Here is a 230,686-nt window from a genome sequence, read left to right on the forward strand (position 1 = left end):
GTTTTGATTTGTGTTTCCGCAATTTTATTGAAAAAATGGCGGTCACTTCTAGTAGATGATCAGCTTTTTTATTGCTTTTAATAGTTATTAATTGATGATACAAGCGCCAATTTGGGCTAAATAAGTGGCATCGGTTTGGTCGAAACGATTGAACTTTTTACTATCAAGGTCTAAAACCGCAATTAGCTTCTGGTCCTGCATAATCGGCAATACAATTTCTGAATTGGTGGCTGAATCACAGGCAATATGTCCTGAAAATTGATGCACATCAGGAACTATTTGAATTTTATGGCTAGCAGCCGCTGTTCCGCAAACGCCTTTACCCAGCGCAATATGCATACAGGCAATTGGCCCCTGAAATGGTCCTAACAACAATTCGTCGTTTTGGTAACGGTAAAAACCGGCATAACTGACATCAGGTAAATTATTGTAGAGCAGGGCACTAAGATTACTCATATTGGCAATTACGTCGTGTTCGTCTTTAAGCAGACTCTGAGCCTGCTTAAGTAGCATCTGATAATTATTTGCTTTATCCATCTTTTTTCTCCTTTCATGATAGTTTAAACTAACGCTTTTAGTTTTGAAAGTGCTAACAGAGTTTTTACATTTTTACCGGAAGTGTATAATATTGAGCAAGTCGTATTTGATTGGCAAAAAGAATTAAGCATAAAAGCAAGCAATTATTGTCGATATAAACTTTATCTTCTCTTTAAGTTTAGTAAGATTTATATTACAATTTTGTATAAATTTTCATTAAAAATAGTGCTTAACTTTTAAAAATCTTAACGGCTATAGTAAAATAGAATCAATGACTTATATATTTTTATTGCAATGACTATGAAAGGGGCGATGACAATGTCGATGATAGAGTTCCATGACGTGCAAAAATATTATGGCCATTTTCATGCACTGCACGACATTAATTTAGAGATTGATGAAGGGGAAACGGTGGTTCTAATTGGGCCTTCTGGCTCAGGTAAGAGTACTTTAGTTCGAACCGTAAACGGCCTAGAATCAATTCAAGAAGGTAAATTGATCGTAAACGGACACGATTTATCTGATCCCAAGACTAACTTAAATATTTTACGTAGAGATGTTGGCATGGTTTTCCAGCATTTTAACTTATACAAAAATAAAGATGTTCTTGAAAATATTATGTTAGCTCCACGGATTGTCAGTCACATTCCAGAAGAAGAGAACAAAAAACAAGCAATGGAATTGCTTGAAATGGTCGGTCTGGAAAAGTGGGCACACAATATGCCATCACAAATTTCTGGTGGACAAAAGCAACGTGTTGCAATTGCGCGAACACTTGCAATGAAGCCTAAACTTATTTTATATGATGAACCAACAAGTGCACTTGATCCTGAAATGATCGATGATGTTCTACAAGTTATTAAAAAAGTAACTAATGAGAGCGGAATGACTTCCCTGATTGTTACTCATGAGATGGGTTTTGCTAAAGAAGTTGCTAACCGGGTTATCTTTATGGATAAAGGTCAAATTGTTGAAGACGATGATACTACAAGCTTTTTCAAACAACCTAAGACGGTTCGGGCACAACAATTTTTGAGTAAAATTATCTCTCACTAAGGAGGCCAATTATGAAGAAAAAATTTTGGCTGTTTCCTTTATTAGCGTGTATCTTGATGTTGACCGGATGTGGCAAAAGCTTGAGCGATCAATCTGTTTTAAATAATGTCAAGCAGTCAAATACAATCACCTGGGGTGTAAAAGGTGATGTTAGATTATTTGGTTTGATTGATGTCCGTGATGGCCAGCAAAAGGGCTTTGACGTTGATATGGCAAAGGCTATCACTAAGCATATTCTCGGGCCTAAAGGGCGTGCTGAGTTTGTTACTACCACTTCGCAATCGAGAATTCCGCTGTTGAAAAATGGCAATGTTGATGCAGTGATTGCGACGATGTCGATTACGCCTGAGCGGAAAAAAGTAATTTCATTTTCGAAGTCTTACTTTGATGCCGGGCAATCACTACTTGTTCCCAAGAGTTCAAAAATAAGAAGCACTAAGGATTTAAATGGTAAGACCGTTATCGGGGTAGTCGGTTCTAATTCAGTTGATAACATTAAAAAGGCTGCGCCGAAAGCGAAAGTAATCGAACTGCAAGATTATGCTCAGGCAATGAACGCATTGAAATCAGGTCAAGGCGACGCTTTGACAACTGATAATGGTATTTTGTTTGGGTTGGCAGTTCAAAACCCAGGATATGAAGTTCGAGGTGGTACTTTTACTGTTGAACCTTATGGTGTTGCAGTTGATAAGGGACAAACCGGATTCACTAAGGCTGTTGATAAGGCAGTTCTTGAAATGCAGCATAGTGGTGAATACAATCGCTTGATTAAAAAGTGGTTCGGCGACGTTCCAGGATTTAATTATAAGGAGCTGTATCGCCGATGATTAACATTTTTACAAAATTTAGTGGCCAACTGCTCGTTGGATTAGGCTGGACCGTATTTTCCAGTGTGATTGCATTATTTTTTAGTTTAATAATCGGAACAATTTTCGCAATTATGGAAGTAGTTCCGAGTAAAGTGGCACGCGTTATTGGGCGTGCATATGTTGAAATTTTACGTAATATTCCACTACTAGTTATTACCATGTTCTTTTATTTGGTTATTCCAATGTATGTGGTTAAAATTAACGGTTTTACAGCGGGAACAATTGGCCTAACGCTTTATACTTCCGCATTTATCGCTGAAACCATTCGCTCAGGAATTCAATCTGTCTCTGGCGGACAGATGGAGGGGGCACGTTCTACCGGTATGACTTACTGGCAGGCAATGCGTTATATTATTTTGCCGCAAGCATTTAAAATTGTAATTCCACCATTAGGAAATCAGTTTGTTAACTTGGTTAAAAATTCATCGGTTCTGGCATTTGTGGCTGGATTTGATTTAATGTATCAGGCAAACTCGATTGCTTCAACAACTTTTGATACTATCAACAGCTATCTAGTAGTTGGTGTTTTATATTTAATTATCACGTTGCCGCTTAGTTACTACATGCAGCATTTAGAGAAGAAATTAGCCTAAGGGGAGGGACAGTGAAATGCAAAATTGGATTAACGCCTTTTCGTGGCTAAACGTACGCTTTTTATTGATGGGCCTCTGGGTAACGATTTATATTTCTGTAATTTCGGTTATTTTGAGTTTCATCTTCGGTTCAATTCTGGGCATTATTAGATATTCAAAAATCAAGTATGTTTCAAAGATTGTTGGTTTCATTATCGATATTATCCGCAATGTACCCTTGCTTTTAATCATCTTCTTTACCTACTTTGGGTTGCCCAATTTTGGTCTCAGACCGGAAACAATTCCTGCTGCCATTATTGCGATGACAGTTTTTGAATCGAGTATGCTAGCAGAAATTGTTAGGTCAGGGATTCAATCAGTCTCAAGTGGTCAAATGGAAGGTGCTAGATCGACTGGAATGTCCTTTGTTCAAGCTCTCTGGCATGTTGTTTTACCACAGGCTTATAAAAACATGGTACCAACTATTATTAGTCAGTTTGTTTCACTAATTAAAGACACATCATTGGCTACAATCATTGTGGTGCCGGAAATGATGCAACACGCACAAGTTATTTATGGTCAAAATGCCAATTATATTCTACCGATGTTTGCGGCTTTAGCAGTACTTTATTTTATTGTTTGCTTTACTCTGTCAATTATTGGTAACGTAATTGGGAAACATTTGACTTAAGTTGAAGATAAAATTAATCAATTTAAAAAGATTTCATTATATGTAATAAGTCCCGAAAGTTAGACAACTTTCGAGGTACGTAGCGCATTGTCTTAATAGGAGAAAAATAATGGCTAGACCAACTAGTAAAGCTGATTTGATTGAGGCAAGCAATACTGCTTACGAGAAAATAGTTGACCTCATTGATTCTTTACCCGAGAAGGCGCAGACTGGCAACTTTGCTTTTGAAACTGATAAATTAAAGGGTGAACATTGGAAGCGGGATCGCAATATCCGCGATGTGCTGATTCACTTATACGAGTGGCAAAAACTGCTATTGGAATGGATTGAAAATAATCAGGCAGGAAAAGCACAGGACTTTTTACCAGATGGCTATAACTGGCGTAATTATGGTGAAATGAATCAACAAATATGGCAGAAACACCAGAAAACCAGTTTAAAAGAAGCTGAAGAATTACTGGCTAAAAGTCATCAGCAGGTAATGAAATTACTTGCGACTTTTTCTAATGATCAACTATTTACCAAGAATGTTTTTTCTTGGACCGGGAATAATACTTTAGGAACCTATTTTATTTCGAATACCTCTAGCCATTATGAATGGGCATTAAAGAAGTTACGTAAGTACAAAAGGTCTTTAAAACAATAATAAAAACCGTTGGCAATCTTGCCAGCGGTTTTTAAGTTACGCAGTTAATCCGAGGTAAATTTGTTTTTTGATTAAAGCTAAATCAGCATTTTTATCTTGAGAGTTAATGCCAAATACCTTGACTTGAACGACATACGTAAAAATGGGACTAATAAAAATTCGTAAGAGTTGAATTGAAGTTAGGTCAGAATTGATTTCACCAAAACGCTTTTTTAAATCGTCAAAATAGGCGAAAACACCATTTTTACCTGCGATCTCAGTTTTAATCAGATCAATAATCTTATTGTCCGTTAATAATTCCTGGATAAATAATTTTAGAAAATCAAAATTAATTAGTAAAAATTGAATCCGATCCTCAACTAAAAATGAAATTAACTTTGTTAAATCATGATAATCATCCAGCTGCACAAAGAAATTATCTTTAATTTCAGTTAACATCGGGCTTAATAACTTGGCCAGTAAATCATCCTTAGATTTAAAGTATTTGTAAATTGTTCCTTCGCTGACGCCAGCTTCGTGAGCTATTTCTGCCGTTGTAGTCGCATGGAAGCCTTTTTTTGAAAATAATTTCAGCCCCGCTAATAATACTTTCTTTTTACCAGAAGGAATCTCTTGGTTTGCAATTTCTTCTTGATAACTTGCCAAAACTTTAACCATATCTTATCTCCCAAGTGGTTTTTATACTTTACGATATCTCTTTAAACCTACTACATTCAGGTATATCAATATTACCAGAAAAATGAGCAAAGCTAAAATATCACCAGTTATGCTGCTTAACCCTTTACCATAGAGCATGATTTTGGTTAGGGCATCGCCCGTGTAGGTTAATGGTAGCACTTTACCGATATATTGAACCCAATTGGCCATTGTATCTAGTGGAATTATTCCAGAAAAGAATACTTGGGGGACGATAACAATTGGAATCAGCTGCATCATTTGAAATTCGGACCCGGCCAAAGTAGATAGCAAAAGACCGAAAGCCAAAGCTACGAGGGCAAGTAGGAAGCTGACTAAAATAACATTGAAAATGTTACCGACGACCTCGATTTTTAATAGCCAAATGGTTGCCAAAACAATGACGGTAGCTTGAGCTATCGAAATTATGCCGTAACCAAACATGTAACCAAAAACGATCTCGCTTCGTCTGACAGGAGTTGCTAGCAAGCGATCGAGTGTGCCACTGGTTCGCTCTTTTAATAAAGCCATTCCTGAAATGAGAAAAACAAACAAGAAAACGAAGAAGCCTAGTAAAATTGGGACCATTTTGGCAAAAAAGCCAGTATCCTTATTGCCGTATTGGTAATGATTGACGATTTTAACCTTGTCCGTCTTTTTGTTCTTAGGTGCTTGGGGCAGTGTTTTGGCAAGTAAGGGATTAGCTTTAATAAGTTTGGCTTGCATTTTTTGAGTCTTTTTAAGTTTAGAAGTCAAAATTTGAAAACTATCCTTAGTCAATGCGGCGTTTAGTGCCTGTTTAGTCAGAACTGTTTTACCAGAATCCGTATTTGCATGCGTAACGTCATATTTGTTGTCATGATAGTAGATAACGGCATCAACTTTATGATTTTTCAGTTCTTTAGCAGCAACTTTTTGATCCTGGTACTTAACCGTATCAATGCCATCAATTTTTCTTAATTTCCGTGTGATTGACGGGTTAACATCTACCGTGGCAATTGTTGCTTCGGATTTAGAGTTAGCTGAAAACATTACGTTCATCAGCCACATTACTAAAATTGGTGCAAGAAACATTAACGCCAATGATCTTTTGTCACGGAATAATTCTATTAAGACCTTTTTGGTAATTGCTAAAGTTCTCATTCTGCTGCTTCCTCACTTTCTGCCTTTAAAAAGACGTCTTCAATTGAGTCAACCTGGTATTGCTCCTCTAATTTCTTTGGTTCCGCAAAAGCAATGATTTTACCATTTAAAAGTAGGGCCACGCGATCGGTCAGCTCCGCTTCGTCCATAACATGCGTCGTAATTAACACGCTTCGACCTTGGTCACGGATTAACTTAAGTTCGTGCCAAATTTTGCGGCGCAACGATGGGTCAATTCCGACAGTCGGTTCATCAAGCACTAATAATTCAGGTTGGCCTAAAAGGGCGATTGCTAGTGATAACCGCCGCTTCATGCCGCCAGAATAATTGGCTACTCGTTTATTTAAATCGGCGGTTAATTCAACTACATTTGCTGTATAGGCAATTTCTTGTTCTAATTCAGTCCCCGACACGCCTTTCATCTTGCCAAAAAATTGAAGATTTTCTTTCGCGCTTAGAGTTTCGTACAGGGCATCAGACTGTGCCATATAACCAATTTGACTTAAAATCTGGCGGTTAGGCATTTGTGTACCTAACACAAGCGTTTCACCACTGTCGACTTTTTCCATCCCAAGCATGGTCTTAATCGTAGTTGACTTTCCCGCTCCAGAAGGGCCGATTAGACCAACGATTTCTTTCGGCATGACATTGAGGTTAATATCATGTAAAACGGTTTGCTTACCATAGGATTTTTGTAAATGAGTTAAATTAATAAGATAAGCCATAATTTCCTCCTTTAATAAGTGAGTGTTTACTCACCTATAGATAGTATTGTAGTGAGTACTTACTCACTTGTCAACTAAAAGTGTTAATTTTGTTCTTTATTTAGTAAGATTGAATAAAATATAAGTAGGGAAATGACTAACTAAACCTTACTGACTACTTGTCGTATACTATGGATTGCTTTATTAAGCCAAAATAAATGCTTCTCTTGATCAATCAGGAGAAGCATTTTTGCACGTTAATGTTTAATAATAAAAGAATGACCTACTTAGTTGCTAATAACAGAACTAAAAAGGCAAGCGTATCGAATAAGAAGTGAACCAGAAAACTAACCCACATATTGTGCGTTTTGATAAAGGCTAGGTTTAACACGATGCGGGTAAAAGCCAGCCCCAAAATGACGTAGCCCAGATTATAGTCGTATGTAGACAAATGAAGTAGGGCAAATACAAGTGCTGAGCCAATGTTACCCCACCAGATAGGGGCAGGTAAATGCAGACTAGTTGCTAGTTGCGTAAGAGCTAGCAAGGGCATGATTGCTAAAAATTCTTCGCCCATAATTTGGATAGCACTGCTAAAGCGCTGGTAAAAGAAGATTGTCCAAACATGCGGAGACTTTAGGGTTAATCCGGCAGCAGCGTTTCCTGAAACGGAACCAAAAATGTTCTGTGAAATTATTCCCGTTACTACTGAAGTTACGTAAGCAACAATAAAGAAAGCAGCAATCAATAACCATTCTTTAGCGTGAGGGAAATGAAATAGTTGCCGCCACCTGTTGTTGGTAGCGATTTGAGCACCAATAATTTGGATAGCAAGAAAAACAGTAACGACAATTAGTTGGAAAATAGCTGCCACGATACTAGGGTGGTTTTCATCAAAGGCTAAAAAGTCTGGTATTTGAATCCCGGGCATGATTAAACAACAATATGCAAGCAAGTTGGAAAAGATAATAATTAACCATTGTTTACCTGATAATTTAAATGAATTTGTAAATGATTCTTCCATTAAAGTAGCCCTCCTATATTGTTTATTGTAGAGTGGTGCCAACCAAATAACAATTTTGGGGCTCACCGGGGCAATGATTTTGCTATTACAGTTTTTATCATATTATTGACAAGATTATAAACTGCTGTTGCGCTAAATTGCTCTTTTAGCTAATGATATAGTATGCTTAAGTTAGCAAGATAATATTGAAAATATATTCTAATAGAAAGGAACTTAATGATGAAAACAGTGACGATTAATCAGCAAAAATTGCCGGTCTTAGGTATTGGTACATGGGAAATGGGTAATTCGGCTGTGGCAGAAAAAGAAGAGATTAAGGCAATTCAAGCTGGTCTTGATGCTGGTTTACGCGTGATTGACACGGCAGAAATGTATGGCAATGGCCGCTCGGAAAGTTTAGTTGGACAGGCTATCAAGCCATATCAAAGATCAGATTTATTTTTAATTTCTAAAGTTTTACCTCAAAATGCCTCTGCTGCTAAAATGCAACAAAGTGTTGAGAATAGTTTAAAGCGTCTGCAAACAGATTACCTTGACTTATATTTATATCATTGGCGAGGAATGGTTCCACTTGAAGAAACGGTTGAAACACTTCAAAGCTTGCAAGAAAAAGGCTATTTTCGGGCTTGGGGCGTTTCCAATTTTGATATCGCTGATATGGAAGAATTATGGCAATTGCCTAGTGGTAAAAATGTGGCTGCCAATGAGGATCTATATAACCTAGAGACACGTGGAATTGAATACAGTCTCTTGCCTTGGCAAAGAAAGCATCATCTTCCTTTAATTGCCTATAGTCCATTGGGAAGAGGACCAAAAATGGGAAGTACGATGACCCAAGATCCGGCTGTGATGGCCGTTGCTCAAAATCATGGTGCTACTCCTTTTCAAGTTCTACTAGCTTGGGTAATGCAACAACCTGATGTTCTTGCTATTCCAAAAAGCAGCAGTTCCAAGCATTTGCTCTCGAATTTAAAGGCATTAGAAATCGACCTGACTCCCGATGACTTAGCAATTTTGGCAAAAGCATACCCGAAACCAACTAAAAAAGAACCATTAGCAATTTATTAACTAATGGTTCATAACTGATTTGATGTGATTAATTTTAAGAGTGGGAATTAAGTGATTAAAGCAAGAAAACGGTTAAGATTAAATCCCAGAACATATGAAAGATAATGGGCACAAAAATATTTTTGCTTTTGATAAATAGTAGACCAAACAAAATTCCCAGAATGATTACCGTAAATTCAGCCCCAGAAGCGAAGTTGCTTAAAAAAGTTCCGGTTCGATACCAGATTGGGAAATGAATAACCAAAAATAAAATACTATCGATTAACAGAGCAACCCATGTTTTAAATTTGGGTAATAATGCATTTAAAATCCAGCCACGAAAAACTAGTTCTTCAGTAATGCCAACAATTAAAAAGCTGCCAATTAAATCTGTTGGGTGCCAACTAGGATTTATCCGGATTGTTCCACTAGTAAAATAAACGGTAGCAAACAGGTAAATAAGCATAAGGATAAATAATCCAAGGTATGGCCAGAAGCGAAAATGATTTTTAAACATAGTGGAATACCCGATTGCCAGCTGATCAGAATATTTTTTGATTAAGAAATAGGCCGGAATGCTCCAAGTGGCCAATTTTACTAAAGCACTGATTGATTCTTGCAAAAGCGGGATACTAGAATATTGCCAGTTGCATATTTCTTCTACCGCCCACCATAAATAAAAAATAAATAGGTAAGTGATCAGAAGTTTGTTAGAAACAGTTTGCTTATTTGCCATTATTTTTCCTCAGGTATTCTACAATTTTAATCATAAATGAACTAAATTTAGTCTAGCAAGAAGCCAATTTCTGTGCAAGCTGGCCATTATCAACAATTTTAGAATGCAATTGCGCAAGCGCTGTCTACTGGCAAAAGCGGTGTAAATAGTTAAAAAACTAAAAAATAAAGTAAAAAAGCTTGAGTTTGCTCAAGCTTTTTCTGTACCCTTATACTAAGTAAGAATTGGGAAGTTAAAGAATGAAAAATTGGTTATTTCGAATTTACATGTGCCTGATGAAAATTAGTGCACGATTTACGAAAATTAGGGAAAACAAAATAGTAGTTTTAAATGGAGCCGGCAGATCGGGATCAAACGGTTATCTTTTTGCTAAATATATGAAGAAAAATCATCCTGAATATGAAATCACTGTAGTTGAGCCGTGGCCCTCGTCACACTTGCCGCTAGCGACTTGGCGCGAAATCGGAGCTGCCAAGTTTATTTTAACCACGCATCAACCATTTAAAATTCACCCTAAGCAGGTTAATATTCAATTTTGGCATGGCATTCCACTTAAGCGAATGGGAATTATGGCTAATAATACTAAACGCAAAACCGACATGCGCAATGCTAAACTTTGGCAAAAAAATGCGGATGTAGTGTGTTCGAGCTCAGATTTGTATGAAACACTTATGAGTGCTTGCTGCGCCATTGAGACTACCAAATACCAAAAAGTGGGCTTCCCGCGCTTGGACGCATTAAAGCATCCTGCATTGTCAAAGGCGCAGCTATTGACCGCTTTATTTAAGGTTCAAGATGAGCAAGCTCAAATTGCGATCTATATGCCGACATTTCGCTATGAAATGGAAGATGAACAAATCATGGCCCAGATTAAGGCCGGCAACTTTTTTGCCTTGCCGGATTTTGATGCTGAATCGTTAAATGATGCTTTAAAAGCAAAGCACCAGTACTTAATTGTTAAACTGCACCCGTACGAAATGCAGCTTTTAGGAACGCAGACCAGTCACTATTCTAATATTGCTTACCTTAATAATGACTATTTATTTGCACATGATTATGATTTATATGAGCTCTTGGGCAATACCGATATGCTTATTACTGACTATTCATCAATTTATTTTGATTATTTAACTTTAGACAAGCCAATTATTTTTGTAACTAATTACCTAAGGCAGTATGAGCAAAAACGGGGGCTTTTGCTTGGTCCTTATGAAGAAGTAGTTCCTGGTATTTGCGTTAAAACACAAGCAGAATTGCTTGCAGGGCTTAGTGCACCTGACCGAAAACAACAGAAACGGCAATATTGGCTGCACCTAACTAATCAATTGCAACATGAATCAGCGTGTGCGGTGATTTATGCCTTAATGGTAAATCAGTATTAGAGGAAAAATTGTGAAGAAAACATTTTTAAATATTTTATATAATGCGGTTTATCAAATTTTTCTCGTTTTGGTACCGTTAATTACGGTACCGTATCTGTCTCGCATTTTGGGACCAAAAACTTACGGTATCTATAGTAATGTCAACAATATTGTGCAATTCCTGATGATTTTTTGTACTTTGTCAGTTTCTTACATTGGGATGAGAACCATTTCGCAAACGCGTGCTTTCGGTAATCAGCAAGAATTAACGGATGCTTTTTGGGGATTATGGTATTTTCAAGCGTTAGCTGGTCTGGTTACGATTATTTTGGTGGTTGCTGTCACCAGTTTTTGTCATCTTAAATACGGCAATTATCTATTATTGATGGTGCCATACTTAATCTCGGCACAAGTTGATATTTCCTGGTTTTTCCAAGGGTTGGCAGCCTTTGGCCGGGTGGTTTTAAAAAATACGGCAGTAAAGCTTGTTTCAGTTGTGCTAATTTTATTATGGGTTAAACAGCCAGGGGATTTATGGAAATACATGTTAATCATGTCAGTTTCCACAATGCTGGGTTCATTTGTTTTTTGGTTTGATATTCACCGCTATGTCGGTGGACCAGTTAAGCACTTTTATAAGTACCAAACAACAATTAAAGCAATCATCACACTGCTTATTCCCCAAATTGCGACCCAAATCTATACTTCGCTTGATAAGCCAATTTTAGGGCTTTTTCAAAATTCCACTCAGGTGGCCTATTACGATAATTCACAGCGAATTTCGAACATGGTGCTGGGAATTGTAACTAGTATTTCACTTGTAATTATGCCCAAAATGGCTGGTGAGGGAAAAAAAGAACAACGAGTTATTTTAAAAAAATCACTTGAAGCAACGGTGATGCTGGGAACGATGTTTGCCGTGATTATCATGGCAAATACGAAAGAATTTGTCCCGTTTTTCTTTGGTCATAAATTTATTCCAATGACACCACTGATGTTCTTTTTTGCACTAACAATTGTTATGATTCCAACCGGTGGCGTTTTTGCCAACCAATTTGCCTTAGCCAATCACCGCGACCGTGATTATGCATTACCAGTAATTATTGGTGCCTTTCTTGAAGTGATCTTGAGTTACTTTCTTGACCGCCTTTATGGTGCAACCGGGGCGATGGTGGCAATCTTAATAACCGAATTTATTGTTTTGCTTTTGCGCTTGTGGATTGTGCGTGACGGCTATGACTTTAAGTATTCCTTTAAAGAAATTCCCAAGTACCTGCTTATTTCCGTTATTGTCCTAGCAGTGGGGATGATTTTGCCACCAATAGTTTCATCAGCCTTTTTCAATATGGTAATAAAGTCAATAATCATGTTCCTTCTATATGTAGGATTAATGTTTTTGATGAAACTTGATTTTAACCAAGATATTATTATGTTACTAAAACGATTTTTTACACGAGGATAGAAATGATTCCTAAAATTATTCATTATGTTTGGGTCGGGGGTAATCCTAAGCCTAAAAATATTCAGCGGTGCATGAAAACGTGGCAAAAGCACTTGCAGGACTACCAGATTATCGAATGGAACGAAGATAATTTTGATATTCATGAAAATAAGTACGTCGAACAGGCCTATAAGGCTAAAAAATGGGCGTTTGTTTCGGATTACATTCGTGCCAAAGCTGTGTACGAAATGGGCGGAATCTATTTGGATACGGATGTCTTGGTGTTAGATAACCTTGAATCCCTTCTTAATAATCGTGCCTTTGTTGGTTTTGAAAATCCGGCTAACCCGTTTACCGCCGTTTTTGGTGCCGAGAAGCATCACCCACTGCTAAAAGATATGCTGGCCTATTATGATGACCGCAACTTTTCATTTGATCATAATGATCAATTGGCGGGAGTTAATACGGTCTCAGTTTCCGATATTTTAAAAACCAAGTATCAAGCGCAGCCGAATAATAAGGAGCAAGTGTTAAGTAGTGGGATTCATGTTTATCCCGACGGTATTTTATGCAATCCATCGCCAAAGTCAAAAACCATTCACGTTTTTACCGGCACTTGGATGGAAGGCGCTAAACCACTAAAACGCAAATTAGTAACTGCTCTAAAAGTGCGCATTAAGACCCAAAAAGAAGCTGCACTTTACGCTAAGATTTTTCGCTAATGACGCAAGAAGAACTGCAAAAACTAGTGGAAGAGGTTTCGCTGAAGTATTTTGGTAAGCCTTTTTGTCATGATGTCAAAATTAATTCCCGTATGACAACGACAGGGGGACGCTACCACTTAGCCGATCATCACCTCGAAATTAACGCTCATTTTTTAGCACCGCAGTACCGAGACGCCTTAATTGGCATCATAAAACACGAATTGGTGCATTATCATTTGCATCTTGCTAGCAAAGGTTATCGGCACCGTGATGCTGACTTTAAAGTATTATTAGCGAAGGTGGGCGGCAGTCGTTATGTCCCTGATATCGGGTTGAAACGCAGCCGTAGAGTTAACTACATTTACCGCTGTCAAAGATGTGGTCAAACTTACCACCGCGTGCGCCAGATTAACGTTCGCCGGTATGCTTGCGGCAAGTGTGGCGGAAAGCTGCGACTTGATGAGACGCTGCGCTAATAACATAAAAATTAATCAATTTTGTTTGACAATTGATTAGGTACCAAACTATAATTTAAGTATAAACATTAGGTACCTAACTAAAATCAAAAAATAAATATTAAGGAGATTTAATCATGAGTCAAACAAGTGATAATTTAATGAAGCAATTACATTTCATTATGCGTGCAAGCCGTTATTTCATGTTTGAAAATAAACTGCCGATTTCGGGTCAAAAACGGGTTTTGGCGGTAATTAAGCTTGAAGATGGTCTAACACAAAACTATTTAGCAGAAATTTTAGCCTTAAAGCCTGGTTCACTAGCAGAATTGTTAAAAAAGATGGAAGCTAAGGGGATCATTAGACGTGAAACTGATGAAAAAGATAAACGAGTAAAACGGGTCTACTTGACTGAAGAAGGTCGAAAAGAGGCTAATAAGCTAGACGCACTGAAAAAGAAGCAAGACACCACTGCCTTTTTTGCCGGATTAAGTGAAGATGAACAGACCAATTTTAGTCATTACTTGGAGAAGATCGCTGACGGCTGGGATGATGACTTTAAACACGAAGCACAAAAGTTTGTTGATCCCGCTTTTCGGATGCAGGCATACTCAAAATGGCACAAGTATGCTGAAAGCCACGACTTTTCTAAAGAAGAAATGCGCCAAATGTGTCACCGGATGCATAATCGGAACCATTACCATGATGAATACTGCCGCGATTTCAAACGACCAGATTTTAAGCATAAATATTGTGATTTTGATAAAAAATGGGAGTATGACCGCGACTTTTGGCGAAAATTTTGGCATAATGAAGATGAAGAAATATAATTAGAATAAAGTAAAAAAGTTTTTCAGTTAATGAAAAACTTTTTGTTTAGACAAATTTAGAAAGCCGGTATTTTAATGGCGTTCAAGTCACGTAAAGGTAAGACTAAGCAAATTAAGCTAAGCGATTTCTTTCATTTATTAAATCAATTGGACTTAAAGAAATCTTTGTTTGTTATGGGCTTAACTTTTAGTCTAGTTACTAGCGCGGCTAATCTAGTTTTACCACTATTAACTCGTGATCTAGTTGATACAAGTAAATGGGACAAGTTTAACTATCATAGTATGGTAATTATTATTGTTATTTTCGTTGTTCAACTGGTGTTAGGAACTCTGGGCGGCTACATTTTACGCTACTTCGGTGAAAGTGTGGTTAAGAGTTTGAGAGAGAAGTTATGGAACCACTTATTATCATTGCCAATTTCTTATTTTGACGAAAATAAAGCCGGTGAAAGCAGTTCGCGGCTGGTTAATGATACGGGAGTCATTAAAGACTTAATTGCTTCGCAATTTCCCAACTTTATTACTGGGGCGATCCAACTCTTCTTTTCGCTGATTATCCTGTTTGTGATGGATTGGCAGATGGCTTTATTAATGTTCACGATTGTCCCAATTGTGGTACTCGTCTTATTACCTGTTGGTCGAATCATGGCCAGACTGGGACGAAAATTGCAGAGCGCCACAGCAGAATTTAACGGTGACGTTAGTGAAAAGCTGTCTGAAGTGCGGCTAATTAAGGCCAGCAATGGTGAAAAGTTTGAACAAAAGCACGGGCAGCGAATGATTCAAAAAATATTTAAGATTGGTGTAGTGGATGCCCGCGTGGAAGCTATTTTGCAACCAATCATGACTACTTTAATGATGGCTGCCTTTGCCGGCATCTTAGCTTTTGGCTTAATTCGTGTTGGCCAAGGCAGTTTATCTAGTGGTTCCCTAGTTGCTTTTCTACTTTATTTATTTAATGTAATTGCTCCAGTGGCCAATTTTGCCACTTTCTTTTCTCAAATTCAAAAAGCGCTGGGATCGACTGAACGGATTCAAGCAATTTTAGCAATCAAACCAGAGAAGGACAAAACTAGTCCGAAGACGGATTTAGCTAATAAGACGTTAACGGCTGAAAATTTAAGTTTTAGTTATGAACCAGGGGAGCCAGTTTTAGAATCGGTTTCATTTACCTCCAAACCTAATTCGGTAATCGCCTTTGCTGGCCCAAGTGGTGGCGGGAAATCAACCATTTTTGCCCTAATTGAACGTTTTTACCAACCTGATAGCGGCAAAATTATGATCGATGAGCAAAATATTGTTGAGATTGATTTGGAAAATTGGCGCTCGCAGATCGGCTATGTTTCGCAAAATAGTGCCATTTTTTCTGGTACGATTCGTGACAATCTGACTTACGGCTTGCCTGGCAGTTTATCTGATGCTGAACTGTGGCGCGGATTGGCGCTTGCCTATGCGGACAAATTTGTCAAAGATTTTCCTAAACAAATGGACACAGAGATTGGTGAACGCGGAATTAAGCTTTCTGGCGGACAAAAGCAGCGCCTAGCAATTGCACGTGCCTTTTTACGCAATCCCAAAATTTTGATGCTTGATGAAGCAACAGCTAGTTTAGATTCTGAATCTGAAAGCAAAGTACAACAAGCATTAGATAAGTTAATGGTGAACCGAACTACTTTGGTCATTGCTCACCGACTCGCCACGATTGTTAACGCTGACCAAATTTACTTTATTGAGCATGGTCAAGTAACTGGTCACGGTACACATCACGAATTAATGAAAACTCATCCGCTATATGCACGTTATGTTAACGAACAGATGGTAGACTAACATTACTGGCAGATAGTGGCATTCTTGATTTAAAAATTTAACATTACTTCTAATAATCATCCATTATTGATCTATTGGTCAAAATTGGATGATTTTTTACTAAAAAGTAGATCTAGCTTAATAGAAAAAGTAATAAGTGTTGCTATTATATAAGCTTATTATAAAGAAAAAGGCAATGAAATTTAATTACGAACAAGAAACGAATTTAATTACAGCAGGTATTGGCAATATTAGTTAACATCGACAATTGGTTTGTACGGAAAGAAGATATAGGAAGGGTTACTTTGGATAGGGATTTTGCTTAGGGCACTAAAAGACAGATGAAGTTAACAGGTCAGCTGTAATAAATTTTATTTTTCAATCAGTTACTGAAAGGGTGAAATTTACGGATCGGACACCAATTCCGACCATAACATGCATAGTCCATCTCTGTATTTGGGAAAAGGCATTAAGATTATTATAAAATAAGATAACTAATTGGAAATTTTCATTTTATGACAGCATCTTTGCTTTTTTGTCGTAAAGAGCTAGCTCAGGCAATTTATTTTTAAAAAGCTCTTGTACTAGAATTAATTTTGGGTTATAGTATTGTATGTGTTGCGGGCATGGCGGAATTGGCAGACGCGCAAGACTAAGGATCTTGTGATCGCTTTTAGATCGTGGAAGTTCGAGTCTTCTTACCCGCATTAAATAAGAATGGAGCTTTGGCTCCATTTTTTTTGTATAGTTTAATTAAGGCACCACCAACTTTAAGGTGCTTTTTTATTTTAAAAATTAATTACATTGCATGACTTGAGCTAAGAAGAGTTTATACTTATAGATAATGATTAAGAAGTAAGGGTAAATTTCATGGCGAAAAGACGTAAGGGAAAAAAGCAGTCTAATTTTGTAATTATACTTCGCACGTTTATTATTCTGTTTGTGTTGATAATTGCATTTGTGGCATTTAGATATTATCGCCGGCAAGCAATTCAGTCAGAACAAATCAGGCAGGAACAGCTAGCACGTGAAGAGGCAAGACAAAAAATTATTCGGCAGCATAAGGCTTTTATTAAGGAAATTGGTCCGATTGCTAAAGAAGTTGACCGCGAGTTTGAGCTTCTCCCGAGTATTACAATTGCGCAAGCTTGTCTTGAAAGTGACTACGGTCAAAGCAGTTTGTCGCAAAAATATAATAATTTGTTTGGTGTAAAAGGCACTAATCCTAATACTTCAGCAGTTTTAACTACGAAAGAGTACGTTAAGGGCAAATGGATTGTGGTCAAGGCGCGCTTTCAAATTTATGATTCTTACGAGGCATCAATTAGGGCACATGCTAGGCTTTTTCAAAAGGGAACCACTTGGAATAAGCAACAATATAAACACGTTTTAACCGCCAAAGATTACCGCAAGCAGGCTCACGCACTTGTTCAAGATGGGTACGCCACTGATCCGAATTATGCTGATAAATTGATTAAACTAATTGAACAATATCATCTTGATCGGTTTGATAAATAAAAGGCAATCTATCCTAAAAGATGCCTTCTTTTTTGGTACAATAATATAGTTACAAAATTTGGTTTGTGAAGGGAATTAGCATGAGCGAAGAAGCAATTTTAACAGGATTAAACGAGCAACAGCAAAAAGCTGTCCAGATTACTGAGGGGCCATTATTGGTTGTTGCCGGTGCGGGATCAGGCAAGACCTCTGTTTTAACCAGGCGAATCGCCTATCTCGTCGAAGAAAAGCAGGTTCTGCCGTGGAATATTTTGGCAATTACTTTTACTAATAAGGCTGCTACTGAAATGCGCGAACGGGAACAAAAATTGCTTGGGCCGCAAGCAAATGACATTTGGATGTCAACTTTTCACGCTCTTTGTGTTCGGATTTTACGGCGTGATGCTGACAAAATCGGTTATGGCAGTAATTTCTCAATTACTGATTCATCTGAACAATTAACACTAATTAAGCACATTGAAAAAGAGCAGAATCTCAATCCTAAGGTGTATGAACCACGGCGCGTATTATCCGCTATTTCTAATGCTAAAAATGATTTATTAACTCCTGATGCCTTTGCCGCTAGTAGCTCGACCCCATTTGACAAGGTTGCTGCACAAGTATATCGAGAATACCAAAGGCGGTTAAAGCATGACCAGATTATGGACTTTGATGATTTGATTATGCAGACTTTAGTTTTATTTAAAACGGATCAGGCAGTTTTACACTATTATCAAAATAAATTTCGCTATTTGCTTGTGGATGAGTATCAGGATACTAACCAGGCGCAGTATGAACTCTGTCATGAATTAGCTGCCCAGTATAAAAATATTTGCGTTGTCGGTGATGCCGATCAGTCCATTTATGGCTGGCGCGGAGCAAATATGGAAAACATCATGAACTTCGAAAATGACTACAAGGATGCTGGCGTCCAAACAGTTAAGCTAGAGCAAAATTACCGCTCAACTGGTCATATTCTTTCAGCCGCTAATGCCGTGATTGAGAACAATCATAACCGAAAAGCCAAGAAATTATGGACAGACCAAGGAGACGGGGATAAGGTTACTTATTACCGTGCTCAAAGTGGTGACGATGAGGCGCATTTCATCATTTCAAAGATTCAAGAAGAGGTTAATGATCATAATCGCTCTTACCACGATTTTGCTGTTTTGTACCGGACAAATGCTCAATCGCGAACAGTCGAAGAAGCCTTTGTTAAGTCTAATGTTCCTTACCAAATTGTCGGCGGCCATAAATTCTACGATCGCAAAGAAATTATGGATATTATGGCATATCTTAAATTAGTGGCTAATCCGAGTGATTCGATGAGTTTTAACCGGATTATTAATACGCCAAAAAGGGGCATCGGCAATGTCAGTGTGGAAAAGTTTACGACTTTTGCTCGTGACAATAATTTGTCACTACTTGATGCATTTAGCCACTTGACAATGACTGGTTTAACCGCCAGAGCAGCCAATAAATTAAGTGATTTTGGTGCAAAACTGCGTGATGCCATTGAGTATGCTAAAGATCACAGTGTGACCGGCTTAACAGAAAAGATTTTGCAGGATTTTGGTTATACCGATGCGCTAAAGGCTGAAAAAACGATTGAAGCCGAAACAAGACTTGAAAACTTGGATGAATTTCTTTCTGTAACTAAGCGTTTTGATGATCAATATGAGCCGGAAGATGATGAGTCAAACGCACTGAGTGATTTTTTGGCTGAAGTTTCGCTGTTAAGTGATCAGGATGACCTGGCTAACAATGATGATCAAGTGGCATTAATGACACTTCATGCGGCTAAGGGACTGGAATTTCCTGTTGTATTCTTGGTAGGAATGGAAGACGGACTGTTTCCACTTTCACGTGCACTTTTAGAAGATGATCAGCTAGAAGAAGAACGTAGACTGGCTTATGTCGGCATTACCCGTGCTAAGCGGAAATTATATCTAACTAATGCTTACTCTAGAATGATGTATGGCAGAACGCAGAATAATCCACCATCAAGATTTTTGGATGAGATCGACCTAGATGATTTAGAAACTGAAAATGCGGCTGCTCCAAGTATGACTGATAGCAATTTTCAAGTTCAAACGGCTCCGTTTGCAAATGTTGATGAGCGTGCCCGTGCGCAAGTTTATACCCCAAAGGTTAAGCCTGCAGGTGCTGTGGGGGCTGAGAAAAAAGGTTGGAATGTTGGCGATCAAGTTGAACATAAGGCTTGGGGACGCGGAGTCGTTGCCAAGGTTAATGGTACTGGTGAAGACATGGAGCTTGATATTGCATTTCCAAATATTGGAATCAAGCGCCTTCTAGCAGCATTTGCCCCAATTAAAAAGGTATAATGAAATCGGTAAGATCAAAATAATATTTTTTAATCAGGAGGAACAAAATGGCAGATTTAACTCTTGATGAAGCCAGAAAAGAAGTCGCTTCGCTTAGAGATAAGCTCGATCAGTGGGCTGATGCATACTATTCAAAAGATGCGCCAGAAGTTGAAGATAATGTTTATGACCAAAACTATCAGCGGTTAGTTGAATTGGAACAACAATTTCCACAACTGGTTACGCAAGATTCAATTACGCAACGTGTTGGTGGTCAACTTGACAGTGAATTAACGAAGGTTACCCACCAGGTGCCAATGCTTTCAATGGGGGATGTATTTTCCAAAGAGGAGCTGCGTGCCTTTGATGAGCGGGTGCAAAAGCAAATCGGTCATGAAGTTGCCTATAACGTCGAACTAAAAATTGACGGCTTATCAATTAATTTGGAATATACGGGTGGCAAGCTTACACGGGCGTCAACGCGTGGAAATGGTTTAGTCGGTGAAGACGTAACGCCGAATGCCCGCTTTATTTCAGATATTCCACAAACCTTGCCGGAAAAATTGACCATGGAGGTACGTGGCGAGTGTTATATGGGTAAGGAAGCTTTTGCCAAGTTAAACAGTGAACGTGATGAAAATGGTGAGACCGTTTTTGCTAATCCGCGAAATGCTGCTGCCGGATCATTGCGCCAGCTAGATGCTAGTATTACCAAGCACCGTAATTTAAGTACTTTCATTTATACTTGGGTTAATCCTCCTGAGGAAATCAAGAGTCAGCATCAAGCAATTGAGAAGATGACAAGTTTAGGTTTCCACACTAATCAAACAGGTAAACGACTGGCTAAGATGGATGAAATCTTTGCGTTTATTGATGAATACACCACTAAACGTGATTCACTGCAATACGGCATTGATGGCATTGTACTTAAGGTCGATGACTTGAATTTGCAAAATGAACTGGGCAATACGGTTAAAATTCCGCGGTGGGAAATTGCCTATAAGTTTCCACCAGAAGAGCAAGCAACAGTTGTTCACGAGATTAAATGGACGGTTGGCCGTACCGGTGTTGTAACGCCAACCGCAATCATGGATCCGGTACAGCTGGCTGGGACAACCGTCTCACACGCTGTTTTGCATAACGCCGATTTGCTCAAGCAAAAAGATGTCCGGATTGGTGATACCGTGATGCTGCATAAAGCTGGCGATATTATTCCAGAAATTTCAGAAGTGGTCATGTCCAAACGCCCTAAGGATAGTGAACCTTATCCGATTCCAACAGAATGTCCTTCATGTGGTGAAAAATTAATTCACTTAAAAGATGAAGTTGCATTGCGGTGTGTTAATCCTTCATGTCCTGCTCAGATTGAAGAGGGCATTACCCACTTTGCTTCGCGGCCAGCAATGAATATTGATGGTTTAGGACCGAAAATTGTTCGACAATTAATTGCAAACGATTTAGTTCACAACGTAGCTGACTTATACCATTTACAAGCCAGCGATTTAGCTAAGCTTGATCATTTTAAGGATAAGTCAATTAATAATTTATTGACTGCAATCAACAATTCGAAGAGAAATTCGGTTGAATTACTGTTAACCGGTCTTGGAATTGATCATGTTGGTGCTAAAGCTGCGCGTTTAATTTCCCAAAAGTTTAAAAATATGACAAAGATTATGGAAGCGGACGTGCAAGAAGTAGCTGCAATCGATACAATAGGCATGACAATTGCAGAAGCATTGACGACTTATTTTGCGCAAGATGAAGTGGTCGAACTAGTCAAAAAACTGCAGGCTAGTGGTCTTAACATGGATTACTTGGGTAAAACCGAGGAACAAGTAGAAGAAATTCCTGATAATTATTTCAAAAATAAGACGGTAGTTTTAACCGGAACGCTTTCCCACTTTACTCGTAGTGAATTTACCCAAAAGTTGCAAGCCCTGGGTGCCAAGGTAACTGGGTCTGTTTCTAGTAAAACTGACTATGTCATTTATGGTAAAGATGCTGGTTCAAAATACACTAAGGCGCAAAAGCTTGGTGTGCCGTTATTGACTGAGGAAGAAGCAATTGCTCAGGTTAAATAAAGGAAACAAGTAAAGTGAAAAAATATCTGCAGATAATCGCAATTTTAGGAGCAGCAGTTAGTTTAACAGCTTGTGGTAATTTAAAAAATTCCAATCTGGCTAATAATGCTAAAACGTCATCTAGTTCAAGTACTAAAACTTATCAGACTACAGAAACCGGTAATAACGGTTATACGGTTTTATTAAAAAATGGTCACTATGTTACTAGTCCAATCGCTGGTTTAACAGCAACCGATAATGATAATTCAGTTGACACGCGTGAACTTGAACGTGGACTTATTCAAATTTCTAAAGAGGCATTTTCAACTAACTCATTTGTTTTTCAAGAAGGGCAATACATTACATCAACGGTTGCCAATGACTGGTTAGGTCGAAAATCAAAATCTAATCCTTTAGGACTTAATCCCGAATTAGGAACGAAGAAAAAGTACAATCCGTATTATTTGGAAGAAATCATGGAGCAGGACTTTTTAACTGGCTCGGGGTCAAATTATCGCATAGGCGGGATGAGTATCGGCTTAGCCATTAATTCGATTGATTACTATCAAAAGAAAAAGGGTGGGCCAGAATATCAAATGACAATTCCGCGTTCAGCCCAAAAAAAATATGGCCAGCAGACTGCTGAACAAATAGTGGCGCGATTACGGAAGAAAAAAGCGTTAAAGAATATTCCGATTACGGTTGGCCTTTTTGCTAAAGAAAGTAAAGATTCGTTAGTTAGCGGAACTTACTTTTTGAGCGGGACAGCGGCTGCTAATAGTAGTAAAATAACTAAATGGAAAACTATTAACACCCAAACAGAGGTATTGCCAACTATTGGTAATAAAAAAGCAATCAACAGTAGTAACGCTTCAAGCTTCAACAGTTTTAAGGAATCAATTCAAAATTATTTCCCTAATATTAGTGGCGTTACTGCTACGCTGCGCTATGAAAATGGCAAACTAGCACAAGAAAATATCTCGATTACAACACAGTTTTACGGCTATGAGCAAATTCAAAGCTTTACTAGGCTTGTTTTGTCAACTGCGAAGAAGTATTTGGCTAGTGATGTGCCGATTGAAATAAAAATTGGTTCGGTAAACGATATTCAAGCGTTGGTTGCCAAGGAAACAGGAGATAGTAGTTATCAAGTCCATATTTATGGCGGTGAATAAGGAGGTATATGCGTGGAAATCACAGAAGAAACAATTAAGCACGTTGCGACTTTGTCGCGGCTTGAGATTAATGATAAAGATATTGAAAAAGTGACTGAGCAAATGAGTTCAATCATCAATATGGCTGATCAGTTATCAGAAGTTGACACTGATGGTGTTGACGAAACGGTACAAGTAGTTGACCGTGATACTGTATTTAGAGAAGACAAACCTGAGCACTGGCAAGACCGTGATGAATTAATGAAAAATGTTCCTGAACAAGCCAATGGCTTTATCAAGGTTCCTGTAATTATTAATAAGGATGAGGACGAGTAATGAATTATTTAAATGAAGATATTGACTCATTAAACGAAAAGCTTGCCCAAGGAACATTGTCCGCAGACAAATTGGCGCAAGATACAGTCGCAAACATTAAAAAGACGGATGACAAGCTAAACGCGTGGATTACGGTTCAAGAAGATGCCAAGCCAGCAGAAAACTTGGATTTTGCTAAGAATAAATTAGCTGGTATCCCAATTGCTATAAAAGACAACATCATCATTAAAGATGTTAAGACAACAGCCGCTAGCCATATTTTGGACAATTACATTCCAGTTTATGATGCAACGGTAATTGAGCGCTTAAAGAAGGCGCAAGCAACTTTTGTCGGTAAAACTAATATGGATGAATTTGCGATGGGGTCATCAACTGAGCACTCATACTTTGGCGCAACCCATAATCCGTGGAATTTGGATAAGGTACCTGGAGGTTCATCTGGTGGTTCTGCTGCAGCTGTTGCCTCTGGTCAAGTAGTTGCCGCTTTGGGTTCCGACACCGGTGGTTCAATTCGTCAACCGTCTGCTTTTAACGGTATTTTTGGTATTAAACCAACTTATGGTCGTGTATCTCGTTGGGGCTTAATTGCTTTTGCTTCCTCACTTGATGAAATCGGGGTAATGAGTAAGCGTGCTAAAACTTCGGCACAAGTGCTTAACGTTATTGCCGGTGCTGATGACCATGATTCTACTCTTTCAACTAGAGAAGTGCCTGATTTCACTAAGTACATCGGTAAAGATGTCAAGGGAATGCGGGTAGCAGTTGTTAAGGAATACATGGATGCCGTTGATGGCGAAGTGCATGATATCATTCAACAACAAATTGATACTTTAAAGGATGCTGGCGCCATTATTAATGAAGTATCGCTTCCATTAACTAAGTATGCCGTTCCTGATTACTATATCATCGCATCAAGTGAAGCATCATCTAACTTACAAAGATTTGATGGTATTCGTTATGGCTACCGCTCAAAAGATGCTAAAAACTTACTTGATGTCTATGTTAAATCACGTTCAGAAGGCTTTGGTGAAGAAGTACAGCGTCGAATCTTGCTTGGTTCATTTGCTTTGTCTGCTGGCTCATATGACCGTTTCTTTAGACAAGCTTCCAAAGTAAGAACGTTGATTTGCCAAGACTTTGACCAAATTTTTGCTGAAAATGATGTTATCGTTGGACCGACAACGACAACACCAGCATTTGGAATTGGCAGTGAAATTTCTGATCCAATTAAAATGTACAATAACGATATTTTAACGATTTCTGCTAATTTGGCTGGAATTCCTTCTGCTAGTGTACCTGCTGGCTTGGTTGAGGGAATGCCAGTTGGCTTCCAAATTATGGCTAAGCGCTTTGACGAAGGCAGTATTTTCCAAGTTGCCGACTTTATTGAACGTAGTAACCAATTTTATGAAAAAACACCAGCTGGAATGGAGGATTAATTGATGAATTTTAAATCAACGATTGGGTTCGAGGTTCACTTCGAACTAAAAACTAAGAGTAAGATTTTCTCACCTTCACCAGTTAGCTATGGTGCAAAGCCAAACACGGAAACAAATGTCATTGACTGGGGAATGCCTGGTGTCTTACCTTATGTTAACAAGGATGTTTATCGTTTGGGAATTATGGTTGCGCTAGCAACACACTCACATATTTTGCCAACCACCCACTTTGACCGGAAGAACTACTACTACCCAGATAGTCCTAAGGCTTATCAGATTACGCAATTCTTTCAACCGCTTGCTCGTGATGGTTATGTTGAAATTGAATCTCATGGCAAAAAGAAGCGAATTGGTATTCATGAAATGCATATCGAAGAAGATGCCGGTAAGAACACGCACGGAACTAACGGCTTTTCTTACGTTGACTTGAACCGTCAAGGTGTTCCGTTACTGGAAGTTGTTTCTGAACCTGAAATTGCTGATCCAGATGAAGGTTATGCATACCTTGAAAAACTACGGAAGATTGTTCAATTTACCGGTGCTTCCGATGTTAAGATGGAAGAGGGTTCAATGCGTGTTGATACTAACATTTCAATTCGTCCTGCAGGCCAAAAAGAACTTGGCACTAAGGTTGAAATGAAGAACTTGAACTCGTTTGAACATGTTCGTAAGTCATTAGCTTATGAAGAAAAGCGGCAAGCCCAAGTTTTGCTTTCAGGTGGCCGGGTTCAGCTGTCAACTCGTCGTTTTGATGAAGCAACAGGTAAGACAGTTCTTGAACGGGTTAAGGAAGGCGATGCTGATTATCGTTACTTCCCAGAACCTGACATTGCGCCTGATCACATTAGCCAAAAATGGATTGATGAAATTGAATCCACCTTGCCGCGTTCAGCTGAAGAGCGGTACAATCAATATGTAGGCGAGTTTGGCTTAAAAGATTATGATGCACAAGTTCTTTTGCAAACGAAAGAAAGCTCAGACTTCTTTGATAAGACAGTGGCAGCTGGTGCTGATCCACAACTTGCAGCTAACTGGATGAATACGCAAGTTAATGGTTACTTAAATGATAACCGGGTTGAACTAACAGATATTAAGTTGACACCTGAACATTTAGCTGCAATGATTAAGCTAATTAAAGACGGAACAATTTCTTCTAAGATTGCCAAGAAAGTTTTTGCTGAAACAATTGCCAACGGCACTGATCCGAAGAAATACGTTGAAGATAAGGGCATGGTGCAATTATCTGATACTAGTGTATTAGAGCCAATGGTCAAAGAAGTGGTTGACAATAACCCACAATCGGTTGAAGACTTTAAGAATGGTAAAGACCGTGCGATTGGATACTTAGTTGGTCAAATCATGAAACAAACTCGTGGTAAGGCTAACCCGAAGGTAATCAACCAACTTCTAAACCAAGAATTACAAAAGCGGTAAAAGTAAATTTTAAGTAATAAGGTAGTTAACTATGACTAAAAAAGCAAGATTGATTTATAATCCTGTATCTGGTCACGAACAGATGCCTAAGAATGTCGCAGACATTTTAGACGTCTTAGAGCGAGCTGGTTATGAAGCCAGTGCTTTTAGGACTACGCCAGAAAAGCAGAGTGCGCAAAAAGAGGCTACTCGTGCTGCCAACGATGGCTTTGATCTCATTGTCGCAGCTGGTGGCGATGGCACAATCAATGAAGTAGTCAATGGAATAGCATTTTTAGAGCAAAGACCAAAGATGGCGATTATTCCAGCGGGAACGACTAACGATTATGCCCGTGCTCTGCATATCCCCCGTGATAGTATTAAGGCAGCCAGTAAGGTAATTCTTAATAATAAGACCCGCAAGATGGATATTGGCCAAGCAACCTTTGCCAAGGATACGCAATACTTTGTTAATATTGCGGCTTGTGGCTCTTTAACGGAGTTAACCTATGGCGTTCCTTCAGAAGTAAAATCTGCGTTAGGTTATGCTGCTTATCTCATTAAGGGTGCAGAAATGTTGCCGCACTTGACTGAAAATGAGATGCGCTTAACCTATGATGCAGGCGTTTACGAGGGAAAGCTATCGATGCTTCTACTGGGAATGACTAACTCGATTGGTGGCTTTGAACAGATTATGCCTGATGCCCAACTTAGCGATGGCTTATTCCAATTAATTATCGTTAAACCGGCGGATCCAGTTAAGTTATTGAAGCTGATGGCTTTGGCCCTAAATGGTAAGCACGTGGATGACCCAGACATTATTTACACTAAGACTCACAGTTTAAAGATTGAACTGATGGGAAAGAGTGTTGGCCGCAAATTACCAGTTAATCTCGATGGGGAAATCGGTGATTACTGCCCTGTTACTTTTAAAAACTTACAGCAACGCATTGAATTTTTTGTTGGTGAATAATAAAAATTATAAAAAGGAGCAATTACTTTTACGAGTAATTACTCCTTTTTTGTTAGTCGCTATTATAATTAATTTTTTCGACCGGTTGTCTCCAGCAAGTATACTCATTAGACTTATTGCAACAATGTTTTGGGAAGCAAAATTCTGGATTTTTGGGTCAATTTTTTTCTGGGCAAAATTGGCTAGGTAAGGGTAAATTATTTGTTTGAAGATGGTACTTAGTAATAAAATGCAATTAAAGTTAGTTTCTTACTAAAAAAATATCAAAAGCCGAGGCAAGAAAAATGGATAAATGGCAAGAGAAATGGGCTTATAACAAGTACTGGGTAATGGCTCATTCGCAAGCATATTACGAACGGATTAGATTGCTAGCCAAAAATAACGATTGGTCAGATGCAAAAAATGCTGAGTTTGAACACTTACTGGCAAAAGCTGCCAGCGAGCCGCCAACGGTTAAAACGTTAACTAATGCTTACCAGCATGTTTGGGGTTATTTTAAGAAAATTGCGACAACTGAAGAAAAACAAACTTATTTACGGCTACTGCAAGAATTATCACCGCAAACTGATAAATTAGGACCGTTTTTAAGCCGTTTAACTGAAAAGTATCAAGTTGCTTATTTACTAAACTCGCGTTTAATGCAGGAGTGGAATGAGAAATCATGAGATTATGGCACCAAGATTTAATTTGGCAATTACCGCGCCAACAATTATTAGGACAGCATCGTGAAATTGCCGCTTTACGTGGACGCGGCTGGGGCAAACCTCATGCCACCGTTAATTATGTTTTTCAATATTCGCCATATAAATTGTATCAGTTTCATTTACTGGTGCTAGCCGAAATGGAGCGCCGCCATTATCACCCAAATAATAACTGGTTCGACCCATACTACCGCGGGCAATATTGTTCTAAGTATGAAAACTTGCCAGCTGTACCTTGGACTGATCCAATTTATCCTGAGCACGATGATGCCTATTTACAGAGTTGCTTGGAAAATTTAGCCCATAAGGGAATTGAATTAAATTAAGGTAGGGTTTATTAAAATGCGGATATAGTTGTGCGGCCTTATGGGTAGGTTTTAAAATAAATAGCCAAACAAAAAAGATGAGCACTTAGAAATAAATGCTCATCTTTTTATTTATCAATAAATTCAGTCTTTACGTTTGGTAGCAAAAGCAACTACCCGATAGCTGAACATGATGGTAATTAGCTATACCTTTATGCAGTTCAAATTAGTTTAGTCGTTCAATATCTTCTTTAGGATTTACCTTAAATTCACGGTAATCAGTTTCAGCTTCGAGTTCTGGGGTTAATTGAACACACCTAATCCGTTGGTTGCCGTAAGTAGAATAATAATAGGTCTTTGATTCTGCACAAATATAAGCAGCATAGCAGGTAAAATCAAATGTTTGGTCAGGAGTTACTACAATGCCGCGCGGGATGCTGACAGATTCGAGGATGTGATGAGCCAAAGTTACTGCACCAATTTCATCCTTTGGCTGCTCAACATTATTTTTCATAAAGGCTGTCCGAACAAAGCGTGAAGTTGGTGTAAAGTCACCGGGCAAGCCAAATGTACCTGATCCTTGGCTAAAAGGCTTCAAGGTTTTGCCCAAGAACGCAACGTCATCATGCTGCTTAGGCGTGACCGCTAAATAGTTGCGTAGATTAGTCTCATGCCAATGGTAGTCAGGACTGTTAGTCATCACGCCAATCGAGTCTTCAATAAGGTGAATGCCATCTTGTTGGGGTTCCACAATTAGGCTTGCACCTGAAGTGTCGGAGAAAATGTAGTGAAGAGGGGGAACAACTTTTAAAGTTGGATTCCCCTCGTCAACAATGGTAATTTGCTTTTTAAATAGGTCTTTAACTTCTGCCAAAGAAGCTGCTTGCGCTAAAATTACCGAAATGATTTTGTCAGGAGAAACTGCCCAGGTACCAGGAGCCGCTTGTTCTTGATATGAAGCATATCCGGGGAAATAAAGGACGGCTCCAGTAACACCAGCATCATTAACCCCGTCACAAGTAATCGGACCATCATCAAGGCTGCCCATACCGATAAAAGCGTGTTTACTAGTAATCTCTTGTCTAGCTTCGTAAGAAACAGTGAAAGTCTTTTGTTTTGGTACAAAAACCACTTGTTCTGCCATTTCCATCATAAAATCCATTGTTCGCGATAAAAAGTGTTTCTTATCCTTAGTTTCCATTGTGAAACTGCTGCAGCCAATCATATTGCTACCTCCATATGTATAATAATGTCATTAATTTTTTTGATATGAAGAAAAGTATAAGAGTAATAGTAATATAATTCAAGCTATTTCTAATAAAAATATTAAAGAATAGCTACTAATTAAAATGGATTTACAGCTTACCACAATTGTTGCGCCCCAAGTGCTATAGAGCCCTTTATTTAAGCAAAGAAAACCCCTCTCCAGAAAAGAACAATACATTCTAATCCGGAGGGGGTAACTTCATTATAACTAACTGCAACTAATTAGTTGTTATTGCTGCCTGTTCCGCCAAAGATTTCAAGTAAAAACATGAAAATATTGACAAAGTCGAGGTACAACTGCAGGGCACCAAGGACAGCTAAGCCAGTTTCTGCGACCTGATCACCATAATTGTTATAAATGATTTTCATTTTATTAGCGTCACTAGCGGTTAGACCGGTAAAAATAATAACGCCAATGAATGAAAAGATATAAGTAATGGCTGGATTATGCAAAAACATGTTGACAATCCAAGCTACTAAAAAGCCAATGAGTGCAGCACTTAGATAAGAATTCCAGTTAGATAAATCTTTTTTGGTAATAGTGCCAAACACGGCCATTGCAATAAAAACCGCTGCTGATGAAATAAAGGCAGTGGTAATTTGCGTACCGGTGTAAAAACCAGCAATTAGTGCAAACTCGAAACCATAAATTACTGCTAAAACGCCTAGCATTACCAGACTAGCTACTGGGTTGCGGTCGGCCTTAAAGCTGATTCCCATTGACAGAACAAAAGGAACCAGTAGGATTAGCCACATAATTGATACTGGCATGTTCATGACAGCAGTTCGAAAAACGGTTATGGTTAAGTAAGCAGCTAAGGCGGAAATTAACACAGCCCCAGCCATAAAACCATACATTTTGGTTAAAAAGCCGTTCGTCTCGCTTATAGTGTGAATTTGGCGCCGATCTGAATTTGTTTCAAAATTATTCATAAAAACGTCCTTTCTAGTTGAAATGATTAGTAATAAAACTAACACATTTTTAGATGTGAGTGAAGAGCTATTAGTTAAATTAAATCAAAGTTAAGAATGACCTAGAATGTTACTTTTTCCGCTTTTTCTAGTAAAATAGAGAAGTTAACTAATTGTTTGTAAAAAAGGACAAAAAATGGAAAAAAATCAAATTATTGAATTAGAAATTACTGACTTGTCGTACGAAGCCATGGGCGTGGCGCATTACGAAGGGATGACCGTTTTTGTCACCAACGCTTTACCAGGTGAAACGGTCAGTGCCAAAATCTTAAAAGTCAAGAAGAATTTTGCCTTTGCAAAAATCGAACAAATCATCAAGGAAAGTCCCGACCGTGTGAACATTAAGCTTAATCAATGGGTGCAAACTGGTCTAGCTTCGCTTGCTCATATCAACTATGACAAGCAGCTCGAATTCAAACGGAATCAAGTGGTTAATTTACTGCAAAAAGCGCACTTAGACGACGTGGAAGTCGGTCAAACGCTGCCGAGCCCTGAAGAAACAGGTTACCGTAATAAGGCGCAAGTACCTGTGCGTGAAGTTGGCGGTCAACTTGAAATTGGCTTTTTCCGGCGCCATTCACACGATCTGGTGCCACTAACCAATTTCTTTACAACTGATCCCGAAATTGACCGCGTCTTAGTTGCTGTTCGCGATGTTTTACGCCAATACCGCGTTCCGGCATATGATGAAATTCATAATGAAGGCGAAGTCAGATACCTCGATGTCCGTCGCAGTAAAGCAACTGGCGAGATTATGGTTATCTTGGTTTGTTTACATAAGGATTTTCCGCAACTGCCAAAAGTTGCGGAAGCGATTGAGGCAATCGAAGGCGTGACCAGCCTTGTGTTAAATTACAATCCGAAGAAAACTAATGTTATTTTGGGCAAAGTCGACTACTTGATTTTTGGTAAGCCGCAAATTACTGATCAAATCGGCGATGTGAAGTTCAGAATTTCACCGGAAAGTTTCTTTCAAATCAACTCACTGCAAACGCCGCGATTGTATGACTTGGCAATTAAAAAGGCTGAGCTTACGCCAGATGATGTTGTCGTTGATGCCTATTCAGGTATTGGGACAATTGGGTTGACGGTCGCCAAGCATGTTAAATCCGTTCGCGGGATCGAAAGCGTGCGTGATGCGGTCAAGGATGCCAATAACAATGCTGAAATCAACAATCTGCATAATGCCAAATATGTGACCGGTAAAGCCGAAGAGGTAATGCCAAAGTGGGCAGCTAAAGGGATGAAGACTGACGTTATTTTTGTTGATCCACCAAGAAAGGGCTTGACGCCGGAATTTATCGATGCGGCTGTTAAAACTGGTCCCAAGAAGATTGTTTATATTTCATGTAATCCAGCTACCATGGTCCGCGACTTACAAGAATTTCAAAAACTGGGTTATGATTTTAACCGCATTGACCCAGTTGATATGTTCCCACAAACGCCGCATGTGGAGGCGGTAACGGTACTGGAACGGATTAAGAAATAGGCGATAAATCGCGGACTGGTTGCATTTATCGGTGATTAAAAGTGTACTTTTTCCTCTCTGCACGATTGGGATTAGTGCACTTTTTGCTTTTGACAGCTGAGTATGCAATTGGTCTAGTTTTTGAAAAAGATCACTCTGTATTGCTCAACCTTCATGATGTGAAAGAGACTCCCACAGGCCCTATTGTCGGGGCAGGTCGCCCGCCGCGACATGCTTTGAAAAACGTGGTGCTGCTTTAGGGTCTGGCAATATGCTCTGGACTGGTATTGGATACCCTGGTCGCTGTGAATCGTCATGCGGTAAGGTAGTTTAGGCCGGATGGCCAAAACCTGCTTGAGTCCTTCCAGAACATACTTGATTTGCGGCCGCTGACTAATGATGTAGCTGATGATTTCACCACTGTAAAGATCTTTAAAAGGTGAAAAGTATAGCCGTTCGCTCATGCTCTTTTTGCCATAGCGAAACTCGCTGATATCAGTGACTAGCTCTTGATAGGTCTTGTCATGTTCTTTTCTCCAGTTTAAGACTTGGAGCTTGAATTGAGCACGATAATTTTGCAGTGTTTGCCGAATTTCTAAGCCCTACACCCCAAAATACCGGTATTGCGGATCCCAAGTATCAATTGTTTGATGTGATCCAGCGCCAATTATTTGCTCCAGGGAGCAGCTGCTGCAAACTTCTTTGAGCAAATTAAGAGCTTGTAATTTTTGTTCAGCGGTAAATTTAACCATAGTAAAACCCTCCAGATGGATTTTGGTCCAATCTAGAGGATTAATTCCCAAGCCTATGCTCTTCTTGAATAAGGCCTATAGGGCGGATAAAAGTTAGCTTACCTTTTTCGTTTGTAGACGTCATTTCTTTTACCTGCCTTTACGACAACAACGGTAAAAACTTCGTCTTGAATATCAGCAATGATGCGATAACTACCAACCCGGTAACGCCATAAAGTACCAAGTTCACCTTCTAGGGGCTTACCCCAAATGCGTGGATTATCTGACCCTTCGATGTGTTTGTCGAGCCAATTAATAATTCGCCGCTGAACAGGCTTATCAAGACTTTTCTTGAAATCTTTCAGCGCTTTTTGATTGAACGACCACGTGTATCGCATAATCAAAGACCTAATTGCTTCTTAACATCATCACGAGATACAGTTTGGCCGTGGGATTCGCGGATGTTTTTGACTGCATCTTGGTAGTCAAGACTATCCGCGAGCTTTTCTAGAACGGCATTACGCATGAATTCAGTAGAAGTTTGACCATCAAGATTTGCTTGTCTATGAATCAGGTTTAAAACGTCTTCATCAAAACGAATGGTAGTAGATTTAGTAGCATTTGCCATGTTTAGACCTCCTCAGATATGTTAATGATATTATACCATAATAGAATGCAGATGCGTTCTACTATGCCTTTTAAAGCATCAATATTCCTCGACCGTCATAAATGATGTACTTGCCATTTATTCCTAAAACGGGGCAATATTTGAAATTGTGAAATCAAGTTAACAAATACAATGCTTTATATTGAGCAAAAGTAATTGTCCAACTTAGTTAGCGGTACGTGGAGGCGGAAACGGTGCTGGAACGGACTGAAAAATAGGTGATAAGTTGCGGTCTGGCTGCATTTAAAAATGATTAAAAGTGTATCTTTTCCGATTTTGATGATGGGAAAAGGTACATTTTTGGCATTTTATAACTTGAAAGTTGTGCTTTGTGGAAAGCTGAAATTGATCCTTAAGCATCTTTATATATTTACTTGATATGAGTAGACTATATGGACATCACAGATTTCTTAAGCTGTTTTCTCATATATAATTATACTTATTTATTAGAATTAAAAAATAAGCTAAGGCATATTGACTTTTCTATCATGCTCATTAAAAGACTAATCGAAACGTCTGCAAAGACATAGCCTAATCTATTTGATATATTTGGCTAAAAACGAAGCAACACGTTTTTTATATTCTTTAGGATGAACTGAAAAGGATTTAGCATGTTTAGCTTTTGGAGCAACCCATATTTCCTTTGGTCCTCTGGTAGCCTGATAATTAGAGTAGATCATTTTGGTTGGGACAAAATGATCTTCACTACCATGAATAAACAACATTGGTCTATAATTTTTATTTAATTGCTTAACACTAGAGGCATCGCCCATAAAATAACCGACTTTCAACTTGTTGATGCCACTTAAAATTTCAACGAGAGGAAAACGGGGAAATGCTGGCATATTATAAAGCGCTTCAGCTTCATATTCTATTTCGTCTTTAACACTAGTATAACCACAATCTTCAATAAATGCCTTAACTTGATGAGGTAGTTTAAGACCACTGGTCATCATGGCAGTTGCACCACCCATGCTTATGCCATAAATTACAATTTGTTGCTGCTTCCCTTTTTTTCGCAGTAAATAGGAAACCCACTTTTTGGTATCGTCCTTATCTGGCCAACCATAACCAATATATTTTCCTTCGCTCTCTCCTTGTGCACGAGGTTCAGGTGTTAAAGTATTGTAGCCTAGCTCGTAGAATAAGGCATCAAATATACCTGCATCTTCCTTGGTGTCCGTATAACCGGGCAAAACAATAACTGTTTTACTAGAATTTTTATATGGAATGTAGTTAGCGTCTAATTTATATTTGCCATCGGCAGAAAGCATATACCACTTTTCTTTTGGAGTTTTCTTGAACCAGATCTTTTCGTGGTAAAGTGGATCGGATTTCTTGATCACATTGCTAGAAGAACTTAAAAAGCTTTTTTCACCTGGAACACATGCTACTGTGAAAAAATAATAGCCAGCTCCAACAAATGATAAACACACTAGTAAGATAATCACAATTAAGGAAAACCACAGTTTTTTATGTTTCAACTTTTTCAATTGATAATCCTCCCTTCCTATGAGGAGTAGTTAATTTGCGTAGCCCCAGCAATACTTGAAAAAATGGCCGAAGTCAGCGGGCCAGCAATTGCTAAAATGGCATTTAAAAGACCCATTGACGAAGCTAGAATCTTTCGATCGACTGCGTTAACGAGCCACTACATTAATTTAGGGCTGGCAATCCTGATGAAGAAACCAAGAATGGTAAATGAAATTAAACAAGCAATCATGTTTCGATTAAGCATGGAGATCATAACGATAGCAATGCTACATAAATCAAATAGAGCAATTTGAAATAAAGTCGCGTTTTTTAATAAACTTGATCCTAATGCACTGCCCTTAGCTATCCCAATGGAAACAATCGCTCTTGCAAGGGCAATAATTAAGCTAAAATTACCGATAAGCATCGCTTTGTTGCCAGCAATAATGGTTGAAATTAACGGTTCAGTCGCGGTAAGTATACCATTAAATATCGCAATACTACAACAACGGTTAAACAGACCGTTAGCTTTCTTGATTTGCTTAACTCGGTAATATCATTTTCGTAAAAACCGGTTAATAAAACATCTAGATTACTTGCTTTTAGATAGGTTATCAAAAGGGCTAATTTATCCTTATTCCAATCATCGCTGATTTTGTTAAGTAAATTGTTAGGCGCTTTCTTAATCCGTATTAAAGGCAAACACACTCGGGCTCCTAGATTCCTCTATCTTGAAGAATTTTTAATCGTTGCTGATCACCAACTACGCGTCCAGCTTGTTAGTTATAAATAATGGGGTCAACTTAGCCGAATTCTTCTATCGAGCGTTTTAACTTTTTGTAATAGTAATCGTCCGGCTTTATGTATTTTCATGGGTTATAATCTGCAAGGGGTGAGGCACGCAATTTTCTTTTTTACACATTTCATTGGAAATTTTCTTTCCGAAGTAGGTTTAATTTATTGAAAAAGTGACAAAATCAAGTACAATATTAAGTACAAGGGGGTGCTTTTCATGACTTTAGTATTAACACAAAGTGATTTTAGAGCTCACATAAAAAAGTATTTAGATCAGATAAATGATGATGATGAGGTGGTCTATGTTGCTCGATCAAATAGCCGTTCAGTAGCAGTACTTTCCCAAGAAAAACTATATTGGATGGAAAAAACTTTGCAAGCCAAGGAAGATTCTCTTGACTATGCAATTGCTCGAGATCAGCTAATTCAACGGAATGTTTTGCCAGATGACCCAATTGTTGAATCGAACAATGACTATTGGAGTCAGTTTAAATAATGGCAAGACTACAATTTAGACCACGTGCTACCTTCAATGCTGATTTGAAACGATTAGGACGGCTCGATCCAACTATCATTGATGATGTTCGTTCAGCAATTGACGAATTATTAGAGAATGGGACCCTATCAGATGAATATGGCGACCATTCACTAAAGCGAAGATTATCCGGATATAGAGAGTTCCATGTTCGTGACACTCCTCACGGAAAACAACCAAATGATATCAACGACGTATTGGTAATCTGGTATGTTGAGCGTAATGAGTTAGTTGCAGTAGGGGTCCGAGTTGGATCACATAGTCGGTTGTTTCCTAATCAAAATGGTTCAAAAAAGTATCATAAATAAAAAATGATGTGAACCCCAAAATTAGGACAGTTTAATAAATTTTAACTAAGGACTAATTTCCGATATTCAAGCGGACTTAGTCCTTTTAGTTTTACTTTGATTCCTTGCTTGTTGTAGTAACTGATATATTTATGAATTGCTTCTTCCAGCTCTTTTAGTTTCTTAAATTGGCCTTCAAAGCCATAGAATATTTCCTGTTTGAGTATGCCAAAGAACCCTTCCATCAATTCATCATCTAAGGAGTTGCCTTGCCCTTACGCGACATGGACTGATCAATCCCATGGTCTTTTAGCCATGCTTGGAATTGGGGATGCTGGTACTGCCAGCCTTGATCCGTATGAAAAATTAGGCCATTAATGCTGGATGCTTGCGCCAAGCCTGTTTTTTGAACTCAAGTGAATATTCAGTATACGGCTGGTCTAAAATAGCTAGGTCGTGATGTTTAATGAGGGCAAGCAAATACATAATGTTAGCAGGATTAATGCCATAACGTCAACCCAATCCTTTAGGCCCAAGGTGATAATTCCGCCCAAAATTGAAGATTTCAATTTTATCTTGCTTAGATAATTTAGCCATAATAAAAACCTCGAAGTTGTCCTAAGTTCGGGGTTCATATCAGAGACTATGCATTTTTTGTTTGGCTGCTTATACTTCTCGTAAAAATCAAGTGCAAAATAAAAACACCAAATTTATAAAATGTGGTGCTAATTATTAGATTTAATACTGTGCAATTTAAGGACCTCAGATATTTTCATCATTTCGTCTTCAGAATCATTAGCAAGCGTAACTTGTATTATTAGTGCTTCGCCTTCGTCAGCTGTTAAATGTGTTTCATAGCCGTTCTTTTTGAGAAATAATAGTGTTGCCAAAAAAGCCGTTCGTTTATTGCCGTCAACAAAAATATGTTTTTTAGTAATTTTTTGCATAATATAAGCTGCCTTTAACCAAATAGTTGGGTAAAGTGTATGCCCAAAAACAACCATTTGCGGTTGTTCAATGACTAAAGAAAGGCCTTCAGGGTATTGGATGCCTTGGTAACTTTGACCAACTCCTTCAAGAACATATTTATTAATAGCAATAATTTCCGCTGTGGTTAAGTAAATCATTCTTCTTTCAGGCGCTCCATTAATTCTTTATTTTCATTAAATAATTGTTTAATCATATTCTGAGTGTCGGAGCTTACTGTTTGTTTCTTACGGAAGGTAATTGTCTGTCCATCTGGTGAAATTGTTTTTTCAAATTCATCACCAGGCTTAGCCTGAAGAATTTCTTGATCACTTTTTGTTAACCTGAGACCAAATGAATTGCCTGCTTTAAAGAATTTAGACTTTCCTGTTAGTTTTAACATCATATCACCTCGTAATTACATATTAGCATATGGTGATTACGACAGCTACTAATGATTCTTAATTTAAAAAATTTGATCAGTCGGCTGCTGCAATTACCTGCTTTTTCTTATAAATTTTTAGCATAAGAGCCAAGGTAACGGCGAAGGCCATTAAAATTACATATAAGGAATAGTTAACCTGCGTGGCGCCAGCAATACTTAAAAAATAATCGAAGTCGGGCGGGCCAGCAATTACTAAAATGGTATGTAAAAGACCCATTGATGAGACTAAAACATTTCGGACGACTGCTAAAATCAAGTTTCAGCTACTATTGTCGGTAAAAAGCAGCAAAAAGGCAATCATGTAAAGGATAAAGATCAAGACCAAAATTATCTGATCAAAGTGAAAGCGGGTGTGCAGAATTTCTTCTTCCTGGGGATGCCCGAATATGGCAAAGAGGTAGAAAAAGAGCTGGAAAAATATCAATGACTTAGGGTCGGCACTTGCCGAGTTTAAGCAAATAACAGAAAGTTGAACATCCAACGAAGGAAGTTCAACTTTTTTGTTTTATAAGGGGGTTGATTTCATTAATCCAATCATCAAAGTCGGTAAGGTTAACGTTTGCTTCAGTTTTACCATCTCCAGCTGCTTGTGAATCAGATTAAGTAGATTTTTATTGAAACGAATCGTAATAGATTTAGTAGGTACCTTAATGTAAGTTTCTTAACTTTATTAAAGCTGTTTTAGCATACCAGAACCTAAGGGCAATCTACTAAGGCGATCATATTTCTTAATAATTACTGCTTTTTGATTTTTTGATTAATGCGCTTTATTTCTCGGGCAGCTTTCCAATAATAAAAAATCCAAAATAACAAAAAGATCAAAATGAACTCAGCTGTGAAAATAATCATGTTTATCCAATTTAAGGGAAACCAACCTGCAAGAATAGCCAAAGGAGTAAAACCGACATAATAGATAATAAAACTAGTTATTGTTTGCCTTAGGTATGACCATTTTCTGATGGAATAAACCATGCTGCCAAAGCCGAAAACCAATCCTATTAGTGCCCAGAGCAAAGCTGAAACTGCAACCGCGTCTAAAGGACGAGCGAATTTTTTAACAAAGGTAATAGTCGATGGATAATAAAATAAATTGGGATTTCCTATGTAGCTAAAAATTAATGAAATTACCAGGCCGATAAAAACACCTGTTGTTGCAAATCTAAAAGCGTAAGATAGATATTTAACTGTTTTTTTCATATGCCAAGCCTCTCTTTCAGGTTTCTGATATTACGTCTGGAAATTTGAATCCGATGGTTATTAGTTAAAACGACATCAATTAATCCGTTGTCAAGGAGCTCGAGATGATCAATGTAATTGAAGTTAAAAATTGCACTCCTTGAAGCTTCAATAAAGTAATTGGGTAAGTTGGCCTTCATGTTAGATAAACGGTCGTGATAAGAAAGCTGCTGGTTTTCTGTATAAATGTTAGTTTCTCTACTGGCCACTTCTAATGAGTAAATATCCTGATATTTAACCGGAATAATTTGAGCTTGATAACGACACCATAAAACGTCATCGCTTGAGGACATTACTTGTAAAAAGTCGTTGATCTTGGGTGTCATTTCTTTGATCCAAAGTTCACCGTGTTCCTCCTCCAAATTAGAGTCGATGTGACAATTAATTTTCATCTTTCTGCCTCCTTTGTCATTAAGTATAGTCGATAGATTTGTCAATTTTCTGTTTCTGCACTGAGTGGTCAAGAATTTGACATCAATGGTTGTTAGTTTGCAAATAGTGGTTAGAAATCTGTTTAAAATATATCATTCTTCAATTCTGTAGATTAGTTTGAAAATAATGCTACTTTATTATTGATAAGTATTAATTTTACACATACATTTTGATTATTAATTAGTTTCTAGTATTTGCTATAATTTGAGTTGAATTAGTTACAAATGAATTGATTAGGATTAAAAATTAACACATGAGCAATGATCACAATCAAATCAAAGGTAAAAAGCATTTTGAGATAAAGCAAGTAGAAAAAATAACTGATGAACACTGGAAATTGCTGCTACTTGCTGATCCTAGTAAAGATTTAGTAGAACGTTATTTGCAATCGGGTAAAACATTTGAATTTAGAAAAAATACCAAACTGGCAGCGATTATGGTATTAAAAGAAGTTTCCCAATTCAAATTAGAAATTAAAAATATTGCAGTTGATCCTGCGTTTGAAAATCAAGGAATCGCTACTAGGCTACTGAAATACGCATTTTGCTATGCTAAGAAGCATCAATATCAACAAGTGCTGATTGGAACAGGGAGTACAAGTTTTAAACAACTATACCTTTACCAGAAAATGGGTTTTCGAATTAGTCATGTTAAAAGAGATTTTTTTGTTAAAAATTACAAGTATCCTATTCATGAAAATGGCTTGTTACTACGCGATATGTTAGTTTTAGTAGCTGATCTCACTGAACTGAAAAATGATTATTATAAAGGATAAAGCAAATGACAAATGAAATTAAGCGTTGCGATTGGGCAACCAAAAGCCAAATCGAACAAGACTATCATGACAGGGAATGGGGCATTTCCGTACATGACGATTACCAGTTGTTTAAAATGTTAGTATTAGAAGGTAAACAAGCCGGTCTTAGCTGGTCAACAATTTTAGCTAAAAGAGATACGCTTTGTGAAGCTTATGATCATTTTAATCCACAGACTATGGTTACTTACGATGATAATAAAGTCGCTGAATTGTTACAAAACAATAGCGTAATTAAAAACAAGTTGAAAATCAAGGCTGCTATTAATAATGCACAAGCATATTTTAAAATATGTGAAGAACTTTGCTCCCTTGATAATTATCTTTGGTCATTTGTAAACCAAAAGCCAATTATTAATTCATGGACAAGTACGGATCAGGTACCAAGAAGTATTAAATTATCTAACAATTAAGTTGAAGAAATGTGTTTTATCCTTTCATTTTCAGATTTTTGATATTTCGCTTGAAAATTTTAATACGACACGATGATTATAAATTAAAACGACATCAATTAGTCTTATGTCAAGTAACTCCAAGTGTTCAATAGTATTATGACAAAAATTGAAATGGAGAATTTGCCTTCATATTTGTCAGATGGCCAATGTAAGAAAAATGTGAATTTTCGATAAAACGTATTTCTTTCCATGTTTTCAACCAAGATCTGACTGGAATACTCTAAATTTTAAATTTTTTGGGATGTAGTTGTCGAAGGAAATTGACATTAACTTTTAAATGAAAATAATCAAACTATTAAGTGTGTTACTAGTCATTCTATATATTTTGAAACACATTTAAAACCATATGACTAATTATATAAATCTCTTGGCTACTCTTATTGGAAAAAAGTAATTTAATTATTTCCATATTCCCTTTTATTCAAATTAATAACCTTATCCATCAATTTAAATTATACCAACTATATTTTATCAGAAAATGATACAATCAATATTAAATTTGTATTTGTATAGGATAACCAAAATTAAAAAATCATCATAAAATATTGATTGAAGTCAAAATAATATACTGACAAATAAAGAGAAAAAAGTTAAATTATTTTTGTTTTTAATTATATAATTAGATTGAATTTGCTTTGTTTAAATAAAATTTCTTAAAACTAATACAAGTTCATACATTCCTAAAATTTAATATTGATTCAATTTGAAAATAGAATAAGTTGAATTAGAGTAGAAGTCAAAGTTATGGGAAAACTCATGAAAATAAAACTAATAGATAACAAAGGTAATAATACCTTAGAAAATTTAATAAGTGAAAATGTCTCGAAGCACTCAAAAATAAGTATTCAAACAGCAGCTTTTTCAATTTTCGCTTTTCATGCACTGCAGAAGGAAATTAATCGTTCAAAAAAACTTCAAGTGATTCTTACCAAATCCTTTTTTGAAAAGGAAGAAACTGGATTTTTGAAACGTTATGAAATTGCACAAAATAGAGAAGATATTTCAGGAAATAAATATGAAATCAAACTTAGAAATAAAATGAATACCGCTTTTATTGCTCGTGAAACGGCAGAATTAATTAAAGAGAAGGTGAAAGTTCATCAGTTGGAGCCTGATCAAAATGCTCTTAATGAACTATTAATTGAAAATTATCAGGAGGATAAGGATAGCTTGGTTGTTCCGTCAATGTTTAAATTTACTTCTGATGGATTAGGAATTGCTTCATCAAACAATGTTTCTTCTATGACAGCTATTGAAGGTTCAGGGGCAGATTATTTTGAATATTTTGATGGAATAAAAAAAGATTTTGATGATGTATGGGAAAATACCAAAAAGTCGAGAGAAGTTACAGATAAGGTACTAGAAAAAGTTAAAACAATTTATCAAGAAAATTCACCAGAGTGGATTTATTTTGTATCCCTTTATCATATTTTTCATAATGAGCTTGGTGAATTAGATGAACAAGAACTTGTACCTGAAGGATCTGGTTTTAAAGACTCAGTAATTTGGAATAAACTATATCAATTTCAAAAAGATGGTGTAATGGGTTTAATCCGAAAACTTGAAAAATACAATGGAGCAATTTTAGCTGATTCAGTCGGCTTAGGCAAGACTTATTCTGCTTTAGCTGTTATTAAATATTTTGAATTACAACGAAAACGGGTTCTGGTTCTTGTTCCGAAAAGATTACGCGATAACTGGACACTTTATACTCGTCCAGATGTAAGAAATGCTTTAATTGACGATAATTTCAACTATACTGTTTTGAATCACACCGATCTTAGTCGGTACAAAGGAGAAAGTGATGGCATTAAACTTGATACTTTTTTGTGGTCTGATTTTGATTTAGTTGTAATTGATGAATCTCATAACTTCAGAAATAATGATACCAGTGTGAATCGTGAGACGAAAACGCGTTATCAACGCCTAATGGAAGATATTATTCAATCAGGACGTAAAACGAAAGTATTGATGCTTTCTGCAACTCCTATCAATAATCGAATGAATGATCTGAAAAACCAAGTAGGCTTTATAACAGAAGGCAATACAAAAGCATTGACTGAATATGGAATTGACGATATCGATAATACCTTGCGCTTAGCCCAACGTTCTTTCAATCAATGGATGGAACTTGACGAAAATGATCGAACTACCCAAAGCTTCTTGGATATGGTAAACCCCGATTATTTCAAATTGTTGGATATGCTTACAATTGCTCGCAGCAGAAAGCACATTGAAAAATATTATGGTACTTCTTCTCTAGGCGATTTTCCAGAGCGACTAAAGCCAGTAACAGTAAAACCAAATATAGATGTCACAGCTAAATTTCCTGCTTTGCAAGATGTTTATGATGCTATTGGTAATTTGAATTTAGCCATGTATCAACCGCTGCAATATGTTCTCACTGTTAAGCGTAAATATTATGAAGAGCTGTATGATACTCAGGTAAAAAATGGTAAATCTTCTTTTAAGCAAGCTGATCGTGAAAAAGCGCTAAGCAATTTAATTCGCGCTAACTTATTTAAACGACTTGAGAGTTCAATTAACTCCTTTGGTTTAACGCTTAATCGAATGGTTGATGAGATTGAAAAAATATTAAATAAAATCGAAGATAGCCAATCTGAGCACGTGAAAATGCCAAGTATTACAGATTTTGATGATGAAGATATAGAAGCTGCCATTGATGAACAAGCAGTTGGTACGAAAACCAAGATTTTAATTGGTGATATGGATTTATTGAAATGGTCTCAGGCGCTCACTGAAGATTTAGAAACATTGAAGAAATTACAAAAAGAAACACAACTGGTAACTCCTGAAAAAGATGAAAAACTGATTGATTTAGAAAAAATCCTAAAAAACAAGTTTAGGCATCCAATTAATACGAATAATAAAAAAGTCATTATCTTTACAGCTTTTGCTGACACTGCTAATTATCTGTATGAAAACTTGGCCGACAAAGTGAAACGATTCTATGGTTTGAACTCTGCTTTAGTGACTGGTGGTTCTACGTCTAACAAAACGACTATGAAGGGTGTTACGGTCAACGATATGAACGATATCTTGACAAACTTCTCACCAGTTTCAAAAGGTCGCGAACAGATTAATCCGAATGCTACAGAAGAGATTGATTTGTTGATTGCTACCGATACGATTTCTGAAGGACAAAACTTACAGGATGCAGATTACCTGATTAACTATGATATTCACTGGAATCCGGTTCGTGTCATTCAACGTTTTGGTCGTATTGATCGTATTGGTTCGAAAAATAAACGAATTCAACTAGTTAATTTTTGGCCTAATGTGGACTTAGATACTTATCTCAATTTAGAGCAGCGTGTTAAAGGTCGAATGGTTATGTTAAATACTGCTGCAACTGGTGAAGACGATTTGTTAAATATAAAGTCAAATAAGGAGATGAACGACTTAAAGTATCGTAAAAAGCAGTTGCAACAGCTACAAACGCAAGTGATTGATCTTGAAGATGTTAATGGCGCAATTTCCATAACCGATATGACTTTTAATGATTTTAAGTCTGATTTACAAAATGCGTTGAAAAAACATGAAAAGCTGTTGAATGAAGCTCCACTGGGCATGTATGCTATTACTGATTCGAGTGATGTCCCTGAAGCTGAACCGGGTATAATATTAACACTGAAACAACAGCAGAGTGAATTAGGACAAAAAAATAGTATTTTGCCCTACATTGTAGTTTATATGTGTATGGATGGGACGGTAAAGATTAGTCATGTACATGTTAAACAAGTACTCGATTTATTCAAAAAGTTGACAGTCAATAAAAAAAATGTCAACCAATCCTTAGTGGATGAATTTTATGCAGAAACTAATGGCGGTAAAGATATGTCAAACTATTCTGATATCTTAACTCAGGCTATTGAAGCAATCCGTGGTAAGCAAAGCGAAGTAGGCTTGGATTCATTATTTTCACCTGGTGGTACAAACATTCAAACTAGTCTTTTAAATAATTTGGATGAAGTAGAATTAATTTCATTTTTAATTATTAAGTAGGTGATATTTTTGGAAACGAGAGACATAATAAAGTGGTGGAACTTTCCCAGAGCAACAATTATTAATCGTAATTTGCCAAAGGCATTGATTTATTCACATATAAAGAATCAAGCTCAAAAGCAGTATTTACAAGATAATATGAAAAGTATTTATGTGCTGGCTAATTTAAAAACATCTAATACAAATATTGCTCAATATGAAAATGATAATGAACTATATCAAGAAGTACAGTTTCTTTATGTGAGAACAAATGGAAAAAGCGATCTTAAAAAAATTTATAAGATATTACTGAATTTGATACCTTATCCTTTGGTTATCCTTAACGAGGAGCCGAGCGGTTATAGCATCTATACTGGTAAGTTTGAGAAGCTATCTAATGGATTCTTGAAACTACTAAAAATATACCCTTCGCAAATATATAACAATAAAGATCTAAAATGTGCTTTGCAGCAGTTTTCAATAAATAGTTTACCAAAGCAAAACTTTAAAACATTTTATAATGGATTATCTGATAAGATTGCGGCCTCATTGGCCAGAAAACAATATGGAGAAAAAGTTGGCAGCGTAACAAGAGAAGAGAAAGATGAATTAGACGATTTGAATAAGAAAATTGAAAACTTGCGAGTTAAAATAAAAAGAGAACATCAGCTTAATCGAAAAATTGATATGCAAATGAGAAAGAAAAAATTAGAAGAGGAATTTTTTAATAAATTGACTTAATAGATATGGAGAGGAATTTTAATAAATGGTAAATGAAGAATTGAAGCATGTATCTTCTAGTTCACTTGATATCACAAAACAAAATATTGAAAAATTAAAGGAGCTGTTCCCTGAAGTTTTAAGTGAAAAAAAAATAGATTTTGACAAATTACGGTTAATTCTTGGAGATGAGGTAGAGACAGAACCTGAGCGATATGGCTTTACTTGGAATGGAAAAAAGCAATCAATGCAGTTAGCTCAAAAACCAACTGTTGCCACACTTAAGCCAAATAAAGAAAAATCACAAAATTGGGATAAAACGCAAAATCTATATATTGAAGGAGATAACCTAGAAGTATTAAAAATACTTCAAAAGTCATACGCAAATAAAGCAAAAATGATTTACTTAGATCCACCTTATAATACTGGTAATGATTTCATATATAAAGATAACTACGTTGATACGCTTGAAAACTATTTAGAAGTAACTGGCCAAGTTGATGGAAACGGTGACACATTATCTGCGAATTTTGAAACTAGTGGGAGATATCATTCTGAATGGCTTAATATGATGTATCCTAGATTAAAGTTAGCTCGAAACTTGTTAAGTGATGATGGAGTTATTTTTATAAGTATTGATGATAATGAACAAGCAAACTTAAAAAAAATTTGTGATGAAATATTTGGAGAAAAAAATTTAATTACACAAATTGCTCATAAATCTCGAGCATCAATTTCCAATGATAAAATAATTAGTCAAAATCATAATTTTATTTTGTTATATTCTAAAAACATTGATATTGTATTTAACAAGCGTTCTAAAATTGGTCTTGATCCTTCATTGTCAGGATTTAGCAATCCTGACAATGATGAACGCGGTGATTGGAAAGGAACTCCAGTTGATGGACCTGGAGGTGAAAAAAAAGGCAATCCTTATTATGAATTTATGGGTGTAAAGGGTTACTTTAGATATTCTAAAGATAAAATGAAAAAATTATACGATGAAAATATGATTGTGAAAACTAAGAATGGCCTTCAGCGAAAATACTTCTTGTCAGATGCAAAGAAGTCCAGAAAGACAGATTCTAGCTGGTGGGAAGATGGAGGATATACTACTAATGCTACTAAAAAGCTAACTGACCTAATGGGCGGAAAAACATTTGATTCACCTAAGCCGGTTGAATTAATAGAAAGAATGTTGGACCTGTTTACTAATGATGATAAAGAAGCTTTAGTAATTGATTTCTTTTCTGGCTCGGGTACGACTGCAGAAGCTGTTATGAGAGAGAATGCAAAGGATAGTGGAAATCGCAAATATATTCTGGTACAACTCCCTGAACGATGTTCAAAAAAAGATGATGCATATAAAAACGGATATTCTACTATTTCGGAAATTGCTGAAGAACGTATTCGTCGGGCGGGTAACAAAATTGTAGAAGAAAGTCCATTATTGGCTAATACGTTGGATACCGGTTTTAAAGTGTTTGAACTTTCAAAATCAAATATTAAAAAGTGGAATAGTACACCTGATAACCTTAAGTCTCAACTTGAATTATTGAAAAATAATTTTGAAGAAGATTCAAGACCAATAGATGTAGTATACGAAATAATACTGAAGCAAGGGCTTGATTTAACTTATCCAATTAAAGAAATTAAGGTTAAGACTTTTTATATTTATGATATCGCTTGTGGTGCAATGTTTGTGATTCTTGGTGATAAGATCACAAGTGAAGTTGCTAGTCATATAATTAAACAAGTAATCATAGAGAAAACGAAAAATTCTGTAGTTGTTTTACAAGATGAAAAATTTGTTAATGATAGTGAAAAATTGAACACTATCGAGAAGCTGAATGCCAATGGTATTCAGTATGATGATATTTTCAGTATTTAAAAAGGAGCTTAAATATAATTGAAGATTAAATTTGATACTCTTGATTATCAAACTAAAGCTGTTAATAGTGCAGTTCGTATTTTTGAGGGACAAACGATCAAAGAGTCAAACTTTACAATTACAAGTAGTGCTCCAGAAGGAACTTTGTTTAATGAGGATGGGATTGGTATAGGTAACCATGTTATTATAAATGAGGAGAAGATGTTAAAAAATGTCAATAAAGTTCAGATATTGAATGGTATCGTGCCGAGCGAAAATTTATACGGTAATAACAGAACTTTTCCTCAATTTAATATTGAAATGGAAACTGGAACTGGCAAAACATTTGTATATTTAAAAACAATTCTTGAACTGAATAAAAAATATGGCTTTTTAAAATTTGTGATTGTTGTACCCAGTATTGCTATAAAAGAAGGAGTATTTAAGACCTTTAAAATCACAAAAGAGTATTTTAAAAGTCAATATGGTGGTACTATATATAATCTGTTTCTGTTCGACAGCCGCAAACTTGATCGTGTTCGTACGTTTGCATCTTCGAATACTATTGACATTATGGTAACTACAATTCAATCATTTAACAAGGACACAAATGTTATGAATCGTGAAAACGATCAATTATCAGGTGCTCGACCAGTTGATCTAATTGCAGAAACGCGACCAATTGTAGTTATAGATGAGCCGCAGTCTGTTGATAATACTGATCTAGCAAGGGATTCACTAACCAGTTTAAAACCATCAGTTGGCTTTCGCTACTCAGCTACTCACCGAGATAATACGTATCCTAAAATTTACCAACTTGGAGCAGTTGATGCATACAATAATCAACTTGTCAAACAAATTGAAGTCGCTGGTGTTGAGATGGATGAAGATGGTAACCGTGCCCATCTAAAATTAATTGACACTAAAAGAAGCAAAAACGGTTTTAGTGCAAAAATTGAAGTGTATAAAAAAACTCGTGATGATGCAAAAAAGAAAATTATGACTTTTAAATGTGGCGATGAAATATCCAATAAAACAAAGCTCCAAGTATATGATAAAGTAGGCCTTATTCAGAATATTGATACTACCCCTGGTTTAGAGTCAGTATCATTTTCTGGGACTCCAGAAAGAATAACACTTGAAACAGCAACGCGTGAAGATGAAAAAATAAAACGGGCTCAGATTTATAAAACAATTGAAGAACATCTTAATAAGGAGCTCCAGTTTAAGAAATCAGGCCAAAGAATTAAAGTGCTAAGCCTGTTCTTTTTAGATAAAGTTGAAAACTACAGAACGTATGATAAGTTAGGCAACCCATGCCTTGGTCGATATGCGAAAATATTTGAAGAAGAGTATACGCGCCTAATTCATTTACCTAAATATAAAGACTTAAATGATGTCAATGTACCAGTTTCGGAAGTTCATGATGGTTACTTTTCAGCCGATAAAAAAGGCAAATTCAGAAATACTAAAGGTGATACTAAGGCTGATGAATCCACTTATGAAATGATTATGAAAGATAAAGAGGGTCTTTTAACGATATATGATAAATCCAAAAAGCATACAGCAAAAGCTAATAAAATTCGTTTTATTTTTTCTCATTCAGCTTTGAAAGAGGGATGGGATAATCCAAACGTTTTTCAGATTGCCACCTTGGTTGAAACAAAAGACACAATAACTAAACGTCAAAAAATTGGTCGGGGTTTGCGTATTGCAGTAAATGAAAATGGTGAACGTGTACCTGGATTTCAAGTAAATACTTTGACAGTAATGGCAAATGAAAGCTATGAGAACTTTGCAGAAGGACTACAAAAAGAATACGAAGAAGACGGTGTGGTCTTTGGCGTGTTTAAAAAAGATAGTTTTGCAACTATTATTGTTTCTCATGATGAAGTGACTGATGATATGGAAATTGTTGGAAAGGCAGGGTCTGCAAAATTATATAGTTACTTTAAAAAAGAAGGATTTATAAACTCTTCTGGATTAGCTACAGATAAACTGAAAAAAGCGATTAGTGATCATGAAATTGAAGTACCAAAAGAATTTGCAGGAATTGCTCCACAAATACTGGATCTTGCAGCATCAAAAATTAAGAATTTAGACATTAAAAATGTTAAGGATAAGATTAAAGTCAAGGTGGTTAAAGAAGCCATGGCTGATAATTTCTTGAAGTTGTGGAATAAAATTAAGTACAAGACGACATATAAAATTAATTTCGATTCAGAAAAATTTATTAAACAAGCTGTTAATGGTAATAACGAAATCAAGGGAATTAATTCTATTAAAACTCCTAAAAGTACATTCTTTTATAAAAAAGGAAAGGTTGAAATTAGTGAAGGTGGCGTAAAAGCTAATGAAAGTAGAGAAGGTACCATTAGCTCAATAATGAACACCACATATGAGTTACCAGATATTATCACTTTCTTACAAAATGAAACAGATCTCACTCGGAAGACAATTGTGTCAATTTTAAAATCGGTTGATAATTTAAATAGTTTTAAAAATAATCCGTTATCATATATGAATCAAGCAGCCAAAATCATCAATATAATTAAAAATGAATTGATTATAGATAGTATTGAATATACGCGTACAAATGATGTTTATGATCAAAAATTATTTACTACAGAAACACTGAATGCGTATTTGGGCAATAATGGAAACTGTGTAAAAGTTGATAAAGATAAAACTGTGTATAACTATGTTGTAACTGATTCAAATATAGAAAAAGAATTTGCATGCAAAGCTGAATTAGATGATAAGGTAAAATTTTATATCAAGTTGCCAGATTGGTTTAAGATCCGTACCCCTCTTGGACCATATAATCCAGATTGGGCATTACTTTATGAGGAGGATGATGGACAGCATCTCTATTTTGTTGTTGAAACAAAGGGCGATACAAATGTAGATCAGTTACGTCCTCATGAAAAAGAAAAAATTCTTGCTGGGAAGGCTCATTTTAAAGCGGTTGACACAGAAATTAAGTTTAGATGTGTTTCTGAAGAAGAAAAAATTAGAGAAGATCAGGTTTGAGAGACAGAAAACTAAGAAAGCTAGAATTATTATGATAATAAAGAATTATAATAATTTTGAATAATGAGATATTATAAATCAAAATTTGGGAATTGAATCAGTTTTAATTACTGGACATAAGCTTGATGGTCAAAAAATAATAAAACAAATATCTATTGAAAATTTTGGTATCTCTGAAGCACTTTTGGAATCCTATATTGATTAGTTTAGAATATAACGCGGAATTTTTATTATTTCTGACTTTACTTGTGGAAGTACCAAAATGCTCGTCAAAGAGCAAGAATTATCACTCTTATTTATGGAGATAAAATAAGTGATTGGGCTACTAAACTCAATTATTACATCCAATTAGTAACTATATAACGTTTAAAAAGTTTATACGGATGAAGATTGGTTGAAAAGGAGACTGCTTCAATAACTTTTCGATGTACTTTGAGATATTAGCTTTGAACTTCCAGTTAGGAAGTAATCTAAACCTATTAATTATGCCTAGTTGGATAAAATCTAATGATCGATTTTGAGAATATCTTAGGAGAAGAGATAATGGATGATTTAAGTGAAACCTTAAGAAATTTGGCCATAACAAAAAGACTTAACTTTCTAATTGGATCTGGTGCATCAACTCCTGCAATTAGTTTAATGTCACAGGTTAAAGTAACAGAAAAAGAAATTAGAGCTGCTGGAACAAAAAAAGAAGCAAAAAATATCAAGTTAATTGAAAAAATTAAAGAAGTAAGTGGTGAACTTTTACATCCCCAAAAAAATACTACTAATAAAAATAAGCAAATACAGCTAAAACTCGAAGAATACAAAAGGTTAATCAAAGTTATTTCAGAAATTCTAAACCAATCTAATTCCAGAGAAATACCTCGAGAAGCCAATATTTTTACTACTAATTACGATCTCTTTATTGAAAAGGCTGTAGATGAAGTATTAGCGGAAACAACACTAGTTTTTAACGATGGTGCTAGAGGATATTTTAATAGATATTTAGATAGCTCTAATTTTAATAGAACTGTTTCTTATGAGGGATTGAATAATAACTATATTGATGAACTACCTTCGCTAACATTAATAAAACCGCACGGTTCAGTAAACTGGAAAAGAGAGGGAAAAGAGGTACAAATTCTAAATTCTGTAATCGATGAACCAATGGTTGTTCCTCCTACAGGTTTTGAAGGTAGAGACACATTTCTTGATGATCACTTTCACGATATGCTTAGAGTTTTTCAACTGGAACTGGATAAGCCAGAGTCGGTTTTATTTGTTTTTGGTTTTTCTTTTCAAGATGATCATATAGCCAGGATGCTACGAAGAGCCTTAAGGAATAGAAGTCTAATTATTGCGTGTTTTTGTTGGCAAGATAGCGATAAAATAACATACAGAAATAATTTGGGATATAAAAAACAAGAACCACCTAAAAACTTAAAATTTATAAAGCCTAGCCAATTTAAAAATAAAAATAAATTAGAACTTAAAGATCTAACTGATGTTTTAAAGGGGGATTTATAATGAATTCTTTGGGCGTGATAGTTGCAGTTGACGGTGATATTGCGACCGTTGGTATGTATAATATGTCAAATGATTCAACTTTTTTGTGGGATGGAGACTTGCTCAATGGTCCCAAAGTAGGTGCATTTCTGACAATAGAGCAAAATGATATTCGAATAATTTCAAAAGTCGTCTCTGAAAAAATACAAGATCAACAAAATACTGTTAATAGTGTGCAATTTGACAATAGATTTAGAAAAAACTCGATTAATCGTATTCTTTTGTTAAAAACTCAAGGAGTCATTGATAAGGAAAAATTTGAATTAACCAGTCAATATGTTCCGATGGTTGGAAATAAGGTTGTACTCACAACTAAAGAAGATTTGTCAGCAATTTATGCGATAGATGATGAAACTGCAACTATTTGTATTGGTAAATCTGTTAGAGAGGGTCAAAAAGTCAAATTACCTATAGATGAATTTTTTCCATCACATATAGGAATATTTGGCAATACAGGCAGCGGAAAATCTAATACATTACATAAATTATATTTAGAGCTTTTCCGTTCAAATTATAAAAAGGAGATCCTGGAGAAGTCTAAATTTTTTGTGATTGACTTTAACGGAGAATATACTCAATATAATCAGTTTGGCTTGACAACAGATGAGAAAACAGTTTTCAATATTAGAACACGTGGAAAAACTGATAAAATTCCGATAACTAAAAAGTATTTTCTTAATCCAGAGTTTTTGTCATTACTCTTTAGTGCCAGAAAGGCAACACAGGTCCCTTTTTTAAAAAATGCTATAAGAAAATTTAAAGAACTAAAGAGTAGTCAAGATTTTGCTGCTTTTGAGATAGGATTTTTGAAATTTCTACTTAAAAATTTCAAAAAATCAGGATTTGCTCCAATTGAAGAATGGATAAATATTACAAAAGATATTGGTGTTAAGAATTCTTTTCTAGATATATTGAGTAACTCCTTTAATTATAATGATTATAGTAATGAAAAAATATGGACATACATTACTAAAAATAAGATAACAGAAAAATATTTTGTTTTTAATGAGGGTAAATTAACGGATTATGCGGAGAATGAGTTAAGTGATGTTAATACTGAACTAATACGAGCATATGACGAACAAAGTTATTTAAGAAGATTACTTTATTTTTTAAAGTATCAGAAGACATATAAAATTGCTTCTAATTCAGTAAATCCGGAGCATATTAACCCACTTTTTTCAAGAATTGATCAAACCTTAGAAAGCTTAGAGCCATTAATTGAAATCGAAGATAGTGAAGACAAAGTTGAAACAAAATTCAAATGTTTAAACGTATTTTCTTTACTTGATACTGATAATCAAGAAATAAAGCGATTAATACCTATGATGATTTCAAAAATGCTATATGATATTCAAAAGAAAAGAGTAAGTAAAAAAAATAAAGTTGATTCTACGTGTCATTTGATTATTGATGAAGCTCATAATATACTCAATTCAGAACATACTAATAATACGGATAGTTGGCAAGACTATAGACTTTCAGTATTTGAAGAAATTATTAAGGAAGGTAGAAAATTCGGCTTTTATCTAACTTTAGCAAGTCAAAGACCTGCCGATATATCTCCCACGATTATATCTCAGATACATAACTTCTTTATTCATCGATTAGTAAATGATCATGATCTTGATATGCTCAGCAGGACTGTTCCTACTCTTGATAAAAATTCATATAAAATGATACCCACACTAGGTAAAGGCGAAGCTTTGATTACTGGAAATGCTATGAAAATTCCTATGCTTTTGAAAGTTGATAAAGAAGAAATGATTAGACCGAAAAGTGATGATGTAAAGCTTACCGAATTGTGGAAAAGCCAAATTTGTGATTTTCCAGATATTAACTGGGTGTGTTGTAACCGTGATTAAGGAGGAAAAATATAAAATATGAATTATTCCAAAGAATGTGAATGTGAAAAATTTGTATGTGTATACAGTAAAATGAAAGAAGTTCGCACTGAAGAGCGAAAAAGAATTATTGAAATGATTAAGAAATGCAAAGATTGGGAAGTTAAGGACGGATCTGGAAGTGGACATGGTATAAAAAATATGGTAGTAACAGGATGGCTGAGTACAATTTAGAGAACTGGATGTATATAGAGTTCAAAATTCCAGAACTAAATAAATGGTTTTGCTTGGATTTACAGAGCTTTGATACTGACCCCAATAGCGGAAATATACATTTATTGGATCAGCGCATTAGTCTGTACTCATCTAATGAAAATAATAGCAAAACCGAATTTTTAATTATACCTTCTTATACAGACGAGAAAGATCAGAAAAAAGCATTTGATTTACCACTTTGTGATAAAGAAATAAGAATGTTGTTGACTTTTATTGATAAGTATACTTCTAAAAATTGTCAGGTGCCTACTTTTTCAAAAGATGATTTACTTAAATAATGGCAAAAATAACGCTATATTATAAGTAAATACACTATTATTTAAACAAGTGCTTGCATAAAATGTTAGAGAATAAAATATCTAGTTACGTTGAAAGTTTAACTGAAAATTTAGGCAACAACGAACAAAATTTTTTCGTTGTTGCTTTTTTGAAGGAAAATGAAACAAGTTTTTAAAATCAATTAAGTTATTGTTCCAAAGTACGTAAACTAATATCCATTTTACAAAGCTCTTAAATTATGTTAATCTAATTTTAACAAAAATCCCAAGTTTAGCCTTTACGGAAGTGATATCCGTCAAATAGCTTCAACATCATACTACCGGACTTAAAAAATGACCAATACAATTAAATATTACCTTTATACAACCTTTAAAAATACACGCTTTTCCCGCATAATCAGCGTGTTATTTGTTGTTCAAATTTTAAAACTAAATTTAGTGCAATTTTCACTGTTGGAATCAATTTATATGTTTGCCCAGTTTTTCTCAGAAATTCCTAGCGGGATTTTGGGAGACATGTTTCAAAATAAGAAAGTAGTGCTTGCAGGTCTATTGGTCTCAGTGCTAACGCCACTAATAACAATTTCTGCGCTTTTTCTACCCAAGGACCTGGTTTTCCCAGTTTTGGTACTTTCTTTTGGGCTGGAAGGAATAGCCAATGCTTTAACCAGTGGTGCTGATGATGCTTTATTTTATGAGGGCATCCGCAATGATGGTGCAGAAAACAGTTACGGCAAAATCCTCGGGAATATGCAATTGATTAGCTCAATTATTCTCGGGTTAGCCACGGCCGTTGGTGGGTATTTATTTACCCTTAATGTCAAAATGCCGTACCTCTTTCAGTCATTGTTTTTACTCGGAGCAATTTCCATTATCGCTGTCACAAAAGAACAGAAAAAGATTGCGACATCTGAAAATGAAGCAAAAGAATCATATTCGAGCATGTTAAAAAGTATTTTGTCAGTTTTCAAAGATATGGTTTATTCGCCAAACATTCTTTTTTTGTTTATTTTTATGATTATCATCACAGCCGTTGTCAATGCGATTTTCATGTTGTTACCCAATTATCTTTCCCAGTTGGGTTTCGATGCGTCCGCAAACGGCAGCGTCTTTATGTTGTTTAGCTTTGCGGGTGGGCTAGTAGCCACACAGGCATATCGTTTAATTAAATTAAAGTTCTCAACGCTAACAATTTTAATTGCTAGTATATTATTAGTTTCAACCGGGTTGCAATTGCAGAGCAACAAGTATTTCTTTTTGCTAGGTGCCGGTTTACTGTATATTACGTTAGATATTTTAGATCCAGTGGTCATGCAAATGCTAAACTTGTGGGTTGGCGATCAGTCTCGTGCAACTTTTATTTCTGGCTTGTCCTTTGCCACTAGTTTAGTCACGATGATCATCAATCCAATTATTGGAGCAATTGTGCAAAGTTACGGGACAATTATTATGCTAACTTCAACTACCGTTGTTACAGTTGTGCTGATTGGCATTGCATATGTCTTAATTTTACGAACCAAGGGAGGGTCCAGTCATGAATAAAATAGAAACTTTACGTTACCTTGATCAGCATCAGATTAATTATGAAAAAGTTGATCATCCAGCTGTTTTCAATATGGCCGATTTAGCTAATTTACATTTGCCTCATCCTGAAGCCGATGCGAAAAACTTATTTATTCGCGACGACCAAAAAAAGCATTACTATTTACTGACGGTTAATGGCAATAAAAAAGTTAACCTGCAGCAATTTCGCCAAAAATTCAGCACGCGGCGGTTAACTTTTGCTTCACCAGAAGATTTAAAAAAGTTTTTGCAAGTCACGCCTGGCTCTGTCACGCCCTTATCGTTACTAAATAATGCAGATGTGCAGATTCCACTATACTTGGATGCTTATTTTTTGCAACAGCCTCTTATTGGAATGCATCCCAATGACAATACAGCAACTATCTGGCTTAATAGTGGTGACTTGATCAAATTGATTAAAGAACATGGTAATCCGGTTTACGTTACCAAAATTATGTCGGATTAACTTTAGCCTTTATGACTCGACTGTCAGCTTTTGTTTTTAAATTCATTTCCATGTATTAAAGTTATTACAATTGCATATGTGTGGCTTGACGTACTATGAACCTTACACTGGTTTTTGCCAACGGCCGTTTGTAATAAGATTTTAAACTGCTGTTAAGCTGATTTATTATTATTTACAATAATAATATTAATAGATTTCATTTTTGATCACCAATGTATTATTTTGACCAAAAATGGGAATTGCTTTTACGAACAATTAAATTTGAAGAATTTTAGGTTGGAACTCGCTTACATTTACTTAACTGTTTATTTTTTAAATTAAAACGATTGAATTAGAAAGTTCGAGAAATCATATCTGATAAATTAAACATATTGTAGCTATTTTAAAGAAAAAAGTTTCTTTTACAATCTAATTATGATTAGAGAGTAGTGTTTTAAAAGGTATTGAACAATAAAGTTTGCTTTGCTAGAATGAAATTATTAGCTAATGCGTTATCTGTATATCGTCGTAATAAGGTCGGCCGTTTCTACTTTGGAACCCTAAATTCCGAACTATAGGTAATTGGAGATAAACTAGGCCTAGTTGCCATTTTGATAATCTATATTACTGTAATTTTGACAAAATTACACTTTATTCAAAAATTATTTTTAGGAGTTTGAAATGAAAAAAGACTTTTTATGGGGTGGAGCCACAGCCTCATATCAATGTGAAGGAGCTTGGAACGTTGACAATAAGGCTGAATCAATGTGGGATCATTATTTGCATGAGAATCATTTAGAAAATGGTGATGTCGCAAGTGATCATTATCATCATTTTGAGGAAGATATTAGAATGATGAAGGAGGGTGGACAAAATGCCTACCGTTTTTCTTTATCTTGGCCTCGAATTATCAAAAATCGTGAAGGCGAAATTAATGAGAAAGGAATAGCTTTTTACAATAAAATAATTAACTGTTGCATAAAAGAAGGAATTACTCCTTTTGTTACGCTATATCATTGGGATTTACCGCAATACTGGCAAGAAGTCGGCGGATGGTTAAATGAGGATATCTGTAATGCTTTTGCCCATTACGCGCAAGTTTGTTTTAAAGCATTTGGTGATCGAGTTTATTATTGGTCAACCTTTAATGAACCGAAGTGGTTTACAGTTAATGGTTATTTAATTGGAAATTATCCTCCCGGTGAAAAAAATCTACAACATACCGTTGAATGTGGCTTTAATGTTATGTACTCCAGTGCTTTAGCTATTCGTAAATTCCGAGCAGATCATTATCATGGCAAAATAGGGATTGTGCATAGTTATTCTCCAGTAGATGGTATAGATGAAACGATTGAGACACAAATTGCTATGCGTAATGCTGACAATTATGCCAATAATTGGGTATTGGATACTGCTGCCTTAGGCAAAATCCCAATTGATTTAATTTCTAAACTCGCTGAATCTTGTGATATATCTTTCATAAAACCTGCTTGTCTTACAACGATTCAAAAAAATACAGTTGACTTTTTAGGACTTAATTACTACGCGAGAACTCTTGTAAAACCATATACAAATGGTGGGACCAAGATGGTATTTAATAATTCAGGGAAAAAAGGCTCTACCCAAATGCGCATTAAAAATTGGTTTGAACAAGTAATGGATCCAAATAGCGAATATACTGAATGGGACACTGAAATTTACCCTAAAGGGCTCGAAGAGGGCTTAATACGAGCATACAATAAATATAAGTTACCCATATTTATTACTGAAAATGGTGTTGGTTTTCGGGAGAACATTGATGTATCACAAGTCAAAGATGACTATCGTATTTCGTACATGAATGATCACATTAATGCAATAATGAATGCCCAGGATACTGGTGTTGATGTTCGTGGATACTTTACTTGGTCACCTTTTGACTTATATTCCTGGATGAATGGTGTTGAAAAACGTTATGGTTTGGTTGCAGTTGATTTTTCAACGTTAAAAAGGAAACCCAAAGCTTCCTACTATTGGTATAAAAAGATAATTGCCTCAAACGGTGATTTAATTAATCGAAAGAAATTATAGGGGGCAATTAAAATGGATCTTAATAGTATAACTTCTTGGATGGATAAATATATTACTCCTTTTGCTAATAAAATGGCTAATCAACGTCATTTAGCTGCGATTAGAGATACATTTATGACCCTTTTGCCGATTACTTTGTTCGGCTCAATTTTTGTTATTATCGGTGCCGCTCCTCCTGTTGATCGAAACAGTAATCACTTTTTGATTTTATGGGCTAAATTTGCCCAAAAGAATTCTCTTACTTTAAGTTGGCTAAGTGCTATCTCAATGAGCGCAATGTCTGTCTTTATTTGTGTGGGCATTACCTATTTTCTCTGTCAACACTATAAGGAAAATCCACTATCTCCAATTATGTTTTCATTAGCGGGCTTTTTCATGCTCGTTTTTGATCCTAAAAAACTTGGTTTTACAGGAAATATTGTTGATATTAGTTATTGGGATGGACGCGGAATAATTATTGCCATTTTAATCGCAATTCTTACTACGGAAGCATATCATTTTATGCGTAAGCATGACTTTGGCCGAATAAAAATGCCAAAGGGTGTTCCTTCTGCTCTATCAGAAAGTTTTGCTTCTTTTGTTCCAGCACTAGTTATTCTAGCAGTTGATGCTATTATTTTCATTATTTGCCAGAGTAATCACACAACAGCAGTTAAAGCAATTTACGGCTTCCTTTCTCCAAGCTTTAAAGTAGCAGATAGTCTTCCTGCGACGATTTTCTTAACCATTTTAGTTCATCTTTTCTGGTTTTTCGGTATTCACGATGCAGCATTAGCGGGTATACTAGGGCCAATACGTGATGGTAATTTATCAATCAATGCATCAGCTAAATTAGCAGGTAAGGCTTTGCCAAGAATTTTTACCACTCCTTTTTGGGTGTATTTTGTTATTATCGGTGGTTGTGGTTCGGTTTTAGCATTAGCTATAATCATGTCATTTTCTAAGTCAAAGCAAATGAAAACAGTTGGTCGAGTTGGACTTATTCCAGCCTTATTCAACATTTCGGAACCGATGATTTTTGGAACACCATTGATGCTAAATCCAGTCTTTTTTATTCCTTTTATTTTTACTTCTGTACTAAATGCGGTTATTAGCTATTTAGCCATGTCTTTAGGAATAGTTAAGAAAACTTTTGCTTTATTTTCTTGGCAAATGCCTTCTCCAATTGGTGCGTTTTTATCAACTATGGATTGGCGTGCAACTGCTTTAGTTCTAATTTTAATTTTATTAGATATGGCATTATATTATCCATTTATGAAAGTTTATGAGAAAGAATTATTAAAGGAAGAGAATGGTCAAAGTAATTAATTACAAGGTTTAAGGTATCAATTAAAATAACCTTAACCTATTGACAACTTCAAAGTAGAATGCTAACTTAAAAGTTAATTAAATAATTTCATCTTGAAAAGCAGAGTAATTATCATGGTAACCAATAAAGAGAGCTGGCAGTTGGTGAAAGCTAGCAGGTAACAGATAATGAACATGGGCTTCTATTTGATGACTGCTGGTGAAAGTTAGCCAGTAGCGGAATTGCATCCGTTATTATTGCAAGCTATTGTTAGATAGCTAGTGAGATTTATTACGTGAGTAATAAATAAAGTTAAAGGTGGTAACGCGAAGCACTCGTCCTTATTGAAGGAACGGGTGCTTTTTAATTTGTTTTTGGAGGTATTTAGATGACCAAAACTGTCTTTACTAACGTAAATTTGTTTGATGGAGTAACTGACCATATTCGTCCTAACACTTATTTGGTGGTTGATGATGAAACTGGCAAAATCGTTGAAGTTGGAACAAACACTGAACCTGAAGCAGATAAAACGGTTGACTTACAAAATAAGTATGTCATGCCGGGACTGATCAATTGTCATACTCATATCATTATGGATCCTTTGACCGCAGATGGCGGAACTGAAACCGGTGAAGTGGCAGCAGTTGTTCGCGCATTAAGTAATTTGCATGATTTGTTAAAATCTGGAGTTACTTATATTCGTGAATGTGGCAGCACGTTTGATATTGACATTGAATTGAGCAAGCTCATTAAAGAGGGCAAAATAACGAGGGTGCCGGAAATTATGCCATCAGGTCGCCCATATTCAATGACTGGCGGACATGGTGATATGCCAAACTTTGGGCATTTGGTTGATTCACCAGACGAAATGCGTAAGGCTGTCCGTCAAGGCATTAAACGTGGGACAAAAGCAGTTAAAGTTATGGCAACAGGTGGCGTCATGACTGAAAACGACTTTATGGATGATCCGCAATTAAGTGAAGAAGAAATTCGGGTTGCAGTCGAGGAAGCTCATCATAAAGGGCTTATTGTAGCTGCCCATGCTGAGGGTAATCCCGGAATTTTAAACGCAATTAAGGCTGGCGTTGACAGTATTGAGCATGGTTTTTATGTAAACGATGAAGAAATTAAGTTAATGCTTGAAAAAGGGACCTACTTAACGCCAACTATAGTTGGTGCCTGGGCATTTATTGAATATGCGCCTGGTAAGATTCCTGAATGGGAAATGGCTAAAATTACGGCAGCTTGGAAAGATTTGCGCGGTAATATTACTAATGCCAAAAATGCTGGTGTGCCAATCACCTTAGGAACTGACGCTGGAACGCCATTTAATGACTTTAAGATGACGCCCGAAGAGTTGCCATTATTAGTAGAACAAGGTTTTACTAATTTGGAAGCCTTACAAACGAGTCTGAATTCGGCTAAATTAATGAAAATTGACAATAGGTATGGTACGCTTGAAAAGGGGAAATTTGCCGACTTCTTAGTTTTAGATGAAAATCCGTTGGAGAATATTAGTGCAGTTGTGCAAAAAGACAAGGCGGTTTACAAAAAAGGTGAACGCGCATATTAATTTTAACAAAACTATTGCTTTTACGAACAAGTGTTTTATAATAAAAAGAAGCTACTTATTAAAAGTAACTTCTTTTTATTGTTTAAAGGAGAAAAAATGGAGCAAAAGTTTTTAGAATTAATGAAGCATGAAGGCCCAGTAACAATTGTCACTATCAATGCTCATCCTGCAAGTGTTGTCAATACTTGGATGTCATATATTAAAGTTGACGAAAAGAATAATTGCTTATATATTCCAGCAGCTGGGATGCATAGTATTGAAAAAGATTTCGCTAAGGACAGAACAGTTCTATTGACAGTAGGATCAAAAAAAGTTGAAGGAACTGCCGGCCCTGGTGCTGGTTTTCATATTACTGGAACAGGGGAATTCTTAGGAAAAGGAGCAGAGTTTTATGAAATGAAAGCTCACTTTCCGTGGATTCGAAAAGTTTTAAAAGTAAAAATAACCAAGATGGAACAAAAGATATAAATCATGATGTAATGTGTAATGTCTATTGTAAAAATGCTCAAATAAATCTTTAATTTGTTACTAATTTTAGATAAAATGGTAACTATATTAATTTATCCAAAAAAGGAGGATTTATGAATGAAAGCATTACTTTACAATATGACGCCGGAACAAAAGGTTTATGTTGATGAATGGAATAAAGAACATCCAGATGATGATCTTGAAACAACTGATGATGAACTAGAAGCCGGGACAGTTGAACAAGCCAAAGGTTTTGATGTTGTTAGTGTCTTACAGATTTTTGACATTAATGATGAAGAAGTTTACCAAAAGTTGGCTTCCTATGGCATTAATCACATTGCTTTGAGGTCAGTTGGCTTTAATATTATTAACTTTGATTATGCCCACAAATATCATATTCTGATTACAAATACACCTGCATATTCGCCAAGAGCTGTGGCAGAGAACACTTTAACTTCTGCAATGTACTTATTGCGCAAGTGGGGTCCAATTCTAAAAAATGAAAAGGAAGATTTGAATTTTATTCGTGAAGCAAGTTTAATAAGCGATGAAATCTACAATCAAACAGTTGGTATTATTGGAGTTGGCCGAATTGGTACTGCTGTGGCCGAAATGTTTCATGCTCTTGGTGCCCGGGTAATTGGCTACGACTTAATTGAAAATCCAGCAAACGAAGCATTCCTTAAATACACTGATTTCGATACTGTGATTAAAGAAGCTGATATTTTAACCCTGCATACACCACTTGAACCTGAAATTGAAAATATGATTAGTGCTAAGCAATTCAAGGAAATGAAGAATACTGCCTACTTGATTAACGCTGCGCGGGGTCCACTAGTTAATACGCACGATTTAATTGTTGCATTGCAAAATCAGGAAATTGCTGGTGCTTCACTTGATGTCATGACGGGTGAGGAAGAAATTGTGATGAAAAAGTTTACCACTATTTCCGAATTACCTGAAGATTACCGCGAATTGGTAAAAATGCCTAATGTCGTTTTCACACCTCATTCAGCATACTACACCAAGACCTCGGTTAAGAATATGATTAAGCAAAGCATGACAGATGCTAAGCGCGTTTTAAATGGGCAAAGACCAGTTTATCCCGTTGAAGACTAAGTAACTAACTGTTAAGAAAATGACTAGCCACAAAAGGCTGGTCATTTTTTTGCTGATTTGCTAGTTGTTGGATATATCAATTGCTTGCGGAATATTGTTATAATGGATTAGCAGATAAAGAGCTGGAGGTAAAGATGAAAAGGTTTCATCATAAATACACGTTACCAGCAATTATATTGCTGCTAATGGTTGCAATTGGCTTACTGATTACTGGCACGTTAAATATTCGCAATCAAACAACTTTGCCTGCGAATTCTAATTCAAGTGCAATTGGCGTAGAGCTAAATCAAAATTTTGGTTACATTGACTTACATGAGTTGCAATCAAATGGGATCTCTTTTGTCTACTTGAGAAGTACCCAGGGTCGCTCATATTTTGATGATGATTATTTATCTTACCGTGACCAAATTTTGGGAACAAAATTAGCTTTCGGAACTAGTATTTTTTATAGTAATGAATCCACTCCTACGGAACATTATCAATATTTTATGAAAAAGGTAGGCATAAATACAGGGAGTCTGCCAATTTTGATTGAACCTGCGGTTAATGACCGCAGCATTCGTTATATAAAGCAAATGGCTCAGTTTACCCGCATGTTAAGCGCGCAAGGGAAAAGAGTAATGGTTGAGGTCGAAATAAAGTATAAAAAGTATTTTCCCCAGAATGTTCTTTTTATTACCTCAGGTAAAAAAGCCCCTAATAAATTGCGGTACTCATTTTGGCGCTATACCAACAACGGTCGCGTTAAAGGGGTCAAGGGACTTGAAGATGGCGTAACCATGTTAGCTTATAATGGCTCAGTATCACAATATAAACAGAAATATGGACAGTTGACACAATAATGAAAACAGAAATTAAATTTACATTGACAAAATTAGGCCTGACAGAGCCCACATTAATCCAGACGCGAACCAGTCAGTTAATACTTAACGGCACTAGTCTGATCGCACTTGCTAAAACTGGTACGGGAAAAACATTGGCGTATTCGTTACCAGCTTTAGAGCGAATCGAGCAGAAAAAACCAAATAGCTTGGTAATCATTGCTCCAACCACAGAATTGGCTGTGCAGATTCGCCATGCGATCAATCCCTTTATTCATGCACTAGGTTTAACTGGCATCACCTTAGTTGGTGCGGGAAACCGTAAAAGGCAAGAAGATAATTTAAAGAAAAAGCATCCAGAAGTGGTTGTTGCTACGCCCGGAAGATTTTTTGATTTTTATTCAAGCAACCGAATTAAAACTGAACAAATCCAAACGCTAGTCATTGATGAAGCTGATGATATTTTAGAATTTAGCAAAATGGAGCTCCTTAGCTCTTTAGGGCAGAATATGCCAGCTACTTCGCAAATTTTATTATTTGGTGCCACTGAATCAGAGATCACGCAAAATGCTGCTAAGTTGTTTGACCGGGAGTTTGTCCTCGTTGATGTACGCTCTGAGCAAACAACTACGGTGCAAAATTATTTTTTACAAATTGACAATGCTCATAAAATCGACTTTGTTCAGCGTTTAATGCGCCTAGAACATTTTAAGGGAATTTTGTTCTTTGATTCGAACCAGACATTGATGCGTTTTGCGGGAATTCTTGCTCATACCAAAACTAAATTTGGTTTATTAGCAAATGAATTTGGCAAACAAAAAAGGGAACAGGCACTGCTCGATTTTAGAGCTGGTCGAAGTAAGCTACTGCTTGCAACTGATCTAGCTGCGCGTGGTTTGGATATACCTGGCGTTACGTACGTTATTAACTACGATATTCCTAGCGAAACCAACACTTATTTACACCGGGCAGGCAGAACCGGAAGAATGGGTGCTAGAGGTTTTGTTGTTACCTTGGGTGATGACCATGATCAGCGTGATTTAAGAAAGCTGTTAGAAGAAACGGTGCAAATTACGCGAGTTTATTTTGCGGGCAATAAGTTGGTGACAAGGCAACCTGAAAAAAAGCCCGTTATTGCTAAAAGTGGGGACAATAAGGCTGGTCAAAGTGAACTGGCTAAAAAGAAAAAACACAAGAAACGGCGCAACAAAAATAAGGGTTATCACCCTCATTATTTAAAAAAGAAGGAGTAAAAATGAGTCGATTAGTTGCTTGGTTAGAGGACTATCTTTTGCCTTTGGCAAATAAATTGGGTCAGACTACCTGGCTGGTTGCCTTGCGCGACGCCTTTGTTTCGGTAATGCCAATCACTATTGCCGGTTCAATTGCGGTTCTAGTTAAAAGCTTAATCGAAGCTGCCAAAATCAACTTGGGATGGAAAACATTTGCTTGGATAATGCAGCCATTAATGCTGGTTAGTGATGTGGTTTGGCGTGGGACTTTTGCTTTATTTGCCTTATTTTTGTCAATGTCATTAGGCTATCATTTAGCCAAAAGCATGGAAGTAGATCCAATTGCGGGTGCGATTGTTTCGCTATCATCGTTAGCGATGAGTATTGCGAACCTAACTAAATATCACATAGGTGGAAAAATGGTTTTACTCCATCATTCCTTTGATATTTCTCAGTTCTCGACGACCGGAATTTTTACCGCCATTTTGTTTGGAACAATCGGTGTTTCAATTTTTGCACTTTGCGTAAAAGCTCGTTTTAAACTTAATCTAACGACAACCTTGCCTTATGCAGAACAGATGGCACTGGATTCACTAATTCCAGCAATCATTGCTATTTTTTGTGTGGGAATGATTAATTTCGCTTTTCAAACTATTACCGGGACCTTTTTTGGCAATTGGCTGCTGCATTCCATTCAAACGCCGCTAGTAAAACTAGGCCAGGGCTTTGGCATGGTACTTTTGGTAACTTTATTAGTGCAGGTTTTTGCCTTTTTCGGCATTAATGGCTTAGGAGTGTGGGCGCCGCTACTTGATTCTATTTGGCTGACAGCCCAAAATGTTAACGTAACGGCGGTGCGTAACGGTAAACCAGCTTCTTTCATTTGGGTTCGTGGTTCCTTTGATTCTTTTGCTTGGTTTGGTGGCGCTGGCGGTACCTTAATGTTAATTGTGGCAATTTTGCTTTTTTCAAAAAGAAGTGATTACCGCACTATTGCTAAAGTGGCCCTTGCTCCGGGTGTTTTTAACATTAATGAGCCGATTGTCTTGGGCTTACCAGTTGTTTTGAACCCGGTTTATTTCATCCCGTTTGTTTTAGCACCGGTTGTCAACGTTGCATTTTCATATTGGGTAACTTTAATGGGATTAGTAAATCCAGTTCAAGCGGCTGTGCCTGGAATTGTGCCACCGGTTATTGGACCATTTTTGGCCTGTAATTATGATTGGCGTGCCATCGTTTTGTGCATTGTTAACATGCTTATTGCCCTGGCAATTTGGACGCCTTTTGTTTTTGCGGCTGATAAAATTGCCGACACTAACAATCCAGAACCATATTTTATACGGCAATATTAATTACTAAAAAAATTGGCTTTTATCAATTAAATTTGGTAAAGTTAATTTACTACGACCCTGTAGTTCATCTGGATAGAACAATGGTCTCCTAAACCGTAGAGGTGAGTTCGAATCTCACCGGGGTCATTAAAAATAGCTAACAGCTGGATATATTTGTTGATGCATTTTCAATATTGGATCAATTTCATTCTTAATCTACCAAGCTTTATAATTTTAGCTGAATATTATTTAGTTATTATATAAATTGTTGTAAATAATTTTTAATTAACAAAAAGTCTGATTTCCTTTTGGAAGATCAGACCACATTACGAAAAATTTATTTGCTTTTTTGAATTAACATCTAAAGTTAACGTGAAATGTATAAATAGAGTACTAATTATAGTTCTAATCCATTAATATAAATGGATTTTAGCTGTGATAATTATTATCAATAGATAGAATTGCTTGTAAGATTAGTTGGTTATTTAGCCTTTTTTATAAGGATCATCATGGCCATAAGAATTCTTTAAGTTAATTTTACCGTCCCGTTTTTGGCTAATTAACTCGGTTTTTTCTTTTTTTGCACGGTTTTTGGCAAACTCTAATGCATCATCTTTACGATCAAATATTTTTAAAGGCTTCTCTTCACCTGCAATCTTAACAGCCCATTGATCGCCGTGAGTTGTAACCCAAACATTTTTTGTAACTTCTTCTTTACTCATTTTATTCACCTCTTTTCATGCTTTCTACCGAAATTATACAACAGAAATATTTTTAAGAGTTAAATGATGCACATTGAAAATATGTTTACTTTTTCATTCCGCTGCTAAAATTACTAAATACGAAAATTTTTTAATAAGACAATGAATACCGCAAAAGTATATCTTCTGCGGTATTTTTTGACGAAAATAAGATTTAAGCTAATGTGATTTCACCAATTTTTTCTCCGTGTTGAACATCAGTTGGGGAATTGATTGATAATTTTTTAATTTTTGTCATATTGGTAAAAATGACCATAATATCAGGTGATTTCCCAGCAGCCATTATTTGCTTAAGATCCATTGCTCCAAGTAAATCCCCGGCTTTTATTGCTTGGTCTTTTTTGACCAGTATGTTGAAGGGCTTACCATTTAATTCAACTGTGTCGATGCCAAGGTGTAACAGTACTTCTAATCCTGAATCTGTCGTTAATGAAATTGCATGTTTAGTTGAAAAAATGTTCGTGATTGTGGCATTAAGCGGACAGTATAAATCATTTTCAACCGGTTCAACCGCATAACCATCTCCCATGACTTTTTGTGCGAACATCTTATCTGGAACCGAATTTAAAGAAAGGAATTTCCCTGTAGCTGGGGCAAATAGCTCCACTGGTTTAGTAAAAATTTTCTTGAATAAGTTAACCATGTTGTCTCCTTAAAATTAATTTTGATATTCTTGCCAAACTTCAGCCATTCGCTCCATTGCCTGTTTAATGAGCGCATGCGAAGTTCCCAAGTTTAATCTGATGAAGTTATCGGCATTTGCGACATAATCATCACCAATTCCAACAATTACACCAGCTTTTTCCGCCATGATTTTGGCGATCGTGTGCATATCAATTTTACTTTCAGAAATATCAACCCAGGGAAGATATGATGAGTCCATTTCCATCATTTGCCAACCCTTAAAATTTTTCTTGATTGCCTCTTTGGTAATTGCCAAATTTTCTTTAATGTAATTTGTGCATTGGTCAAGCCAAGCATCACCTTTTTCATAAGCTGTCGTCATAGCAATTTGGCCGGGGACATTGGGCGAGGTTACTGAATTACGAGCATATTGCTGCCGCAACTTTTGGCGAATTTCTGGATTAGGGATAATTGAATAAGATAGCTTTAACCCACCCAAATTAAAAGCTTTATTTGGAGAAGTAAACATTACTAAATTATCAAGATATTGCCGATCAAGTTGTAGGGAGCTGACAAATTCGCCCTGCATAATCTGTTCGGAGTGAACCTCGTCTGATACAAGCAAAACATGATATTTTTGACATAGTTGGGCCATCTGGGTTAATTCTTCTTTGTTCCAGACTCGACCTGAAGGATTATGAGGATTACAGAAAAAGGTCAATTTGGGATGCTGGGTTTTCATTGCTTCTTCAATTTTGGTCCAGTTAAGTTGATAGCGGTTGTGTTCCTTAATTAATGGAATACTAATTACTTTGCGTTGATTATGTTCAGCGGCATAGGCAAAGGGGCCATATACGGGAGTATTTAATAAAACCGCATCATTAGGCTTCAGCAAGGCTTGAATAATAACATGCATATTGGGAACGGTTCCGTATCCTAAGGTAATCCAGTCGTGTTCAACGCGATTATGGTGCCGTCTTAATTGCCAATTAATTACGCTTTGGTACCATCTTTCTGTCGGATAAGTATAACCATATGCACCATTTTCTGCCATTCTAACTAAAGCTTGTCGAATTTCTGGCGCAGCTTTAAAGTCCATATCCGCAATCCAAAGCGGAATAAAGTCCGCACGAGCATGGGCAAATTTTTTGTGAACAATATTTTTATCCCATTTACGGGCGTTATCGATTGTTCTATCTGCTAGTGTGTCAAAATCATATTGTGTCACTTTTATAACCTCTATTCTACTGTCTTTGTATTCATTAGTTTTTCAACGCCGTCTTTGACGCTCTGAACTTGGGCACCGTAAACAACTTGAACCGACTTTTCCGCTTTCATTATTGCTAAAGCACCAGATTGCTTAAGTTTATCTTCGTCAATTTTTTGTGGATCTTTAACTTCAAGTCGAAGACGAGTTACACAATTATCAAGAGAAACGATATTTTGTTGACCGCCTAGCGCTTCCAGAATTACAGTTGGGTCATAAATTCCATTATTTTTGGTCATTACTACATCACCAGCATCCTCACGACCGGGAGTTTTGACGTTATATTTTAAAATGTACCACCGGAAAAGGAAGAAATAGATGGCGAACCAAATGAGTCCAATTGGAATTAAAACCCACCATTTAGAGTTAGGCTGAAGCCAGCCAAATAATATCCAGTCTAAGACGCCGCCATCAGTATTGCCCATGCAAGCACCGGCAAGCATCATGACTGATAATGATAATCCTTGCAAAATAGTGTGGAATACATATAGCATTGGTGCAATAAACAAAAAGAGGTATTCGGTAGGTTCTGAAATGCCTGAGACAAATGCAATTAACGTTGCAGATAATAGAAGTCCTTTAATTCGAGTTCGGTTTTGTGGTTTAGCAGTTACATAAATTGCTAAACAGATTGCTGGCAAGCCAAACATGAATGTTGGCATAAAGCCTTGTGATAAAAATGCGGTTGCTTTACGTGAAATAGGAACACCTGCGTTTAGCTGAGCATAAAAAATGTTTAAAGCCCCGGTAACCACTTTTCCTTTTACAACCGCCGTTCCACCGGCGTCAGTAAAGCGAATCATTGCAAGCAGGATATGGTGCAATCCCATTAGTTTTAAAATTGATAGTGCAATTCCATAGAGGAAGGGACCAAAAATACCAGCATTTTGAATTAAATGTCCTAAGGCCACGATGCCACTTTGGAAAGTAGGCCAAATAAACGGTATTACCAAGCCAACAAATGACTCAACAATTACGGAAATAATCGGAACAAATCTGATACCACCAAAAAACGAGAAAGCATCAGGAAGTTTAATTTCCTGGTAACGTACTAGTAAATAATAGGTAATAAGTCCTACTAAAATTCCACCTAGAACTCCCATTTCCAAGCTTTGGATCCCTAAGACATTTGCCTGTCCGGCAGCTTGCATTTTATTTAAAGGAGCTAATTTACCTTGTTGCTTAAGCATAAAGTTAATTCCCATGTTTAGGGAAATGTAACCAGCTAAGGCAGCAATTGCACCGACGCCCTTGTTTCTTTTAGCTAAGCCAAAGGGAAGGGCCATTGCGAACATCACTGGTAAATAAGTAAAGCCAAAGCTGCCTACCGTATTGATGAAGTCAAAGATAATATTAACAAAATGGTTTTGTAGAAAAGAGAAACGTGCCATCATCGGTGGAGCAGTGAAGGCGCTACCGATTCCTACGAGGATTCCCATTGCCGACAATGTAGCAATGGGAAACATAAATGATTTTCCTAAGTCTTGTAAAAAGGCATACAGTCTTGTTTTAAAGCTTTCCTTTTTTTGTGAATTTTCCATAACTTTCCTTCTAACTTTTTAACAAAAAAATACCCAACAACTGAACGCAAAAAACGTTTCGGTTATTGGGTATTGCCTATTTAAAGTAACAAGCCCTTATTTAATTAAGAAGTAATATGAATAATGTGAATCAGCAAATATAATTGGTCGGAATCAGAAAACTGATATTTCAACTGGTCTTTCAGATATGCAACTACTTGTTTTAAACAACTTGCGGCACGTCGGTTGTTATGACTAAGTGAAATTAGGAGTTCTGAATCGCCTGGCTTGGCCTTTTCTGGTTTAGCCGAATTGGTCCGTAAAATCAAATAATGTAAATGGTTCATTAACCGACTGACAGCTAAACTATTTTCAGAAAATTTGCACCCAAATTTTGCCTCAATAATATTATTCACTCCGTTTGAGATTTCCATAATAGTGGAAAAATTTTTGACTGAGCTATCTGATTTTTGAATTTTGTATTCTACTAAATGAATGGCTATAAAGCCAGCTTCATCATCAGATAAGGGGACGTGAGATACTTGCTCGATTAGATTTACTGCTTGTTTACCAACGTGATATTCTTGTGAAAAAAAGCGTTTAATATCGAACAACATTGGGTTAGATAAAGCTAATCCCATATTGTATCGCTTTACTGCGAAGAAGATGTGATCTGTTAACGGAATTAAAAGATGCTCATCAAAATTAGCATCAATTTCATCCTTAGCAAGTTGAATTATCTTTTCAGTTAATTCAAAGTATTCACGCGGGACCTCTTCAGAAAGTTTCTTGAATGAGGCAAGCCACTTATCATCTTCTGCAATTGCAGAAAAAACTTTATCAGTTGTTTTTAGATTGTAATTTTGTCCTGCATGAACTTTAAAGCCGATTCCACGACCCCAGATTATTTTTTCTTGCCTTCTTCCATCTTCCACGAGTATTACGTTATTATTCAATACTTGTGAAATTAGCAAAGCAATCTCCTCATACTGTGTAAATGTAATTGGTTAACCAACAATCTTAAATATTCGTAAACGTTTACAAAGATGATATTAATAATAAAATTTTTGTTTGTCAAATTTATTTTGAAGTATCAAAATTGATGGTAGTAGATTACAATTTCAACTTCACTAATAAAATATTTAGGCAAGTGGTGAACGAAAAAGGCGGTACATGATAACTGCAATCAAACAAAAGACAACTATTGCTGCAATAAATAACTGAAGACGACTTTTACGTGTTTTACGTACGTCAAAACTGAAAACTAAGCAAAAGGCAGCAACTACAATTAATGGTGCAGTTCCAAATAGTAAAACCGAATTAACTCCCATTTTTTCACCAACTTTTATTTTTATGATAATTAAACCACATCGGCTTGAGTTTTTCTTGTCAAATTAATATGATTAATATAGAAAAGGAGGATCTTATGACCAAAATTAAAGTAATGCTGGTTTTTGGCACAAGGCCAGAAGCAATCAAAATGGCGCCTTTAGTACTTAAATTAAAAGCAGATAATCGCTTTGATGAAATAACGGTTGTAACTGCTCAACACCGAGAAATGCTTGATCAGGTTCTGAACATTTTTAAAATAACACCTGATTATGATTTTAATATTATGAAAAAAAATCAAACCCTTGAAGGAGTTACAGCAAAAGTTTTGCTTGACCTTACCAATGTGATTAAAAAGGAAGATCCTGATATTGTATTGGTTCACGGTGATACAACCACTAGTTTTGCTGCAAGTTTAGCTAGTTTTTATCAACAGCGGCCAATTGGCCACGTTGAAGCGGGGCTAAGAACATGGAATAAGTATTCACCGTTTCCTGAGGAAATGAACCGGCAAATGACAGACGATCTAGCCGATTTATATTTTGCGCCGACTAATCTCAGTAAAGAAAACTTACTAAAGGAAAATCACAAGGCAGATAATATCTTTATAACTGGGAATACGGCAATTGATGCTTTGCATGAGACGGTTCGGGCCGATTATCATCACGAGGTCCTTGATTTAATCGAGCCAAAGCACAAAATAATTTTAGTAACAATGCATCGACGTGAAAACCAGGGCGAACCAATGCGGCGCGTCTTTAAAGTAATGCGTGATGTGGTTGACAGTCACAATGACGTCGAGATAATTTATCCGGTTCATATGTCGCCTAAAGTTCAGTCGGTAGCAAAGGAAATACTGGGCAATGATCCCCACATTCATTTAATCCCACCGCTTGATGTTGTTGATTTTCATAACTTAGCTAAGCGGAGCTATTTCATTATGACTGATTCGGGCGGAGTTCAAGAAGAAGCTCCTGCTTTGAATAAACCGGTTCTGGTTTTACGTGATACAACGGAGCGTCCAGAAGGGGTTAAAGCGGGTACCTTAAAACTAGTGGGCACGCAAGTTGATGCTGTCCGTTCTGCTATGCTTGAATTACTTGAAAATAAAACTGCTTATAATCAGATGGCCAATGCCAAGAATCCTTATGGTGATGGTCATGCCTCCGAGCGCATTATGGAAGATATTGCTTATTACTTTTCTGATCATAAAAATAAGCGTCCAAGGGATTTTACCTAAATGAGGGAAATTATTTAAAATAAAAAACTGCTGAGTCACTTCACAATGACGCTCAGCAGTTTTTTATTGCCTATTTTGAACCTAATTAATGGGTCTCAAAACTTTTAATTGTCCTTTTTATTTTGATGAGTCTGTATTCTTTTTTTGGCCCGTTCAATCATAGTTGTTTCCTGTGCTTGAAAAACAGAGCGCGTCGTCAAGTAGTTGAAAATTCCAACTAAAATTTGGTCAATAATTTTAACTAAGAGCGCGTTGAGTTTTAACCAAGATAGACCAACCAGCATGATTAAACTGTCCGGAATTAGACTAATAATCCGGTAGGTAAAGAATACGAGTAATTTTTGCCAAGTTGAATGCTCCAAATCAACGTTATTAGTAAAGACCGCTTTTTGATTAAAAACAAAAGATGCCAGATTTGAAATTACAAAAGCAATCGTATTGGAAATTAAAACTGGGCTATGCAAGTATTTATGTAATACCATGAAGGCTACAGTATTAATTAGCGCAGCAATAAAGCCAAAAAACATATAAACGAATAAGTTTCGGTGCCTTTTGACTAAATTTTGTCCTAAACGATGAATTGTTGGATCAGCTGTGGAATTAAACTTGGATGTATTATCGTTTTTTTCTTTAATCATTTAATTGATCAGCCATTTCCTTTGCGGCGTTGTCAATTGCAGAAATTGCCTCATCATCAGGTGCATTTTCGATAGTTACCGGTTTGGTAACTTCTGTTGCTCCAACTTGTTTAAACATTTTTTCAAAATCAAAAACATTTTCACAGAAATGGTCGGCATATACCATGTCTCCACTACCCATGACGGCGAAGTACTTACCGCTTAAATCTAGTTCCTTTAGTTGCTCATAAAAATCGGCAACATCATCGGTCATTTTACCCTCGCCATATGTGTAGGTGACAAAGATGCACAATTCACTTGCTAAATAATCACTAGCATCTGTGAATTCTGCTTCACTGGTTTCGACATCAAAGCCCAGATCTTGTAAGTCTTCTTCCAAGATATCTGCCATATCGGCATCGTTACCAGTCATACTAGCATAGACAATTCTAGCCTTCATCCTTCTCCATACCTTTCTTATTTTTTTGCTTATCACAATATTATACATAATTTCACCGTCTTGATGAAATTCTTTAGTAAAGTTTTAAAAAACGCTATAATGTTAGTAAATATCATTTTACTAAGAGGAGAAGTTTAATTTTGATTACAATTAAATCCGTTCGTGAACTTAAAGGTATGCAGGCTTCAGGCCGTCTACTGGCGTCAATGTTTGAGGGCCTTCGGGATGTGATTAAGCCAGGAATTACAACTTGGAAAATCGAGGAGTTCTGCCAAGAATTTGTCAAAAAACGGGGCGGACGATTGTCAGAGCAAGGCTTTGAGGGCTACAAGTACGGCACGTGCATCTCAGTTAACGATCAAATTGCGCATGCAACCCCGCGTAAAGATACCATCCTAAACGAAGGTGACTTAGTAAAAGTTGATGTCACCTGCAATCTTAATGGCTTCGAAACTGATTCTTGTACTACATATGCCGTAGGCAAGATTTCGGATGCGGATCGTGACCTTATGGAAACAACCAAAAAAGCTATGTATCTTGGAATTGACCAAGCGGTCGTAGGCAACCGAATTGGTGATATTGGTGCGGTGATTCAACATTACGTTGAAGATGAACATCATTACGGTGATGTTAAGGAGCTAGTTGGTCACGGCATTCAGCCAAGCATCCATGAAGATCCTGAAGTACCACATTGGGGTAAAGCTGGACACGGATTGCGGTTACGTGAAGGCATGACTATTACCGTTGAACCAATGGTTGAAGCGGGAGGCGATTGGCGCATTGAACAAAAAACGGTTGCTGATCCAAATGACGATTGGGTATTTTATGCAACCCCAGATGGTTCAAAGTCAGCGCAATTTGAGCACACCTTTGCAATCACTAAAGATGGCCCCAAAATTTTGACTTTACAAAAACCTTATGACGGTTACGAAAAGTATTTACCACACTTTGATGAAATGGATGACTAAATTGAATGGGTAGAAAAATCGGCGCAGCCAAACAACGTATCTCTTTGTTTTATAAGACAGTTTCAGCTAAATTTACGAAAGGTGAAGTCTTGACTAGCGCAATTGCAATTGCTTATTATGTGCTGTTTTCAATTTTTCCGTTAATCATTATTATTGGAAACATTTTGCCTCTTTTTCGGATTAATACAGCACCTATTGCTAGTTACCTTAAGTTGATTTTTCCTGATCGAATTGCGGGATTCATTATGCCAATTATTGATTCTTTGTTAAAAAGCAATTCTACAGGGTACATTTCGTTTGGTATTTTGCTTGCCCTTTGGTCGGTATCTTCTCTTGTTAATGCGATTCGGATAGGAATGAACCGAATCTATGGCGTACGTGACATTGAATTACGTCAGAAATGGCAGGTAACTGTTTGGACGCGTTCCATTACCATTATGTTGACTAACCTGATGATTTTGGTTTTTGCCTTACTTAGTTTAACTTTGATTTTTGGTCAGCAAGTACTTGAATTCTTACGACCGATTTTTTCTTTTTCAGTAGGCGAGATTGAAAAGGTCTTTAACTACCGTTACCCGGTGATTGGGATCATCTTGATCAGTGCTTTATACTATTTAAATTATTTTTTACCAAACATAAAACTAAAGAAACGGGTTATCTGGCCAGGAGTTTTTACGACTCTAATTGGTTGGCTAATTTTATCTTGGCTGTTTAGTTATTATTTACATAACTTCCACATTAGCTGGGAAAATTACGGAATAATCGGGACCTTTATTATTTTCATGTTATGGCTTAATATTTCTTCCATCCTCTTTTTGCTTGGAACTTGTGTCAATGCTGCAATTGTGACGATAAACTATGGTCAAGTGCAGTATTCGGTAGGACATTTAGCTGAATATGTGCAAAGAAAGCGCCACCGGAAAGACTAGATTCTTCCAGTTTAATTTGCTATATTAGGTTTTAGGAATTTTAAAAGAAAGTGTATAAGGTATGAAAGTAAGGAAAGCGATTATTCCTGCTGCAGGACTTGGTACGCGGTTTATGCCAGTTACCAAGGCGATGCCAAAGGAAATGTTGCCAATCGTAGATAAGCCGACAATTCAGTTTATCGTTGAAGAAGCAAAAAAGTCCGGGATTGAAGATATTTTAATTGTGACCGGAAAGAACAAGCGCTCCATTGAAGATCATTTTGATTCCAATCCTGAGCTTGAGCAAAACTTGCAGGAAAAGGGTAAAACCGGTCTGTTAAAGATGTCGCAGGCGATCACCCATCTTGGAATTAATATTTATTACACTAGACAGCCATATCCAGCTGGTCTGGGCGATGCAATTGCCCGGGGGCGCAGCTTTGTTGGGGACGAGCCTTTTGTTGTAATGTTGGGCGATGACCTAATGATGGACAAAGAGCCGCTTACTAAACAATTGATTAATCGCTACAATGAAACTCACGCCTCGACCATTGCGGTAATGCCTGTTCCGCATGAGGAAGTTTCGAAATATGGCGTTATTGAACCTGATAATGAAATTTTGCCTGGACTAATTAACGTTAAGTCATTTGTTGAAAAGCCTGCAATTGATCAAGCACCAAGTGACTATGCGATTATTGGCAGGTATTTATTAACTCCTGAAATCTTTACAATACTTGCGGAACAAAAGCCTGATAAGGGCGGTGAAATTCAATTAACCGATGCCATTGATACCATGAATAAGACACAACGCGTCTTTGCCCATGTTTTTAAGGGTGTACGGCATGATGTCGGGAATAAAGAAAATTATCTGGAGACTTCAATTGAATATGGTTTGCAACACCCTGAGACTAAAGACCAGTTGCGGCAATACATTATTGACTTAGGGAAAAAGTTACAGGCACAAAGTAAGAAAAAATAATTAAATAACAAAATTTTGGAAACCACTGCAAAGTGGTTTCTTTTTTAGGTAAAATTTTTCTAAATCTAATTCAATTTACTACTTTTAACTAGCAAATTTAGGTATTATGCAATTTGAATATTTTGCTAGGAGAATAACTAATGAAAGATATTTATGTTGTTGCTGCTAAAAGAACGCCGTTTGGTCGTTATCGTGGCTTATGGAATGATCAAGATGCAACCAGTTTAGGTGAACTCGCTCTAATTGAAACCCTTAAAAGCATTAATTTGGATCCCCAAAAGCTTGATGCTTTATTCATGGGTAATGTTTTAGGGGCTGGCTTAGGGCAAAATATGGCGCGCCAAGTCGCTTTGGACGCTGGCATGAAAGAAACAAGCAGCAGTGTTACTGTTAATGAGGTTTGCGGTTCGAGCTTAAAAGCTGTGCGCTTAGCCCAGGGCCAAATGGTCATGAGTGATTTTGATTTAGTCGCAGTTGGTGGAGCCGAAAGTATGACGAATGCTGTTTATTTTGCGCAAGATAAATCTGGGCAGGATATGAAAAGCGAGATGCTTACTAACGGATTAACCGATGCCTTTTCTGGGATGCCAATGGGGTTAACAGCGGAAAATATTGCGGAAAAATGCCACATTTCAAGAACAGAAATGGATGAATTTAGTTTGCGGTCTCACCAAAAAGCGGTTGCTGCAAGAAAGACCGGCTATTTTGATCGTGAGCTAATTAAGGCGGATTCTAACAGTGTGCGGATTGTTTATGATGAAAATATTCGCCCAGATACTAATATGGCGGCTTTGAGTAAGTTAAAGCCAGTATTTAAAGAAAATGGTTTAGTTACTGCCGGCAATGCATCCCCGTTAAGCGATGGAGCCAGCATGATAATTTTGGCAACGGCTGCCAAGGTGGAAGAATTGGGCTTGAAACCATTGGCTCGTCTTGGTGCCTTTGCTGAATCAGGCAATGACCCAGCATACATGGGCTTTGCACCTTATTTTGCCGTGCAGAAGCTGCTTAAGGAAACGACCAGTCAGATCGAAGATTTCGATATTATTGAGTTAAATGAAGCATTTGCTGGTCAATGTGTTGCGCTCGAAAAAGCCCTGGCAATTCCAGCGGATAAGTTGAATATTGCTGGGGGAGCAATTGCATTAGGCCATCCACTAGCTGCAACGGGAACCCGAATTCTAGGAACAGCGATTAACGCTTTGGAACATTTGAAGGGTAAAAGAGCTTTGGTAACCTTGTGCATTGGTGGAGGTCAAGCAATTGCTTGCGAATTAACTAGAGATTTTTAAAATGACGAAGTTTTATGAATTATCCCCTGAAAAAAGACGCGCGCTTTTATCTCAGAAAGGCATCGAATTAAATGAGATTGAGCCAACTGTATTACACGAACTCGATCAATTGAGTGAGAATGTTATCGGACAATTACGTCTACCGGTGGGTGTCGTCCAAAATTTGCTCGTAAATAACAAAAGCTATTTAGTTCCCATGGTAACTGAGGAGCCTTCGGTTGTTGCTGCAGCCAATCACGGGGCAAATCTTTTTGCTCAAAATCATGGAGTCAAAGCACACAGTCAGCGTGATGGCATCTATGGCCAGATAGTTTTGCAAAAGACCTCGGGTTTTGTGCAAGCTAATTTACAAAGAGAGTTGCCTAATTTAATTGCTAAGGCAAATACTAAATTTCACAGTTTGGTTGCTCATGGCGGTGGAGTCCGCCAAATTGATGTGCAAAAAATTACCGGACAACTGGTTTTTTTAAAAGTATTAGTTGATCCTGCGGAGTCAATGGGTGCAAACCGCGTTAATTCAATTTTAGAATTTATGGCGAGCGAATTGAGCAGCTTTCCCGGGATAAGCTGTAAGCTTTTTGCAATACTATCTAATTATCCGAGTCAATTTACTGAAGCTAAAGCCGAATTGGATGTAGCTTCAGTTGGTGGCGTTGCTACGGCCAAACGCATAGCATTATTAAGTCAAATTGGCGAAGTTGATCCTTATCGGGCCGTGACTAATAACAAGGGCATTATGAATGGTGTCGACGGAGTATTACTAGCAACAGGTAATGATGTTCGCGCAATTGAAGCTGCCTGCGGTGTCTGGGCTAATAACAAAGGCCATTACCACAGTCTCAGTAAATGGACAGTCGAAAATGACAAATTGCTTGGGAAAATTGCGTTACCCTTAGCAATCGGAACAATTGGTGGCTCCATCAGCGCCCGCAAGGACGTTCAACAAAACTTTCGGCTTTTGGGTAAGCATATTTCAAGTACGGAATTGGCGAATGTGATTGCTGCAATCGGCTTGGCCAATAATCTGGCCGCTCTTTTAGCAATTGCGACTAAGGGAATTCAAGCAGGTCATATGAAATTACAAGCCAGAAACATCGTTGCTAATTTGGAGGCAACTGCAGAAGAAAAAGAGCAGGTAAAGGAAAGAATGTCTGCTGCAAATAAGTATTCTGTAAGTGATGCTGAATGGTTTTTGGCTAAGATAAGAGAGGAAAATAATGCAAGTAGGAATTGACAGAATTGGTTTTTATACGCCGAATAAATACGTTGATATGGTTGATTTAGCACATGCACGCGGTGAAGATCCCAATAAATTTTTAATTGGAATTGGACAAAGTAAAATGAGCGTTGCGGACCAGACGCAAGATGCCGTTTCAATGGGGATTAATGCTACTCTGCAGTATCTTGATCAAATTGAACGCAACAATGTTGGGTTATTAATTATTGGAACTGAAAGTGGTGTTGATCAATCAAAGTCAGCGTCATTATTTGTGAAAAGTGCGCTTAAGCTTAACCCAGATGTTCGCACTTTTGAAGTTAAAGAAGCGTGTTTTGGTATGACCGCTGGAATTATGATTGCACGTGATTATGTTCGACTTCATCCGCATCATAGTGCGCTTGTTATTGGTAGTGATATTGCGCGCTATGGTGTCAAAACCGGCGGTGAGGTCACTCAAGGAGCTGGCAGCGTCAGTATGCTAATCAAGGCCGAACCGCAAATATTGACATTAGAAGATGGTCATAGTGCATACAGTGCAGATATCAATGACTTCTGGCGTCCCAATGATTCGGCCGTGGCCCTCGTTAATGGCAAGTATTCAAAAGAAGTTTACTTGGACTTTTTCCAGCGTACTTTTAAATCCTATCAAGAAAAAACAGGAATAAAGACAAGCGCATTCTCGGCCCTAATTTATCATTTACCATTTGTTAAGATGGGTTATAAGGCCAATCAACTTGCAATCGCGGGACAGGACGCAAGTACGACCAAGCACTTAGAAGAAAACTTTACGGCTTCAGCTAAATACAGTCGTGAAGTTGGTAACGTATATACGGCCTCGCTTTATTTAAGTCTGTTAAGTTTGCTTGAAAATGGTTCGCTTGAACCTGAGGCATTAGTAGGACTATTTTCGTATGGGTCAGGTGCGATGGGCGAATTTTATGCTGGTCGCGTTGTGGCTGGCTATCAAAATGTCTTAGACGCAAATGCTACCCAACAAATGCTTAAGCGGCGGCAAAAGCTTACCATTGCCGATTATGAACAAATTTTTAATGAGGCATTGGTTTTGCCGCAAGATAATATTGAACTTAATAGTGACGAAGAGCCCGGTTACTGGTATTTTGCCGGGACAAAAGATCACGTCCGGCAATACAAGCAAAAATAACGTGGTGCTCGGATTTAAACGCTAAAAATTAATGTAATAAACAACAGCAGTTGTCAAATAAAAACCGCCTTGCTACAAAAGCAAAGCGGTTTTTATGTTAGTTTAACTAAATTGTTTTCGGGAACAATTTGAATGCCGTAAACATTGATTTTTTCTTGCTGGTCAATGATATATAACGGAATATTGCGACCGTGAAGATTTTTAACCAGTTTGGTCATTTTGGCTTTGGTCATCGGCTTTTGACCAGGGTAAAGTAAGCATGCACTGCTTGAAATTTTAAGTTTTGCCAAGGGTTTGATTTGCTGATGAACTGTTAAAAAGATGTTGATTTGATCATTCAAATCATTGGTGAGTTGCAATAAATCTATTAATCTCATTATAGTCATTCCTATACAACTTAAAAGTGTTATACTATTGATATTAATTTTTTGAAAAAGGTGGCTTTATCGTTGAAACAATTAAAGCACAAAAAGCTTTTGCTTGCACTAATCGTTATCATTTTGCTAATTTGCATCGGATTTGTTAGTGCAGGATTTTATTTCTTTAAAGTGGCTTGTGTGCCTGGTCCAAAGAGCTTCTTAAGTTCTTCAAGTAGAAAACTGACTAAGTCAGATCCACTTTATCATGAAAAGAAATGGTTTAGAGATTCTACGAAACAAAAGTGGCATATTAAATCAGCAGATGGGCAGTACCAGTTAACGGCAAATTACCTTCCATGTCATAATTCTAACAAAACAGTAGTTGTTTTACCGGGTTACATGGATACAAAAGAAGATATGGGTGAATATGATGCACTATTTCACAAAATGGGGTATAACACGTTAACGCCTGATCCACGTTCTCAGGGACAGAGCCAGGGAAAATATATCGGTTATGGCTGGCCTGAAAAGAATGATGTGAAAAAATGGATTGAATTTCTTTTACAGAAGAAAGGCCAACAACAGCAAATTGTTGTTTACGGTCTAAGTATGGGTGCTGCTACAGCGATGATGGTTAGCGGACTGGAGCTTCCGCACCAGGTAAAGGCTTTTGTCGAGGACTGTGGTTATACCAGCGTAAAGGATGAAATTGAGCACGAGGCAAAGGCTTTGTATAATATGCCAGCTTTTCCACGTTTTCCTTTAGTTGAAATCCTAAGCGGTATTAATAAAATGAAGGTTGGCTATTTTATGAAAGATGGTTCAAGCATCGCCCAGCTCCACAAAAATCACCGGCCAATGCTATTTATTCACGGTGATCGAGATAAATTTGTTCCAACAGAAATGGTGTACCAAAATTATCGTGCGACAAGAGGTCCGAAGAAGTTATGGATAGCAGCAGATTCTGCTCATGCCAAGTCTTTTGCCAATCATCCCAAAGCATATCGTAAACATATTGAGAACTTTTTAACAAAGTACGTTAAATAACAGGCAAAAGCTTTGCAAGCGTTTGCACAAACTGCTATGATGTAATTGTGGTTAGGGGTAATGACGTAAACAAGGTTTTATCTCCATAATTTGTATATTGTCAAAGTAAAGTAAAAAATATGTAATGATATAATTTAAATTTTCTATAGTTTGGAAAATTAGTGATTTTCAAAGATAAATGTTGGCTGCTCAGACCGCTATTAATATCAGTCATTATTTACCATTGTATCTACAACACAGTAATATGCCTCATCCACTAACAAAAATAGTTGTCGCAGTGCGACAACTATTTTTTATTCGCTGATTTTAGCGCAAGGTTAATTTAACGACACATTCACAACGCGGTGTTTGTGGCAGCATATCAACATTTTCGATTAACCGCACGTTATAAGCTTCACTAAGTAAAACTAAATCCTGGGCTAAAGTTGAAGGGTTACAAGAAATATACACAAAAGTTTTAGGTTTAACCTTGAGTAAAGTCTTAATTAACCGTTTAGCCAGACCAGTTCTTGGCGGGTCGACGATTAAAGCATCAATTGGAACGCCATTTTGCTCTAATTCAGGTAGTACCTTTTCGACACTTCCCTGAATATAATTAGCATTTTTTAAATGGTTTAATTCAACGTTATGATTGGCATCAGCAACCGCCTCGCCAATAGTTTCGATTCCGATAACTTGCTTAACTTGGTCTGCCGCTAATATTCCTAGCGTGCCAACGCCACTATAGGCATCAATTAAAGTGTCTTCAGGAGTTAAGTCTAAAAACTTGAGGGCTTTTGAATAAAGGGTGGCAGTTTGAACCGGATTTAGCTGAAAGAAGGCGCGCGGCGAAAGAGCAAATTGTTTACCTAATATTTCATCAATAATTTGGTTTTTACCGGCAAGTTTTTCTGTCTTATTACCCCAGACTTGCGGATTGCGCCAATCAGTCTCATTTTGGTAAACACTCACGACATTTGGTAATTTCATAATTTCACTGCTTAGTTCAAGCAAGTTTTTAATTTTATGACCAACAGTAATTAGTATTACTTGAATTTCTTTAGTGGCTTGAGCTTGGCGCACAACTATTGTTTTTAACCCATCAGTGTGGCGGTAAGGGTCTGCAATGGTAACATGCAAGCGCTCAGCCAATTCCTTAATTTGCCGTTCTGTTTTTTGCGTTGCCACGCTTTGAGTAGGCATAACTGGTAAGTCGTATAACTGGTGCGAATTTGGCGCAAATAAACCCAATTTGGTTTTGCCGTGGTCGCGTTCAATTTGATATTGGGCCTTATTCCGGTAGTGCCAAGCATCAGGCGCTGGTATAGTCTTCTTAACTTTATACTTGCTAAAACCGCGGGGATGATATTTTTTAAGTGCTTCTAGCACGTTGTCACGTTTAAATTCGAGTTGCTTGTCGTAAGATAGGTGAGCCAATTCAAGTCCGCCGATTGCAGGATCAACCCCTTTAGGGTATGCTACCCGGTCAGGACTTTTTTCCTTAATTCGGACAAGCTCCGCTTCAATGTAGTGCGGGTATTCCTTGTTAATTTTGGCTACTACTACTTCTTCAGGTAAAGCACCAGGAATAAAAATAATTTTCTTACGGTAATAGCCAATTCCTTCACCGTTTATTCCTAAGCGTTTAATAGTGATGATAACGTCTTTTTCTTTAGTTTCTTTTTGGTTAAATTTTCGGTACATTCTTTTTCTTTCTACAATTAAAACGTTAAAATGATAACAATTTATTGTACTACCTAAGAAAAGTTTTTAGCAAGAATGAAAGAAATTTGCTAGCATGGACATAGACTAATAGAAAGGTGAACCAACATGCCAATAATTACTAAGGTTAGCAGCCAAAAACGTCCTGGACGCTATAACATTTTTTTGGATGGTAAATATGCATTTTCAGCCGGTGAGCAAACCGTTGCGGAATATGTGCTCTTAAAGGGGCAGGAACTAACTCCGGAAAAAATAGCAGAAGTTAAGCAATATGATGCAGATGCCAAGGCTACTAATTTAGCTTCACGGTATTTAAATTACGAGCCGCGAACGGTCTTTGAGGTTTTGCAATATTTACAGCAACATCAAGTTGATGATGAACCTGCACAAAATGCAGTGGCTCAACTGACCGAAATGGGCTTCTTAGATGATCAAAAATATGTCGAATTAACCATCAGGCAAAATCTGCGCATAGGAACCGATGGCCCGCTGAGTTTAACGCAAAAACTGTTGAAAAAGGGAGTGGATCCCGAACTGATTCAGGTAGGGTTAGACGAAATTGCCGATGAAGAGTGGCAAGATGCTGGAATGCGAGTCCTAAAGTCAATGAAAAGCAAGGTGGGGAAGCTGGCTCAGCGCGAACTTGAGCGCAAAATGCGTACGAAACTTATAAGTCATGGCTTTTCCAGTGCATTGGCCGGGGAAATTATTGCCAGTCTTGATCTTGAACAAAATGATGAGGAACAATTAGAAGCGTTAAGAAAGCAAGGCGTGAAAGCTTACAAGCGCTTTCGTCGTTTACCAGAAAGTGAGCGTCAAGCAAAGATGCGTAATTATCTGTTTACGCATGGCTTTTCTAGTAGTGAAATTGATGCCTTTTTGGCGGGAGAGATTATTCCGCTTGATGAATTAGCTGAATATTAGGAGTACTTATGCAAAAATTACAAGAAGAAATTACCTTTGTTGGCCGTCCTTTTTCTGATCAAATGATTGATGAGCAAAAGACATATAATAACTGCAACATCGAGCTTGAACAAGATCAGCAGTTTCAACAATTTTTAACGGATAATGAACTAACCAATCGTAGTAGCATGGTAGTTTTTGGACCAGAAAATTTCATGTACTGGTATGGCGTGCTCACATCAGAAGTAACTGAGCTGCCACAAGGATTAATGAAATTTACGCTCCCTAAGGCTCAGGTAGCGGTTGAAGAACAGAAGCAGCAAAATCAATCCTTCTTTGCCCAGCCGTTAAACATGGTGATTCCGCAGTTTCTTCAAACTGTGCGCGAACAAGGAATTCAAACATATGAAAACCCTGGGGACAGTTTGACACCTTATTTTGTGGAGAACCTCGATTTAGAAACAAAAAAACTGACCCAGATGCTCTATCTGGAAGTCAGTCAGTAGATATTAATGCTGTTTAGGGTCGATTGACAGATTATCATATTCAACATAAGCGCCCAAGCAGGTTGATAATAGCATAATTAAAAAAACAATGCCCACGGATTTACCAACAATTTGGTCTAAGGTAAGAAAAGCACGCACGACGAAAGTGGCGGCAAAACAAAGAATAAAATCTAAGATAACGTTTGCCATTTGCAAAAGAGGGCGCCTTCTAATACTGAAGAAACGTAAAAGCTGCTTTAAAATACCATCATCAACTTCAACAGCTAATAGGTCAACTGGACGCTGGATTGTGGCTTTAATTGCAAACATAATTAAGGCGCCAACGAAAGCACCAATAGATGTTCTAAATAAGTCAGCTGAGTGCAGGACTAAAGCATTATAGCCAATTCCAATTATCGTGAGGCTGCACAAGTAGGGGATTAAAAGTAAAAAGGTAAAAACAAGTAAGACATGACTTTTTTTCATTAAATAAACCTCATTTCTTACGTGCTATTCTAACATATCATGTGAGTACATGATATAATGTTGATATTAAATTTGTTATTTAAAGAAAGAGAGAAATTAATATGGCTAGCGACCCTGACAAGGGGAATTTATTTAATTTGTTAAAAAATAAATTTTCCCCTGCAAGTGATGAAGAAACTAAAGAGCATTTAACAGCGGAAATTAAAAATTTACACGATAATCACAAAGTAAGCGATACCGAATTTTCAATGTTAAACAATGTTTTGGACTTCCAGGGACGAATGGTTCGTGAAGTCATGGTGCCACGAATCGATGCTTTTATGGTAGATTATGGTGACAGCTTGCAAGATAACCTTAAGGAAATCTTGCGCGAGCCTTATTCGCGGATTCCTGTCTATCAACAAGACAAGGATAAAATTATTGGCGTTATTCACATTAGAACTGTTTTACGCAAGGCCTGGGAAAAGGGCTTTGCCAATATTACTTACCAAGATGTAATGAATCCACCGCTCTTTGCGCCAGAAACAACAGACTTAAGTGAATTGTTAGTTGAAATGCAACAAACGCAGCAACAGTTGGCAATTTTAACAGATGAATATGGTGGTGTTGTTGGTATTGCCACAATTGAAGACTTAATTGAAGAGATTGTGGGCAATATTGATGATGAAGTTGATCATACGGAAGTTTTATCTGAAAAAATTGCACCTAATAAGTATGTAATTTATGGTAAAATGCCCCTTGATGACTTTAATGATCAATTTGGAACCGATCTAGAAATGGAAGACGTTGACACGATTGCTGGTTATATGATTACCAAGTTAGGAATTATCCCAGCTAAAGGTGAAAAACTGTCTGTCAAATTAGATAACGGAATGGTATTGACAACACGCAGAATGATGCGGTCAAGACTACTCACTGTCTTATTAACCATACCGGATAAAGGGCAAAAGGAAGAAGAGCAGAAAAATTAATGAGTGAACAACTAACGGATAAAGTTAATAAAAGAAGAACATTTGCTATCATTTCGCACCCTGATGCAGGGAAAACTACGATAACGGAGCAAATGCTTCTTTTTGGTGGTGTAATTCGCAGTGCTGGTACGGTTAAGGCACGTAAAACCGGTCATTATGCGACTAGTGACTGGATGGAAATTGAAAAGCAGCGTGGTATTTCTGTTACAAGTTCTGTTATGCAGTTCGAGTACGATGGTAAAAGAATTAATATTCTTGATACCCCAGGACACGAGGATTTTTCTGAAGACACGTACCGGACATTAATGGCGGTCGATTCTGCCGTAATGGTAATTGACTCTGCCAAGGGTATCGAACCGCAAACAAAGAAACTGTTCAAGGTCGTTAAACAGCGTGGCATTCCCATTTTTACTTTTATGAATAAACTTGATCGTGATGGTCGACCACCGCTAGATCTGATTGCTGAACTTGAAGACCTTCTTGGAATTGAAGGAGTGGCAATGAATTGGCCAATTGGTTCAGGTCAAACACTTCAAGGATTATATGACCTTGCAAACAATCAAGTTGAACTGTATCGCAAAGATGGTCCAGATCGTTTTTTGCCTTTAGATCAAGATGGTAATCTTGCAGAAGATGAACCACTTAGTCAAAATCCGCAATTTCAGGATACGCTTGGAGAAGTTGAACTTATCAAAGAAGCTGGTAACACTTTTGACCTTGCTAAAATTATCAAAGGTAATCAAACCCCTGTCTTCTTTGGTTCAGCTTTAACCAATTTTGGGGTTGAGACTTTCCTTAAGAGCTTTGTAAAATTAGCTCCGGCTCCGCAAGAGCACGTTGTTAATGAAGATCAAACGCTTGCGCCAGATGACGAAGAATTTTCTGGATTTGTTTTCAAAATTCAGGCTAATATGAATCCCAATCACCGGGATCGAATTGCTTTCATTAGAATTGGTAGCGGTGAATTTCAAAAGGGGCTTGATGTCACTTTAGCCAGAACGGGGAAGCCAATTCGGTTGAATAATGCAACTGAATTTATGTCAAGTGAACGTGTCCAAGTCTCCGATGCAGTGGCTGGTGATATCGTCGGCTTATACGATACTGGCAACTTTCAAATTGGTGATAGTATATATGCTGGCAAGAATAAAATTGTCTATCCTCATTTGCCAGAATTTACTCCCGAGCTTTTTGTGCGGGTAACTGCTAAAAACGTAATGAAACAAAAGTCATTCCACAAGGGTATGACACAATTGGTTCAAGAGGGGGCAATTCAGCTTTACCGTAATTATCAAACTGACGAGTACATTTTAGGTGCCGTTGGTCAATTGCAGTTTGAAGTATTCAAATTCAGAATGAAAAACGAATATAATTCCGAAGTGGAATTAAATAGTTTAGGCCACCGGGTTGCCCGTTGGATAGATCCAGACCAGCTAGATCCTGCCATGTCGAATAGCCGGAACTTATTGGTTAAAGATCGGTATGGTCAGCCACTATTCTTATTTGAAAATCAGTTTGCTGAACGCTTTTTCCAAGACAAGTATCCAGGTGTAAAATTAACAGAAAAATTGTAAACAAAAAAGAGAGACATTCGTCTCTCTTTTTTACTTGTCAATATGAATTTCGATTAAGTGTTGACTTTTGTCGAAGGTTACCACGTACGAAGGATCTTGCTCTTTGATTAATCGCTTAATTACAAATTCTGCTTCTTCCTTACGTATACGACGATCGTGGTTCTCCAAGGCAATTCCGATCGCATCATTACTTTCGGTATAGATGACAGAAGTATTGCCTAATGAATAAACTTTGACATAATTAACGTTAGTCGAATTCAATTGACTGTGAACTAGATCCTTATAACTATTGGTTACATCTATTAAATGCATGGATTTCACCCGTTTCTTCTAGTAGTTCTTAATTTAGTATAACGCTATTTTAAACATTTTTCTCTATTAAAAAATAATATTTAGATTAATTTATCCCAAACTACTAGCTCAACTTAAAGTAATTAATCTTTGTTTACTGAACTGTGCACAGATTCAGCATTATCCTGTTCACTAATTGTGATTTGTTTATCTGAGACACTGGCTAAAAGGTTTTTAGCAGCTGGGTGATCTAGTTTATAATCAGCGACTTTATCTTCAATTTCTTCTTGAATAATTCTACGTAAAGGACGAGCACCCATAGATGGATTGTAACCCTCTTCAACTAATTTTTCTTTAGCATCGTCGGTAACAGTAATTTGCATTCCTTGATTCTTAACCATACTGTTAACTTCATTTAGCATTAAGTTAACAATCTTGATTAAGTCTTCTTTAGATAATTCATTGAATTCAATGACGTCATCCAGCCTGTTTAAAAACTCCGGTTTGAAGAACTGGCTCATTGAATTTCTAGCAGAGTCGGGATGTTCACTAGAATTCTCAGCAGCAAATCCTACACTGGTTTGTTTAATTCCTTGACCAGCATTAGAAGTCATAATAATGATGGTATCCTTAAAGGAAACCGTCCGTCCTTGTGAATCGGTTAAACGGCCATCATCCAGAATTTGCAAGAATAAGTTCATAACTGAAGGATCAGCTTTTTCAATCTCATCTAATAAAATCAGACTGTACGGATTGCGCCGAACTCGTTCAGTTAGTTGACCTGCTTCTTCATAACCAACATAGCCAGGTGCTGATCCAATTAATTTCGAAACTGAGTATGACTCCATATATTCAGACATATCAAAACGAATCATAGCGTCTTCTGAACCAAACATTTGCTTGGCGAGCTGCTTAGCAAGCTCGGTTTTACCCACACCCGTTGGACCAACAAAGAGAAATGAACCGATAGGACGGCCGGACTTGTTAAAGCCAATCCGGTTTCTGCGAATTGCGCGGGCAACCTTATCAACCGCCTTATCCTGACCAATTACGTGTGCTTTTAGGTTTGAAGCAAGATTTTGCAGTTGGCTTTCTTCCTGTTTTTGTAAGTCGCCAACAGGGATACCTGTTTTTTCTTCGACAATCTTGTTCATGATCTTGCTAGTAATAATTGGTGACTTATCAGGATCAACTTTTTGATCTTTCATCTTATTATATTTTTCGATTTGATCACGATAATAAGCAGCTTTTTCGTAGTCCTCATTTTTCAGGGAATCCTGCTTTAATTGTTGTGCCGCATTTATTCGTTCCTTTATTTTATCTTTATCAACATAGGGAATTGTCAAATTCATACGAGAACCCGCTTCATCAAGTAAATCGATAGCCTTGTCGGGCAAAAATCTGTCTTGAATATAGCGCTCAGACAATTCAGCGGCGGCCTTGATTGCATCATCGGTGTAGTGAACATGGTGATAGTCTTCGTACCGCTTTTGAATACCTTTTAAAATTTGGATAGTTTCTGCAACTGATGGTTCCTTAACATCAACTGGTTGGAATCGACGAGCTAAAGCGGAATCTTTTTCAATTTCGCGGTATTCTTTTAAGGTTGTTGCACCAACAAGCTGTAAGTCACCGCGAGCTAGTGCAGGCTTAATAATATTTCCAGCATCCATTCCACCTTCAGCATTACCGGCACCAACAATTTCATGAATTTCATCAATAAATAAGATGATATCGTCATGATTTTGCAGTTCTTTGATAAGCTGCTGCATGCGCTGTTCAAATTGACCACGTATCCCGGTGCCCTGAACAAGTGAAACAACATTTAGTGAAATGATTCGTTTATCCTGTAATTTGGCTGGCACTGAACCGTCCACAATTTGTTGGGCTAAGCCCTCTACGACAGCAGTCTTACCAACCCCAGCCTCACCAATTAAGACCGGGTTGTTTTTGGTTCTTCTGTTTAAAATTTCAATGACACGCGCAATCTCTTTATCACGACCAATGACGGGATCAATTTTACCTTTTTTTGCCAATGCAGTTAAATCTGTACCATATTGATCGAGCAATGACCGTCCATTTCCACCATTATTTGGATCACCAGGATTACCTGGGTTCATTCCCGGATTGTTAGGGTTGCCATTCATACCGTTATTGCCGTTACTAAAGTTAAATAAATCGTTAAAATCGCCAAAGAAACCATTATTATCATTATTCATATTAATATTTCCTTGTTGTTGAAGTTCTTGATAGCATTGTTGACATAAATTAATTTCGCGGCTTTGCCCATTGACCTTTGCAAAAAGGTGAATTGAGGCAGGTCGCTTTTGACAGTTTTGACAAAGCATTATGTTATACCGCCTTTCTTTTCAATGATTAAATTATATAATTAGCACTCGCAATAATCAAGTGCTAAAACTCAAAACCTTTTCTGTCTACATGGTAAATATGCTAAAATAAGCCTTAGCAAATTTTTTGCTAAGGATGGAATATGTTTTATAGAAACGGTGGTAAATTTGGATTATCAAGAAATTCTGGAGCAGTTGGCAAATGGTGAATTAGATCATTATGAAGTTAAACCTGAAGAAGCCTTTAATTTTCAAGCTGCTTTAAGATCTTTTGGTAAAAGACAGAATATAACTGGCAAAGCCTTGCGAGGAGGCAAAATAGTTTACACTCAATCAAAGTCTGAACTTTAATGATGTAAACTGTTACATTTATATTGTCTAATTCACAAAAAAATGATAGTCTAATACAGGAATAGGTATTTACTACCGGTTTGATTTTTTCAATTCAAAGGAGATATTTATAATGGAAAAACGCGATTTTCATGTTATTGCAGAAACAGGTATTCATGCTCGTCCAGCAACTTTGTTAGTTCAAGCTGCTTCAAAGTTTGGTTCAGACATTAATCTTGAATACAATGGCAAGTCAGTTAACTTGAAGTCAATCATGGGTGTTATGTCACTTGGTGTTGGTAAGAATGCCGATGTTACAATTAGTGCTGATGGCGATGACGAAAAAGACGCAATTGCTGCTATTTCTGAAACAATGAAAAAAGAGGGTTTGGCTGAATAATGACCAGGACATTAAAAGGAATTGCTGCAAGTGATGGTATTGCTGTAGCACCAGCCTACCTCTTGGTTGAACCGGATCTTACGTATACAAAGACAACAATTAGCGATGTTGACAGCGAATTAGCTCGTTACAAAAAAGCAATTGAAGTTTCAACTGCGGAAGTTGAGCAAATTCGCGACAGTGCCAAAAAAAGTTTAGGAGAAGACGAAGCACAAGTCTTTGAAGCACATTTGATGATTTTGAATGACCCTGAATTTACGGGGGCAATTGAGAATGAAATCAAGGAGCAAAAGGTCAATAGCGAAGCTGCGCTAGATGAAACCGCTCAAAAATTCATTACGATTTTTGAAGGAATGACTGATAACGCATATATGCAACAGCGTGCTGCAGACGTTCGCGATGTTTCTAAACGGATTATGGCTCACCTGCTAGGTAAAGAATTGCCAAATCCTGCATCAATTGATCACGAAGTTATCGTTGTTGCACACGACTTAACTCCAAGTGATACTGCGCAGTTAAACAAAAAGTTTGTTAAAGGTTTTGTAACTGATATTGGTGGTCGGACTGCTCACTCAGCAATTATGGCTCGTTCATTGGAGATTCCTGCAGTTGTCGGGACTGATTCAATTACTAAAGATGTTACTAATGGTCAAAACCTAGTTGTTGATGGGTTGAACGGTGACGCTGTAATTGAACCAACTGATGAACAGGTAGCTGATTACAAAAAGAAAAGTGACGCTTTCTTAAAGCAAAAAGCTGAATGGGAAAAATTAAAGAATGAACCTTCAGTAACTGCTGATGGGAAGAAATTCACGATTGCTGCTAACATTGGTACACCAAATGATATGGCAGGTGTAAACGCCAATGGTGCTGAAGCTGTTGGCTTATATAGAACAGAATTTCTATACATGGATTCTAAAGATTTTCCGACTGAAGAAGATCAATTTGAAGCTTATAAAGAAGTTATTGAGGGAATGCATGGTAAGCAAGTCATTATCAGAACCATGGATATCGGTGGTGACAAGCACCTTGATTACTGGGATTTGCCTGAAGAGATGAACCCATTTTTAGGTGTACGTGCAATTAGATTGTCATTGCAAAATGAGAAGATCTTCCGGACACAGTTACGTGCTTTATTGCGTGCATCAGCATTTGGTAAGCTCGGAATTATGTTCCCAATGATCGGTACTTTAGCTGAATTACGTAAAGCCAAGGCAATTCTAGCTGAAGAAAAAGATAAATTAACTAAGAAGGGTGTAAAGGTTGGCGAAAACCTTGAGGTAGGAATGATGATTGAAGTTCCTGCTGCAGCAGTTTTAGCTGATCAATTTGCTAAGGAAGTTGATTTCTTCTCAATTGGTACTAACGATCTGATTCAATACACAATGGCTGCTGATCGTGGGAATGATAATGTTTCTTACCTGTATCAACCTGCTAATCCCTCAGTATTACGCTTAATTAAGCACACAATTGATGCTGCTCATGAGAACGGCATTTGGTGTGGCATGTGCGGTGAGGCTGCTGGTGATAACACAATGTTCCCAATTTTGCTTTCAATGGGACTTGATGAGTATTCAATGAGTGCTACTTCGATTCTGCGGATCAGAAGCCTAATGAAGAAACTAAACACTGAGGACATTAAGGAATTAGCTAATAAAGCATGCTTTGTTTCAGAAACTGCTGAAGAAAACGAAAAATTAGTTGACGAATTAATGAAAAAAGTAAATAATTAACTATGGAGAATGAAAAGGACGCATTAATAAATATTAATGGGTCTTTTTCATTTTCTTTACCATTTCTTGAGAAAAAATTCACAGTTTATTCACTTTTACAAAGTAGTATTGAAATATAAATAGTGTTAGTTATATTGCTTACAAAAAGAAAGTAATATGATATAATATAGATATTAAGACAGTGTGTTCAAAGGAGCGTGAATCACATGGTAAATTTATACATATCTCCAAGTTGTACTTCATGTCGCAAAGCTAAGGCTTGGCTAAAAAAACATAATATTGATTATAAGGAAAGAAATATTTTTTCTGAGCCTTTAACCAAAGATGAACTTATTCAGATCTTACGAATGACTGAGAACGGTACAGAGGAAATTATTTCTACACGTTCCAGAGCATTTCAACAACTAAAAGTTAATTTAGATGACTTGTCGATTGATCATCTTCTGGATTTGGTGGAGAAAAATCCAAGCCTTCTAAGAAGACCGATTATTATGGATGACCGTCGTCTTCAAGTAGGATACAATGAAGATGAAATAAGACGGTTTTTGCCAAGAAAAGTACGGCGTCTTGAACTAGAAGAAATGCAAAAAATTGCTGACATGTAATAGACTGAGCAGTGCAGAAAAAAAGCGTTGGTTTTTTAAACTAACGCTTTTATTTTATTCGAAAAATACGCTACAATATAACAAAGGATCTGATGGAGGTGAAGAACTCATGCAAGTAGAACATATTAATGAAAATACTATCCGTGTGAGGATTAATAAAGTCGAGTTAGAAAAGCGCGGTTTAAAGGTTCTAGATTTGCTGGGCGATAAAGACAAGATCCAACAATTCTTTTATTCAATTTTGGATGAAATTGATACTGACCATTCATTTAGTCAAGATGCTCCAGTTACTTTTCAGGTTATGCCGAATAATGGTGGCTTAGATTTACTAATTACTAAGACTACTGAGAAAGATCGTGACAAGCTGTCTAAACTGTTTGAGAATGACTTTGGTGACTTGAAAAAAAGTAAGTTTGGCGATTCACGGCGCTCATTTCTTGACTTAGAGGATGATGGCACGAATGATGTTGGCACAACCGATTCTAACAAGCCGAAAGTTAAAAAAGCTTTTTGGAAGTTACAGAAAAAACAAGCCTACAGCTTTAATGACTTTAATGATGTAACTGAACTTGCAGGTAGCCTTTTAGCCAGTGATCTTTCATCAAGTCTTTATTTTGAACGTGGGCTGTTTTATCTTGATTTAGCATTTACAGATGAAAATTACGTTGAAATTAAGCCAGAAGATGCTTGGATTATTGCTAATGAGTACGGCACAAAGGTAAAAACTGCTGATATGGCCCGGATTAGAACAACGAGTAAATGTTTAATTGAACGTGACGCTCTTGAGCAGTTACGTCATTATTTTGGTCACTTGAAGCACTAATAATTTATTTGAATAAAAAATAAAAAGGCAAGTGGATCTTGCCTTTTTTTTGCGTACTTAATAAAGGGTGAAAATTATGTATGCAGCTTTTTGGAAAAATGAATTAGTTACAGCATTTGATCAAGCAGAAAAAGCAAAAGATGAGCTAGTTAAAAATAAGCAGAGACATTATTTTTGTCCTAGTTGTAGACAAGAAGTGCAGTTAGTCATAAACTCTAAAACTGCATATTTTCGACATCGACCAGAAGTTATTAATTTAGCTGGTGAAAAAGATGAGCATGCTCGAAGTAAGAACCTATTAAAAAATGCTCTAGTAGAGGCAAGTTTTACTGCTCAAACAGAGGTAACTTTAGCTTCCGGAAAACTAAGGGCGGACGTTTTAGCAAGTCCTAAATTGGCCTTTGAAGTTCAATGTGCACCTCTAACAAAATCTGAATTTATTCACCGCCATCTTTTATATAGAAAAAATGGAATTGAAGATATTTGGTTAGTGGGTAAACGGCATTATTTAGCGCTGAAAATAAAAAAGTCACAACTCATTTTCTTTCGTGAAAATAAGTTGTGGCGTAATTATTATTTTGAAATTAATCCGTACCAAAAATTTTTGCGATTAAAATTTAATGTCCAACGTGAACCATTAACTGACCGAATACAATATCAGGTAAAGTATTTTGCCTTGAATGGAGCTGGATTAAGTAAACTGTGGCAGTTTCAACCTCATTTTAAAAATTTCTATGTTAATCCTCACGTACAAAAAAGCTATTTACAGACACAAATAATGAAAAAGACCACAAAGGGTATGCAAATCGCTGCTCAACTTTACCAAAGTCACTTGACAATTAATGATCTGCCAGATTGGGTTTATGAACGGTTCAGACAAGTAAAGTCACCCGACAACATCACATTATTCTTACATCAAACGTAAATGCCGTGAAGGGTAATAACCGTTTTCTTCTTTTGGTTCTTCAGAAATTTGAGTACAATTATTATTTTTAAATAGCGTAATTAATTTATCGTGGGCAACTATTCCTTCCAGCAAAATTCCATTATAATTACCACTTTCATTAAAGATAATTGTCGTTGGAATATTCTTAACCTTAAATTGATGAACAAGATCTTTATCTTGCTGAATGGAGTCATCAACGTATCTACTTATTTTAGAATTATTAATGCGGTTAAAATCTAACCCTAAATCTAAAGCTACTTGTTCTGGTAGATCTTGAGAATAAACGTTGAAATCGCTATTGACTGCTTTTTGTAGGCTAACTAGATAGCAGCGTGCCTTTTTATTGCCATATTCAAATTTAATTGCATGATAATTCCGTAATGCTTGATAGGAAGCCATTGTATATTCCGGAATATCGTTTATAATTTGTCCTTTTAATTTACGCCGAATTATATCTTCCTTAATTACTTTAGAATTTGTGACGGGAATAAAACGAAAGCAAGAATTTAAGTCAAGTTCATCAATTGCTTCTTTAATCAATACTTCTGTTTCATAACAATAAAAACCAATGGGATTGACAAAAAGAAAAATTTCAAACATGACCAGGCTCCTCCATAACTTGATTAATTGAATTAGTATATATAATAAATTTAACAAATATCTATCCTATAAAAAATACTCTCCATTACATTTTACCACGATGCTTGAAAGCGCGTGCAATTTTTGCTTGGTTTGTATTAGAAAAGTTTTGCACGATATGATACTTATCTTTTAATTTTGCTAAAACCGTTTTAATTAGCTCAGGATCAGGATTTTCAATTTCTAATTCATAATCCTGATAACCGTCAGGGTATTGGCTTTTGTCAAAAGTTAACTCACAATCTTGCGGACCAACTGCCAAAATTCGTTTGGTCTTACTGTATGTTTGCAGATGCAATTGACTAGTAGCAGCGAAATGACTTTGTAAAAAATGACCAACATTTCCGGTGAAAGAAATTTCTTGCCTTTGAGCACTTTGCTTTATAAGATTTTGGGCTTGTTCAAGTGCCAGCGAATCATTAATCTCTGTTGCCTCATGAAATTTTTGTTGGACTGGGTTTTGGTGCGGAACTTTAAGTGTTTGTTCCGCACTGTTATCAAAGAGCCGGATCCGGCAGCTGATATTATTATCCTTTAGTAAGCCATTGTTTGTGTCAAAGTAATAATTTTCCTGTGTAAAGCAGGTTTTGATATTAAAATCATCACATAGTTGTTGGTAAACTTGCTCAGGCAAAATTATTTTAGCTTCGATTTCATTATTTTTTGACATCCGACTATCCTTTTCTTTTAATAAATATTGATCAAGGCTTGATTTTACGTTAAAACGAAGTTCAGCTTTAACAAAAGTAGGCCCTCATCAAAAAGGTGCATTTTTCATGTATCTATTATCAGATTTGAAAAAGTACGAACGTGTAAACATCGTTTAGCTCAGTTTGCATTGTTAAAAACACGTAGTTTGTTTACTCTTAATTATAATGCATCAATGTTTATCATTTTGTACCTTTTTTACTTTAATAGTCAAAAAATTGGTTTGAAAAATAATAAAAAGGGAAGATTAGGACTAATCTTTTAACACAGATTAATAAATTTATCATAATTTTAGATTATCGTTTATGTCGCGTTGCTTTAGTAGCAAAAAAAGCAAAAAGTACTGCAATCAAGGCTTTTTGGTAAAAGCAAATGCTTAACTTTTGCATAATTAGCTTGTCTGAATGAAATTGCTATCATTTGTTTTATGTTAAAATGAATGTGCTGTAGAGAAAGGAATTATTTCTATGAATATTGACTGGGATAATTTTTTGTGGCCTTATAACGAGGCTGTTCGTGAATTAAAAGTAAAGTTTCGGTCCTTGCGTCAAAGTTTTTTGACCAAGGGTGAACACTCGCCAATTGAATTTGTGGTTGGACGAGTAAAAACAGTAGATTCAATCAAAGAAAAAATGGAACGTCGTGTAATCAGTCCCGATGTAATTGAGACTGATATGCAGGACATTGCTGGCATTAGAATTGTTTGTCAATTTGTTGATGATATCTATAAAGTAGTGGATTTAATCCATGATCGTGATGACATGGAGGTCTTAGAAGAGCGTGATTATGTTAAAAATGCTAAACCTTCAGGCTACCGCTCTTATCACATGGTTATTTCTTACACCGTTTATTTACCCGAAGGATCAAAAAAATTATTAGCAGAAATCCAAATTAGAACTTTAGCAATGAACTTTTGGGCAACCGTTGAACACACCCTAAATTATAAATACCAGGGTTCTTACCCAGAAGACATTTCTAAAAGATTAAAGTCAACTGCAGAAACGGCTTATAAACTTGACGAAGAAATGTCTTTGATTAAAGATGAGGTTCAGGAAGCCCAAAAGATTTTTACCAAAAATAAAGGTAAGGAAAAATAATGAGGATTACAATTGCTCATAATAATAATGCAGAGACGCTTAAGGTTGTGGCCCATTTAAAAAATGCCCTCGAAGTAAAGGAGGGCGTTGTTTTTGATGCTAAATATCCTGATGTTGTAATAACAGTCGGGGGTGATGGTACTTTAATCAACGCTTTCCATCGTTATGAAAATCAAATCAGTTCAATTCGGTTTATTGGTATTCATACTGGTCATCTAGGCTTTTATACTGATTGGCAAGCTCAAGACGTTGATAAAATGGTCGATGCCCTTTTTTTGCGTGAACCGGAATCTGCCAAATATCCGCTTCTTGAGGTTGAATTAGTCACGGAGTCTAATGAGAAAAAACATTATATAGCTCTTAATGAATCTGCGGTTAAGCGTATTTCACATACATTAGAAGCTAATGTTTATATTGATGGGCAGCTGTTTGAAAATTTTCGTGGGGATGGACTTTGCATTTCCACACCAACTGGTTCCACGGCTTATAATAAATCGCTTGGTGGGGCGGTAATTCATCCTCGGCTCAAGGCTCTGCAGATGGCGGAAATCGCTTCAATCAATAATCGTGTTTTTCGAACGCTTTCCTCACCAATCGTAATTGCCCCCGACCAGTGGATTACAATTATTCCTAATTCGGCCCATTTTGTAATGACAGTTGACGGAAGCAAGTTGGACCTACATAATGCTAAGAAGATTAATTATCGTATCTCCAACAAAGAAATTCGCTTTGACCGCTTTGGTCATACTCATTTCTGGTCACGTGTTCAAAGTGCCTTTATAGGTGGTAAAGATGACTTTATTTAAATTGATTGTACAAACAAAGGCCCCCAAGCAATTAGGGGCTTTTTTAATGAAAAACGGTTTTTCAAAAAAAGCGGTAACCGATGCTAAAAACAATGGTGGTTTAATTTTAGTTAATCACAAACGGCGCTATACCAATTTTGTACTTCATCCACAAGATGAAGTCATTTTTGTTCCCGGCAAAGAAAAGATCAATCCGTGGCTGCAGCCATCCTATCAGCCCATTGATATTGTCCAAGAAACTAACGACTATTTAGCTATTAATAAGCCGGCTGGCGTGCTTTCAATTCCTTCGCGTTATGATGATAATGCATTAGTAAACCGTGTCCTAGGTTACTTTGACCAGCAAAAAATCCTAGGAAGTAAGCCTCATGTGATTACCCGATTAGATCGCGATACATCGGGAATTGTTTTAATGGGTAAGAATGCCATTGCCCATGCGCGTTTTAGCAAGCTCAGTAAAGATGATTTTGTAAAAAAATATCACGCACTTGTTCATGGTAATTTTAAAGCCGATGAAATGTGTGGCATTATTAAGCAACCAATCGGCAGTACTAAAGAAACAGTCAAGCGCTTTATCGATCCTAACGGCAAAAAAGCCGTCACGGCCTACCAGGTTCTTAAGCAAGCTCCTGGAATAAGTTTGGTTGAGTTGCGGCTATATACCGGCCGAACACATCAGATTCGGCTTCACATGCAGTCTTTGGGTCATCCTTTATTTGGCGATCAGCTGTATGGCATTAAAGATGAGTTTAATCGGCAGGCACTCAATTGCTTTTACGTGTCTTTTCCTGATCCCTTTAGGGCAAATAAGCGTGTACAAATTAGAGTTCCTGATCCGCGAGATATGCAGCAATTATGGCAAAAAAGCAAAAAGCATAATAATTAGGGCATAATAAAAAGAGTTGCACCAGCAACTCTTTTTTAGTAGCCTGATTTAGTTATTCACTGAATAAAACCCTCGTCCCTTCAGGTACGTAGATATCTTTTTGAATTGGGGTTAAGCACCCATCTTTGGCATTGCGCTTATATAAAGTTGCATTGTCGGAGTTTTGGTTAGTAGCAACAACAAACTGTTCACTTTCATCCCAGTTAAAGTCTCGCGGAAATTCGCCAAAAGTCGATACCCGTTGACGCAATTGGAGTGTATGATCATCGTTAACTGCAAAAACAGTAATTGAATCATGACCACGATTAGAAACATAGATAAATTTACCATCGTGGCTAATTTTAATTGCGGCAGCACCATTGTGATCGGTAAAGTCGTTAGGAATAGTTGAATAAGTGGCAATACTTGTAAATGTCCAATCACTCTCAGAAAATTTAACAACATTAACTTTACTCGAAAGCTCACCGACAACATAAAAGTAATTTCCATCAGGGCTGAAAACGATGTGTCTGGTTCCGAAACCGGGCTCATTTTGGTACTTGGCTAAGTGCTCCAGGTGATTGTCTTTGAGACGATAAAAGTCGACGCAATCATTACCAAGATCACAGCTAACTATGTTTTTCTTTGGCGTTTGGTCAAAAAAGTGGGGGTGTGGTCCATCTGCTTGTTCTGGCTTTGGTCCGAGATTGTCGGCAGTGTGGGTAACTGAATCGATTAAGCTCAGTTTGCCTTCATCAGTATATGAAAAAACAGCTAATACAGCAGTATGATAATTGGCTGTATAAAGCAATTTATCTTTGCGATTAATACCTATATAAGCTGGTGATGATCCTGGTGTTAAGTACGCATCCTTTTCTTGATATGCGCTATTAACTAATTGAAAAGCGCTAATGCCGCCTTTATCCCCCGCATTATTAATTGTAAAAATTAAATCGCCATCCTGAACAAAATAAGTTGGTCCGCCAACCTTGATAACTTCTCTGGCATCTCCAAGCTCAACTTCCAATCCTTTTTTAGAGTTATAAAGTGGCAATTCATAAATGCCAGTAGCTTTCTTTTTAGTATAGCCACCAATTAATAGTTTCATTTATTAAGCCTCCATCTCAAATTTTGGTTATTATTAACTAATAAGATTAGTATAGCATGACATTTATTTGTAAAAAATTTGAATGGTTCGTTCACCTCAAAAAGTGGTAAAGTATGGTATCGGATTTAACGATAAAAAAATTTAAAAAAATAAGAGGTACGCTGAATGGATGAAAATAAAATTCGAAAGCTTTATGCTAAGAATAATGTTTCTGAAGTTTTTACTAATTTGCAGTCCTCATCAGAAGGGTTAAGTTCTGAAGAGGCAGCTCGTCGTTTGCAAAAATATGGTTCTAATGAGATTAAAAAATCGCAAGAAGAATCAGAATGGAAAGCATTTTTTAAGAATTTTATCAGTACGATGGCTATTCTGCTTTGGATTTCCGGTGCGATAGCAATGTTAAGCGGAACAGTCGAATTAGGAATCGCAATTTGGCTAGTTAATATTATCAACGGATTATTTAGTTTTTGGCAGGAGCGGGCGGCTAAAAGGGCCACCGATGCTTTAAATAATATGTTACCAACCTACGTGCAAGTTATCCGTAATGGTAAAAAAGTTCAAATTGATTCTAAGACACTGGTTCCCGGTGACGTCTTTGTTTTACAGGCAGGTAATTCAATTCCGGCAGATGCCCGCCTGATTTCTGCTAGTTCAATGCAGGTTGATCAAAGTGCCTTAAATGGTGAATCAGTGCCGGAATCGAAAACAACGGAATATGCCCCTGGTGAGGGTAGTTACGCTGAAACTAATCTGGTTTATTCGGGTACGACTGTTGGAGCAGGTACTGCACGTGCGGTTGCTTTTGCTACAGGAATGAATACTGAATTTGGTAAAATTGCGCAGTTGACCCAGAAGCAAAATAAAGTCGATAGTCCGTTAACGCAGGAACTCAACCGTTTGACTAAGCAATTATCGATTATTGCTGTTTCAATTGGAGTAGTCTTTTTATTAGCAGCAATTTTCTTTGTTAAATATCCTTTTGCAAAAGCTTTTATCTTTGCGTTAGGGATGATTGTAGCCTTTATTCCAGAGGGACTTTTACCAACAGTTACCTTAAGTTTGGCCCAAGGGGTTAAGCGGATGGCGAAAAAGCATGCGCTGGTTAAGGAACTTAATTCAGTCGAAACTTTGGGTGAAACAACTGTTATCTGTTCTGATAAAACTGGGACATTAACCCAAAATCAAATGACTATTCACTACATTTGGACGCCTAAAAATGAATATGAAGTTACCGGTAACGGTTATGAAAATAATGGACAAATTGAGTTAAACAAAAAGCAGTTATGGTATGAAGAAAATCCTGATTTGCATAAATTAGTTCAAATTGCTTCTCTTGATAATGATACTGCTGTTCAGCCAAGTAAAACTAAGGGTGGAAAGCCCAAAATTTTGGGAACGCCGACTGAAGCTTCTTTGATTATCATGGCTGAAAAGGCTGGTTTTGATCGACAAAAGGTATTAGTTAAATACCCACGTTTACGAGAACTGCCTTTTGATTCAGATAGAAAGCGCATGTCAACGATTCATCGTTGGAATGATACCCAAAACATTATCTTTACTAAGGGTTCTTTTAGTGATGTCATCAAGCAATGCGATCTGATTCAAGTTGATGGTCAAGTTCGGGCCATGACTAAAGAAGATCAGGATTTAGCCAAACAGCGTAATGCTGGATATGCAGCCAAGGGATTGCGGAGCATGGCAATGGCCTACCGCATCGTTGATCAAACAACTGATGTGAATAAATTAACAATTGAAACAGCCGAAAATCATTTGGTATTTGTTGGCTTGACAACAATGAGTGATCCACCTCGACCAGAAATATATAATGCTGTTAAACGTTGTCACGAAGCCGGGATTAAAATCATTATGGTCACTGGTGACTCAAAACTAACTGCCAAAACAGTTGCAGTGCAAATTGGTCTTACTTCTAATGCGGCCAGGGTTATTTCGGGTGACGAGTTAAATAAAATGAGTGAAGACGAGCTTCGTGAAGCTTTGAAAGGTGAAGTGATCTTTGCTCGAGTAGCGCCTGAACAAAAGTATAAGGTTGTTAAAACGCTACAAAAAAATGGTGAAATCGTTGCCTCTACGGGTGATGGAGTCAATGATGCACCGGCTTTAAAGCAAGCCGACATTGGTATTGCCATGGGAATGACTGGGACTGATGTTGCAAAAGATGCAGCTAATATCATTTTGACAGATGATAATTTTGCTTCAATTGTAGCCGCAATTGAGGAAGGACGTGCCGTTTACAGTAATATCAGGAAATTTTTGACATATATTTTAACGTCAAATGTTCCAGAAGCTTTTCCATCGATCCTCTTCTTGTTATCTGGTGGACTAATTCCGCTACCAATGACAGTTATGCAGATTTTAACTGTTGACTTAGGAACAGATATGTTGCCTGCTTTAGGATTAGGTGGCGAGCCAGTTGATCCTGACGTAATGAAACAGCCACCAAGAAAGAGAGACGAGCATTTGCTAAATCGAAGCGTAATCGTTAAGGCCTTTTTATGGTATGGTTTAATTTCAAGTATCATTTCAATTAGTGCCTACTTCTTTGTCAATATGCAAAATGGTTGGCCACAAGTTCCTTTAGCTGGTAGCGGCTCAGTCTACATGCGCGCCACCACGATGGTATTAGGGGCAATTATCTTCTCACAGATTGCTAACGTTTTAAATTGCCGGACGAATAAAGTTTCTATCTTTAAGAAGGGTCTGTTTACTAACCGCAGTATCTGGTATGGAATTATTTTTGAAATCCTCTTATTCCTAGTTCTAACGGTTACTCCAGGCTTGCAACAGCTATTTAATACCACAAGATTATTACCAGTTGACTGGCTATTCTTATTCTGTTTGCCAATACCGCTAGTTTTAATCGATGAAATTAAAAAATGGGCTCTCTACCACCGAAAATAATTGGAAATAAAGAAAAACCGCTTATATATTAGTTAAGCGGTTTTTGTTATGCTAAAATTAAATCTTAAGGAGCGTAACAAAATGAAGTGGATATCAACAATCACAAAAGTAGGTCAACAAGCCATTGAGCCTGAAGGCAATATGGTGATTTTATTTGGTGAAAACGTTACTAAAGATTTAGTTGACGTTTCAATTATTCAAAAATTTGATACTAAAACTCCTGTTAGTGGTTTTATTTTTAAAAAAGGCGATACAATTACAGTCGATGAGCAAACTTATGTTGCTGATTATGTGGGAGCAATGGTTGAAAGTGACATGAAGGCCTTAGGCCATATAACGTTATTTTTCAATCAAACAAAGCCTAAAAATCCATTAGCAAATGCTGTTTACCTCTCGTTTAGTGCAAAACAGACTATGCCAGCATTTAATGTTAGCGATGACATTATTTATGAACATATTTAATTAGGATGATTTAATGAATTCTCAAGGAAAGCATAAAAAGCAAACTGTTTTTCAAAAATGGTTTTTAAATAATCGTTTTAGTATCGTTTTAGTCAATATTTTATTATTCTTCCTAATTATTTGGGTGTTTAATAAAATTTCATTTGTACTGAATCCAGCTAAAGTATTTGTTAGTGCTATTTTGCCACCATTAATTTTGGCACTGATTCAGTATTACATTATGAATCCTCTGGTTGATTTACTGGAGCGAAAATTTAAGGTTCCTCGTGTGGCTACAATTATTGGATTATTCTTGTTAGTTGCTGTTCTGCTTATTTGGACCGTGAATACGTTATTGCCAATAGTACAGGCACAAATTGATTCATTAATTCGTCACTGGCCGCATATTTGGAATGATGCAACAATTGCAGTGCAAAACATGCTAAGCGACCCGCATCTGCACAGTGTGAAAAATAATATTAATGATGCAATTACACGTGGCCAGGACATGATTTTTAAATCTGGACAAAATACGATTGATGCGACACTAGATAACATCTCGTCTGCTATTAGCATCGTCACGGTAATCTTTATGACGCTGTTAACCGCACCGTTTATTTTGTTCTTTATGTTAAAAGATGGCCATAATTTACGGCCATATCTGATGCAATTTGCTCCTAAGAGATGGCAAGATGGTTTTGGACAGCTGCTTTATGACATCAATTTTGCTTTGTCATCTTATATCCGTGGTCAATTAACTGTTGCCTTTTGGGTAGGAATTATGTTCGGTATAGGTTATAGTATTATCGGACTACCGTATGGGATAGCTCTGGCCGTTTTAAGTGCTTTTTTGAACTTAATACCTTATTTTGGGACTTTTATTGCGTTTATTCCTGCAATTGTAATAGGAATTATGATTTCTGTTCCGATGGTCATTAAGGTTTTAGTGGTCTTTTTCGTCGAGCAAACAATTGAATCCAGATTAATTAGTCCGTTGGTCATGGGTAATAAAATGGAAATGCACCCCGTAACAACAATTCTTTTATTGATTGGTTCTAGTTCAGTTTGGGGACTGTGGGGCGTAATTTTTGGTATTCCAATTTATGCTATTTTGAAGATAATTACCATTCGCGTGTATAATTACTATCGCAAGGTTTCGAAAGTCTTCGAGGAGGATGAGACCACTTCCTTAACTGAGAAGGATAGTAATAAAAATAATGAAGTGACAAAGAAGTAAAAAAAGTGTGGTCACAAAGCCACACTTTTTCAATTAAGGAGAAAAAATTGACTAATCACGTTGTTTTATATGAGCCTTTGATGCCAGCCAACACGGGCAATATTGCTCGTACTTGTGCAGGCACCAATACTGTTCTTGATTTAATTGAACCATTGGGTTTTCAAATTGATAATAAAAAAATGAAACGTGCTGGACTTGATTATTGGGATAAAGTTGATGTACGTTTACACGATGACTTGAATGCTTTTTTAGCTAGTTTGGGTCCAAATGATGAAATGTATTTGATTTCTAAGTTCTCTGCTAAAAACTACGCTGAAGTAGATTACACAGACTCAAATAAAGATTATTACTTTGTTTTTGGCAAGGAAACTACCGGATTGCCCGAAACCTTTATGCGCGAATATTATGATCGCAACCTGCGAATTCCTATGTCGGATAACATTCGGTGTTATAATTTAGCAAATTCAGTTGCGATTGTTTTACTTGAAGCATTAAGACAGCAAGGATTTCCACAACTTGAGACAAGTCATCACTATGAAAATGACAAGTTAAAGGATAATTACAATCGCCCTGAAAGATATGAGCGTAATCTAAAAGGAGAATAACAATGGAATTTAATAAAGAAACACCTGTTTTGGTAAAGAATTTTCACTATGATCTAAATGAAGAAGCTGAGACTAAGGATGAAGTTAACTTCGGCCTGAAAAAAGTTGAAAAGCAAAATGAGGATGGCACAACTGATGCCGGTGAAGACGGTAACTATTTTGATATTACGGTTGTGTTTGATGTTGCTCCAGCGCCTGGCGATTTTTCGGTTAGCGGCATGATTAGTCAAATAGTTCAGATTAAGGATTATTTTGGCGATGGCAGTGACCTTTCCAAAGCTGACTATAAAATCTTAAGTCGTCCGTTAGTTGAATATATTGAGACTTTGACTTATGAAGTTACGCAAATTACGCTGGATGAACCGGTTAATTTGAACTTCCAAGCCAATTTTTAATTCTTAATTAGGTGCCGTTATGCCTAAGAAGAAGAAAAAAACAACAAAAGCGCGAAAAAAGACGCAAAATGCGGGCATTACCTGGGCGGTAGTCGGTCTTGTTGAAATAATTATCGTTTTCTTAGCGGTAGCTAAATTTGGTATTTTAGGTAAACAGATAGCCAACATTTTCCGCTTATTTTTTGGTGATTCTTATTTGCTGACTGCCGGATTATGTGCAATTTTTGGCTTAGTGATGTTAATTTATAATAAGCCGATGCACTTCAAGTTTAAACGCAGCTGTGGCTTATTTTTAGCTATTTTGGGCATTTTATTGATTCAAAGCAGTATTTACTTCGAACGTGAACTAGTGAATAACGCTTTTATGAATGTTTTTTGGCATGAAATGTCAGCCGAATTCGGTCGTGCTGCAATTACCAAGTCCGTGGGCGGCGGGGGAATTGGAGCAATGTGTTATCAGCTTTTTTACCCATTGCTCGGCCATATTGGTTTGCGCGTTTTTGCCGTTTTATTTATCCCAATTGGCATTTTGATGTTTTTTGACGTGAAGTTTGTTGATGTAATTAATAAATTTCAAAAGTTTAGCCAGCTTTTTATCAGCAAAAATAAGGAAGCGGGAACTAAACTAAAAGATAAATATAGTTCGCTTCGAGAAAAGCAAGCCGAAAAAAAGCAGGAACAGCTGGCAAAGGATTTTCACGATCCGCTTTCTTCTGAATCACCTGTGTTTCCAAATGTTGATGACTTTACCGACAAAAATGATACTGAAACGCAGGCAGATAATCAGGAACCGGATGAAGATATCTCCCAAATTGATTTTGCACTTGATGAAGTCGCACAGTCTGAACCAGAAGAATCCAAAGAACAAATTCAAATTTCAAGCCATGATGAAAGAAACTCATTTGCTAATAAGACAAATTTTGAACCAGATGATAAGGATTTACCCAAATCCCATTCGTTTGACGACGAAGATGAAAAAATGAAACAGGAACTCGGTAGCGTCGATCATGGTGACCTTGAGCAGAGCGCTACTTCAAGGCCTAAGGTGGAGTATAAGAAGCCACCAATAACTTTGCTTGATCCGGTAAAAAACACTGATCAAAGTGCTGATAAAGCTTCAATTAGAAAAAATACGCAAAAATTACAAGCTACTTTTAAAAGCTTCGGTGTGAACGTTATTATTAAACGGGCAATTTTAGGGCCAACAATTACGCGTTACGAAGTTCAACCTGCTGTGGGCGTGAAAGTTAGCAGAATCGTCAATTTAGCGGATGATTTAGCGTTAGCTCTTGCTGCCAAGGACATCAGAATTGAAGCGCCAATTCCAGGTAAACCATTTATTGGAATTGAAGTTCCAAATAGGGCAACTTCAGTGGTGGCATTTAAGGATGTTATGCAAAATCAGGATGCTAAAGCAAAAGCTGACCCGATGGAAGTTCCCCTTGGTAAGGACGTAAGTGGGCAAATCATTTCGGCTAATTTGGCCAAAATGCCCCACCTCCTAATTGCCGGCTCGACGGGTTCTGGTAAGTCAGTTGCCATTAACACCATTTTGACAAGTATCTTAATGAAAGCCACGCCAGATCAAGTTAAACTGATTTTAATTGATCCGAAGATGGTTGAACTGTCAGTTTATAATGGTGTTCCTCATTTGCTTATTCCCGTTGTTACCGACCCTAAGCTAGCTGCTAATGCCTTAAGCAAGGCTGTTAAAGAAATGGAACGACGCTATAAGCTCTTTGCTGCTAGTGGAGCCCGTAATATGGGTGAATTTAACGAAAAAGTCCGTATTAATAATCAGGATAAGACTAAACCCGTAATGAAACCATTACCTTACATACTGGTCGTAGTCGATGAGCTGAGTGATCTGATGATGGTTGGCGGTCACGATGTCGAGGGTGCAATTGTGCGGCTGGGCCAAATGGCGCGTGCGGCTGGTATTCACATGATTTTGGCTACTCAACGGCCTAGTGTTGATGTTATCACCGGTTTAATCAAGGCGAATGTACCTTCAAGAATCTCCTTTGCGGTTTCAAGTGGTGTAGATTCAAGAACTATTTTGGATCAAACTGGAGCAGAGAAACTTTTGGGAAGAGGAGACATGCTCTTTATGCCCGTTGGGGCATCAAAGCCTGAACGTATTCAAGGTGCCTATATTGCCTCTCATGAAGTGGAAAAAGTTATCTCTTGGGTAAGCAACCAGCAAAAACCTGAATATGATGAAGGAATGATTCCGCAAAAAAATGAGGAAACTGCTGAAAATAATTCCGATGAGCCAGAGGATGAGTTTTACGAGCAAGCAGTTGACCTGGTAAGACGGCAACAGACGGCTAGTGTTTCGATGTTGCAGCGCCGCTTCCGCATTGGCTATAATCGTGCAGCGAGAATTGTTGATGAAATGGAAGCAAAGGGAGTAGTTGGCCCTTCAGAGGGCTCTAAGCCACGACAGGTGTTATTACCACCGTTAAAGGAGGATGACAAAGGATGACAAAGGCTAAATTTTTAAGAAAGTTTAGCATGTCTAATTTTTGTTCAGTTTTCCGAAAAAATAATGGTAAAATTAAACCGAATATGGACACAAAGTTGAAAATGTAGCGTTGTTTTAGCAATTATTCTATAATTGCAGTACTGTTTTTGCTTGCTGGTTCATAAATAAGTAGTAAAAGGGAATGTTGTGATGCGACGAGCGATTGTATTTGGTGCAACCGGCGGAATCGGTCAGGCGATTTGTACTGAACTAGCACAATCTGGCTGGTCTTTATATCTTCATTGTCACACTAAGTGGCAAGAGGCTTGTCAATTGAGCCAAAAGCTAATGCAGCAATATCCAGAGCAGGATTTTATTCCAATTAGACTAAGTTTTTTAGCTGAAAATAGCGACTTATCAAAGTTCGTTCAAGACTTGTTACCGCTTAATGCCGCTGTATTTGCTCAGGGTATTACGGATTATCATTTTGTAAATGGGCAAGAGATGAGTCAAGTTGACGATATGATTAAGGTCAACTTAACAACGCCGATTAAACTAGCTGGACTTTTAGAGCCGCTTTTAACTAAAAATGATTTTAGTCGGATTGTTTTTCTGGGTTCAGTCTATGGCAAACAGGCTAGTGCGCTTGAAGCTGTTTATAGTGCAACTAAAGCCGGACTTACGGCTTTTAGCCAAGGATATGCACGAGAGGTGGCTTCAGCTAATTTAACGGTCAATGTTGTTGCCCCCGGTGCGGTTGATACGGCAATGAATGCCATGATTTCGACGGAAGACATGAACAAAGTAAAAGAAGAAATTCCAGCTGGGCGCCTCGCTAGGGGAAGCGATGTTTCTTACTGGGTCAACGTTTTGCTTGACAAACGTTCTAGTTATTTAACAGGTCAGACAATTTATGTAAGTGGTGGATGGCTTATATAATGGTAAAAGTAATTAGTAGTATATGTTATACTCAAAGTGTAAATTAGAAATTAAAAGAGGTAACTATGGCAGATATCGGAGACAAATTACGCAGTGCCAGAGAGGCAAAGGGACTTTCAATTGAAGATATTGAAAAAGCAACCAAAATTCAAGGTAGATATCTGACGGCAATTGAACAGGATGAATTTGACAAACTCCCTGGTGATTTTTATGTGCGTGCTTTTATTAGACAATATGCGCAAGTTGTTGGTTTAGATGGCAAACAACTGCTTAGTGAATATCATAATGAAATTCCGCAAGCGGAACCTGAGGAATACGTTGAGGATTCAATTGATAATAAGAGTGAGGAAGTCCGCAAAACAACTAGTAGCAAAAAGAAACTTTGGAAAGAATATCTTCCCCGAATTATCGTTGGGGTAGGTATTATTGTCGTTATTTTGGTTTGTTACGTTGTTTATGCGCATTTTTCAGCTGGTAATAATCAGAGCAATAATAATTCTGCTAATGACGTATCGGTTTCTTCCGATAATACAAACAAGCCGAAAAAGCAGAAGAAAATTAAGAAGAGCTCTGTCAAAATCAAGGAATTGGCCACGGCGCAATACCGTGTTACTGGCTTAAAGAAGAACCGTAATTTGGTTGTTCGTGCTGGTGAGCAGGCTACTAACGTTTCTATTTCAATCAATGGTATCCACCAATTTTCACAGGTTTTGAACCCTAATCAAAAGCATACTTTGAATTTACCAACTACTGCTCAAACAGTAACGGTTACTTTTGGTAATGGTTCTGGAACATCCATTTCTTTTGGTGGCAAAAAAGTACCATATGATACGCAAACAACTGGCAATACTTTAACCTTCTATATTGGTAAGCAACACCGTGTAAACCAATCTAATACGACTAATAATAGTAATTCGACTACTAATAATTCAACTACTGGTCATTCGGGTACAACTACCAACCAGCAACAGAACCAACATCAAAATAGTGGAACTACAAGCAACCAGCATACTGGTCAGACTAATAGTCAAACTGGTGGCCAAGGTGGTCAAACTGGCCAACAGACTGGACAAGCAAATAATAATGAACAGAGCGGTGAAACTAATCACTCTGATAGCTCTTCAAGTAATAGTACTGATGGGAGATAATGAGCTATTCAATTAGGAGGAAAAGTAAAGAATGAATTTACCCAATAAATTAACGGTTTTTAGAATTATTTTAATTCCGGTATTTATGTTAATTATAATTTTTGGTGGTGATGCCAGTACGCAAGTTGCTGGAACAACTGTCTACTGGAAATTAGTTATTGCTGCGATTGTTTTTGCGGTTGCTTCGGCTACCGACTGGTTTGATGGTCACATTGCCCGTTCACGCAATTTGGTAACTAACTTTGGTAAATTTGCCGACCCGTTAGCAGATAAGATGTTAACGATGACAGCATTTATTATGTTGATTTCCTTGAAATTGGCACCGGCTTGGGTTGTTGCCATTATTGTCTGCCGTGAACTAGCAGTAACCGGATTACGGTTAATCTTAGCTGAAAACAAGGGCCAAGTGATGGCAGCAGAAATGCCAGGAAAGATTAAGACCACTTGTCAAATGTTGTCAATCATCTTTTTATTGATTGGTGACTTCTACCATATTGGTACGATTTTACTTTACCTTGCGCTAATCTTTACCATCTACTCAGGATGGGATTACTTCCACAGTTCATGGGATGTATTTAAAGGGTCAATGTAAGTTTATGAGAATTAACTAAAAAACACCAACTTTGTTGGTGTTTTTTGTTTGCTCTGATATCGCCATTTAACGTTCTCATTTGCCAAGCTCAGTTTAACTTGTTAGGATTAAATTAGAAATAAAATTGAAAAAGGGGGAATTTTATGGTAAAGGAAATACCAATGGTTGAATTTAAAAATGTGACTAAGATTTATCCGAAGTCAAAACAACCAGCAGTTGAAAATATTAATTTCAAAATAGATAAGGGTGAATTTTGCTGTTTAATTGGTACCTCTGGCTCAGGAAAAACCACGTTAATGAGAATGATTAACCGGATGAATAGTATAACTAAGGGCGAGGTTTTAGTTAACGGTAAAAACGTGACAGAATTTAACCCGGTAAGTTTACGCCGGCGAATAGGTTATGTCATTCAAAATAATGGCTTAATGCCACACATGACAATTAGGGAAAATATTGTTTTAGTACCTAAATTATTAAAATGGCCTAAAGAAAAATTAGCTGAGGAAGCTAAACGATTAATCAAGATGGCAGAATTACCGGAATCATTTTTGGATCGCTATCCGGTTGAATTGTCAGGTGGACAGCAACAACGAATTGGTGTTGTTCGGGCATTGGCTGCAAATCAAAATTTAATTTTAATGGATGAACCTTTTGGTGCACTTGATCCGATTACTCGTGAAAGTTTGCAAACACTGGTACAAAATTTACAAGTGCAATTGGGCAAAACGATTGTTTTTGTAACGCATGACATGGACGAAGCTCTCAAATTGGCTACTAAAATTGTCGTTTTGCATGATGGGCAACTTATTCAGGTAGGAACACCTGAAGAAATTTTGCACCATCCGGCAAATGACTTTGTTAAGAGCTTAATTGGTGAAGAGCGTCTGTCAGAAGCAAAATATGAAACGGTCAAAGTTAAGAATGTGATGACAGCTCCTGTCAAAATTAATTTAGGTGCATCGCTTACTGATGCGTTGACCATGATGAAAGAGCACCGCGTTGATACCTTACTGGTAGTTGATGATGATAATCACTTAAAAGGCTATATTTCAATTACTGACTTGCAGCGTAAGTATCCTGAAGTAAGTACTGTAAGTGATATTATGTTGCCAGTTACTGCCACTGTGGAATCGGATGAATATTTGCGGGATAACTTTAGCCGCATTTTAAGTCGCAATGGGCAATATATTCCAGTGGTTGATTCTGCTAATAAACTAGTTGGAATCGTTACTCGCTCTAGTTTGGTAAACGTTGTTTATGAAAAAATTTGGGGCGACAAGAGTACGTTAAAGACGCAGACTGAAAAGAAGGCGAATTAAAATGTCAGCTTTTATGGCTCAGCACGGTTCCGAATTGTTAGTTAAAACCTGGCAGCAAATTTATATTTCTGCAATTTCGCTTGCACTGGGAATAATTGTCGCAGTTCCTTTAAGCGTCATTTTAATGAAATTTCCGCGAACAGCAAAAGTTGTAATTGCGCTTGCCAGCATGTTGCAAACAATTCCGGCACTAGCATTATTGGCAATGATGATTCCCTTCTTTGGCGTGGGCCGAGTGCCTGCAATTGTGGCTTTATTTCTTTATAGTTTAATGCCAATTTTACGTAATACTTATGTGGGCCTGATGGATGTCAATGCGGATACGGTCGATTCAGCTCGTGGGCTTGGCATGACAGAAATGCAATTGATTTTAAAAGTAGATATTCCATTGGCAATGCCAGTGATTATGGCTGGAATCCGTTTATCAGCCATTTATGTGATTGCTTGGGCAACCTTGGCTTCATACATTGGTGCAGGAGGCCTAGGTGATTTTATCTTCAATGGCCTTAGCTTGTATCAGCCCGACCTAATTTTTGGTGGTACTATTCCGGTAATTATCCTAGCTCTGTTAACAGATTATTTACTAGGTAAATTGGAAAAAAAGATCACGCCAAAAGGCATATAGGGAGGCTAACATAATGAAAAATTGCTTTAAAAAATTAACATTATTGATTACTGCTTTTTTGGTTATGCTGGCTACCAGTGGTTGCGGTTTACCAGGATTATCTGACAGTCAAGGAAGTAACGAAAATATTAGAATAACTGCGTTAACAACGACTGAATCGCAAATTGTTGCTAATATTGTGGCGCAACTTATTGAACACGAAACGCCATATAAAACTTCGATCGTAAATAATTTAGGTTCGGCACCTATGCAGCACCAAGCGCTTTACCGCCATGATGCCGATATTCAGGCAGCTGCCTATGATGGTGGTGAACTGACTGCCAATTTGTTATTGCCGGCAATCAAAGATTCAAAAAAGGCTAATAATACGGTTCGACGCGAAGTAAAGAAACGGTGGGACCAAACGTATCTTCATACTTATGGCTTTGCCAATAATTATGCATTCATGGTTAGGGCAAAAGATCAGAAGAAATACCACCTGTACAATATTTCAGATCTAAAAAAGGTGCAAAATAAGTTTTCCTTCGGGGTTGCATCTGAATGGGTTAATGCCCCAGGAGTCGGCTATCCTGCTTTTCAGACAGCTTATGGTATAACTTTTGCCAAAGCCCACCCGATGAACATCGGGTTAGTTTATTCAGCTTTAAAAAACGGTAAAATGGACGTTATTTTAGGTTATTCAACCGATGGCCGAATCGATAGTTATAAGCTGCACTTGTTAAAAGATGATAAACACTTCTTTCCACCGTATAATTGCGGCATGTTGATTAATAACTATGTTTTGCGCGAGCACCCGGAATTAAAACCACTTTTAGAGCGGTTAGTAGGTAACATTAGTGTTCATGATATTCGTAAAATGAATTATGACGTTGATGATAAGCTGCTTGAACCGTCCACAGTGGCGCACCAATTCTTAGTAAAGCATGATTACTTTAGAAAGGAGAAATAATGGCTAGATTATCTTTATGGCAGCAATTTATTTATTATTATCAACATAATGGCTTTTATGTGCTTGAACAGTTTAATCGAACTTTCCTAATTTCGATTTATGGCGTGTTATTTGCGGCCATTATTGGAATTCCGTTAGGTATTTTTATTTCACGTAATGCCCATTTAGGTGATTTTGTCGTTGAAATTGCTAACTTTATTCAAACTATTCCTTCGCTGGCATTACTGTCAATTGTGATGATTGGCTTGGGATTAGGCGTGATGACGGTCATTTTTACTGTTACGCTATATTCTTTGTTGCCGATTATTAAAAATACATACACTGGGATGCGCAGCGTTGACAAAAATGTAATTGATTCTGGTAAGGGCATGGGTATGACTAAATGGCAGGTATTGCGCATGGTTAGATTGCCTTTGTCAATGTCAGTTATTATTGCTGGCCTAAAAAATGCGTTAGTTATTGCCATCGGAATTACTTCGATTGGCTCCTTTGTTGGTGCAGGGGGTTTAGGTGATATCATAATTCGTGGTACCAATGCTACTAATGGTAGTGCAATTATTTTAGCTGGTGCGTTGCCAACCGCACTAATGGCAATATTGGCAGATGTCATTTTAAATTTCTTACAAAAATGGTTACAACCGAAAGGATTAAAAAAATAAATCGGCTTTTTCGCGTATTTAGTAGTGAAGGAACAAATTTAAACGTTTGTTCGCTTATTTCTTGCAAATATATACTAAATCAAAGTATAATTAGTACGTATTAAATTGAGGATTATACTAGAGGAGGAAAAATACTTGGCCAAAGATGAGAAACAGGCTGCATTAGAAAATGCACTGAAGAAAATTGAGAAAAATTTTGGTAAAGGTGCTGTTATGCGCATGGGCGATAAGGCAAATACTAAAATTTCGACCATTCCATCTGGTTCGCTTGCACTTGATGCAGCTCTTGGAGTTGGCGGCTATCCGCGTGGAAGAATTGTTGAAATTTATGGGCCTGAATCTTCAGGTAAAACTACCGTAGCTTTGCATGCTGTAGCAGAAGTGCAAAAGCGCGGGGGAACAGCTGCCTATATTGACGCAGAAAACGCAATGGATCCAGCCTATGCAGAAGCACTTGGAGTTGACGTTGACTCACTTATTTTGTCACAACCAAATACAGGTGAGGAAGGCTTGCAGATTGCTGACACGCTGATTACTAGTGGCGCGATTGACATTTTGATAGTTGACTCAGTTGCTGCTTTAGTGCCCCAAGCTGAAATTGATGGTGAAATGGGCGACAGCCACGTCGGACTTCAAGCACGGTTAATGAGTCAGGCTTTGCGTAAGCTTTCTGGTAATATCAATAAAACCAAAACAATTGCTATTTTTATTAACCAGATTCGTGAAAAAGTTGGGATTATGTTTGGTAATCCAGAAACCACACCTGGTGGACGTGCACTGAAGTTTTATTCGACAATTCGGCTAGAAATCAGACGAGCTGAAAAGATTAAGCAGACTGGTGGAGAGATAACCGGTAATCGTGTCAAGATTAAAGTTGTCAAGAATAAGGTTGCGCCGCCATTTAAGGTTGCTGAAGTTGATATGATGTATGGTAAAGGGATCTCACAAAGTGGTGAACTTCTCGATATGGCAGCTGATAAAGATATTATTGCCAAGGCCGGTTCGTGGTACTCGTATAATGAAGAGCGAATTGGTCAAGGACGTGAAAACGCCAAGAAATACCTTGAAGACCACCCAGATATTTATGATGAAGTCCAACAAAAGGTACGTCAGGCATATGGCATTGATGAAGAATCTGTTGCTGAACGCGAAGATCCTGAAAAAATCAAAGCTAAGAAAACAAAAGAGACTGAGAGTAAAGAAAAGGAAGCTTCTGATAAAAGAGAAGCAGATAGCAAAAGTAACTAAAGTCGAAGAGATTAACCTTGACCTGTAAAATAGGTCAAGGTTTTTTTCTACTTAATTGACATCACCACCACGGTTCATTATTATTAATACTGTGTGAATAATCTTAAAAAAATAAAAAAGGCGATAGTAATCATGACAAATACAATTTTGATTCCCGTCGCAGTTGCTATTATTTCAATTTTATTGGGAACAGGTATTGGATATGCTATTCGCAAGAATGGCTGGGAAAAAAGAGCGCAAAATGCTCAAAACGATGCCGACCATATATTAACCGAGGCAAAAGCACAAGTAGATGCTGCAAAAGCTGAAGTCAACGCACAAAAGCAAGCAGCAGATGCTTTAAAGCAAAGTGCACAAAACACGAAAAAAGAAAAAATTCTTGAAGCTCAAGAAAAGATTCAAGAATATCGACAAAAAGTTGAGGATGAGTTAAACGTCAAGCGCGATGCGATTGCACGTGATAATAACCGTTTACAGCAAAGAGAAGATACTCTTAATCACAAGAATTCTTTGATGGTAGAAAGGGAGGATGAACTCAAGGAAAAGGAAAAGCAGCTAGCTAAAGAGCAAACTGATCTAGATCAAAAAGTTCAGGAAGCTGATGAACTAGTTGAAAAGAGCCAGCAAAAGCTCTATGAAATTGCTCATTTAGATAAGGAGCAGGGTAAGAAACTGGTGCTGAGTCAATTATCAGATGAGTTAGTCAAAGAACGAGCAGAAATGATTAGAAATAGTAATGAAGAAGTTCAAGCTAAAGCTGATCATTATGCACACAAAGTTATTATTGACGCAATTCAAAGCAGTTCTGCCGATACTGTGGCAGAAACAACGGTATCGGTTGTAGATTTGCCAAATGAAGAAATGAAAGGACGAATTATTGGTCGTGAGGGCCGTAATATTCGCTCCTTTGAGGCACTTACTGGAATCGATTTAATAATTGATGATACACCGAAAGTTGTTACTCTAAGCGGTTTTGATGCAATCAGACGAGAAATTGCCAAACGAGCAATGGAACGTTTGATCAAGGATGGCCGGATTCACCCAGCTCGAATTGAAGAGATGGTTGATAAGGCACGTAAAGAAGTTAATGATGATATTTATGAAGCTGGAGAGAGCGCTTTAATGGAATTAGGAATTCATAAAATGAATCCTGAGCTTGTTAAAATACTTGGTCGGCTAAAATATCGGACTTCTTACGGTCAAAATGTTCTTGGCCATTCGATTGAAGTTGCAAAACTAGCCGGTACAATGGCGGCTGAACTAGGTTTAAATGAGAAATTAGCGGTTCGCGCGGGATTATTACACGATATTGGAAAAGCCATCGATCATGATATTGAAGGGTCACACGTTGAAATTGGTGTAGAATTGACAAGAAAGTATCATGAACCAGATGTTGTTGTTAACGCAATTGCAGCGCATCACGGGGATGTGCCGAAGTTATCGTTTATTGCTGAATTAGTTGTTGCAGCAGATACGATTTCATCGGCTCGTCCAGGTGCCAGGAGTGAAAGTTTAGAAAATTATATTAGAAGATTGACTGAACTGGAAAAGATTGCTAATAGATATGATGGGGTTAAGCAGGCATATGCCATTCAGGCTGGACGTGAAGTTCGGGTAATGGTTGAACCAGAAAAAATTTCTGATGATCGCATCACAGTATTGGCACGTGATATCCGAAATCAAGTTGAAAAAGAGCTTGATTATCCTGGTAATATTAAAATTACAGTTATTCGAGAAAAACGAGTAGTTGCAGTTGCAAAATAAATAAAAGGTTGAACTTTTATAGTTCAACCTTTTTTGTTTGTTCTAAAATAAAACTAAAAGCATAATTGTTGGCGCGTTTAAGCATAAAATTGCACCAAAAAGCATATTTTTAAAAAATGAAAGGGTATACAATACGAATTAGATAGGAGGACAATGATGGATCAAGCAGTCGCTAAAGATCTAAAAGGCTTTTTGCAAGAACTAGGATATCCGTTTGATTCTATTTCAGCTTTGCTAGATTCTGGAAATATGACGCGTTATTTTAATTCAAAGTGGCTAAAAAGTTCACATTCATTTGCCATATTAGATCAAAAAGCAACTGATGAGCAGCTGTTAGCTTGTAGTGATGTAAGCAATATTTACCAATTTGTTCCTCCTTATTTTGCCGCGCTATCTAGTAAAAACGGGTTGCAGGCAATCGAACGGCTTTCATCATACGAGCAATTAATTGGGCCAATTGAGATTGGTACTTTCAAAGAGGGGGAAAAGCTAAGAGTTCATATAAGCTATTTAGATGATTCGCGGAAAAATTCTAGGTTTAGTCTATTGGTGGATCAAATCTCATTGATTAGTTTGCTTAGGACTGGGACCGGTAAGCTAATTAAGCCATTATCAATTGGCAGTAAATTTAATTATGGTAAGAAAATAACTGAATACTTAGGACTTAGTGCCCAAAGCTGCCATGATAATTACTTGGTTTTTAGTAAAAGCGATCTGTTAAAACCATTTTTAACCCAAAATGATATTATGTGGAATTTTATGGAACCAGGATTAAAAAAATATATCAGTGACTTAAAGGTTGATCCACCATTCAAGGCAATAGTGCAGAATACCTTGTTTAAACTAATTGCTGGCGGGAATTTTCAATTAAAAGATGTTGCTAATGCGCTAGGAATATCACCGCGAACTGTTCAGCGATGGTTAAAAAATGAGGGAACAAGTTATAAAGAGCAAGTTAATGAAGTCCAAAAAATTTTGGCACTTAATTTGTTACAGGATGCGACACTAAATACAGCTGAAGTCAGTTTTTTAGTCGGTTTTAACAATGTGACTACTTTTTACAAAGCATTTAAAAGGTGGACAGGGAAAACTGTCCTGAAATACCGACACCAAATGATTATTAATAAAAATAGTATTAATGCCGCTAGCTAATTATGCAAAAAGAGGATAGAAAAATGTTTTTGCAAGATAATGATTCATGGAATGCAGTTTATGATGTGGTTGTAGTTGGTTTTGGTGGTGCTGGGGCAACAGCAGCTCGGTTTGCAGCGGATAACGGGGCCAATGTTCTTTTAGTCGATAGCGCACCTGAAGGACATGAAGGTGGTAATACCCGTTATTGTGGTCAAATTGTTCAGGCAGGTTATGATTATGATCAATTGAAAAAGTATTACCAACAATTAACTGCCCCTCTTGATTTAGATGAAAAAGTTTTAGATACCTTTATTAAAGGGATGGTGGATTTACCGGCTTATTTTGAAAAATATTTAGGCGGAAAAGCCTTTAGTGTTCGCAAAAATCCGGGAAATAAGAACGTAGCACTTTTGGCATACATGATTGCTGAATACCCCGAATTTGAAGGTGCGGAGACAAATGATGATCTCTTAATTCATGACCGAATTTTTGATGCGGCATTGTGGAAGAAACTACGGCAAAATGTACTAGACCGCAGTGATCAGATTTCGGTTTTATATTCAACGCCAGCCAAACACTTAATTCAAAATGAAACTAAAACAATTATTGGTGTTCAAATTGAAAATAATGGTCATTTGTTCAATGTTAAGGCTAAAAATGGTGTGGTTCTGGCATTAGGCGGCTTTGAAAACAATGACCAGATGATTCAAGATTATTTGGGAGAAACGAAACTTTTACCATACGGCACTCTATATAACAAGGGCGACGGAATCAAAATGGCTATAGAAGTTGGTGCTGATTTGTGGCACATGAATAATTATGAACCAGGCGGTGCCGTTAATATTGCAGCGCCAAAAGGCGAACGTGCTCATAATATCATGGGCTGGAAAGCTTTGTTTGAGGGTTCACTAATTACGGTTGGTGATGACGGTACCCGCTATATTCCTGAAGATGATCCAACCCGTCATGGTCATCGCTATAACCATGGTTTATGGCGGATTCCCCTTGCTCAAATTCATCCGCATTTAATTTTTGATCAAAAGAAATATGACGAATTTTTGGCTGAAGATTTAGATAATTTCCAGCGCGAAGTTTTAAATAAAGTAGTTAAGTCTGACACAATTGCTGATTTAGCAAACGAAATTGGCGTTAAAGAAGAAACCTTACAAAACACACTTAAAACATATAATTTCTTTGTTGACCAAGGTGTTGATTATCAATGTGGTAGAAAGCCAGAAACGATGGCTAAACTTTCCTTGTCTGGCCCATTTTATTCTTTGAAACAGCAGCACACGATGCTTAATACTCAAGGTGGACCAAGACGAAATGAAAAGGCGGAAGTACTTGATACAGACCAGCAGGTATTACCACATTTGTACGCTGCGGGTGAGCTAGGTCATATTGGCGCTAACCAATATAACGGCGGCGGAGATATTGCCGATTGCTTGATTTTTGGCAAGATTGCCGGTGAAAATGCTGCTAAACCAAAGGAAAACGATACTGTGACTGGGGCAAGCGCGCAAGTAAACGAGCAGGTCGATTCGACATCGTTTCCAGTTCCTCTTGCAGCTGAAAACGATTATCCAACCAGTAAAAACCAATATATTGGCAAATCAAGTAGCGGAATGGGTAATGAAATAGTTGTCCGGGTAACCGTTGATGAGCAACAAAAACCGGCTAAAATTGAGGTCCTCAAGGAAAGTGAGTCACCTGATTATGGCGGTCAAGCAATTAAGCAGCTTCAAAAACAAATGGTAAAAGATAAGACTGCAAACGTTGATGTTGTATCTGGTGCTACTTCAACAAGTCGGGCATTTAAGGAAGCCGTCAGTGCTGCTTTAAAGCAGGCTAAATAAAATTAAAAGAGGCAAAAAATGGCTAATTTAAAAGACGGAATTTATCATGGCAGCGGTTCTGGCAATCGTGGCGAAGTCAAGGTATCCGTAACTGTAAAAGATAACCAGATTAAGGCAGTTCATGTTGATGATCAAAATGAAACCGAAGGTATTAGCACAGACGCACTTAAAAAGGCTCCGGAATTGATAGTTGCTAAGCAGTCTTACAATATTGATGCCGTAACTGGTGCTACGATTAGCTTTCAGGCTGTCGAAAAAGCTGTCAAGGACGCTTTGCTTAAAGCGGGAGATCCTAGCGGGCTTGATCAGAAGGTTGATTTACGAACAGCTAAAAAAGAAGGTAATGAAGATTATCGCTATCTTGATCCAGACAAAATCCACTTTGAAAAAGAAACTGAGGTATTAATAATTGGTGCAGGCGCTGCTGGTCTTGCAGCCGCAATTTCTGCTCGGCAAAAGGGCAAGGCGGTTATTTGCCTTGAGTATGCATCAAGCTACATGTTGTCAGATATGACCTTATCAGGCGGTTATTATAATGCAGGTGGCGGTACAAGCTTGCAAAAGGCCCAAGGAATTACGGATTCAAAGGAAAATTGGAATAATTACTTAAAGGCAGTTGGTCAAGGGTATGAAGATCCCGATATGCGTGAAGTAATCGTTGAACACGGTGCTGAAGATTATGAGTGGTTGGCTAATGATGTCGGAGTTAACTTTCAGGAAGTTCAGCAAATCGGTAATGAAGAAGCAATGAAAAAGTATGCTGTTCCGGCAGCCCGCTCACACTTGACTGTTGAAAAAAGTGGCTACGGTCTTTCCAAACCTTTATTCAAGCGTGCTCAAAAATTAGGTACTGAGTTTATTTTTAATATAACAGCAGAAAGTTTAATTACCAATCAAAGTAACCAAGTTATTGGCGTGCATACCAATAAAGGCAATTACCGCGCTCAAAGCGTGATTGTTGCTACTGCTGGTTTTTCGCGTAATAAGGAAATGCTCAAAAGTTTTGCCCCGGATTTTGCAGTAGGAGAATCATATGGCTCAATTAGGCAAATGGGCGATGGAATTCGAATGGGTGCACAAATAGGTGCCAAGCTAAAAGATATGTGGATGCCGATTGCCAATTCAATTGGAACACAATCTGGTGATAATGTTTGTATTGGACCTTTATGTACTGCTTGGACCAAGCCTTATATTTGGGTTGGTACTGATGCTAAAAGACATTTTCGGGAAGACATGTATTTTGAATTTGCTTCTAAAAAAATTGCCAGTCTGGATCAAGGTTTTGTGTGGTTACTTTTTGATGAGGGAATGGCAAATGAAATGCCGACAGCCTTTTCTGCCCCGGCCGCTTCGCCACATTTGAAACGAGAAGTTGAAGATGGCTATTTTAAAAAGGCAGAAACCATTAAGGCTTTAGCTGAACAAATTGGGTTAGATTCGACCGTTTTGCAGGCAACGATTACTAAGTGGAATAATGATGTTCTTAAAGGGCAAGATACGGAATTTGGTCGTGAAAAAGACCTGACGGCTTTTAAACCACCATATTATGCTGCCAAATTAGCTCCTTCAACTCCAGATATGGCAGGAGGCTTAAGCATCAATCGGAGAGCTGAAGTTTTGGATAATCAAGATAGGCCAATCGCTAATCTATACGCGGCTGGCAGTACTACTGGTGGTTGGCGGGGCATGACTTATCCTGGCTGCGGCATGGGCATTACCAACGCAATTGTTTTTGGTCGTATTGCTGGTGTTAGTGCGGCGAATAATGCAACTAAGAAAGTCGATGCCAGCTCTGGTGCCTCGCAGCACGACTAATAATAAAGAGACTGGGAAAACCTATTCTTTTAAACTATCAGAAAACTTGATCTAGCATGGTGAGAATCCCAAAATTAGGTTAGTTTAATAAATTTCAACAGAGGACTAATTCTTGATATTTAATCTAAGGGTTAGCCCTTTAGTTTGGCTTTAATTTTTTCAGTTAGGGAGAGGGACTTTCACTAGCCACTTTTGCTAATGAATAATTAACTTTTGATGACGCTGTTTGCCATAAAGTGACGCAAAATAACATATTTAAATATAATGAAAGGGTATACAATACAAACCAGGCGGAGGATAAGAGATGGATTTAACGGTATCTCGAAAGTTAAAAAATGTATTACAAAATTTGGGTTATCCATTCAATTCAACTTCAGGGGCATTGAACACTAATATAATTGATAAAAATCTGAATACTAAGTGGACTAAAGATTCGCTTTCTTATGATGTTCTAGATAAGGAAGCAACCGATAAGCAGCTTTTGACTTGCTGTGATGTCAGTATTTTTTATCAATTCGTTCCTCCTTATTTTGCCGCACTTTCTAGTAAAAATGGCTTGCAGGCAATTGATCGGCTTTCGTTATATGAACAGCTTATAGGTCCTATAAAAATGGGTGTTTTTCGGGAAGGTGATAATTTTCGTATTCATATTAGTTATTTAGAAGAATATTGTAAAAATTCGAGGTTTAGTTTATTAGTTGATCAGATATCTCTAATAAGTTTGATAAGAACAGGTACTAATAAAGAAATTAGACCTGTTTCAATCGGGAGTCAGTATTCATATGGAACAGAAATCACAAAATATTTAGGAATAAAGCCGCAAAAGAGTTATGACAATTATTTAGTTTTTAGAAAAAATGATTTGGTGAAACCATTTTCTACTCAGAATGATATTATCTGGGATTTAATAAAGCCCGGTCTCAAGCAACATATTGAAGATCTTGATATTAACCATACTTTTTCTGCTACAGTTCAAAATATCTTATTTAAGTTAATTGCTGGCGGTAATTTTCAGTTAAAAGATGTAGCGGATAAAGTTGGAATTTCATCACGAACAGCCCAACGCTGGCTGAGAAAAGAAGGTACAAGTTTTGAAGAGCAACTAACAACTGTTCGAAAAGTTTTAGCACTCAATCTTTTACAGGATATTACATTAAGTACCGCAGAAGTGAGCTTTTTAGTTGGTTTTAAAGATGTAACTTCATTTTATAAAGCTTTTAAAAAGTGGACTGGAATGACAGCGTTAAATTATCGTCATCAGATGATGCTAAAGAACAAAGGATTTAATTTGAAAACTGTATTTCATCAAAAATAAGGAAAGCAGGGGAAAATACAATGGCTAATTTAAAAGACGGTGTGTTTCAAGGCACTGGAACAGGCAATCGTGGATCAATCCAGGTTTCCGTAACGGTAGAAAATAATAAGATTAAAAATGTTAAAATTGACCATCAAAATGAGACAGTTGGTATTAGCACAGCTGCCCTTGAAAAGGCACCTAAATTAATCGTTGAAAATCAATCGTATAACATTGATGCAGTTACCGGTGCAACCATCAGTTTTCAAGCAGTAGAAAAGGCTGTAAAAGATGCTCTGTCTAAAGCTGGGGATGCAACCGGACTAGATAAAAAAGTTGATCTAAGAAAAGTTGCTAAAAAGACTGACAAACAAGATTACCGCTATTTGGATCCGGAAACTTTAAGATTTGAAGAAAAGACAGATGTTTTGATTATTGGTGCTGGAGCCGCGGGATTGTCAGCTGCGATTACGGCTCGGCAAAAGGGTGCAGCGGTAATTTGTCTTGAATATACCTCTAGCTACATGCTGTCTGATGCTACACTTTCTGGTGGCTATTATAATGCTGGCGGCGGAACTAGCTTGCAAAAGGCACAGGGAATAGAAGATACAAAAGAAAACTGGAATGATTATTTAAAAGCTGTTGGCCAAGGGTATGAAGATTCTGACATGCGAGAGACGATCGTAGAACATGGCGCTGAGGATTACGAATGGCTTGTTGATGATATCGGGGTTCACTTTGAAGAAGTTCAAGAAATAGGTAATGAGGAAGCCATGAAAGCCTATGCCAAGCCAGCTGCAAGGTCACACGTTACAGTAGAAAAAAGTGGTTATGGCATTACGACGCCTTTATTCAATAAAGCTAAAGAATTAGGTACTAAGTTTATTTTTAATATAACCGCCGAAAACCTAATCACTGATAAAAGTAATCATGTTATCGGGGTACATACAAACAAAGGCAACTTCTGTGCTAAAAGCACCATAGTAGCAACAGCCGGTTTCTCACGAAATAAAGAAATGCTTAAAAGCTTTGCCCCGGACTTTGCAGTAGGGGAATCATATGGCTCAATTAGGCAAATGGGCGATGGCATCACCATGGGAGCACAAATTGGAGCTAAATTAAGAGATATGTGGATGCCAATAGCTACTTGGGTTGCAATTAAATCCGGAGATAATGTTAGTATTGGGCCATTGTGCCCATCATGGACAGACCCATATATTTGGGTAGGAACGGATGCTAAACGACATTTAAGTGAAGATACCTATTTTGAATTTGCAGCTAAAAAAATTGCCACTTTAGACCAGAGCTTTGTTTGGATAGTCTTTGACCAGGATATTGTAGACAAAATGCCAACCGCTTTTTCAGCACCAGCGCCATCCCCACATTTAAAACGAGAAATTGAAGATGGGTATATTAAGAAGGCAAGTACTATTGAGAAACTGGCTGAATTGACTAATTTAGATCCGACGACATTAAAAGAAACAATTAATAAATGGAATAATGATGTTGAAAAAGGTGAAGATACTGAATTTGGTCGTAAAGTTGATCTGACAAAACTAAAAACCCCACTTTATGCTGCTAAAATGTCGCCAGCAACTCCAGATATGGCCGGTGGTTTGACTATTAATAAGAAAACAGAAGTTTTGGATAATCAGAATAATTCAATTACTAATCTATACGCTGCTGGCAGTACTACAGGTGGCTGGCGTGGCATGGTTTATCCTGGATGCGGAATTGGCATCTCTAACGCAATTATCTTCGGTAGAATTGCTGGCCAAAGTGCAGCAGAGAATGCACAAATTGCAACAGATACTAGTTCTGGTGCCTCGCAGCACGACTAATAATAAAAGTGGATTCGTCAAGAATCCACTTTTAAGTTAATCATTAATATTTAGTCGGTAAGCTTTTAATCAGCTTTGGTGGGAGTGATTTGTACATTTTTGATCAAGTCTGTATAATTAAAGCAACTAATTTATGAAAGTAGCCGACTATGTATAAAATTATCGTTGAATTATTTTTCTTAGTGATCATTCAAGCAGCAATCACGCCATTTATTCGTAGACTTGCCTTTGTTTTAGGGGCTGTTGATGTTCCTAATAAGCGGCGGGTTAATAAAAAGCCGATGCCCACTCTTGGTGGACTAGGCATTTTTGTTACTTTTAATATCGGGGCGTTTATTTTGCTGCGAGAGCAATTCCCTACACATGAGGCTTTTAGTGTCCTCTTGGGCTCAAGTGTTATTGTGTTGACAGGGATAATTGATGATATTCTCGAACTTAAACCACGTCAAAAAATGTTTGGTATTTTTATTGGCGCCCTGATTATTTATTTCTTGGCCGGAATTAAGATGAATGTTCTCAATCTCCCGTTTGTAAATAAGCAGATTGATTTAGGCTGGTGGAGTTTACCAATCACGATTTTTTGGATTTTGGCCTTAACTAACGCCGTCGATTTAATTGATGGTCTTGATGGCCTGGCTGATGGTGTATCAATGATTTCGCTTATTACGATGGGGATTGTCGGCTACTTTTTCCTGCATACCAACCAGCTGTATATTCCAATTGGCTGTTTCATGTTAGCTGCCTGTTTGCTGGGCTTTTTGCCGTATAACTTTCATCCAGCCAAGATGTTCTTGGGTGATACTGGGGCACTGTATATTGGTTTTATGATTGCCGTTTTTTCACTTAAAGGGTTAAAAAACGTAACTTTTATCTCAATGCTAGTGCCAGTCACGATTTTAGGTGTACCAATTACTGATACTATTTATGCAATGATTAGGCGTAAACTTAATAATCAACCAGTTTCGCAGGCAGATAAGCATCACTTACATCACCAACTGATGAAAATGGGGTTAACGCACCGGCAGGCCGTTTTAGCAATCTATGCGATTTCGTTAATTTTTTCATTTATTTCCCTGCTGTTTTTATTGTCACCCGTATGGGGAATGTGGCTACTGATAGCAGGATTAGCTTTAGCACTTGAACTATTCGTTGAGTCAATAGGTTTACTGGGAGAAAAATATAAACCTCTGCTAACGTTGATACAAAAAATTATCAGTTCCCGCAGTAAGAAAGATCCAACTGTTGAAGTATGGCATCTGGGGCAGGCTAAACCAGAACAATTAAAGAAGAAAAATAAAAAGGACTAATTTAGTCCTTTTTTTAGTGCTCATGATAATGATGGTCGGTAATTTCGATTTCGTTATACCGCTTTTCACCCTTAGTAAAAGTTACTTTGCCCGCAAGTAAGTTGCTTAACTTTTCTTCTAACTCAGCTTGCTCTTGTTCATTAATAAAAAGATGAATTACAACATCTACGCCATAAGTGATTTTTTCAACGTAAATTTGCTCGTTTGTCAAAAAATGATTTACTTCATCAAAGCGATTATAGGCTACATGAAAACTAAGTTCTTGCTGCAATACGCGCTTGACAACGCCGATTGCCTCAGCTCCCTTAGTAACACTGTTAGAGTATGCGCGGATTAATCCACCTGCACCCAGCTTGATGCCACCAAAATAGCGGGTAACTACTACCGTGACATTTTTGAGTTTCATGAGCTGCAATGCTTTTAATTCTGGGACGCCGGCTGTTCCCGATGGCTCACCATTATCACTGGCTTTCACATGATCGTCGTTTAGTCCGATAGTATATGCAAACGTGTTATGAGTTGCATCGTGGTATTTTTTGCTGACTGCCGCAATCACTTTTTCTGCGTCCTCGACTGTTTCAGTACGGGCTAGTGTTGCGATAAAGCGACTTTTCTTAATCACTATTTCATGCCAACCATTTTCTTTGATGGTTAAATAATTTTCTTCTTTAGTCAAAAAAATTTGCCCCCTTTTTGCGTACTTAATAGCGGAGGAGAAAAATAATGGAAAATTTATCAAATCTCGCTGGCCGCCAATGGATTAGCAGTCACAAGGATTTTAGCATAATTGCGGGATTAACCAAAACCAGTGCAATCAGTGCTGGTCACTGTAACCGTTGTGGAGCAAAAGTTTACGCCCATTTACCTAATAAAAAACGATATTGCCGTGAATGCATTGGAATTGGGCGAATAGTCGAGGGGGATTTTTTAATACGTTATCAAAATGAGGTGAGTTTTCCTACAAGAAAAAATGGTGGCTTAACCTGGACCGGCAAATTAACTGGGGCACAAGCAAAAATTGCGCATAACTTAGTAACAAATTTTCGGTCAAAACAGGACACCTTAGTTCATGCAGTTACAGGGGCAGGAAAAACCGAAATGCTTTTTCCGGTAATTGCTGAATGTATTGCGCAGGGAAAGCGCTGCTGTATCGCAACACCACGCATTGATGTTGTCAATGAGCTCTTTCCACGTTTTCAGGCGGCTTTTAGCGAAATTGAGATTGGAAAATATCATGGTCAAGAATTTAAGCAGCCTGGACTAGAGCAATTGACAATTTGTACTACGCATCAACTGCTTAAGTTTTATCATGCTTTTGCTTTATTAGTGATTGATGAGGCAGACTCCTTTCCCTACGTTGAAAATCGCCAACTTCATTTTGCTGCTAAAAATGCTGTTAAGAACAGCGGCATGCGTGTTTATTTGACGGCAACGCCAACTGCTGACTTGTTAAGTGAAGCAAAAGCCGGCAAGATTGACATTTTGCGTTTAAACAGGCGATTTCATGGTGGCCTTTTACCCGTCCCAAGAGAACAGTTATTTTTAAAGCCGTTTTTGGCACATGGCAAAATTCATCCCAAACTGTTAAAAGCAATTATTACTGCGCTTAAAAAGGGCCATCCTTTATTATTATTTGTTCCGCGAATTGACCAGATACCCGATTACATAGCCGCCCTGAAAAAAGTAAAAATAATTAATCAGGTAAAGATGGCGGGCGTCTGGGCCCAAGATAAGAATCGCTTGCGTAAAGTGCAGATGTTTCGAGACGGCGAATTACAACTGCTCGTGACGACAACGATTTTGGAAAGAGGCGTAACGTTTAAACATGTCTGGGTAATTATTGTTCAGGCTGACGATCAAATTTTTACTGCGGCTAGTTTGGTTCAAATCGCAGGTCGAGTTGGTCGGGCGCATGATGATACTACTGGGTTAGTTTTGTTTTGCTATCGCAAATATACCAAAAATATTCGGGAAGCTAAGAACCAAATTGAGGCGATGAATAAATGAGAAGATGTCTGCTTTGTGGGCAAAAGTTTGCCGCCCAGCTTTCTTTGCGTGAGCTTTTCCTATTATCCAAAAAGCCGGAGCAAGTTATTTGCTTTCATTGCCGGAGCAAGTTTGTGCAGCTAAAAAGTTTGCGTTGTCAAATTTGCTCCAAAGAATTAGATTCAGGTCAAATCTGCTCAGATTGCGAAGCCTGGAAGAGAAAATACACAGGAAACTTGCTTAGAAATTATGCCGTTTTTAAGTATAATGATGCCTTTCACGAGTTGATGGTGAATTATAAACGTTATGGCGATTATATTTTAAGAAAGGTCTTACAAGAATTATGTTGGCAGGAATTGGGAAAGCACCGAGCAGATTTTTACGTACCAATTCCGACGGCACCAGAACATATACAACAGCGGCAATTTGATACAATCAGTGCAATTTTTGCCGATTTAGTTCCATTGACAACAGTTTTAGGTAAAAAAAGTGGAGTAAAGGCTCAGGGGGAAAAGACGCGTAAAGAGCGCTTATTGAGTAAACAGAGTTTTTTTGTACTAGAAAATACTAATATTAATTTTAATTTTAAAAAAGTTTTACTTTTAGATGATATTTACACAACTGGCAGGACGCTTTATCATGCTCGAAATGCTCTTTTAACGGCTTTCCCTCAAGCTAAAATAGCAAGCTTTTCGATTTGCAGGTAGAATAATGTTGTTCAGCGCTTTCAAGTTTTGTTATAATGTAAATAAGAAAAGACTGCAGGGTGCAGTTGAAAGGAGAATCTCATATGTTAAAGTATAATGTTCGTGGTGAAAATATTGAGGTAACTGATGCTTTAAGAAGTTACGTTGAAAAACGCCTGAAGAAATTAGAAAAGTATTTCGACTTGAATCAAGATATAATCGCCCATGTAAACCTGAAGGTTTATCGTGATCGGACTGCTAAAGTTGAAGTTACTATTCCACTTCCATACTTAGTATTGAGAGCAGAAGAAACAACCGATGATATGTACCGCAGTATCGACTTTGTTTCTGAAAAATTAGAAAGACAAATAAGAAAATATAAGACCCGGGTTAACCGCAAGAGTCGTGAAAAAGGAATTAGTGATTTCTTTGTTGAAAGTTCTGAAGAAGAAACTAAAGATAAAGAAACAAGTGAATTCACGATTGTTCGTAACAAGCAAATTGGTTTGAAACCAATGAGTCCTGAAGAAGCTATTTTACAAATGAACATGCTAGAGCATGATTTCTTCGTATTTCAGGATGCTGAAACAAATGGTACTAGTGTTGTCTATCGCAGAAATGATGGTCGTTACGGCTTAATTGAAACAAAATAAATAACTGCTATTTAAGTGAGGACCTCACATTTAGTGTGAGGTCTTTGTTTTGTTTATTTTTAATTTAGGGTCAATCATGGTAAAATTATCATGTGTTTTTATACTTAAGTACATATAAGGATCGATTAAATGGTAAACATTTTAAAGAAACTATACAATAACGATAAAAGAGAACTAAAAAAATTCGAAAAGATTGCTAATAAGGTAGAAAGTCATGCTGACGAATATGCCGAACTTTCTGATGAAGACTTGCAGGCAAAGACGCCTGAATTTCGTGAACGCCTTGAAAAAGGTGAATCATTAGATTCATTAATACCTGAAGCTTTTGCCGTTGCACGTGAAGGAGCAAAACGAGTACTGGGCTTATACCCATTTCACGTTCAAGTTTTAGGTGGAATTGCCTTACACTTTGGTGATATTGCTGAAATGATGACCGGTGAGGGTAAAACTTTAACTGCAACAATGCCCGTTTATTTAAATGCCTTAACTGGTAAAGGTGTCCACGTTGTAACTGTTAATGAATACTTGTCTAGCCGTGATGAAGAAGAAATGGGTCAGTTATATCGCTGGCTTGGTTTAACAGTCGGGTTAAACCTCAATGCTATGTCACCTGATGAAAAACGAGAAGCCTATCAATGTGATATTACCTATTCGACTAACTCCGAATTAGGCTTTGATTATTTGCGTGACAATATGGTTGTTTATAAAGAACAAATGGTTCAACGTGAACTTAATTACGCTATTATCGATGAGGTTGATTCGATTTTAATTGATGAGGCCAGAACGCCTTTAATTATTTCTGGTGAAGCTGAACAGGCAAATGGTGATTACATTAGAGCAGACCGATTTGTAAAGACACTTCATGAAGATAAAAGTGATGATGATGTCGAAGATGAAGAAGATCATGGCGATTACAAGATTGATTGGCCGACGAAAACTATTTCTTTGACTAGAACTGGAATTCAAAAAGCTTGTGATCATTTTGGCTTAAGGAACCTTTATGATGTGGAAAACCAAAAATTGGTTCATCATATTGATCAGGCTTTGCGAGCTAATTACATCATGCTTAAAGATATTGATTATGTTGTCCAAGACGGCGAAGTATTGATCGTTGACTCATTTACCGGACGGGTGATGAAGGGACGTCGTTATTCTGATGGACTTCACCAAGCAATTGAAGCAAAAGAAAATGTAAAAATTCAGGAAGAATCAAAGACACAGGCAACAATTACTTACCAGAACCTCTTTAGAATGTATAAAAAGCTTGCCGGAATGACCGGTACCGCTAAGACTGAAGAAGAAGAATTTCGTGAAATCTACAATATGCAGGTAATTACGATTCCAACTAACCGTCCTGTAATCAGAAAGGACCGTTCGGATATTTTATATCCAACTTTATCTTCAAAATTTGCAGCAGTTGTAGATGAAATTAGAGAACGTCATGCAAAAGGCCAACCTGTTTTAGTTGGTACTGTTGCCGTCGAAAGTTCAGAACGTCTAAGTAATCTTTTGGATAAAGAAGGCATTCCACATGCAGTTCTTAATGCCAAAAACCATGCTAAAGAAGCTCAAATTATTATGAATGCCGGACAACGTGGTGCGGTCACAATCGCAACTAACATGGCTGGTCGTGGTACTGATATTAAATTGGGGCCTGGAGTTAAAGAACTGGGTGGACTTGCAGTAATTGGAACTGAAAGACATGAATCGCGAAGAATTGATAATCAATTGCGTGGCCGGTCCGGTCGACAAGGTGATCCGGGTGAAACAAGATTTTACCTGTCACTTGAAGATGATTTGATGAAACGCTTTGGTGGCGAGCGTGTAAAAGATTTCTTGGACCGCTTATCGGATAATGATGATGATAAAGTGATCGAGAGTCGTTTAATTACTCGTCAGGTTGAGTCTGCTCAAAAACGGGTTGAAGGTAATAACTATGATACGCGTAAGCAAACTTTACAATATGACGATGTTATGCGTATTCAGCGTGAGATTATTTATGGTGAACGGATGCAAGTAATCGAAGAGGGAAACTCGCTTAAAGATGTTCTGATTCCAATGATTCGTCGCACGATTAATAGTCAAGTGGACATGTTTACTCAAGGTGACCGTAGTAAGTGGCGCCTAGACTCATTGCGTGACTTTATTAGTTCAAGTATTCTTTCTGAAGAGCAAACAGAGAAAATTGATTTTAAGACAATCACTGTCCCCGAATTAAAAGAAAACTTGTACAATGAAGTCGAAGCTAATTATCAGGAAAAGGCCGATGTTTTGGCAGATCCATCGCAAATGTTGGAATTTGAAAAGGTAGTTATCCTGCGGGTAGTTGATGAACGCTGGACTGATCATATTGACGCAATGGATCAATTACGGCAATCGATTAGTTTGCGTGGATATGGTCAACTTAATCCTCTAGTTGAATATCAAGATTCTGGCTACAATATGTTTGAAGAAATGGTATCCAACATTGAGTTTGATGTAACTCGGTTATTCATGAAAGCTGAAATCAGACAAAATCTTAGTCGTTAACAGGTAAGGTTGAAGAGAAAGCAGCTGCTTTCTCTTTTTTACTTTTAATTAATTGGGAGAGATTTAAAATAAATGGAAATTAGTGAAATTCAAAACCAATTGGATGAATTAAAAAAGCGGTTAGACCACTTTAGGGGGTCGCTTTGACTTAGATTCGATTGACGAAACAATTGCTGTCAATGAAAGCAAGATGCAGGAGCCTTCTTTTTGGGATGATCAGGACAAGGCGCAGCAGTTAATCAGCGCAACCAACTTATTAAAAGAAAAGCGTGATTCATTTTTAAACTTGCAAGAAAACTATCAAAATGAAATTACCGCCTTGGAATTATTGCGGGAAGAACCTGATTCTGAATTGCAAAAAGAAGTTGAAACTGACTTAGAATCTTTACAAAAAGATTTTCATAATTACGAAATGGATCTTCTTTTGGCAGGAAAATATGATGGTCATAATGCACTGCTTGAAATTCACCCAGGAGCAGGTGGAACAGAAGCAATGGACTGGGGCCAAATGCTATTACGAATGTATCAACGTTATGCGGATAGCAGGGGATTTAAATTTGAAATTAATAACTATGAGCCTGGTGAAGAAGCCGGTCTTAAAAGTGTTAGTGTCAGAATCAGTGGTAAGAATGCCTATGGCTTGCTAAAATCTGAAAACGGGGTTCATCGGCTAGTTCGTATTTCGCCGTTTGATTCTGCTAAGAGAAGACATACGTCTTTTGCATCTGTCGAAGTTATTCCGGAAATTGACGATAGTATTAAAATTGATATTAATCCTAAAGATTTAAGGATTGATGTTTATCGTTCTAGTGGCGCGGGTGGTCAACACATCAATAAAACTTCCAGTGCGGTTCGAATAACACACCTGCCGACCGGATTTGTAACGACTTCGCAAGCTCAGCGTTCACAAATTCAAAACCGTGAGACGGCAATGAATGAACTTCGCGCAAAGTTGTTTCATTTAGAAGAAGAGAAAAAGCGGCAACATAAGCAAGAACTTAAGGGTGACCAAAAGGAGATTGGCTGGGGCTCACAAATTAGATCCTATGTTTTTCATCCTTATAATTTGGTTAAAGATTTACGAACAGGCTATGAAACTTCGGATACAAGTGGTGTAATGGATGGGAAATTGCAACCATTTGTTTATGCATACTTGCAATGGTTGCTTAGTCAAGATAACCCAGAGTAGGTGAAAAAATGAGTTTTTGGGGAATTGTTGGTATTGTCTTAGTGGCAGTGATAATTCTATGCGTGATTTTTGCTTTCTTCCATCTTTTATTTATCCTTTTGCCTGCAGTTATAGTTATTGCGGGGATTCTTTGGCTTATTAATCATTTTACGAAAAAAGATGATGACCGGCCTCATGGCACCGACTTTGATAACTGGAATGATTGGTCTAGCAATTCTCAGCAGCCAAGTGGTCGGCCTAAAAGAAAAAAGGTCCGCAATGCGCATACTAAAGATGTTGATAAATAAGCTAAGAGGAATGCAAAATGGCTAATGCAGTTAAGTTAAAAAATTTAATTCGCGATAATAAAATTGCGTATGTTGTTAAAGGAAGTCAATATATTGATGACCGTGCAATTATGGTTTCTGATATTTATCGGCCAGGACTAGAACTGACGGGATATTTTGATTTTTATCCTAAAGAAAGAATCCAACTTTTGGGCCGAACTGAAATTTCATATGCTGCAAGGCTTGATCATGAAAGTTTAGTTAATGTCTTTAAGCGTCTTTGTACTCCCGAGACGCCGTGCTTCTTTATTTCACGTTCTCTTCCAATTCCAAAAGAATTAACTGAAGCAGCTGATAATGCAGGAATTCCCATTTTATCTTCGACGGAATCAACCACTTATGTTTCAAGTGTGTTAACTGAATATTTGCGTGAGCGGTTGGCAGTTAGGGACACAATTCATGGTGTCTTGGTTGAAGTAAAAGGATTAGGCGTTTTACTGACTGGCGATTCAGGTGTTGGAAAGTCCGAAACGGCTTTAGGTTTAATTCACCGCGGGCATCGCCTAATTGCAGATGACCGGGTAGATGTTTATCAAAAAGATGTGGAAACAGTCGTTGGTGAAGCACCCCAAATTTTAAAGCATTTAATGGAAATTCGGGGGATCGGAATTATTGATGTCATGGATTTATTCGGTGTTGGTGCAGTTAAAAATCGTGAAACTATCCAGTTAGTTATCAAGCTCGTTAATTGGGACAATAAGGTCAATTATGATCGTCTTGGCTTTGAAGAAAGCAAACGCGAGATCTGTAATGTTGAGGTACCACAAATTACGATTCCAGTTAAAGTTGGTCGGAATATGGAAGACATAATTGAAATTGCTACTATGAACTTTCGTGCTAAACGGATTGGCTACAATGCAACCACAACTTTTGACAATAATTTAACTGCTTTGATTGCTCAGAATTCAAAAGATAATTCAACCAAAAAAGCAAAGGATGCGGATAAATGATCGGAACAATCAGCCCGATAGCCTTTAACTTGGGCGGTTTAAGTGTAAAATGGTATGGCGTAATCATGGCAGCAGCGATAATTTTAGCTGTTTCGATGGCCATGATAGAAGGAAAAAAACGGCAGATTGAAAGTGACGATTTCTTAGACCTGCTTTTATGGGCCGTTCCACTTGGCTATGTTGGGGCCCGTTTGTATTACGTAATTTTTGAATGGGGTTATTATGCTAAACACCCTGATCAAATTATTGCGATTTGGAATGGTGGTATTGCAATTTATGGCGGCTTGCTGGCAGGTTTGTTAGTTTTACTAGTTTTTTGCTATAAAAGAATGTTGCCACCTTTCTTAATGCTTGATGTTATTACCCCTGGCGTGATGGCAGCCCAAATTTTAGGTCGCTGGGGTAACTTTTTTAATCAGGAGGCTCATGGTGGTCCAACAACCTTGCATTTCTTGCAAAGCCTGCATTTACCTAGCTTTATTATTGAACAAATGAAAATTGGTGGAGTTTATTATCAGCCTACCTTTTTATACGAATCGTTTTTCAATTTAATTGGGTTAATCTTGATTTTAGCTTTACGACATAGAAAGCATTTGTTCAAGCAGGGTGAAGTTTTTATGCTTTACCTAGGTTGGTACTCAGTTGTGCGCTTTTTTGTTGAAGGGCTAAGGACAGACAGCCTTTACCTGACGGCGGGAATCAGAGTTTCACAATTGCTTAGTTTGATTTTGCTAATCGTGATTGTTGCACTTTTTATTTACCGCCGCAAAGTTGTTAAGCCAAAGTGGTATCTTGATGGTAGTGGATTGAAATTTCCATATTCAAGAGATTAATAAAAATATATTTAAAAGAAAGTCTGGAAGAAAAATGACAAAAATTACAGTTTTAGGTGCTGGTTCATGGGGCACGGTTTTAGGTTCAATGCTAGCTGACAAGGGCAATGATGTAATTCTTTATGGCAACAACGAAGCTGTTAATCAAGAAATTAATGAGCATCATACTAACGAGCACTACATGAAAGACTGGGAGGTCAATGAAACCGTTACTGCTACAGAAGATTTGAATAAAGCCTTAGAAAATGCAGAAGTGATTCTTTTCGTTTTGCCAACGCAAGCGGTTCGAATCGTGGCTAAACAGGCAGGTCAGATTTTAGCTAAAGGGGGACGTAAGCCACTTATCGTAACTGCTACTAAAGGAATTGAACCAGGCTCTAAAAAATTGATTTCGGAAATTCTAACTGAAGAAATATATCCTGAAGATGAAGACCTTATCGTTGCTATTTCAGGTCCAAGCCATGCTGAAAGCGTAGCCCAAAAAGACTTAACGGCAATTTCATGTGCTTCAACAAGTAAGAAAAACGCTGAAAAAGTTCAAGAAATGTTGTCAAATGATTATTTCCGTTTGTACACTAATAGCGATTTGATTGGTGTTGAAGTTGCTGGGGCAGTTAAGAACGTTATTGCAATCGCTGCTGGAATTTTAGTTGGTAAAAAATACGGTGACGATGCTAAAGCAGCTTTAATGACTAGAGGCTTGGCAGAAATTACGCGTTTAGGAGTTAATTATTTTGGTGCTGATCCGATGACTTTTAGTGGGTTATCCGGAATTGGCGACTTGATTGTTACTTGTACATCTGTTAATTCACGTAACTGGCGCTGCGGTAAGCAATTGGGTGAGGGCAAGTCACTTGATTATGTCTTGAAAAATATGGGACAAGTAGTTGAAGGTGCAACGACCGTTAAGGCAGTTCACGAACTTTGTGAAGAAAAACAGATTGATATGCCAATTAGTGAAGCTATTTACCGTGTTTTATATGAAAATTCCAATGTTGATGATGAAATTAAGCAAATGATGGGTAGAAGTCCAAAACAGGAAATTAGACTTTAGTCTATTTCCATTGTAAGATTTACTTACGAAAAATAAGTTTTTAAGGTGGAAATATGACAAAGAAATATGATGTAATTGTTATTGGAGCAGGTCCTGGCGGATTAACAGCAGCTTTATACGCTTCACGGGCTAATTTATCGGTCTTAATTTTAGATCGCGGCCTTTATGGTGGTCAGATGAATAATACTGACGCGATTGATAATTATCCCGGTTTTAGCGAGGTTAAGGGTCCTGAATTAGGCGAAAAAATGTATAATTCGACGATGAAATTTGGCGCTGAATTTGAATACGGTGATGTTCAATCTGTTACTCTTGAAGGCAATGAAAAGATTGTTAAGACAGATACAGCTGAATATTCAACGCAGGCTTTAATTATTGCTACCGGTGCTGATCATCGTCACCTAAACGTTCCCGGGGAAGAGGAATATTCTGGTAAAGGTGTTTCCTATTGTGCCGTTTGTGATGCCGCCTTTTTCAAAAATGAGGACATTGCAGTTATTGGTGGTGGTGATTCCGCGATTGAAGAGGGAATTTATCTTGCCCAGAGCGCAAAATCTGTTACAGTTATTCATCGTAGAGATCAATTGCGTGCACAACCGACTTTGCAGAAACGGGCTTTTGCCAACGATAAAATTCATTTCATTTGGAATGGCATTACGGAATCGATCGATGGTGATGGCAACCGCGTAACTGGTATAACTTATCGTGATAAGATTTCAGGCGAAGAAAAGAAACTAGCTACTCGCGGCGTTTTCATTTACGTTGGCGTTATTCCCCAAACAGCACCATTTAAAGATTTGGGCGTAACTGATCAAAATGGTTGGATTCCAACAGATGAACATATGAGAACCAAGGTTGCCGGCATTTTTGCATTAGGTGATGTTAGGGCAAAAGACTTGCGCCAAATCGCTAATGCTGTTGGTGATGGTAGTGTTGCTGGTCAAGAAGCATACAATTATTTACAGAGCTTAGATGATTAATAATTAAAAAGAAGAATTCAGTTAGTTGGATTCTTTTTTATTTTATGCAGAAAGCATAATTGATAAATGCTAGAATATAAATTATAAAACCGAATTATTAAATCAGATAACTTAAAAAAGAGGTCTATATTTTAAATGAACGCTGAGAAAATTTTTCAAAGCTGGCAAGAGGCTACTAATATGCCTGACTACTTAAAAGAACAATTGGCAGAATTAGGCCAAGATTCAAAGTGGATTGATGATGCTTTTGGTCAAGACATTAATTTTGGAACCGCAGGGATGCGTGGCCGCCTTGAACCTGGAACTAATCGAATTAACCTTTTCACTGTTTCGCGGGTGACGGAAGGTCTTGCTCGCTTAATTGATGAAAATGGCGTGAAGGCCCAAAAAAGAGGCGTTGTGATTTCGTTTGATTCACGCTATCACTCGCGAGAATTTGCAGAGCACGCTGCCCGTATTCTAGGGACTCATGGGATTCATGTTTATCTTTTTGATGATTTGCGCCCCACGCCCGAGCTGTCTTACGCTGTCCGACACCTCAACACGTTTGCCGGAATCAATATAACCGCTTCGCACAACGCCAAGCAATATAACGGTTATAAGGTTTATGGCGAAGATGGTGCTCAAATGGGTCCAGAAGACGCTGATCGGGTTTTCCATTATGCTCAAAGTGTAAAAGATCTTTTTCAAATTAAAGCACAGCAAGTGGAAGTATTGCGCGCCAAGGGCTTGATAGAACTAATTGGGGAAAATATTGATGAAGATTATTTGGCTGAATTAAAGAGGGTCAACGTTAACCGCAAGTTAATTAAGGATAATGCGCCAAAATTATCTATTATCTATACCCCTTTACATGGGACCGGTAAGATGCTTTATGAACGAGCATTTCGGCAAAATGGTTTTACGAATGTTTTTCCAGTTGAAAGCCAATCAATTATTGATCCGGAATTTCCAACTACCAAAAAGCCTAATCCCGAATACCGAGATGTTTTTGATCCTGGAATTAAGTTGGCAAATGAAAAAAAGGCCGATTTGATTATTGCAACTGATCCTGATGCTGATCGAATGGGAGCATGTGTTAGAACCAAAAACGGTGATTTCCAAGTTTTGACGGGGAATCAAATTGCAACATTAATGATCTATTACCTTTTAGTAAATATGAAAGATAATAATCAATTAGCGTCAGACTACGAACTAGTTACTTCAATTGTTTCGAGCAGTATGCCGGGCAAAATTGCGCAAGATTTTGGCATCCGAACTAAGGAAGTTTTAACCGGATTTAAATTTATTGGTGAAGAAATAGACCGCATGAAACGTGAACATGATGGTAGATTCTTAATGGGCTTTGAAGAAAGCTATGGCTATTTATTTAAGCCATTTGCCCGTGATAAGGATGCCATGCAGGGTGCAATAATGTTTGCTGAAGTTGCATCTTATTATGCTTCACGTGATATGACAGTTTTGGATGGCTTAACTGAAATTTGGCAAAAATACGGAACTTCTTTTGAAATTACTCGTGCAATTGAAATGCCAGGAATTGGTGGTCAAAAGAAAATGGCACAATTAATGACCAAACTAAGGCAAGAGCGTCTGACAGAAATAGCTGGAATTAAGGTAAAAAAAATTCAGGACTTTTTAGAACAAAAGGAATTTAGTGCTGGACAGGTAAAAGAGTTAGCTGATCTGCCAAAATCAAATGTTCTTAAATATTATTTGTCAGATCAAACTTGGCTGGCTTTACGTCCTTCAGGAACAGAGCCGGTTATTAAGGCTTATGTGGGTGTAAACAAGCCAACTATTGCTTTAGCAGAAAAAGCAGCAGAAAATTATCAAGCAACATTATCACAGTTATTGAAATAAGACAAAAGACGTGCGAAAGTACGTTCGATGTAGTAAAATAGAATACGCAAAATAAAAGTTGGGCTATTTTGTCCAACTTTTTTACGAGGAGCTTTTCTATGATTAAACGACAAGATAACCGTAAATTTGAACTTGTCTCCAAATTTAAGCCGGCTGGTGATCAAGAGCAGGCGATTGATAAACTGACAAGTGGTTTTAAAAAGGGATATGAAGAACAAATTCTTGAAGGTGCTACTGGTACCGGTAAGACGTTTACAATGGCGAATATAATTGCCAATTTAAATAAACCTACTTTGGTTATTTCACATAATAAGACTTTAGTGGGACAGTTGTATGGCGAATTTAAGGAATTCTTTCCTCATAATGCCGTCGACTATTTTGTTTCATACTACGATTATTACCAACCGGAGGCTTACGTTCCGCAATCTGATACTTATATTGAAAAGGATTCATCAATTAATGATGAAATTGACCAACTGCGCCACCAAGCAACTAGTGATTTGATGGAACGAAACGATGTTATTGTAGTTGCCTCAGTTTCATGTATTTACGGGTTGGGTGATCCTAAAGAGTATTCGGCCAGTGTGATTACGGTGCATGAGGGTGATGACTATGGCAGAAATACTTTGCTGCGTAATTTAGTTAACATTCAATATGATCGTAATGATATTGACTTTCAGCGTGGTCGCTTTCGTGTGCGTGGGGATGTAGTTGAAGTCTTTCCAGCCGGCAATTCTAATCATGCTTACCGAATTGAATTTTTTGGTGATGAAATTGATCGAATTGTCGAAATTGATTCTTTAACTGGTGAAATAATTGGTGAACGCGAAAGTATCTCCTTATTTCCGGCCACGCACTTTATGACTAACGAAGAACAGATGCGTCGGGCTCTCAAAGCAATCTCTAAAGAAATGAAACTCCAAGTAAAAGATTTTGAAGGTAAGGGCAAGCTTTTAGAGGCTGAACGAATTAAGCAGCGGACTACCTTTGATATGGAAATGATGGGAGAAGTTGGTTACACAAGCGGTATTGAAAACTATTCTCGTCATATGGAAGGGCGTAAAGAAGGCGAACCGCCTTATACTCTGCTTGACTTCTTTCCTGATGATTTTCTAATTTTAATTGACGAGTCTCATGCCACTATGCCTGAAATTCGGGCAATGTATAACGGTGACCGTAACCGGAAAAAGACTTTGATTGATTATGGTTTTCGTTTACCATCAGCTTTAGATAACCGGCCCTTAAAAATTGATGAATTTGAAAAGCACGTTAATCAAATCCTCTATGTTTCAGCTACTCCCGGTGATTATGAGCTAGAACGTACTGATCACAAAGTCGAACAAATTATCCGGCCAACGGGCTTGCTTGATCCTAAAATTGAAGTTAAACCGGTTGAAGGTCAAATTGATGATCTTGTAGGCGAAATTAACAAACGGATTGACCGCAATGAACGGGTTTTTGTAACCACTCTAACTAAAAAAATGGCAGAAGATTTGACAGACTACTTAAAGGATCTAGGTATTAAAGTTCAATACCTGCACTCGGATGTTAAAACGCTAGAGCGGATGCAAATATTGCGTGATTTACGGTTAGGTAAATATGATGTATTAATCGGGATAAACTTGCTTCGCGAAGGAATTGATGTGCCAGAGGTGTCTTTGGTGGCAATTCTTGATGCGGACAAGGAAGGCTTTCTTCGGGCATACCGGCCATTGGTTCAGACTATGGGACGTGCATCACGAAATTCAGATGGTGAAGTAATAATGTATGCTGATACTATTACTGATTCCATGCGCGAAGCCATTGATGCTACGCAAAGAAGACGTAAGCTGCAAATTAAGTTTAACCAAGATCACGGTATAACACCTAAGACTATCGTTAAGCCAATTCGTGATGTTATTTCTGCAACTAAGGTGGCTGATGAAGTTAGCGATAGTGACAGCTTTGCTGACTTGAATTTTGATGAACTAACAGCTAAGCAAAAGAAGACTATGATTAAGGATCTGCGCAAGCAGATGCAAGAAGCTGCGAAGAAACTCGACTTCGAGGGAGCGGCAACCTTAAGGGATGCAATCATGGAGCTTGAAAGTTCCACTAGGAAACCAGTTACTAAAAAGGGAAATAAAATAAATGGCAAGTGATAAGATTGTAATTCGCGGGGCACGCGAGCACAATTTAAAAGATATAAATCTATCGATTCCAAAGGATAAAATGGTTGTAATTACTGGCTTGTCGGGTTCAGGTAAGAGTTCACTTGCTTTTGACACCCTATACGCTGAAGGTCGGCGCCGTTATGTTCAATCATTATCCAGTTATGCTCGCCAATTTTTAGGGCAAATGGATAAACCAGATGTTGATTCAATTGATGGCTTGAATCCAGCTATTTCAATTGATCAGAAAACGACATCGCATAATCCACGTTCCACGGTTGGAACCGTAACTGAAATTAACGATTACTTGCGTCTGTTATGGGCACGTGTTGGTCAACCAATTTGTCCGAATGACGGGACAGTAATTGAACGGCAATCAGTTGAGCAGATGGTTAATCGCATCATGGCTTTGCCAGAACGAACACGAATTCAGCTTTTGGCACCGGTAATCAGATCTAAGCGCGGAGCACATAAGGAAGTGTTCAAACGTGTACAACGAGCTGGTTATGTCCGTGTAATTATTGATGGTGAAATGCATGAAATTGGTGAAGACTTTGACTTGGATAAGAACAAGCGTCACTCAATTGATATTGTGGTTGACCGGTTAATTGTAAAAGAGGGCATTCGCTCACGCCTTTTTGATTCAGTAGAGGCCACTTTGCGCCTATCTGAAGGTTATATGAACGTTGACATAATCGGAGGAGATACGCTTAACTTTTCTGAATATTATGCTTGTCCAAAATGTGGCTTTACGGTCGGCGAAATGGAACCGCGGTTATTCTCATTCAACGCACCATTTGGTGCCTGCCCAGACTGTGATGGGTTAGGTGTTAAGCGTTCAGTTGATGAAGACCTAGTTGTTCCTGATAAAAGTAAAACGCTGGCTGAGGGAGCAATTGTACCGTGGAAAAACTCCAAATATTATGGGGGCATGCTTGAACAAGCTTGTCAAGGCTTAAAGATTCCAATGGATAAGCCATATAATAAACTCACTAAAAAGCAAAAAGAAATGCTGATGCATGGTTCTAAAAAAGAAATTGCTTTTCATTTATCTGGTGAATTTGGCGTTAAAGATACAAAAGCACCCTTTGAAGGCGTAATGGAAAATGTTGAACGTCGTTATGTCAACCCGATGTCTAAGTTCATGCGTGACATTATGGGAAAATACATGACGGAAATGACTTGTGGAACTTGTCACGGAAAAAGGTTGAACCAGAAGGCCTTAGCCGTAAAAGTAATGGGTAAAGATATCGCTGAGGCGTCGGAACTTTCGATCAATAAAGCACTAGACTTTTTTAACAATATTGAGCTTAATGAGCAAAAAAGCATTATTGCTAAACCAATCCTAAAAGAGGTTCGCGATCGGTTATCATTTTTGAACAGTGTTGGCCTTGATTATCTGACTTTATCAAGATCAGCTAATACTTTATCTGGTGGTGAGGCACAAAGAATTCGTTTGGCAACGCAGATTGGATCGAACTTATCAGGTGTTATGTACGTGCTTGATGAGCCGTCAATTGGTCTGCATCAGCGCGATAATGATCGTCTCATTGCTGCTCTAAAGAGAATGCGTGACCTTGGTAATTCGTTAATTGTTGTCGAACATGATGATGAGACAATGAGGCAAGCCGATTACTTAATTGATATGGGACCAGGAGCAGGGTCATATGGCGGTGAAGTAATGGCTGCCGGTACACCAGAAGAAGTTGAAAAGAATCCTAAATCGCTCACTGGTCAATACCTAGCAGGTAAAAAGTTTGTGCCAGTTCCCCTTAAAAGACGTAAGGGCAATGGTAAGAAGATTACCATTACTGGTGCAGCAGAAAATAATCTGAAAAATCTTAAGGTTGACTTTCCCTTAGGTAAGTTGATTGTTGTTACTGGTGTTTCAGGTTCTGGAAAATCAACTTTAGTCAATATGATTCTTAAACGTGCTCTAGCACAAAAATTAAATCGTAATCAAACTAAGCCGGGAAAATATCGCAGCATTGCTGGTTACAAAAATATTGAAAAAATAATTGATATTGATCAAAGTCCAATTGGACGAACACCTCGTAGTAATCCAGCTACTTATACTAGTGTGTTTGATGATATTAGAGCTTTATTTGCGCAAACAAATGAATCTAAGCTTCGTGGTTATACAAAAGCGAGATTTTCTTTCAACGTTAAGGGCGGTCGCTGTGAGGCATGTCGTGGTGACGGTATTATTAAGATCGAAATGAACTTTTTACCAGATGTTTATGTACCTTGTGAAGTTTGCCACGGCAACCGCTATAACTCCGAAACCTTGGAGGTAACTTACCGGAAAAAGAATATTGCACAAGTTCTCGATATGACAATTAGTGAAGCATGCGACTTTTTCAAAAATATTCCTAAAATTGCGCGGAAATTGCAGACAATAGTTGATGTTGGTTTAGGCTACGTCAAATTAGGGCAATCGGCTACGACTTTATCTGGCGGTGAAGCCCAAAGAATGAAATTAGCTGCTGAACTACAAAAGATTTCAACAGGTAAGAATTTCTATATTTTGGATGAACCAACAACGGGATTACATACAGATGACATTAAGCGTCTTCTTGATGTCATGCAGCGTTTAGTTGATCAAGGTAACACCGTCTTAATTATTGAACATAATCTTGATGTAATTAAGAATGCTGATTGGTTAATTGATCTAGGCCCAGAAGGTGGCGAAGGCGGTGGCAATATAGTTGCTACAGGTACGCCAGAACAACTGGCAAAAGTTAAGGAAAGCTTTACCGGACAATATCTTGCTCCCGTGCTTAAACGCGATACGGCATTAACTAAGCAGACCGTTAAAAAAGATAATAAATAGTATTTATTCTTATTCAAAAAGTGTAAAATAACGGTCAGGGAGGAAGAAAGATGGATAATTTTTCAAATTACAGGGAAAACCGTGGCTTTAACTGGGCCGCACTAATCTCTGGTATTTTAATGATCATAGCAGGGCTATTTTTAATCCGTCATCCAGGCAAGGCATTACATGCATTTGTATTGTTGTTTGCAATTGTATCGATTGTACAAGGATTTGTTTGGTTGGCATTTTATAGCCGTTTTCGCTATTTTGTTTCATTTAGCTGGCTCTCAATTGTTTCTGGGGTATTGGATATCATTATCGGTGTTCTATTCCTCTATTCATACGATGCTGCTGGACTAACAATTGCATATTTATTTGCATTTTGGTTCCTATTTGATTCAATTTCTGGAATTATTTTTTCGTGGCATTTACGAGATATTTCGGGTTTTTACTTTTGGATTAATATTATTTTGAATATTTTCGGATTATTAATCGCAATTAGTTTAATGTTTAACCCAGCATTGTCAGCTTTAACGTTAATCTGGTTAGTTTCATTATGGCTATTGATTTTCGGAATAGGTGAAGTAATTGCGGCATTTGCCCGTAGATAAAAAAGACAAAGAAAAAGTTCCTAGCGGACTTTTTTTTTGCCCAGAAAAGTTATGAAACACCCGGTATGTTATAATTATATCAATAGGGGGATAGCATATGTCTGTCAATAAAAAGCAATTATTAATCGTTACAGGTATGAGTGGTGCTGGTAAAACGGTGGCTTCGCATGCTCTTGAAGATATGGGCTATTTCGTTGTAGATAATTTACCACCAACGCTTCTTTCCAGTTTTTGGGATTTAATCGTTAATTCAGATGACTTTAAAAAGGTGGCAGTTGTCGTTGATCTTAGAATTAAAAATTTTTACAAGGATTTGTTAAACGAAGTAAACTCACTTGAAGATAATAGTAGCGTTCAAACAAGGATTGTTTTTTTAGATGCTTCAGATAATACCCTTGTTGCCCGCTATAAAGAAACAAGAAGAGTTCCACCACTAGCTCGAAGTGGTAGACTTCTTGATGCAATTATCGAGGAGCGTCGAATATTAACGGGAATAAAAAATCGGGCCAATGATATTATTGACACTTCTAATTTGAAGCCCAAAGAGCTTGAGCAGAAACTTTTTGATGAGTTTAGTGGTAAGGCAAAACAACCATTTTCGATTGAAGTCCTGTCCTTTGGTTTTAAGTATGGTATGCCAATCGATGCGGATATCGTTATGGATGTTCGTTTTTTGCCCAATCCGTTTTATATTCCTGAATTGCGACCGTTTACTGGTTTAGATAAGCGTGTTGCCAAATATGTAATGGAAAAAAGCGAAACAAAAGTCTTTTACAAGAAGTTATTAGATTTACTGGAAACGGCTGTGCCCGGATATATTAAAGAAGGCAAGGGTAAATTAACAATTGCGATTGGTTGTACTGGTGGTCAGCATCGGAGCGTCGCAATTGCCCAGCAGCTTGCTCATGATTTATCCCAAAATTATTCAGTTGATATTACGCACCGCGAAATTAGTCGCTACACTAGAAAAAGGTGAAAAAATGACCTATGAAGATTCTAAAATAATTAGAGTTACTAAAAGCAGAAGACCACAAATCGTTGTTATTGGTGGCGGTACTGGCTTACCAGTAGTTTTAAACGCCTTAAAGGATCAAAATGCGCAGATTACTGCCATCGTTACTGTATCGGATGATGGTGGCTCGTCTGGTTCGATTAGAAACTTTATTAACGTTGTTCCACCTGGCGATATTAGAAATGTCTTAGTTTCATTAAGTGATATTCCTCAGGAAGAAAAAGATATTTTTCAATATCGGTTTGATTCATCAGATTCATTTTTCTCCGGGCATGCGATTGGTAATTTAATTATCGCAGCGTTAAATGAAATGCATGGCAATATTTTTGATGCCGTGCAATCTTTATCACGTATGATGCGAGTGGATGGTCATGTTTTTCCAGCTTCAAATGAACCCCTGACACTAAATGCTGAATTTATTGATGACACAGTTCAAGCAGGGGAAAAGGAGATAACTAATAAAGATAAACGGATTAAGCGTGTTTGGGTAACTGATACAAATTCTACTTCTGAGCCAGAAGCCGTTTCGCCCGTTTTAGATGCCATAATGCAGGCTGATGCCGTAGTTTTGGGACCGGGAAGTTTGTTTACTTCAATTTTGCCGAACCTAATGATTCCCAATTTAGGTGAGGCTGTTAAGAAGACGCAAGCTGAAGTTATTTATATTTGTAATATTATGACTCAGCTTGGTGAAACAGATCATTTCTCTGATTGTGACCATGTATCTGTAATTAATAATCATCTTGGTGGTCATTATATCAATACAACATTGGTTAATGGGGCCAAGATTGATATGTCAAAATTTGACCCGGATGATTACGATGCTTATATCGAGCCAGTTAAAAATGATTATGCTGGCTTACGGCAACAAGGGTGCCGCGTCATTACCGATGATTTTATTGATCAGCGAAGTGGCCTTGTTTTTCACGATGGGCAAAAAGTGGCTAAAGAAATTATTAATCGGGCGTTTGCGGCAATGTCCCGCAGAAAGAGAACGGATTAGTTAATGGCAAGCTATGCGAGCAAGGTAAAGAAGGAGTTAACGTCGCTACCAATTCATCCTGAGCATGCAAAAGCTGAGTTAGCGGCATTCTTGCGAATGAACGGCGTTTTAAACTTTCATGATCACATGTTTAGCCTTGATATTACGACCGAAAACCCGGCAATTGCGCGTCGCATTTTTTCTTTAGTTAAAACCGCATATAAGGTCGAACCATTATTAATAGTTTCACGAAGAATGAAGCTTAAGAAAAACAATCAGTACTTGGTTCGGCTGCAAAATCACGTTAAGGAAATTCTGACAAATTTGGAAATTTTAACTCCCGAGGCAGGATTAATTACCCGTATTCCCAAAAGAATTATTAATTCGCGTGAAGGTGCTATGTCTTATTTGCGAGGTGCTTTTTTGGCCAGTGGCAGCGTTAATAACCCTGAAACAAGTCGTTACCACCTTGAAATATATTCTGCTTATGAGGATCATAATAATGATCTGCTTAAGCTAATGAATCATTATTTTAATCTTAATGCGAAAACAACTAAGCGGCGACGGGGTTATATCGTCTACTTAAAAGAAGCTGAAAAAATTGGTGATTTTTTACATATAACTGGTGCAATCAATGCCATGCTTTCTTTTGAGGATCTCAGAATAATGCGTGATATGCGCAATTCAGTTAATCGATTAGTAAATTGCGATACTGCTAATTTAAAGAAAACAGCTAACGCCGCTGCCAAACAAGTTGAAGACATCGAGCTGATTGATAATAAAATTGGCTTAGGAAACATTCCCGAAAAGTTACAGGGAATAGCACGTCTGCGATTACAGAACCCGGAACTCTCTTTAAAAGAAGTAGCCGAAAAAGTACCGGATGGACCAATTTCGAAGTCGGGTGCTAACCACCGGTTTGCCAAACTGCATGAGATTGCTGAAACATTAAATGAGTAACAAAAAGAGGTAGAGAAATTTTCTCTCCTCCTTTTTGTTTGCTTTAAAAGTGTTTCATAATCCTTTTAAAAATACAGGCTGAAGAAAACCAAAAATAGATTGTGCTATTAAATTGTCATTTTGATTAATTAGCTACAATCAAATCAATTCCATTTTTAGCAATGCTGTTTGAAATATATTTAGGTGGCATTTTGTCAGTAATTATAGTCTGAATATTATCTGAATTAAAATCCGACAGTAGAATATAATCGCTTTTACCAAACTTAGTATGGTCAACCAGTAAGATGGTCCTTTGGGCGCAATTAATTGCTGCCTTTTTCATAAAAGTTTGTTCTTCGTCCTTCATATAAATACCTTTGTTATCAATTGAACTACAAGATAAAAAGGCTAAATTTGGTCGATAATTTTGATTAAGATCGGCTATGGCCTTTGGGCCCAAGATTGCATTTGATCGATATGAAATTTGTCCACCTAAAACGGAAATACCAATATTTCTCAGCTGTGAAACCTCATCAGCAATATTAATATTATTAGTAATAACTTGTAAATTAATTTTTCCGGCAAAATATTTTGGTAAAAAAGTTAAAGTTGAGGAACCATCTAAAAAAATTGCTGAACCATCTGTAATTATATCAGCAGCATACTTGCAAAGCTTGTTTTTGATAATTACATTTTCACTTTTACGAGTGGCATAAGCAATTTCAACGTTTGAATTTTCAAGCAAACTAACATAGCCATGAGTCCAATTAATTGTATTTGTTGCTTGTAAACTAATTAAATCTCGCCGTAGGGTTGATGTACTAATGTCCATTTCATGCTGTAATTTTTTGGTACTTAATTTTTTAGTTGTTGCTAAGATTTCAACTATTTTCTGTAACCGATCTGCTTTTGATAAGTTCAATCTTGTTCCTCCTATTAATTATTGAGCTTCGTGGCTAAATTTATATTACATTAATGTAAATATTTATCGTAAAAAGTAATTAAGATACTTTTTATTTTTAGAAATATTATAACGTTTCGATTCGCTTAATAAGTTTAAATTAGTTTACAGATTTAAACCACTATCTTTTTGTTATGAAGGTAGTACTTTATTTATGAATAAAGTTGAACAAATATTTTTGGATAATATTTATGAAATACTGTTGAATTAATACTGAAAGCGTTTTATAATTTTAATCAGCCGGCTATAAAAACCAAAAATATTCGAACATTTGAACAAAGGAGGATAAAATGGATAGTTATTCTGATTTATTCGACAAGAAATTAATTTTTTGGAATGTTGAAGCAAAGGACCGAGAAAGTTTATACTTTCAAATTGCTCAAAAACTTAATAATTATGGCATTGTTAAAGATAGCTATTTTAATGCTCTTTCTAAACGAGAGGACGAATTCCCAACAGGACTCAAGACTAATTTTTTACCAATAGCCTTGCCTCATGCCAATCCAGAAAATGTTAATCAAGCATTTATTGCAGTTGTTAAAACTTTAAAAAATATACCGATGAAGCAAATGGGAACTGATGAAGTAATGTCAGTTAAGAATTTTTTCTTTTTGGGAATTACTAGTGAAGAGCAAGATTTACAAGTTAAGCTATTGCAACGATTCATGCAATTAATGAATGATCAAACTTTTGTTAATAGTTTTAAGATGCTTGAAGATCCTAGTGACGTATATCAATTTTTAGTTGAACGATTTTAAGGGAGAGAATTATGTTAAAGATTGTTGTTGCCTGTGGGAGTGGGATTGCCACTAGTGAAACAGTTGTTGGTACAGTAAAGTCATTTTTAGAAGAGCATGCTGTAAAAGGGGTCGAAGTAGAGGCTACAGATTTTAAACAGTTAGCTAGCGTTCTACCAAATTATGATATCTATGTTTGGCTAGCAAAACCAACACCGGAGATTCATGCTATTTGCAAGAAAGAAGGGATACCTGAAGTAAATGGTGTTGATATTTTAACTGGCTCAAAGGGAAGTCAAACTTACCAAGAGTTAGTTAATGCGATGATGAATTTGAAAAGCAAGTCGTAATCAAAGGAGGTGTATTGTAAATGGAAATACTAAAAAACATAGTTAACTACGTTCTTAACTTAGGTGCTGCAGTCTTTGTCCCGTTAATCATGTTTATTATTTCTATGATAGCTAGATTGAAACTTAGTAAAGCAGTTAAAGCTTCTTTGACTTTAGGTGTTGCTTTTAGTGGAATGACTTTGGTTGTTAACTACATGACAGATTCGATTTCACCAGCTGCACAATCAATGTCAAAAATGATGCACTTAAGCCTAAATGCTATTGACCAAGGCTGGCCAGGTGTAGCTGCCATTACTTGGTCGTATAAAACTGCGTTCTTATTTTTTCCACTATTATTATTAATTAACTTTGTCATGCTGACATTTAATTGGACAAAAACATTAAACGTTGATATGTGGAACGTTTGGAATAAAATCTTTACCTATGTTGTAGTATTGTACTTTACTAATAACGCGTTTTACGGCTTCTTGGTAGCTAGTATTCAGATCGTTCTTGAATTAAAAGCTGGAGATATGTGGCAGCGGCACATTGAAGACTTGACAGGGATTCCCGGAGTTACTGTTCCACACTTTGTTACTTTATTTGCGGTTATACTGATGCCACTTAATAAACTTCTTGACTTTATTCCAATAATGAATAGGCCAGCAGATGCTAATGCTATTCAAAAGAAGATTGGTATATTCGCAGATAACTCGGTAATGGGGGCAATCATAGGTGTTCTATTAGGATTTGGAGCTGGTTATTCATTATCTGGCTCATTAAAGCTTGCAATTGAGGCTGCTGCAGCTATGACGATGTTTCCAATGATCTCTAAATTATTCATGGAGGCTCTTAATCCAATTGCAAGTGCAATGAATGATATGATGAAAAAGCATTTTAAAGGACGGAAAGTTTTCATTGGTCTAGATTGGCCAATTCTGGCAGGAAGAAATGAACTCTGGGTTACGGTTATCATTTTAGTTCCAGTAATGCTAATAATGGCAATGGTACTACCAGGAAATACGGTTTTACCGTTTGCAGGAATTATTAATCTATCTTTTGTTGTTGCTGCACTACTTTTAACGGGTGCTAATTTATGGCGGATGCTCACTCTTGGAGTCATTACTACACCAATTTTCCTTTATGGAGCTACTTATTTTGCTCCAGTGATTACTAATTTAGCTAAGTCAACCGGTGCTGTTCATGTAAAAGCAGGACAACAGCTTTCATGGTCTACGTTTGAAGGACCTGACTTTCGTTTGCTTTTTGCTCAGGCATTTAACGGTAAATGGTGGGCAATATTAGGAGCTATTGCTTGGTTAATTATTTTCATTTGGCTTTATAAAGATCAAATGAAAATTGCGCTACCAAGCAAACGTTATGCTTTTAGTCTTAATAATATTGAAAGCAACGAAAGCACTCCTACTTCTTCAGAAAACTTAAATGAAGATAGTAACTGGAATATTGATAGTATTGATGGTGTTGATTTTGCTAATGCTCATAAAAGTAAAATTTCTGTCTATCGAAAACCAGATTTTCAAATAAAAGATATAAATCAAGCTGATTTTAGTAATTATAGTCGAAAGTAAGGTGCATAATTAATGAACAATAAGGCTACTTCCGATAAAAAAATAATAGCCAGAATTGGGTGGTATTTAGCATTATTTGTCAACATACTTTTAACTGTTCAGGCAATACTTACACATAATACTCCAGGATGTATAGCTGTTATTTTGTTTGGAATCTACATTGCAAAATTTGGTGATCCAATTATTTTTGAAAAATATAATAGCAAACGAGAAAAACAATACCAACAGGCATATAAAAAACGTGAACGATATAGAGCTATGAAAGAAAAGAGCAAAGTAGAATGATTGAAAACTATGATATAACTAAGGAACGTCTTCCATTTGAAAATGAGAGAAAAGATGTTGCAGAAGTTGCTAGAGAAATGTTTAATAGAAAAATGACTAATGTGGCTGGGGGAAACATTTCGGTAAAAATTACTCCCGATGAGACTTTTTCATATGATGATCAGACCTACTATTCTGGTCATGACTATCTCCTTATGACACCTACATTTATGTCAGAAGCTTGGTTTTCGAAGTTGAATGCATCACAAGTTTTAGTCGTAGATCTAGCGACTGGTAAGAAATTAGCCGGAGAAGGTCGATTAACACGAGAAATTAATATGCATATTGGAGCATATGAGGCAAATAAGGAAATTAGAGTTGTTTATCATTCACATGCACCAAAAAGCATGTTTTGGGCCACTTTAGGACAAGATATGCCTAATTTAACCGAAATCACGTCCTTCAATGTCCCATTAGGTAAAATTAAATGTTTACCATATCGAGAAGCATGTAGCAAAGAACTTGCAGATTTAGTTCATAACGAATTAGTAAAGTTGGGTAAAGACGCAAAAGAGAACATTTTTTTGTTAAACAGTCACGGGGTTTTGATTACTGAAACAGATTTGCATGCTGCGACAGAAGTTTTAGAAACAGTGGAATGGAACGCAGAAATTGCTTACAAACAAACAATTTTTAAAAAGCTTGGAATTATTGATCACTATCACTCTCGCGGTAAGAACACCGATGGTATGACCGAATTGAATAATTAATAACAGATATTTTTAATAGTTTCGTCGTAAAAGTACTTCTTAATAATTAAATAAAAATATAGTTATTAAAGTACTTTTTATAGCAAGTTATGTAAAAAGTAGTTACATTTATAGCTTAAATGACACTGGGTAAAAGAAAAATATTAGTAAGAATCAAGAAGGCAAGAACATTATTACTAACAATAATGAGCTGTTTTTTCAAGATAATGTATAGCTTAAATGATCTTTTTTAGCTGCCCGATTTAAAGTAACTTGCAGGAACTAATTTAGTTAAAATAAATAATTAGTTTTAACTGTATACTTTGATTAAAAGTGTAAAAGAAAGTAAAACTAAAAAGAAGGTAAATCACCATGTAGTGAGTTACCTTCTTTTATTAAAGTTTAAACTAGTTTTTAAAACTATTGTACTATTTTTTTTGATTAACCATAATTTCGTCAATTAAACCGTAATCTTTTGCTTCTTGTGCAGTCAGGTAATTATCACGTTCGGTATCCTTTTGGATTTTTTCTAGTGGCTGACCAGTTGTTTCGTGTAAAATCTTATTAATCTTTTCACGACTCTTTAAAATTTCATTGGCTGCAATTTGAATATCGGTTTGCTGACCTTGTGCACCGCCCAAAGGCTGATGAATCAAGACAGTTGAGTTTGGTAAAGCAAAGCGCTTACCTTTAGCTCCACTTGTCAAAAGAATTGATGCCATTGATGCGGCCATACCAATAGCAATAGTTGAAACATCTGATTTGATAAAGTTCATGGTATCCATGATTGCCAAACCAGATGTAATTACACCGCCAGGTGAATTAATGTATAATGAAATGTCCTTCGTATTGTCTTGGGCATCAAGGAATAATAATTGTGCAATAATTGAATTGGCCATATCATCATTAATCTCACCACTAAGCATAATAATTCGATCTTTTAACAAGCGTGAGTATATGTCATAAGCACGCTCGCCACGGGCAGTTTGTTCAATAACTGTAGGTACAAGCATTTTTTTACCTCCTGAATTAAAATTCATATCTATTAGCACTCTAATAAGTACAGTGCTAATTAAATCACTTACATCAAACCCTGTCAATGAAAGTGTATTAATTTTGTATTCTAAGTTACAACATTCTTATTATATAATACGAAGAGTAAACTAAATTTTTGGAGGAATAATTTTGAAGCTTATTAAAAAAATAGCAACAATGACGACAGCATTGATAGTCTGCTTACCAGCAACGACTGGATTGTGTGCAACTCCAGTTGCAGCTGATTCCAGTACTACGCAGCAAACACCAACACAAAACAATTCTAATAAGAATTCTGTCTCTGATACAGTTGACAATAATGAAAATAATGGTGAGAGTGCTGACGATGACGACGGCAATGGTAATAACAATACGGATGCAAAAACGCCGACAAATCCGAAAAATCCTAATGATGGGGATAATGGCGACGAAGACAAAGAAAATAAAAAGAAGCCAAAACAGATTATTACTGGCTATGCCATGATGACCAAAGTTGCCGGCAATAAGAATTATAAAGTTTGGCAAGATGTTAAAAATGGTAGGGTTGTCAAAAAAGTCGCTGACGGCATCAATTTCCAATACAATCACATTCAATCTGACCAATTGATTGAAACAAAGAAATACCGCTACTGGCGAATTTATGTTGACGGTCGTAAGGTCGGCTATGTCAATGAAAATTATTTTGCAAGAAATGAAATTGCTGTCCCTAAAACAGTCAGTTTAGTTCTTAATGATGGCTATGAATTTCCTACAAGAGATGCCATTTCCTATGCAACTAACTATATGGGAACAGTTATTGACAATGATAATGTCAAAGTGTCGCGTGATACCATACCATGTGCTACTCCAAAAACTTATAAAGTAAAATATACATATGGTAAGGCTACTGCTACTGTTAAAGTTACTGTCAGAAAGAGTACTAAAGAGGGAATTGCCGACCCAGACGTAACTAACAGTTTACCAGCTCAACCAGGTACTAATGACCATCAAGCATGGAAAACACACTATGGTTCTTCAGTTAATTATGTTAGTCCAACTGAATATTCTCCGGAAACTGAAAAACACACTTTGACAAGCGGTAATTTAACGCTAAAGACTAAATTCTATCAACCAGTTTTACTCAGTGTTAAAGACCCTAGTGATGATAATATTAACCGTGTAGGTCATATCCCAGAAGGCGTTACTGTGTCAAAGGGATGGGCATATACTAGTTTATTAAGCCATACATATTTAAGGTCAGGCCATATTGTAGGTTATGATTTAAATAAACTAACTAGTCCTTATAACGCTCAATACTTACTTGATATGTCACAAAAGGATTTTAACAATTATGTAAAGCACGTTAAAGTTAGTCCTTATATTCCGATTGGCCACGGTCAAGCTATGGGTTCAAGTGACAAATATATCTACGTCTTGAACAATGATAATACCTTGAAGGAGAGCAGTGATTCTGAAGAATTATTACAAATTCGGAAGAGCGACTTGCAAATTAATAAGATTTGGACCATTAAGACTTGGGTTGGCGACCAAGACAATCCACGTTACTTCCATAACGGTGTTGTGATGAATGATTATGAAATGTATACTGTTTATCACGATGTTAAGAATAATCGCTACGAATATTGGCAATTAACTCGTACTGGTGACAACTGGTATCCAAAATTAGTTGGAAAAACAGATGGTAATTTTGTTAATAACAACTCTCCTGTTCAAGGATTTACCTACGATCCTGAACATAAGAACTTCTATCTTGCCTTTAATGATTTAATCTTTAAGATCGGTCGTGACGGCACATTAAAAGATCATTATTCATTTGATACAGGCCGCGAGATTGAAGGAATTTCGGTTAATAACGGGCAATTATATGTTAATTTAGCTCAAAGAGCTGAATTGTTAGTAAGTATGAAAATCGATTAATTTGAATAAAGTAAAAAGCAAGAACAGTTAGTTCTTGCTTTTATTATTCTTTTTTTGACAATCTGGGCAAATACCAAAAATCTCCAGGTGACTTGCAGATGTAATAAAACCTGTTTGTTTTTCTGCCTCAGCGCGCATTCGATTTTCAACCGTTTCAAAATCTGGATAATAAACATCTGCAATCTTGCCACATTGTTTACAAATGATATGAAAATGGGGTTCTACAAAATAGTCATAATGAAGAGAATCATCACTATTCTTAATTTCAATCACTATTCCTGCATCGACTAGTTTATTCAAAGTATTATAAACAGTAGCACGGTAAGTAGGTTCGTTACCACTGATTGCCTGAAAAATAGTACTAGCGGTGGGATGATTATGGTGCGACATTAAGTATTGTAAGATTTTTAAACGAGGCTTGGTAACCTTTAAATTATGTTGGCGCAATAAATTTTCTGCTTCTGTTAAATGTTTCGACATGAAGATCATCTCCTCAGACTTTTTACACCTAGTTTAGCATTAAATTACAGAAAAAAGCTGATTCTACATAATCAGTTTAATTATTTTTTAGTTTACTGATCAAAATATTTGAGCTAATTCTAGCTCGTTATCAATATGGCTAGCAATTAAACAGAATTTTTCTGCTAATTTGATTTAATAACTATTGCTTTAGTCATATAAAAGTGCAAAACTATATTTATAGTTTTATAGGAAGGTAAAAAGTAGATGAGAAAAAAATTGAAGCATAATTTACTAATTGCTAGCGCTACAGTTGCAGTTAGCTTATTTTTTGTGGGGAGTAATAATTCAAATATTCAGGCAAGAAGCTACCATCAAGCTGTAACTAAGATTGCAGGAGATGGTAATTTTGCTGTTTATCATCGTGTAACCAAGAATGGTCCAGCAGGTAAGTTTACCTCGACTAAATATTTGAAGCATGGCCAAATTCAGTCAAAGCAGTCGTTAGCGACAAAAAAGGGAACATTTTGGAAAATTATCGTTGATGGTCGTCCGGTAGGCTGGGTAAACCAAAACTTTTTTGCAAGAAATGAAATTTCTGTGGCTAAAAAAATTAGTTTAGTTCAAAATAGTGATTTTTCATTTAAGACCAGGGATGCAATTAATTACGTGACTAATGGTGCTGGTACTGCAGTTAATGTTGGTAAAGTAAATGTATCCAAAGCAAGTGTTAGTTCTGCAACTCCTGGAAAGACTACTATTGAATATCAATATGGCAAGGCTAAGGCTAGTGTAGATGTGACCGTGCGTGATGATAAAAATGAGGGTATCAGTCGAGCAGCTTTAACACCAAAGAACGGTCCAAAAGAAGTAGCAACATGGAAGGGTAGTTCAAAGTCATCTTCTAGAAACTGGAATCCTGCGCATCACTATACTTCAGAAACTAAGGCAAATACTTTTCGTGCAAATGGCTTAACCTTAAAAACCAAGTTGTTCCAACCAAGATTTGTCAGCCTAGGATATCATGAAGCCGGAGATCAAATGGGCCAAGTAGGTGTAATACCTGAAGGTATTTCTGTTAACGGCTCTGATTTCACTGTTGCTCTGTTTAAATCCAGTCATGATCAAAATGGTCACTTAGTGACTTACAATTTAAATCGCGTTAATAAGTTTACTGCCCAAAACTTAGCAAATCTAAAATGGTCTACCTTTAAACGCTATGCCTCAAATATCAAAGTTAGCCCATACATCAAATTAGGTCACGGACAGGCTATTGGCTCTTCGACTGATTATATTTATGTTATTGCTAATAATAATACTGCAAGCAATTCTAATGCGTCAGAAGAGATCTTTCAAATTCGTAAATCGGATATGAAGATTAATCAGATTTGGAGTTTTAGAATTTGGAGTGGAGCTTTCCCACGCTATATTCATAATGCTACGTTTGATGGTGATAATACCATGTACTGCTTATTCCATAATGGTGGCAACGGCTATTATGAATACTGGAAAGTAACCAGAAATGGTGATACTTGGACCCCAGAAGAAATAGGAGCCACCAAGGGTAATTTTGTAAGTAATCATTCACCTGTTCAAGGTTTTACTTATGATTCGAACCGTAAGCAATTCTATATCGGGTTTAATGATTATATTTTCAGAGTTGACCAAAACGGTACGTATAAGAAAACCTATCATTTTAACGTTAAACGTGAGATTGAAGGATTATCAGCAGCTGGTAATAAGCTTTATGTAGAATTTGCTCAACGTGGAGAATTAACTGCTGGTCAAATTAAATAAAAGCAAATCTATCTGAGGTAGATTAATTAAAAAAACACAATTCCTACTAACGAGAATTGTGTTTTTTATTTGTTAAAATAGTTTTCACTTAATCTTTTTAAGATGGTGTATTTGTCACGATATTAAAAAACCACCTTAGAAGGCGGCCTTTAACTTGTCTAACTGATAAATTATGCCTTTGCATCTTGGTGATGCTTAATTGATGGCAAGATCATACCAAGCAATAATAAAACAATTGGTGTTGCAATGTTTAAGCCTAAAGTGAATGGATCAGGAGAATACATTCCCATTAAGCAACATGCAATTGTAACAAGTAACCCCCAAAATCCAAGAGTATATGCTAAACCCTGGTGTTTGGTCATTTCATAATTTTGACCGTTATGGAATTTTTTTGCTTGTTTACGTAAAGCAATATAAGCAATGAAAACCCACAGGTAGCGCATTGGCATTACAATCGAGTTTAGCTTAACTAATTGTGCCATGATCGCTTGAGCATTAGGCATAATTGCCTGTAAGACAATTAAACCCCCTGAAAGGCAGACAACCATCCAAATACCATTAATATATGCGCCGTGTTTGTTTATTTTTAGCAGTTTTTTAGGAATGTAATCTTTCGCTTCTTTGCTGCCCAAAAGAATACGTAGCGGGGCATCGATACTAATAACCAATGCTGAAAATTGTCCGATAACATTGCACCAAGCGTAAATATACATGAACAGTCCACCAACACCGTAGTATTCGCCTAGCTTATTGAAAGCCATGTAAGGTCCATTTGAAATGTATTCATTTAAATTGTTGTTTACAACTTTAGGATCAAACATTAAGGCTAAAGCAATTGTTCCTAAAATAGCAGAAATCATTACCATTGCAGCTAAGCCTAACATTGATTTAGGAAAGTTACGTGCGGGATCTTTCAACTTATTGACATAAGGTGAAATCTTTTCAGCTCCTCCAACCGCAAATACTAAAATTGATAAAGAAGTAAAATACTTAACATTAAAGTCTGGTACAAAATTCTTCCAATTCCAGCTAATGGTGTTAAAACCGGCATGTGGGTTAATTATCGGTGCCGCAAACATCATGATAATGAATAAAATAGACATGATGAACATTGAAGAACCAGCAATGGTTGACAATGTTTTAATAACTGGTAAGCCACGACTAGCAACCCAGCAGAAGAAGAGGAAGACAGCTAAAGTGGCAAGTTGAGTAACAGTGGTTGGCAAACTGTCATACCAATTCGTGTTACCAAAGATGCCCCAGGCCATTCCTCTTAATCCACCAGTACCTTTACTGGAAATATATACAACGTGAACAGCCCAAAAAGTCCAACCAGCATAATATGCCCACTTTGCTCCAAGAGTAGCATTAATCCATGAGGAAACTCCACCCTCTGAGTCTTTAAAGACAGAGCCTAGTTCCCCAACCATCAGTGAGTATGGTATGAAAAACAGTAGGAAAATAATAATCCAGCTAAGAATTACTTTTGTACCGTCAAAATAAATGAACCCATTAACAACGTTACCGAAACTCCAAACTATGGAGAAGGCCATCGTTGCCAGTGTGGTCCACATCATTTTCTTAGAATTTTTTTGTGATTTATCCATTAATCTTATTCTCCCTAAAGAAAAATATAATAACCTGATTATTATAACCTACAGCATGCTTAAAAGCTAATCTTTTAAAAAAGATAACTTAGGCAACCCTTTAGTAATTTGCTTTAGCTCGTTAAAAGTGTGAGACTAGTATTAATATATTTTTTTCGGAAAGGTAGAGTAATTGATGAACCAAAAGTTGAAAAGTAGGCTGCTAATTATGACCTTAACTGTCATGATTAGCTTATTTTGTGGGTGTAATTTATCAAAGGTAAGTGCCAAAAGTTATCATAAAGCTGTTACTAAAATTGCAGGAAAAGGCAAGTACCCAGTTTATCATCACATATCTAAAAAAGGTCCGTCGGCTAAATTCACCACCACTAAGTATTTTAAGCATGCCCAAATTCAATCAAAAAAATCAGTTACTACCAAAAAGGGAAAGTACTGGAACATTATTGTTGATGGACGTCCAGTCGGCTGGGTTAATCAGAAATATTTTGCCAGAAATAAAATTTCTGTTGCCAAAAAGGTAAGTCTAGTGCAGAATCCCTATTTTTCTTTTAATCCTGAAGATGCGATTAATTATGTGACTAATAGTGCTGGAACAGCAATTGATACTAGGAAAGTTTATCTTTCAACTCCGATCATTTATTCTGATAAACCCGGAACTACCACAGTGACTTATCGCTATGGCAAGGCTAAAGCGCAAGCGGACGTAACGGTCCGCTCTGATAAAAATGAAGGAATTGCTAAGGCAAATAAACCGTTAATGCCTGGTCCAAAAGAAGTTAGGACCTGGAAGGGTAGTTCGATTTCCACGTCGAGAAATTGGAACGCCGCTCATAATTTCACCTTTGAGACTCGACCTAATACCTTCAAATCTAAGGGTCTGACCCTTAAGACTAAGATGTTTCAACCTCGCTTTGTTAGTCTAGATTACAATAAAGCGGCTGATCGGATGGGACAAGTTGGTATTATTCCGGAAGGAATAACTGTCCGAGGTTCCAACTTCACTGTTGCCGTTTTTAATTCCAGTAATGACCAATATGGCCACTTAGTTTCGTATAATTTGAAGCATATTGGCAAATATGCAGCCCAGAATTTGCCTGGCCTCAAATGGTCTATTTTTAAAAAATATGCTGCGCATATCAAAGTGAGTCCTTACATAAAATTAGGTCATGGACAAGCAATTGGTTCATCATCTAAATATATCTATGTGATAGCTAATAATAATAAATCAAAAAATTCTAACGAATCAGAAGAGATTTTTCAGATTCGTAAATCAGATATGAAAGTTAGGCAAATTTGGAGTTTCCGAATTTGGAATGGTAAAGCACCACGCTATATTCATAATGCTACTTTTCCTAACGATCATATCATGTACTGTTCATTTCATAATGGTCGCAACAATTGCTATGAATACTGGAAAATGACCCGCAATGGTGATACATGGACTCCAGAAGAAGTAGGAGCCACCAAGGGTAATTTTGTAAGCAATCATTCGCCTGTTCAAGGTTTTACCTATGATAAACGACACGATCAATTTTATCTTGGTTTTAATGACTTGATTTTTAAACTTGCTAGAGATGGAACGTATTTAAAAACTCACCGATTGCATGTTAAAAGAGAAATTGAAGGGTTATCAGTTTCTGATAATAAACTTTACGTTGAATTTGCTCAGCGAGGAGAATTAACGGCCGGAAAAACTAAATAATTAGATTAAAAGCAGCTTGTAAAAAAGCGGCTTTTTTATTTTAAAGTCATTCTCATAATTAAAATAAAATGATATTATTGTACTAAATTATTATTAATAAATATAGAAAAGTATAAAACTAAATTTAGTGCGAAGAGAGAGCAAATAATGACTAATTTAATTGAAACACATCAACTGGTGAAGAAGTTTAAAGATCAGCAAGTGCTTAATGATATTAATTTGCATGTTCCGGAAAGCAAAGTTTATTGCCTTCTTGGTCCTAATGGAGCTGGAAAAACTACCTTAATGAAAATTTTAACTGGAATGATTCCCGCTACAAGTGGTCGTGTCGAATTTGCGGGGCACGAATGGACAAGGGCTGACTTGGCAAACATTGGCTGTTTAATTGAAAATGCTCCTTTATATGGTAATTTGACCGCCCAAGAAAACTTACAAGTAATTTGTCGTTTACGAGGATCTGCAGAAAGTGAAATTCCCAATATCCTGCAAACCATTGGGCTCGCTAACACCGGGAAAAAGTTAGCTAAGAATTTTTCTTTAGGAATGAAAGAGCGTCTAGGAATTGGTCTGGCTCTAGTTGGTAACCCTAAGCTTTTAATTTTAGACGAGCCAACTAATGGTCTTGATCCACTTGGAATTCAACAATTGCGCGAACTGATTGCTGAATTCAAACATAGGAAAATGACAATTATTATCTCTAGTCACATGTTATCTGAAGTAGAACATTTAGCTGATAATATTGGCATTATTGGTGGTGGCAAGCTTCTCCTGGAGCAAGAATATGATCATGAAACTGATTTGGAGAAGCTTTTTAACTCAACTTTGGCAAAGGCTGGTGCTTTGAATGTTTGATGTTCTAGTAAATGAAATTCTTAAAGACAAGCGAACACTAATTAGATCAATCACACTTGTCTTTCCACTTTTGATTATTATTTTCACTATGCTATTTTTCAATTCAACGGGTTATGTGATTGAAAGTACGACTAACCAGTGGAGTTTTTTATATTTTAACTTATATTTAGCCTTGATCATCGGTCTGGTTGATCGTCATGAAAAAGCTAGTACTGAATATAAAACGATTTTAAGTTCCCCAAATAATTTGTTTACGTTTGAATTAGGTAGGATATTGCACGGGGTACTGCTCTCATTGATGGTCAGCCTGGTTTTAGCACTAGTTCTTTTTTTAGCTAGTTTCATATTTTCAACTAGAGTTGGTATTGTGTCTTGCTTAATTGCAGTTGGCGGACTTTTCTTGACCACAATCTGGCAAATTCCTCTATATACGTGGTTAAGTAGAATATCAAATCTCTATGTGACAATTGGACTAGCTTTTCTTGGGTCAATAATTAGTATTTCTTGTTTAGGAACATTTACTTGGGGAAAAATCTTGCCTTATAGCTGGTCGGACTTGTTTCCAGTTGCTTTGATAAGATTGCAAGTCAATGGAATAGCACTAAAGGCAAGCGAAGTTGCCCCTGATGCTACTTGGACTATTCTTGCTTCAATTGTTTTATTTGTTCTGCTTAGCTTTTTGGCAGCTTACTCCTTTAGAAAGCAGGTGACTAAGAATGCCTAAATCAATTTTTAAAGCTGAAAATATTAAATTGCATCGCAGTATGCTGCTCTATTTACATTTAGCCGCCTTAATTATTTTTCCACTTCTAATAGGTGTTTATTATGGCAGCCGGAAAAATTTAACTACTTCCGCTAACATGGTTGATATGTTTAATACAATTTTGGCCCTTATTTCGCCGTTGGCGATTAGTATTGTAGTTTCTGTAGTTTTTGATCGTGAAGAAAAAGCCGGGAATTTTCAAAATTGGTTAACTCAGCCCATGAGCAAGGGCAAAACAATTATGGGACAGCTAATTTACTATTGGTTGCTGTATGTAATTGAAGTGATCGGCACAAACTTAATTTATTACTTGGTTTTAACTGCTGTCTATCACGTGACCGGAATTTCTTTTCTTAAGCTGTTTTCGCTCAGCATTGTCTTTGCAGTATTAGGATTTTTGCAGTATGAATTTGCAGAACTAGTTTCTTTGAAGTGGAACATCGGTGGCAGCTTGATCTTGGGCTTTTTTGGTTCAGTGATTTCAATGCTAGGCGTTACTTCTTTATTTGATTTAGTTTGGCCATTTATTCCCTGGGCTTGGCAAAGTCGCTTAACCGTTTTTTGGCGGCTTAATATCCCGGCTGATTACGTCAAAATGGCGACATTATCTTATCTGGTACCGGTGATCTTAACCGCTATCTTAAGCTGGCTGATTTTCCGCTATTTTAATCATTGGCAGGGCACCAAAAAATAATGGTATATAAACAGGAAAAAACACTAATTTATCAGATTTCTGAGCCAAAGTAAATCTTTGTTAATTTGTAGATGATAAGAAACATTAAAAAAGCTTATAGTAGTTAAATTTTTGGGTAAATTTTCAATTTGTTAACCTATTTTCAGTATATTTCCGTTATTATTAGATTTAGTCACAAAAAATTCAAAAAGGAGATATTTATGACTAAAAGAGATTGCATCGAAACTTTGGCATTTTCAAAAGAAGAAATGCAATACATAACTGATTTAGGTTTAAAGATTAAGGCGGCAATTGCTAATGGTTATTATCCGCCTTTACTTAAAGGAAAAAGTTTGGGGATGATTTTTGACCAGTCATCTACCAGAACTCGTTGTTCGGCTGAAGCGGCAATGACTGAATTAGGCGGACATGCGCTATATTTAGCACCAGGTCAAATACAGCTTGGTGAGAATGGACACGAAAACTTAGAAGACACGAGTCGTGTTTTAGCAGACTTGCTTGATATTATTGGTGTGCGCATCAGTAGTCAGGAGGCAATAAAAAGCATTGCTTTGAGTTCAAGAGCACCCGTAGTTAGCTTTATGAGTGACGATGATCATCCAACTCAAGCTCTTGGTGATCTCATGACTATTGAAGAGAATATGCCGGCTGGCAAGAACATTGAAGATGTTAAGCTGGTGTTTGTTGGTGATACAACACAAATTACTCTATCTGCTTTGTCATTGTGTGCTCAAATGGGAATGAACTTTGCTCAGTATGCACCAAAAGAAAAGCAGATTTCGACTGCTATTTTAAACCAGGCGAAAAAAATTGCTGTCAAAAGTGGAGCTACAATCGAATTATCAGATCAAGATGACATACTGCAAGGTGCAGACTTTGTTTATACTGATGTCTGGTATGGCTCGTATGAAGACGAATTGACCAAGGAAGAATATCTGAAAATCTTCTATCCTAAATTCTATCCTAAATATCAAGTTAACGAAAAACTGTTGGCAAAAACTCATAATACTAATGTTAAATTTATGCATTGCTTGCCAGCTAACCGTGAAGAGGAAGTCTCAACTGCTGTGCTTGAAGGTAAGCATTCGATTGCTTGGGAACAATCTGCAAATAAAAAAGCGATAATGCGAGCAATCTTTGCTTATTTATTAAAACCGAACATGAAACAAACATCAATTTCATTAATTAAACACTATGATGATGAATTAAACTGTTTATTTGAAAAAAGATCCTCATAAGAAGAATAATTGATTCAAGATAAATCAAAAAATAGATAAATTTAAAATAAAAATTAAAGAAGAATATGGAATAGTTTCTCATATTTATTGCCGTTTTTATCACTTTTCATTAGATAAAATTAAAAAGGATTTCTTTCATAAGTTAGTGAACTCTGGGAGTATGTGGCTCAAAGAGTCACATATGAATGAAAGTAATCCTTTTTTTGAAGTTTTATACAGCTGCTTCGATTTTACGTTGGGTATCTAAACCTTCTTTTATCCACAAATTTAGCTTTGAATCATTGACTCTATATATTGGAGCACTAATACTATATGCTCCAAGAACATCACTATTTTTCTTGATTGTAAATCCAATACAGCAAATCCCATCCTGATTTTCGCCAATATCAAGGCTATATCCTCTTTTTTTAGTTTTTACAAGTTCATTTAAAATGTCATCCCGATTAGTAATAGTTTTTTCTGTCAGCTTTATAAGAGCCGTTCTATCTAAATAATCTTCAATTTTTTCCCTCGGGAAACAAGCTAAAATCGCTTTACCCATAGCTGAAGAGTACATGCTCATATGACCACCTAACTGCAGGTCTAAGCGGATTGTATTTGTACTTTGAGCACGATCAAGCAAGGCGATACTATTATTTTCCAAAATGCCAAGATTCACTGCTTCAGTTGTTTTATCTCGCAAGTTATTAATAAAAGGCATGGCTATCCTGTCTAAGTTAAAACTAGTTTTTGCTTTTTGAGCATACGTAAGAAAAGTCAGACCTAAGTAATACTGCTTGGGATTTCCGACACATCTAATAAAGTCACAATATTCCAGAGTGGTTAATATTTTTAAAACAGTTGGTTTAGTAATCGAAACATGATTACTTATTTCTTTTAAGGTGGGAGAAGTTTCGCATTTGGAAATAAAATCTAAAATTTCCTTGGCTTTCAATAAAACTCCACCATATAAACTTTTTTGTTGCATTTTTTGTTCCTTCTAAAATCATAATCCAATAAATAATATGTGAAAGCCCTTGCATTAAATCTAAGAAATAATACAATATTATTATAAATAAGAAACAATATTTCTTATTTAGAAATTAAACAAGTAGAATTATTGGAGGACAACTATTATGATAGAAATTCATGAATCTGAAAAAGAAATTCGTCAACATGAGGATGAATTGAAAAACAATTTTGATATGAATAAATTTAGCCTTGCAGGAAAAGTGGCAATTATCACCGGAGGTAACACTGGTCTTGGTCAAGGGTATGCTATTGCTATGGCAAAGGCTGGTGCTGATATTTTTATTCCAACATTTGGTGAAAAGGAGTGGGCTAACACTCGAGAAATTATCGAAAGTGTTGGACAAAAAGTTGAATTTATGAATTGTGACCTCACGGCTAAAGGAGTTCCTCACAAGGTGATTGATGAGGCCATTAATAAAATGGGTCATATAGATATTTTAGTGAACAATGCTGGAATGATCAAACGTAATCCTTTGCTTAAATCCAAAAACGAAGATTGGGACAAAGTTATTGCAATCAACTTAAGTGCAGTTTACCACATGTCTCTTGAAGCTTCTAAAGTTTTTGCAAAACAAAAGTCGGGAAGAATAATCAATATAGGATCGATGCTGTCTTATCAAGGTGGAAAGTTTATTCCTTCCTACACTGCTTCAAAACATGGTGTAGCCGGATTAACAAAAGCGTTTGCTTCAGAAATGGGCGCATTTAATGTAACAGTTAATGCTATTGCTCCAGGTTATATTAAAACAGAAAATACAGCTCCAATTCGTGCTCAAAAAGATCGTAATGATGAAATTTTGGGCAGGATTCCCATGGGCCATTGGGCAGAGCCATATGAATTAATGGGTCCTGCTGTATTTTTAGCGAGTGATGCAGCAGCTTATGTAAATGGTGCCATTTTACCAGTAGATGGCGGTTATTTAGTGCGTTAAGTTTTCTATAGTTAGGGTTTGGAGGAGATTATTTTGGCTGTTGTCAATTACATTATGTCTTTGGGAGCAAGTGTAATGATGCCAATAATTTTTCTTATTCTAGGTATTTGTATCGGAATGGGATTTGGTAAATCACTTGTTTCTGGTTTGAAAGTTGGAGTCGGTTTTGTGGGCTTAAGTGTTATTACGCAACTTCTTTCTGACAATATTGGTCCAGCTGTTAATGCGATGGTAAAAACTTACCATTTACATTTATATACTTTGGATATAGGTTGGCCAGCTGCTTCACAAGTCGCTTTTGCGACATCAGTTGGTGCAATTATTATTCCGTTAGGATTGTTAGTAAATATTATTTGCTTAATAATTGGTACTACTAAAACGCTGAATATTGATCTTTGGAATTACTGGCATTTCGCTTTTATTGGTTCAATAGTATATTTTGCAACTGATAGCTTTTGGTGGGGTTTGTTTGCCACCTGTGTGACAATTATTGTTACCCTAATAGGAGCAGATAGATCACAAAAGAAGGTGCAAGAGTTTTATGGCAAAGATTTAAATGGTATTTCGCTTCCTCAGGCTTTTTGTGTTAGTTTCATCCCTTATGCAATAGTCGTTAACTGGATAGTTGATCGCATACCTGGGCTTAACAAGGTTGACATCGATGCTGATAAAATGAAAGAAAAATTTGGTGTCCTTGGTGACCCAATAGTTTTGGGAGTCATTGTTGGAATAGTTATCGGTATTTTGGCTAAATATCCCTTTGCGAAAATTTTGCAGTTGGGCGTTATTTTAGCAGCGGTCATGGTTTTGATTCCTAGAATAACAAATTTGTTTATTGAAGGTCTATCGCCTATTGCTAATCGTACACAGGAAATTGTAAAACAACGTTTTAAAGGTAAAGAATTTAATATAGGGATGACTCCAGCTTTGGTTATCGGTCACCCGGTAACCTTAGTAACCAGTCTATTATTGATTCCGATTATATTATTTTTATCCGTTGTAATTCCTGGCAATCAATTTCTGCCTCTTGCCAGTTTATCTGGTCTAATCTACATTTTTCCTTTAGTACTGCCGTATACTCACGGAAATGAATTAAAAACTTTGTTGGTTGGTATTTTGAGTTTGGTATTAGGTGTGCTTTCAGCAACAACATTAGCAGGTATTTTTACGAAGGCTGTAAAAATAGTGCAAGCAAGTCTTATACCTGCTGGAACTTCTTCAGTCGCAAGTATTGATTTTGCTGCTAGTCCTTTAGCTTGGATAGTTTATGAGGGTACAGTTAATCTACCGATTATCGGTGGGGTTCTGCTAGGATTTATTGTAATTACACTAATGATTTGGAATAGAAGACAAATAAAGAAAGGTCTGTAAAGTGACAGCCTCTTTTAAGTTTTAATGCTTATAATAATTAAGGAAAACTTGTAGATTAAAAACTTAGTTAAAGTCACTCTAAAAAGAATTTTTTAAAGATTGTGGAATTTTAAAAATAGTCTTAAAGGCTAGATATTAGTTTTAATATCCAGCCTTTTACTTTTAGCTCCCTAAACTTTATTGTTTTATCTATCTTGCTGATTTAAAAATGTAAGCTTTTATATCAATTGTTTATAGTAACATTAATAGCCTTATAGAACTCTAAAAAATTATTTACTATTGCGTAATTAAGAAGTAACTATAATCACTTAATTTTGAGAGTTGTGTTTTAAATATTCTGCTTAAATTATCGTCAGAATTTATTAAGATTGCAATCAACGCTAACCATTTATTTTTATCACTATAAAAACCGCTACTCAGAAATAGTAGCAGTTTCTTATTGAGATTATTTTTATGGGCCCCCTGAGAGTCGAACTCAGATTTTAAGAACCGGAATCTTACGTGCGATCCATTACACTAAGGGCCCGGACAAATACATCAAGTAGTATACCAAAAAAATTGCCAAAGTTAAAACTTTTTTGCTAAAAAAAAGCATTTTAAGGAAGATGACGCAATTTACGGTCACAAATATAAAAGATTCAAGGTGATGAGATACGTGAATAACAAAGTATTAAAACAATTTTTATAAAGCTTTTTAGTTAAAAACTAGTATGCTATCAGCAGTAATCGGGCAGACTCGAAAGTAATGAGACAGTAACCTCAAAAATTAAGTATTTAATGTCGACAATTGTGGGCATTAATTGCTTTTATTTTCCTTGAATTATTCAAAAAGGGTTGTTATACTATAGATGTCGATTGAGAAATGGGAGATCTTAATATCGTAAGTCTACGTTTCTCTTATATTTTTAGACAATCTGGGACGAAAAATGACAAATATTGGGTCATACTTGTCCCAGGAGAAGGAGAGAAGTCGATGTACGCGGAAATTCCTGTGCTAGAAGCTCTCGTTCCTGACATCTTAAAAGTTTTTCGGCAAAGGTATCTTGTCCTTGAGCAAATTTCTCTTCATGCACCTGTTGGACGCAGAAGTGTTGCTCGGTCATTGGGACTTTCTGAAAGAAATGTGCGAACCGAAACAGAGTATCTTCGTGAGCTTGGTTTAATTGAGATCAAGAGTTTTGGTATGTTTATGACAGAAAAGGGCAAAAAGATGTTGCAAGAAGCAGCACCACTGATTGATCGCTTGTTTAATGCTCGTGAGACTGAAGTCGATTTAGCACGTAAACTTGGGATTGAACGAACGATTATTGTTCCTGGTGATAGTGATTTGCAAGAGCTAGTCTTTGAAAAGATGGGAGAAGAACTAAATTCTGCTCTGGATCTTTTATTGCCGCTCGGGCATTCAATTATCACTGTACTAGGTGGAGCTGCACTTGCAAAGTCAGCTAGAAATTTGTCTAAAAGTTTAGGTAAAAATCGGCAATTGGAATTTGTACCAGGTCGGGGAGCCTTAGGCGAAAATGTTGCTATTCAAAGTAATACAATCGTCCAGGAAATGGCCGCTGAGACTGGTGGTAACTATAAAACTTTATATTTACCTGAACAGGTTTCAACAGAAGCTTATAAGTCTCTGATTCGTGAATCAACTGTTGCTGATGTGCTTGAAGATATTTCTAAGACTGATGTCGTAATTCACGGAATAGGGCTAGCTCATGATATGGCACGTAGACGAGGATATGATTCAATTCGTTTATCCGAGTTGCGTGAAAAAAAGGTCGTCACCGAATGTTTTGGGTGTTTCTTCGATGGCGATGGAAAGATTGTTGACCGCGTGCACCAGGTTGGCTTGCAGTTTGAGAATCTAAATAAAATACCTCACATATTTGCCTTTGCTTGTGGCAGCCGGAAGGCAAAAGCAATCGAAGCTTATATGCCTAATGCTCCTCATCAAACCTGGTTAATTACTGATGAGGGAGCCTCAAATAAGATTTTAAAGGAGAAATAATTCTCATTTAAAATAAATAGATGTTTATAGTTCTTAAGGAGGACTTTAGAATATGACAGTTAAAATTGGTATTAACGGCTTTGGCCGTATCGGTCGTTTAGCATTCCGTCGGATCATGGATTTGGGCGAAAAGTCAAAGGATATCGAAGTTGTTGCTATTAACGACTTGACTACCCCAGCACTTTTGGCACACTTGTTGAAGTATGACTCAACTCATGGTACTTTTGACCACGAAGTTTCAGCTACTGACGACTCAATTGTTGTTGATGGTAAGAAATACCGCGTATACGCAGAACCACAAGCTCAAAACATTCCTTGGGTTAAGAACGATGGCGTTGACTTTGTTCTTGAATGTACTGGTTTCTACACTAGCAAGGCTAAGTCACAAGCTCACCTTGACGCTGGTGCAAAGAGAGTCTTAATTTCAGCACCTGCTGGTAATGACTTGAAGACTATTGTTTACTCAGTAAACGATGACACTTTGGACGCAAGCGACAAGATCGTTTCTGCTGGTTCATGTACTACTAACTCATTGGCACCAATGGTTGATGCTTTACAAAAAGAATTTGGCATCAAGGTAGCTACTATGACTACTATCCACGCTTACACTTCAACTCAAATGCTTTTGGATGGACCTGTTCGTGGTGGTAACATGCGTGCTGCTCGTGCTGCTGCAGTTAACATTATTCCTCACTCAACTGGTGCTGCTAAGGCTATTGGTCTTGTTGTTCCAGAATTGAACGGTAAAGTTAACGGTCACGCACAACGTGTTCCAGTTACTGATGGTTCATTGACTGAATTAGTTTCAATCCTTGACAAGAAGGTTACTGCTGATGAAGTTAACTCAGCATTGAAGAAGTACGAAAGCCCATCATTTGCATACAACGATGACGAAATCGTTTCAAGCGATGTTGTTGGTATGACTGCTGGTTCAATCTTTGACCCAACTCAAACTATGGTAACCACTGCTGGTGACAATCAATTAGTTAAGACTGTTGCTTGGTACGACAATGAATACTCATTCACTTGCCAAATGGTTCGTACTTTGTTGAAATTTGCTACTCTTTAATCGCTAAATTTGATTACTGTTAAGTAGTAAAGAGAAGGCGGAGGGAAATTCTTCCTTCCGCCTTTTTTTCAAGAGAAAATAATTAAGTTATCGGAGGATAAAGATGGCTAAATTAATCGTTTCAGACCTTGATGTTAAAGATAAAAAGGTTTTAGTTCGTGTTGACTTTAATGTCCCAATTAAAGATGGTGTAATTGGTGATGACAACCGGATCGTTGCTGCACTTCCTACTATTAAGTACATTATTGAAAATGGTGGTAAAGCCATTTTGCTTAGTCACTTAGGTCGGGTAAAATCAGACGCAGATAAAAAAGAATTGACTTTAAAGCCTGTTGCTGATCGCTTAAGCGAATTGTTGAACAAGCCTGTAACTTTTGTTGCCGAAAATGAAGGCAAAGAAGTTGAAGACACTATTAACAACATGCAAGACGGCGATGTTGTTGTCCTTGAAAACACTCGTTTCCAAGATATTGACAATGATTTTGGTAAGCGTGAAAGTAAGAATGATCCTAAATTAGGTGAATACTGGGCTTCACTTGGCGATATGTATGTCAATGATGCTTTTGGTACTGCTCACAGAAGTCACGCTTCTAATGTTGGTATTGCTGAAGCAATGAAGAAGGATGGTAAGCCTGCAGCAGCTGGTTTCTTGATGGAAAAAGAAATCAAATTCTTAGGCGATGCCGTTGCTAATCCAGTTCACCCATTTGTTACCATTTTGGGTGGTGCCAAAGTTTCAGACAAAATTGACGTTATTACCAACTTGATTCCTAAATCAGATCACATCTTAATCGGTGGTGGTATGGCTTATACTTTTCTTGCTGCACAAGGTCACGAAATTGGTAAGTCATTATTTGAACCTGACAAGGTTGACTTAGCTAAGAAGCTCCTTAAGGAAGCAGATGGCAAGATTGTTTTACCAGTTGATAACCTAGCTGCAACCGAATTCTCAAATGATGCTGCACGCAAGGTTGTTGGTGATGATATTCCTGAAAACATGATGGGTCTTGATATTGGTCCTAAGACTGTTGAAAAATTCAAGGATATCTTAAAAGACGCTAAGACTGTTGTATGGAACGGCCCAATGGGTGCTTTTGAAATGTCCAACTTTGCTGAAGGTACGCTAGAAGTAGGTAAGGCTTTGGCTGATCTTACTGATGCTACTACTATCATTGGTGGTGGTGACTCAACTGCTGCTGCTAAGCAATTAGGTATTGCTCCTAAGATTACCCACATCTCAACTGGTGGTGGTGCTTCTCTTCAATACCTTGAAGGTAAGGAATTACCAGGTATTGCTTGCATCTCAGATAAATAAGCTATAGGAAAGGACGTCGATTAAATGCGTACACCAATTATCGCTGGTAACTGGAAATTAAACATGAACCCAGAGCAAACAGCAGAATTTGTTGCTGCTATTAAGGATAAGTTGCCAGAATCAAGCAAAGTAGAATCATTAATTTGTGCTCCAGCTGTTGACTTAGATGCTTTGAAAAAAGCTGCGGCTGGTTCAGAATTACGTGTTGGTGCTGAAAATGCCTACTTTGAAGATGAAGGTGCCTTCACTGGTGAAACTTCACCTAAAGTTCTTAATGAAATGGGAATTAACTACTGCATTATTGGTCACTCAGAGCGTCGTGGTTACTTCCATGAAACTGATGAAGACATTAATAAAAAAGCTAAGGCATTATTTGCTAACAATGTTACCCCAATCGTTTGCTGTGGTGAATCACTCGAAACTCGTGAAGCTAACAAGCAAGAAGAATGGGTAGTTGGTCAAATTAAGGCAGACTTAGAAGGTCTTACTGCTGACCAAGTCGCTAACTTAGTAATTGCTTATGAGCCAATTTGGGCTATCGGTACTGGTAAAACTGCTAGTTCAGACCAAGCTGAAGAAATGTGCAAGACTATCCGTGATACGGTTAAAGACTTGTACAATGAAGAAACAGCTGAAAATGTTCGTATTCAATACGGTGGTTCAGTAAATCCAGGCAACGTTAAGGAATTAATGGCTAAACCAAACATCGATGGTGGTTTAGTTGGTGGTGCATCACTTAAGCCTGATTCATACTTAGCTTTAGTAAACTACCAAGACTAATTTTAACTATATTAAAGAAAAAGCTTCTGCCATGAGCAGAAGCTTTTTTTGTATGTAAGAATGGAGTAATTCGTTTGGTCAATCGTTTTTAAAATAGTTTAGAGTTTCATTGCCTTAACTATCTTTATGGGATTATAATGATAATCAACATAATAAAAAATAAGGAGGCTTTTAATAATGAAGTTGCGTAAAATAATTACCGTGTTGCTAGCGACAGTTACATTGACTACAGTCAGCGGATTGCTAACTAGTCAACCGGAAATGGTGCAAGCCAAGCAAACAAAAATTAAGATTAAGAAAACAAAAAATGGCTTTACAGCTAATTTTAATTTTCCTCAATCATGGCGTGGTAAGTGGTATAGCTATACTAATCAGAAATTGAAAAGTATGGAAATTCATTCCAAGGGCTTAAATACGCCGTGGACTGGCGAATATGTGAAACTTGTTACACCAACAAAGGTTAAAGGAACTAATAAGTATATCTGGCAAATGGGTCATAAATGGAACCAAAAACATTATCCGGTTATCAAAAAAGTTTCGCGCGTTTCTACTAAAACACTTAATAAGCAAAAATGGATTATCATGAGTCCAATTGACGAAAAATCTTTAAAGATGGGCTACGCTTTCGCCTTAGAAACTAGGCAATTAGATGGAACTAACCAGGAAATTATGTTTGAGGCAAACCCAATAACTGGTCAAATTTATGAACAATTCTTTAGGTCTCCAGAATTAGCCCAAAAATATAGTGGGTATCGTTTTAATGACTTAAACTATCTTTCTTATGGTGTAAACTAGAATAAACAAAGTAGAACTATGATTAAAAAAGCAAATTTAGACTTAAAATTGCTTTTTTTGTTAGCATAGTATTAGTGGATTATTTAGTTTTACATAAAGGATAGTTAAATTGAAAAAATTAAAATATTTATATGCTCTAATGGGAGTGTTTACTATCGGTCTTTTTGCCTACAAGGCTTTTAATAATGAAATTTTACCTCCTACACAGATAGTACAAGCGCAACATGTTAAAGGAGACTTAGGCAAATTTACTGTTCCCAAGAGAATGCGGGGAACTTGGTATGGTAAATATTTTGATATTGGTGGAATTAAGTCAAAAACGCTTAATAAATTGAAAGTGTCAGCTCATAAAATTGGTGGAACAGTTTTACATAAACAAACTGCTAATTTTAATGGGACCAAGATTCCTAAAAAAGCGCAAAATTGGGCAAGAGTATATTACCCAGTCACTTATAAAAAAGATCACGGTATTAAGTATGTTGGCATGTATCCTTGGGTTAGCCCAGCATCTTCTGGAACATATCTCGGTTTGTACCATTATAAGGGTCATAAAGTTTTAATTGAGCGAACAACGTCTTCTTCTAGAATAACTAATGTTTACTGGAAATCTAAGCGTTTAGCCAAAAGATTTGGTGGGCATAAGCCAAAAGAACTTAAGTGATACGCAGAGTATTAAACATCGATTAGTTAGCAACCTTTTATTTTATAATAGTAGTCTTATTTGGCTTTGGGTTGCTATTTGGGAATAAATCCTTTGACTCATGTTCAAAACTGACCATTTTAATGAACATATAGATAAATAAAACTAATTTGCTTAAAGGTACACTTTTAGAAATTAACTGGTATAATAATAAATTATCTTAGGTTCTCAGGAGGCCGACAATATGAAAAGTAAAAAGATTATTACACTGCTTGCAGCCGCAACTGTTACTCTGACTGCTGCTACTGGTGTAGCCGCAACTCAAGCAGAGCAAACCCAAGCAGCTAGTGTTAAGAAAAGTAAATATGGCTTTAAAAAGTCATTTACTTTCCCCACATCTTGGCGCGGCAAATGGTACAGCACCAATAATTTGACTCCAAGTCCAATGAACATTCAAAAGACTTCTTTTGATACACCATGGACAAACGAACATGTGAAAGCTGTCAAAGTTGGTAAAGTTAAGGGTACTAACAAATATCCTTGGCAAATGACCAAAGCTTGGAAATTAAAGAATGCTGGTGTATTTGCAAAATATACTCGGGTAACTACTAAGAAAATGAACGGCGAAAAGTGGATTGTTTTGAGTCCAGTCGATCAAAAGTCTACTAAAAAGGGTTATGCATTTACTGTAAAAACTGAGTTAATTGATGGCAAAAAAGAACCTGTATTGTTCCAATCACATCCGCAAGAAGGAAAGGTTACTAACCAATTCTTTACTTCTGAAGAATTAGCTAAGAAGTATGCGACATATGAGTTTAAGGACATGACTTACAGCAAAGTAAATCCTCGTCAATAATATTGTGACTGCAACTACTATCATGTAGTTGCAGTTTTTTGTTTAATTTTGGAGAAAACAGTGAAATTACTTTTATCAGGCGATAGTATCATAGCGCGAAAAGAAGGTTTAACTGAACCTCATATTAACTATAATTTAAAAAAGCTGCTTTCAAATCTTCAGGTTATTAATACCGCTGTTGCGGGAATTAACTCAGTAAAATTTTATGACTTGATTTCCGAGTTGGCTTTAAAAAGAGAACATTGCGATAAAGTAGCGATCTTATTGGGTACAAATGATTTAGCTGCCAATAAACAGGTACCAATTGATCAATTTAAGCAAAAGATGGCATCAATCGCTTCTAGCCTTATTCAAGTTTACTCACCAAAAGATATTATTTTTATTTCGCCGCCAGCCATTGATGAACTAAAGCAGAAATACCGCACAAATTATTTAGTGGCACTTTACACTGCAGCGATTGAAGAAGTTACTAAAGATTACCATCTGCAATTTATTAATTTGTACCAAGCAATGATTTCTAGTAAAGAAATTAAAATACTTTGTCGTGGTTTACTTGATGATGGCCTACATTTTGGCAATGCTGGCTATACCTTGCTAGCTAATTTGCTTTTCGAACAATTAACCAAATAGCACATTTCAGCACATCTTTTATGGTGTGATCAGCTAGATGAAGGGCGATATCTTAATCTGAATTATATAAACAAAATCCGGTGAAAATAGTCATTAAAAAAATAAGTGGAATAATTTTTGGCTGTTTTTATGCTATACTGTCCTTGTAATTTTACCTATTTAATTTGTCTAATAAAGGTAAATGTCTCGTCTTGAAGCTAAACTGGAAGTAAAACATGAATTTAAGAGCTATTTTTCAAGATTTTGAAAAAGTGGTTAAGAGTAATTCGAATATTTCTATTAGTTTGTTCGACCCTAATGGGCAGTTAGTAGCTAGCAGCCAGTATGGGGATACTGATCTGGATTTAAGAAATTTGCAAGATAATCAAACACATGTAGTTGTATATCGAATTAAAATACGTGATAGTTTTTATGGCTATCTAGTAATTAAAACCAAAGAAGTTTATAAATATTTAAATGAAATCGGGGCCGTTCTATTTGAAACTTTTAAAACCAGAATTGAACTTGAGGTCGAAAAAGAACAAAGGGCAAGGATATTGTCAACTAATGAAAAATTAACTGAGTCTATTATATATGATGATAATGTAAACGTTAGTTTAAATTTGATGAAGCAGGTATCTTTACGGCCTGATGTTTTTCGAATACCGATTATCTGTTTAAATTCACTGTCTTTTACCAATGATGTTTTGATAAATTTAAAGTATAAAATCAATGATAATCAAACTTTTTATTCCAAGATAAACGAGAATACTATCATCTTATTTATGCATGTCAACAGTAATCAACTTGATGGCTATGAGGCATATTTAATTTCGATTCTAAAAGAATTAGAAGACTGGGGACTTGATCATACCACTTTTTATCTTGGAACACTGGTTAATCATGTAAAAGATTATCAGCCAAGTTATCATCAGGCTCTTTGGCTAAAAGATTATCTCTCAATATCTAAAGGGAAAATTTTGTTCTTTAAAAATTATTATTTGACTTATTTAATTGCAAATAATAAGTCATCTTATTTTTCTTTTGAGGGGTATCTTGAAAAGATTAAACAACAAAAAATAGATATTGTTGAGGTTCAAACAATCCTTGAAAGCCTGTTAGATAATGATTTCAATCTTTCTAGAACTGCCAAAACAATGTTTATTCACAAGAATACCTTAATTTATCGCATCAATAAATTAGAACGAGAAATTTTTGGGTTTAATATTCGAAATGACTTTAAAAATAAAATCTTTGTTAGTTCATTTTTAGTCTATATAAAATATATCAAAATTAGGTAAATAAAATGTCGCTAAAAATAAAATTAGTTAGGGTAGATAGTCGTCTGTTGCACTCAACCATTGTTTTATCGTGGAGCAGATTTCTAAATATAAATTATTTTTTAATCGTTGATAATAATAGGCATATAAATGATTTCTATTACCAGGTTTTAAAACTTGGCATTCCTGAAAATAAGGAATTAAAAATCATACCTACAGATTTATTAAAGATAACCTTAAATAAACTGCGGCATGCAGATACCAAATACAATATAATTCTTGTTTTTAGTTCTTATGAAACGCTACTAGAAGCAATAGAAAAAGGGTTTAACTATTTAGATATTCAAGTTCCATATCGAAGTAGTCGACTCACTGTGACAGGTTTAGAAAAACAGTTTAGTGGTAAAGACTTAAGTTTAATTAAAGAGTGTCAAAAAAGAGGGGTTAAGTTCTATTTTCAAACTACTCCTTATGAAGATCGAAATTACGGACCATTTAAAAAGTTATAAATTAAAGAAATAAAAAACCGCTGATTCTATCGTTGAATGTGCCTCCATTTTCCTGACTTTGGAGATCACATCACATCTTGGAATCAGCGGTTTTTAACTATAATTTTTCTTTTTTAGCAGTTAACTTTTGACCTAATGCTCCACCTGGATGAAAAAGTGCAAAGTCTTTCTTCGTGAAATTTTTTTGCTCTGAAAGAGCGCATGCCATGGCGTCTCCGACTACGAGTTCGGCTGTTGAACTGGCTGTGGGTGCTAAATTCAACTGATCCGCTTCTTTGTCTACATGGACTAAAAGATGGTAATCGCATTTTTTAGCGAGACTTGAATGATTATTACCGGTCATGGCAATGGTTTTAGCCCCAATTTTCTTAATAAATCGTATGGTTGCGAGCGTCTCTGCTGTTTCACCACTATTTGAAATTATTATTACCAAATCATTTTTAGTTATCATACCTAAATCGCCGTGCATGCTCTCAGCGGCATGAATGAAAATTGCTGGTGTGCCTAAACTTGAAAAAGTGGCCGCTATTTTTTGAGCAACATGTCCAGTTTTTCCTATTCCCATAAAAATAATTCGACCGGGACAGGACTGACAGATTTTTAACACCTCTTGATATTCTTTTTGATTCTGGTCAAGTTGATGATTAACTCCTTTTAATGCACTAATTTCATTATCAAAAACGTTATGCATTGTTTCAATGTACTTTGACATTTCAAAACCTCCTATCATTTCTTTAGGTCAGCTTAATGGATTACTGTTAGTTGTGTCTTGGGACGAATGCACAAATTATTGCTGCAATTTTTGTCTATTATGCCGTTCTCTATGTAAGCGAATTCAATTAAGATGATGATATAGATAGGAGGAAAAAACATGGCAATTAAGTTAACTAGAGTGGACTATAGAATGATTCATGGTCAAGTTATTACTAGGTGGATTAAACAATGTGATATTAACGAAATTGATGCTGTAGATGATGCACTGAGCGAAGATGAATTTATGCAAGAGGTCTTCAAAATGGCCGCTCCAGCTGGGGTGAAAATTCAAATTTATTCAGTAAAGGAGGCGATTAAAGCTCAAGAAAGTGGTCAATTTAACAAACGGCGCTGCCTAATACTGTTTAAAACAGTTCCATCATTATATAACGCAATTACAAGCGGATTTGAACTAAATGAAGTTCAAATTGGTGGTCTTGGTGGTGGCTCGGATCGCAAGGCAGTTAATAATGCCATTACGCTTAATCAGGAGGATGGCAATAAATTGAAGGAACTAGAGAAGCGAGGAATTCACATTTATCTTCAAACTACACCTGATTATCCTTCAGAAGAACTTGATGAAGCTTTAGCAAAGCTATAGGAGGACAAAATGGTTATTAAAGCTATTTTAGTTGGTATCTTATATTGGTTAGGGATGGGCAGAGCTGAATATTATGTTGCGTATGCTTTAAGAAAACCAGTTGTAACAGGTACATTAATTGGCGTAATTTACGGTAATGTTCCGGCAGGGCTGCTGTATGGCGCTAGCATTCAGTTGATGTGGATGGGCGGAATTGAGGCAGGAGGAAACATTCCGGCTGATCAAAGTTTAGCAACGTGTATTGCTGTCCCAGCAGCTATTTTAAGTGGCATTAAACCCGGTGCTGCAGTGGCTTTGGCAGTGCCCTTCAGTGTCTTGGGCGTCTTAATTAATAATTTGCGGCGCACCTTCAATTCCTTTTTTAATACCAGAGTAGATAGATTAATTGCTGAAAGAAAATATGATGCCGTAAATAAATGGGAATTTTTAATTCCTTGGGCATGTAATTTTGTTCTTTATTTTACCCCTGTTTTTGTGGCCACATTGTTTGGACCAGGGGTTTTGAAAGTATTTGTAAATGTAATACCTACATGGTTAATGAATGGCTTGAATAATGCAGGTATGATGTTACCTGCGCTCGGTTTTGCCCTAACAATTGTCGTAATGGGTAAGAAAAAATACATTCCCTTCTTTGTTTTAGGCTATTTTATGTTTGCAACAATGAAGTTTTCAATGTTAACTGGTGCTGTTTATGCAATTTCAATTGCTTTAATTTTTTCATTATTAAGGCAAAATGATGATGTCGAAATCAGTGAGGAGCAATAGCTATGGATAAAGGCATGACCCAGAATATTAAAGTAACCAAATTAGATATTATTAAGGCTTGGGCAAAATGGTGCTTAGCAGTTGAGGTACCAGTAAGTTTTGATCGGATGCAGGCACTAGCCTTCAGCTTTTCTATCAGTCATATTCTAAAAAAAGTATACCAAAACAATCCTGAAGAGTATCAGAAAGCCATGGTAAGGCATGTACAGATGTTTAATACTAATTGTGACTGGGGCAGTATTATTCACGGAATTACAATTTCGCTAGAGGAGCAACGCGCACAAGGAAACACTAAAGTGACACCTGAGATGATTGAGTCGCTAAAAGTGGGCTTAATGGGGCCGCTGGCTGGTATTGGAGATAGTGTCGACCAAGGCATAGTGGCAACGATTCCGCTAGCAATATTTGTTCCGTTAGCCTTGAAAGGCGCCGTTTGGGCAGCTTTTGTTCCCGGCATAATTTACCTTATTTGGAGTTATGCCTGGTCTTACTTTTTAATAAATCAAGGCTATAAACTAGGTCGTAATTCAGTTATGAAATTGCTGAAGTCAGGTCTTTTAAAAAGGGTAATCGATGTGGCAAGCATTGTCGGTCTTTTCATGATTGGCTGTCTTTCAGCTTCATACGTTAAATTCCCGATTGCTTTAAAAGCGGGAGGGGTCAGCATACAACAGGTATTGGATCAAATATTGCCTGGAATGTTACCGTTCTTATTAACTATGGGGATGTATTTTTATATTGATAAAAAAGGCCCAAAGTTTATTCGCATTTTGGTAGCAACCATGATTTTAGCAATTATTTTAACAGCCATTGGCGTTATGGCTTAGAAAGGTCTAACCATGAAAATATTAATTACACCTAGAGGTTTTGCTAATGTAGGTAAAACCTATATTCAAAAGATGAAAGCTGCAGGTTTTGAGGTTGATTATAATCAAACAGGAAAGTCTTATACCTTTGAACAGTTTAAAAGGAAAGCGGCCGATGCTGACGCTATAATCGTTGGTGTTGATCAAGTGAATCAGGAACTATTTGCCAGTTCTCCCAAATTAAAGGCAGTGTGCAAATTTGGTGTTGGTATTGATAACATTGACCTCACTGAAGCTACAAAAAGAGGAATAGCTGTAGGAAGAACAGTCGGTTCAAATTCAAACTCGGTTGCTGAACATGTATTGGCTTTTATATTAGCTGATGCTAAGAACCTTCTCGGATCGGTTAAAGAGGTAAAAGCTGGAAAATGGGACAAACCGACCGGAAGCGAAATCGAAGGAAAAATATTAGGAATAGATGGATTTGGTTCGATCGGTAAAATATTGGCTAAAAAAGCTAATAATTTAGGAATGAAAGTATTGGTTAATGATATTTTTAATATTGATCCAAAAGAACAGAGGGCAGCTGGCATAAAACAAGTTACTTTTGATGAGCTTCTTGAAAGATCAGATTACCTAACTTTACATTTACCTTTAAATGAGCACACTAAAGATACAATTAATGCTAATGAATTAGCGAAAATGAAGAAAAGCGCTTGCTTAATTAATGCGGCTAGAGGCGGAATTGTTAATGAAACGGCATTGCTGCTAGCGCTTAGAAAAAAGCAGATTAGAAGTGCATACTTTGATGTTTTTAGTGAAGAACCGCCTAAAAACGGCACTGAGTTATTGGCATTGCCCAATTTTTATCTAACGCCACATATCGCAGCGCGAACTGAAGAAGCAGAGTTAAGAACTTGTGCATACTCTACACGCTTTATCTTGAATGCTTTGAAGGAGGATTAAATTGTCTATTAAACTAGTAGTTGCAACTCATGGTGACTTTGGTAGTGAGCTTATTAAATCAGCTGGGATGCTTGTTGGTGATACTAGAGACATTATTTCACTAGCGTTATTGCCGGGAATGTCTTTTGAAGATTTTGCTAATAAGGCTAAGACCGAGTTAGACGGTATTAAAAACAAAGATATTCTTTGTTTTGTTGATTTATTTGGTGGGACGCCGTCGAATACTATGACAGCATTGACTCGTGCCTATTCAATGCAAGTGATTACGGGACTAAATTTACCAATGCTAGTAGATGCTTTTTTAAAAGTTCAAGCTGGAGAAACAAATTTGTTCAATTTAACCAAGGACATTTTTAATAACGCAAAAGATACAATTGTAATTACTAATGAAAAACTGAAAGAGGCAAAATAGAAAAATGTTTACTGGAATTATTACTCCAATTGTCACGCCGTTTAATCATGATAGAAGGCAAACTATTAATTATAAGGCAACAGATCAGTTGATTGACTATTTAATTAACAATGGTGTAGATGGCATTTTTCCGTTGGGAAGTAATGGTGAGTTTACACAACTTTCTCCCGATGAAAGAAATAAGTTTGCAGAACATGTAATTAAACATGTTAATCATCGTGTCCCAGTTTATGTCGGAACGGGCGCTTGCAGTACAAAAGAAGCCATTGATTATGCCCAAGCGGCAGAAAAGATGGGAGCCGATGCCTTATCGGTAATTACGCCGTATTTTTTTAAGTTACGTGACCAAGATTTATATAACTACTATAGGCAAATTGCTGAGAGCGTTAATATACCAGTTATTCTGTATAACATCCCGGCTAATACTCAAAATAATATTTCTCCTGAAGTATTGGATAAGCTAGCCGAAATTCCTAACGTCGCTGGCATTAAGGATAGTAGTGGTGATCTTGCTAAAATTGATACATATCTTAAGGTAGTTAAAAAGCATTCGAATTTGCATTTTTTAATTGGATCTGATTCAAAGATTTCTTATGCTTTTGATCATGGTGCATCGGGCGCGATTGCGGGCACAAGTAACTTGTTAATCAAGAATTTAGTTTCATTAGCTAAGGCATTAAGAGTAAAGGATGAGATTACTGCACAAAGATTACAAGCTTCTCTAGATCCTTTACGGGAAATTATGCACCAGGCGCCGGTTCCATTAGTTTTGAAAAGGGCCGTATCCCTTGCCGGTATTGCTGATGTAGGAGATGCGAGAGGGCCAGAGCTAGCGCCAAATGAGCAGCTTAACGAAGAAATAATAGAATTAGTAAAAAGTTACAATATATAAAAGGGGAGTTTAAATTGCGCAAATTTGATTATTTAAAACAAATACTAGATAGCTGTGCTTTAGCTGTAGTCAGAGCACCTAAAAAGCGAGTACTTGAAATAGCCAAGGGGATTCATCAAGGCGGTATAAATGTAATGGAAGTCAGTTATACTAATAATGATGCACCTTTAGCGATTGATTTGGTTCATGAAAATTTTGGTGACCAAGTGTTAGTAGGAGCCGGAACAATTTTGGATCCACAAACAGCCCGTGATGCTATTTCACATGATGCTGGCTTTTTGTATTCGCCTATCTTTGATCAGGATGTGGCGGCGTTAGCTAATGAGTACCAAATTCCTTATGCAGCTGGTTGTACGACTGTTACTGAAGCTGTTTCGGCAATGAGGGCAGGTGCTTCTTTTATTAAAATGTTTCCGTATTCAGGAATTGAAGGTCCCAAAGTAATTGAAACGATTAAGACCCCGATTCCGTGGATGCCGGTTCTTCAATCTGGGGCGGTAACAGAGGCTAATGTTGATCAATGGCTTGATGCCGGCGCAGAAGTTTTAGGAATCGGAAGTGCTTTAACTAAGGGATCTATTGCTGACATCTCTGATCATGCATGCAAAATTCGACAAGCAATCGAACGGTATCGTCAGGAAAAATAAGTTTAATGTCAACACAATAATAAAAAGTTTCGTGAAAACGAAACTTTTTTGCGCTAATTAAATTTTACATTATATTTTTGGCCGATTGGCGGAAACGTTGGAAGCCGCAAGGGAGTGGTATGCCATTGGGTAAACAAAGTGGCACATAACAAAATGAAGGGAACATCTTCTGGTCGTAGAATATTGCAGGTAAGAACTACGCCAATTTTTTGGACATCCGTTTTTACAGTCGCTACTTTTTTGATTCCTGATAAAAACTTGTAACTCCCGTTTTTAATACTTCCGCTAACGAGGTAATTTAGCCGAGTGACATAAAACAGGTTTGTAACTTTACTATTGAGACGTTTAACCTTTACTAAAGAATGGTTAACAACGTCGATGGTATAAGAAGAAATAATCCCATTTCCGTCAGTATAAAGACGTCCAATTTCTGTCCCATGAGTATTTTTTAGATAGAGGGTATGATTGGGATTATCAAGATTACCCTGAATAATATACTGAATTTTACCTTGCTCATTGGCTACGGGAATTTGACCATACTCCTGTTTTTGATTTAGTTCCAATAAATAGCGCATTCCAGCACCTCTATTCTTTAGCGTTATTGCTAATAAACTTCTTTAAAATATAAGCTACTCCATTTTCATTATTAGTTTTAGTTTTAACTTGTGCAATTTTTTTGATTGCGTAGACGGCATTTCCCATTGCCACACCGGTACCTGCATCCCTAATCATGCTTTCATCATTAAGGTTATCGCCAATTGCCGCAATTTCATTTTGCTTGATTCCCTTTTTTTGTGCGTAGTCCAATAATGCCGGTCCCTTTTGGGCCTTGATATCGTTGATTTCGATGTTAGCAGAAGAGCTGGAAGTAACAGCAACATTGCCAAGTGCCGTGATTTCTTTTTTGACGTCAACAAACGCTTCTGGTCCATGACCGTCAAAAGCAATAATTTTCATAACTTCAAAATGGGGATCATTTAAAAGTCTGGTAAAACTATTAACATGCTTCATACTAAACATTGCATTACTGCCAGCGGAGGTTGCCACAGCCTTTTTAAACGTCAGTCCCGGATTAAGGGCAATTAGTGATCGAGCTAAGTTAACAACTCGCTGACTTATATCTAGCGAATAAATTAGGTCTTCGGTTACTAACTCATGGTAAATATGATGTTTTTGCAAGATGTTGACAACTTGCTCCGCTTTATCATTTGGTAATGCGTGTTTAACTTGCAACTGATTATTGGCATCATAAACCAAAGCACCATTGATGTTGATGAATCCTGTTTTAAGGCCATAATTTTCGATTACTTTACGTGACTGTTGTGGTGAACGACCAGTTGCAACTAAGAATTCAATGCCATTTTTTTGAGCTTCCCGAATTGCCTTAATATTTTCATTAGATACTATTAAATCACTGTTAAACAAGGTACCGTCCAGATCGCATGCTACTAATTTAATCAAGATAAAATAAGCTCCTCCTCCCGAAAATCGGTATTTTTTACTTCTCTATCATATTAACATAATAAGGGGAGAAAACTTTTCACATTTTTAAATAAAATCTAATTAAATAGAAGATAAAGAACCGTTTAAATGTCGAAAATTCTGCACAAACATTATTAATTTCATGATACCATAAGGGCTAGTGAAAGAGAGGCTATTGCTAGAATGAAAAAATTTATTGGTAATGACTGGGACGAAGTATTGGCTCCTATATTTGACAGTAACGAATATCATGAATTACATGAATTCTTAAAAACAGAGTACAAAACTAAGCGGATATTCCCAGATATGTATCATATTTTTACTGCTTTTAAGTTAACCCCTTTTGCTAAAACAAAAGTAGTCATTTTAGGTCAGGATCCCTATCACAATCCTGGTCAGGCAACAGGAATGAGCTTTGCTGTAATGCCTGGAGTAAAATTGCCACCGTCATTACAAAATATTTATAAAGAACTATATGATGATGTCGGCTGTGTGCCGGTTCAACATGGTTACTTGAAAAAATGGGCAGATCAAGGAGTGCTCCTTTTGAACGCAGTTTTAACAGTTCCTTATGGTCATGCTAATGGTCATCAAGGTAAAGGCTGGGAAAAAGTAACGGATGCTGCTATCAAGGCTTTGAGCGCTCGGGGAGAAGTAGTTTTCATTCTTTGGGGACGATATGCTCAAAATAAAATTGCATTAATTGACCTTGACCGTAATTTTGTGATTAAATCAGCTCACCCCAGTCCATTTTCGGCAGATCGTGGCTTTTTTGGCTCACGGCCATTTTCTCGTTGTAACGAAGCCCTGCGGAAATTTGGGAAAACCCCAATTGACTGGCAATTACCGCAACAAGTAACACAATCAGATTTAGTATAGGTGAGATAATAAATGAGTATTTTTGAACTATTAAAAAGTAAAGTAAAGAACGCGGGAAAAAAGTACCGCATTGTTTTTGCAGAAGGAAATGATGAAAGAGTATTAGCCGCTGCCGCTGCACTGCAGCAAGATGATGTTTTAGAGCCAATTTTATTAGGCGACACAGCTGAAATTGAAAATGTTGCTAACCAAAATAAGATCTCATTGGCCCAAATACAAGTGGTTAACCCCGAAAAATTTCATGCGCTAGATGAAATGATTGCAGCTTTCATTTCGGCTCGGGGTAAAGAAATAACTAAGGAAGAAGTCCGTGAAGCGTTAAAAGATCCTAATTACTTTGGTACAATGCTAGTTAAAATGGGCAAGGCTGATGGTATGGTTTCTGGGGCTGCTCATTCAACCGCGGAAACCGTTCGTCCCGCTCTGCAATTAATCCATACTGCAGCCGGGATGAGTCGTGTTTCTGGTAGTTTCATTATGGAACGTGGGGAAGAAAAATATCTTTTTGCTGATTGCGCAATTAATATCGCACCAGATGCTAAAACGTTGGCAGAAATAGCCTATCAATCAGTTCAAACAGCTAAACTAGCAGATATTGAACCACGTGTAGCCTTTTTGAGTTTTTCAACTAAGGGTTCTGCCAAAGGTGAGATGGTTACCAAAGTAGCTGAAGCTGCTTCACTATTCCAAAAACAGCACCCAGATATTCCTGCTGATGGCGAGTTGCAATTTGATGCTGCATTTGTACCCGCAGTGGCAGCTAAAAAAGCTCCAGACTCTGAGATAAAGGGGAGAGCTAATATTTTTATTTTCCCAGAACTACAGTCTGGTAATATAGCATATAAAATTACGCAGCGTTTGGGGAATTTTACGGCTATTGGGCCCATTCTGCAAGGAATTGCACAGCCGGTTAATGATTTATCACGGGGTGCAAGCAGTGATGATATTTATCATATGGCTGTTTTAACCGCTGCTCAAGCGCTATTAAAGGATAAATAGTAATGAAAATAAATGTAAATTCTTCCACGGAAATGAAACAACTTGGTGCTGCGATTGCAAGTACCGCTAAAGCACATGATTTACTGCTGCTAAATGGTGATTTAGGAGCTGGCAAAACCACTTTGACGCAAGGTATTGGCGAGGCTTTGGGGGTTAGGCGCCCTGTTAAAAGTCCTACTTTTACCATCGTTCGTGAATATGAAGAAGCTAAGTTGCCAATTTATCATATGGACTTTTATCGTTTAGAAAATGATGATTTATCATCAATTGATTTAAGCAGCTATTTACAGCAGCCGGGACTAGTGGTAATCGAGTGGCCTGAAGTTGTTAAAGCCGATCTGCCTGATCAATATTTACAAATTGTAATTCGCCGGGTTGATGATAGTTGGGATTCGACTAAAAGAACGGTTGAATTCCGCCCACAGGGAAAGCGAAATGAAGATTGGGTAGCCGAAATTGCGAATAAAATAAAAAACAGGACTTAACCATTTTAGTCCTGTTTTTAGTATGATTATATTAAACTTGATAAACCAAATTTTTAATTGCTTCATCCCCAAACTGCTCATTTTGCGCAATTAAAATGCCAGCACATGCTTCGCTGTCACTAAGTGCATTGTGGTGATGCCATAATTCGACATCTAAAGCATCAGAAACAGTATCTAATTTATGGTTAGGCAGATCTGGTTCAAACAGTTTGCTGGTCTGCAACGTGTCAATGACAAAGTAATGCGGTTCCTGAATATCGTAACGACCTAAACTTTGACGCATAACATTAGTATCAAAGCGGGCGTTATGCGCACAAACGAGCATACCAGGTTGATAAAGCCGTTTAATGTGGGGCCAAACTTCAGCCATAGTAGGGGCATCTTTAACGTCATCGGCTGTAATATCGTGTACTTCAATATTACGGGCATCAAATGGCATTTGGGGATTAATAACAGTATAAAAACGGTCAACAATTTTATTATTCCGCACCATCACCAATGCTAATGAACAAGCACTTTCTGGGTGACGGTTAGCGGTCTCAAAGTCCATTGCGATAAAATTCATTTTTTCTCCTTTAAAACTTAATTTTAGTATAACATAGGATGAAGCAACTAAATGAATGCGGTAAAATAGTAAAAAGATAGGATAAAGGGAGCTATAACTTTGAAGTTATTTGATTTAGTAAAAGATGGAATAGAAATAAAAAAACAGGTTCCGCTTAGCAAGTATACATTTACTAAAACTGGTGGGCCAGCAGAATATTTAGCTTTTCCGCAAAATCAAGCCGAACTAGAAAAATTAGTGGAAACCGCTAATTCTAAGCAAATTCCCTTAACCGTGATCGGTAATGCTTCCAACTTAATTATTCGTGATGGTGGAATTGCGGGTTTGGTAATTATTTTAACCAAAATGAATAAGATTACCATTAGCGGTAGCTGTGTTGAAGCCCAAGCGGGTGCCCGGATTATTGATACGGCATTTTTTGCTGCTAAGCACGGACTCAGTGGCTTGGAATTTGCTGCGGGTATTCCTGGAAGTGTTGGTGGAGCAGTTTTTATGAATGCGGGCGCATATGGCGGCGAGACAGCTGAGGTTATTCAAACAGTTAAGGTTTTAACGCCAACTGGTGAATTTAAAGAATATTCGAATAAGGAGATGCAATTTTCATATCGTCATTCTCTTGTTCAAGAAAATAATGATGTGGTAGTTAGTGCAACTTTTAGCTTGCATCCCGGTCAAAAAAATATAATTTTGGCTGAAATGAATTACTTAAATGCGTTGCGCCAATATAAACAGCCACTTGAATATCCTTCATGTGGCAGTGTTTTTAAGCGTCCCACAGGCCATTATGTTGGGCCAATGATTATTCAAGCTGGTCTGCAGGGAAAACAGGTTGGTGGTGCTCAGAACTCGACTAAGCATGCCGGCTTTATTGTCAATAAAGGTGGTGCTACTGCAACAGATTACCTTGACTTAATTGCGTTAATCCAAGCCAAAATTAAAGAACAGTTTGGGCTGGATTTGCAGACGGAAGTTCGCATAATTGGTAAACCAATTGATTAAAAAATATTTTAGATATTAGAAAGGAGTATTTATGCATTTTAATGTTTCCAATATTTTTACTTGGAGCAACTTATCGACTATTCTTGATGTTTTAATCATCTGGTTTTTAGTCTACCACCTCGTTATTTTAATTAGGGGTACTAAGGCCGTTCAACTGGCAAAGGGAATTGTCTTAATCTTCATTGTCCGGATCATTGCCGGTGTTCTTCAGCTCCATACCACTACTTGGTTAATTGATCAGATTGTATCTTGGTCGGTAGTGGGAATTATCGTGATTTTTCAGCCTGAAATTAGGCGTGGACTTGAGCATTTAGGACGGCTGCCAATTTTTGGAGGTCGCGAGGAGAGTGAACGTGACGAATCGATTAGGTTTATCAATGAGCTAGATAAAGCGATTCAGTACATGTCCAAAAGAAGAATTGGTGCCCTGATTACAATCCAGCAGGAAACAGGTCTTGATGATTATATTGAGACAGGAATTAAATTAGATGCGCGGGTAACTGGCGAATTGCTAATAAACATTTTTATTCCTAATACTCCTTTACACGATGGTGCTGTTATTATTAACCAAGACCATGAAATTGCGGTTGCCGCTGCTTACTTGCCGCTGTCCGACAACAGTATGATCCCCAAGCGACTCGGAACAAGGCACCGCGCCGCTGTGGGTATTTCGGAAGTTACGGATGCGATTACGATCGTTGTATCTGAGGAAACAGGTGGAGTAACTATTACTCGAAATGGTCGTTTCCTTCTTGATATGACTCGTGACGAATATATGAAATATTTAACTGCTGAACTAGTACCTAAGAAAAATGAGAATGCTAAATGGTACCAAAAGATTATGCGTAAAATTTGGAAGTGGGGTGCTGACCGATGAAAGAATTTTGGCGTAAATCGTGGTTTATTCGTCTTGTTTCCTTACTAATAGCGATTTTATTGGTTATTTACGTTAATGATACTCAAGGCGGTTTCTTAACTCAGGGCCAAACTAGTCGTACCAGGCAAACAGCTAATAAAACACAGACAATTAGTGTGCCCCTACAAGTCTCTGTGGACACGGATAAATACTACGTAGTGGGTTACCCAGAAAAAGTCAATATTACATTGGAAGGTTCAACCGCGCTTGTGACTTCGACAATTAATACGCAAAATTTTCGCGCTTATATTGATTTAACAAGTAAAAGCATTGGCACCCACGATGTTAAAGTTCATGTTAATGGTATCAGCCGGCAAATTTCTTATTCAATTAATCCCAAGACGGTCCATGTCAATATTCAAAGACGAAAATCGACTACCATGCCTATACAAATAGAGTATAATAAGAGTGCTGTTGCCCATGGTTATACATTAGGGCATTCTAGCGTATATCCTCAGCAAGTTGAAGTTACTGGTGCGCGAAGCGAAGTTGAGCAGATTGACCAAATTATTGCTAAAGTTGTATTACCAAATGAAATTACTCACACTTATGAGCGGCAAGTAAGTTTGGTAGCGCAAGATCGAAAAGGTAGGCAGCTTAATGTCGTGATTGAGCCAGCTACTGCCAAGGTAACTATTCCAATCTCTGTTGCTAAGAAAAATGTCAAAGTTAAGTTGCAGCCAAAGCATGAACGAAATAACAAAATTTATTCACTAACTGCTAAAAATGACTATGTTACTATTTATGGTGCGGAAAAGGACTTAGCAAAGATTAAAAGTCTACAAGTACCAATTGATCTTAGTAATGTTGCTGCTTCAACGACAAAAACAGTTTCATTGGCCATACCGCATGGGGTAGTTAAGGCCAATCCTGCTCAAATTAGTATTGATATTAAAGTGGAAAATTCCGATGCTAAGGGCAGTAAAAATTAAATTGAAGATAAATAAAGAGAGGTAATTTTTAATGTTAAAATATTTTGGCACCGATGGTGTTAGAGGTGTAGCAAACCAAGACTTGTCCCCTGAATTAGCGTTTAAATTAGGACGCGATGGTGGTTATATATTAACTAAAAATAAAGCTAAAGATGAGCAAGCCAAAGTTTTAGTTTCGCGGGATACCAGAATATCTGGGCAAATGCTTGAATATGCGCTGATTTCGGGTTTGTTATCGGTTGGAATTGAAGTACTTGAAGTCGGTGTGATTACCACTCCCGGACTATCTTACTTAGTGCGTGCGCAGGGAGCCGATGCCGGTGTGCAAATTTCCGCATCCCATAATCCAGTTGAGGACAATGGAATTAAGTTCTTTGGTAGTGATGGCCTGAAGTTGTCTGATGAAATGGAAGGCGAAATTGAAAAATTAATTGATGCTAAAGAAGACAAACTCCCTCGACCATCAGCCGAAGGCTTAGGCTCGTTAACTGATTTTCATGAGGGTAGCGCTAAGTACCTTCAGTTCATTGAAAACACTATCCCAGAGGATCTTGATGGCATTAAAGTGGTCATCGATGGCGCAAATGGTGCTGCCAGCAATTTGATCTCACGCCTTTTTGCAGATTGCGGTGTTGACTTTACCACAATCGCCACACATCCCAACGGCTTAAATATCAACGATCAAGTTGGCGCAACGCATACCGAGAAGTTGCAAGAAGAAGTTGTTAAGCAAGGGGCACAACTCGGCTTAGCCTTTGACGGGGATGCTGATCGCTGCATTGCTGTTGATGAAAATGGTAATGAAGTCGATGGTGATCACATTATGTACGTTCTTGGCACCTGCATGCAAGATGGTGGTCGCCTGAAAAAGGATACTATCGTAACCACGGTCATGAGTAACTTAGGTTTCACTAAAGCCCTTGAGCGCAGAGGAATTAAGAATGTGCGGACACAAGTTGGTGATCGTTACGTTTCAGAAGAAATGCGTGCTAACGGCTATAATCTCGGTGGTGAGCAGTCTGGTCATGTCATTATGAGTGATTATCATAATACCGGGGATGGCATGCTAACTGGACTACACTTGATGTTAGTTATGAAGAAAACAGGTAAGAGTCTTAGTGAATTATTGGCTGATTTTAAAGATTATCCTCAATGTTTAGTCAATGTACCAGTTAAGAATAAGCAGGATTGGAAGAAACACCAACCAATTCTTGATGTCATTAAAGAAGTAGAAAAAGACATGAATGGTGATGGTCGCGTCTTAGTACGTCCATCTGGTACGCAATCACTACTGCGGGTAATGGCAGAAGGACCTACCCAAGAAGAAACTGATGCCTATGTTAAACGGATTACAGATGTTGTTGAGCAAGAGATGGGTGCTTAAACGATAAAATAAAATAAATTATCAAAGCAGGAAATTTTTTCCTGCTTTTTTGTGTTCTATCAAGGTTATTTTTAGTGTGTATATACCAATTATTTTTTTTTAGCTTGACCAATTATCAAACTAGTAATATTATTCCTTACATAAAGCTAAATTTACTACTAGCCCAAATAAACATTTTTGGGCTATACCAAAGGAGAAAAATATGTGCGGAATTGTTGGAATTGTTGGAAAATCTGCTAGAGAAATTGTTTTAAATGGTTTGTCTAAGCTAGAATATCGTGGTTATGATTCAGCGGGGATTTACTTAAATGATCAGAAAGGCAATGAGTACATTACCAAAACTGTTGGCCGTATTCAAAATCTAAAAGATCAAATGACGCCTGATGAACAAGGATTAGTTGGTATCGGTCATACTCGCTGGGCAACCCATGGTAAGCCAACAGAAAATAATGCTCATCCGCAATATGATGAAACTAATCGTTTTTACCTAGTGCACAACGGTGTGATTGAAAATTATCAAGAAATAAAAAACAACTATTTGTCAGATGTAAATTTTGTTTCCGATACTGATACAGAAGTTATTGTTCAATTGATTAGTAAAATTGCGCGAACAGAAAATGTGGATGCTTTCACTGCCTTAAAAAAAGCTTTAACTAAAGTGAAGGGCTCATATGCTCTTTTACTAGTTGATAATACTAAGCCGGATCATATTTATATCGCAAAAAATAAGTCACCATTAATGCTAGGAATTGGTGCTGGTTTTAATATCATTGCTTCCGATGCGCTATCAGTATTAGATCAAACTAAAACATTTGCTGATTTACATGATGGGCAAGTTGGTGATATTACAAAAAACGGCTATGTGATAGAAAATCTTGCAGGTGAGCCTGCCGTTTTGCAACCATATACCTTAAAAATTGATCCAAATGCGACTTCTAAGGGAACCTATGATTTTTATATGTTAAAGGAAATTTGTGAGCAGCCCGGAGTTTTACGTCACCTAGAACAATTTTATTTAGATCAAAACGGCGAACCTCAAATTAAAGCAAAAATTATTGATATGCTGGCAGCTGCTGATCGGTTATATATTTTTGCTGCAGGGACCAGCTATCATGCGGGTCTGGTTGGTAAAGTGCTTTTTGAAAAGTTTGCAGGTGTACCCACCGAAGTTGGTTTTGCTTCTGAAGCCGGCTACCATTTTCCAATGATGTCAAAGCATCCCCTGTTTATTTTTCTATCACAATCGGGTGAAACTGCTGATTCTAGAGTAGTTTTACAGGAGGCAATTAAGAGAAATATTCCAAGTTTAACTTTAACCAATGTTCCTAATTCAACTCTTGCTCGTGAAGCAACTGCCTCACTTTCGTTAGAAGCAGGGCCGGAGATTGCGGTTGCATCTACCAAAGCCTACACTGCTCAGATTGCTTTAGAAGCTATTTTAGCTAAAGCATTAGGAGAAAATATTGGCAATGAAAATGCGTGTGCTTTTGATTTAAAAACTGCTTTTGCCCTAGCTGCTGAAGGAGCAGAGCAAGTAATTTCTAGTAAGGAAAAAATTGAGCAATTAGCTCAAAAGATTTTGCTTCCCTCCCGTAATGCGTTTTATATTGGCCGCGGAATCGATTATCCGCTTGCCCTTGAAGCGGCGCTTAAACTAAAGGAAGTATCATACATTCAAACCGAAGGATTTGCAGCCGCTGAATTGAAGCACGGGACAATTTCACTAATTGAAAAAGGAACACCCGTAATTGCCCTGATTAATGATTCATTAACAGCTGATTTAATGCGAGGTAACATACAAGAAGTAATTGCGCGCGGAGCAAGTGTAATTACGATTGCAAGCAAAAAATTAGCAGATAAAGATGACGATATTGTTCTCCCAGAGATAAATTATTATTTAACCCCACTGGTAAGTGTTGTGGTCGCACAGCTATTTGCCTATTATGCTTCCAAAGATAAGGGGCTTGATGTTGATAAACCACGGAATTTAGCCAAAAGCGTAACGGTTGAATAAGTTTTAAAACTCCTTGATCCAATCTGAAAAAGAGTGAATATTGAAAAAAGTCGTAAGTAATTACGACTTTTTGTATAATAGAGATGATAATATTCAGATTGTGGGAGGAAAAAACTTTGTCAATTAAATTAATTGCGGTCGATTTAGATGGTACCTTGCTTTCTAGCAATAATAGTATTTTGCCAGAAACACAAAAAACTTTAAAGCAGGCCATAGACTTAGGTATTCAAGTAGTTCTTGCCACTGGTCGCCCATTGTCAGGCGTAATGAAGTTCAATCGGGAGTTGGGGCTAGCCGGGGAAAAACAATATAATATTGTCTTTAACGGCGCAGTTATTCAAAACTTAGCTGGTAAAGTGCTGATGAGTCAAGAGATGAATTATCATGATTTCACCAATATGCGCCGTTTACAGCGACTTGCCCATGTTAACCTGCATTTTGAAACTCCAGAATGTTTTTGGACCTGTGACCGAGAATTGGGCGTTAACTTATCAGTCAATGCTGCAAGGACAAAAAATGTTATTAAAGTACGAAAAGCGGAAGAGCTTCCTCAAGATTTTACTTTTAATAAAGTGGGCTTTAGCGAAACAGATGAGGTCGAAGAAATAGAAAAACTCTGGAATAATATTCCAGAGTGGACATTTGCTAAATATGATGTTGTGCGTAGCTTTTCTTCTAATATTGAAATTAATATTAAAGATGCTTCAAAAGGAAATGCACTAATCAATCTCGCAGACAGGTTAAAAATTGCTCCTAGTCAGGTCATGGTATTTGGTGATCAAGGAAATGATATTTCAATGTTTTTGAATCCGAGTTTTAAAAAAGTGGCAATGGGAAATGCAATTGAAATGATCAAAGATAATGCAGATTATATAACCGAGGACAATGATCATGACGGAATTGCGAAAGCATTAAAAAAGTTTGTTTTGTAGTAGAATAAAACTAGGTTGACTATTATGGTAAAGAAAAACAAAGAACATAATATTTCTGAAGCCGAGTGGGAAGTCATGAGAATAGTGTGGACTCTCGGCGAAATTCATACTGGTGAGGTAATCGAGCAACTTCAGTCTAAGAAAAATTGGTCTGAATCTACCATTAAAACATTAATGGGACGCTTGGTAAAAAAAGGTCTGTTGCAGACTCGAAAAGATGGTCGCCGATATGTTTATTCTGCCACGGTTACGCAAATTCAGATGATGATTCAGGTCACAAAAGAAATGATGAATCATATGTGTGACATGCATAAAGGGCAGGTCTTGATTGAAATATTAAAAGACATGCCTTTGTCTGAAAGTGATATTGCTACAATTGAAACAGAACTTGCACACAAAAAACTGCATGCACCAGCCAAAATTGCTTGCAACTGCTTAGCTTCGGGTCAACACGATTGCTAGAACATTAGTTAATCTACCTAAGGAGGTAAGTCTAATGAGAAGGTTTGCTAGTATAATTTTGCGGTTAGTATTTATAGTATTTATTGGTGCTGCGGGCTTTTTGTTATTTGAAAGTCCGGCCACGATCAATGTTCAAAACGTTCCGAAAGTTGCGCGCTCCGTAATAAAGAAGAACGTCGATAAAAGTGGTGATGCCAATTTAAAGGGAACATTAAAGTTAGCTAAAGACTTTGGTGTTGAAAATAAGGTGCTTGAGCAATTGCCTTCAAAGTATCACCGGGATTTATCCTATGTTGACTTGTATAATCTTAGCGTTAGTTATCAAGAAAATGGTGAGTTAACTGCCAAAAATTTAAAGCTACCTGAGAAAAACGAGGTTCAAAAAGCTGTTAATTATCTGATACTCCAGCGTGTTAATAAGGGATTATCGGATAATTCTAAGCAGGTCAATAACTCAATCAACATTTTTCACTACTTCTTATTTGGAGCAATTTTGATTTTAGCTCTTGCAGCATTGTTAGTATTATTTGGCCAATCTTGGGCCTCAATTGCTTTATTAATTGCTGCAGTTTGCTCTTTTGGTGCCTTGCAATATTACCTAAATCAATTAGTCCAATATCTACAAAGCGAATTAGATCCAGGAATTTCTTTAATCACTTCCTCAATGTTATGGTTAGGTTTAGCAATTAGTGTTGTCGTTGCTATTATCTGGCCACTAGGCTTAAAGTTGACCAAGAAAAAGGATTAGAAATTTATAGCATTTTGTTGTTAACCCCATAATTAGCATAACTAATTATGGGGTATTTTTAATGGTCAGCAAAATTATCTAAACAGATTAAAGCTGAAATATGACGGTCTCCCCAAATATGGCCAGAGGTTTTATGAATTAGGTTGTCTTGATGCTATTAACTATACTAATCAACCGATAACCTATTGATTATTATATTACTCAAGTAGAATTGCCTAGTAATTAGGCAATAAAGAATTGTAGTAGTACAATTTTATGAAATAATAAGCAAAATACTAGTACAAAAAAGGTAAATTTACGATAATTAAGGAGTTAGTTTTAAATAAATAAAATTTTATAGAATATAAAGGTTGGCTTTCAACCAAAATAAATTACATAGTTATAATTTCTTCGTTAACTTAGTTAAAGTAAGTCCTTATAAAATCTTTTATACATCAACATTTACGATTTATATTATAAATAACATAAATTGCATTTAATAACATTATTCAATTGTGATAAAATATAAAATATAGTTTGAATGATTGAAATAACGAGGGATTAATAAATGTATTATTTTTTAAATAACAGATTAGACTCCAATAGTTCTGGCATTGAACATGCTGAAGTTAAAAGGCTAAAATTATTTAAGCAAAAGGGTGTAAAAGCTAAACTTGCAATGCGTGATTATAATCGTTTTGCTCATCGAAATTTACCGCTATATGGTTTAAACGATGACGATTATGTCAATATGTACGACTTTTTTGCTGGAACGGTTAATTATCCGCAACAAAAGATGACAATTGATGAGCTACCAATTCCCGAATCTGATCAGATTAAAAAGGTTGATAATGGCTATGAAGTATACGATGGTAATCGCAAAACAATGTTAATTACTTTGTTTAGTGATAATAATCTTGATAGTATTACTTATTTTAATGCTGATGATCATAAGACAAAAATGGATTTTTATGACACTAGAGGATTTAAAAGCTTTACGCAAATTTTTAATACTTCAAACGATAACCTTATTTATGAATCATTTTATCGACCTGATAATACAGTTTATTATGAAGTTTCATATGAGCAAAAACCAAAGTGGCTTGCAGCAACTAATATTCAACTAACGGATAAAAAAGGTATACAGTATTCGCTGATGAATATAGGACAAGCTTTTACTATTATGCTTGACGAGCTAAATGAACAAGATGGCGGCCAATCTACTTTTATCTCAGATCGTAGTAATATCACCAATTTACCTATGATAAACATGAAAACACCGGCACGTAAAATTGAGCATTTTCATAGTATTCATTATGGTGATTACAGAGACCCCAACTCATTTTTATCATATGGCTCAATTGCCAATACAGAGCAGTTAAGTAAAACTGACTTAATTATCACGCCCGGACAGCGCCAGGCAGATGACATGAAAAAACGGTTGCGGACCCAAGTACCGATTGTTGCGATTCCTGTCGGTATTGTATCCAATGAGCAGCTTGCCAAGCCGCATATTCCTATGAGTCAGAGAATTCCCGGTAAAATTGTTATTTTAGCAAGGTTATTTGTTGAAAAACGCATAGGTGATTCTATTAATGCATTTGCGCAAGTTTATCAGAAAAATAAAGACTTAACATTAGATATTTACGGGTACCCAGATGGTTCAGATAATTGTAAAGAAGAAAAGAAATTGAAAAAGCTAGTTAAGGATCTTGGCTTAGAAAATTGTATCCATTTTTGGGGTTACGCAAATGATGTTGATACTATTTATGACCATGCTCAGCTTATGTTGCTTTCTTCACTTTATGAAGGTGCGTCTCTAGTTACGATGGAAGCTCAATCGCATGGCGTTCCGGTAATTTCTTATGACATTAATTATGGTCCATCTGATTTAATTAATAATAATGTTAGTGGTGTTCTCGTACCAAACGGAAATGTTGATGTTTTTGCAGATGAAATTGCAAAATACTTCTCAGATTCTAATTTACGTGAACGAATGAGTGAGGCTGCTTATGAAAATTCTAAGCGCTTTTCAGGTGATGAAGTTTGGAAATACTGGAAAAAATATGTAATTGATACGGATAAGGCCTAAAAAGATTTATTTTTAACTAATAGTTGCATATCTTTAACCATCTTTTAAAGATGGTTTTTTTATTTTTTAAATTATTATTAATTGCATTTCAAAATTATTTACGTTAGTATGGTTAATTAGTTAGCTTGCTAACTAAAATTTTGGGAGGAATTACATGCAAAGAAAATTAGATGCAAAATTAATTTGTTCAATTTTTGCGGCAGGACTGATGTCTTTTTCAGGAGTCCTGATAGAAACGGCGGGGAATGTTACTTTTCCTGTCTTAATGAATGAATTTCACGTTAATATGGCGATGGTTCAATGGATGACAACGGGTTACTTGCTTGTAGCCTCGATTATCATGCCATTATCTGCCTATTTGAAACGAAATTTCAGTTCACGTACGCTGTTTATTACTGCTTCGGCAGTCTTTATTGCAGGATTGCTTATTGATGTTGTGGCTAGAAACTTTTCCTTCTTAGTAATTGGACGAATTGTTCAAGGGGCTGGAGCCGGGATTGCGATTCCATTGATGTTTAACATTATTTTGGAAAGAACACCGTTGGATAAAATCGGTTTGCTGATGGGAATCGGAACAATGATCACTGCTGTAGCACCGGCTTTAGGACCAACTTTTGGTGGCTTAGTTGTAAACACAATGGGATGGCGTTTTATTTACATTTTCATCATTCCAGTAATGATTATTTCTTTGGTTATGGGACTTGCTTCTATCACTAAGGAAAGTAAGAAAATTAAACATTCTAAGTTAGATTTTGCGGGCTTTTTAAGTATTACCGTAACTTTCATTGGCTTGATTTTAGCCTTCAGTAATTTAGCAACAGTTTTACAAAAACCATTAACGTTTGCTATTCCACTAATTATTGGCATTATCGGATTGATCATTTTTATTAGGCATTCGCTAAAAGTGGCAAATCCGCTAATTAATATTCGGGTGTTTAAGAAAATTAAGTTTACTCAGGGTCTGGGCGCTTATTTTATTTTTCAAATTAACACGTTAGGTTTATCTTTTATTTTGCCTAACTATGTTCAAATTGTTAATCGTTCGACAGCGATGATTGCTGGGTTGCTACTCTTAACTGGTGGTATTATTGGAGCAATTGCATCGCCTGTTGGTGGTCGGTTACTTGATAATTATGGTCCACGTAAGCCAATTATGACTGGTGCGATGTTTGAATTAATTGGGGGATTGCTTTTCTGTCTTTTTGCAGCCAACTTTACTTCAATTGAAATTATCATCTTTTATACCATTACAATGCTTGGTACGGGCTTAATCATGGGTAACACGATGACCGCATCACTTAATGTTTTAAGTGAAAAAGAAAATACCGACGGTAATGGTTTATTCAACATGGCACAACAGTTTGCTGGGGCAGTGGGAACTGCAATTGTTTCCGCAATCATGCAATTTGTTCAACAGATGAGTGGCAAGAATACTGCGGCCGGTAAATTAGTTGATGCCTCACAAGTTGGTTTAATCTTTTTGCTTGTTTTAGTGGTAGTTGGTGTATACTTGCTGTATAAAGCTACTAAACCTGTTAAAGCAAAGGAATAAAAATGGAAAGACTCGGATTAGCCTTACAACGTGTCCAGAATACTTTTAACCGTAATGTCGATCATTTTGCAAGAAGCTTAGGACTAACGGGAACGCAGATGTTAATTATCGAATATTTAACTTCTTTTTCCACTAAGCAACCAATCTATCAAAAAGATATTGAGCACGAATTTAATATTAGAAAATCAACTGCTACTAATATCTTGCATTTGATGGAACAAAAGAACTTGATTAGAAAAGAGGTTAATAGTCAGGATACTCGCTATAAGGTAATTCGGTTAACAGTAAAAGCAGTTAAACTAGAAAAAGAAATAACAAATTACTTTATCGCCTCAGAACAAGAAACTGAAAAGATTTTGGGGTCAGATACTAAAAAGAAATTGCTGGCAAATTTAGCCAAACTAGATTCTGCTTTATCAGATAATAAAAAGCACTAGCTAATCCATTATGGATAAGCAGCTAGTGCTTTTTTAGTTGATAATTACCGGTCTAATCAACCTATTATCTTTCGTAATTTGGCGCCTTTTTTGTGATTTGAACATCGTGCGGGTGTGATTCACGTAAACCCGCATTGGTAATCCTCACAAACTGAGCATTTTCACGTAAGTCAGCAATTGTTGCAGCACCAACATAACCCATTCCGGAACGTAATCCGCCAATAATTTGGAAAACAATATCAGAAACATCGCCCTTGTAAGGTACTCGTGCTTCAACGCCTTCGGGAACTAGCTTATTTGCTTCGTTAACACCACCCTGGAAATAACGATCTGAAGAACCATGTGCCTGTGCCATTGCGCCAACTGAACCCATGCCACGGTATGTTTTGAATTTTTGTCCTTCACTCTCAAAAATTTCACCCGGAGCTTCTGTTGTACCAGAAAGCATGCTACCTAGCATAACTGCGTTGCCACCAGCCCCAAGAGCTTTAACAATATCGCCTGAATATTGCATACCTCCATCGGCAATAATTGGTTTATGGTACTCCTGGGCAGCAGTAGCTGCATCATAAATAGCGGTAATTTGTGGTACGCCAACACCGGCAACAACCCGAGTAGTACAAATTGAACCTGGACCAATCCCAACTTTGACGACATCAACGCCAGCATCAAAAAGTGCCCTAGCTGCGTCACCGGTGGCAATGTTGCCAGCAATTAAAGTGACATTAGGAAAATGGGTGCGAATTTCTTTAATTTTGCGCAAAACGCCTGCAGAATGGCCGTGTGCCGTATCGATTACAATTGCATCAGCACCTTTTTCTAGCAGGGCTTCAGCGCGTTCAAAGGTATCACTGGTTACGCCAATTGCTGCGGCAACAAGAAGCCGATTCTGGTCATCAACGGCTGCTTTGGCAATGTTGCTTGGAACAACGACATTTTTAACGTTAGCAACTTCACCCGCTTGGGCACTAATTGACATATTTTTATGAATAACACCAAGGCCACCTTGTAAAGCAATTGCAATTGCCATTGCGCCTTCTGTAACTGTATCCATTCCGGCACTTATTAGCGGAATCTTTAATTTAAGGTTAGGGGCTAATTCGGTTTGCAAATCTACCTCATTTGGAAGTACGTGACTTTCTGCTGGAATTAATAAAACATCATCAAATGTCAGTCCTTCTTTAATAAATTTCGTTGTCCAATTTGACATAGTCGCACTCCTTATCTTTATGCATAATGAATTTAAATTGTCTCCACTTTACTAATGATTTTCGTAACGGTCAAGCCAAAATTAAACTTATCATAAGTTAAGTTTCAAACATGAAGCAGTTATAATTATGAATAAAAAGCGAATAAATCAAGCATTCAATTTTTTATTGTAAACATTTTTAAAAATGCTATTATTAAATAAAGTACTAAATTAATAGATATAGCGTCCTTAGTATTTGCTCTTGGCTTGTTATAATGTTCGTGTTATCTTCAAGCCGAGGGCTAAAAGCTACAGCTCTTCAACTAACCAATCAATTTTATCAGAAAGTGATTGTGTTAAAAAGATAATTGTGGTCATTGGAAATAATAAAGGAGAACGCAAACAATGGAAAAACTGACTCGTGAATTTGTCGCTGGGTTGCCTAAAGCAGAATTGCATGTTCATATCGAAGGAACTCTTGAACCTGAATTAGAATTTGCTTGTGCAAAGAGAAATCATATTGACATTGGTGCAAAATCCCCGGCCGATGTTGACCACAGTTATGGTTATGGTCTTACAGAATTTTTAAAAGCCTATTACAATGGGATGAAGGTTTTGCGGACAAAGCAAGATTTTTATGATGTTACATGGGCATTTTTACAAAAAATGGCGCAAAATAATGTTAATCATTTAGAATTATTTTTTGATCCACAGGCACATACCAGCAGAGGAATAGCCTTTGAAACAGTAATAGAAGGGATACACGAAGCAATTGTAGATGGCCGCGCGTTAGGCGTAGACACCCAGCTAATAATGTGCTTTCTCCGTGAATTTTCTAAGGAATCCGCTCGTCAAACCTTAGAAGCGGCAAGGCCATATCATGAGAAGGGCTGGATAATCGGCGTTGGTCTTGATTCAGCTGAACATCACAATCCACCGTTGAAATTCATGTTAATTTTTGCAGAAGCCAAAAAGCAGGGTTACTATTTAACAATGCATTGTGATCCAAAGCAAGTTGACTCTGTGGAACACATTAAGCAAGCGCTGGAAATTATTGAAGTTGATCGGCTTGACCACGGGATGAATATTATTGAAAATCCAGATTTAATGGCTTATCTTGTTGAAGAAAAAATTGGTATAACCGCCTGCCCAATTGCATATTATTACACACGTCAGGATATGGAAGAAAAAGCAATCACTACACTTTTTAAACAGGGTGCACTAATTAGCCTGAATTCTGATGATCCTTCATATAAAGGTGGTAATTACATTAACGATGTTTACTATCAATTTGCGCAAAAAGTTGGTTGGGGCAGAGAAGAACTGATTCAGATTGCGAAAAATTCTTTTACCACCTCGTGGATTAGTGATAATGCCAAAAAGGCTTATTTGCAGCAAATCGATGATTACGTAGCAAAAAACTAGTTAAAAAGTACTATTTTGTGTAAGGAAGTAGTACTTTTTTATTTTCCACAACACAAATTAAATTTTCTATTAAATAAAATTGAGCATTATGTTAGATTAATGGTAAACTATGATCACCGCTTAGGGGCAATAAGCCGGTTTTTGCGGTTAAGATAAATTGAAAAGTTAAGATTTTTAACAGGGCATTTTTACAGGTAAATTAATTGGTAAAATTGCTTTTTTGTGCTTTTCAAAGGTATTTGAGTTTAAGAAAGAGTATTTTTAATGGACAAGCAAGTGATTGAAGTACATAACCTCACGAAACAATATTCAATTACAAAAAGGGGCGATGGTCTAAAAGCAGCTATTAAAAATATTATCCGACCAACTAAAAAAACAGTTAAGGCTGTTAATCAACTTAACTTTTCGGTTACGGAAGGTGAGACAGTTGGTTTTATTGGTCAAAATGGCGCGGGAAAAACAACAACTATCAAAATGCTAACGGGCACATTATTTCCGACATCAGGCTATTGCAAGGTTAATGGCTTTGATCCAGTCAAAAGAAGTAATGCTTTTAAAAAATCAATTTCAGTTGTGATGGGAAATCGGTCACAACTGTTTCCAGATCTGACTCCGCGTGATTATCTTAAATTATTGCAGACCATGTATGAAATAGATGACCAAGAATTTGAACAGAACGTGAATACTCTGGCAGAAACTTTAAATATTACTCATCTACTGGATACTCAGACGAGAAAATTATCCCTAGGCGAAAGAATGAAAGTTGAGTTCTTAGCGGGTGTAGTAACTAAGCCTAAAGTTTTGTTTTTAGACGAACCAACGATTGGATTGGACGTTTTGGCAAAGCGAGATTTGCGCAAATTCTTAGTAAAGTTAAATAAAAAAGAAAAACTAACCATTTTTCTAACATCTCACGATATGGAAGATATTGCTGCTATTTGTGATCAACTAATAATTGTTAATCAAGGAGAAATTATTTGGAATGGCAGAAAAAAGAATCTGTTAGAACAGTTTGGTCAAAATAAGTACATCAGCTTTAATAAGGCCGAAACATTTGCACCAGAAAAGATAAAGACGCAAATAATTGATCAGGATGACTTAACAATTACGCTCAAAGTCCCGAACAACCGCGTGGATGAAGAACTTGCTGCGTTAGCACGTGCTAAACAGGGATCAAATTTTCAAATTCATGATTTAAAACTAGAAGATATTATTCTTGAAATTTTCGCCCGGGGGAAAAAGTCATGTTAAAAAGCTATCTTGCAATTATTGCTGTTTCTCTAAAAAAGATTTTTGCCAATAAAAGTAGTGTCGTTATTCTCTTAATGCAAGCCATTGTTCCCAGCATTGTAATGTTCTATTTATGGTCAATTATTATCAAGCCTGGTCAAACGATTGGTGGTTTCACCCGGAATCAGTTAGTTATCTATTATATTGGTGTAAATTTTATTAATTCGTTTGTTTGGTATGCCATTGACTGGGAGTTAAATGATGATATTCATTCGGGAGAACTGTCAAATATCATTCATCGACCTATTCAACTTCATTGTTATTACTTTGCTAAAATGCTAGGAGACAGGTTAGCAAATCTGCTTTTGTTATTACCAATCCTGGTAGTTGGCTTTTGCTATCTATTTGTTAAAAAGCTAGTTCAAGTTTCGCTTTTAACGTTAGCTAATTTTGCAGTTAGCCTCATATTAGCAGCTATTCTTTGGTTCCTATTTTCTTACATTGTTGGTAGTACAGCTTATTGGTTTGATAATCTGTTTTTTGTTTTAATCGTTAAAGAAATTGTTGTCAATTTATTGTCAGGTTTTTATTTCCCTTTAGAAATGTTACCTAGCCCGATGTTTAAGATTATTAGTTGCTTACCGTTTAAATATTTTAGTTCATTTCCAATTGATACGCTTGTTAAAACATTGCCTACAAAGTTTTGGCTTGTAAATACAGCGATTGAATTGTTTTGGATTTGTTTACTATATCTAATACTGGTGTTGGTTAATAGGAGAGGGCTTCAGAGATATTCTGATGTACTAGGATAAAAATGAAAAATAAGCTTAAATTAATAAGGAATCTAAGCAAGGTTGCCTTACTTGAAAGTATCAGTTTTAGACTTGATACATTGTTTGGAATGATATCATCAATCCTATGGTTAGGAATTCCGATTGCTCTTTTCAAAGTCATTTATTTGAACGTTGACACAATTGGCGGCTGGACATTTAATGAATGTCTTTTGCTGGTTGGGGTATATACGATGCTTGATGGCTTTTTAATGGCCTTTTTAGTTAAATCAATGCCGTTACTGGAGAAGGATATTCGGGAAGGTACACTTGATTCGGTTTTATTAAAACCAATTAACACTAAGTTATTCTATTTTTTTAGATCAATTGAATTTACGCAGTTTATTAATGCGGTTTTGGGTTTAATCATTGTTGTAATAGCTTGTCAAGGTAAGGCGATAACTTGGCAGCAATTCGCTTTATTTGTTTTTTCATGTCTGTTCGGCTGTATATTGTATTATTCACTCTGGTATCTTTGGACAATCTCTGCCTTTTGGTTCCCGACTAATTTTGGTCGCACCGATTTGTTTTTAAGTATGATCCAAATGAGTAGGTATCCAGCGACAATTTATCGCGGTATTGGTAATTTGGTTTTCAACTTTTTATTACCGTTTGGTTTAATTGCTTGTCCAGCCACTATCGTTCTTCTTAACGCAAAAAAGTGGTCAGTTGTACTTATCCAGTTCGCTGTCGCTATTGTATTTCTCTTTTGTGATACTTATGTTTGGAACTTAGGACTGAAAAAGTATGATGGTGCAGGAAGATAGCCAAAATCACCTTTTAGTTGACTAAAAAAGCAGGTTAAAAAGTCAATTCAAAATACTTGCATGATAAAAAAGATGCTAATAAAATCTTTTTTGCGGTTTTAATTTTATGACGTCTAGGATGGGATAGAAAATGAAAAACTAAGGTATTGTACGCTGCTAAGTAAAGCATTAATTGCTACAATCCTGATAAGTTGATAATAACGATTTTGCTTGAAGATAAAAACTCGTTGGGTAAAATAATTTTTTTACACGCGGGTCGAAATTTTCCAGTTTGGAGGACTGGCTAAAATCGAGTAGACAAAATAAAAAAATCGCAAAGCCTATTGGTTTCAGTGCCAATGGGCATTTTTTATTTCTTCAAATCTTTTATGTTTACATTTGTAAATTTTAGCTTTATAATTACTACAGTTTACAAATGTAGACATTAAAAATGAAAATAAAACTCGATAGGAGAAATAATTATGGCTAAAATAATTGTATTAATTTTAGGTCTTTTCTTAATACTATTCATCATATGGTGGTTTTTTGGCAAGCAAAATGTTAAGGCTGAGACGGCAGAACTTGGCACCGATAAGCAAAGTATTAATATTGAGGTAAAGGGTGGTTACTCGCCAGAAAAAATAGTTCTAAAAAAGGGCGTGCCAGCCACGTTAAACTTTAAGCGACTTGATTCATCAAGCTGCCTTGATCACGTCATTTTTTCTGATTTCGGTATTAATCAAGAATTACCTAAGGGAAAAGTTGAACAAGTTAAAATTGATACGAGCAAACCAGGCGAATACGAATGGGAATGTAGCATGAACATGTTTCATGGCAAAGTGATCGTTAAATAAAAAGATAAGGAAACTACCAAGATGAAAATTACAACACGCTTCTGGATCTCATTAATTTTTTCCTTACCGATGCTGTTAGAAATGATTTTGCATCCATTTACCGGGTGGATGCTACCGGGCGGTTCATGGACAATGCTGGTATTTACGACAATAATCATGTTGATTTCAGCAGGTCCTTTTGTGAGTAGTGCATGGGCTGCCTTTAAAAAGCACCATTCTAATATGGATACTTTGGTAGCGCTGGGGACATTAACCACTTATCTTTACAGTATTTATGCTATGTTTACTCACCGGCCAGTTTTCTTTGAAACAGCTGCTTTTGTAATTACTTTCGTTCTTTTAGGCCAAGTACTTGAAGAAAAAATGCGCAGTAATGCTTCTAGTGCTATGAGCAAATTAGTTAAATTGGGAGCAAAAAATGCCTTGGTAAAGCGTGACGATCATTTCGTGAAGGTTCCAATTGATCAGGTTAAACAAGGAGACTTAATTCAAGTTCAACCAGGACAAAAAATTCCGGTAGATGGCAAAATAGTTTCCGGTAACTCGGCTGTTGATGAATCTATGGTAACTGGTGAAAGTTTACCTGCCCACAAAAAAGTGGGCGATAAAGTAATCGGAGCAACAATCAATCAAAATGGGTCATTTGTTTTTACCGCGGAGAAGGTCGGTAGTGACACTATGTTGGCCCAAATTATAGCGATTGTTAAGCAAGCCCAAAATAGTCATGCCCCAATTCAAAAATTGACTGACAAGGTAGCTAATATCTTTGTTCCCACAGTTTTGATAATTGCTATCGCGACCTTTCTTGTCTGGTATGTTCTAATCGGCAAGGATGTGGCTACAGCCCTTAATTTTGCCGTTGCAGTAATGGTAATCGCTTGTCCTTGCGCTTTGGGTTTAGCCACGCCAACAGCCTTAATGGTTGGTACAGGTCGTGGAGCGAAGATGGGCATTTTAATTAAAAATGGTGAAATTCTCGAAGCTGCCAATAATCTTGATACTGTTGTTTTTGACAAAACTGGCACAATAACTAGGGGCAAACCGGTGGTAACCGATATTGTCGGCAATAAAGAAGAAGTCCTGCAGATAGCTGCCAGTTTAGAAAAAATGTCAGAGCATCCCTTGGCACCCGCTATTTTAGCTGCTGCCAAAGCTGGCAAAATTGCTACTAGTCCAGTAACTAATTTTATGGCAATTGAAGGTAGTGGAATTAGTGGTCAAATTAACGGTCGAGCAGCCTTTGTCGGAAAGCCTGCTTCTAAAGACGTGACAGTCGTTTCACCGCTGAAAGCCAAGATTACCACTTTACAAGAAGAAGCTAAAACGGTTGTTCTAGTGGCTATTGAAAAACAGGCAATTGGTTTAATTGCGATTCAAGATGTACCAAAAGAAAATGCGGCGCGAGCAATTAGCGATTTAGTTAAATTGGGTCTAGAGCCGGTGATGTTAACTGGCGATAATAAACCTGTTGCTCAGGCAATTGCCCAGCAAGTCGGTATTAACAAGGTCATTGCAGAAGTTTTACCAATCGATAAGGCAGCCGCAATAAAAAAATTGCAGCAACATCACAAAGTCGCATTTGTTGGTGATGGTATTAATGATGCACCAGCCCTAACCCAAGCTAATGTTGGAATTGCCATGGGTTCTGGAACTGATGTGGCGATTGAAGCAGGTGGAATTGTTTTGATAAAAAATGATTTAGAAGACGTTGTTCGTGCACTAAAGTTGAGTAAGAAAACCTTTAGCCGCATCAAGCTCAATTTATTCTGGGCTTTTATCTACAATGTCCTTGGAATTCCAGTTGCTGCCGGGCTATTTGCTGGTGCTGGCTTAACTCTTAGCCCTGAATTTGCCGGTATGGCAATGGCCTTCAGTTCATTATCAGTAGTAATCAGCTCTGTTTTATTAGGGAAAAGCAAAATTTAAGCAAAACAAAAAGGCAGTCATTATTGACTGTCTTTTTATGTCGGTAAAACTGTGTGAGCTTAGAAGCGGTGTTTTCCTTTGGTTAAAACGGGCCTAATTTGAATGACGTAAGCAATCAAACCAACCAACAGCCAAATTAGAGTAATTATGATGCTGGCTATTAGGTTTGCAGAACCTGTTTTGATAAAAGTGACTGGACTGGCGAATGGAAAAATTAGTGCGATTGACTTTAACCACGTCGGATAGGCAGTAATCACAACCAAAATACCGGCTACCAGTTGAATAATTGCGCTAAAGAAATTGGCCAAAAAGTAGGGATCATTCATTTGCCATGATATTGCCCAAGCTGTGAAACCAAAGATAATCCCGGTTAGGCAAAGTAATGGCAGCAAGATGACAACACGTAAAATGAGATAAAGGGGAGCACCAAAACAAAGCGCTAAAACCAAATTGATAATTGCTAAAATGGTCCCGACAATTGCCGAAGTGATGCATTTACTCATCCAATACCGAAAACTGAATGGCTTTTTAGCAATCATCTCAAAGTCGATGCGCAAGCTGGCATCTTCAACTAATAGGTTGTTCATCGTTTGCATTGTTAAAGTGGTAGTATCAATTGCAATCGATGCAGCAACAATCGACCAATTAAAACTGTTGGCATATTGCATATCAATTAATACCAATAATGCCATATTGATTAATGGATTGAGTACAAAATAAATTATTTTTGTACGCCAATTGTTTAAGAAAGGCAAAGCCGAAAATTGTGTGGCAATCATATGATCTTCAACGCTCCTTTCTTGCGCACTAAATAATTAATCTTTTTAACTGTAATAGCAATTAAAAATAACCAGAAGATTAGGCTAAAAATGTAGGCTGCCCAATTAAATACGATGTTTCTTGTTAGTGCGGAGATTGGTGCTGTAATCGGAATAAACCACTGTGCGATATTCGTTAAAGGTTTTAAAACAGCTTCATTGCCAAATAATCCGGCTACTAACAAAATCGGAGTGCCGATTAAAGTTTCATAAAGCATTGAATTAGGCGAAAGGGTTAAAAAGGCGGCAATCAAAATGCCCATGATAGTGCAACCCAGCCATAATAAAAGAATCAGCAAAATAAAACTGCCAGTTATTGGTCCCGTTGCTACTCCTAAGATTTTAGCCAGTACAAAGGCAAGGGGAAATGAGAAGAGCCCATAACTAGAAGCAGGGAGCAAAAGCGTGATTAGAGAAAGACGTTCATCATACTTGCTATTTAGCAAATAAGGTAAAGTTCCCTTATATTTTTCAAAACTAATGCAGCCGGCAACAGTCGTACAGGAAGTCCAGGTACCAAAGATTCCGCTTTGACGCCATAAAAGGGGATTGTTTAAATCGTGACTTGCGTATGCGATGGTATATTGTATTAAAAAAATTGAACAGGTTGACGTAATTACTAGCCAAACGAAATATTGATCAGATAAATAATCGCGCAAGTGAAAGAGAAATAGTCGAATGAAACGCATTTTATTTTCTCCTCAGCTTGGGTGCTAAAGCCATGTAGGCATCTTCTAAATTGTCTAAGGACTTTTGCGTAGTCGAGTTTGCTAAATTAACCACTCCACTAACCGTTCCAGTGTAGAAAATTTTTCCGGCACCTAAAATAATGACTTTGTCGGCTAATTTTTCAACTTCTGTCATTGTATGACTTGTCAGCAAAATACTAATTCCGGTGTCCGCCAAGCTTTTGATCGTTTGCTGGATAGTATGTGCTATTTCAACATCAAGTCCACTAGTTGGTTCATCAAGTAATAATAAACTCGGGTTACCCAGGAGTGCGCGGGCAATATGCAGGCGCTGAACCATTCCCTTAGAGAATTCACCGATTTTTTTATTAGCAACGTTACTTAACTCGACAGTAGCTAACACACGGTTAACTTCATCATTTTGCTTGCGAAAAGGAACCTTAGCCAAATCAGCAAAAAACTTTAAGTTCTGTTTAGCGGTCGCATTACGGTAAAAACCCATTTCACCACCAAAGGAAACACCGATACTTGGCCTTTTACTGGTAGTTGTGATATCTTGGCCCTTCAAGAAAACTTTGCCAGATGTTGGAATTAAGTAACCACCAATGATTGAAACAGTGGTAGTTTTTCCAGCACCATTGGGCCCTAACAGTGATAGAATCTCACCTTGATTAATTGCAAAAGAAATATCATCTAAGGCCTTAAATTTTTGATTATGGTCTTGATAAGTCTCTTTTAAATGTTTAACGATTAAAATTTTATTCAAATTTATTCTCCAAAATTAATTGTAAATTCTTTATCGCTAAATAAGGAAGGAGCGATAATCTAAGTTTTTTACAGGTTAATTTGAAGATCTGTGATGTTTAACATTAAATCTATTATTTGGATTATATCATACTTTTATCATTTTTACTTTTTTAATTAATAAAAAATGGACGTTAAAAGATTAATTAGGCCGCTTGCGTATTTACAAACAGTTAAAGAAGTTGAGCAAAAAACGACAGGTTAATTATGATTCAAAGTGGGTGAATATTTTTATGCTAGAAATAATCAATATTTGTTGCAATTGGAAAGGCTAGTTAAAAGTTGCAAATTTGTGAGTTTGAGGTAGAAGTAACGGGCCCAGCAGTCGCTAAAATTAAGCAGCGGGCAAAAGCTGACTTGAAAGTTAATCTAAAAAATACCCGCTTCCAGTAAAATCGTGGAGTCGGGTATTAAATTATTAAATTTACTAGATAATATTTAGTTTAATCAACTGATTTTAACGCTTCCAGCATATCCAAATTTTTCAATTTGCTATTTACGATGAAGCCAAGAATAATTGTAATAATTCCGATTACTCCTAGTGGCCACATAAAGCTTGAGGCAGATAGAGCAGGATTAAACATCACGTTATCGGGCGGTACTACGTAAAGAATATACTGGTAAAGTAAATCGCCACCAAGGTAACCAACTAGAATACCAATAATAGTTAATAAAATTGTTTCGCGGTAAATGTACATCGTTACTTCGTTGTCATAAAAGCCTAATACCTTTACCGTTGACAGTTCACGAATTCGTTCAGCGATATTAATATTAGTTAAATTGTAAAGGATCACGATGGCAAGAAGACCCGCAACAATAATAAGGACTACCATAATCATGTTTAGCGACTGCACAACGACATCTAATTCCTGACTCACCGCCGTATTTTGAACTACGCCAGCAACACCATTTAACTTCATAAATTCGGCCGCCACTTTTCTGGTATTTTTACGGGATGTATTTTTCAAGTTTACTAGGTAAGCAGTCGTTTTGTAATTGCGGTTAAAGACTTTTTGGTACTGCTTTTGATTCATGAAAACAAAATGTCCCATGTACATTTCCGTAATGCCATCAATCTTCATTGACCGGCGTTGATTGTTTTCATCAGTTAAAGTGATATGGTCACCTTTTTGAACGTGCAACAGACTTGCTAAGCGCTCCGAAATTACAACACCATTATTTGTTAATGGAATTGTTTGTCGATTGCGCCGGTTATTTAAGTGAACATATTGATTAAGTACATCACTGTGTTTGGGCACGATCAGAGTAATATCTTGTGTATCACCAGCCTTACCGGCCGTTTTGGACATTGACTCATAATAAACCGGAGTAGCCGATTTAATATTTGGCTCTTTAAGCTTAGTTGTTAATTTCTGTTGCTGGGTATCTGATAGTGGCTTCTTTTCGGCTACAATCATGTTGTAATGGATTAAATCAGAAAATTGGCGATTGTTCATATTGCTAATTGAGTTCTTGACCGCGAACCCAGCAAATAGGAGTGTACCAGCACCGCAGACGCCAAAAATAGTCATTAACATTCGCTTCTTGTATCTGAAAATATTACGTGCAGTTACCTTGTGAGTGAAGCTGAGATGATTCCAGATAAAGGGAATCTTTTCCAGTAGAATTTTAGAGCCTGCTGCTGGGGGTTTAGGTAAAAGCAAGGAGGCAGGCTTTTCACGAAATTCGTTTTTAGCGGTCAAATAAGCCGGTAAAACTGAACTTATCCAAGATAAAATCAGGGCAACCAAACTAATTTGCCATTGAAAATGTTCTTCAATCGGTGGAAGAGTCAGCGACTTATAATAAGCGTGATACACAATCTGCGGCATTAACGTGTGTCCCAGATAAATGCCAATAATTGTTCCAATTGTCCCTGACAAGAAGCCATAGAAAACAAACTTATTAATAATGACATAATCATCGTAACCGAGGGCCTTTAAAGTTCCGGAATTAATTCTTTCTTCATCAATAAACCGGTTCATTGTGGTAAAGGTAACAAGAGCCGCAACAAAATAAAGGAAAATCGGGAATACCTTAGCTAAGTCTTCGACGACACGAGCAACAGTGGTATAAACTAAGTTACCTTCTCCTCCGGGAACTTCTCGGCGGTTATAAACGCTATAGCTTGGAAGTGCTAATTTTTTAATTTGCTTTTTAGCTTTTGTTAGTTTTTGTTGGCCAGAAGTTATTTCAGTTGTAGCTTGTGCGGCTTTTTTGGCTAGTGCCTGTTTTTGCCTTTGTAGTACTTGGGCCTGGGCAGTTAATTTAGCTTGTGCCCCCTTAAGCTGCATTTGGTCCTGTGGTGTGGTAGCTTGTGCGGCTTTTCTTGCTAATAGCTCTTTTTGCGCAGTTAGTTGTTTTTCAGCAGTAATTAATTGCTGCCGCGCCGTATAGATTTTTGTTTTAGCTTGCGCTAATTTCTTTTCTTCTGGTCGTAATTTCTTGAATGCCGCAGCAGTAATCCGATCCTTGCGGTTTTCGGCACCATTTTTAAGTACTTTTTGCAGCTCTTTTTTATGAACACTGATTTTATTATTATAAGTTTTTCCAAAAGAATCGAGTCCACGTAAATCATGGTATCTTAAATTAGCTACGGTATAAACGGTGTGATCAAATGCTTGTGGCATTACTACGGCATAGCCTTTTAGCTCACCAGTTCCGCTATTGCTTTGACCTAGATTAACGTTTGACAGAATTTGACTAGAACGGACAAAACCGACAACTTTAAAACTTTGGCGCTTTAAGAGGGTAGTGCCAAGAATATTTTTCTTTTCAGTAAAACTAACTTTTTGCCCCAGATGGTAGCGCTTGTCGTAATGCGCAGCTAAAGCCACCTCATTTTGCTTATTAGGTAGTCGACCTTGACGCACTTCATATTTACCAACACTTTTGGGTTTGGAAAAAACGCGAAAACTTTCTTGCGTATTTTTTAAAACCGTATCGGTCATGTAATCAAATTCTGCTGTTTCTAAACCCTTGGCTTTTTTGATCTTGGCGGTATCATCATGGTCAAAGCCATAATTGCAGATAACAGTCAGATCGGCAGTATTGAGCTGATTAGCGTAATGATTACCGGTATCGCGCATGTCGGGTCCAGTGACAATTAAGCCGACCAAAGCAAAAGCCCCAATCATCATTAGGCCCATGATTGACAGAAATTGCCCTTTGGTATGTTTAATTGACTCCCAAAAATCTTTCCAAATTATTTTTGTCATTGTTAGCCTTCTTTACCATTTAACGTTAGCAATGTCTTCGGGATGAGCGTTTTGATCAATCTTAGTAACTTGACCGTCATGAAAATGAATTACCCGATCAGCAATCGGTGCCAAAGCACTATTGTGGGTAACTATGACAACTGTGGCACCTTTTTTACGACTCATATTGGCGATAATTTGCAGCACACTTTTACCAGTCTGGTAATCAAGAGCGCCAGTTGGTTCATCGCAAAGCAAAATCTTAGGATTTTTGGCCACGGCACGTGCAATCGCTACTCTTTGTTGCTCACCACCCGACAGTTCAGCCGGAAAGTTGTTAATCCGGTTTTTAAGTCCGACATCTTCAAGTGTTTTGACAGGGTCAAGAGCATCACTGACGATTTCAGATGCTAGTTCCACATTTTCTTTGGCAGTCAGGTTTTGGATTAAGTTATAAAACTGAAAGACAAAGCCAATATCATTACGGCGATAAGTGGTTAATTCACGCTTATTGTAATTAGCGATATTTTTGCCATCAATTATGACATCACCAGAGGTATTGGTATCCATTCCGCCAAGAATATTTAGAATGGTAGATTTTCCAGCACCTGAAGCACCTAGGATAATTGCTAATTCGCCTTTTTCCACTGTAAAACTAACATTATTGTTAGCTAAAATTTCCGTATCACCTGTTTGGTAACGTTTGAAATTGTTTTTAACTTCGATGTAGCTCATGAAGAATTATTCCTCTTACTTTAAAAAATATTTCTTAGTTCATTTTAGTACTGTTTTCCATCTAAGTAGTTTTCAAGCACTTGCAAAACCCCCATTTCGTTATTAGAAGGAGCTTCATATTTAGCAATTTGTTTCAACCGCTCATCGCCGTTTTTCATTGCGTAACTGTAGCCAGCAAGTTCAATCATTTCTTTGTCATTCATGCCGTCACCAAAAGCAATAAGCTCTTCCGGTTTAACATTGAAGTAACGCAAAAAGTACTTGATTCCTTGCCCCTTATTGACACCAGCTGGCATCACGTCGATATTATCAAAGCCACTTGTTGTACAATGAATTCGTTCGGGATTACTGGCATTAAATTTACGCTCAAGTTCACTAGCGAGTTCAGAGGAACAGCTTAGCGTTAATTTAGTAAGGCTATCACTTGTTGGAATATCGACTAAGTTATTGACTTCCACTGAGTCAGGGTAAAAGAAGTGCATTAAGCTCTTGAATTTAGCTGGCGCTCTTTTATTCATGTAAGCTCGATCCAAACCGCTAGCTGCTATTTTTACTTCTGGATAATTGTCCTGAATAAAGTTGATTAACTTAATGCCAGTTTTATATGTAAAAACATGGCGGGCAATAATTTGATTATCTTGGGTTAAAATTGAGCCGTTGTCAGCAACGATATCGATCCGATTAAGAAATTCAAAAAAGTCTTGGCGCAAACGGGAAAGCGGCCGACCGCTTGAAACGATAAAGTGAACGTGTTGGGCACGCAATCTGGTCAGTACTTTTTCAAACCGCTGATGATCGAATTGCTTGTCATCATTTTCAAAAGTACCGTCCATATCAACTGCAACTGCTTTAAAAGGGATAGATGTCATTTTACTCTCCTCATTACTAATTTATTAAGTATATTATATAGTAGAAAAGGCCATTACCTCGTTAAAAAATTAGCTTTTACACGAAAAAAGATTCATTGCAGACGCAATGAATCTTTTCTATTTTAATTATTAATTTTAACTGGCTTTCTTCTACCAACAAGCCAACAAAATAGAATAGCAACAATCGTCTCAATGATGATCAAGACAATATTCATACCTAATTTGATTTGACCTAAGCTGACGCTAGCACCACCGAACAGGCTATTTTTCTCACCAAGATAAAGATCAAAAATAATCGAACCAATGATTAAAATGAACATTATCAGCCACTGATTGCGGCTAAAGGCAATGCCATATTCTTCTTCTCTGCGTCTGATACTTGGCAAAATTACTCCAAGACCAATTAAAACAACAATGGCAATAATATTAATGATTAATTCATACCACCAATAGCCACTGAATTGTTTAACGTCTTGCGGTGCAATACCGAGAATTGTTGCAACTGCGGTTACAATTAGCAAGAATAGTCCAGCTAAGTAACCAACCTTGTCATTTTTTAAGAAGACATAATCAGACGGGAACTTCTTGGAATTTTTCCGAATCTGCATAAATGAGAAGAAAATCCAGCAGGTGACACCCGGTGAAATAATGCCATTGAGGTTTAGTAACCAGTTGAAAATATCATTCATATCTGGCAAAAAGATACCTAGTAGCATGATGAAGGCTGATAGAGCAACCGTTAATACGTAGCCATTAATAGGCAAGCCATTTTTATCTTTTTTCTGTAAAAAGCGGGGCATATATTTGTCACCAGTGTCAGAAATAAGCATTCTGGTCATGGCATCAAGTAAAACGGCTAATAAAGCGGCGTTATAAAATACGGAAGTCCAAGCCCAGATGTAGAGTAAGGTCTTGCCCATTCCATATTGATGTCCAACCATATCAAAGACATAGTAGGCACCATTCATTTTTAAGTCATTTGGAATATGATAGCTGTTAAAGTAGATACCAAGAGCAAATGATCCAAAAACGGTTAAGAAGATGGTCATAAGAGCTAGGGCAACCATAGCTTTAGGAAAATCTGATTTTGGTTTCTTCATTTTGGTAACGTATGGTGCAACTAACTCACAGCCGTTTAAGGCGTAAATCAGCATGGCAATAGTTGTCCAATAATGCATATCAAATTTTGGAATTAAGGTTTTCCAAGTAAATGGTTGAGTAGCCATGTGGCCGCCGGATTTTGCTAGCCCTAAGAATGCCAAAAAGACAAACATTAAGGTCATGATTAACATTAATCCACCACCAATCGTGGACAATACTTCCATTGAACGCGAGAAGTAATGCTCGATAATAATGAAAATAATGAACATGGCAAAAGTCATGAGAGCAAACTTAGTATTAGAAATCTGATTTTGAAACTTCTCTGAGCCAGTTATTGCCCACCCGATGTCAACAATAATTTCATTAGCTGAATCGACCGCATAAGGAATCGAAGCTGCCCAGTATGTCCAAGCAGTAAAGTAACCTAAGAATTCGCCATTAGTGCCCCGGACCCATGAAGAAAGTCCGCCACCTTCATGGTTAAAGACCGAACCAAGTTGGCCAACCATTAATGAGTATGGAATAACATAGAATAGACACATGATAATCCAGGAAGTGACAACAGGCATTCCCTGGTTTTGGAAATTATACATGATATCATCGAGGCCAATAACCGTACAAAAGGCCATCAAGGTCAGTACGGGCCACGAGATAAATTTCTGATTAGAATTTATTTCCTCCACAAAAGTTCTCTCCTTTAAATTAAACTAACGTTTCCATTTTACTAATTAAAAGTGAGAATGACTAGGGTAAATCACGAAATTATTGCAGGCTATCCTTGAAAAATGCGTAATTATATAAATTAAAGAAAAAATTTCCTTAACTTGTTGCTAGTATTGAATTTTCCGTGTCTGTGCGGTAAGATTATATCGTTAATAATTTACCAAAAGAAAGAAGGATTCTTATGTCAGGACATTCAAAATGGCACAATATTCAAGGCCGCAAGAATGCGCAAGACGCAAAGAGAGGTAAAATTTTCCAAAAATTATCTCGTGAAATATATATGGCTGCAAAGAATGGTGGTCCTGATCCCTCTGGGAATCCTAACTTGCGAATGGTGATGGACAAGGCTCGGGCCAACAACATGCCTAAGACAAATATTGATCGGGCTATTAAGAAGGCTGAAGGAAATTCAGACGAGCATTATGACGAGATTACCTATGAAGGTTATGCTCCTGGTGGTATTGCTGTTTTTGTTGAGGCTTTGACCGATAACAAGAACCGGACGGCTTCAGCTGTTCGAGTAGCTTTTACTCGTAATGGTGGTTCACTTGGTGCTACTGGATCAGTTGCCTATATGTTTGATCGCAAAGGTTACATTGTTATTGATCGGACAACAACAGATGCTGATGAAGATCAGATGTTGTTAGACGTAATGGACGCCGGTGGTGATGATTTGCAAACCAGTGACGATGCCTTTGAAATTTACACTGATCCAAAGCAATTCGCTCAAGTTCGTGATGCACTGGAAAAGGCTGGTTACAAGCTTGCTAATGCTGAACTTACAATGATTCCAGAGAACACGACGCCAGTTCCAGAAGAAAAGAAGGATCAATTTGCTAACTTAGTTGATGCACTTGAAGACGATGATGATGTTCAAAATGTTTACACTGCAGCAGCTGATGAAGATTAGTATTATGTTGATTTTAAAACAAAAAAATATTTAAATTAACCCTTTAGATTAGTTTGAAACTTTTCTAAAGGGTTTTTATTTTAGCTGATTTTTCAACGTGTAGTGCAAATTAATGCTGAATAACGAATATTTTTTACTAAAAATAGATATATTTTACGTGATTTTTAGAATATAACTTAAAATAAATACTAAATTAATGGTTTTACAGCCAAAAATCACGTACTGTTAATTTTCATCATAAAGTTATTGATTTGATCCATAGGATAAGTTAATTATTTATAGTACGGAACCGGATGTTGCTGCATTAGCAATTTAAATTTAACTGGTTTTGGTAACAAATTATTTGAGAAAAGCTAGTTGAGCAATTTTTGTCTTTTGCTTGACATGATAAATTTCTTATATGAAGTATAAAGCTAGGACAGATTACTATAAAAAGCATTATTAGCAAATTAGTCACTCAGATGAATTTGTCCTAATTCGTTTTTGATTTTCGTGAATGTCTTCTTCCATGAGAAATTCTAACATCTTTATGTACTTATCAGGAATAGGACGACCTTGATAAAATAAGGGTATGGAAGTGTCAGCAAGATCTATACCAACACTATTGTTTTGTCCAAGTAAAAAATCTGTCGAAACGTGAAGAACTTTTGCTACTTTGGTTAAAGATTTAAGGGAAGGTCTGATCACTTTCCAACGATAAATACTGTTTTCACCTATGTGAGCTTTTTTTGCTACTTCCTTGACTGACATTCCGTGACTTTTTGCAGTTTTATATATTCTCGTATAGACATTCATGGTAATTTTCCTCTAAAAAGTATCACAAACGATTATTTTTTGGCTTGAACACTATCAAACATGGTATTATAATATAGCCATCTTTAAAATAAATTATGCAAAGACTTTTTAAATTGTTATAGTGTGTAGTAATTTTACTACAGGTAGCCGTTATTTGAACTTGACTACTTTTTTGCTATACATAAATAGTATCACTTGTGATAGTAAAATAAACAGTAAATTTACTAAATTAAGTATAAAACGGCTATAAAAGTTAACACCTAATATGCTAATAATACAAATTTTAAAAGTGGTATTTTTTATTTTTAATTATTATATAAATTAATATTTATAAATCAATTGTTCAACTTTAAATACCTTAAAGTTTAAAGAATAGTAAGCATATTTTTAGGAACTGAGTTTTATAGGTATGGTCTTCTTTAAAGTTCTCAATAAAATAAATTAGCAATGCTTCTAGTCTAAGAAATGTAATTGTTGTGTACTTATGGTCTAATTAAAAGTAGCATTACTTTTTCAATAAGTGGCCAAACTTTGAACTATGTACTAATTGTTCTTTATTTCCGCTTAACGATTTGCGAATGGAAAGGAGTGTGATGCCTTTGGGGTTAAGTGCAATAAATACTAATTGGATCGAGGCGAAAGAACTAATAAATTCGTTTAAGTTTGCTAAAAGAACGACTTTTCGACAAAGACAGTAGATCTCTTATGAGAACAGATGGGTGAGAAGAAAACATACAAAAAATTATTCTTTTCTAGAGATTTTATTAATTACATAATATTCTATACAAATCTATACAAATACAAACATTATCTTTTAGAGTGAGAGACTGTTTTCCACCCCTTCTAAGCGAGCTTGATTGGGGCGATTGGTATTTAAGCGCAAAAAGGGCAGCATGCAAATGCTGCTCTTTTTGTTTGCTAAAAATTTTTCTTTTTAAAAAATAAAATCGTTTTTTGGCGTAACTAATACTGGTGACAAAAATAAGGGGGTATTTATGCGAGTTAAAGAAACGGTTAATTCACTGATTGAACAAGCGATTCAAAAACATGCAAGTGATATTTTCTTTTTAATTCAGAATCAAGAACTGATTATCAGCTTGCGCACAATAGCTGGTATTAAACGGCAAAGATCATTTTCTGTAAATGAAGGAAGGGAAGTAATTAATTTTTTGAAGTTTGCGGCACAAATGGACATTGCTGAACATCGCCGGCCGCAAGTTGGAGCGCTTGAATATCAATTTAACCACGAAAAATATTATTTACGTTTATCAAGTATCGGTGACTATAACGATAATGAATCACTTGTTATCAGGATAATTTATCGAATTGGTGCAAGTAAGTTTTTTTACAGTAAACAGCTGCAGCGTTTAGAAAAATTGACGCAAAAAAGAGGGCTTATTCTAACAAGCGGTCCCACTGGTTCGGGAAAAACAACTACGATGTACAAATTGGCTAAGCGCATGAGCAAGAGCCAAATGGTGATGACAATTGAAGATCCAGTGGAAATCCAGGAAAAGTCATTTTTACAAACACAGGTTAATTTTGAGGCTGGCATCACATACACTAAACTTCTTGAAGCTGCAATGCGCCATCGCCCAGATATTTTAATTATTGGTGAAATACGAAACAGCGCGACTGCACGGCTGGCAGTTGATGCTGCTTTAAGTGGCCATTTGGTTTTCGCCACTGTGCATGCAAAAAGTACACTGCAGACACTATCAAGGTTAGAAAGCCTTCATGTTAATGCTAATGAGTTAAGTAATTGTCTTACCGCAATTTGTTATCAACGGTTATTACCGACTGTAAATGGTTCGTCCTGTTTAATGGATATTGCAGCAGAAGACGATCTAACAAATGCACTTAGTCAGAGTATCCGTTCAGATTTTATTAACTGGCCCAGTAACTTAACTAAATTATGTGAGGGAGGACAGATCAGTGCCCAGGTATATGAACGGTTTAAAAAAGGATAAACTGACTAATCAAGAGCGGCTTAATTTTTTAGATTATTTACAAAATAGTTTGGCAAATGGTTTTTCGCTCAGTGTTAGCTTGGAATTAATGCCAATTTTATGGCCCAAGCGAAAAGATTTGCTCGTTCAATTAAATAAAAATATTCAATCTGGTACCAGTTTGAACAGTTTAATGCTGACATTAGGTTTTTCAAAAACAACTGCAACACAAGTTGCATTGGCGCTGAGGCAAGGCAATTTAGTTGAATGTTTATCGCAACTGGCAACTCTAAACCGGTTAAAAAATGACCAAATTAAAAAACTAAAAGCAGAAATGTCTTATCCATTTGTTTTAGCGCTAATGATGATCTTTTTATTGTTTTTTATGCAAACCTTTGTTTCAAATCAATTTGCTGTTACTAATGAGCATACAGGCGATATCATGTTACTCATTTTATTATTTTTGAGTCTGTTATTTTTATATTATTTGGTTAAGATAATGAACCTACTAAGATTGCAGGACTACCATTCTTTAAATAAATTAGCTCATTTTCCTGTTATCGGAAACTTGATTAGTTTATATGTTAAATATTTGTTGATATACGATATCGGAATGCTGCTTGCGAGTGGTTTTTCATTACAGAAAATGTGTGAATATGCCGCAATTCAAGAAAAAGGTTCATTACAACAATTTATCGGTGAAAAAATTAGAAAACAATTATTGGCTGGAAAGAATTTAGCGGAGATTATCAAGCATGAGTATTTTTTGCCGAATGAATTACTGTTTTTAGTTAAAGCGGGTTCCAAAAAAGAAGATCTCAGTAAAAGATGTTTGCTATTAGGTCGGACACTATTTACTGATTTGACCAATAGAATTACTAAGCTGATTGTTAATGTCCAGCCGGTTTGTTTTATTTTAATAGGATTATGCATTATTGGGGTGTATCTTAAGTTGCTACTACCAATGTATGCAATGATGCAAAGCATCTAGAAGAAGGAAAAATGAACAAGAATTTAATTACGAAAAATATTAAAAAGAAAAAAGCAAAAGGATTTACCTTAATTGAAATGGTTATCGTTGTAGCAATTATTGTTATGCTCCTAGTGATAATTGCACCGAACTTAGCTAAGCAAAAACAAAGTGCCAATGAAAAAACAAATGATGCTTTTAAAACCACATTACAGACACAGGCCAACTTATATGAGGATGATAAAGATCGTGACGGTAAGGAGATTAACTTTAAAAATATGTTTAATGATGGCTATTTAACTAAAAAGCAGCTTGAAAAGGCTAAAGGTTATACGGTTGTAGACGGTGTTGTTCAAAAAGCCACAGAATAAAGCAAAAAAATCAGGCTTTACCCTTATTGAGATGATGATTACTTCAACCATTTCAATTAGTTTGGTGATGCTTGGAACAATTTACCTTAAAAAATATAATGAAAAGTTAATTTTGGATAATACTGCTAGAGAAGTTAAAAGCTCAATTGAGCAGGCTGCAAGAATATCAACTATTGAGCATGAGCCAACCATAATCAGTTTTTATCCAGAATCGAAATACTTATCTATTAAAAGAAGTCATGATTACCGCAAGATTAAAATCAACTCTCAAATCGAGATATATAATCTAGCCAACTTTAAAATATCCGCCAAAGGTTCAATGGCACCGCATACGGTCGTCATTACTAATCATCATGAAACAAGACGAATTCGATTACAAATGATGTGGGGACGTGCAATAAATGGTAAAGACTAAGCTAACAGGATTTTTAATAGCAGAAAGCATGGTAGCATTGCTGATAACTATTTCTGGGGTTGTGATTATGGCGCTAATCGTCGGTCAAAGTCGTGCCTTGGAGCAAAAAATGGAAGAAAAAACTGATCGTGTATACGCCTGGCATGTCATGAAAAAATGCGATCTAGCTCAAATTACAGTTCATAATCACGTTTATCAATTAGTAGGTAATAAAAAAGTTTATGACACAGAAGATAAAAAAACTTATCAGATCACGAAATAATGGTTTTTTAATAGCAGAAGCCATCTATTCAGTTATGGTGACACTTTTAATTGTAGTAACTCTGCAAGGGTTAATAAAAACAATTACTGTGTCTAATCACTTGCAGCATCATACCGATGATATTGTCTTCAGTTATGTTCAATTTAATCAGTTTTTAGCAGATGAAGATGTTAAGACGGTCTTCGCATTTCCAGAGGCGTCGAATTCACGGCAAGCCGCTGTTGAAAAAGTTACTAAAGACGGCGAATCAAATATTTATCTTTTGACGCATTACAAAAATATGATTCGCGTCACTACCCCCGAGGGCGGGCACATGCCACTTCTTTTAAATATTAAAAGAGCCTTTTTTGTCACTAAAAATCGGCAAATTAAAATAACGATAACTGAAGAAGATGGTCGTAAGTCAGAAATTTATTTTAAGCTTGATCCTATTCCGAAAAAGAAGGAAAAAAATGCTAATAAAAAGATTCACCAAGTTTAAAGCAAGTGCATTACTTAGTAGTGTGTTAGTTTTAAGTACTTGTTTAATTTTTGTCCAATTTTACCAGTTGATTTTTCGTGATTGCATGCAAAATAATTTATTACTAATCCAATACCTACTAAATAATTGATTTGCTTGCTTGAATTGCCTTCTTTCTATTAAAATGTTTAATGAAATAGAAGGGGACACGAGATGAACAATATAGAAGAACTGTTTAATAAATTTTTAGATTGTATTAATTGCTTGCAAGAGGCATTGAATGTCTCTTTTGGTGAAGCTCTAACAGAAACATTTGATAATTTGGAAAACAACCAGATCAAGGTTGAATTAGGAGCACCTGATAAGGAAACTGTGGCTAAATTAAGTAAAAAATACGCTGATCTGCATTATGATGAGTTGACTCAACAAGTTAAAGTTCAGCTGTTTACGTATTTAACACTTAAGGCGATTAATGAAGATGGACTAGATCCTAATCAAATGCCAACACCACCAATTATCGCAACAATTATTGCAATGTTTATGCAAAAACTTTTGCCAGATAAAAAACAGGTAATTGTGGATCCGGCTATTGGATCAGGTAATTTATTATTTTCAATAATTAACCAACTAAAAAGAGCTAATCATTCACGGAGCAATTTTCAATTATTTGGAATTGATAATGATGAAGAAATGCTCAATTTTGCGGATATCAGTGCACATTTGAATAAGATTGATATTGAGTTATTCTGTCAGGATGCTCTTACACCTTGGCTTTTTGCCAAGCCAGATATTGTTGTAAGCGATATTCCAATTGGCTACTATCCAGACGATGACAATGCTGCAAATTTTGCTACTAAAGCTGAAAAAGGCCATTCATTTGCTCACTTCTTATTTATTGAACAAATTATTAAAAGTTTGCGGCCAGATGGCTATGCTTTTTTGGTTGTACCGCAAGCAATACTTTCTGGTAAAGGTGGAAGTGACTTTATGCCTTGGTTGTCGGAGAAAGTATATCTCCGGGCAATAATTGAGCTACCCGATAATCTCTTTCAAAATAAGTTTAACCAAAAGTCAGTGTTAGTATTTCAAAACCACGGCGAGCAAGCAAAAAATTGTGAAGTATTTCTCACAAAGTTGGACTCTTTTAAAAACGAAGAAGACCTAATCAAGCTTAATGTTAAACTAAATGAGTGGTATACTAAAAATATTCATTAATTTGTGAAAAAGTCTAAATTATGTGTATGGAGGAATATCATTTATGAAAAAAGTTTTAGCAATTAACTCAGGCAGCTCTTCTTTTAAATATAAATTGTTTGCAATCCCAGAAGAAAAAGTGTTAGCAGAAGGAATTGCCGATCGAGTTGGAATTGATGGCTCTTCTTTTGAAATTAAATTGGCAAACGGCGAAAAGCATACGGAAGAAATTGCTATTCCAGATCAAGAAACTGCTGTTAATCTGCTATTAAAGGCTTTAAAAGACTACCATGTAGTTGACGATTTAAGCGAAATTGTCGGCGTAGGTCATCGAATAGTTGCAGGGGGAGAAGATTTTACTGATTCTGCCATCATTGATCAAGCAAAATTGCAAAAGATTTATGATTTAAAAGAATATGCACCGTTACATAATCCGGCTGAAGGTAAGGGAATTGAAGCTTTCATGAAATTACTACCTGATGTACCGGAAGTTGGTGTCTTCGATACTTCTTTCCATCAAACTTTAGACCCAGAGCATTACATTTATTCAATTCCTTACGAATACTATGAAAAATATGGTATTCGTAAGTATGGTGCTCATGGTACTTCAGTTCGTTATATTGTTGGTCGTGCCGGTCAAATGCTAAAAAAAGATGTCGAAGACTTAAAATTAATTGTTTGCCATCTTGGCTCTGGTGCGTCGGTAACGGCTGTAAAAAATGGTAAATCATATGATACTTCAATGGGCTTTACTCCGTTAGCTGGAATCACCATGGGTACTCGCTCAGGCGATGTTGATCCATCTGTTTTACAATACATTATGAATAAAGATCATCTTGATATTAATGAAATGATTGATATCTTAAATGATAAATCAGGCTTATTAGGAATTTCAGGAATTTCTTCTGATATGCGCGATCTTGAAAACAATTCTGCACAAAGAGCAGCACTTGCGCGTAAAATTTTTGTTAACCGGGTAAGACAATATGTTGGATCATATATCGTTGAACTTAAAGGTGTTGACGCAATTATTTTCACTGCCGGAGTTGGCGAGCATGATGCTGGTATTCGGGAAGAAGTAATGAAATCATTTGAATTTATGGGCTTAGAACCTGATTATGAGGCTAATAAGTCTAATGGCGAAAAATTTATTTCAAAACCAGACTCGAAAATTAAAGCACTTGTTATTCCAACTGATGAGGAATTGATGATTGAACGTGATGTCGTTCGTTTGGCACATTTAAATTAAACTTCGGAAAAACCGTTAAGAAAAAATCTTAGCGGTTTTTTTGTATAATTTTTGTTATGATAAATAAATAGGTTAAAGGGGAGAGAATATGAGGGATTGGCGTGATGACAGAATTGGTTCTGCAATAAATGGTACTAATCCAATGGTAATGGCGGAACTAACTGGAAGTTTTGTAGCTTTTGGAGATACACAGTTTTTACCAGGTTATTGCGTTATATTACCTAAAAGAAAAGTACCTTCTTTGAATGATTTAGAAATTAATGAAAGAACATCATTTTTGTGTGATATGAGTTTGGTAGGGGATATCCTATTAAAAGTATGCTCATGTCAAAGGGTTAACTATGATATTTTAGGAAATACTGATAATTTTTTGCATGCACATGTATTCCCACGATACTTAACAGAAAATTCTAAAAGGTTGGCAAAGCCTGTTTGGTTGTATGATTCGAGTTTTTGGACTGATTCAAAATATCAGTATGATGCAAATAAACATGGAAAAATAAGACAGGCTATAACTGAAGAACTAAAGAAAATAACGCAAGGAGAAATAATTGATTAAATTAGTAGCAATTGATGTTGATGATACTTTATTAAATAGTAACGGAAAGTTATTAGAATCAACAATCACCACTATTAAAAAAGCAGTAAGCCAACAAGTAAAAGTGGTTTTGTGCTCAGGACGGCCTTTGGCGGGAGTTAAGCACTTTTTACATGAATTAGATATTGTAACTGATGACCAATATGTGATTACTTTTAATGGTGCTGTGATTGAGTCGGTTACAGGTAAATTAATAAAAAAAGCAGGGCTAGATTTTGCCACTTATCAGAAAATTGATCAATATTCATATGATCACAATGTTTCATACAATATTGTGGATGCTGATAGCAATATTATTACCAGTAACTTGGATGTCAATTGGATTACGGTGGTTCAGGCATGGGAAAATAGTGCTGGGGTCTTGGTAAGAAAGCCAGCAGAATTGACTAAAGATCACCAGATTATTAAAGCTGTTTTTGGTAATGAAAAAGAAAAATTAGACCAGATTGAGGATGATGTCATTAAAGAATTTGGTCAAAATAACTATGTAGTTCGAGCACATCCTTATTTTTTAGAAGTTATGCATCAAAATGTTAATAAGGGCGCAGCTTTAGAGTTCTTGGCCGAAAAACTAGGAATTAAGACTAGCGAGATTTTGGCTATTGGTGACGAGCAAAACGATATTCCGATGTTTAATGTTGCCGGAAGCGCAGTAGTAATGAGTAATGGATCCGATGCTGCCAAAAAACACGCCGATTATGTTACATCAACCAATGATGATGATGGTATTAAGCAGGCGTTTGACAAATTTGTTTTTTAAAAAAGTAAAATTGCTGATAACAGCTGCCAGTAGTAATGCAATCACCTTTATGCTATAATAATGTCGTCTTAAACGGGGATGTTTTGGGATTCGACAGGCGTAGATTCGCATTGACTGCGGTTCGTAGGTCACGTCTACGTAAAAACGTCACAGTTTTATAACTGCAAATAAAGAAAATTCTTACGCATTAGCTGCTTAATTTAAGCGCATGTGTTGCTTGTTACCGAATTACTCACGTTTGGTTTCAAGTATCAACTTAGTGAGTTACGTTTAACTACCTCATCTGAATAGTTAAAAAGAGTCATTACAGGTTAGCTAGTCCATTCTAGCCCTGTTATATGGCGTTTTGGGCTAGTGAAGTTCAAATAATATAACTATAATCGTAGATGTCAGTGACGGGATGCGTTTGGACAGGGGTTCAATTCCCCTCATCTCCATTTAAAAATATCTGAGAGCAATGGTTTATTTTGAACCATTGCTTTTAAGTTATATCAACAAATTATTTATTATCTTGACACGCTGATGCGGAATAACTTTATCTTTGTAATGTATTTTTAATTTTGTCAAGAACTCATTTCCATGTAATAATTGGGTTATAGACAGAAGCTGAATAATAATTAATAGCATTTTTATATCTTGTTTTTAGGCTGAGGTTTGAAAGCCATCTAAGAATAACTGCAGTAATTTTATTGATTGCGGAAATAGTCTTAATGTTGCTTGCGCTATATTCATCTTTTCTAAGCAAAAAAATATGAATATGTACACAATAAAAGTTAATAATTTTATCGCTTGGAAACAAAATTTCACAAAATGTTATCGTATTTTTATTTAAGATTTTAGAAAATATTATTGTAAAAAATCTATCAGTCCATATTCTGATAGGCTTTTTGTCTATTATCATTTAAAATATAGAAGATGGATCTGTCAAACGATAATTAAAAAATGAATATTTAATTACCTTTCAGATCTGGTTTTAGACCAAGTTTTCATATTTGAAAAAATGGTTTTAATTTTAGAGAGTAAAAGTTTAAACTTATATATGAGGTGAAATAGATGGAACCAATTTTTTTAACACCATACTTTAGACCTAAAATTTGGGGTGGCCGTAAGTTAAAGACTATCTTTAATTATGATATTCCTGAGGGACAAATTGGTGAAGCGTGGGTAATATCAGGCTATAAGGATGATGCTTCAACCGTTAAGACAGGTGATTTAAAAAACAAGAGCTTACGGACAGTTTACCATGAGCATCCTGAACTTTTTGGTAATCCTAAAAGTAAGGAATTTCCATTATTAGTAAAATTTTTGGATGCCAATGACAATCTTTCCGTACAGGTTCATCCTGACGATGAGTATGCTCGTAAAGTTGAAAATGATAGTGGCAAAACTGAAAGCTGGTATGTCTTACAAGCCGATCCAGGTTCATACTTAATCTATGGTCATAACGCAAAATCACGCGCTGAATTATCCGATATGATTAGTAAAGGTAAATGGGATAAACTCCTTCGCAAAGTTCCCGTCAAGAAAGGCGATTTCTTTTATGTTCCTGCTGGAACAATTCATGCTTTAACAAAAGGTATTGTAGTTATTGAGACGCAACAATCAAGTGATGTAACTTACCGCTTATATGATTATGATCGGATAGATCAAAAAACGGGTCAAAAACGAGCATTACACACGCAAAAGTCAATTGACGTTACAACGGTGCCGCATGTTGATCCTAAACTTGATGTTCAGGTTAAAAAGGAGCAAGATGCTGTCATTAAAACCTTAGTTTGTCCGCCTGTTTCACCTCATTTTCATCTCTGGCAAATCAGTTTGGATGGTAAATGGAAGACTGGGTTGAAT

At 36.8% G+C, this 230,686-nt stretch carries 221 protein-coding genes, 2 tRNA genes, 1 other RNA gene, 1 pseudogene, 1 riboswitch and 1 other annotated feature (1 of these 227 running past the window's edge); of the genes and pseudogenes, 170 read left to right on the forward strand and 55 right to left on the reverse strand.

What is annotated here, in order from left to right:
* Nucleotides 1-87: 87 nt before the first annotated feature.
* Complete coding sequence (locus J3U73_RS00400) at nucleotides 88-537, reverse strand: GAF domain-containing protein (protein WP_267394348.1); 450 nt, start codon at nucleotides 535-537, stop codon at nucleotides 88-90.
* A 318-nt stretch (nucleotides 538-855) separates the two neighbouring features.
* Between J3U73_RS00400 and J3U73_RS00405 the strand changes: the two genes are divergently transcribed.
* The 5 genes from J3U73_RS00405 to J3U73_RS00425 all read left to right on the forward strand — a co-directional run bounded on the left by J3U73_RS00405 (nucleotide 856) and on the right by J3U73_RS00425 (nucleotide 4,371).
* The gene (locus J3U73_RS00405; RefSeq protein WP_103751987.1) at nucleotides 856-1,593 is read left to right on the forward strand and encodes an amino acid ABC transporter ATP-binding protein; all 738 of its coding nucleotides are present in this window, start codon (nucleotides 856-858) and stop codon (nucleotides 1,591-1,593) included.
* A gap of 11 nt (nucleotides 1,594-1,604) precedes the next feature.
* Nucleotides 1,605-2,420, forward strand: coding sequence for a glutamate ABC transporter substrate-binding protein (locus tag J3U73_RS00410; RefSeq protein WP_267409283.1), 816 nt, complete (start codon nucleotides 1,605-1,607; stop codon nucleotides 2,418-2,420).
* Complete coding sequence (locus J3U73_RS00415; protein ID WP_103751989.1) at nucleotides 2,417-3,055, forward strand: amino acid ABC transporter permease; 639 nt, start codon at nucleotides 2,417-2,419, stop codon at nucleotides 3,053-3,055. The genes J3U73_RS00410 and J3U73_RS00415 overlap by 4 nt, the downstream gene beginning before the upstream one ends.
* Before the next feature lie 16 nt (nucleotides 3,056-3,071).
* On the forward strand, nucleotides 3,072-3,725 hold the full coding sequence (locus J3U73_RS00420; protein ID WP_220269281.1) for an amino acid ABC transporter permease: 654 nt from the start codon (nucleotides 3,072-3,074) through the stop codon (nucleotides 3,723-3,725).
* Nucleotides 3,726-3,834: 109 nt separating this feature from the next.
* Nucleotides 3,835-4,371, forward strand: coding sequence for a ClbS/DfsB family four-helix bundle protein (locus tag J3U73_RS00425; RefSeq protein WP_267385757.1), 537 nt, complete (start codon nucleotides 3,835-3,837; stop codon nucleotides 4,369-4,371).
* Between the two features lie 36 nt (nucleotides 4,372-4,407).
* Here the strand turns inward: J3U73_RS00425 and J3U73_RS00430 are convergent, their stop codons facing one another.
* The 4 genes from J3U73_RS00430 to J3U73_RS00445 all read right to left on the reverse strand — a co-directional run bounded on the left by J3U73_RS00430 (nucleotide 4,408) and on the right by J3U73_RS00445 (nucleotide 7,917).
* Nucleotides 4,408-5,028 carry a TetR/AcrR family transcriptional regulator gene (locus J3U73_RS00430; RefSeq protein ID WP_267409284.1) on the reverse strand — a complete coding sequence of 207 codons (621 nt, stop codon included), beginning with the start codon at nucleotides 5,026-5,028 and terminating at the stop codon, nucleotides 4,408-4,410.
* 21 nt (nucleotides 5,029-5,049) lie between these two features.
* Complete coding sequence (locus J3U73_RS00435) at nucleotides 5,050-6,189, reverse strand: ABC transporter permease (protein WP_267409285.1); 1,140 nt, start codon at nucleotides 6,187-6,189, stop codon at nucleotides 5,050-5,052.
* On the reverse strand, nucleotides 6,186-6,914 hold the full coding sequence (locus J3U73_RS00440) for an ABC transporter ATP-binding protein (protein ID WP_220232856.1): 729 nt from the start codon (nucleotides 6,912-6,914) through the stop codon (nucleotides 6,186-6,188). The genes J3U73_RS00435 and J3U73_RS00440 overlap by 4 nt, the downstream gene beginning before the upstream one ends.
* A gap of 262 nt (nucleotides 6,915-7,176) precedes the next feature.
* Nucleotides 7,177-7,917 carry a CPBP family intramembrane glutamic endopeptidase gene (locus J3U73_RS00445; protein ID WP_103752004.1) on the reverse strand — a complete coding sequence of 247 codons (741 nt, stop codon included), beginning with the start codon at nucleotides 7,915-7,917 and terminating at the stop codon, nucleotides 7,177-7,179.
* Between the two features lie 219 nt (nucleotides 7,918-8,136).
* Between J3U73_RS00445 and J3U73_RS00450 the strand changes: the two genes are divergently transcribed.
* A complete protein-coding gene (locus tag J3U73_RS00450) occupies nucleotides 8,137-8,985 on the forward strand; it encodes an aldo/keto reductase (RefSeq protein WP_267409690.1) in 849 nt (282 codons plus the stop codon).
* A gap of 55 nt (nucleotides 8,986-9,040) precedes the next feature.
* On the opposite strand, the gene J3U73_RS00455 is transcribed toward J3U73_RS00450, so the two are convergent.
* Complete coding sequence (locus J3U73_RS00455; RefSeq protein WP_267409286.1) at nucleotides 9,041-9,700, reverse strand: CPBP family intramembrane glutamic endopeptidase; 660 nt, start codon at nucleotides 9,698-9,700, stop codon at nucleotides 9,041-9,043.
* A 239-nt stretch (nucleotides 9,701-9,939) separates the two neighbouring features.
* Here J3U73_RS00455 and J3U73_RS00460 point away from each other — a divergent pair, with 239 nt between their 5' ends.
* The 17 genes from J3U73_RS00460 to J3U73_RS00540 all read left to right on the forward strand — a co-directional run bounded on the left by J3U73_RS00460 (nucleotide 9,940) and on the right by J3U73_RS00540 (nucleotide 28,520).
* Complete coding sequence (locus J3U73_RS00460) at nucleotides 9,940-11,082, forward strand: CDP-glycerol glycerophosphotransferase family protein (protein WP_267409287.1); 1,143 nt, start codon at nucleotides 9,940-9,942, stop codon at nucleotides 11,080-11,082.
* A gap of 10 nt (nucleotides 11,083-11,092) precedes the next feature.
* Nucleotides 11,093-12,523, forward strand: coding sequence for an oligosaccharide flippase family protein (locus J3U73_RS00465; RefSeq protein WP_103752007.1), 1,431 nt, complete (start codon nucleotides 11,093-11,095; stop codon nucleotides 12,521-12,523).
* A 2-nt stretch (nucleotides 12,524-12,525) separates the two neighbouring features.
* Entirely contained in the window at nucleotides 12,526-13,224 is a 699-nt protein-coding gene (locus tag J3U73_RS00470; RefSeq protein ID WP_220220867.1) for a glycosyltransferase family 32 protein, read from the forward strand.
* Nucleotides 13,224-13,682: a SprT family protein gene (locus tag J3U73_RS00475; protein WP_267409288.1), complete on the forward strand. Its 459-nt coding sequence runs from the start codon at nucleotides 13,224-13,226 to the stop codon at nucleotides 13,680-13,682. Before J3U73_RS00470 ends, J3U73_RS00475 begins: the two co-directional genes overlap by 1 nt.
* Before the next feature lie 116 nt (nucleotides 13,683-13,798).
* A complete protein-coding gene (locus tag J3U73_RS00480) occupies nucleotides 13,799-14,491 on the forward strand; it encodes a MarR family winged helix-turn-helix transcriptional regulator (RefSeq protein WP_267409289.1) in 693 nt (230 codons plus the stop codon).
* A gap of 75 nt (nucleotides 14,492-14,566) precedes the next feature.
* Nucleotides 14,567-16,318: an ABC transporter ATP-binding protein gene (locus J3U73_RS00485; protein ID WP_267409290.1), complete on the forward strand. Its 1,752-nt coding sequence runs from the start codon at nucleotides 14,567-14,569 to the stop codon at nucleotides 16,316-16,318.
* A gap of 599 nt (nucleotides 16,319-16,917) precedes the next feature.
* Nucleotides 16,918-17,004, forward strand: a tRNA-Leu gene (locus J3U73_RS00490).
* Between the two features lie 163 nt (nucleotides 17,005-17,167).
* On the forward strand, nucleotides 17,168-17,815 hold the full coding sequence (locus J3U73_RS00495) for a glycoside hydrolase family 73 protein (protein WP_103752014.1): 648 nt from the start codon (nucleotides 17,168-17,170) through the stop codon (nucleotides 17,813-17,815).
* Nucleotides 17,816-17,895: 80 nt separating this feature from the next.
* Nucleotides 17,896-20,139, forward strand: coding sequence for a DNA helicase PcrA (gene pcrA / locus J3U73_RS00500; RefSeq protein ID WP_267409291.1), 2,244 nt, complete (start codon nucleotides 17,896-17,898; stop codon nucleotides 20,137-20,139).
* A gap of 47 nt (nucleotides 20,140-20,186) precedes the next feature.
* Nucleotides 20,187-22,199 carry an NAD-dependent DNA ligase LigA gene (gene ligA, locus J3U73_RS00505; protein ID WP_267409292.1) on the forward strand — a complete coding sequence of 671 codons (2,013 nt, stop codon included), beginning with the start codon at nucleotides 20,187-20,189 and terminating at the stop codon, nucleotides 22,197-22,199.
* 14 nt (nucleotides 22,200-22,213) lie between these two features.
* Complete coding sequence (locus tag J3U73_RS00510; RefSeq protein WP_267385086.1) at nucleotides 22,214-23,353, forward strand: CamS family sex pheromone protein; 1,140 nt, start codon at nucleotides 22,214-22,216, stop codon at nucleotides 23,351-23,353.
* Nucleotides 23,354-23,365: 12 nt separating this feature from the next.
* Nucleotides 23,366-23,668, forward strand: coding sequence for an Asp-tRNA(Asn)/Glu-tRNA(Gln) amidotransferase subunit GatC (gene gatC / locus J3U73_RS00515; protein ID WP_103752018.1), 303 nt, complete (start codon nucleotides 23,366-23,368; stop codon nucleotides 23,666-23,668).
* On the forward strand, nucleotides 23,668-25,107 hold the full coding sequence (gene gatA / locus J3U73_RS00520) for an Asp-tRNA(Asn)/Glu-tRNA(Gln) amidotransferase subunit GatA (RefSeq protein WP_267409293.1): 1,440 nt from the start codon (nucleotides 23,668-23,670) through the stop codon (nucleotides 25,105-25,107). Before gatC ends, gatA begins: the two co-directional genes overlap by 1 nt.
* A gap of 3 nt (nucleotides 25,108-25,110) precedes the next feature.
* The gene (gene gatB / locus J3U73_RS00525) at nucleotides 25,111-26,541 is read left to right on the forward strand and encodes an Asp-tRNA(Asn)/Glu-tRNA(Gln) amidotransferase subunit GatB (protein WP_103752020.1); all 1,431 of its coding nucleotides are present in this window, start codon (nucleotides 25,111-25,113) and stop codon (nucleotides 26,539-26,541) included.
* Nucleotides 26,542-26,572: 31 nt separating this feature from the next.
* A complete protein-coding gene (locus J3U73_RS00530; RefSeq protein WP_220232870.1) occupies nucleotides 26,573-27,493 on the forward strand; it encodes a diacylglycerol kinase family lipid kinase in 921 nt (306 codons plus the stop codon).
* A gap of 284 nt (nucleotides 27,494-27,777) precedes the next feature.
* Nucleotides 27,778-28,158 carry a YbgA family protein gene (locus tag J3U73_RS00535; protein ID WP_267409294.1) on the forward strand — a complete coding sequence of 127 codons (381 nt, stop codon included), beginning with the start codon at nucleotides 27,778-27,780 and terminating at the stop codon, nucleotides 28,156-28,158.
* Nucleotides 28,155-28,520 (forward strand): TIGR02328 family protein, encoded by a 366-nt coding sequence (locus J3U73_RS00540; protein ID WP_220269298.1) that lies wholly within the window; start codon nucleotides 28,155-28,157, stop codon nucleotides 28,518-28,520. Before J3U73_RS00535 ends, J3U73_RS00540 begins: the two co-directional genes overlap by 4 nt.
* Before the next feature lie 205 nt (nucleotides 28,521-28,725).
* Here J3U73_RS00540 and J3U73_RS00545 read toward each other — a convergent pair whose 3' ends face one another.
* Together J3U73_RS00545 and J3U73_RS00550 are read right to left on the reverse strand one after the other, a co-directional pair.
* A complete protein-coding gene (locus J3U73_RS00545) occupies nucleotides 28,726-29,724 on the reverse strand; it encodes a choloylglycine hydrolase family protein (RefSeq protein ID WP_267409295.1) in 999 nt (332 codons plus the stop codon).
* A 263-nt stretch (nucleotides 29,725-29,987) separates the two neighbouring features.
* Nucleotides 29,988-30,698 carry a Bax inhibitor-1 family protein gene (locus tag J3U73_RS00550; protein WP_267409296.1) on the reverse strand — a complete coding sequence of 237 codons (711 nt, stop codon included), beginning with the start codon at nucleotides 30,696-30,698 and terminating at the stop codon, nucleotides 29,988-29,990.
* A gap of 175 nt (nucleotides 30,699-30,873) precedes the next feature.
* Between J3U73_RS00550 and rlmD (J3U73_RS00555) the strand changes: the two genes are divergently transcribed.
* Nucleotides 30,874-32,226, forward strand: coding sequence for a 23S rRNA (uracil(1939)-C(5))-methyltransferase RlmD (gene rlmD, locus J3U73_RS00555; protein WP_267409297.1), 1,353 nt, complete (start codon nucleotides 30,874-30,876; stop codon nucleotides 32,224-32,226).
* A 113-nt stretch (nucleotides 32,227-32,339) separates the two neighbouring features.
* On the opposite strand, the gene J3U73_RS10900 is transcribed toward rlmD (J3U73_RS00555), so the two are convergent.
* The 6 genes from J3U73_RS10900 to J3U73_RS00580 form a co-directional block, all read right to left on the reverse strand.
* On the reverse strand, nucleotides 32,340-32,798 hold the full coding sequence (locus J3U73_RS10900; RefSeq protein WP_416381471.1) for a DDE-type integrase/transposase/recombinase: 459 nt from the start codon (nucleotides 32,796-32,798) through the stop codon (nucleotides 32,340-32,342).
* A 9-nt stretch (nucleotides 32,799-32,807) separates the two neighbouring features.
* Nucleotides 32,808-32,957 carry a hypothetical protein gene (locus J3U73_RS00560; protein WP_267409298.1) on the reverse strand — a complete coding sequence of 50 codons (150 nt, stop codon included), beginning with the start codon at nucleotides 32,955-32,957 and terminating at the stop codon, nucleotides 32,808-32,810.
* A 98-nt stretch (nucleotides 32,958-33,055) separates the two neighbouring features.
* Entirely contained in the window at nucleotides 33,056-33,334 is a 279-nt protein-coding gene (locus J3U73_RS00565; RefSeq protein WP_220269303.1) for a type II toxin-antitoxin system RelE family toxin, read from the reverse strand.
* A gap of 2 nt (nucleotides 33,335-33,336) precedes the next feature.
* A complete protein-coding gene (relB, locus tag J3U73_RS00570; RefSeq protein ID WP_220269304.1) occupies nucleotides 33,337-33,564 on the reverse strand; it encodes a type II toxin-antitoxin system RelB family antitoxin in 228 nt (75 codons plus the stop codon).
* A gap of 575 nt (nucleotides 33,565-34,139) precedes the next feature.
* Nucleotides 34,140-35,087 carry an alpha/beta hydrolase gene (locus J3U73_RS00575; protein WP_416381472.1) on the reverse strand — a complete coding sequence of 316 codons (948 nt, stop codon included), beginning with the start codon at nucleotides 35,085-35,087 and terminating at the stop codon, nucleotides 34,140-34,142.
* A gap of 167 nt (nucleotides 35,088-35,254) precedes the next feature.
* On the reverse strand, nucleotides 35,255-35,503 hold the full coding sequence (locus J3U73_RS00580) for a hypothetical protein (protein WP_267409301.1): 249 nt from the start codon (nucleotides 35,501-35,503) through the stop codon (nucleotides 35,255-35,257).
* A gap of 585 nt (nucleotides 35,504-36,088) precedes the next feature.
* Between J3U73_RS00580 and J3U73_RS00585 the strand changes: the two genes are divergently transcribed.
* On the forward strand, nucleotides 36,089-36,367 hold the full coding sequence (locus tag J3U73_RS00585) for a type II toxin-antitoxin system prevent-host-death family antitoxin (protein ID WP_267409303.1): 279 nt from the start codon (nucleotides 36,089-36,091) through the stop codon (nucleotides 36,365-36,367).
* On the forward strand, nucleotides 36,367-36,714 hold the full coding sequence (locus J3U73_RS00590; RefSeq protein WP_220220889.1) for a type II toxin-antitoxin system YafQ family toxin: 348 nt from the start codon (nucleotides 36,367-36,369) through the stop codon (nucleotides 36,712-36,714). Before J3U73_RS00585 ends, J3U73_RS00590 begins: the two co-directional genes overlap by 1 nt.
* A 41-nt stretch (nucleotides 36,715-36,755) precedes the next feature.
* Here J3U73_RS00590 and J3U73_RS00595 read toward each other — a convergent pair.
* The 6 genes and pseudogenes from J3U73_RS00595 to J3U73_RS00620 all read right to left on the reverse strand — a co-directional run.
* Nucleotides 36,756-37,063 (reverse strand): annotated as a pseudogene (locus tag J3U73_RS00595) (transposase); the annotation flags it as partial.
* Nucleotides 37,064-37,418: 355 nt separating this feature from the next.
* Nucleotides 37,419-37,820: a type II toxin-antitoxin system death-on-curing family toxin gene (locus tag J3U73_RS00600; protein WP_220269306.1), complete on the reverse strand. Its 402-nt coding sequence runs from the start codon at nucleotides 37,818-37,820 to the stop codon at nucleotides 37,419-37,421.
* A complete protein-coding gene (locus J3U73_RS00605) occupies nucleotides 37,817-38,062 on the reverse strand; it encodes a hypothetical protein (RefSeq protein ID WP_220220892.1) in 246 nt (81 codons plus the stop codon). Before J3U73_RS00605 ends, J3U73_RS00600 begins: the two co-directional genes overlap by 4 nt.
* Before the next feature lie 76 nt (nucleotides 38,063-38,138).
* Nucleotides 38,139-38,360 carry a hypothetical protein gene (locus J3U73_RS00610; protein ID WP_267409304.1) on the reverse strand — a complete coding sequence of 74 codons (222 nt, stop codon included), beginning with the start codon at nucleotides 38,358-38,360 and terminating at the stop codon, nucleotides 38,139-38,141.
* A gap of 479 nt (nucleotides 38,361-38,839) precedes the next feature.
* Nucleotides 38,840-39,301: a DUF3021 domain-containing protein gene (locus J3U73_RS00615; protein WP_267409305.1), complete on the reverse strand. Its 462-nt coding sequence runs from the start codon at nucleotides 39,299-39,301 to the stop codon at nucleotides 38,840-38,842.
* Nucleotides 39,298-39,732, reverse strand: a complete 435-nt coding sequence (locus J3U73_RS00620; protein WP_267409306.1) for a LytTR family DNA-binding domain-containing protein — start codon at nucleotides 39,730-39,732, stop codon at nucleotides 39,298-39,300. Before J3U73_RS00620 ends, J3U73_RS00615 begins: the two co-directional genes overlap by 4 nt.
* 293 nt (nucleotides 39,733-40,025) lie before the next feature.
* On the opposite strand from J3U73_RS00620, the gene J3U73_RS00625 reads away from it, so the two are divergent.
* The 21 genes from J3U73_RS00625 (at nucleotide 40,026) to J3U73_RS00725 (ending at nucleotide 66,675) form a co-directional block, all read left to right on the forward strand.
* Nucleotides 40,026-40,547 carry a GNAT family N-acetyltransferase gene (locus tag J3U73_RS00625; RefSeq protein WP_267409307.1) on the forward strand — a complete coding sequence of 174 codons (522 nt, stop codon included), beginning with the start codon at nucleotides 40,026-40,028 and terminating at the stop codon, nucleotides 40,545-40,547.
* A 5-nt stretch (nucleotides 40,548-40,552) separates the two neighbouring features.
* Nucleotides 40,553-40,999 carry a DNA-3-methyladenine glycosylase I gene (locus tag J3U73_RS00630; protein ID WP_267409308.1) on the forward strand — a complete coding sequence of 149 codons (447 nt, stop codon included), beginning with the start codon at nucleotides 40,553-40,555 and terminating at the stop codon, nucleotides 40,997-40,999.
* A 798-nt stretch (nucleotides 41,000-41,797) separates the two neighbouring features.
* Nucleotides 41,798-45,067 (forward strand): helicase-related protein, encoded by a 3,270-nt coding sequence (locus J3U73_RS00635; RefSeq protein WP_267409309.1) that lies wholly within the window; start codon nucleotides 41,798-41,800, stop codon nucleotides 45,065-45,067.
* Between the two features lie 9 nt (nucleotides 45,068-45,076).
* Entirely contained in the window at nucleotides 45,077-45,787 is a 711-nt protein-coding gene (locus tag J3U73_RS00640) for a DUF4391 domain-containing protein (protein WP_416381462.1), read from the forward strand.
* Between the two features lie 25 nt (nucleotides 45,788-45,812).
* Nucleotides 45,813-47,657 carry a site-specific DNA-methyltransferase gene (locus J3U73_RS00645; protein WP_267409311.1) on the forward strand — a complete coding sequence of 615 codons (1,845 nt, stop codon included), beginning with the start codon at nucleotides 45,813-45,815 and terminating at the stop codon, nucleotides 47,655-47,657.
* 18 nt (nucleotides 47,658-47,675) lie between these two features.
* Nucleotides 47,676-50,669 (forward strand): DEAD/DEAH box helicase family protein, encoded by a 2,994-nt coding sequence (locus tag J3U73_RS00650; RefSeq protein WP_267409312.1) that lies wholly within the window; start codon nucleotides 47,676-47,678, stop codon nucleotides 50,667-50,669.
* A 543-nt stretch (nucleotides 50,670-51,212) separates the two neighbouring features.
* Entirely contained in the window at nucleotides 51,213-52,181 is a 969-nt protein-coding gene (locus tag J3U73_RS00655) for an SIR2 family protein (RefSeq protein ID WP_267409313.1), read from the forward strand.
* The gene (locus J3U73_RS00660; protein ID WP_267409315.1) at nucleotides 52,181-54,085 is read left to right on the forward strand and encodes an ATP-binding protein; all 1,905 of its coding nucleotides are present in this window, start codon (nucleotides 52,181-52,183) and stop codon (nucleotides 54,083-54,085) included. The genes J3U73_RS00655 and J3U73_RS00660 overlap by 1 nt, the downstream gene beginning before the upstream one ends.
* A gap of 18 nt (nucleotides 54,086-54,103) precedes the next feature.
* A complete protein-coding gene (locus J3U73_RS00665; RefSeq protein WP_267409316.1) occupies nucleotides 54,104-54,298 on the forward strand; it encodes a hypothetical protein in 195 nt (64 codons plus the stop codon).
* The gene (locus tag J3U73_RS00670; protein WP_267409317.1) at nucleotides 54,280-54,618 is read left to right on the forward strand and encodes a hypothetical protein; all 339 of its coding nucleotides are present in this window, start codon (nucleotides 54,280-54,282) and stop codon (nucleotides 54,616-54,618) included. The genes J3U73_RS00665 and J3U73_RS00670 overlap by 19 nt, the downstream gene beginning before the upstream one ends.
* Nucleotides 54,619-54,951: 333 nt before the next feature.
* Complete coding sequence (locus J3U73_RS00675) at nucleotides 54,952-56,160, forward strand: MFS transporter (RefSeq protein ID WP_267409318.1); 1,209 nt, start codon at nucleotides 54,952-54,954, stop codon at nucleotides 56,158-56,160.
* Entirely contained in the window at nucleotides 56,153-56,647 is a 495-nt protein-coding gene (locus J3U73_RS00680; protein WP_267409319.1) for a prolyl-tRNA synthetase associated domain-containing protein, read from the forward strand. Before J3U73_RS00675 ends, J3U73_RS00680 begins: the two co-directional genes overlap by 8 nt.
* Nucleotides 56,648-57,122: 475 nt before the next feature.
* Nucleotides 57,123-57,221: riboswitch (purine riboswitch) on the forward strand.
* An 86-nt stretch (nucleotides 57,222-57,307) separates the two neighbouring features.
* A complete protein-coding gene (locus J3U73_RS00685; RefSeq protein ID WP_267392931.1) occupies nucleotides 57,308-58,696 on the forward strand; it encodes a glycoside hydrolase family 1 protein in 1,389 nt (462 codons plus the stop codon).
* A 12-nt stretch (nucleotides 58,697-58,708) separates the two neighbouring features.
* Nucleotides 58,709-60,004, forward strand: a complete 1,296-nt coding sequence (locus J3U73_RS00690; RefSeq protein WP_267409320.1) for a PTS sugar transporter subunit IIC — start codon at nucleotides 58,709-58,711, stop codon at nucleotides 60,002-60,004.
* A gap of 84 nt (nucleotides 60,005-60,088) precedes the next feature.
* Nucleotides 60,089-60,330: a binding site (T-box leader), on the forward strand.
* Between the two features lie 42 nt (nucleotides 60,331-60,372).
* Nucleotides 60,373-61,557 carry a metal-dependent hydrolase family protein gene (locus tag J3U73_RS00695; RefSeq protein WP_267409321.1) on the forward strand — a complete coding sequence of 395 codons (1,185 nt, stop codon included), beginning with the start codon at nucleotides 60,373-60,375 and terminating at the stop codon, nucleotides 61,555-61,557.
* A gap of 96 nt (nucleotides 61,558-61,653) precedes the next feature.
* Nucleotides 61,654-62,025, forward strand: coding sequence for a pyridoxamine 5'-phosphate oxidase family protein (locus J3U73_RS00700; protein ID WP_267409322.1), 372 nt, complete (start codon nucleotides 61,654-61,656; stop codon nucleotides 62,023-62,025).
* 117 nt (nucleotides 62,026-62,142) lie between these two features.
* Nucleotides 62,143-63,144 carry an NAD(P)-dependent oxidoreductase gene (locus J3U73_RS00705; RefSeq protein WP_267392924.1) on the forward strand — a complete coding sequence of 334 codons (1,002 nt, stop codon included), beginning with the start codon at nucleotides 62,143-62,145 and terminating at the stop codon, nucleotides 63,142-63,144.
* 134 nt (nucleotides 63,145-63,278) lie between these two features.
* Nucleotides 63,279-63,986, forward strand: coding sequence for a GH25 family lysozyme (locus tag J3U73_RS00710; RefSeq protein ID WP_267392922.1), 708 nt, complete (start codon nucleotides 63,279-63,281; stop codon nucleotides 63,984-63,986).
* Complete coding sequence (locus tag J3U73_RS00715) at nucleotides 63,983-65,218, forward strand: DEAD/DEAH box helicase (RefSeq protein WP_416381473.1); 1,236 nt, start codon at nucleotides 63,983-63,985, stop codon at nucleotides 65,216-65,218. Before J3U73_RS00710 ends, J3U73_RS00715 begins: the two co-directional genes overlap by 4 nt.
* A 2-nt stretch (nucleotides 65,219-65,220) precedes the next feature.
* Nucleotides 65,221-66,549 carry a PTS sugar transporter subunit IIC gene (locus tag J3U73_RS00720; protein ID WP_267409324.1) on the forward strand — a complete coding sequence of 443 codons (1,329 nt, stop codon included), beginning with the start codon at nucleotides 65,221-65,223 and terminating at the stop codon, nucleotides 66,547-66,549.
* 53 nt (nucleotides 66,550-66,602) lie between these two features.
* Nucleotides 66,603-66,675, forward strand: a tRNA-Arg gene (locus J3U73_RS00725).
* 338 nt (nucleotides 66,676-67,013) lie between these two features.
* On the opposite strand, the gene J3U73_RS00730 is transcribed toward J3U73_RS00725, so the two are convergent.
* The 6 genes from J3U73_RS00730 to J3U73_RS00755 all read right to left on the reverse strand — a co-directional run bounded on the left by J3U73_RS00730 (nucleotide 67,014) and on the right by J3U73_RS00755 (nucleotide 72,031).
* Nucleotides 67,014-67,250: a DUF2188 domain-containing protein gene (locus J3U73_RS00730; protein WP_220269331.1), complete on the reverse strand. Its 237-nt coding sequence runs from the start codon at nucleotides 67,248-67,250 to the stop codon at nucleotides 67,014-67,016.
* A 193-nt stretch (nucleotides 67,251-67,443) separates the two neighbouring features.
* Nucleotides 67,444-67,932 (reverse strand): PTS sugar transporter subunit IIA, encoded by a 489-nt coding sequence (locus J3U73_RS00735; protein ID WP_220269332.1) that lies wholly within the window; start codon nucleotides 67,930-67,932, stop codon nucleotides 67,444-67,446.
* A gap of 15 nt (nucleotides 67,933-67,947) precedes the next feature.
* Entirely contained in the window at nucleotides 67,948-69,141 is a 1,194-nt protein-coding gene (locus J3U73_RS00740) for a MalY/PatB family protein (protein WP_267392914.1), read from the reverse strand.
* A gap of 11 nt (nucleotides 69,142-69,152) precedes the next feature.
* A complete protein-coding gene (locus J3U73_RS00745) occupies nucleotides 69,153-70,721 on the reverse strand; it encodes a PTS transporter subunit EIIC (RefSeq protein ID WP_267409325.1) in 1,569 nt (522 codons plus the stop codon).
* A 104-nt stretch (nucleotides 70,722-70,825) separates the two neighbouring features.
* Nucleotides 70,826-71,674, reverse strand: a complete 849-nt coding sequence (locus tag J3U73_RS00750) for a PRD domain-containing protein (protein WP_220269335.1) — start codon at nucleotides 71,672-71,674, stop codon at nucleotides 70,826-70,828.
* 168 nt (nucleotides 71,675-71,842) lie between these two features.
* Nucleotides 71,843-72,031 carry a hypothetical protein gene (locus tag J3U73_RS00755; RefSeq protein WP_220220927.1) on the reverse strand — a complete coding sequence of 63 codons (189 nt, stop codon included), beginning with the start codon at nucleotides 72,029-72,031 and terminating at the stop codon, nucleotides 71,843-71,845.
* Nucleotides 72,032-72,126: 95 nt separating this feature from the next.
* Between J3U73_RS00755 and wecB the strand changes: the two genes are divergently transcribed.
* On the forward strand, nucleotides 72,127-73,269 hold the full coding sequence (wecB, locus tag J3U73_RS00760; RefSeq protein ID WP_267409326.1) for a non-hydrolyzing UDP-N-acetylglucosamine 2-epimerase: 1,143 nt from the start codon (nucleotides 72,127-72,129) through the stop codon (nucleotides 73,267-73,269).
* 104 nt (nucleotides 73,270-73,373) lie between these two features.
* On the opposite strand, the gene J3U73_RS00765 is transcribed toward wecB, so the two are convergent.
* Both J3U73_RS00765 and J3U73_RS00770 read right to left on the reverse strand, forming a co-directional pair.
* Nucleotides 73,374-73,907 (reverse strand): GtrA family protein, encoded by a 534-nt coding sequence (locus tag J3U73_RS00765; protein ID WP_220269338.1) that lies wholly within the window; start codon nucleotides 73,905-73,907, stop codon nucleotides 73,374-73,376.
* Nucleotides 73,900-74,346: a flavodoxin gene (locus J3U73_RS00770; RefSeq protein WP_103752059.1), complete on the reverse strand. Its 447-nt coding sequence runs from the start codon at nucleotides 74,344-74,346 to the stop codon at nucleotides 73,900-73,902. Before J3U73_RS00770 ends, J3U73_RS00765 begins: the two co-directional genes overlap by 8 nt.
* 140 nt (nucleotides 74,347-74,486) lie before the next feature.
* On the opposite strand from J3U73_RS00770, the gene map reads away from it, so the two are divergent.
* The 6 genes from map to J3U73_RS00800 all read left to right on the forward strand — a co-directional run bounded on the left by map (nucleotide 74,487) and on the right by J3U73_RS00800 (nucleotide 80,874).
* Nucleotides 74,487-75,314: a type I methionyl aminopeptidase gene (gene map, locus J3U73_RS00775; RefSeq protein WP_220220929.1), complete on the forward strand. Its 828-nt coding sequence runs from the start codon at nucleotides 74,487-74,489 to the stop codon at nucleotides 75,312-75,314.
* Between the two features lie 5 nt (nucleotides 75,315-75,319).
* The gene (locus J3U73_RS00780) at nucleotides 75,320-76,243 is read left to right on the forward strand and encodes a YihY/virulence factor BrkB family protein (protein ID WP_220269339.1); all 924 of its coding nucleotides are present in this window, start codon (nucleotides 75,320-75,322) and stop codon (nucleotides 76,241-76,243) included.
* 61 nt (nucleotides 76,244-76,304) lie between these two features.
* Complete coding sequence (gene galU / locus J3U73_RS00785) at nucleotides 76,305-77,201, forward strand: UTP--glucose-1-phosphate uridylyltransferase GalU (RefSeq protein WP_267409327.1); 897 nt, start codon at nucleotides 76,305-76,307, stop codon at nucleotides 77,199-77,201.
* A gap of 140 nt (nucleotides 77,202-77,341) precedes the next feature.
* Nucleotides 77,342-78,493: a thiolase family protein gene (locus tag J3U73_RS00790; protein WP_267409328.1), complete on the forward strand. Its 1,152-nt coding sequence runs from the start codon at nucleotides 77,342-77,344 to the stop codon at nucleotides 78,491-78,493.
* A gap of 1 nt (nucleotide 78,494) precedes the next feature.
* Entirely contained in the window at nucleotides 78,495-79,727 is a 1,233-nt protein-coding gene (locus J3U73_RS00795) for a hydroxymethylglutaryl-CoA reductase, degradative (protein WP_267409329.1), read from the forward strand.
* Complete coding sequence (locus J3U73_RS00800; protein ID WP_267409330.1) at nucleotides 79,711-80,874, forward strand: hydroxymethylglutaryl-CoA synthase; 1,164 nt, start codon at nucleotides 79,711-79,713, stop codon at nucleotides 80,872-80,874. Before J3U73_RS00795 ends, J3U73_RS00800 begins: the two co-directional genes overlap by 17 nt.
* A 92-nt stretch (nucleotides 80,875-80,966) precedes the next feature.
* On the opposite strand, the gene J3U73_RS00805 is transcribed toward J3U73_RS00800, so the two are convergent.
* Nucleotides 80,967-81,251, reverse strand: coding sequence for a hypothetical protein (locus J3U73_RS00805; protein WP_103752066.1), 285 nt, complete (start codon nucleotides 81,249-81,251; stop codon nucleotides 80,967-80,969).
* Nucleotides 81,252-81,302: 51 nt separating this feature from the next.
* On the opposite strand from J3U73_RS00805, the gene J3U73_RS00810 reads away from it, so the two are divergent.
* Complete coding sequence (locus tag J3U73_RS00810; RefSeq protein ID WP_416381463.1) at nucleotides 81,303-82,280, forward strand: alpha/beta hydrolase; 978 nt, start codon at nucleotides 81,303-81,305, stop codon at nucleotides 82,278-82,280.
* A 306-nt stretch (nucleotides 82,281-82,586) separates the two neighbouring features.
* Here J3U73_RS00810 and rlmD (J3U73_RS00815) read toward each other — a convergent pair whose 3' ends face one another.
* Nucleotides 82,587-83,963, reverse strand: coding sequence for a 23S rRNA (uracil(1939)-C(5))-methyltransferase RlmD (gene rlmD, locus J3U73_RS00815; protein WP_267409331.1), 1,377 nt, complete (start codon nucleotides 83,961-83,963; stop codon nucleotides 82,587-82,589).
* A 126-nt stretch (nucleotides 83,964-84,089) separates the two neighbouring features.
* On the opposite strand from rlmD (J3U73_RS00815), the gene recX reads away from it, so the two are divergent.
* Both recX and J3U73_RS00825 read left to right on the forward strand, forming a co-directional pair.
* Nucleotides 84,090-84,905: a recombination regulator RecX gene (gene recX, locus J3U73_RS00820; protein ID WP_267409332.1), complete on the forward strand. Its 816-nt coding sequence runs from the start codon at nucleotides 84,090-84,092 to the stop codon at nucleotides 84,903-84,905.
* A gap of 8 nt (nucleotides 84,906-84,913) precedes the next feature.
* Nucleotides 84,914-85,390 (forward strand): hypothetical protein, encoded by a 477-nt coding sequence (locus tag J3U73_RS00825; RefSeq protein ID WP_267409334.1) that lies wholly within the window; start codon nucleotides 84,914-84,916, stop codon nucleotides 85,388-85,390.
* Nucleotides 85,391-85,393: 3 nt separating this feature from the next.
* On the opposite strand, the gene J3U73_RS00830 is transcribed toward J3U73_RS00825, so the two are convergent.
* Complete coding sequence (locus J3U73_RS00830; RefSeq protein WP_103752071.1) at nucleotides 85,394-85,855, reverse strand: hypothetical protein; 462 nt, start codon at nucleotides 85,853-85,855, stop codon at nucleotides 85,394-85,396.
* A gap of 101 nt (nucleotides 85,856-85,956) precedes the next feature.
* Between J3U73_RS00830 and J3U73_RS00835 the strand changes: the two genes are divergently transcribed.
* Together J3U73_RS00835 and J3U73_RS00840 are read left to right on the forward strand one after the other, a co-directional pair.
* Nucleotides 85,957-86,826 (forward strand): hemolysin family protein, encoded by an 870-nt coding sequence (locus J3U73_RS00835; protein WP_220220938.1) that lies wholly within the window; start codon nucleotides 85,957-85,959, stop codon nucleotides 86,824-86,826.
* Nucleotides 86,826-88,397 (forward strand): peptide chain release factor 3, encoded by a 1,572-nt coding sequence (locus J3U73_RS00840; RefSeq protein WP_267409335.1) that lies wholly within the window; start codon nucleotides 86,826-86,828, stop codon nucleotides 88,395-88,397. Before J3U73_RS00835 ends, J3U73_RS00840 begins: the two co-directional genes overlap by 1 nt.
* A 30-nt stretch (nucleotides 88,398-88,427) precedes the next feature.
* Here the strand turns inward: J3U73_RS00840 and J3U73_RS00845 are convergent, their stop codons facing one another.
* Together J3U73_RS00845 and J3U73_RS00850 are read right to left on the reverse strand one after the other, a co-directional pair.
* Nucleotides 88,428-88,709 (reverse strand): DUF1827 family protein, encoded by a 282-nt coding sequence (locus J3U73_RS00845; protein ID WP_103752074.1) that lies wholly within the window; start codon nucleotides 88,707-88,709, stop codon nucleotides 88,428-88,430.
* 122 nt (nucleotides 88,710-88,831) lie between these two features.
* Nucleotides 88,832-91,036, reverse strand: a complete 2,205-nt coding sequence (locus tag J3U73_RS00850; RefSeq protein ID WP_267409336.1) for an ATP-dependent Clp protease ATP-binding subunit — start codon at nucleotides 91,034-91,036, stop codon at nucleotides 88,832-88,834.
* A 168-nt stretch (nucleotides 91,037-91,204) separates the two neighbouring features.
* On the opposite strand from J3U73_RS00850, the gene J3U73_RS00855 reads away from it, so the two are divergent.
* The 6 genes from J3U73_RS00855 (at nucleotide 91,205) to J3U73_RS00880 (ending at nucleotide 95,852) form a co-directional block, all read left to right on the forward strand.
* Complete coding sequence (locus tag J3U73_RS00855; protein WP_220269352.1) at nucleotides 91,205-91,387, forward strand: hypothetical protein; 183 nt, start codon at nucleotides 91,205-91,207, stop codon at nucleotides 91,385-91,387.
* Between the two features lie 112 nt (nucleotides 91,388-91,499).
* On the forward strand, nucleotides 91,500-91,766 hold the full coding sequence (locus J3U73_RS00860; RefSeq protein WP_220220941.1) for a phosphocarrier protein HPr: 267 nt from the start codon (nucleotides 91,500-91,502) through the stop codon (nucleotides 91,764-91,766).
* Complete coding sequence (ptsP, locus tag J3U73_RS00865; protein WP_267392886.1) at nucleotides 91,766-93,499, forward strand: phosphoenolpyruvate--protein phosphotransferase; 1,734 nt, start codon at nucleotides 91,766-91,768, stop codon at nucleotides 93,497-93,499. Before J3U73_RS00860 ends, ptsP begins: the two co-directional genes overlap by 1 nt.
* A 206-nt stretch (nucleotides 93,500-93,705) precedes the next feature.
* A complete protein-coding gene (gene spxA / locus J3U73_RS00870; RefSeq protein WP_220269354.1) occupies nucleotides 93,706-94,104 on the forward strand; it encodes a transcriptional regulator SpxA in 399 nt (132 codons plus the stop codon).
* 109 nt (nucleotides 94,105-94,213) lie between these two features.
* The gene (locus J3U73_RS00875; RefSeq protein ID WP_267409337.1) at nucleotides 94,214-94,927 is read left to right on the forward strand and encodes an adaptor protein MecA; all 714 of its coding nucleotides are present in this window, start codon (nucleotides 94,214-94,216) and stop codon (nucleotides 94,925-94,927) included.
* Nucleotides 94,928-95,003: 76 nt separating this feature from the next.
* Nucleotides 95,004-95,852 (forward strand): competence protein CoiA, encoded by an 849-nt coding sequence (locus J3U73_RS00880; protein ID WP_267409338.1) that lies wholly within the window; start codon nucleotides 95,004-95,006, stop codon nucleotides 95,850-95,852.
* Here J3U73_RS00880 and J3U73_RS00885 read toward each other — a convergent pair.
* Both J3U73_RS00885 and J3U73_RS00890 read right to left on the reverse strand, forming a co-directional pair.
* Nucleotides 95,838-96,473: a DsbA family protein gene (locus J3U73_RS00885; RefSeq protein WP_267409339.1), complete on the reverse strand. Its 636-nt coding sequence runs from the start codon at nucleotides 96,471-96,473 to the stop codon at nucleotides 95,838-95,840. The two genes, J3U73_RS00880 and J3U73_RS00885, sit on opposite strands and share 15 nt — an antisense overlap.
* A gap of 85 nt (nucleotides 96,474-96,558) precedes the next feature.
* The gene (locus J3U73_RS00890) at nucleotides 96,559-97,182 is read right to left on the reverse strand and encodes a CYTH domain-containing protein (protein WP_267392876.1); all 624 of its coding nucleotides are present in this window, start codon (nucleotides 97,180-97,182) and stop codon (nucleotides 96,559-96,561) included.
* A 505-nt stretch (nucleotides 97,183-97,687) separates the two neighbouring features.
* Here J3U73_RS00890 and J3U73_RS00895 point away from each other — a divergent pair.
* The 3 genes from J3U73_RS00895 to J3U73_RS00905 are packed head-to-tail and all read left to right on the forward strand — an operon-like array spanning nucleotide 97,688 to nucleotide 100,009.
* On the forward strand, nucleotides 97,688-98,317 hold the full coding sequence (locus tag J3U73_RS00895) for a GTP pyrophosphokinase (protein ID WP_103752084.1): 630 nt from the start codon (nucleotides 97,688-97,690) through the stop codon (nucleotides 98,315-98,317).
* Nucleotides 98,317-99,123 (forward strand): NAD kinase, encoded by an 807-nt coding sequence (locus J3U73_RS00900; protein ID WP_220269359.1) that lies wholly within the window; start codon nucleotides 98,317-98,319, stop codon nucleotides 99,121-99,123. The genes J3U73_RS00895 and J3U73_RS00900 overlap by 1 nt, the downstream gene beginning before the upstream one ends.
* A complete protein-coding gene (locus J3U73_RS00905; RefSeq protein ID WP_267409340.1) occupies nucleotides 99,110-100,009 on the forward strand; it encodes an RluA family pseudouridine synthase in 900 nt (299 codons plus the stop codon). Before J3U73_RS00900 ends, J3U73_RS00905 begins: the two co-directional genes overlap by 14 nt.
* Nucleotides 100,010-100,061: 52 nt before the next feature.
* On the opposite strand, the gene J3U73_RS00910 is transcribed toward J3U73_RS00905, so the two are convergent.
* Entirely contained in the window at nucleotides 100,062-101,096 is a 1,035-nt protein-coding gene (locus tag J3U73_RS00910) for a lactonase family protein (RefSeq protein ID WP_220269361.1), read from the reverse strand.
* 165 nt (nucleotides 101,097-101,261) lie between these two features.
* On the opposite strand from J3U73_RS00910, the gene J3U73_RS00915 reads away from it, so the two are divergent.
* The 21 genes from J3U73_RS00915 (at nucleotide 101,262) to J3U73_RS01015 (ending at nucleotide 127,650) form a co-directional block, all read left to right on the forward strand.
* Entirely contained in the window at nucleotides 101,262-104,015 is a 2,754-nt protein-coding gene (locus tag J3U73_RS00915; protein WP_267409341.1) for a cation-translocating P-type ATPase, read from the forward strand.
* Between the two features lie 81 nt (nucleotides 104,016-104,096).
* Nucleotides 104,097-104,477: a PTS glucitol/sorbitol transporter subunit IIA gene (locus J3U73_RS00920; protein WP_267409342.1), complete on the forward strand. Its 381-nt coding sequence runs from the start codon at nucleotides 104,097-104,099 to the stop codon at nucleotides 104,475-104,477.
* A gap of 13 nt (nucleotides 104,478-104,490) precedes the next feature.
* Complete coding sequence (locus tag J3U73_RS00925) at nucleotides 104,491-105,693, forward strand: AI-2E family transporter (protein ID WP_220232912.1); 1,203 nt, start codon at nucleotides 104,491-104,493, stop codon at nucleotides 105,691-105,693.
* Between the two features lie 47 nt (nucleotides 105,694-105,740).
* Complete coding sequence (locus tag J3U73_RS00930; RefSeq protein ID WP_220220954.1) at nucleotides 105,741-106,298, forward strand: tRNA (cytidine(34)-2'-O)-methyltransferase; 558 nt, start codon at nucleotides 105,741-105,743, stop codon at nucleotides 106,296-106,298.
* A gap of 2 nt (nucleotides 106,299-106,300) precedes the next feature.
* Complete coding sequence (locus J3U73_RS00935) at nucleotides 106,301-106,693, forward strand: DUF1149 family protein (RefSeq protein ID WP_103752092.1); 393 nt, start codon at nucleotides 106,301-106,303, stop codon at nucleotides 106,691-106,693.
* 19 nt (nucleotides 106,694-106,712) lie between these two features.
* Nucleotides 106,713-109,181 carry an FtsK/SpoIIIE family DNA translocase gene (locus tag J3U73_RS00940; protein WP_267409343.1) on the forward strand — a complete coding sequence of 823 codons (2,469 nt, stop codon included), beginning with the start codon at nucleotides 106,713-106,715 and terminating at the stop codon, nucleotides 109,179-109,181.
* 189 nt (nucleotides 109,182-109,370) lie between these two features.
* Entirely contained in the window at nucleotides 109,371-110,099 is a 729-nt protein-coding gene (gene ymfI, locus J3U73_RS00945; RefSeq protein WP_267409344.1) for an elongation factor P 5-aminopentanone reductase, read from the forward strand.
* A gap of 65 nt (nucleotides 110,100-110,164) precedes the next feature.
* On the forward strand, nucleotides 110,165-111,247 hold the full coding sequence (locus J3U73_RS00950; RefSeq protein WP_267409345.1) for a helix-turn-helix domain-containing protein: 1,083 nt from the start codon (nucleotides 110,165-110,167) through the stop codon (nucleotides 111,245-111,247).
* A 31-nt stretch (nucleotides 111,248-111,278) separates the two neighbouring features.
* The gene (gene pgsA, locus J3U73_RS00955; RefSeq protein ID WP_103752096.1) at nucleotides 111,279-111,839 is read left to right on the forward strand and encodes a CDP-diacylglycerol--glycerol-3-phosphate 3-phosphatidyltransferase; all 561 of its coding nucleotides are present in this window, start codon (nucleotides 111,279-111,281) and stop codon (nucleotides 111,837-111,839) included.
* Nucleotides 111,840-111,982: 143 nt separating this feature from the next.
* Nucleotides 111,983-113,158, forward strand: coding sequence for an ABC transporter ATP-binding protein (locus J3U73_RS00960; RefSeq protein WP_103752097.1), 1,176 nt, complete (start codon nucleotides 111,983-111,985; stop codon nucleotides 113,156-113,158).
* Between the two features lies 1 nt (nucleotide 113,159).
* Nucleotides 113,160-113,783, forward strand: coding sequence for an ABC transporter permease (locus tag J3U73_RS00965; RefSeq protein WP_103752098.1), 624 nt, complete (start codon nucleotides 113,160-113,162; stop codon nucleotides 113,781-113,783).
* 13 nt (nucleotides 113,784-113,796) lie between these two features.
* Entirely contained in the window at nucleotides 113,797-114,732 is a 936-nt protein-coding gene (locus tag J3U73_RS00970; protein ID WP_103752099.1) for an osmoprotectant ABC transporter substrate-binding protein, read from the forward strand.
* Nucleotides 114,732-115,391 carry an ABC transporter permease gene (locus J3U73_RS00975; protein WP_220269368.1) on the forward strand — a complete coding sequence of 220 codons (660 nt, stop codon included), beginning with the start codon at nucleotides 114,732-114,734 and terminating at the stop codon, nucleotides 115,389-115,391. Before J3U73_RS00970 ends, J3U73_RS00975 begins: the two co-directional genes overlap by 1 nt.
* A gap of 135 nt (nucleotides 115,392-115,526) precedes the next feature.
* A complete protein-coding gene (gene recA / locus J3U73_RS00980; protein ID WP_220269369.1) occupies nucleotides 115,527-116,639 on the forward strand; it encodes a recombinase RecA in 1,113 nt (370 codons plus the stop codon).
* 132 nt (nucleotides 116,640-116,771) lie between these two features.
* Nucleotides 116,772-118,403, forward strand: a complete 1,632-nt coding sequence (rny, locus tag J3U73_RS00985) for a ribonuclease Y (RefSeq protein ID WP_103752102.1) — start codon at nucleotides 116,772-116,774, stop codon at nucleotides 118,401-118,403.
* A 156-nt stretch (nucleotides 118,404-118,559) separates the two neighbouring features.
* The gene (locus J3U73_RS00990; RefSeq protein WP_220269370.1) at nucleotides 118,560-119,555 is read left to right on the forward strand and encodes a helix-turn-helix transcriptional regulator; all 996 of its coding nucleotides are present in this window, start codon (nucleotides 118,560-118,562) and stop codon (nucleotides 119,553-119,555) included.
* Between the two features lie 23 nt (nucleotides 119,556-119,578).
* Nucleotides 119,579-121,393, forward strand: coding sequence for an FAD-dependent oxidoreductase (locus tag J3U73_RS00995; RefSeq protein ID WP_267409346.1), 1,815 nt, complete (start codon nucleotides 119,579-119,581; stop codon nucleotides 121,391-121,393).
* An 18-nt stretch (nucleotides 121,394-121,411) separates the two neighbouring features.
* Nucleotides 121,412-123,208 carry an FAD-dependent oxidoreductase gene (locus J3U73_RS01000; protein WP_267409347.1) on the forward strand — a complete coding sequence of 599 codons (1,797 nt, stop codon included), beginning with the start codon at nucleotides 121,412-121,414 and terminating at the stop codon, nucleotides 123,206-123,208.
* A gap of 304 nt (nucleotides 123,209-123,512) precedes the next feature.
* The gene (locus J3U73_RS01005) at nucleotides 123,513-124,523 is read left to right on the forward strand and encodes a helix-turn-helix transcriptional regulator (RefSeq protein WP_267409348.1); all 1,011 of its coding nucleotides are present in this window, start codon (nucleotides 123,513-123,515) and stop codon (nucleotides 124,521-124,523) included.
* Between the two features lie 20 nt (nucleotides 124,524-124,543).
* A complete protein-coding gene (locus J3U73_RS01010) occupies nucleotides 124,544-126,343 on the forward strand; it encodes an FAD-dependent oxidoreductase (protein ID WP_267409349.1) in 1,800 nt (599 codons plus the stop codon).
* Between the two features lie 149 nt (nucleotides 126,344-126,492).
* The gene (locus J3U73_RS01015) at nucleotides 126,493-127,650 is read left to right on the forward strand and encodes a glycosyltransferase family 4 protein (RefSeq protein WP_103752106.1); all 1,158 of its coding nucleotides are present in this window, start codon (nucleotides 126,493-126,495) and stop codon (nucleotides 127,648-127,650) included.
* A gap of 13 nt (nucleotides 127,651-127,663) precedes the next feature.
* Here the strand turns inward: J3U73_RS01015 and J3U73_RS01020 are convergent, their stop codons facing one another.
* Nucleotides 127,664-128,326, reverse strand: a complete 663-nt coding sequence (locus J3U73_RS01020) for a YigZ family protein (protein WP_220269375.1) — start codon at nucleotides 128,324-128,326, stop codon at nucleotides 127,664-127,666.
* A gap of 47 nt (nucleotides 128,327-128,373) precedes the next feature.
* Here J3U73_RS01020 and J3U73_RS01025 point away from each other — a divergent pair, with 47 nt between their 5' ends.
* The 17 genes from J3U73_RS01025 to whiA all read left to right on the forward strand — a co-directional run bounded on the left by J3U73_RS01025 (nucleotide 128,374) and on the right by whiA (nucleotide 149,226).
* Nucleotides 128,374-129,657, forward strand: a complete 1,284-nt coding sequence (locus tag J3U73_RS01025) for a helicase-related protein (RefSeq protein ID WP_267409350.1) — start codon at nucleotides 128,374-128,376, stop codon at nucleotides 129,655-129,657.
* Nucleotides 129,654-130,343 (forward strand): ComF family protein, encoded by a 690-nt coding sequence (locus J3U73_RS01030; RefSeq protein WP_220269377.1) that lies wholly within the window; start codon nucleotides 129,654-129,656, stop codon nucleotides 130,341-130,343. The genes J3U73_RS01025 and J3U73_RS01030 overlap by 4 nt, the downstream gene beginning before the upstream one ends.
* Before the next feature lie 83 nt (nucleotides 130,344-130,426).
* The gene (hpf, locus tag J3U73_RS01035; protein WP_103752110.1) at nucleotides 130,427-130,975 is read left to right on the forward strand and encodes a ribosome hibernation-promoting factor, HPF/YfiA family; all 549 of its coding nucleotides are present in this window, start codon (nucleotides 130,427-130,429) and stop codon (nucleotides 130,973-130,975) included.
* A gap of 129 nt (nucleotides 130,976-131,104) precedes the next feature.
* Nucleotides 131,105-133,504 (forward strand): preprotein translocase subunit SecA, encoded by a 2,400-nt coding sequence (gene secA, locus J3U73_RS01040; protein ID WP_220269379.1) that lies wholly within the window; start codon nucleotides 131,105-131,107, stop codon nucleotides 133,502-133,504.
* A gap of 72 nt (nucleotides 133,505-133,576) precedes the next feature.
* Nucleotides 133,577-134,693 (forward strand): peptide chain release factor 2 gene (prfB, locus tag J3U73_RS01045; RefSeq protein WP_220269380.1). Its coding sequence is split into 2 segments (ribosomal slippage): nucleotides 133,577-133,648 and nucleotides 133,650-134,693, totalling 1,116 coding nucleotides; the frame shifts between segments, so codons are not numbered across the junction.
* An 8-nt stretch (nucleotides 134,694-134,701) separates the two neighbouring features.
* Nucleotides 134,702-134,980 carry a hypothetical protein gene (locus tag J3U73_RS01050; RefSeq protein ID WP_220269381.1) on the forward strand — a complete coding sequence of 93 codons (279 nt, stop codon included), beginning with the start codon at nucleotides 134,702-134,704 and terminating at the stop codon, nucleotides 134,978-134,980.
* Nucleotides 134,981-134,997: 17 nt separating this feature from the next.
* The gene (gene hprK / locus J3U73_RS01055; protein WP_267409351.1) at nucleotides 134,998-135,969 is read left to right on the forward strand and encodes an HPr(Ser) kinase/phosphatase; all 972 of its coding nucleotides are present in this window, start codon (nucleotides 134,998-135,000) and stop codon (nucleotides 135,967-135,969) included.
* Nucleotides 135,966-136,802, forward strand: coding sequence for a prolipoprotein diacylglyceryl transferase (lgt, locus tag J3U73_RS01060; protein WP_103752115.1), 837 nt, complete (start codon nucleotides 135,966-135,968; stop codon nucleotides 136,800-136,802). Before hprK ends, lgt begins: the two co-directional genes overlap by 4 nt.
* Before the next feature lie 34 nt (nucleotides 136,803-136,836).
* Nucleotides 136,837-137,856 carry an NAD(P)H-dependent glycerol-3-phosphate dehydrogenase gene (locus tag J3U73_RS01065; protein ID WP_220269383.1) on the forward strand — a complete coding sequence of 340 codons (1,020 nt, stop codon included), beginning with the start codon at nucleotides 136,837-136,839 and terminating at the stop codon, nucleotides 137,854-137,856.
* Between the two features lie 53 nt (nucleotides 137,857-137,909).
* The gene (trxB, locus tag J3U73_RS01070) at nucleotides 137,910-138,836 is read left to right on the forward strand and encodes a thioredoxin-disulfide reductase (protein WP_220269384.1); all 927 of its coding nucleotides are present in this window, start codon (nucleotides 137,910-137,912) and stop codon (nucleotides 138,834-138,836) included.
* A 135-nt stretch (nucleotides 138,837-138,971) separates the two neighbouring features.
* The gene (locus J3U73_RS01075; protein WP_267392844.1) at nucleotides 138,972-140,696 is read left to right on the forward strand and encodes a phospho-sugar mutase; all 1,725 of its coding nucleotides are present in this window, start codon (nucleotides 138,972-138,974) and stop codon (nucleotides 140,694-140,696) included.
* Nucleotides 140,697-140,794: 98 nt separating this feature from the next.
* On the forward strand, nucleotides 140,795-142,837 hold the full coding sequence (gene uvrB, locus J3U73_RS01080; RefSeq protein ID WP_220269386.1) for an excinuclease ABC subunit UvrB: 2,043 nt from the start codon (nucleotides 140,795-140,797) through the stop codon (nucleotides 142,835-142,837).
* Entirely contained in the window at nucleotides 142,827-145,679 is a 2,853-nt protein-coding gene (gene uvrA, locus J3U73_RS01085) for an excinuclease ABC subunit UvrA (RefSeq protein WP_220269387.1), read from the forward strand. Before uvrB ends, uvrA begins: the two co-directional genes overlap by 11 nt.
* Nucleotides 145,680-145,729: 50 nt before the next feature.
* A complete protein-coding gene (locus J3U73_RS01090; RefSeq protein ID WP_220220971.1) occupies nucleotides 145,730-146,272 on the forward strand; it encodes an HdeD family acid-resistance protein in 543 nt (180 codons plus the stop codon).
* A 97-nt stretch (nucleotides 146,273-146,369) separates the two neighbouring features.
* A complete protein-coding gene (rapZ, locus tag J3U73_RS01095; RefSeq protein ID WP_220269388.1) occupies nucleotides 146,370-147,248 on the forward strand; it encodes an RNase adapter RapZ in 879 nt (292 codons plus the stop codon).
* A 4-nt stretch (nucleotides 147,249-147,252) separates the two neighbouring features.
* The gene (locus J3U73_RS01100) at nucleotides 147,253-148,287 is read left to right on the forward strand and encodes a gluconeogenesis factor YvcK family protein (protein WP_267409352.1); all 1,035 of its coding nucleotides are present in this window, start codon (nucleotides 147,253-147,255) and stop codon (nucleotides 148,285-148,287) included.
* A 3-nt stretch (nucleotides 148,288-148,290) separates the two neighbouring features.
* Nucleotides 148,291-149,226, forward strand: coding sequence for a DNA-binding protein WhiA (gene whiA / locus J3U73_RS01105; RefSeq protein WP_220269390.1), 936 nt, complete (start codon nucleotides 148,291-148,293; stop codon nucleotides 149,224-149,226).
* 124 nt (nucleotides 149,227-149,350) lie between these two features.
* Here the strand turns inward: whiA and J3U73_RS01110 are convergent, their stop codons facing one another.
* Nucleotides 149,351-150,127 (reverse strand): DeoR/GlpR family DNA-binding transcription regulator, encoded by a 777-nt coding sequence (locus J3U73_RS01110; protein WP_220269391.1) that lies wholly within the window; start codon nucleotides 150,125-150,127, stop codon nucleotides 149,351-149,353.
* Nucleotides 150,128-150,456: 329 nt separating this feature from the next.
* On the opposite strand from J3U73_RS01110, the gene J3U73_RS01115 reads away from it, so the two are divergent.
* Genes J3U73_RS01115 through J3U73_RS01135 form a run of 5 tightly spaced genes read left to right on the forward strand, consistent with a single transcriptional unit; the run spans nucleotide 150,457 to nucleotide 153,855 of the window.
* Entirely contained in the window at nucleotides 150,457-150,924 is a 468-nt protein-coding gene (locus J3U73_RS01115; RefSeq protein WP_220269392.1) for a PTS sugar transporter subunit IIA, read from the forward strand.
* Between the two features lie 11 nt (nucleotides 150,925-150,935).
* A complete protein-coding gene (locus J3U73_RS01120; protein WP_220269393.1) occupies nucleotides 150,936-151,253 on the forward strand; it encodes a PTS galactitol transporter subunit IIB in 318 nt (105 codons plus the stop codon).
* 20 nt (nucleotides 151,254-151,273) lie between these two features.
* Complete coding sequence (locus J3U73_RS01125) at nucleotides 151,274-152,821, forward strand: PTS galactitol transporter subunit IIC (RefSeq protein WP_220269394.1); 1,548 nt, start codon at nucleotides 151,274-151,276, stop codon at nucleotides 152,819-152,821.
* 12 nt (nucleotides 152,822-152,833) lie between these two features.
* Nucleotides 152,834-153,106 (forward strand): hypothetical protein, encoded by a 273-nt coding sequence (locus J3U73_RS01130; protein WP_220269395.1) that lies wholly within the window; start codon nucleotides 152,834-152,836, stop codon nucleotides 153,104-153,106.
* Nucleotides 153,103-153,855, forward strand: a complete 753-nt coding sequence (locus tag J3U73_RS01135) for a class II aldolase/adducin family protein (protein WP_220269396.1) — start codon at nucleotides 153,103-153,105, stop codon at nucleotides 153,853-153,855. The genes J3U73_RS01130 and J3U73_RS01135 overlap by 4 nt, the downstream gene beginning before the upstream one ends.
* Before the next feature lie 407 nt (nucleotides 153,856-154,262).
* Here the strand turns inward: J3U73_RS01135 and clpP are convergent, their stop codons facing one another.
* Nucleotides 154,263-154,847 (reverse strand): ATP-dependent Clp endopeptidase proteolytic subunit ClpP, encoded by a 585-nt coding sequence (gene clpP / locus J3U73_RS01140; RefSeq protein WP_220269397.1) that lies wholly within the window; start codon nucleotides 154,845-154,847, stop codon nucleotides 154,263-154,265.
* Nucleotides 154,848-155,019: 172 nt separating this feature from the next.
* Between clpP and J3U73_RS01145 the strand changes: the two genes are divergently transcribed.
* On the forward strand, nucleotides 155,020-156,786 hold the full coding sequence (locus J3U73_RS01145) for an SH3-like domain-containing protein (RefSeq protein ID WP_258562426.1): 1,767 nt from the start codon (nucleotides 155,020-155,022) through the stop codon (nucleotides 156,784-156,786).
* A 27-nt stretch (nucleotides 156,787-156,813) separates the two neighbouring features.
* Here the strand turns inward: J3U73_RS01145 and J3U73_RS01150 are convergent, their stop codons facing one another.
* The gene (locus J3U73_RS01150) at nucleotides 156,814-157,266 is read right to left on the reverse strand and encodes a Fur family transcriptional regulator (RefSeq protein WP_267392836.1); all 453 of its coding nucleotides are present in this window, start codon (nucleotides 157,264-157,266) and stop codon (nucleotides 156,814-156,816) included.
* Nucleotides 157,267-157,512: 246 nt separating this feature from the next.
* On the opposite strand from J3U73_RS01150, the gene J3U73_RS01155 reads away from it, so the two are divergent.
* Nucleotides 157,513-159,042 (forward strand): SH3-like domain-containing protein, encoded by a 1,530-nt coding sequence (locus tag J3U73_RS01155; protein WP_267409353.1) that lies wholly within the window; start codon nucleotides 157,513-157,515, stop codon nucleotides 159,040-159,042.
* 170 nt (nucleotides 159,043-159,212) lie between these two features.
* On the opposite strand, the gene J3U73_RS01160 is transcribed toward J3U73_RS01155, so the two are convergent.
* On the reverse strand, nucleotides 159,213-160,649 hold the full coding sequence (locus J3U73_RS01160) for an APC family permease (protein WP_220269400.1): 1,437 nt from the start codon (nucleotides 160,647-160,649) through the stop codon (nucleotides 159,213-159,215).
* Nucleotides 160,650-160,857: 208 nt separating this feature from the next.
* Between J3U73_RS01160 and J3U73_RS01165 the strand changes: the two genes are divergently transcribed.
* The 5 genes from J3U73_RS01165 to J3U73_RS01185 all read left to right on the forward strand — a co-directional run bounded on the left by J3U73_RS01165 (nucleotide 160,858) and on the right by J3U73_RS01185 (nucleotide 165,898).
* Nucleotides 160,858-162,351 (forward strand): SH3-like domain-containing protein, encoded by a 1,494-nt coding sequence (locus J3U73_RS01165; protein ID WP_267409354.1) that lies wholly within the window; start codon nucleotides 160,858-160,860, stop codon nucleotides 162,349-162,351.
* Nucleotides 162,352-162,498: 147 nt separating this feature from the next.
* Nucleotides 162,499-163,203, forward strand: a complete 705-nt coding sequence (locus tag J3U73_RS01170; RefSeq protein ID WP_323848360.1) for a lantibiotic protection ABC transporter ATP-binding subunit — start codon at nucleotides 162,499-162,501, stop codon at nucleotides 163,201-163,203.
* Nucleotides 163,196-163,927 (forward strand): hypothetical protein, encoded by a 732-nt coding sequence (locus J3U73_RS01175; RefSeq protein ID WP_267409355.1) that lies wholly within the window; start codon nucleotides 163,196-163,198, stop codon nucleotides 163,925-163,927. Before J3U73_RS01170 ends, J3U73_RS01175 begins: the two co-directional genes overlap by 8 nt.
* Nucleotides 163,920-164,660, forward strand: a complete 741-nt coding sequence (locus J3U73_RS01180; protein ID WP_220232935.1) for a lantibiotic immunity ABC transporter MutG family permease subunit — start codon at nucleotides 163,920-163,922, stop codon at nucleotides 164,658-164,660. The genes J3U73_RS01175 and J3U73_RS01180 overlap by 8 nt, the downstream gene beginning before the upstream one ends.
* Before the next feature lie 200 nt (nucleotides 164,661-164,860).
* Nucleotides 164,861-165,898, forward strand: coding sequence for a putrescine carbamoyltransferase (locus J3U73_RS01185; protein ID WP_220269404.1), 1,038 nt, complete (start codon nucleotides 164,861-164,863; stop codon nucleotides 165,896-165,898).
* Nucleotides 165,899-166,109: 211 nt separating this feature from the next.
* Here J3U73_RS01185 and J3U73_RS01190 read toward each other — a convergent pair whose 3' ends face one another.
* The gene (locus tag J3U73_RS01190) at nucleotides 166,110-166,865 is read right to left on the reverse strand and encodes an IclR family transcriptional regulator (protein ID WP_267409356.1); all 756 of its coding nucleotides are present in this window, start codon (nucleotides 166,863-166,865) and stop codon (nucleotides 166,110-166,112) included.
* A gap of 148 nt (nucleotides 166,866-167,013) precedes the next feature.
* On the opposite strand from J3U73_RS01190, the gene kduD reads away from it, so the two are divergent.
* The 12 genes from kduD (at nucleotide 167,014) to J3U73_RS01250 (ending at nucleotide 179,070) form a co-directional block, all read left to right on the forward strand.
* Nucleotides 167,014-167,841, forward strand: a complete 828-nt coding sequence (gene kduD / locus J3U73_RS01195; protein ID WP_267409357.1) for a 2-dehydro-3-deoxy-D-gluconate 5-dehydrogenase KduD — start codon at nucleotides 167,014-167,016, stop codon at nucleotides 167,839-167,841.
* A gap of 33 nt (nucleotides 167,842-167,874) precedes the next feature.
* On the forward strand, nucleotides 167,875-169,212 hold the full coding sequence (locus J3U73_RS01200) for a PTS galactitol transporter subunit IIC (protein WP_267409358.1): 1,338 nt from the start codon (nucleotides 167,875-167,877) through the stop codon (nucleotides 169,210-169,212).
* A 973-nt stretch (nucleotides 169,213-170,185) separates the two neighbouring features.
* Nucleotides 170,186-171,217, forward strand: a complete 1,032-nt coding sequence (locus J3U73_RS01205; RefSeq protein ID WP_220221174.1) for a sugar-binding transcriptional regulator — start codon at nucleotides 170,186-170,188, stop codon at nucleotides 171,215-171,217.
* A 52-nt stretch (nucleotides 171,218-171,269) separates the two neighbouring features.
* A complete protein-coding gene (gap, locus tag J3U73_RS01210; RefSeq protein ID WP_103752134.1) occupies nucleotides 171,270-172,286 on the forward strand; it encodes a type I glyceraldehyde-3-phosphate dehydrogenase in 1,017 nt (338 codons plus the stop codon).
* Between the two features lie 103 nt (nucleotides 172,287-172,389).
* Nucleotides 172,390-173,601, forward strand: a complete 1,212-nt coding sequence (locus J3U73_RS01215) for a phosphoglycerate kinase (protein WP_103752135.1) — start codon at nucleotides 172,390-172,392, stop codon at nucleotides 173,599-173,601.
* A gap of 24 nt (nucleotides 173,602-173,625) precedes the next feature.
* Entirely contained in the window at nucleotides 173,626-174,381 is a 756-nt protein-coding gene (gene tpiA, locus J3U73_RS01220; protein WP_220269408.1) for a triose-phosphate isomerase, read from the forward strand.
* A 177-nt stretch (nucleotides 174,382-174,558) separates the two neighbouring features.
* Nucleotides 174,559-175,176 carry a hypothetical protein gene (locus J3U73_RS01225; protein WP_267409359.1) on the forward strand — a complete coding sequence of 206 codons (618 nt, stop codon included), beginning with the start codon at nucleotides 174,559-174,561 and terminating at the stop codon, nucleotides 175,174-175,176.
* A gap of 109 nt (nucleotides 175,177-175,285) precedes the next feature.
* On the forward strand, nucleotides 175,286-175,837 hold the full coding sequence (locus J3U73_RS01230; protein WP_220269410.1) for a hypothetical protein: 552 nt from the start codon (nucleotides 175,286-175,288) through the stop codon (nucleotides 175,835-175,837).
* Nucleotides 175,838-176,060: 223 nt separating this feature from the next.
* Nucleotides 176,061-176,672, forward strand: coding sequence for a hypothetical protein (locus J3U73_RS01235; protein WP_220235294.1), 612 nt, complete (start codon nucleotides 176,061-176,063; stop codon nucleotides 176,670-176,672).
* Nucleotides 176,673-176,732: 60 nt separating this feature from the next.
* A complete protein-coding gene (locus tag J3U73_RS01240; protein WP_220269411.1) occupies nucleotides 176,733-177,302 on the forward strand; it encodes a GDSL-type esterase/lipase family protein in 570 nt (189 codons plus the stop codon).
* 215 nt (nucleotides 177,303-177,517) lie between these two features.
* Nucleotides 177,518-178,582 carry a PucR family transcriptional regulator gene (locus J3U73_RS01245; protein ID WP_267409360.1) on the forward strand — a complete coding sequence of 355 codons (1,065 nt, stop codon included), beginning with the start codon at nucleotides 177,518-177,520 and terminating at the stop codon, nucleotides 178,580-178,582.
* 5 nt (nucleotides 178,583-178,587) lie between these two features.
* On the forward strand, nucleotides 178,588-179,070 hold the full coding sequence (locus J3U73_RS01250; protein ID WP_220269413.1) for a PTS sugar transporter subunit IIB: 483 nt from the start codon (nucleotides 178,588-178,590) through the stop codon (nucleotides 179,068-179,070).
* 97 nt (nucleotides 179,071-179,167) lie between these two features.
* Here J3U73_RS01250 and J3U73_RS01255 read toward each other — a convergent pair whose 3' ends face one another.
* Nucleotides 179,168-179,782: a KpsF/GutQ family sugar-phosphate isomerase gene (locus J3U73_RS01255; RefSeq protein WP_258562427.1), complete on the reverse strand. Its 615-nt coding sequence runs from the start codon at nucleotides 179,780-179,782 to the stop codon at nucleotides 179,168-179,170.
* Nucleotides 179,783-179,941: 159 nt separating this feature from the next.
* Here J3U73_RS01255 and J3U73_RS01260 point away from each other — a divergent pair, with 159 nt between their 5' ends.
* The 7 genes from J3U73_RS01260 to J3U73_RS01290 are packed head-to-tail and all read left to right on the forward strand — an operon-like array spanning nucleotide 179,942 to nucleotide 184,912.
* A complete protein-coding gene (locus tag J3U73_RS01260) occupies nucleotides 179,942-180,424 on the forward strand; it encodes a PTS system mannose/fructose/N-acetylgalactosamine-transporter subunit IIB (RefSeq protein WP_220269414.1) in 483 nt (160 codons plus the stop codon).
* 9 nt (nucleotides 180,425-180,433) lie between these two features.
* Nucleotides 180,434-181,189: a PTS mannose/fructose/sorbose/N-acetylgalactosamine transporter subunit IIC gene (locus J3U73_RS01265; RefSeq protein WP_220269415.1), complete on the forward strand. Its 756-nt coding sequence runs from the start codon at nucleotides 180,434-180,436 to the stop codon at nucleotides 181,187-181,189.
* Nucleotides 181,190-181,191: 2 nt separating this feature from the next.
* Complete coding sequence (locus J3U73_RS01270) at nucleotides 181,192-182,016, forward strand: PTS system mannose/fructose/sorbose family transporter subunit IID (protein ID WP_220269416.1); 825 nt, start codon at nucleotides 181,192-181,194, stop codon at nucleotides 182,014-182,016.
* A gap of 12 nt (nucleotides 182,017-182,028) precedes the next feature.
* Nucleotides 182,029-182,961 carry a phosphoglycerate dehydrogenase gene (locus J3U73_RS01275; RefSeq protein ID WP_267409362.1) on the forward strand — a complete coding sequence of 311 codons (933 nt, stop codon included), beginning with the start codon at nucleotides 182,029-182,031 and terminating at the stop codon, nucleotides 182,959-182,961.
* Between the two features lies 1 nt (nucleotide 182,962).
* A complete protein-coding gene (locus J3U73_RS01280; protein ID WP_220269418.1) occupies nucleotides 182,963-183,373 on the forward strand; it encodes a PTS sugar transporter subunit IIA in 411 nt (136 codons plus the stop codon).
* 4 nt (nucleotides 183,374-183,377) lie between these two features.
* The gene (locus J3U73_RS01285) at nucleotides 183,378-184,265 is read left to right on the forward strand and encodes a dihydrodipicolinate synthase family protein (protein WP_220269419.1); all 888 of its coding nucleotides are present in this window, start codon (nucleotides 183,378-183,380) and stop codon (nucleotides 184,263-184,265) included.
* Between the two features lie 14 nt (nucleotides 184,266-184,279).
* Entirely contained in the window at nucleotides 184,280-184,912 is a 633-nt protein-coding gene (locus J3U73_RS01290; RefSeq protein ID WP_220269420.1) for a ketohydroxyglutarate aldolase, read from the forward strand.
* A gap of 53 nt (nucleotides 184,913-184,965) precedes the next feature.
* Here J3U73_RS01290 and J3U73_RS01295 read toward each other — a convergent pair whose 3' ends face one another.
* Both J3U73_RS01295 and J3U73_RS01300 read right to left on the reverse strand, forming a co-directional pair.
* Complete coding sequence (locus J3U73_RS01295) at nucleotides 184,966-185,487, reverse strand: hypothetical protein (protein ID WP_164715366.1); 522 nt, start codon at nucleotides 185,485-185,487, stop codon at nucleotides 184,966-184,968.
* Nucleotides 185,488-185,497: 10 nt separating this feature from the next.
* The gene (locus tag J3U73_RS01300) at nucleotides 185,498-186,373 is read right to left on the reverse strand and encodes a Cof-type HAD-IIB family hydrolase (RefSeq protein ID WP_220269421.1); all 876 of its coding nucleotides are present in this window, start codon (nucleotides 186,371-186,373) and stop codon (nucleotides 185,498-185,500) included.
* A 204-nt stretch (nucleotides 186,374-186,577) separates the two neighbouring features.
* On the opposite strand from J3U73_RS01300, the gene J3U73_RS01305 reads away from it, so the two are divergent.
* Genes J3U73_RS01305 through tsaE form a run of 3 tightly spaced genes read left to right on the forward strand, consistent with a single transcriptional unit; the run spans nucleotide 186,578 to nucleotide 188,757 of the window.
* On the forward strand, nucleotides 186,578-187,273 hold the full coding sequence (locus tag J3U73_RS01305; RefSeq protein ID WP_267392821.1) for a uracil-DNA glycosylase: 696 nt from the start codon (nucleotides 186,578-186,580) through the stop codon (nucleotides 187,271-187,273).
* A gap of 12 nt (nucleotides 187,274-187,285) precedes the next feature.
* Nucleotides 187,286-188,272 carry a phosphate acetyltransferase gene (gene pta, locus J3U73_RS01310; protein ID WP_220232939.1) on the forward strand — a complete coding sequence of 329 codons (987 nt, stop codon included), beginning with the start codon at nucleotides 187,286-187,288 and terminating at the stop codon, nucleotides 188,270-188,272.
* Nucleotides 188,273-188,274: 2 nt separating this feature from the next.
* The gene (tsaE, locus tag J3U73_RS01315; RefSeq protein WP_267409365.1) at nucleotides 188,275-188,757 is read left to right on the forward strand and encodes a tRNA (adenosine(37)-N6)-threonylcarbamoyltransferase complex ATPase subunit type 1 TsaE; all 483 of its coding nucleotides are present in this window, start codon (nucleotides 188,275-188,277) and stop codon (nucleotides 188,755-188,757) included.
* A gap of 31 nt (nucleotides 188,758-188,788) precedes the next feature.
* Here the strand turns inward: tsaE and J3U73_RS01320 are convergent, their stop codons facing one another.
* Nucleotides 188,789-189,322 (reverse strand): 3'-5' exonuclease, encoded by a 534-nt coding sequence (locus tag J3U73_RS01320; protein ID WP_103752146.1) that lies wholly within the window; start codon nucleotides 189,320-189,322, stop codon nucleotides 188,789-188,791.
* A 99-nt stretch (nucleotides 189,323-189,421) separates the two neighbouring features.
* Here J3U73_RS01320 and murB point away from each other — a divergent pair, with 99 nt between their 5' ends.
* From murB to J3U73_RS01375, 11 genes are all read left to right on the forward strand, one after another.
* Nucleotides 189,422-190,321, forward strand: coding sequence for a UDP-N-acetylmuramate dehydrogenase (murB, locus tag J3U73_RS01325; RefSeq protein WP_267409366.1), 900 nt, complete (start codon nucleotides 189,422-189,424; stop codon nucleotides 190,319-190,321).
* Between the two features lie 31 nt (nucleotides 190,322-190,352).
* Nucleotides 190,353-191,198, forward strand: coding sequence for a diadenylate cyclase CdaA (gene cdaA, locus J3U73_RS01330; protein WP_220269426.1), 846 nt, complete (start codon nucleotides 190,353-190,355; stop codon nucleotides 191,196-191,198).
* On the forward strand, nucleotides 191,195-192,169 hold the full coding sequence (locus J3U73_RS01335; protein ID WP_220269427.1) for a YbbR-like domain-containing protein: 975 nt from the start codon (nucleotides 191,195-191,197) through the stop codon (nucleotides 192,167-192,169). Before cdaA ends, J3U73_RS01335 begins: the two co-directional genes overlap by 4 nt.
* Before the next feature lie 31 nt (nucleotides 192,170-192,200).
* Nucleotides 192,201-193,553 carry a phosphoglucosamine mutase gene (gene glmM, locus J3U73_RS01340; protein ID WP_267392818.1) on the forward strand — a complete coding sequence of 451 codons (1,353 nt, stop codon included), beginning with the start codon at nucleotides 192,201-192,203 and terminating at the stop codon, nucleotides 193,551-193,553.
* A gap of 202 nt (nucleotides 193,554-193,755) precedes the next feature.
* Nucleotides 193,756-195,567, forward strand: coding sequence for a glutamine--fructose-6-phosphate transaminase (isomerizing) (gene glmS / locus J3U73_RS01345; protein ID WP_267409367.1), 1,812 nt, complete (start codon nucleotides 193,756-193,758; stop codon nucleotides 195,565-195,567).
* 116 nt (nucleotides 195,568-195,683) lie between these two features.
* Nucleotides 195,684-196,499, forward strand: a complete 816-nt coding sequence (locus tag J3U73_RS01350; RefSeq protein ID WP_267392816.1) for a Cof-type HAD-IIB family hydrolase — start codon at nucleotides 195,684-195,686, stop codon at nucleotides 196,497-196,499.
* 24 nt (nucleotides 196,500-196,523) lie between these two features.
* Nucleotides 196,524-196,961 carry a CopY/TcrY family copper transport repressor gene (locus J3U73_RS01355; protein ID WP_220269430.1) on the forward strand — a complete coding sequence of 146 codons (438 nt, stop codon included), beginning with the start codon at nucleotides 196,524-196,526 and terminating at the stop codon, nucleotides 196,959-196,961.
* Between the two features lie 34 nt (nucleotides 196,962-196,995).
* The gene (locus J3U73_RS01360) at nucleotides 196,996-197,709 is read left to right on the forward strand and encodes a hypothetical protein (RefSeq protein WP_220269431.1); all 714 of its coding nucleotides are present in this window, start codon (nucleotides 196,996-196,998) and stop codon (nucleotides 197,707-197,709) included.
* 547 nt (nucleotides 197,710-198,256) lie between these two features.
* The gene (locus J3U73_RS01365; RefSeq protein ID WP_220269432.1) at nucleotides 198,257-199,780 is read left to right on the forward strand and encodes a glycosyltransferase; all 1,524 of its coding nucleotides are present in this window, start codon (nucleotides 198,257-198,259) and stop codon (nucleotides 199,778-199,780) included.
* A gap of 154 nt (nucleotides 199,781-199,934) precedes the next feature.
* Entirely contained in the window at nucleotides 199,935-201,332 is a 1,398-nt protein-coding gene (locus tag J3U73_RS01370; RefSeq protein WP_220269433.1) for a DHA2 family efflux MFS transporter permease subunit, read from the forward strand.
* 2 nt (nucleotides 201,333-201,334) lie between these two features.
* Nucleotides 201,335-201,769 (forward strand): MarR family winged helix-turn-helix transcriptional regulator, encoded by a 435-nt coding sequence (locus tag J3U73_RS01375; RefSeq protein WP_267409368.1) that lies wholly within the window; start codon nucleotides 201,335-201,337, stop codon nucleotides 201,767-201,769.
* Between the two features lie 64 nt (nucleotides 201,770-201,833).
* On the opposite strand, the gene guaB is transcribed toward J3U73_RS01375, so the two are convergent.
* Nucleotides 201,834-202,979 carry an IMP dehydrogenase gene (gene guaB, locus J3U73_RS01380; protein WP_220220998.1) on the reverse strand — a complete coding sequence of 382 codons (1,146 nt, stop codon included), beginning with the start codon at nucleotides 202,977-202,979 and terminating at the stop codon, nucleotides 201,834-201,836.
* Nucleotides 202,980-203,363: 384 nt separating this feature from the next.
* On the opposite strand from guaB, the gene add reads away from it, so the two are divergent.
* The 6 genes from add (at nucleotide 203,364) to J3U73_RS01410 (ending at nucleotide 209,969) form a co-directional block, all read left to right on the forward strand.
* Nucleotides 203,364-204,383 (forward strand): adenosine deaminase, encoded by a 1,020-nt coding sequence (add, locus tag J3U73_RS01385; protein WP_267409369.1) that lies wholly within the window; start codon nucleotides 203,364-203,366, stop codon nucleotides 204,381-204,383.
* 264 nt (nucleotides 204,384-204,647) lie between these two features.
* Nucleotides 204,648-205,634: an ABC transporter ATP-binding protein gene (locus J3U73_RS01390; RefSeq protein WP_220269436.1), complete on the forward strand. Its 987-nt coding sequence runs from the start codon at nucleotides 204,648-204,650 to the stop codon at nucleotides 205,632-205,634.
* A complete protein-coding gene (locus J3U73_RS01395; protein ID WP_220269437.1) occupies nucleotides 205,628-206,425 on the forward strand; it encodes an ABC transporter permease in 798 nt (265 codons plus the stop codon). Before J3U73_RS01390 ends, J3U73_RS01395 begins: the two co-directional genes overlap by 7 nt.
* A gap of 2 nt (nucleotides 206,426-206,427) precedes the next feature.
* Nucleotides 206,428-207,210: an ABC transporter permease gene (locus J3U73_RS01400; protein WP_220269438.1), complete on the forward strand. Its 783-nt coding sequence runs from the start codon at nucleotides 206,428-206,430 to the stop codon at nucleotides 207,208-207,210.
* Nucleotides 207,211-207,671: 461 nt separating this feature from the next.
* A complete protein-coding gene (locus J3U73_RS01405; RefSeq protein ID WP_267392814.1) occupies nucleotides 207,672-208,043 on the forward strand; it encodes a cupredoxin domain-containing protein in 372 nt (123 codons plus the stop codon).
* Between the two features lie 21 nt (nucleotides 208,044-208,064).
* Nucleotides 208,065-209,969, forward strand: a complete 1,905-nt coding sequence (locus tag J3U73_RS01410) for a copper-translocating P-type ATPase (RefSeq protein ID WP_267409370.1) — start codon at nucleotides 208,065-208,067, stop codon at nucleotides 209,967-209,969.
* Between the two features lie 59 nt (nucleotides 209,970-210,028).
* Here the strand turns inward: J3U73_RS01410 and J3U73_RS01415 are convergent, their stop codons facing one another.
* The 7 genes from J3U73_RS01415 to J3U73_RS01445 form a co-directional block, all read right to left on the reverse strand.
* Nucleotides 210,029-210,748: an antibiotic transporter permease gene (locus tag J3U73_RS01415; protein ID WP_258562429.1), complete on the reverse strand. Its 720-nt coding sequence runs from the start codon at nucleotides 210,746-210,748 to the stop codon at nucleotides 210,029-210,031.
* Nucleotides 210,745-211,476, reverse strand: a complete 732-nt coding sequence (locus J3U73_RS01420; protein WP_220269441.1) for a multidrug ABC transporter permease — start codon at nucleotides 211,474-211,476, stop codon at nucleotides 210,745-210,747. Before J3U73_RS01420 ends, J3U73_RS01415 begins: the two co-directional genes overlap by 4 nt.
* 1 nt (nucleotide 211,477) lies before the next feature.
* A complete protein-coding gene (locus tag J3U73_RS01425) occupies nucleotides 211,478-212,242 on the reverse strand; it encodes an ABC transporter ATP-binding protein (RefSeq protein ID WP_267409371.1) in 765 nt (254 codons plus the stop codon).
* A 481-nt stretch (nucleotides 212,243-212,723) separates the two neighbouring features.
* The gene (locus J3U73_RS01430) at nucleotides 212,724-215,498 is read right to left on the reverse strand and encodes an FtsX-like permease family protein (RefSeq protein ID WP_267409372.1); all 2,775 of its coding nucleotides are present in this window, start codon (nucleotides 215,496-215,498) and stop codon (nucleotides 212,724-212,726) included.
* A gap of 12 nt (nucleotides 215,499-215,510) precedes the next feature.
* Entirely contained in the window at nucleotides 215,511-216,212 is a 702-nt protein-coding gene (locus J3U73_RS01435) for an ABC transporter ATP-binding protein (RefSeq protein WP_220269444.1), read from the reverse strand.
* 44 nt (nucleotides 216,213-216,256) lie between these two features.
* The gene (locus tag J3U73_RS01440; protein WP_267409373.1) at nucleotides 216,257-217,081 is read right to left on the reverse strand and encodes a Cof-type HAD-IIB family hydrolase; all 825 of its coding nucleotides are present in this window, start codon (nucleotides 217,079-217,081) and stop codon (nucleotides 216,257-216,259) included.
* A gap of 122 nt (nucleotides 217,082-217,203) precedes the next feature.
* Entirely contained in the window at nucleotides 217,204-218,811 is a 1,608-nt protein-coding gene (locus J3U73_RS01445) for an APC family permease (RefSeq protein WP_374106791.1), read from the reverse strand.
* 275 nt (nucleotides 218,812-219,086) lie between these two features.
* Between J3U73_RS01445 and J3U73_RS01450 the strand changes: the two genes are divergently transcribed.
* Nucleotides 219,087-219,815 (forward strand): YebC/PmpR family DNA-binding transcriptional regulator, encoded by a 729-nt coding sequence (locus J3U73_RS01450; RefSeq protein ID WP_220269445.1) that lies wholly within the window; start codon nucleotides 219,087-219,089, stop codon nucleotides 219,813-219,815.
* Nucleotides 219,816-220,268: 453 nt separating this feature from the next.
* Here J3U73_RS01450 and J3U73_RS01455 read toward each other — a convergent pair whose 3' ends face one another.
* Complete coding sequence (locus J3U73_RS01455) at nucleotides 220,269-220,610, reverse strand: helix-turn-helix domain-containing protein (protein ID WP_267392808.1); 342 nt, start codon at nucleotides 220,608-220,610, stop codon at nucleotides 220,269-220,271.
* Nucleotides 220,611-221,605: 995 nt separating this feature from the next.
* Here J3U73_RS01455 and comGA point away from each other — a divergent pair.
* The 12 genes from comGA to J3U73_RS01515 form a co-directional block, all read left to right on the forward strand.
* Nucleotides 221,606-222,580 carry a competence type IV pilus ATPase ComGA gene (comGA, locus tag J3U73_RS01460; RefSeq protein WP_220269447.1) on the forward strand — a complete coding sequence of 325 codons (975 nt, stop codon included), beginning with the start codon at nucleotides 221,606-221,608 and terminating at the stop codon, nucleotides 222,578-222,580.
* Nucleotides 222,558-223,550 (forward strand): type II secretion system F family protein, encoded by a 993-nt coding sequence (locus J3U73_RS01465; protein WP_267409693.1) that lies wholly within the window; start codon nucleotides 222,558-222,560, stop codon nucleotides 223,548-223,550. The genes comGA and J3U73_RS01465 overlap by 23 nt, the downstream gene beginning before the upstream one ends.
* Before the next feature lie 11 nt (nucleotides 223,551-223,561).
* Complete coding sequence (comGC, locus tag J3U73_RS01470) at nucleotides 223,562-223,900, forward strand: competence type IV pilus major pilin ComGC (RefSeq protein ID WP_267409374.1); 339 nt, start codon at nucleotides 223,562-223,564, stop codon at nucleotides 223,898-223,900.
* Nucleotides 223,878-224,315, forward strand: coding sequence for a prepilin-type N-terminal cleavage/methylation domain-containing protein (locus J3U73_RS01475; protein WP_267409375.1), 438 nt, complete (start codon nucleotides 223,878-223,880; stop codon nucleotides 224,313-224,315). The genes comGC and J3U73_RS01475 overlap by 23 nt, the downstream gene beginning before the upstream one ends.
* Entirely contained in the window at nucleotides 224,302-224,577 is a 276-nt protein-coding gene (locus J3U73_RS01480) for a hypothetical protein (RefSeq protein ID WP_267409376.1), read from the forward strand. The genes J3U73_RS01475 and J3U73_RS01480 overlap by 14 nt, the downstream gene beginning before the upstream one ends.
* Nucleotides 224,537-225,058: a ComGF family competence protein gene (locus tag J3U73_RS01485; protein WP_267409377.1), complete on the forward strand. Its 522-nt coding sequence runs from the start codon at nucleotides 224,537-224,539 to the stop codon at nucleotides 225,056-225,058. Before J3U73_RS01480 ends, J3U73_RS01485 begins: the two co-directional genes overlap by 41 nt.
* A 192-nt stretch (nucleotides 225,059-225,250) precedes the next feature.
* Nucleotides 225,251-226,252, forward strand: coding sequence for a class I SAM-dependent methyltransferase (locus tag J3U73_RS01490; protein ID WP_220235314.1), 1,002 nt, complete (start codon nucleotides 225,251-225,253; stop codon nucleotides 226,250-226,252).
* 43 nt (nucleotides 226,253-226,295) lie between these two features.
* A complete protein-coding gene (locus tag J3U73_RS01495) occupies nucleotides 226,296-227,480 on the forward strand; it encodes an acetate/propionate family kinase (protein ID WP_220269451.1) in 1,185 nt (394 codons plus the stop codon).
* Nucleotides 227,481-227,568: 88 nt separating this feature from the next.
* Complete coding sequence (locus J3U73_RS01500) at nucleotides 227,569-228,039, forward strand: HIT family protein (protein ID WP_220235316.1); 471 nt, start codon at nucleotides 227,569-227,571, stop codon at nucleotides 228,037-228,039.
* Complete coding sequence (locus tag J3U73_RS01505) at nucleotides 228,032-228,838, forward strand: Cof-type HAD-IIB family hydrolase (protein ID WP_267409378.1); 807 nt, start codon at nucleotides 228,032-228,034, stop codon at nucleotides 228,836-228,838. The genes J3U73_RS01500 and J3U73_RS01505 overlap by 8 nt, the downstream gene beginning before the upstream one ends.
* 74 nt (nucleotides 228,839-228,912) lie before the next feature.
* Nucleotides 228,913-229,278, forward strand: a transfer-messenger RNA (tmRNA) gene (gene ssrA / locus J3U73_RS01510).
* A gap of 613 nt (nucleotides 229,279-229,891) precedes the next feature.
* Nucleotides 229,892-230,686, forward strand: partial view of a type I phosphomannose isomerase catalytic subunit gene (locus J3U73_RS01515; protein ID WP_267409380.1) — the 5' portion only. It continues 174 nt past the right edge of the window; the window shows 795 of its 969 coding nt (coding positions 1-795); its start codon is at nucleotides 229,892-229,894; its stop codon lies beyond the right edge, outside the window.

Origin of the sequence: Lactobacillus sp. B4005, from assembly GCF_026536045.1 — a bacterium.
GTDB lineage: Bacteria > Bacillota > Bacilli > Lactobacillales > Lactobacillaceae > Lactobacillus > Lactobacillus panisapium.

Excerpts from the sequence above, each read along its gene's own strand:
- J3U73_RS01225 (WP_267409359.1), top strand. The coding sequence starts at position 174,559 with ATGAAGTTGCGTAAAATAATTACCGTGTTGCTAGCGACAGTTACATTG.
- J3U73_RS00995 (WP_267409346.1), top strand. The coding sequence starts at position 119,579 with ATGTTTTTGCAAGATAATGATTCATGGAATGCAGTTTATGATGTGGTT.
- J3U73_RS01245 (WP_267409360.1), top strand. The coding sequence starts at position 177,518 with ATGAATTTAAGAGCTATTTTTCAAGATTTTGAAAAAGTGGTTAAGAGT.
- J3U73_RS01175 (WP_267409355.1), top strand. The coding sequence starts at position 163,196 with ATGTTTGATGTTCTAGTAAATGAAATTCTTAAAGACAAGCGAACACTA.
- spxA (WP_220269354.1), top strand. The coding sequence starts at position 93,706 with ATGGTAAATTTATACATATCTCCAAGTTGTACTTCATGTCGCAAAGCT.
- J3U73_RS00585 (WP_267409303.1), top strand. The coding sequence starts at position 36,089 with ATGACTTTAGTATTAACACAAAGTGATTTTAGAGCTCACATAAAAAAG.
- hprK (WP_267409351.1), top strand. The coding sequence starts at position 134,998 with ATGGCTAATGCAGTTAAGTTAAAAAATTTAATTCGCGATAATAAAATT.
- J3U73_RS00960 (WP_103752097.1), top strand. The coding sequence starts at position 111,983 with ATGGTAAAGGAAATACCAATGGTTGAATTTAAAAATGTGACTAAGATT.
- J3U73_RS00445 (WP_103752004.1), bottom strand. The coding sequence starts at position 7,917 with ATGGAAGAATCATTTACAAATTCATTTAAATTATCAGGTAAACAATGG.
- J3U73_RS00895 (WP_103752084.1), top strand. The coding sequence starts at position 97,688 with ATGAATATTGACTGGGATAATTTTTTGTGGCCTTATAACGAGGCTGTT.
- relB (WP_220269304.1), bottom strand. The coding sequence starts at position 33,564 with ATGGCAAATGCTACTAAATCTACTACCATTCGTTTTGATGAAGACGTT.
- J3U73_RS01375 (WP_267409368.1), top strand. The coding sequence starts at position 201,335 with ATGGAAAGACTCGGATTAGCCTTACAACGTGTCCAGAATACTTTTAAC.
- J3U73_RS00655 (WP_267409313.1), top strand. The coding sequence starts at position 51,213 with ATGGATGATTTAAGTGAAACCTTAAGAAATTTGGCCATAACAAAAAGA.
- J3U73_RS00475 (WP_267409288.1), top strand. The coding sequence starts at position 13,224 with ATGACGCAAGAAGAACTGCAAAAACTAGTGGAAGAGGTTTCGCTGAAG.
- J3U73_RS00765 (WP_220269338.1), bottom strand. The coding sequence starts at position 73,907 with ATGATTAAAGAAAAAAACGATAATACATCCAAGTTTAATTCCACAGCT.
- J3U73_RS01500 (WP_220235316.1), top strand. The coding sequence starts at position 227,569 with ATGAGGGATTGGCGTGATGACAGAATTGGTTCTGCAATAAATGGTACT.
- J3U73_RS01410 (WP_267409370.1), top strand. The coding sequence starts at position 208,065 with ATGAAAATTACAACACGCTTCTGGATCTCATTAATTTTTTCCTTACCG.
- J3U73_RS00545 (WP_267409295.1), bottom strand. The coding sequence starts at position 29,724 with ATGATTGGCTGCAGCAGTTTCACAATGGAAACTAAGGATAAGAAACAC.
- J3U73_RS00885 (WP_267409339.1), bottom strand. The coding sequence starts at position 96,473 with ATGTTTGAAATTTTTCTTTTTGTCAATCCCATTGGTTTTTATTGTTAT.
- J3U73_RS00700 (WP_267409322.1), top strand. The coding sequence starts at position 61,654 with ATGGAGCAAAAGTTTTTAGAATTAATGAAGCATGAAGGCCCAGTAACA.
- J3U73_RS01000 (WP_267409347.1), top strand. The coding sequence starts at position 121,412 with ATGGCTAATTTAAAAGACGGAATTTATCATGGCAGCGGTTCTGGCAAT.
- J3U73_RS00880 (WP_267409338.1), top strand. The coding sequence starts at position 95,004 with ATGTATGCAGCTTTTTGGAAAAATGAATTAGTTACAGCATTTGATCAA.
- J3U73_RS01160 (WP_220269400.1), bottom strand. The coding sequence starts at position 160,649 with ATGGATAAATCACAAAAAAATTCTAAGAAAATGATGTGGACCACACTG.
- J3U73_RS01260 (WP_220269414.1), top strand. The coding sequence starts at position 179,942 with ATGGCAATTAAGTTAACTAGAGTGGACTATAGAATGATTCATGGTCAA.
- cdaA (WP_220269426.1), top strand. The coding sequence starts at position 190,353 with ATGCATTTTAATGTTTCCAATATTTTTACTTGGAGCAACTTATCGACT.
- J3U73_RS01185 (WP_220269404.1), top strand. The coding sequence starts at position 164,861 with ATGACTAAAAGAGATTGCATCGAAACTTTGGCATTTTCAAAAGAAGAA.
- J3U73_RS00790 (WP_267409328.1), top strand. The coding sequence starts at position 77,342 with ATGAAAGATATTTATGTTGTTGCTGCTAAAAGAACGCCGTTTGGTCGT.
- tpiA (WP_220269408.1), top strand. The coding sequence starts at position 173,626 with ATGCGTACACCAATTATCGCTGGTAACTGGAAATTAAACATGAACCCA.
- J3U73_RS00935 (WP_103752092.1), top strand. The coding sequence starts at position 106,301 with ATGGAATTTAATAAAGAAACACCTGTTTTGGTAAAGAATTTTCACTAT.
- J3U73_RS01135 (WP_220269396.1), top strand. The coding sequence starts at position 153,103 with ATGATTGAAAACTATGATATAACTAAGGAACGTCTTCCATTTGAAAAT.
- J3U73_RS01445 (WP_374106791.1), bottom strand. The coding sequence starts at position 218,811 with ATGGCCTTTTGTACGGTTATTGGCCTCGATGATATCATGTATAATTTC.
- J3U73_RS01455 (WP_267392808.1), bottom strand. The coding sequence starts at position 220,610 with ATGAATGTCTATACGAGAATATATAAAACTGCAAAAAGTCACGGAATG.
- uvrA (WP_220269387.1), top strand. The coding sequence starts at position 142,827 with ATGGCAAGTGATAAGATTGTAATTCGCGGGGCACGCGAGCACAATTTA.
- J3U73_RS00660 (WP_267409315.1), top strand. The coding sequence starts at position 52,181 with ATGAATTCTTTGGGCGTGATAGTTGCAGTTGACGGTGATATTGCGACC.
- J3U73_RS00800 (WP_267409330.1), top strand. The coding sequence starts at position 79,711 with ATGCAAGTAGGAATTGACAGAATTGGTTTTTATACGCCGAATAAATAC.
- J3U73_RS01075 (WP_267392844.1), top strand. The coding sequence starts at position 138,972 with ATGAACGCTGAGAAAATTTTTCAAAGCTGGCAAGAGGCTACTAATATG.
- guaB (WP_220220998.1), bottom strand. The coding sequence starts at position 202,979 with ATGTCAAATTGGACAACGAAATTTATTAAAGAAGGACTGACATTTGAT.
- J3U73_RS01065 (WP_220269383.1), top strand. The coding sequence starts at position 136,837 with ATGACAAAAATTACAGTTTTAGGTGCTGGTTCATGGGGCACGGTTTTA.
- J3U73_RS01190 (WP_267409356.1), bottom strand. The coding sequence starts at position 166,865 with ATGCAACAAAAAAGTTTATATGGTGGAGTTTTATTGAAAGCCAAGGAA.
- J3U73_RS00535 (WP_267409294.1), top strand. The coding sequence starts at position 27,778 with ATGGATAAATGGCAAGAGAAATGGGCTTATAACAAGTACTGGGTAATG.
- J3U73_RS00485 (WP_267409290.1), top strand. The coding sequence starts at position 14,567 with ATGGCGTTCAAGTCACGTAAAGGTAAGACTAAGCAAATTAAGCTAAGC.
- J3U73_RS01010 (WP_267409349.1), top strand. The coding sequence starts at position 124,544 with ATGGCTAATTTAAAAGACGGTGTGTTTCAAGGCACTGGAACAGGCAAT.
- J3U73_RS00455 (WP_267409286.1), bottom strand. The coding sequence starts at position 9,700 with ATGGCAAATAAGCAAACTGTTTCTAACAAACTTCTGATCACTTACCTA.
- J3U73_RS01435 (WP_220269444.1), bottom strand. The coding sequence starts at position 216,212 with ATGAGCTACATCGAAGTTAAAAACAATTTCAAACGTTACCAAACAGGT.
- J3U73_RS00730 (WP_220269331.1), bottom strand. The coding sequence starts at position 67,250 with ATGAGTAAAGAAGAAGTTACAAAAAATGTTTGGGTTACAACTCACGGC.
- J3U73_RS01485 (WP_267409377.1), top strand. The coding sequence starts at position 224,537 with ATGACACAGAAGATAAAAAAACTTATCAGATCACGAAATAATGGTTTT.
- J3U73_RS01320 (WP_103752146.1), bottom strand. The coding sequence starts at position 189,322 with ATGAATTTTATCGCAATGGACTTTGAGACCGCTAACCGTCACCCAGAA.
- J3U73_RS00425 (WP_267385757.1), top strand. The coding sequence starts at position 3,835 with ATGGCTAGACCAACTAGTAAAGCTGATTTGATTGAGGCAAGCAATACT.
- uvrB (WP_220269386.1), top strand. The coding sequence starts at position 140,795 with ATGATTAAACGACAAGATAACCGTAAATTTGAACTTGTCTCCAAATTT.
- J3U73_RS00415 (WP_103751989.1), top strand. The coding sequence starts at position 2,417 with ATGATTAACATTTTTACAAAATTTAGTGGCCAACTGCTCGTTGGATTA.
- J3U73_RS00845 (WP_103752074.1), bottom strand. The coding sequence starts at position 88,709 with ATGCATTTAATAGATGTAACCAATAGTTATAAGGATCTAGTTCACAGT.
- J3U73_RS00530 (WP_220232870.1), top strand. The coding sequence starts at position 26,573 with ATGACTAAAAAAGCAAGATTGATTTATAATCCTGTATCTGGTCACGAA.
- J3U73_RS00695 (WP_267409321.1), top strand. The coding sequence starts at position 60,373 with ATGACCAAAACTGTCTTTACTAACGTAAATTTGTTTGATGGAGTAACT.
- comGA (WP_220269447.1), top strand. The coding sequence starts at position 221,606 with ATGCGAGTTAAAGAAACGGTTAATTCACTGATTGAACAAGCGATTCAA.
- J3U73_RS00975 (WP_220269368.1), top strand. The coding sequence starts at position 114,732 with ATGGCTAGATTATCTTTATGGCAGCAATTTATTTATTATTATCAACAT.
- J3U73_RS01465 (WP_267409693.1), top strand. The coding sequence starts at position 222,558 with ATGAACGGTTTAAAAAAGGATAAACTGACTAATCAAGAGCGGCTTAAT.
- J3U73_RS00850 (WP_267409336.1), bottom strand. The coding sequence starts at position 91,036 with ATGCTTTGTCAAAACTGTCAAAAGCGACCTGCCTCAATTCACCTTTTT.
- J3U73_RS00780 (WP_220269339.1), top strand. The coding sequence starts at position 75,320 with ATGGGTAGAAAAATCGGCGCAGCCAAACAACGTATCTCTTTGTTTTAT.
- J3U73_RS00685 (WP_267392931.1), top strand. The coding sequence starts at position 57,308 with ATGAAAAAAGACTTTTTATGGGGTGGAGCCACAGCCTCATATCAATGT.
- pgsA (WP_103752096.1), top strand. The coding sequence starts at position 111,279 with ATGAATTTACCCAATAAATTAACGGTTTTTAGAATTATTTTAATTCCG.
- J3U73_RS01495 (WP_220269451.1), top strand. The coding sequence starts at position 226,296 with ATGAAAAAAGTTTTAGCAATTAACTCAGGCAGCTCTTCTTTTAAATAT.
- J3U73_RS00965 (WP_103752098.1), top strand. The coding sequence starts at position 113,160 with ATGTCAGCTTTTATGGCTCAGCACGGTTCCGAATTGTTAGTTAAAACC.
- J3U73_RS01005 (WP_267409348.1), top strand. The coding sequence starts at position 123,513 with ATGGATTTAACGGTATCTCGAAAGTTAAAAAATGTATTACAAAATTTG.
- J3U73_RS00710 (WP_267392922.1), top strand. The coding sequence starts at position 63,279 with ATGAAAAGGTTTCATCATAAATACACGTTACCAGCAATTATATTGCTG.
- J3U73_RS00900 (WP_220269359.1), top strand. The coding sequence starts at position 98,317 with ATGAGGATTACAATTGCTCATAATAATAATGCAGAGACGCTTAAGGTT.
- J3U73_RS01100 (WP_267409352.1), top strand. The coding sequence starts at position 147,253 with ATGACCTATGAAGATTCTAAAATAATTAGAGTTACTAAAAGCAGAAGA.
- J3U73_RS01255 (WP_258562427.1), bottom strand. The coding sequence starts at position 179,782 with ATGTCAAAGTACATTGAAACAATGCATAACGTTTTTGATAATGAAATT.
- gatA (WP_267409293.1), top strand. The coding sequence starts at position 23,668 with ATGAATTATTTAAATGAAGATATTGACTCATTAAACGAAAAGCTTGCC.
- J3U73_RS01395 (WP_220269437.1), top strand. The coding sequence starts at position 205,628 with ATGTTAAAAAGCTATCTTGCAATTATTGCTGTTTCTCTAAAAAAGATT.
- J3U73_RS01480 (WP_267409376.1), top strand. The coding sequence starts at position 224,302 with ATGGTAAAGACTAAGCTAACAGGATTTTTAATAGCAGAAAGCATGGTA.
- J3U73_RS00590 (WP_220220889.1), top strand. The coding sequence starts at position 36,367 with ATGGCAAGACTACAATTTAGACCACGTGCTACCTTCAATGCTGATTTG.
- whiA (WP_220269390.1), top strand. The coding sequence starts at position 148,291 with ATGGCAAGCTATGCGAGCAAGGTAAAGAAGGAGTTAACGTCGCTACCA.
- J3U73_RS00580 (WP_267409301.1), bottom strand. The coding sequence starts at position 35,503 with ATGCTTATCGGTAATTTTAGCTTAATTATTGCCCTTGCAAGAGCGATT.
- J3U73_RS00770 (WP_103752059.1), bottom strand. The coding sequence starts at position 74,346 with ATGAAGGCTAGAATTGTCTATGCTAGTATGACTGGTAACGATGCCGAT.
- secA (WP_220269379.1), top strand. The coding sequence starts at position 131,105 with ATGGTAAACATTTTAAAGAAACTATACAATAACGATAAAAGAGAACTA.
- J3U73_RS00920 (WP_267409342.1), top strand. The coding sequence starts at position 104,097 with ATGAAGTGGATATCAACAATCACAAAAGTAGGTCAACAAGCCATTGAG.
- J3U73_RS00470 (WP_220220867.1), top strand. The coding sequence starts at position 12,526 with ATGATTCCTAAAATTATTCATTATGTTTGGGTCGGGGGTAATCCTAAG.
- J3U73_RS00940 (WP_267409343.1), top strand. The coding sequence starts at position 106,713 with ATGCCTAAGAAGAAGAAAAAAACAACAAAAGCGCGAAAAAAGACGCAA.
- J3U73_RS00460 (WP_267409287.1), top strand. The coding sequence starts at position 9,940 with ATGAAAAATTGGTTATTTCGAATTTACATGTGCCTGATGAAAATTAGT.
- pcrA (WP_267409291.1), top strand. The coding sequence starts at position 17,896 with ATGAGCGAAGAAGCAATTTTAACAGGATTAAACGAGCAACAGCAAAAA.
- J3U73_RS00670 (WP_267409317.1), top strand. The coding sequence starts at position 54,280 with ATGGCTGAGTACAATTTAGAGAACTGGATGTATATAGAGTTCAAAATT.
- J3U73_RS00705 (WP_267392924.1), top strand. The coding sequence starts at position 62,143 with ATGAAAGCATTACTTTACAATATGACGCCGGAACAAAAGGTTTATGTT.
- J3U73_RS00690 (WP_267409320.1), top strand. The coding sequence starts at position 58,709 with ATGGATCTTAATAGTATAACTTCTTGGATGGATAAATATATTACTCCT.
- J3U73_RS00450 (WP_267409690.1), top strand. The coding sequence starts at position 8,137 with ATGAAAACAGTGACGATTAATCAGCAAAAATTGCCGGTCTTAGGTATT.
- J3U73_RS01405 (WP_267392814.1), top strand. The coding sequence starts at position 207,672 with ATGGCTAAAATAATTGTATTAATTTTAGGTCTTTTCTTAATACTATTC.
- J3U73_RS00795 (WP_267409329.1), top strand. The coding sequence starts at position 78,495 with ATGACGAAGTTTTATGAATTATCCCCTGAAAAAAGACGCGCGCTTTTA.
- J3U73_RS00565 (WP_220269303.1), bottom strand. The coding sequence starts at position 33,334 with ATGCGATACACGTGGTCGTTCAATCAAAAAGCGCTGAAAGATTTCAAG.
- J3U73_RS00840 (WP_267409335.1), top strand. The coding sequence starts at position 86,826 with ATGAGTGAACAACTAACGGATAAAGTTAATAAAAGAAGAACATTTGCT.
- J3U73_RS01180 (WP_220232935.1), top strand. The coding sequence starts at position 163,920 with ATGCCTAAATCAATTTTTAAAGCTGAAAATATTAAATTGCATCGCAGT.
- J3U73_RS01025 (WP_267409350.1), top strand. The coding sequence starts at position 128,374 with ATGGAAAATTTATCAAATCTCGCTGGCCGCCAATGGATTAGCAGTCAC.
- J3U73_RS00915 (WP_267409341.1), top strand. The coding sequence starts at position 101,262 with ATGGATGAAAATAAAATTCGAAAGCTTTATGCTAAGAATAATGTTTCT.
- J3U73_RS00605 (WP_220220892.1), bottom strand. The coding sequence starts at position 38,062 with ATGTTAAAACTAACAGGAAAGTCTAAATTCTTTAAAGCAGGCAATTCA.
- glmS (WP_267409367.1), top strand. The coding sequence starts at position 193,756 with ATGTGCGGAATTGTTGGAATTGTTGGAAAATCTGCTAGAGAAATTGTT.
- tsaE (WP_267409365.1), top strand. The coding sequence starts at position 188,275 with ATGAAAATAAATGTAAATTCTTCCACGGAAATGAAACAACTTGGTGCT.
- J3U73_RS01250 (WP_220269413.1), top strand. The coding sequence starts at position 178,588 with ATGTCGCTAAAAATAAAATTAGTTAGGGTAGATAGTCGTCTGTTGCAC.
- J3U73_RS00825 (WP_267409334.1), top strand. The coding sequence starts at position 84,914 with ATGCAAAAATTACAAGAAGAAATTACCTTTGTTGGCCGTCCTTTTTCT.
- J3U73_RS00950 (WP_267409345.1), top strand. The coding sequence starts at position 110,165 with ATGGCAGATATCGGAGACAAATTACGCAGTGCCAGAGAGGCAAAGGGA.
- ymfI (WP_267409344.1), top strand. The coding sequence starts at position 109,371 with ATGCGACGAGCGATTGTATTTGGTGCAACCGGCGGAATCGGTCAGGCG.
- J3U73_RS01165 (WP_267409354.1), top strand. The coding sequence starts at position 160,858 with ATGACCTTAACTGTCATGATTAGCTTATTTTGTGGGTGTAATTTATCA.
- clpP (WP_220269397.1), bottom strand. The coding sequence starts at position 154,847 with ATGCTTGTACCTACAGTTATTGAACAAACTGCCCGTGGCGAGCGTGCT.
- J3U73_RS00400 (WP_267394348.1), bottom strand. The coding sequence starts at position 537 with ATGGATAAAGCAAATAATTATCAGATGCTACTTAAGCAGGCTCAGAGT.
- J3U73_RS00560 (WP_267409298.1), bottom strand. The coding sequence starts at position 32,957 with ATGGTTAAATTTACCGCTGAACAAAAATTACAAGCTCTTAATTTGCTC.
- comGC (WP_267409374.1), top strand. The coding sequence starts at position 223,562 with ATGAACAAGAATTTAATTACGAAAAATATTAAAAAGAAAAAAGCAAAA.
- ptsP (WP_267392886.1), top strand. The coding sequence starts at position 91,766 with ATGACCAGGACATTAAAAGGAATTGCTGCAAGTGATGGTATTGCTGTA.
- rapZ (WP_220269388.1), top strand. The coding sequence starts at position 146,370 with ATGTCTGTCAATAAAAAGCAATTATTAATCGTTACAGGTATGAGTGGT.
- J3U73_RS00755 (WP_220220927.1), bottom strand. The coding sequence starts at position 72,031 with ATGGGAGTTAATTCGGTTTTACTATTTGGAACTGCACCATTAATTGTA.
- J3U73_RS00905 (WP_267409340.1), top strand. The coding sequence starts at position 99,110 with ATGACTTTATTTAAATTGATTGTACAAACAAAGGCCCCCAAGCAATTA.
- J3U73_RS01125 (WP_220269394.1), top strand. The coding sequence starts at position 151,274 with ATGGAAATACTAAAAAACATAGTTAACTACGTTCTTAACTTAGGTGCT.
- J3U73_RS00480 (WP_267409289.1), top strand. The coding sequence starts at position 13,799 with ATGAGTCAAACAAGTGATAATTTAATGAAGCAATTACATTTCATTATG.
- J3U73_RS01285 (WP_220269419.1), top strand. The coding sequence starts at position 183,378 with ATGTTTACTGGAATTATTACTCCAATTGTCACGCCGTTTAATCATGAT.
- J3U73_RS01265 (WP_220269415.1), top strand. The coding sequence starts at position 180,434 with ATGGTTATTAAAGCTATTTTAGTTGGTATCTTATATTGGTTAGGGATG.
- J3U73_RS01120 (WP_220269393.1), top strand. The coding sequence starts at position 150,936 with ATGTTAAAGATTGTTGTTGCCTGTGGGAGTGGGATTGCCACTAGTGAA.
- J3U73_RS00405 (WP_103751987.1), top strand. The coding sequence starts at position 856 with ATGTCGATGATAGAGTTCCATGACGTGCAAAAATATTATGGCCATTTT.
- J3U73_RS00630 (WP_267409308.1), top strand. The coding sequence starts at position 40,553 with ATGACAAATGAAATTAAGCGTTGCGATTGGGCAACCAAAAGCCAAATC.
- glmM (WP_267392818.1), top strand. The coding sequence starts at position 192,201 with ATGTTAAAATATTTTGGCACCGATGGTGTTAGAGGTGTAGCAAACCAA.
- rlmD (WP_267409331.1), bottom strand. The coding sequence starts at position 83,963 with ATGTACCGAAAATTTAACCAAAAAGAAACTAAAGAAAAAGACGTTATC.
- lgt (WP_103752115.1), top strand. The coding sequence starts at position 135,966 with ATGATCGGAACAATCAGCCCGATAGCCTTTAACTTGGGCGGTTTAAGT.
- J3U73_RS01430 (WP_267409372.1), bottom strand. The coding sequence starts at position 215,498 with ATGACAAAAATAATTTGGAAAGATTTTTGGGAGTCAATTAAACATACC.
- J3U73_RS01335 (WP_220269427.1), top strand. The coding sequence starts at position 191,195 with ATGAAAGAATTTTGGCGTAAATCGTGGTTTATTCGTCTTGTTTCCTTA.
- J3U73_RS00830 (WP_103752071.1), bottom strand. The coding sequence starts at position 85,855 with ATGAAAAAAAGTCATGTCTTACTTGTTTTTACCTTTTTACTTTTAATC.
- J3U73_RS01305 (WP_267392821.1), top strand. The coding sequence starts at position 186,578 with ATGAAAAAATTTATTGGTAATGACTGGGACGAAGTATTGGCTCCTATA.
- J3U73_RS00675 (WP_267409318.1), top strand. The coding sequence starts at position 54,952 with ATGACCAATACAATTAAATATTACCTTTATACAACCTTTAAAAATACA.
- J3U73_RS00925 (WP_220232912.1), top strand. The coding sequence starts at position 104,491 with ATGAATTCTCAAGGAAAGCATAAAAAGCAAACTGTTTTTCAAAAATGG.
- hpf (WP_103752110.1), top strand. The coding sequence starts at position 130,427 with ATGTTAAAGTATAATGTTCGTGGTGAAAATATTGAGGTAACTGATGCT.
- J3U73_RS00835 (WP_220220938.1), top strand. The coding sequence starts at position 85,957 with ATGGCTAGCGACCCTGACAAGGGGAATTTATTTAATTTGTTAAAAAAT.
- J3U73_RS01295 (WP_164715366.1), bottom strand. The coding sequence starts at position 185,487 with ATGCGCTATTTATTGGAACTAAATCAAAAACAGGAGTATGGTCAAATT.
- J3U73_RS00410 (WP_267409283.1), top strand. The coding sequence starts at position 1,605 with ATGAAGAAAAAATTTTGGCTGTTTCCTTTATTAGCGTGTATCTTGATG.
- J3U73_RS01050 (WP_220269381.1), top strand. The coding sequence starts at position 134,702 with ATGAGTTTTTGGGGAATTGTTGGTATTGTCTTAGTGGCAGTGATAATT.
- J3U73_RS01360 (WP_220269431.1), top strand. The coding sequence starts at position 196,996 with ATGAGAAGGTTTGCTAGTATAATTTTGCGGTTAGTATTTATAGTATTT.
- J3U73_RS00875 (WP_267409337.1), top strand. The coding sequence starts at position 94,214 with ATGCAAGTAGAACATATTAATGAAAATACTATCCGTGTGAGGATTAAT.
- J3U73_RS00970 (WP_103752099.1), top strand. The coding sequence starts at position 113,797 with ATGAAAAATTGCTTTAAAAAATTAACATTATTGATTACTGCTTTTTTG.
- J3U73_RS00435 (WP_267409285.1), bottom strand. The coding sequence starts at position 6,189 with ATGAGAACTTTAGCAATTACCAAAAAGGTCTTAATAGAATTATTCCGT.
- J3U73_RS01270 (WP_220269416.1), top strand. The coding sequence starts at position 181,192 with ATGGATAAAGGCATGACCCAGAATATTAAAGTAACCAAATTAGATATT.
- J3U73_RS00645 (WP_267409311.1), top strand. The coding sequence starts at position 45,813 with ATGGTAAATGAAGAATTGAAGCATGTATCTTCTAGTTCACTTGATATC.
- J3U73_RS00495 (WP_103752014.1), top strand. The coding sequence starts at position 17,168 with ATGGCGAAAAGACGTAAGGGAAAAAAGCAGTCTAATTTTGTAATTATA.
- J3U73_RS01235 (WP_220235294.1), top strand. The coding sequence starts at position 176,061 with ATGAAAAGTAAAAAGATTATTACACTGCTTGCAGCCGCAACTGTTACT.
- J3U73_RS00720 (WP_267409324.1), top strand. The coding sequence starts at position 65,221 with ATGAGTCGATTAGTTGCTTGGTTAGAGGACTATCTTTTGCCTTTGGCA.
- J3U73_RS01090 (WP_220220971.1), top strand. The coding sequence starts at position 145,730 with ATGGATAATTTTTCAAATTACAGGGAAAACCGTGGCTTTAACTGGGCC.
- J3U73_RS01400 (WP_220269438.1), top strand. The coding sequence starts at position 206,428 with ATGAAAAATAAGCTTAAATTAATAAGGAATCTAAGCAAGGTTGCCTTA.
- J3U73_RS01450 (WP_220269445.1), top strand. The coding sequence starts at position 219,087 with ATGTCAGGACATTCAAAATGGCACAATATTCAAGGCCGCAAGAATGCG.
- J3U73_RS00635 (WP_267409309.1), top strand. The coding sequence starts at position 41,798 with ATGAAAATAAAACTAATAGATAACAAAGGTAATAATACCTTAGAAAAT.
- J3U73_RS01115 (WP_220269392.1), top strand. The coding sequence starts at position 150,457 with ATGGATAGTTATTCTGATTTATTCGACAAGAAATTAATTTTTTGGAAT.
- J3U73_RS01205 (WP_220221174.1), top strand. The coding sequence starts at position 170,186 with ATGTACGCGGAAATTCCTGTGCTAGAAGCTCTCGTTCCTGACATCTTA.
- J3U73_RS00910 (WP_220269361.1), bottom strand. The coding sequence starts at position 101,096 with ATGAAACTATTAATTGGTGGCTATACTAAAAAGAAAGCTACTGGCATT.
- J3U73_RS00600 (WP_220269306.1), bottom strand. The coding sequence starts at position 37,820 with ATGATTTACTTAACCACAGCGGAAATTATTGCTATTAATAAATATGTT.
- J3U73_RS01355 (WP_220269430.1), top strand. The coding sequence starts at position 196,524 with ATGGTAAAGAAAAACAAAGAACATAATATTTCTGAAGCCGAGTGGGAA.
- J3U73_RS00665 (WP_267409316.1), top strand. The coding sequence starts at position 54,104 with ATGAATTATTCCAAAGAATGTGAATGTGAAAAATTTGTATGTGTATAC.
- J3U73_RS00735 (WP_220269332.1), bottom strand. The coding sequence starts at position 67,932 with ATGGTTAACTTATTCAAGAAAATTTTTACTAAACCAGTGGAGCTATTT.
- J3U73_RS01215 (WP_103752135.1), top strand. The coding sequence starts at position 172,390 with ATGGCTAAATTAATCGTTTCAGACCTTGATGTTAAAGATAAAAAGGTT.
- rlmD (WP_267409297.1), top strand. The coding sequence starts at position 30,874 with ATGGAAAAAAATCAAATTATTGAATTAGAAATTACTGACTTGTCGTAC.
- J3U73_RS00745 (WP_267409325.1), bottom strand. The coding sequence starts at position 70,721 with ATGGAAAATTCACAAAAAAAGGAAAGCTTTAAAACAAGACTGTATGCC.
- J3U73_RS00620 (WP_267409306.1), bottom strand. The coding sequence starts at position 39,732 with ATGAAAATTAATTGTCACATCGACTCTAATTTGGAGGAGGAACACGGT.
- J3U73_RS01015 (WP_103752106.1), top strand. The coding sequence starts at position 126,493 with ATGTATAAAATTATCGTTGAATTATTTTTCTTAGTGATCATTCAAGCA.
- J3U73_RS01150 (WP_267392836.1), bottom strand. The coding sequence starts at position 157,266 with ATGTCGAAACATTTAACAGAAGCAGAAAATTTATTGCGCCAACATAAT.
- J3U73_RS00625 (WP_267409307.1), top strand. The coding sequence starts at position 40,026 with ATGAGCAATGATCACAATCAAATCAAAGGTAAAAAGCATTTTGAGATA.
- J3U73_RS00540 (WP_220269298.1), top strand. The coding sequence starts at position 28,155 with ATGAGATTATGGCACCAAGATTTAATTTGGCAATTACCGCGCCAACAA.
- rny (WP_103752102.1), top strand. The coding sequence starts at position 116,772 with ATGACAAATACAATTTTGATTCCCGTCGCAGTTGCTATTATTTCAATT.
- J3U73_RS00615 (WP_267409305.1), bottom strand. The coding sequence starts at position 39,301 with ATGAAAAAAACAGTTAAATATCTATCTTACGCTTTTAGATTTGCAACA.
- J3U73_RS01415 (WP_258562429.1), bottom strand. The coding sequence starts at position 210,748 with ATGATTGCCACACAATTTTCGGCTTTGCCTTTCTTAAACAATTGGCGT.
- J3U73_RS00430 (WP_267409284.1), bottom strand. The coding sequence starts at position 5,028 with ATGGTTAAAGTTTTGGCAAGTTATCAAGAAGAAATTGCAAACCAAGAG.
- J3U73_RS01155 (WP_267409353.1), top strand. The coding sequence starts at position 157,513 with ATGAGAAAAAAATTGAAGCATAATTTACTAATTGCTAGCGCTACAGTT.
- trxB (WP_220269384.1), top strand. The coding sequence starts at position 137,910 with ATGACAAAGAAATATGATGTAATTGTTATTGGAGCAGGTCCTGGCGGA.
- ligA (WP_267409292.1), top strand. The coding sequence starts at position 20,187 with ATGGCAGATTTAACTCTTGATGAAGCCAGAAAAGAAGTCGCTTCGCTT.
- J3U73_RS00860 (WP_220220941.1), top strand. The coding sequence starts at position 91,500 with ATGGAAAAACGCGATTTTCATGTTATTGCAGAAACAGGTATTCATGCT.
- J3U73_RS01490 (WP_220235314.1), top strand. The coding sequence starts at position 225,251 with ATGAACAATATAGAAGAACTGTTTAATAAATTTTTAGATTGTATTAAT.
- J3U73_RS01275 (WP_267409362.1), top strand. The coding sequence starts at position 182,029 with ATGAAAATATTAATTACACCTAGAGGTTTTGCTAATGTAGGTAAAACC.
- J3U73_RS00890 (WP_267392876.1), bottom strand. The coding sequence starts at position 97,182 with ATGTCAAAAAATAATGAAATCGAAGCTAAAATAATTTTGCCTGAGCAA.
- J3U73_RS01170 (WP_323848360.1), top strand. The coding sequence starts at position 162,499 with ATGACTAATTTAATTGAAACACATCAACTGGTGAAGAAGTTTAAAGAT.
- add (WP_267409369.1), top strand. The coding sequence starts at position 203,364 with ATGGAAAAACTGACTCGTGAATTTGTCGCTGGGTTGCCTAAAGCAGAA.
- J3U73_RS00680 (WP_267409319.1), top strand. The coding sequence starts at position 56,153 with ATGAATAAAATAGAAACTTTACGTTACCTTGATCAGCATCAGATTAAT.
- wecB (WP_267409326.1), top strand. The coding sequence starts at position 72,127 with ATGACCAAAATTAAAGTAATGCTGGTTTTTGGCACAAGGCCAGAAGCA.
- J3U73_RS01390 (WP_220269436.1), top strand. The coding sequence starts at position 204,648 with ATGGACAAGCAAGTGATTGAAGTACATAACCTCACGAAACAATATTCA.
- J3U73_RS00805 (WP_103752066.1), bottom strand. The coding sequence starts at position 81,251 with ATGAGATTAATAGATTTATTGCAACTCACCAATGATTTGAATGATCAA.
- J3U73_RS00550 (WP_267409296.1), bottom strand. The coding sequence starts at position 30,698 with ATGAATAATTTTGAAACAAATTCAGATCGGCGCCAAATTCACACTATA.
- J3U73_RS00990 (WP_220269370.1), top strand. The coding sequence starts at position 118,560 with ATGGATCAAGCAGTCGCTAAAGATCTAAAAGGCTTTTTGCAAGAACTA.
- kduD (WP_267409357.1), top strand. The coding sequence starts at position 167,014 with ATGATAGAAATTCATGAATCTGAAAAAGAAATTCGTCAACATGAGGAT.
- gap (WP_103752134.1), top strand. The coding sequence starts at position 171,270 with ATGACAGTTAAAATTGGTATTAACGGCTTTGGCCGTATCGGTCGTTTA.
- J3U73_RS00420 (WP_220269281.1), top strand. The coding sequence starts at position 3,072 with ATGCAAAATTGGATTAACGCCTTTTCGTGGCTAAACGTACGCTTTTTA.
- J3U73_RS01370 (WP_220269433.1), top strand. The coding sequence starts at position 199,935 with ATGCAAAGAAAATTAGATGCAAAATTAATTTGTTCAATTTTTGCGGCA.
- J3U73_RS01365 (WP_220269432.1), top strand. The coding sequence starts at position 198,257 with ATGTATTATTTTTTAAATAACAGATTAGACTCCAATAGTTCTGGCATT.
- galU (WP_267409327.1), top strand. The coding sequence starts at position 76,305 with ATGAAAGTAAGGAAAGCGATTATTCCTGCTGCAGGACTTGGTACGCGG.
- recX (WP_267409332.1), top strand. The coding sequence starts at position 84,090 with ATGCCAATAATTACTAAGGTTAGCAGCCAAAAACGTCCTGGACGCTAT.
- J3U73_RS01030 (WP_220269377.1), top strand. The coding sequence starts at position 129,654 with ATGAGAAGATGTCTGCTTTGTGGGCAAAAGTTTGCCGCCCAGCTTTCT.
- J3U73_RS01130 (WP_220269395.1), top strand. The coding sequence starts at position 152,834 with ATGAACAATAAGGCTACTTCCGATAAAAAAATAATAGCCAGAATTGGG.
- J3U73_RS01440 (WP_267409373.1), bottom strand. The coding sequence starts at position 217,081 with ATGACATCTATCCCTTTTAAAGCAGTTGCAGTTGATATGGACGGTACT.
- J3U73_RS00440 (WP_220232856.1), bottom strand. The coding sequence starts at position 6,914 with ATGGCTTATCTTATTAATTTAACTCATTTACAAAAATCCTATGGTAAG.
- pta (WP_220232939.1), top strand. The coding sequence starts at position 187,286 with ATGAGTATTTTTGAACTATTAAAAAGTAAAGTAAAGAACGCGGGAAAA.
- J3U73_RS01420 (WP_220269441.1), bottom strand. The coding sequence starts at position 211,476 with ATGCGTTTCATTCGACTATTTCTCTTTCACTTGCGCGATTATTTATCT.
- gatB (WP_103752020.1), top strand. The coding sequence starts at position 25,111 with ATGAATTTTAAATCAACGATTGGGTTCGAGGTTCACTTCGAACTAAAA.